General features: G+C 69.9%; 219 protein-coding genes, 2 tRNA genes, 2 pseudogenes and 2 riboswitches (1 of these 225 cut by a window edge). Of the genes and pseudogenes, 132 read left to right on the top strand and 91 right to left on the bottom strand.

Annotation, left to right across the window (positions count from 1 at the left end; all coding sequences use genetic code 11):
• From H565_RS13920 to H565_RS0101195, 3 genes are all read right to left on the bottom strand, one after another.
• A protein-coding gene (locus H565_RS13920; RefSeq protein ID WP_034407888.1) for a DUF3084 domain-containing protein crosses the window boundary here: on the bottom strand, positions 1-643 show its beginning. Its footprint begins 1,211 nt before the window's first position; 643 of the gene's 1,854 nt are visible here — the first part of the coding sequence; its start codon is at positions 641-643; its stop codon lies off the left edge, out of view.
• A gap of 20 nt (positions 644-663) precedes the next feature.
• Positions 664-1,443 (bottom strand): LPS export ABC transporter ATP-binding protein, encoded by a 780-nt coding sequence (gene lptB / locus H565_RS0101200; RefSeq protein ID WP_245576141.1) that lies wholly within the window; start codon positions 1,441-1,443, stop codon positions 664-666.
• A gap of 67 nt (positions 1,444-1,510) precedes the next feature.
• Positions 1,511-2,044, bottom strand: a complete 534-nt coding sequence (locus H565_RS0101195) for a GNAT family N-acetyltransferase (protein ID WP_084542847.1) — start codon at positions 2,042-2,044, stop codon at positions 1,511-1,513.
• Between H565_RS0101195 and H565_RS0101190 the strand changes: the two genes are divergently transcribed.
• Genes H565_RS0101190 through hisD form a run of 3 tightly spaced genes read left to right on the top strand, consistent with a single transcriptional unit; the run spans position 2,045 to position 5,272 of the window.
• Entirely contained in the window at positions 2,045-3,214 is a 1,170-nt protein-coding gene (locus H565_RS0101190; protein ID WP_027459427.1) for a phosphopentomutase, read from the top strand.
• A gap of 11 nt (positions 3,215-3,225) precedes the next feature.
• On the top strand, positions 3,226-3,849 hold the full coding sequence (locus H565_RS0101185) for a hypothetical protein (protein ID WP_027459426.1): 624 nt from the start codon (positions 3,226-3,228) through the stop codon (positions 3,847-3,849).
• A 46-nt stretch (positions 3,850-3,895) separates the two neighbouring features.
• Positions 3,896-5,272: a histidinol dehydrogenase gene (gene hisD, locus H565_RS13915; RefSeq protein WP_034407885.1), complete on the top strand. Its 1,377-nt coding sequence runs from the start codon at positions 3,896-3,898 to the stop codon at positions 5,270-5,272.
• A 55-nt stretch (positions 5,273-5,327) separates the two neighbouring features.
• Here hisD and H565_RS0101175 read toward each other — a convergent pair whose 3' ends face one another.
• The gene (locus tag H565_RS0101175) at positions 5,328-6,497 is read right to left on the bottom strand and encodes an MFS transporter (protein WP_027459425.1); all 1,170 of its coding nucleotides are present in this window, start codon (positions 6,495-6,497) and stop codon (positions 5,328-5,330) included.
• A 156-nt stretch (positions 6,498-6,653) separates the two neighbouring features.
• Here H565_RS0101175 and H565_RS0101170 point away from each other — a divergent pair, with 156 nt between their 5' ends.
• A complete protein-coding gene (locus H565_RS0101170; RefSeq protein WP_027459424.1) occupies positions 6,654-7,163 on the top strand; it encodes a hypothetical protein in 510 nt (169 codons plus the stop codon).
• 19 nt (positions 7,164-7,182) lie between these two features.
• Here the strand turns inward: H565_RS0101170 and H565_RS0101165 are convergent, their stop codons facing one another.
• The 4 genes and pseudogenes from H565_RS0101165 to purM all read right to left on the bottom strand — a co-directional run bounded on the left by H565_RS0101165 (position 7,183) and on the right by purM (position 11,399).
• The gene (locus tag H565_RS0101165; protein ID WP_027459423.1) at positions 7,183-7,710 is read right to left on the bottom strand and encodes an isoprenylcysteine carboxyl methyltransferase family protein; all 528 of its coding nucleotides are present in this window, start codon (positions 7,708-7,710) and stop codon (positions 7,183-7,185) included.
• Positions 7,711-8,596: 886 nt separating this feature from the next.
• Positions 8,597-9,499, bottom strand: a pseudogene (meaB, locus tag H565_RS13910) (methylmalonyl Co-A mutase-associated GTPase MeaB); the annotation flags it as partial.
• 116 nt (positions 9,500-9,615) lie between these two features.
• The gene (locus H565_RS0101155) at positions 9,616-10,326 is read right to left on the bottom strand and encodes a histidine phosphatase family protein (RefSeq protein WP_027459422.1); all 711 of its coding nucleotides are present in this window, start codon (positions 10,324-10,326) and stop codon (positions 9,616-9,618) included.
• Complete coding sequence (gene purM / locus H565_RS13905) at positions 10,323-11,399, bottom strand: phosphoribosylformylglycinamidine cyclo-ligase (RefSeq protein WP_034407882.1); 1,077 nt, start codon at positions 11,397-11,399, stop codon at positions 10,323-10,325. The genes H565_RS0101155 and purM overlap by 4 nt, the downstream gene beginning before the upstream one ends.
• A gap of 149 nt (positions 11,400-11,548) precedes the next feature.
• Between purM and H565_RS16665 the strand changes: the two genes are divergently transcribed.
• The 5 genes from H565_RS16665 to H565_RS0101125 all read left to right on the top strand — a co-directional run bounded on the left by H565_RS16665 (position 11,549) and on the right by H565_RS0101125 (position 17,025).
• Positions 11,549-13,048: a DUF4129 domain-containing protein gene (locus H565_RS16665; RefSeq protein ID WP_027459421.1), complete on the top strand. Its 1,500-nt coding sequence runs from the start codon at positions 11,549-11,551 to the stop codon at positions 13,046-13,048.
• Positions 13,049-13,058: 10 nt separating this feature from the next.
• On the top strand, positions 13,059-14,573 hold the full coding sequence (locus H565_RS0101140) for a DUF4129 domain-containing protein (protein ID WP_027459420.1): 1,515 nt from the start codon (positions 13,059-13,061) through the stop codon (positions 14,571-14,573).
• A complete protein-coding gene (locus tag H565_RS0101135; protein ID WP_027459419.1) occupies positions 14,570-15,568 on the top strand; it encodes an AAA family ATPase in 999 nt (332 codons plus the stop codon). Before H565_RS0101140 ends, H565_RS0101135 begins: the two co-directional genes overlap by 4 nt.
• A 44-nt stretch (positions 15,569-15,612) precedes the next feature.
• Complete coding sequence (locus H565_RS0101130; protein WP_245576140.1) at positions 15,613-16,695, top strand: DUF58 domain-containing protein; 1,083 nt, start codon at positions 15,613-15,615, stop codon at positions 16,693-16,695.
• Positions 16,696-16,767: 72 nt separating this feature from the next.
• Positions 16,768-17,025 carry a hypothetical protein gene (locus H565_RS0101125; RefSeq protein WP_027459417.1) on the top strand — a complete coding sequence of 86 codons (258 nt, stop codon included), beginning with the start codon at positions 16,768-16,770 and terminating at the stop codon, positions 17,023-17,025.
• 80 nt (positions 17,026-17,105) lie between these two features.
• Here the strand turns inward: H565_RS0101125 and mnmE are convergent, their stop codons facing one another.
• Positions 17,106-18,428: a tRNA uridine-5-carboxymethylaminomethyl(34) synthesis GTPase MnmE gene (mnmE, locus tag H565_RS0101120; protein WP_027459416.1), complete on the bottom strand. Its 1,323-nt coding sequence runs from the start codon at positions 18,426-18,428 to the stop codon at positions 17,106-17,108.
• Between the two features lie 133 nt (positions 18,429-18,561).
• On the opposite strand from mnmE, the gene H565_RS0101115 reads away from it, so the two are divergent.
• Positions 18,562-19,329: an ABC transporter substrate-binding protein gene (locus H565_RS0101115; RefSeq protein WP_027459415.1), complete on the top strand. Its 768-nt coding sequence runs from the start codon at positions 18,562-18,564 to the stop codon at positions 19,327-19,329.
• Between the two features lie 295 nt (positions 19,330-19,624).
• Here H565_RS0101115 and H565_RS0101110 read toward each other — a convergent pair whose 3' ends face one another.
• Positions 19,625-20,242: a DUF4258 domain-containing protein gene (locus tag H565_RS0101110; protein WP_051363344.1), complete on the bottom strand. Its 618-nt coding sequence runs from the start codon at positions 20,240-20,242 to the stop codon at positions 19,625-19,627.
• A 262-nt stretch (positions 20,243-20,504) separates the two neighbouring features.
• On the opposite strand from H565_RS0101110, the gene H565_RS0101105 reads away from it, so the two are divergent.
• Positions 20,505-21,368, top strand: coding sequence for a GNAT family N-acetyltransferase (locus H565_RS0101105; protein ID WP_027459413.1), 864 nt, complete (start codon positions 20,505-20,507; stop codon positions 21,366-21,368).
• 130 nt (positions 21,369-21,498) lie between these two features.
• Positions 21,499-21,807 (top strand): hypothetical protein, encoded by a 309-nt coding sequence (locus tag H565_RS0101100; protein ID WP_027459412.1) that lies wholly within the window; start codon positions 21,499-21,501, stop codon positions 21,805-21,807.
• Between the two features lie 60 nt (positions 21,808-21,867).
• Here the strand turns inward: H565_RS0101100 and H565_RS13900 are convergent, their stop codons facing one another.
• The gene (locus tag H565_RS13900; protein ID WP_034407879.1) at positions 21,868-22,482 is read right to left on the bottom strand and encodes a DUF305 domain-containing protein; all 615 of its coding nucleotides are present in this window, start codon (positions 22,480-22,482) and stop codon (positions 21,868-21,870) included.
• A 39-nt stretch (positions 22,483-22,521) separates the two neighbouring features.
• Here H565_RS13900 and H565_RS0101090 point away from each other — a divergent pair, with 39 nt between their 5' ends.
• The 4 genes from H565_RS0101090 (at position 22,522) to H565_RS0101075 (ending at position 27,287) form a co-directional block, all read left to right on the top strand.
• A complete protein-coding gene (locus H565_RS0101090) occupies positions 22,522-23,340 on the top strand; it encodes a YdcF family protein (protein WP_084542845.1) in 819 nt (272 codons plus the stop codon).
• Between the two features lie 57 nt (positions 23,341-23,397).
• Positions 23,398-24,801, top strand: coding sequence for a methylenetetrahydrofolate--tRNA-(uracil(54)-C(5))-methyltransferase (FADH(2)-oxidizing) TrmFO (trmFO, locus tag H565_RS0101085; protein ID WP_027459410.1), 1,404 nt, complete (start codon positions 23,398-23,400; stop codon positions 24,799-24,801).
• Positions 24,802-24,894: 93 nt separating this feature from the next.
• Positions 24,895-26,178 (top strand): UDP-N-acetylmuramoyl-L-alanine--D-glutamate ligase, encoded by a 1,284-nt coding sequence (gene murD / locus H565_RS0101080; RefSeq protein WP_051363354.1) that lies wholly within the window; start codon positions 24,895-24,897, stop codon positions 26,176-26,178.
• Positions 26,175-27,287, top strand: a complete 1,113-nt coding sequence (locus tag H565_RS0101075) for an FtsW/RodA/SpoVE family cell cycle protein (RefSeq protein WP_027459408.1) — start codon at positions 26,175-26,177, stop codon at positions 27,285-27,287. Before murD ends, H565_RS0101075 begins: the two co-directional genes overlap by 4 nt.
• 84 nt (positions 27,288-27,371) lie before the next feature.
• Here H565_RS0101075 and H565_RS0101070 read toward each other — a convergent pair whose 3' ends face one another.
• The 3 genes from H565_RS0101070 to ychF all read right to left on the bottom strand — a co-directional run bounded on the left by H565_RS0101070 (position 27,372) and on the right by ychF (position 29,677).
• Positions 27,372-27,953 carry an antibiotic biosynthesis monooxygenase gene (locus tag H565_RS0101070; protein ID WP_027459407.1) on the bottom strand — a complete coding sequence of 194 codons (582 nt, stop codon included), beginning with the start codon at positions 27,951-27,953 and terminating at the stop codon, positions 27,372-27,374.
• Between the two features lie 45 nt (positions 27,954-27,998).
• A complete protein-coding gene (locus H565_RS0101065; RefSeq protein WP_027459406.1) occupies positions 27,999-28,502 on the bottom strand; it encodes a hypothetical protein in 504 nt (167 codons plus the stop codon).
• Positions 28,503-28,579: 77 nt separating this feature from the next.
• Positions 28,580-29,677 (bottom strand): redox-regulated ATPase YchF, encoded by a 1,098-nt coding sequence (gene ychF, locus H565_RS0101060; RefSeq protein ID WP_027459405.1) that lies wholly within the window; start codon positions 29,675-29,677, stop codon positions 28,580-28,582.
• A gap of 132 nt (positions 29,678-29,809) precedes the next feature.
• Here ychF and H565_RS13895 point away from each other — a divergent pair, with 132 nt between their 5' ends.
• Entirely contained in the window at positions 29,810-30,502 is a 693-nt protein-coding gene (locus H565_RS13895) for a phosphatase PAP2 family protein (RefSeq protein WP_034407876.1), read from the top strand.
• 65 nt (positions 30,503-30,567) lie between these two features.
• Here H565_RS13895 and H565_RS0101050 read toward each other — a convergent pair whose 3' ends face one another.
• Positions 30,568-31,128 carry a DUF2231 domain-containing protein gene (locus H565_RS0101050; RefSeq protein WP_034407873.1) on the bottom strand — a complete coding sequence of 187 codons (561 nt, stop codon included), beginning with the start codon at positions 31,126-31,128 and terminating at the stop codon, positions 30,568-30,570.
• 120 nt (positions 31,129-31,248) lie between these two features.
• Here H565_RS0101050 and H565_RS13890 point away from each other — a divergent pair, with 120 nt between their 5' ends.
• From H565_RS13890 to H565_RS0101030, 4 genes are all read left to right on the top strand, one after another.
• Entirely contained in the window at positions 31,249-31,845 is a 597-nt protein-coding gene (locus H565_RS13890) for a YczE/YyaS/YitT family protein (protein ID WP_084542844.1), read from the top strand.
• A 45-nt stretch (positions 31,846-31,890) separates the two neighbouring features.
• Complete coding sequence (locus H565_RS0101040; RefSeq protein WP_027459403.1) at positions 31,891-32,889, top strand: MBL fold metallo-hydrolase; 999 nt, start codon at positions 31,891-31,893, stop codon at positions 32,887-32,889.
• Between the two features lie 85 nt (positions 32,890-32,974).
• On the top strand, positions 32,975-33,388 hold the full coding sequence (locus H565_RS0101035) for a globin domain-containing protein (RefSeq protein ID WP_027459402.1): 414 nt from the start codon (positions 32,975-32,977) through the stop codon (positions 33,386-33,388).
• Between the two features lie 64 nt (positions 33,389-33,452).
• Entirely contained in the window at positions 33,453-34,547 is a 1,095-nt protein-coding gene (locus H565_RS0101030; RefSeq protein WP_027459401.1) for a bifunctional 3-deoxy-7-phosphoheptulonate synthase/chorismate mutase, read from the top strand.
• Here H565_RS0101030 and H565_RS13885 read toward each other — a convergent pair.
• From H565_RS13885 to H565_RS0101015, 3 genes are read right to left on the bottom strand one after another with little or no spacing between them, the layout of a single operon-like run.
• Positions 34,544-35,176, bottom strand: coding sequence for a 2'-5' RNA ligase family protein (locus H565_RS13885; protein ID WP_245576139.1), 633 nt, complete (start codon positions 35,174-35,176; stop codon positions 34,544-34,546). The two genes, H565_RS0101030 and H565_RS13885, sit on opposite strands and share 4 nt — an antisense overlap.
• Positions 35,152-35,811, bottom strand: a complete 660-nt coding sequence (locus tag H565_RS0101020; protein WP_027459400.1) for a helix-turn-helix transcriptional regulator — start codon at positions 35,809-35,811, stop codon at positions 35,152-35,154. Before H565_RS0101020 ends, H565_RS13885 begins: the two co-directional genes overlap by 25 nt.
• Position 35,812: 1 nt before the next feature.
• On the bottom strand, positions 35,813-36,865 hold the full coding sequence (locus tag H565_RS0101015) for an Mrp/NBP35 family ATP-binding protein (RefSeq protein WP_027459399.1): 1,053 nt from the start codon (positions 36,863-36,865) through the stop codon (positions 35,813-35,815).
• Between the two features lie 219 nt (positions 36,866-37,084).
• Here H565_RS0101015 and rpmH point away from each other — a divergent pair, with 219 nt between their 5' ends.
• The 4 genes from rpmH to H565_RS0101000 all read left to right on the top strand — a co-directional run bounded on the left by rpmH (position 37,085) and on the right by H565_RS0101000 (position 39,616).
• Positions 37,085-37,228 (top strand): 50S ribosomal protein L34, encoded by a 144-nt coding sequence (gene rpmH / locus H565_RS0101010; protein WP_027459398.1) that lies wholly within the window; start codon positions 37,085-37,087, stop codon positions 37,226-37,228.
• Positions 37,229-37,317: 89 nt separating this feature from the next.
• A complete protein-coding gene (gene rnpA, locus H565_RS0101005) occupies positions 37,318-37,755 on the top strand; it encodes a ribonuclease P protein component (RefSeq protein ID WP_027459397.1) in 438 nt (145 codons plus the stop codon).
• Entirely contained in the window at positions 37,752-38,039 is a 288-nt protein-coding gene (gene yidD, locus H565_RS15905; protein WP_081851683.1) for a membrane protein insertion efficiency factor YidD, read from the top strand. The genes rnpA and yidD overlap by 4 nt, the downstream gene beginning before the upstream one ends.
• Entirely contained in the window at positions 38,039-39,616 is a 1,578-nt protein-coding gene (locus H565_RS0101000; protein ID WP_027459396.1) for a YidC/Oxa1 family insertase periplasmic-domain containing protein, read from the top strand. Before yidD ends, H565_RS0101000 begins: the two co-directional genes overlap by 1 nt.
• A 65-nt stretch (positions 39,617-39,681) precedes the next feature.
• On the opposite strand, the gene H565_RS0100995 is transcribed toward H565_RS0101000, so the two are convergent.
• The 4 genes from H565_RS0100995 to pdhA all read right to left on the bottom strand — a co-directional run bounded on the left by H565_RS0100995 (position 39,682) and on the right by pdhA (position 44,060).
• Positions 39,682-40,572, bottom strand: a complete 891-nt coding sequence (locus H565_RS0100995; protein WP_034407868.1) for a serine/threonine-protein kinase — start codon at positions 40,570-40,572, stop codon at positions 39,682-39,684.
• Between the two features lie 35 nt (positions 40,573-40,607).
• The gene (locus H565_RS0100990; RefSeq protein WP_034407866.1) at positions 40,608-41,768 is read right to left on the bottom strand and encodes a C39 family peptidase; all 1,161 of its coding nucleotides are present in this window, start codon (positions 41,766-41,768) and stop codon (positions 40,608-40,610) included.
• A gap of 95 nt (positions 41,769-41,863) precedes the next feature.
• Entirely contained in the window at positions 41,864-42,877 is a 1,014-nt protein-coding gene (locus H565_RS0100985; RefSeq protein ID WP_027459393.1) for an alpha-ketoacid dehydrogenase subunit beta, read from the bottom strand.
• An 82-nt stretch (positions 42,878-42,959) separates the two neighbouring features.
• Positions 42,960-44,060: a pyruvate dehydrogenase (acetyl-transferring) E1 component subunit alpha gene (gene pdhA, locus H565_RS0100980; protein ID WP_027459392.1), complete on the bottom strand. Its 1,101-nt coding sequence runs from the start codon at positions 44,058-44,060 to the stop codon at positions 42,960-42,962.
• Positions 44,061-44,342: 282 nt separating this feature from the next.
• On the opposite strand from pdhA, the gene H565_RS0100975 reads away from it, so the two are divergent.
• Entirely contained in the window at positions 44,343-44,843 is a 501-nt protein-coding gene (locus H565_RS0100975; RefSeq protein ID WP_027459391.1) for a hypothetical protein, read from the top strand.
• A 72-nt stretch (positions 44,844-44,915) separates the two neighbouring features.
• Here the strand turns inward: H565_RS0100975 and H565_RS0100970 are convergent, their stop codons facing one another.
• A complete protein-coding gene (locus H565_RS0100970) occupies positions 44,916-45,842 on the bottom strand; it encodes a DUF4384 domain-containing protein (RefSeq protein WP_027459390.1) in 927 nt (308 codons plus the stop codon).
• Between the two features lie 131 nt (positions 45,843-45,973).
• On the opposite strand from H565_RS0100970, the gene H565_RS0100965 reads away from it, so the two are divergent.
• Together H565_RS0100965 and H565_RS13880 are read left to right on the top strand one after the other, a co-directional pair.
• Positions 45,974-46,528: a putative pterin-binding protein gene (locus H565_RS0100965; protein ID WP_245576138.1), complete on the top strand. Its 555-nt coding sequence runs from the start codon at positions 45,974-45,976 to the stop codon at positions 46,526-46,528.
• A complete protein-coding gene (locus tag H565_RS13880; protein WP_152550601.1) occupies positions 46,525-47,781 on the top strand; it encodes a sensor histidine kinase in 1,257 nt (418 codons plus the stop codon). The genes H565_RS0100965 and H565_RS13880 overlap by 4 nt, the downstream gene beginning before the upstream one ends.
• Positions 47,782-47,787: 6 nt before the next feature.
• Here H565_RS13880 and H565_RS0100955 read toward each other — a convergent pair whose 3' ends face one another.
• A complete protein-coding gene (locus tag H565_RS0100955) occupies positions 47,788-48,786 on the bottom strand; it encodes a CAP domain-containing protein (RefSeq protein WP_027459388.1) in 999 nt (332 codons plus the stop codon).
• Between the two features lie 85 nt (positions 48,787-48,871).
• Positions 48,872-49,462: an RNA polymerase sigma factor gene (locus tag H565_RS0100950; protein ID WP_027459387.1), complete on the bottom strand. Its 591-nt coding sequence runs from the start codon at positions 49,460-49,462 to the stop codon at positions 48,872-48,874.
• 61 nt (positions 49,463-49,523) lie between these two features.
• Here H565_RS0100950 and H565_RS0100945 point away from each other — a divergent pair, with 61 nt between their 5' ends.
• Positions 49,524-49,880: an FUN14 domain-containing protein gene (locus H565_RS0100945; protein ID WP_027459386.1), complete on the top strand. Its 357-nt coding sequence runs from the start codon at positions 49,524-49,526 to the stop codon at positions 49,878-49,880.
• 14 nt (positions 49,881-49,894) lie between these two features.
• On the opposite strand, the gene tsaB is transcribed toward H565_RS0100945, so the two are convergent.
• Positions 49,895-50,461 carry a tRNA (adenosine(37)-N6)-threonylcarbamoyltransferase complex dimerization subunit type 1 TsaB gene (gene tsaB / locus H565_RS0100940; RefSeq protein WP_027459385.1) on the bottom strand — a complete coding sequence of 189 codons (567 nt, stop codon included), beginning with the start codon at positions 50,459-50,461 and terminating at the stop codon, positions 49,895-49,897.
• A gap of 102 nt (positions 50,462-50,563) precedes the next feature.
• On the opposite strand from tsaB, the gene H565_RS0100935 reads away from it, so the two are divergent.
• The gene (locus tag H565_RS0100935) at positions 50,564-51,706 is read left to right on the top strand and encodes a citrate/2-methylcitrate synthase (protein ID WP_027459384.1); all 1,143 of its coding nucleotides are present in this window, start codon (positions 50,564-50,566) and stop codon (positions 51,704-51,706) included.
• 85 nt (positions 51,707-51,791) lie between these two features.
• Here the strand turns inward: H565_RS0100935 and H565_RS0100930 are convergent, their stop codons facing one another.
• The 5 genes from H565_RS0100930 to H565_RS0100910 form a co-directional block, all read right to left on the bottom strand.
• A complete protein-coding gene (locus tag H565_RS0100930; RefSeq protein ID WP_027459383.1) occupies positions 51,792-52,217 on the bottom strand; it encodes a hypothetical protein in 426 nt (141 codons plus the stop codon).
• Between the two features lie 220 nt (positions 52,218-52,437).
• The gene (locus tag H565_RS0100925; protein ID WP_027459382.1) at positions 52,438-52,890 is read right to left on the bottom strand and encodes a hypothetical protein; all 453 of its coding nucleotides are present in this window, start codon (positions 52,888-52,890) and stop codon (positions 52,438-52,440) included.
• 117 nt (positions 52,891-53,007) lie between these two features.
• Complete coding sequence (locus H565_RS0100920) at positions 53,008-53,988, bottom strand: MBL fold metallo-hydrolase (RefSeq protein ID WP_027459381.1); 981 nt, start codon at positions 53,986-53,988, stop codon at positions 53,008-53,010.
• 31 nt (positions 53,989-54,019) lie between these two features.
• Positions 54,020-54,484, bottom strand: a complete 465-nt coding sequence (locus tag H565_RS0100915) for a metallophosphoesterase family protein (RefSeq protein ID WP_027459380.1) — start codon at positions 54,482-54,484, stop codon at positions 54,020-54,022.
• Between the two features lie 85 nt (positions 54,485-54,569).
• Positions 54,570-55,103 carry a hypothetical protein gene (locus H565_RS0100910; protein WP_027459379.1) on the bottom strand — a complete coding sequence of 178 codons (534 nt, stop codon included), beginning with the start codon at positions 55,101-55,103 and terminating at the stop codon, positions 54,570-54,572.
• 86 nt (positions 55,104-55,189) lie between these two features.
• Here H565_RS0100910 and H565_RS0100905 point away from each other — a divergent pair, with 86 nt between their 5' ends.
• Entirely contained in the window at positions 55,190-56,809 is a 1,620-nt protein-coding gene (locus H565_RS0100905) for an outer membrane protein assembly factor BamB family protein (RefSeq protein ID WP_027459378.1), read from the top strand.
• A gap of 90 nt (positions 56,810-56,899) precedes the next feature.
• Here H565_RS0100905 and H565_RS0100900 read toward each other — a convergent pair.
• Positions 56,900-56,975 (bottom strand) — tRNA-Ala (locus H565_RS0100900).
• Positions 56,976-57,099: 124 nt separating this feature from the next.
• Here H565_RS0100900 and H565_RS16750 point away from each other — a divergent pair.
• Positions 57,100-59,766 carry an IMP dehydrogenase gene (locus H565_RS16750; protein WP_245576136.1) on the top strand — a complete coding sequence of 889 codons (2,667 nt, stop codon included), beginning with the start codon at positions 57,100-57,102 and terminating at the stop codon, positions 59,764-59,766.
• Between the two features lie 66 nt (positions 59,767-59,832).
• On the opposite strand, the gene H565_RS0100890 is transcribed toward H565_RS16750, so the two are convergent.
• The gene (locus H565_RS0100890) at positions 59,833-60,135 is read right to left on the bottom strand and encodes a hypothetical protein (RefSeq protein WP_027459377.1); all 303 of its coding nucleotides are present in this window, start codon (positions 60,133-60,135) and stop codon (positions 59,833-59,835) included.
• Positions 60,136-60,237: 102 nt separating this feature from the next.
• Here H565_RS0100890 and H565_RS0100885 point away from each other — a divergent pair, with 102 nt between their 5' ends.
• Positions 60,238-61,506: an MFS transporter gene (locus H565_RS0100885; protein WP_027459376.1), complete on the top strand. Its 1,269-nt coding sequence runs from the start codon at positions 60,238-60,240 to the stop codon at positions 61,504-61,506.
• A gap of 65 nt (positions 61,507-61,571) precedes the next feature.
• On the top strand, positions 61,572-62,081 hold the full coding sequence (locus tag H565_RS0100880) for a pyridoxamine 5'-phosphate oxidase family protein (RefSeq protein WP_027459375.1): 510 nt from the start codon (positions 61,572-61,574) through the stop codon (positions 62,079-62,081).
• 8 nt (positions 62,082-62,089) lie between these two features.
• On the opposite strand, the gene H565_RS0100875 is transcribed toward H565_RS0100880, so the two are convergent.
• From H565_RS0100875 to H565_RS0100865, 3 genes are all read right to left on the bottom strand, one after another.
• Positions 62,090-64,960 (bottom strand): GAF domain-containing sensor histidine kinase, encoded by a 2,871-nt coding sequence (locus tag H565_RS0100875; RefSeq protein WP_034407862.1) that lies wholly within the window; start codon positions 64,958-64,960, stop codon positions 62,090-62,092.
• Positions 64,961-64,982: 22 nt separating this feature from the next.
• Positions 64,983-65,666: a response regulator gene (locus H565_RS0100870; protein ID WP_027459373.1), complete on the bottom strand. Its 684-nt coding sequence runs from the start codon at positions 65,664-65,666 to the stop codon at positions 64,983-64,985.
• A gap of 87 nt (positions 65,667-65,753) precedes the next feature.
• Positions 65,754-67,580, bottom strand: coding sequence for an ABC transporter substrate-binding protein (locus tag H565_RS0100865; RefSeq protein WP_034407859.1), 1,827 nt, complete (start codon positions 67,578-67,580; stop codon positions 65,754-65,756).
• A 225-nt stretch (positions 67,581-67,805) separates the two neighbouring features.
• On the opposite strand from H565_RS0100865, the gene hslO reads away from it, so the two are divergent.
• Genes hslO through H565_RS0100845 form a run of 4 tightly spaced genes read left to right on the top strand, consistent with a single transcriptional unit; the run spans position 67,806 to position 71,802 of the window.
• Positions 67,806-68,729: an Hsp33 family molecular chaperone HslO gene (hslO, locus tag H565_RS0100860; protein ID WP_027459371.1), complete on the top strand. Its 924-nt coding sequence runs from the start codon at positions 67,806-67,808 to the stop codon at positions 68,727-68,729.
• A gap of 22 nt (positions 68,730-68,751) precedes the next feature.
• Positions 68,752-70,005, top strand: a complete 1,254-nt coding sequence (locus H565_RS0100855; protein WP_027459370.1) for a S1C family serine protease — start codon at positions 68,752-68,754, stop codon at positions 70,003-70,005.
• 11 nt (positions 70,006-70,016) lie between these two features.
• Positions 70,017-71,156: a tRNA nucleotidyltransferase/poly(A) polymerase family protein gene (locus tag H565_RS0100850; protein ID WP_027459369.1), complete on the top strand. Its 1,140-nt coding sequence runs from the start codon at positions 70,017-70,019 to the stop codon at positions 71,154-71,156.
• Between the two features lie 37 nt (positions 71,157-71,193).
• Positions 71,194-71,802 (top strand): site-2 protease family protein, encoded by a 609-nt coding sequence (locus H565_RS0100845; protein ID WP_027459368.1) that lies wholly within the window; start codon positions 71,194-71,196, stop codon positions 71,800-71,802.
• 59 nt (positions 71,803-71,861) lie between these two features.
• Here the strand turns inward: H565_RS0100845 and trhA are convergent, their stop codons facing one another.
• From trhA to hpt, 4 genes are all read right to left on the bottom strand, one after another.
• A complete protein-coding gene (gene trhA, locus H565_RS0100840) occupies positions 71,862-72,524 on the bottom strand; it encodes a PAQR family membrane homeostasis protein TrhA (RefSeq protein ID WP_027459367.1) in 663 nt (220 codons plus the stop codon).
• A 129-nt stretch (positions 72,525-72,653) separates the two neighbouring features.
• Positions 72,654-73,016: a hypothetical protein gene (locus H565_RS0100835; protein ID WP_027459366.1), complete on the bottom strand. Its 363-nt coding sequence runs from the start codon at positions 73,014-73,016 to the stop codon at positions 72,654-72,656.
• Positions 73,017-73,066: 50 nt separating this feature from the next.
• The gene (locus H565_RS0100830; protein ID WP_034407855.1) at positions 73,067-73,492 is read right to left on the bottom strand and encodes a hypothetical protein; all 426 of its coding nucleotides are present in this window, start codon (positions 73,490-73,492) and stop codon (positions 73,067-73,069) included.
• Entirely contained in the window at positions 73,493-74,020 is a 528-nt protein-coding gene (gene hpt, locus H565_RS0100825; RefSeq protein WP_027459364.1) for a hypoxanthine phosphoribosyltransferase, read from the bottom strand.
• Positions 74,021-74,099: 79 nt separating this feature from the next.
• Here hpt and trpC point away from each other — a divergent pair, with 79 nt between their 5' ends.
• Positions 74,100-74,894, top strand: a complete 795-nt coding sequence (gene trpC, locus H565_RS0100820) for an indole-3-glycerol phosphate synthase TrpC (protein ID WP_027459363.1) — start codon at positions 74,100-74,102, stop codon at positions 74,892-74,894.
• Between the two features lie 2 nt (positions 74,895-74,896).
• On the top strand, positions 74,897-75,340 hold the full coding sequence (locus H565_RS0100815) for a hypothetical protein (protein ID WP_027459362.1): 444 nt from the start codon (positions 74,897-74,899) through the stop codon (positions 75,338-75,340).
• A gap of 10 nt (positions 75,341-75,350) precedes the next feature.
• Here the strand turns inward: H565_RS0100815 and H565_RS0100810 are convergent, their stop codons facing one another.
• Positions 75,351-76,010, bottom strand: a complete 660-nt coding sequence (locus H565_RS0100810) for a potassium channel family protein (RefSeq protein ID WP_027459361.1) — start codon at positions 76,008-76,010, stop codon at positions 75,351-75,353.
• A 50-nt stretch (positions 76,011-76,060) separates the two neighbouring features.
• Positions 76,061-77,464, bottom strand: coding sequence for a TrkH family potassium uptake protein (locus tag H565_RS0100805; RefSeq protein WP_027459360.1), 1,404 nt, complete (start codon positions 77,462-77,464; stop codon positions 76,061-76,063).
• Positions 77,465-77,513: 49 nt separating this feature from the next.
• Between H565_RS0100805 and H565_RS0100800 the strand changes: the two genes are divergently transcribed.
• The 3 genes from H565_RS0100800 to H565_RS0100790 all read left to right on the top strand — a co-directional run bounded on the left by H565_RS0100800 (position 77,514) and on the right by H565_RS0100790 (position 81,345).
• The gene (locus H565_RS0100800) at positions 77,514-78,587 is read left to right on the top strand and encodes a methyltransferase domain-containing protein (RefSeq protein WP_027459359.1); all 1,074 of its coding nucleotides are present in this window, start codon (positions 77,514-77,516) and stop codon (positions 78,585-78,587) included.
• Between the two features lie 75 nt (positions 78,588-78,662).
• Entirely contained in the window at positions 78,663-79,100 is a 438-nt protein-coding gene (locus H565_RS15895) for a ComEA family DNA-binding protein (protein ID WP_027459358.1), read from the top strand.
• Positions 79,101-79,107: 7 nt separating this feature from the next.
• Positions 79,108-81,345, top strand: a complete 2,238-nt coding sequence (locus H565_RS0100790) for a DNA internalization-related competence protein ComEC/Rec2 (RefSeq protein ID WP_027459357.1) — start codon at positions 79,108-79,110, stop codon at positions 81,343-81,345.
• A 39-nt stretch (positions 81,346-81,384) separates the two neighbouring features.
• Here the strand turns inward: H565_RS0100790 and H565_RS0100785 are convergent, their stop codons facing one another.
• Positions 81,385-82,374 (bottom strand): Gfo/Idh/MocA family protein, encoded by a 990-nt coding sequence (locus tag H565_RS0100785; RefSeq protein ID WP_027459356.1) that lies wholly within the window; start codon positions 82,372-82,374, stop codon positions 81,385-81,387.
• 79 nt (positions 82,375-82,453) lie between these two features.
• Positions 82,454-84,208: a 30S ribosomal protein S1 gene (locus H565_RS0100780; protein WP_027459355.1), complete on the bottom strand. Its 1,755-nt coding sequence runs from the start codon at positions 84,206-84,208 to the stop codon at positions 82,454-82,456.
• Between the two features lie 249 nt (positions 84,209-84,457).
• Here H565_RS0100780 and H565_RS0100775 point away from each other — a divergent pair.
• The 5 genes from H565_RS0100775 (at position 84,458) to H565_RS15890 (ending at position 88,076) form a co-directional block, all read left to right on the top strand.
• Positions 84,458-84,531, top strand: a tRNA-Gln gene (locus H565_RS0100775).
• Between the two features lie 132 nt (positions 84,532-84,663).
• Entirely contained in the window at positions 84,664-85,644 is a 981-nt protein-coding gene (gene trxB, locus H565_RS0100770; protein ID WP_027459354.1) for a thioredoxin-disulfide reductase, read from the top strand.
• A gap of 61 nt (positions 85,645-85,705) precedes the next feature.
• A complete protein-coding gene (locus H565_RS0100765) occupies positions 85,706-86,191 on the top strand; it encodes an HDIG domain-containing metalloprotein (protein ID WP_027459353.1) in 486 nt (161 codons plus the stop codon).
• A 188-nt stretch (positions 86,192-86,379) separates the two neighbouring features.
• Positions 86,380-87,084, top strand: a complete 705-nt coding sequence (locus H565_RS0100760) for a hypothetical protein (RefSeq protein ID WP_034407852.1) — start codon at positions 86,380-86,382, stop codon at positions 87,082-87,084.
• A 170-nt stretch (positions 87,085-87,254) separates the two neighbouring features.
• Complete coding sequence (locus H565_RS15890; protein WP_169726639.1) at positions 87,255-88,076, top strand: CAP domain-containing protein; 822 nt, start codon at positions 87,255-87,257, stop codon at positions 88,074-88,076.
• A gap of 77 nt (positions 88,077-88,153) precedes the next feature.
• Here the strand turns inward: H565_RS15890 and H565_RS0100745 are convergent, their stop codons facing one another.
• From H565_RS0100745 to H565_RS13855, 6 genes are all read right to left on the bottom strand, one after another.
• The gene (locus tag H565_RS0100745) at positions 88,154-89,716 is read right to left on the bottom strand and encodes an acyl-CoA carboxylase subunit beta (protein WP_027459351.1); all 1,563 of its coding nucleotides are present in this window, start codon (positions 89,714-89,716) and stop codon (positions 88,154-88,156) included.
• A 93-nt stretch (positions 89,717-89,809) separates the two neighbouring features.
• Positions 89,810-90,298 (bottom strand): YflT domain-containing protein, encoded by a 489-nt coding sequence (locus H565_RS0100740; RefSeq protein WP_027459350.1) that lies wholly within the window; start codon positions 90,296-90,298, stop codon positions 89,810-89,812.
• Positions 90,299-90,367: 69 nt separating this feature from the next.
• A complete protein-coding gene (locus H565_RS0100735; RefSeq protein WP_027459349.1) occupies positions 90,368-91,324 on the bottom strand; it encodes a hypothetical protein in 957 nt (318 codons plus the stop codon).
• A gap of 105 nt (positions 91,325-91,429) precedes the next feature.
• Positions 91,430-92,752 (bottom strand): Glu/Leu/Phe/Val family dehydrogenase, encoded by a 1,323-nt coding sequence (locus H565_RS0100730; protein WP_027459348.1) that lies wholly within the window; start codon positions 92,750-92,752, stop codon positions 91,430-91,432.
• 92 nt (positions 92,753-92,844) lie between these two features.
• Entirely contained in the window at positions 92,845-94,089 is a 1,245-nt protein-coding gene (locus H565_RS0100725) for a Glu/Leu/Phe/Val family dehydrogenase (protein WP_027459347.1), read from the bottom strand.
• 291 nt (positions 94,090-94,380) lie between these two features.
• On the bottom strand, positions 94,381-95,355 hold the full coding sequence (locus tag H565_RS13855; protein ID WP_034407849.1) for a polyprenyl synthetase family protein: 975 nt from the start codon (positions 95,353-95,355) through the stop codon (positions 94,381-94,383).
• A gap of 178 nt (positions 95,356-95,533) precedes the next feature.
• Here H565_RS13855 and H565_RS0100715 point away from each other — a divergent pair, with 178 nt between their 5' ends.
• Positions 95,534-96,133 (top strand): hypothetical protein, encoded by a 600-nt coding sequence (locus H565_RS0100715; protein WP_027459346.1) that lies wholly within the window; start codon positions 95,534-95,536, stop codon positions 96,131-96,133.
• Positions 96,134-96,184: 51 nt separating this feature from the next.
• Here the strand turns inward: H565_RS0100715 and H565_RS0100710 are convergent, their stop codons facing one another.
• A complete protein-coding gene (locus H565_RS0100710; protein WP_027459345.1) occupies positions 96,185-96,904 on the bottom strand; it encodes an aminotransferase class IV in 720 nt (239 codons plus the stop codon).
• Positions 96,901-98,889 carry a chorismate-binding protein gene (locus H565_RS0100705; RefSeq protein ID WP_245576135.1) on the bottom strand — a complete coding sequence of 663 codons (1,989 nt, stop codon included), beginning with the start codon at positions 98,887-98,889 and terminating at the stop codon, positions 96,901-96,903. The genes H565_RS0100710 and H565_RS0100705 overlap by 4 nt, the downstream gene beginning before the upstream one ends.
• Before the next feature lie 106 nt (positions 98,890-98,995).
• Here H565_RS0100705 and H565_RS0100700 point away from each other — a divergent pair, with 106 nt between their 5' ends.
• The 3 genes from H565_RS0100700 (at position 98,996) to H565_RS16510 (ending at position 100,859) form a co-directional block, all read left to right on the top strand.
• Positions 98,996-99,463 (top strand): RrF2 family transcriptional regulator, encoded by a 468-nt coding sequence (locus tag H565_RS0100700; protein WP_027459343.1) that lies wholly within the window; start codon positions 98,996-98,998, stop codon positions 99,461-99,463.
• A gap of 39 nt (positions 99,464-99,502) precedes the next feature.
• The gene (locus tag H565_RS0100695) at positions 99,503-100,591 is read left to right on the top strand and encodes a quinone-dependent dihydroorotate dehydrogenase (protein ID WP_027459342.1); all 1,089 of its coding nucleotides are present in this window, start codon (positions 99,503-99,505) and stop codon (positions 100,589-100,591) included.
• Between the two features lie 91 nt (positions 100,592-100,682).
• Positions 100,683-100,859 carry a hypothetical protein gene (locus H565_RS16510; RefSeq protein ID WP_162832514.1) on the top strand — a complete coding sequence of 59 codons (177 nt, stop codon included), beginning with the start codon at positions 100,683-100,685 and terminating at the stop codon, positions 100,857-100,859.
• Positions 100,860-100,912: 53 nt separating this feature from the next.
• Here the strand turns inward: H565_RS16510 and H565_RS0100685 are convergent, their stop codons facing one another.
• From H565_RS0100685 to pyrR, 3 genes are all read right to left on the bottom strand, one after another.
• Positions 100,913-102,163 carry a dihydroorotase gene (locus tag H565_RS0100685; RefSeq protein ID WP_027459341.1) on the bottom strand — a complete coding sequence of 417 codons (1,251 nt, stop codon included), beginning with the start codon at positions 102,161-102,163 and terminating at the stop codon, positions 100,913-100,915.
• A 72-nt stretch (positions 102,164-102,235) separates the two neighbouring features.
• Positions 102,236-103,180 carry an aspartate carbamoyltransferase catalytic subunit gene (locus H565_RS0100680; protein WP_027459340.1) on the bottom strand — a complete coding sequence of 315 codons (945 nt, stop codon included), beginning with the start codon at positions 103,178-103,180 and terminating at the stop codon, positions 102,236-102,238.
• The gene (gene pyrR, locus H565_RS0100675) at positions 103,177-103,728 is read right to left on the bottom strand and encodes a bifunctional pyr operon transcriptional regulator/uracil phosphoribosyltransferase PyrR (RefSeq protein WP_027459339.1); all 552 of its coding nucleotides are present in this window, start codon (positions 103,726-103,728) and stop codon (positions 103,177-103,179) included. Before pyrR ends, H565_RS0100680 begins: the two co-directional genes overlap by 4 nt.
• A 349-nt stretch (positions 103,729-104,077) precedes the next feature.
• Between pyrR and H565_RS0100670 the strand changes: the two genes are divergently transcribed.
• Complete coding sequence (locus H565_RS0100670; protein ID WP_027459338.1) at positions 104,078-104,563, top strand: Hsp20/alpha crystallin family protein; 486 nt, start codon at positions 104,078-104,080, stop codon at positions 104,561-104,563.
• Between the two features lie 58 nt (positions 104,564-104,621).
• Here H565_RS0100670 and trhO read toward each other — a convergent pair whose 3' ends face one another.
• Positions 104,622-105,524, bottom strand: a complete 903-nt coding sequence (gene trhO, locus H565_RS0100665; protein ID WP_027459337.1) for an oxygen-dependent tRNA uridine(34) hydroxylase TrhO — start codon at positions 105,522-105,524, stop codon at positions 104,622-104,624.
• Between the two features lie 62 nt (positions 105,525-105,586).
• Between trhO and H565_RS0100660 the strand changes: the two genes are divergently transcribed.
• Together H565_RS0100660 and H565_RS0100655 are read left to right on the top strand one after the other, a co-directional pair.
• Entirely contained in the window at positions 105,587-107,665 is a 2,079-nt protein-coding gene (locus H565_RS0100660; RefSeq protein ID WP_027459336.1) for an ABC-F family ATP-binding cassette domain-containing protein, read from the top strand.
• A 205-nt stretch (positions 107,666-107,870) separates the two neighbouring features.
• The gene (locus H565_RS0100655; protein WP_027459335.1) at positions 107,871-108,329 is read left to right on the top strand and encodes a hypothetical protein; all 459 of its coding nucleotides are present in this window, start codon (positions 107,871-107,873) and stop codon (positions 108,327-108,329) included.
• Positions 108,330-108,429: 100 nt separating this feature from the next.
• On the opposite strand, the gene H565_RS0100650 is transcribed toward H565_RS0100655, so the two are convergent.
• Complete coding sequence (locus H565_RS0100650) at positions 108,430-118,245, bottom strand: translocation/assembly module TamB domain-containing protein (RefSeq protein ID WP_157468832.1); 9,816 nt, start codon at positions 118,243-118,245, stop codon at positions 108,430-108,432.
• A 141-nt stretch (positions 118,246-118,386) separates the two neighbouring features.
• On the opposite strand from H565_RS0100650, the gene H565_RS0100645 reads away from it, so the two are divergent.
• The 4 genes from H565_RS0100645 to H565_RS0100630 all read left to right on the top strand — a co-directional run bounded on the left by H565_RS0100645 (position 118,387) and on the right by H565_RS0100630 (position 121,960).
• Positions 118,387-118,650, top strand: coding sequence for an acylphosphatase (locus tag H565_RS0100645; protein ID WP_027459333.1), 264 nt, complete (start codon positions 118,387-118,389; stop codon positions 118,648-118,650).
• Positions 118,651-118,723: 73 nt separating this feature from the next.
• Positions 118,724-119,281, top strand: a complete 558-nt coding sequence (locus H565_RS0100640; RefSeq protein ID WP_027459332.1) for a hypothetical protein — start codon at positions 118,724-118,726, stop codon at positions 119,279-119,281.
• Between the two features lie 132 nt (positions 119,282-119,413).
• A riboswitch (ZMP/ZTP riboswitch) is annotated at positions 119,414-119,501 on the top strand.
• Between the two features lie 44 nt (positions 119,502-119,545).
• Positions 119,546-121,072 (top strand): bifunctional phosphoribosylaminoimidazolecarboxamide formyltransferase/IMP cyclohydrolase, encoded by a 1,527-nt coding sequence (gene purH / locus H565_RS0100635; protein WP_027459331.1) that lies wholly within the window; start codon positions 119,546-119,548, stop codon positions 121,070-121,072.
• A 12-nt stretch (positions 121,073-121,084) separates the two neighbouring features.
• Entirely contained in the window at positions 121,085-121,960 is an 876-nt protein-coding gene (locus H565_RS0100630; RefSeq protein ID WP_027459330.1) for a bifunctional 5,10-methylenetetrahydrofolate dehydrogenase/5,10-methenyltetrahydrofolate cyclohydrolase, read from the top strand.
• A gap of 12 nt (positions 121,961-121,972) precedes the next feature.
• Here the strand turns inward: H565_RS0100630 and H565_RS0100625 are convergent, their stop codons facing one another.
• The 4 genes from H565_RS0100625 to H565_RS0100610 all read right to left on the bottom strand — a co-directional run bounded on the left by H565_RS0100625 (position 121,973) and on the right by H565_RS0100610 (position 127,114).
• On the bottom strand, positions 121,973-123,298 hold the full coding sequence (locus tag H565_RS0100625) for a glycosyltransferase family 2 protein (protein ID WP_027459329.1): 1,326 nt from the start codon (positions 123,296-123,298) through the stop codon (positions 121,973-121,975).
• 100 nt (positions 123,299-123,398) lie between these two features.
• The gene (locus H565_RS13850; protein ID WP_034407953.1) at positions 123,399-124,670 is read right to left on the bottom strand and encodes a glycosyltransferase; all 1,272 of its coding nucleotides are present in this window, start codon (positions 124,668-124,670) and stop codon (positions 123,399-123,401) included.
• Positions 124,671-124,778: 108 nt separating this feature from the next.
• Complete coding sequence (locus H565_RS0100615; protein ID WP_051363342.1) at positions 124,779-125,780, bottom strand: homoserine O-acetyltransferase family protein; 1,002 nt, start codon at positions 125,778-125,780, stop codon at positions 124,779-124,781.
• A gap of 5 nt (positions 125,781-125,785) precedes the next feature.
• A complete protein-coding gene (locus H565_RS0100610; RefSeq protein ID WP_027459327.1) occupies positions 125,786-127,114 on the bottom strand; it encodes an O-acetylhomoserine aminocarboxypropyltransferase/cysteine synthase family protein in 1,329 nt (442 codons plus the stop codon).
• A 136-nt stretch (positions 127,115-127,250) separates the two neighbouring features.
• A riboswitch (SAM riboswitch) is annotated at positions 127,251-127,357 on the bottom strand.
• Positions 127,358-127,541: 184 nt separating this feature from the next.
• Between H565_RS0100610 and H565_RS0100605 the strand changes: the two genes are divergently transcribed.
• Both H565_RS0100605 and H565_RS15585 read left to right on the top strand, forming a co-directional pair.
• Positions 127,542-129,602, top strand: coding sequence for a zinc metalloprotease (locus tag H565_RS0100605; protein WP_027459326.1), 2,061 nt, complete (start codon positions 127,542-127,544; stop codon positions 129,600-129,602).
• A 115-nt stretch (positions 129,603-129,717) separates the two neighbouring features.
• Positions 129,718-130,296, top strand: coding sequence for a hypothetical protein (locus tag H565_RS15585; protein ID WP_051363341.1), 579 nt, complete (start codon positions 129,718-129,720; stop codon positions 130,294-130,296).
• A gap of 7 nt (positions 130,297-130,303) precedes the next feature.
• Here the strand turns inward: H565_RS15585 and H565_RS0100595 are convergent, their stop codons facing one another.
• From H565_RS0100595 to H565_RS0100585, 3 genes are all read right to left on the bottom strand, one after another.
• The gene (locus H565_RS0100595; protein WP_027459325.1) at positions 130,304-130,690 is read right to left on the bottom strand and encodes a Fur family transcriptional regulator; all 387 of its coding nucleotides are present in this window, start codon (positions 130,688-130,690) and stop codon (positions 130,304-130,306) included.
• 90 nt (positions 130,691-130,780) lie between these two features.
• Complete coding sequence (locus H565_RS0100590) at positions 130,781-131,437, bottom strand: hypothetical protein (RefSeq protein WP_027459324.1); 657 nt, start codon at positions 131,435-131,437, stop codon at positions 130,781-130,783.
• Positions 131,437-132,531: a phage holin family protein gene (locus H565_RS0100585; protein ID WP_034407843.1), complete on the bottom strand. Its 1,095-nt coding sequence runs from the start codon at positions 132,529-132,531 to the stop codon at positions 131,437-131,439. Before H565_RS0100585 ends, H565_RS0100590 begins: the two co-directional genes overlap by 1 nt.
• 61 nt (positions 132,532-132,592) lie before the next feature.
• Here H565_RS0100585 and H565_RS0100580 point away from each other — a divergent pair, with 61 nt between their 5' ends.
• From H565_RS0100580 to crtI, 3 genes are all read left to right on the top strand, one after another.
• Positions 132,593-133,318: a class I SAM-dependent methyltransferase gene (locus H565_RS0100580; protein ID WP_235204164.1), complete on the top strand. Its 726-nt coding sequence runs from the start codon at positions 132,593-132,595 to the stop codon at positions 133,316-133,318.
• A 59-nt stretch (positions 133,319-133,377) separates the two neighbouring features.
• A complete protein-coding gene (locus H565_RS13840) occupies positions 133,378-134,277 on the top strand; it encodes a phytoene/squalene synthase family protein (RefSeq protein ID WP_034407839.1) in 900 nt (299 codons plus the stop codon).
• An 82-nt stretch (positions 134,278-134,359) separates the two neighbouring features.
• The gene (crtI, locus tag H565_RS13835) at positions 134,360-136,090 is read left to right on the top strand and encodes a phytoene desaturase family protein (RefSeq protein WP_051363338.1); all 1,731 of its coding nucleotides are present in this window, start codon (positions 134,360-134,362) and stop codon (positions 136,088-136,090) included.
• On the opposite strand, the gene H565_RS0100565 is transcribed toward crtI, so the two are convergent.
• Positions 136,087-136,929: an alpha/beta hydrolase gene (locus H565_RS0100565; protein ID WP_027459321.1), complete on the bottom strand. Its 843-nt coding sequence runs from the start codon at positions 136,927-136,929 to the stop codon at positions 136,087-136,089. The genes crtI and H565_RS0100565 overlap by 4 nt on opposite strands.
• A 60-nt stretch (positions 136,930-136,989) precedes the next feature.
• Here H565_RS0100565 and H565_RS0100560 point away from each other — a divergent pair, with 60 nt between their 5' ends.
• The gene (locus tag H565_RS0100560) at positions 136,990-137,427 is read left to right on the top strand and encodes an OsmC family protein (RefSeq protein WP_027459320.1); all 438 of its coding nucleotides are present in this window, start codon (positions 136,990-136,992) and stop codon (positions 137,425-137,427) included.
• Positions 137,428-137,478: 51 nt separating this feature from the next.
• Here H565_RS0100560 and H565_RS0100555 read toward each other — a convergent pair whose 3' ends face one another.
• A complete protein-coding gene (locus H565_RS0100555) occupies positions 137,479-137,685 on the bottom strand; it encodes a hypothetical protein (protein ID WP_027459319.1) in 207 nt (68 codons plus the stop codon).
• Positions 137,682-138,026 carry a winged helix-turn-helix transcriptional regulator gene (locus H565_RS0100550; RefSeq protein ID WP_027459318.1) on the bottom strand — a complete coding sequence of 115 codons (345 nt, stop codon included), beginning with the start codon at positions 138,024-138,026 and terminating at the stop codon, positions 137,682-137,684. Before H565_RS0100550 ends, H565_RS0100555 begins: the two co-directional genes overlap by 4 nt.
• An 89-nt stretch (positions 138,027-138,115) precedes the next feature.
• Between H565_RS0100550 and H565_RS0100545 the strand changes: the two genes are divergently transcribed.
• Positions 138,116-138,736: a nitroreductase family protein gene (locus H565_RS0100545; protein WP_027459317.1), complete on the top strand. Its 621-nt coding sequence runs from the start codon at positions 138,116-138,118 to the stop codon at positions 138,734-138,736.
• Positions 138,737-138,785: 49 nt separating this feature from the next.
• On the opposite strand, the gene mntB is transcribed toward H565_RS0100545, so the two are convergent.
• The 3 genes from mntB to mntC all read right to left on the bottom strand — a co-directional run bounded on the left by mntB (position 138,786) and on the right by mntC (position 141,444).
• Positions 138,786-139,595, bottom strand: coding sequence for a manganese ABC transporter permease MntB (gene mntB, locus H565_RS0100540; protein ID WP_027459316.1), 810 nt, complete (start codon positions 139,593-139,595; stop codon positions 138,786-138,788).
• Between the two features lie 98 nt (positions 139,596-139,693).
• The gene (gene mntA / locus H565_RS0100535) at positions 139,694-140,416 is read right to left on the bottom strand and encodes a manganese ABC transporter ATP-binding protein MntA (RefSeq protein ID WP_027459315.1); all 723 of its coding nucleotides are present in this window, start codon (positions 140,414-140,416) and stop codon (positions 139,694-139,696) included.
• Between the two features lie 110 nt (positions 140,417-140,526).
• Positions 140,527-141,444 (bottom strand): manganese ABC transporter substrate-binding protein MntC, encoded by a 918-nt coding sequence (gene mntC / locus H565_RS0100530; protein ID WP_034402959.1) that lies wholly within the window; start codon positions 141,442-141,444, stop codon positions 140,527-140,529.
• An 89-nt stretch (positions 141,445-141,533) separates the two neighbouring features.
• On the opposite strand from mntC, the gene treS reads away from it, so the two are divergent.
• Entirely contained in the window at positions 141,534-143,204 is a 1,671-nt protein-coding gene (treS, locus tag H565_RS0100525; protein WP_027459313.1) for a maltose alpha-D-glucosyltransferase, read from the top strand.
• A gap of 107 nt (positions 143,205-143,311) precedes the next feature.
• Here the strand turns inward: treS and H565_RS0100520 are convergent, their stop codons facing one another.
• The 6 genes from H565_RS0100520 to H565_RS0100495 form a co-directional block, all read right to left on the bottom strand.
• Positions 143,312-143,998, bottom strand: coding sequence for a Bax inhibitor-1/YccA family protein (locus H565_RS0100520; protein ID WP_027459312.1), 687 nt, complete (start codon positions 143,996-143,998; stop codon positions 143,312-143,314).
• A 116-nt stretch (positions 143,999-144,114) separates the two neighbouring features.
• Positions 144,115-146,958: a malto-oligosyltrehalose synthase gene (gene treY / locus H565_RS0100515; protein WP_027459311.1), complete on the bottom strand. Its 2,844-nt coding sequence runs from the start codon at positions 146,956-146,958 to the stop codon at positions 144,115-144,117.
• Positions 146,955-148,754 carry a malto-oligosyltrehalose trehalohydrolase gene (gene treZ / locus H565_RS0100510; protein ID WP_027459310.1) on the bottom strand — a complete coding sequence of 600 codons (1,800 nt, stop codon included), beginning with the start codon at positions 148,752-148,754 and terminating at the stop codon, positions 146,955-146,957. Before treZ ends, treY begins: the two co-directional genes overlap by 4 nt.
• A 156-nt stretch (positions 148,755-148,910) precedes the next feature.
• The gene (glgX, locus tag H565_RS0100505) at positions 148,911-151,040 is read right to left on the bottom strand and encodes a glycogen debranching protein GlgX (protein WP_034402963.1); all 2,130 of its coding nucleotides are present in this window, start codon (positions 151,038-151,040) and stop codon (positions 148,911-148,913) included.
• Between the two features lie 225 nt (positions 151,041-151,265).
• Complete coding sequence (locus H565_RS0100500) at positions 151,266-151,961, bottom strand: hypothetical protein (RefSeq protein ID WP_027459308.1); 696 nt, start codon at positions 151,959-151,961, stop codon at positions 151,266-151,268.
• A gap of 102 nt (positions 151,962-152,063) precedes the next feature.
• Positions 152,064-153,038, bottom strand: coding sequence for an ABC transporter substrate-binding protein (locus H565_RS0100495; RefSeq protein ID WP_027459307.1), 975 nt, complete (start codon positions 153,036-153,038; stop codon positions 152,064-152,066).
• Between the two features lie 78 nt (positions 153,039-153,116).
• On the opposite strand from H565_RS0100495, the gene H565_RS0100490 reads away from it, so the two are divergent.
• The 3 genes from H565_RS0100490 to H565_RS0100480 all read left to right on the top strand — a co-directional run bounded on the left by H565_RS0100490 (position 153,117) and on the right by H565_RS0100480 (position 158,275).
• A complete protein-coding gene (locus tag H565_RS0100490) occupies positions 153,117-153,494 on the top strand; it encodes an MliC family protein (RefSeq protein WP_027459306.1) in 378 nt (125 codons plus the stop codon).
• A gap of 68 nt (positions 153,495-153,562) precedes the next feature.
• Complete coding sequence (locus H565_RS0100485; protein WP_027459305.1) at positions 153,563-156,703, top strand: DEAD/DEAH box helicase; 3,141 nt, start codon at positions 153,563-153,565, stop codon at positions 156,701-156,703.
• Positions 156,704-156,745: 42 nt separating this feature from the next.
• Entirely contained in the window at positions 156,746-158,275 is a 1,530-nt protein-coding gene (locus H565_RS0100480) for a S10 family peptidase (protein WP_027459304.1), read from the top strand.
• Between the two features lie 58 nt (positions 158,276-158,333).
• On the opposite strand, the gene H565_RS0100475 is transcribed toward H565_RS0100480, so the two are convergent.
• Positions 158,334-160,298: a DNA topoisomerase subunit B gene (locus H565_RS0100475; protein ID WP_027459303.1), complete on the bottom strand. Its 1,965-nt coding sequence runs from the start codon at positions 160,296-160,298 to the stop codon at positions 158,334-158,336.
• Between the two features lie 237 nt (positions 160,299-160,535).
• On the opposite strand from H565_RS0100475, the gene H565_RS13830 reads away from it, so the two are divergent.
• From H565_RS13830 to kynU, 4 genes are read left to right on the top strand one after another with little or no spacing between them, the layout of a single operon-like run.
• A complete protein-coding gene (locus H565_RS13830; RefSeq protein ID WP_034407836.1) occupies positions 160,536-162,560 on the top strand; it encodes a vWA domain-containing protein in 2,025 nt (674 codons plus the stop codon).
• A 10-nt stretch (positions 162,561-162,570) separates the two neighbouring features.
• Positions 162,571-163,053 (top strand): hypothetical protein, encoded by a 483-nt coding sequence (locus H565_RS0100465; RefSeq protein ID WP_027459302.1) that lies wholly within the window; start codon positions 162,571-162,573, stop codon positions 163,051-163,053.
• A 58-nt stretch (positions 163,054-163,111) separates the two neighbouring features.
• A complete protein-coding gene (locus H565_RS0100460; protein WP_027459301.1) occupies positions 163,112-163,753 on the top strand; it encodes a cyclase family protein in 642 nt (213 codons plus the stop codon).
• A complete protein-coding gene (gene kynU / locus H565_RS0100455) occupies positions 163,750-164,943 on the top strand; it encodes a kynureninase (protein WP_245576134.1) in 1,194 nt (397 codons plus the stop codon). The genes H565_RS0100460 and kynU overlap by 4 nt, the downstream gene beginning before the upstream one ends.
• A 33-nt stretch (positions 164,944-164,976) precedes the next feature.
• Here the strand turns inward: kynU and H565_RS0100450 are convergent, their stop codons facing one another.
• Together H565_RS0100450 and H565_RS0100445 are read right to left on the bottom strand one after the other, a co-directional pair.
• Positions 164,977-165,441: an acyl-CoA thioesterase gene (locus H565_RS0100450; RefSeq protein ID WP_034407833.1), complete on the bottom strand. Its 465-nt coding sequence runs from the start codon at positions 165,439-165,441 to the stop codon at positions 164,977-164,979.
• Positions 165,438-165,785 carry a 4a-hydroxytetrahydrobiopterin dehydratase gene (locus tag H565_RS0100445; RefSeq protein ID WP_051363337.1) on the bottom strand — a complete coding sequence of 116 codons (348 nt, stop codon included), beginning with the start codon at positions 165,783-165,785 and terminating at the stop codon, positions 165,438-165,440. Before H565_RS0100445 ends, H565_RS0100450 begins: the two co-directional genes overlap by 4 nt.
• Before the next feature lie 313 nt (positions 165,786-166,098).
• Here H565_RS0100445 and H565_RS0100435 point away from each other — a divergent pair, with 313 nt between their 5' ends.
• Together H565_RS0100435 and H565_RS13825 are read left to right on the top strand one after the other, a co-directional pair.
• Positions 166,099-166,881, top strand: coding sequence for a hypothetical protein (locus tag H565_RS0100435; RefSeq protein ID WP_027459297.1), 783 nt, complete (start codon positions 166,099-166,101; stop codon positions 166,879-166,881).
• A gap of 123 nt (positions 166,882-167,004) precedes the next feature.
• Positions 167,005-167,187: a hypothetical protein gene (locus tag H565_RS13825; protein ID WP_034407830.1), complete on the top strand. Its 183-nt coding sequence runs from the start codon at positions 167,005-167,007 to the stop codon at positions 167,185-167,187.
• Positions 167,188-167,200: 13 nt separating this feature from the next.
• Here the strand turns inward: H565_RS13825 and H565_RS13820 are convergent, their stop codons facing one another.
• Genes H565_RS13820 through H565_RS15580 form a run of 5 tightly spaced genes read right to left on the bottom strand, consistent with a single transcriptional unit; the run spans position 167,201 to position 170,864 of the window.
• Complete coding sequence (locus H565_RS13820) at positions 167,201-167,677, bottom strand: hypothetical protein (RefSeq protein ID WP_034407827.1); 477 nt, start codon at positions 167,675-167,677, stop codon at positions 167,201-167,203.
• 52 nt (positions 167,678-167,729) lie between these two features.
• The gene (locus H565_RS0100420) at positions 167,730-169,145 is read right to left on the bottom strand and encodes a recombinase family protein (RefSeq protein WP_027459295.1); all 1,416 of its coding nucleotides are present in this window, start codon (positions 169,143-169,145) and stop codon (positions 167,730-167,732) included.
• A complete protein-coding gene (locus H565_RS0100415; protein WP_157468831.1) occupies positions 169,142-169,714 on the bottom strand; it encodes a hypothetical protein in 573 nt (190 codons plus the stop codon). The genes H565_RS0100420 and H565_RS0100415 overlap by 4 nt, the downstream gene beginning before the upstream one ends.
• 17 nt (positions 169,715-169,731) lie before the next feature.
• Positions 169,732-170,214: a LexA family protein gene (locus H565_RS16745; RefSeq protein ID WP_245576133.1), complete on the bottom strand. Its 483-nt coding sequence runs from the start codon at positions 170,212-170,214 to the stop codon at positions 169,732-169,734.
• The gene (locus H565_RS15580; protein ID WP_027459292.1) at positions 170,214-170,864 is read right to left on the bottom strand and encodes a helix-turn-helix domain-containing protein; all 651 of its coding nucleotides are present in this window, start codon (positions 170,862-170,864) and stop codon (positions 170,214-170,216) included. The genes H565_RS16745 and H565_RS15580 overlap by 1 nt, the downstream gene beginning before the upstream one ends.
• 132 nt (positions 170,865-170,996) lie before the next feature.
• Between H565_RS15580 and H565_RS17000 the strand changes: the two genes are divergently transcribed.
• From H565_RS17000 to H565_RS0100230, 36 genes and pseudogenes are all read left to right on the top strand, one after another.
• Entirely contained in the window at positions 170,997-171,233 is a 237-nt protein-coding gene (locus H565_RS17000) for a helix-turn-helix domain-containing protein (protein ID WP_084542840.1), read from the top strand.
• Entirely contained in the window at positions 171,230-171,427 is a 198-nt protein-coding gene (locus H565_RS16195) for a hypothetical protein (RefSeq protein ID WP_157468828.1), read from the top strand. Before H565_RS17000 ends, H565_RS16195 begins: the two co-directional genes overlap by 4 nt.
• A 287-nt stretch (positions 171,428-171,714) precedes the next feature.
• Positions 171,715-172,128 (top strand): hypothetical protein, encoded by a 414-nt coding sequence (locus H565_RS0100400; RefSeq protein WP_027459291.1) that lies wholly within the window; start codon positions 171,715-171,717, stop codon positions 172,126-172,128.
• Entirely contained in the window at positions 172,125-172,463 is a 339-nt protein-coding gene (locus H565_RS0100395) for a hypothetical protein (protein WP_027459290.1), read from the top strand. Before H565_RS0100400 ends, H565_RS0100395 begins: the two co-directional genes overlap by 4 nt.
• Positions 172,463-172,735 (top strand): type IV toxin-antitoxin system AbiEi family antitoxin domain-containing protein, encoded by a 273-nt coding sequence (locus H565_RS0100390; RefSeq protein WP_027459289.1) that lies wholly within the window; start codon positions 172,463-172,465, stop codon positions 172,733-172,735. Before H565_RS0100395 ends, H565_RS0100390 begins: the two co-directional genes overlap by 1 nt.
• Positions 172,735-172,968 (top strand): hypothetical protein, encoded by a 234-nt coding sequence (locus tag H565_RS0100385; protein WP_027459288.1) that lies wholly within the window; start codon positions 172,735-172,737, stop codon positions 172,966-172,968. Before H565_RS0100390 ends, H565_RS0100385 begins: the two co-directional genes overlap by 1 nt.
• A pseudogene (locus H565_RS16740) lies at positions 172,965-173,534 on the top strand (Rad52/Rad22 family DNA repair protein); the annotation flags it as partial. The gene H565_RS0100385 and the pseudogene H565_RS16740, both read left to right, overlap by 4 nt.
• 335 nt (positions 173,535-173,869) lie before the next feature.
• Positions 173,870-174,385: an HNH endonuclease gene (locus tag H565_RS15575; protein WP_051363336.1), complete on the top strand. Its 516-nt coding sequence runs from the start codon at positions 173,870-173,872 to the stop codon at positions 174,383-174,385.
• Positions 174,372-175,166, top strand: a complete 795-nt coding sequence (locus H565_RS0100370) for a hypothetical protein (protein WP_027459287.1) — start codon at positions 174,372-174,374, stop codon at positions 175,164-175,166. The genes H565_RS15575 and H565_RS0100370 overlap by 14 nt, the downstream gene beginning before the upstream one ends.
• Positions 175,163-176,215 carry a hypothetical protein gene (locus H565_RS15570; RefSeq protein WP_027459286.1) on the top strand — a complete coding sequence of 351 codons (1,053 nt, stop codon included), beginning with the start codon at positions 175,163-175,165 and terminating at the stop codon, positions 176,213-176,215. Before H565_RS0100370 ends, H565_RS15570 begins: the two co-directional genes overlap by 4 nt.
• Positions 176,212-177,171 carry an ATP-binding protein gene (locus tag H565_RS0100360; protein WP_027459285.1) on the top strand — a complete coding sequence of 320 codons (960 nt, stop codon included), beginning with the start codon at positions 176,212-176,214 and terminating at the stop codon, positions 177,169-177,171. The genes H565_RS15570 and H565_RS0100360 overlap by 4 nt, the downstream gene beginning before the upstream one ends.
• 43 nt (positions 177,172-177,214) lie before the next feature.
• Complete coding sequence (locus tag H565_RS15565) at positions 177,215-177,985, top strand: hypothetical protein (RefSeq protein ID WP_027459284.1); 771 nt, start codon at positions 177,215-177,217, stop codon at positions 177,983-177,985.
• Positions 177,982-179,100 (top strand): hypothetical protein, encoded by a 1,119-nt coding sequence (locus tag H565_RS0100350; protein ID WP_027459283.1) that lies wholly within the window; start codon positions 177,982-177,984, stop codon positions 179,098-179,100. Before H565_RS15565 ends, H565_RS0100350 begins: the two co-directional genes overlap by 4 nt.
• Positions 179,101-179,159: 59 nt before the next feature.
• Positions 179,160-179,492, top strand: a complete 333-nt coding sequence (locus H565_RS13790; protein ID WP_157468827.1) for a hypothetical protein — start codon at positions 179,160-179,162, stop codon at positions 179,490-179,492.
• A gap of 158 nt (positions 179,493-179,650) precedes the next feature.
• Complete coding sequence (locus H565_RS16735) at positions 179,651-179,932, top strand: VRR-NUC domain-containing protein (protein WP_245576132.1); 282 nt, start codon at positions 179,651-179,653, stop codon at positions 179,930-179,932.
• Positions 179,929-180,336: a hypothetical protein gene (locus tag H565_RS0100335; protein ID WP_027459280.1), complete on the top strand. Its 408-nt coding sequence runs from the start codon at positions 179,929-179,931 to the stop codon at positions 180,334-180,336. The genes H565_RS16735 and H565_RS0100335 overlap by 4 nt, the downstream gene beginning before the upstream one ends.
• A complete protein-coding gene (locus H565_RS0100330) occupies positions 180,333-181,790 on the top strand; it encodes a hypothetical protein (protein WP_027459279.1) in 1,458 nt (485 codons plus the stop codon). Before H565_RS0100335 ends, H565_RS0100330 begins: the two co-directional genes overlap by 4 nt.
• A 575-nt stretch (positions 181,791-182,365) precedes the next feature.
• Positions 182,366-183,175, top strand: coding sequence for a ParB N-terminal domain-containing protein (locus H565_RS15560; protein ID WP_051363335.1), 810 nt, complete (start codon positions 182,366-182,368; stop codon positions 183,173-183,175).
• Positions 183,172-183,912, top strand: a complete 741-nt coding sequence (locus H565_RS0100320; protein WP_245576131.1) for a hypothetical protein — start codon at positions 183,172-183,174, stop codon at positions 183,910-183,912. The genes H565_RS15560 and H565_RS0100320 overlap by 4 nt, the downstream gene beginning before the upstream one ends.
• Positions 183,909-184,688, top strand: a complete 780-nt coding sequence (locus H565_RS0100315) for an adenine nucleotide alpha hydrolase family protein (RefSeq protein WP_027459277.1) — start codon at positions 183,909-183,911, stop codon at positions 184,686-184,688. The genes H565_RS0100320 and H565_RS0100315 overlap by 4 nt, the downstream gene beginning before the upstream one ends.
• Positions 184,685-186,010, top strand: coding sequence for a DUF3440 domain-containing protein (locus tag H565_RS0100310; protein ID WP_027459276.1), 1,326 nt, complete (start codon positions 184,685-184,687; stop codon positions 186,008-186,010). The genes H565_RS0100315 and H565_RS0100310 overlap by 4 nt, the downstream gene beginning before the upstream one ends.
• The gene (locus H565_RS0100305) at positions 186,007-186,522 is read left to right on the top strand and encodes a ParB N-terminal domain-containing protein (protein ID WP_027459275.1); all 516 of its coding nucleotides are present in this window, start codon (positions 186,007-186,009) and stop codon (positions 186,520-186,522) included. Before H565_RS0100310 ends, H565_RS0100305 begins: the two co-directional genes overlap by 4 nt.
• Positions 186,523-186,877: 355 nt before the next feature.
• Positions 186,878-187,975, top strand: a complete 1,098-nt coding sequence (locus tag H565_RS16660; RefSeq protein ID WP_211232114.1) for an IS1 transposase — start codon at positions 186,878-186,880, stop codon at positions 187,973-187,975.
• Between the two features lie 276 nt (positions 187,976-188,251).
• Positions 188,252-188,818, top strand: coding sequence for a hypothetical protein (locus tag H565_RS0100290; RefSeq protein ID WP_027459273.1), 567 nt, complete (start codon positions 188,252-188,254; stop codon positions 188,816-188,818).
• The gene (gene terL / locus H565_RS13775; protein ID WP_157468826.1) at positions 188,799-190,457 is read left to right on the top strand and encodes a phage terminase large subunit; all 1,659 of its coding nucleotides are present in this window, start codon (positions 188,799-188,801) and stop codon (positions 190,455-190,457) included. Before H565_RS0100290 ends, terL begins: the two co-directional genes overlap by 20 nt.
• Positions 190,458-190,473: 16 nt before the next feature.
• Positions 190,474-191,787 (top strand): phage portal protein family protein, encoded by a 1,314-nt coding sequence (locus H565_RS0100280; protein WP_027459272.1) that lies wholly within the window; start codon positions 190,474-190,476, stop codon positions 191,785-191,787.
• 14 nt (positions 191,788-191,801) lie between these two features.
• Positions 191,802-193,388, top strand: a complete 1,587-nt coding sequence (locus H565_RS15555; RefSeq protein WP_051363333.1) for a S49 family peptidase — start codon at positions 191,802-191,804, stop codon at positions 193,386-193,388.
• 52 nt (positions 193,389-193,440) lie between these two features.
• A complete protein-coding gene (locus H565_RS0100270; protein ID WP_027459271.1) occupies positions 193,441-193,854 on the top strand; it encodes a hypothetical protein in 414 nt (137 codons plus the stop codon).
• Between the two features lie 136 nt (positions 193,855-193,990).
• Entirely contained in the window at positions 193,991-195,103 is a 1,113-nt protein-coding gene (locus H565_RS0100265; protein WP_027459270.1) for a hypothetical protein, read from the top strand.
• Between the two features lie 17 nt (positions 195,104-195,120).
• Positions 195,121-195,861 (top strand): hypothetical protein, encoded by a 741-nt coding sequence (locus H565_RS0100260; RefSeq protein ID WP_027459269.1) that lies wholly within the window; start codon positions 195,121-195,123, stop codon positions 195,859-195,861.
• A gap of 1 nt (position 195,862) precedes the next feature.
• Positions 195,863-196,300, top strand: a complete 438-nt coding sequence (locus H565_RS0100255) for a hypothetical protein (RefSeq protein WP_027459268.1) — start codon at positions 195,863-195,865, stop codon at positions 196,298-196,300.
• Complete coding sequence (locus tag H565_RS0100250) at positions 196,297-196,641, top strand: hypothetical protein (protein ID WP_027459267.1); 345 nt, start codon at positions 196,297-196,299, stop codon at positions 196,639-196,641. The genes H565_RS0100255 and H565_RS0100250 overlap by 4 nt, the downstream gene beginning before the upstream one ends.
• 1 nt (position 196,642) lies before the next feature.
• Positions 196,643-197,056, top strand: a complete 414-nt coding sequence (locus tag H565_RS0100245) for a hypothetical protein (protein ID WP_027459266.1) — start codon at positions 196,643-196,645, stop codon at positions 197,054-197,056.
• 8 nt (positions 197,057-197,064) lie between these two features.
• Entirely contained in the window at positions 197,065-197,730 is a 666-nt protein-coding gene (locus H565_RS0100240) for a hypothetical protein (RefSeq protein ID WP_027459265.1), read from the top strand.
• A 59-nt stretch (positions 197,731-197,789) separates the two neighbouring features.
• Complete coding sequence (locus H565_RS0100235) at positions 197,790-198,197, top strand: hypothetical protein (protein WP_027459264.1); 408 nt, start codon at positions 197,790-197,792, stop codon at positions 198,195-198,197.
• 331 nt (positions 198,198-198,528) lie between these two features.
• Entirely contained in the window at positions 198,529-199,008 is a 480-nt protein-coding gene (locus tag H565_RS0100230) for an HK97 gp10 family phage protein (RefSeq protein WP_027459263.1), read from the top strand.
• Here H565_RS0100230 and H565_RS16185 read toward each other — a convergent pair.
• A complete protein-coding gene (locus tag H565_RS16185; RefSeq protein ID WP_157468825.1) occupies positions 198,995-199,753 on the bottom strand; it encodes a stalk domain-containing protein in 759 nt (252 codons plus the stop codon). The genes H565_RS0100230 and H565_RS16185 overlap by 14 nt on opposite strands.
• Positions 199,754-199,794: 41 nt before the next feature.
• Between H565_RS16185 and H565_RS13765 the strand changes: the two genes are divergently transcribed.
• The 13 genes from H565_RS13765 to H565_RS16180 all read left to right on the top strand — a co-directional run bounded on the left by H565_RS13765 (position 199,795) and on the right by H565_RS16180 (position 215,469).
• Entirely contained in the window at positions 199,795-206,340 is a 6,546-nt protein-coding gene (locus H565_RS13765; protein WP_034407807.1) for a hypothetical protein, read from the top strand.
• The gene (locus H565_RS0100220) at positions 206,334-206,798 is read left to right on the top strand and encodes a hypothetical protein (RefSeq protein ID WP_157468824.1); all 465 of its coding nucleotides are present in this window, start codon (positions 206,334-206,336) and stop codon (positions 206,796-206,798) included. Before H565_RS13765 ends, H565_RS0100220 begins: the two co-directional genes overlap by 7 nt.
• Positions 206,795-207,136, top strand: a complete 342-nt coding sequence (locus H565_RS0100215) for a hypothetical protein (protein ID WP_027459261.1) — start codon at positions 206,795-206,797, stop codon at positions 207,134-207,136. Before H565_RS0100220 ends, H565_RS0100215 begins: the two co-directional genes overlap by 4 nt.
• On the top strand, positions 207,136-209,493 hold the full coding sequence (locus H565_RS0100210; protein WP_027459260.1) for a hypothetical protein: 2,358 nt from the start codon (positions 207,136-207,138) through the stop codon (positions 209,491-209,493). The genes H565_RS0100215 and H565_RS0100210 overlap by 1 nt, the downstream gene beginning before the upstream one ends.
• A 173-nt stretch (positions 209,494-209,666) precedes the next feature.
• Complete coding sequence (locus tag H565_RS16930) at positions 209,667-209,795, top strand: hypothetical protein (protein ID WP_281170888.1); 129 nt, start codon at positions 209,667-209,669, stop codon at positions 209,793-209,795.
• Positions 209,792-211,846, top strand: a complete 2,055-nt coding sequence (locus H565_RS0100205) for a hypothetical protein (protein ID WP_027459259.1) — start codon at positions 209,792-209,794, stop codon at positions 211,844-211,846. Before H565_RS16930 ends, H565_RS0100205 begins: the two co-directional genes overlap by 4 nt.
• 8 nt (positions 211,847-211,854) lie before the next feature.
• The gene (locus tag H565_RS0100200; RefSeq protein ID WP_027459258.1) at positions 211,855-212,316 is read left to right on the top strand and encodes a hypothetical protein; all 462 of its coding nucleotides are present in this window, start codon (positions 211,855-211,857) and stop codon (positions 212,314-212,316) included.
• On the top strand, positions 212,313-212,993 hold the full coding sequence (locus tag H565_RS0100195; RefSeq protein ID WP_157468823.1) for a hypothetical protein: 681 nt from the start codon (positions 212,313-212,315) through the stop codon (positions 212,991-212,993). The genes H565_RS0100200 and H565_RS0100195 overlap by 4 nt, the downstream gene beginning before the upstream one ends.
• Positions 212,994-213,052: 59 nt before the next feature.
• Positions 213,053-213,502 (top strand): hypothetical protein, encoded by a 450-nt coding sequence (locus tag H565_RS0100190; RefSeq protein WP_027459256.1) that lies wholly within the window; start codon positions 213,053-213,055, stop codon positions 213,500-213,502.
• Positions 213,499-214,413, top strand: a complete 915-nt coding sequence (locus H565_RS0100185; RefSeq protein ID WP_027459255.1) for a hypothetical protein — start codon at positions 213,499-213,501, stop codon at positions 214,411-214,413. The genes H565_RS0100190 and H565_RS0100185 overlap by 4 nt, the downstream gene beginning before the upstream one ends.
• A 74-nt stretch (positions 214,414-214,487) precedes the next feature.
• The gene (locus H565_RS0100180; protein ID WP_027459254.1) at positions 214,488-214,868 is read left to right on the top strand and encodes a hypothetical protein; all 381 of its coding nucleotides are present in this window, start codon (positions 214,488-214,490) and stop codon (positions 214,866-214,868) included.
• Positions 214,868-215,323, top strand: a complete 456-nt coding sequence (locus H565_RS13760; protein ID WP_034407801.1) for a hypothetical protein — start codon at positions 214,868-214,870, stop codon at positions 215,321-215,323. Before H565_RS0100180 ends, H565_RS13760 begins: the two co-directional genes overlap by 1 nt.
• The gene (locus H565_RS16180) at positions 215,320-215,469 is read left to right on the top strand and encodes a hypothetical protein (RefSeq protein WP_157468822.1); all 150 of its coding nucleotides are present in this window, start codon (positions 215,320-215,322) and stop codon (positions 215,467-215,469) included. The genes H565_RS13760 and H565_RS16180 overlap by 4 nt, the downstream gene beginning before the upstream one ends.
• A gap of 4 nt (positions 215,470-215,473) precedes the next feature.
• Here H565_RS16180 and H565_RS15870 read toward each other — a convergent pair whose 3' ends face one another.
• Positions 215,474-216,046 (bottom strand): HNH endonuclease, encoded by a 573-nt coding sequence (locus tag H565_RS15870; protein WP_084542836.1) that lies wholly within the window; start codon positions 216,044-216,046, stop codon positions 215,474-215,476.
• Positions 216,047-216,300: 254 nt separating this feature from the next.
• On the opposite strand from H565_RS15870, the gene H565_RS13745 reads away from it, so the two are divergent.
• The 3 genes from H565_RS13745 to H565_RS0100150 all read left to right on the top strand — a co-directional run bounded on the left by H565_RS13745 (position 216,301) and on the right by H565_RS0100150 (position 219,021).
• The gene (locus H565_RS13745) at positions 216,301-216,957 is read left to right on the top strand and encodes a glycoside hydrolase family 19 protein (RefSeq protein ID WP_051363332.1); all 657 of its coding nucleotides are present in this window, start codon (positions 216,301-216,303) and stop codon (positions 216,955-216,957) included.
• The gene (locus H565_RS0100155; protein ID WP_027459253.1) at positions 216,941-217,273 is read left to right on the top strand and encodes a hypothetical protein; all 333 of its coding nucleotides are present in this window, start codon (positions 216,941-216,943) and stop codon (positions 217,271-217,273) included. Before H565_RS13745 ends, H565_RS0100155 begins: the two co-directional genes overlap by 17 nt.
• Positions 217,274-217,362: 89 nt before the next feature.
• A complete protein-coding gene (locus H565_RS0100150) occupies positions 217,363-219,021 on the top strand; it encodes a site-specific DNA-methyltransferase (protein WP_034407797.1) in 1,659 nt (552 codons plus the stop codon).
• A gap of 132 nt (positions 219,022-219,153) precedes the next feature.
• Here H565_RS0100150 and H565_RS0100145 read toward each other — a convergent pair whose 3' ends face one another.
• The 5 genes from H565_RS0100145 to H565_RS15550 are packed head-to-tail and all read right to left on the bottom strand — an operon-like array spanning position 219,154 to position 221,690.
• The gene (locus H565_RS0100145; protein WP_027459251.1) at positions 219,154-220,050 is read right to left on the bottom strand and encodes a DUF3560 domain-containing protein; all 897 of its coding nucleotides are present in this window, start codon (positions 220,048-220,050) and stop codon (positions 219,154-219,156) included.
• Complete coding sequence (locus tag H565_RS0100140; protein ID WP_027459250.1) at positions 220,047-220,418, bottom strand: hypothetical protein; 372 nt, start codon at positions 220,416-220,418, stop codon at positions 220,047-220,049. The genes H565_RS0100145 and H565_RS0100140 overlap by 4 nt, the downstream gene beginning before the upstream one ends.
• Positions 220,418-220,894 (bottom strand): hypothetical protein, encoded by a 477-nt coding sequence (locus H565_RS0100135; RefSeq protein ID WP_027459249.1) that lies wholly within the window; start codon positions 220,892-220,894, stop codon positions 220,418-220,420. Before H565_RS0100135 ends, H565_RS0100140 begins: the two co-directional genes overlap by 1 nt.
• Entirely contained in the window at positions 220,891-221,226 is a 336-nt protein-coding gene (locus H565_RS0100130) for a hypothetical protein (protein ID WP_027459248.1), read from the bottom strand. Before H565_RS0100130 ends, H565_RS0100135 begins: the two co-directional genes overlap by 4 nt.
• Positions 221,223-221,690: a hypothetical protein gene (locus H565_RS15550; protein ID WP_051363331.1), complete on the bottom strand. Its 468-nt coding sequence runs from the start codon at positions 221,688-221,690 to the stop codon at positions 221,223-221,225. The genes H565_RS0100130 and H565_RS15550 overlap by 4 nt, the downstream gene beginning before the upstream one ends.
• Positions 221,691-221,816: 126 nt before the next feature.
• Between H565_RS15550 and H565_RS0100120 the strand changes: the two genes are divergently transcribed.
• The 4 genes from H565_RS0100120 to H565_RS0100100 all read left to right on the top strand — a co-directional run bounded on the left by H565_RS0100120 (position 221,817) and on the right by H565_RS0100100 (position 223,799).
• On the top strand, positions 221,817-222,038 hold the full coding sequence (locus tag H565_RS0100120; protein WP_157468821.1) for a hypothetical protein: 222 nt from the start codon (positions 221,817-221,819) through the stop codon (positions 222,036-222,038).
• A gap of 132 nt (positions 222,039-222,170) precedes the next feature.
• Positions 222,171-222,884, top strand: coding sequence for a type IIL restriction-modification enzyme MmeI (locus tag H565_RS16175; protein ID WP_157468820.1), 714 nt, complete (start codon positions 222,171-222,173; stop codon positions 222,882-222,884).
• Between the two features lie 49 nt (positions 222,885-222,933).
• Positions 222,934-223,581, top strand: coding sequence for an excalibur calcium-binding domain-containing protein (locus H565_RS16730; RefSeq protein WP_027459245.1), 648 nt, complete (start codon positions 222,934-222,936; stop codon positions 223,579-223,581).
• On the top strand, positions 223,578-223,799 hold the full coding sequence (locus H565_RS0100100; RefSeq protein WP_027459244.1) for a hypothetical protein: 222 nt from the start codon (positions 223,578-223,580) through the stop codon (positions 223,797-223,799). Before H565_RS16730 ends, H565_RS0100100 begins: the two co-directional genes overlap by 4 nt.
• Positions 223,800-224,094: the final 295 nt, after the last annotated feature.

Here is a 224,094-nt window from a genome sequence, read left to right as displayed (position 1 = left end):
GGCGGTCGAGGGCGGCGACGTCGCTGCTGAGCGCCTCCACCTGGGCATTCAGGGCGCGGGCACGTTCGCGGCTGTCGGCGAGCTGGGCCTCGGAGGCCTTTAAAGCGGCGCGGCTCTCCTGCGCACGGGCTTCCAGGGTACGGGCGAGTTGGGTGAGTTCGGCCACCCGCCCTTGCAGGGCGCGGGCCTGCTCCTGGGCGCGGTCACGGTCAGCTTGGGCGGCGTCGCGGGCCTGCTGAGCGGTCCTCAGTGCGGCCTGGACCTGTTCCAGGCTGGCTTGCACCTGCGCCCGCTCCTGCTGGAGGGCCGCCGCCTCGCGCCGCGCCTCGTCGCGCTCGCGCCCGGCAGCTCGCAGGTCGGCCTGCACCCGGATCACTTCCCCCCGCAGCGCATTGATTTGGGGCCGGAGCTGATCGGCCTGCGCGATGGTGTTCACCGCCGAGCGGTTGAGGAGCAGGAAAGCCCCCAAGCTCGCCGCGCTGATGCCCATGCCCGCCAGCACCGCGACCACCAGCGCGGTCGTCTTGGGCCGCAGTCCGAAGAGGCGCAGGTGCTTGCGCCCCACCTTGCGGGCGATGGTGTCTGCCGAGTACGCGACCACGCCCGACAGCAGCACCACAAAGGGCAAAAACAGCCACAGCACGCGCCCTCAGCCTCCCATCCTCACAGCTCGAAGTCGTCGCCGAGGTAGTGGCGGCGGGCGTCCTCGTCGGCTCCAAACTCCTGGGGGGTACCGCTGAACTTGACCTCCCCGTCAAACATCAGGTAGACGCGGTCGGTCAGGGCAATCGTCTCGCGGACATTGTGGTCGGTGATAAAGACCCCGATGCCCCGGCGGTCGCGCAGCTCGCGAATCAGGCGCTGAATCTCGCGGATGCTCTTGGGGTCCACCCCAGTAAACGGCTCGTCGAGGAGGAGGTAATCGGGGTCGGTGGTGAGTGCGCGGGCGAGTTCCAATCGCCGCCGCTCGCCGCCGGAGAGCTGGTAGGCGGGGTTGCCGGCGAGGGCCGTCAGCCCGAACTCGGCCAAGAGCGCGTCGGCACGGGCTTCCTGCTCGGCGCGGGAGAGGCCCTGGTATTCGAGGATGGCGAGCAGGTTGTCCCGCGCGGTGAGCTTGCGAAAGGCGCTGGGTTCCTGCGGGAGGTAGCCCAGCCCCAGCCGCGCCCGCTCGTGCATCGGGAGCCGGGTCACGTCACGGTCCCCCAGCAGGATTCGGCCCCCGCCGGGGCGGATAAAACCCACCAGCATGTAGAAGGTGGTTGTCTTGCCTGCCCCGTTTGGCCCAAAAAGGGCGACAATCTCGCCGGGCCGCACCACAAAGTCAGCCCCGCGCACGACCGCTCGCCGCCCGTAGCTTTTGCGCAGGCCCTCGGCCCGCAGCTCAGGCCGCTGCAAGTCGTTCTGAACGCGGTGCGGGACGGAAAGGGGTGCGGGCGCGGTCACGCCTGCGAGCGTAGCACGGGGGTCGCGGGGGCGGGCGTGAGGGGGGCGACGAAGGAGCAGGTGGCTGTCAGGTCAGGTCAAACCGCATGCGGGGCAGCCTGCGGCCAGGAAAGACTGCCGAGGGAACTTCACCCCCCTTGCTGGCCCCCATCTTGCGGGAGAAACCCTCGGCGTGCGGGTCGCTGTCGAGCAGCACAAAAGGCCAACCCAAGCTCCGGGCCAGCCCCGCCGCGTGCTGCCAGAGCGCTTGGCCGACGCCTGCGCCGATGCTCTCCGGCGAGACAAAGAGGTCGTTGAGGGATGGCCCTTCCGGTGGGTTGGCCAAGCGGTAAAAGCCGACGATACGTCCATCTGGTTTGCCCACGGTGGTGAGGCCCTCCCGAACACAGTTCTCGGATAGGGTGAGGTCTTCGCGGCACGCGTCCATCAACTCGGCGCTGTAGCCCCAATGGGCTTTGGCGGCAAACGCCAAGTGACTGAGCCGCTCGGCTTCTTCTGGCAGAGCCGGACGAAAGGTCAGGGGTATGGCCGCAGTGTAAAAGGGCAGTGTCAAAGTGGACCGAGGACGGCCCTCGCCCGCCCCGCCGTACACTACCCCCATATGCTTCTGACCCTCATCGTTCTGGATTCGGTCGGCGTGGGCGAGTTGCCCGACGCCGCCGCCTTTGGGGACGCGGGTGCCCATACCCTCAACCACACGCTCGCGGCGGCCCCCGTTTATCTGCCCCATCTCGCGCGGCTGGGCTTATCCCGCATCCCCACCGTGCAGACCTCGCCGGAGACGGTCCCGGTGGGGGAGGTGACGGGAGCTTACGGGCGGATGCGCGAGGTCAGCCCCGGCAAGGACACCTCAACCGGACACTGGGAGTTCATGGGGGTGCAGCTTCAGCACGCCTTTCAGGTCTTTCCGGAGGGCTTTCCCCCCGCGGTGATGGAGCGCTTTGACGCGGCGACCGGACGCGGACACCTGTGCAACAAGCCCTACAGCGGCACCGACGTGATTCGGGACTACGGCGAAGAACACCTCCGCACGGGCAAGCCCATCGTGTACACCAGCGCCGACAGCGTGTTTCAGATTGCCGCGCATGAGGACGTGGTGCCCCTGGAAACGCTGTATCAGTGGTGCGCGGCGGCCCGCGAACTCTTGCAGGGCGAGTACGCGGTCGCGCGGGTGATTGCCCGGCCCTTCCGGGGCGAGCACCCCTTCGAGCGGGCGAACGAGCACCGCAAGGATTACTCGCTTGTGCCGCCGCGCACGGTGCTGGACGCGCTGAAAGAGGCCGGGCGCGACGTGGTGGGCATCGGCAAGATTCCCGACATCTACGCGCATCAGGGCTTTACCGAGGAGATTCACACGGGCAGCAATGCGGACGGCATTCAAAAGACCCTGGCGCGGATGCGCCGGGGTGGGCACGGCCTGATTTTCACCAACCTGGTGGACTTTGACGCCAAGTTTGGCCACCGCCGCGACCCCGCCGGGTACAGCGCGGCCCTCGCAGAGTTTGACGCCGCGCTGCCGGAGCTGCTGACCGCCGTGCCGGAAGATGGGGCACTCCTCCTCGTCTCCGACCACGGCAACGACCCCACCTGGCACGGCACCGACCACACCCGCGAGTACGGGCTGCTGCTGGGTTGGCATCCCGGCCTGCGAGGCGCCGTCGACCTGGGCGAACGGGCCACCTTCGCGGACGTCGGGGCCACCGTCGCCCACGCGCTGGGGGTGCCGTGGGAGGGGCCGGGTGAGAGCTTCTGGACGCCTTTGATGGACTGACACCGCAGGAGGTGACCTCCGCTTTTCGCCCCGGCCCAGAGCAGTTCGGCCTCACCTTGCTGCTGGGGGGGCGCTTTGCGGGAACGCAGGAATGGACCCTGCACCCAGAGCGCAGGGCGCTCGTCGCGCGGGTGCAGACCGACTTTGGCGGAGTGCTGCCCGAACTGCGGCGGGTGCAGCACAGCCGCATGCATCCCCGGCTGCTGACCAGCCAGCACTATACCGAGGGCGACGGGCGGGGGGGGCGGGCCAGCTTCGAGACGACCTTTGACCACCGCAGCGGGTTGGTCACCCTGCGGCAGGGCCGCGACGAGGCGAGCAAGCCGTTGACCACCGAGCACCACGACCCCGTCTCGCTGCTGGTGTGGCTGCGCGGGCTGGAGGGCACCGAGCGGGCCACCGTGCAGATGGCGGGCGGACACGTCCTCGTGCAGCGCTTGGCCGACACGGCGGTTGGCGAAACCCCGGCCCGCGCCTACCTGTTGCGGCCCGGTGGGGCCTACGTCTTTGTGGAAACGGCACCCCCCCACCGCCTGCTGCGCCTCGTGCAGCCCACTGACTTTGGCCCCCTCGAAGCCCTCGCTGACCCTCCCCGCAAGCCTTCCCCCGACCGCCGTCGCCGCCGCGCCGGGTAAGCGCCGCTCCCCTCTTTCCCTACTGACCACTCCCCAGGAGGCCCCCATGCAAGTCCTTCAAGGCGACGCCGCCCGCGCGGCCCTGACCCGAACCTTCTCCGAGATGCCCGTGCCACCGAGTGTGCTGGCCCGCATCGAGCAGACCTTTGGCGAACCGCTGACCCCCGAAGAGGTCGTCTCGCGCATCCTGTCGGACGTGCGGGCGCGGGGGGATGAGGCCCTGCGCGACTGGACCGAGCGGCTCGACGGTCACCGCCCGGAGGCGCTGGAAGTCTCTGGGGCCGAGCTGGAAGCCGCTCACATCGACCCCGAACTGCATGAGGCGGTGCGGCTCGCCATTCGGCGCGTGCGGGCCTTTTACGCGGAGCAGCCCGCGCACGGCTTTCTGCAAGAGGGGCCAGACGGGACCCTGGGCCAGCTCGTGCGCCCGCTCTCGCGGGTCGGCGTGTACGTGCCCGGCGGTCTCGCGCCGCTGATTTCCACCTTGATTCACACGGCGGTGCCCGCGCAGGTCGCGGGCGTGCCGGAGATGGTGGTGGCGACGCCGCCGGGGAAAGGTGGCTCGGTGCACCCGGCGATTCTGGTCGCGGCCCGCGAACTCGGTCTCACGCGGGTCTTCCGGGTGGGCGGGGCGCAGGCGATTGGGGCGCTTGCCTACGGCACCGCCAGCGTACCTGCGGTGGACAAGATTGCGGGGCCGGGCAACCTCTTCGTGGTGCTTGCCAAACGGCAGGTCTTCGGGGCGGTGGGCATCGAGAGTCTGCCGGGGCCAACCGAAACGCTCGTCGTCGCCGACGACAGCGCCGACCCCCGCTTTGTGGCCGCCGACCTCCTCGCGCAGGCCGAGCACCTGGGGGCCGAACCTGTCTTGGTGTCCACCAGCCGCGAACTGCTCGTGGAGGTGCAAACCCAGCTCGCGGCCCAGCTCGAAGCCCTGCCTGAACCCAACCGCAGTTGGGCGCGAGACAGCGTGCTGGAGCGGCTGAAGGTGGTGCTCGCCGCCGATTTGGAGGAGGCGCTGGAGCTGTCCAACCTCTACGCGCCTGAGCACCTCTGCTTGCTGACCCGCGACCCCGCGAGCCTCCTCGGCAGGGTGCGCCGCGCCGGGGGCGTCTTCGTGGGCGAGGCGAGCATGGAGGCCCTGGGCGACTACGTGGCCGGACCCAGCCACGTGATGCCGACCGGGGGCACCGCCCGCTTCCTGAGTCCGGTCAATGTGCGCGACTTTCAGACCATCATCTCGGTGGTGGGCCTGAACGAGGAGGCCCTGCGCCGCATCGGCCCCCCCGCCGCCCGCCTCGCCCGCGCCGAGGGGCTAGAAGCCCACGCCCGCGCGATTGAAAGCCGACTGACTCCGGCGGTGCCGGACGCCCACCCAGAAGCGACGCTGGAGGCGATGGGGGAGGGGAGAGCAGAAGGATAGCGGCCAGCGACCAGCCGCCAGCGGGGGCAGGGGGGACCCTTGGCCGGTTTCTCCCTCAGCGTCCAAATGCCGTTCGCCCCGGCTCTGGCAGGCGGTAGGCGAGCCAGGCGCTGGGCAGCAGGAGGGTCAGGCTGGCCAGCGCCGCCGTGGTGGGGGTGGTCACGTCGGCGAGCGCCCCCACCAGGAAAATCAGCAGGCCCGCGAAGCCCCACGAGAACCCCATCATGATGCTGCTCGCGACTGCCACATGCCCCGGTGCGTACTCCTGCGCGGCGACCACGCCAACGGGAACGCTGGCGTTGACGGCGGCCCCCACCAGGAAGGTGAGGGGATAAAACCACGGGTTGGCCGGACTCGACAGAATCAGCCACACGAAAAACGGAAGGCTGGTGAGAATGGCCGCCCGCAGCACCGGGACCCGCCCGTAGCGGTCGCTGGCCCGCCCCCCCACGATGCCGCCGACCGCGCTGGCGACGGCATAGACGGCCAGCGTGACCCCGACTTCCCGCGCCCCGAAGCCCCGGCCCAGCAGGATGAAGGGCAGCATCGCGTTGTAGCCCATGCTGGCGAGCGACCGCAGCACGGCCATCGCCCAGAGACTGACGAGTGGCCCCCGGAAGATGCCTACATACTCGCTGAGGCGGACGCGGCGGCCTTCCGTTCGGCCAGAGGGCGTGACTGCAAAGGTGACCGCCGCGATGACGGCCCCGATGAGGGCGAACCAAGGGAGATTATCCAGCCCCACGCCCGCAAAGACCGGCCCCAGCGCCATCCCTGCCGTGCCCCCGGCGCTAAACAGGCTGGCCCACAGCCCCCGCTTTTGCGGCGGACTGTTCAGGGCGACATAGGCGGCCCCCGCCGGATGGAAAAAGCCGCTGCCAAAGCCCGCAACCGCCACGAGCAGCACCAGCGCCCCGAACCAGGGCACGAATCCCATCACGGTCAAGCCTAGGCCGGTGAGCAGTGGCCCCAGCGCGGCGGCAAAACGGCGGTCGACGCGCTCGCCCAGGATGCCCAGCAGGGGCTGGAGCACGCTGGACGTCAGGCTGTAGACGCTGGAGAGCAGCGTGACAGCAGCGATGGACACCCCGAACTTGCCCTGAATGGCGGGGGTAAGGGGCGTGAGCATCGCCCCATACGCATCGTTGATGAAGTGGCCCGCCGTGACCGCCACGGCGACGGCGGTGGCGTGACGGGTGGCGATTCGGGCGGGAGCGGCCTGCATGGGCGACACGCTACGCCTACGCGGGGCCGTCCCGCACGCCGGGGGTGGGCGCAGCCGGACAGTCCCCGCCAACGCTCAAGGGACGCTCAAGGCCACGGGGGGCAGAGTGCGGCGGCTTGCACGGTCTGTGGGATGCTTCACAGATTACTCTGACCCATGACCCTCGCCCTGCGTTCCGCCGTGGCTGCGGCCCTGCCGTCGGAGGAAGGACTGGTCCGCCAGCTCGCGGCCCTGTCCCCGCGTGCTTGGACCGAGGTGGCCGAAGTGTTTGCCCGCGACCTGCCCGAACTGGAGGCGGCGCTGGCACTGCCCGGTGCCGAGACGCTCGCGCAGGCGTTGGGGCGCTTGCGGGGCCTGAGCGTGCTGGAGCTGGGGCCAGCTGGCCGCCTTCCAGAGCGGGCGGGCGGCCCCGTACTGGGGGACGCCGTGCTGGTTACCCAGCACCTGACCGACGGGCTGGCCGAGTTGGAGGCGCTGCTGCGCGCCGAAGCGGCCAACCTGCGGGTGCGGGCGGTCGCCGTCGCCGTCGAGCGCACGAATGCGCGGGGCCGCACTCGGCTGGAGCTGCAAGGGGTTCGGGTCCTGAGCGCCGTGGCCCTCGCGGACACCCCGGCGGGCCTGAAGTTCGAGCAGCGGTTGCCGCCCCGGTTGCGCCGAGCGTCCTGAAGGCGGTGCGGCGGGGACCTCACCCCTGGGGAGGGGTGTCCTGGTAGGCCCGCAGCGCCCGCTCCTCGGCGGGGAGGCGCACCAGCAGCAAGAGAGCAGCATTGAGCAGGGTGCCCGCCAGCGCCGTGCGCCACGCCCCCACCGCCAGCGGCCCGGCGGCGATTTCCAGCGCCACGACCGCATAGTTGGGATGCCGCACGTACCGGAACGGTCCCCCGGTCACCCGCTCTCCCCCCGGCACAATCAGGATGCGGGTATTCCAATAACGGCCCAGTGTCCGGATAACCCAGGAGCGCAGCGGTTGAGCCAGCACGAACAGCCCCAGCGCCGCCGGGTTGACCCCGCTCCGGGCGCGGCGGCCCTCCCACAGCAAGCCCAGCATCCAAGCGGGGTGCAGCAGGAAAAAGAGGGGATAATGCTCGCGGCCATGCTCGACCGCGCCCCGCTCCCGCGCCCAGCGCTCGTTGGCGCGGGCCAGGCGCAACTCCAGCAGGCGCTGCACCACGAGGAAGCCGAAGAGCCAGGGGGCCAGGGTGCGGGCACGCATGGCGGTCAGCTTACGGGATGCCCACCGTGAACCGGCTGCTTCCCCGGCCCTGCTCGGCGGTGGCGTGGACAATCAGAGCCGAGACGTTCTGGTCTTCCAGCCGGAGCGTTAGGGTGCCCACGCCCAGGGGGGTTCGGTGAACCGACAGCGCCCCAGGGGTGTCCTCGCGGTGGAGCAGCCGCCAGCCCTGGCGCTCCAGCTGCGGGAGAAAGTGGGCGAGCAGGGTCGCTGGGTCGGGGGCCACGTCGGGAGGGGGCAACAGCGCGGCCTTGACGGACCGCAGAGCGCCTCCCTGCCCGGAAACCATTTCCCCACGCCAGCCGTTGGGCAAAGTCAGGGTAGGCAGCGGGGCCTCGAAGGAGTCGGAGAGATGAGGCCGCCCCCGTTCGCCCCGCAGGTGCTCCACGTATTCTGGCTCAGCGTCGGTGAGCGTCAGGTTGACTTGCGTGGCCCCCTCCTGCTGGCGCGATTGGACGACCAGCGTGCGGAGAAGTTCGGGGTGGAGGCCCTCCCACAGAGACGGGTTTGCCTCGACGAACACGGATGGGAACGAGTGCGTCTCCTGCCAGCCCTGCTCCGCGAACTGCCGCACCAGCGCGTCCATCACCTCTGGCTGAGGCGTGGGCACATCCACAAAAACCCGCCACCGGAGGCGAAGGGGGGCCGCCGACTGTGTACCGCCGGGATAAACGAAGGTCCACCCCGGCTCCACCGAGCGCACCCCACCCAGCATCCGCATCCCCGGCAGGTCGGGCAGCGTGACCGGGAGGTCCGGCGGCAGCGCCCCCGGCGTTACGGACACATGTTCCGCGCCGCCTTGTTGTCCCAACGCCCGGCGCAGGAACTCGGCCTCCAACGTGACCTGTTCGCTCATGGGGGGAGCTTGGCCCGACAGCAGCGCGTCCGCCGCCGCGTCCGCATCGAGTTCGCCCCGCGCCACCCGCGCATAGAGGTCGCCGCCGACCTCCCGCGCCCGCTTCAGCACCCGTTCCTGCACCAGCGTCCGCACCTCAAACTCGGCCCGCGCTGCGCGGCGAGCGTGCAGCCCCTCCTCGCCCAGCCAGGCGCGGTGGGCCAAGACCGCCTCCAGCACGGCGTCTGCCCCCTCGCCCTGAGCGGCGACCGTGCGGCGCACCGGGGCCAGCCAGGTCGAGGCATCGTGGGGGGCGAGGCCCTGCGCGGCGAGCAGCTCGCGCACGGTGCGGTCAGCCCCCGGCAGGTCGGCCTTGTTGACGGCAATCACGTCCGCAATCTCCATGATGCCGGCCTTGAACGCCTGTACGCCGTCGCCGCCCGCCGGGGTGAGCACCAGGAGGGTATGGTCGCAAACCGCCGCCACGTCCACCTCCGATTGACCGACCCCCACCGTCTCCAAAATCACCCAGTCAAAGCCCGACCCCTCCAGCAGCGCGAGCACGGGCAGGGTGCGCGGCGAGAGACCGCCCAGCGCCCCACGGCTGGCAAGCGACCGCACGAACACGCCAGGGTCACCGTGGTGCCGCAGCATGCGGATGCGGTCGCCCAAAATCGCGCCGCCAGAGTAGGGGCTGCTGGGGTCCACCGCGAGGACCGCGACCCGCTGTCCCCGCGCCCGCAGCGCGGCAATCAGGGCGTCTGTCAGGGTGCTTTTGCCGCTGCCGGGGCTGCCCGTCACGCCCAAGACGACGGCACGGTTCCCGCGCTCGCGGGCCGCTCGCAGCAGGGGACGGGCGCTGTCTTGGCCGCTTTCGGCCAGCGTGATGGCGCGGGCCAAGGCGCGGGGGTCCCCGGCGCGAAAGCGGGCTACCAGGTCGGAGGGAGAGGACGCAGCAGGAGGGGTCAAGGGGTCACCCCCGTGGGAGGCCAGACGCTGGGGCAAGGAGGCTGGTGCATGTGGCCCCTAGGCTAGCGCTCCCAGCTCGGCCCCTACGGGGCTTGTCCGAGCACGTCGTCGGCCTCGGTCGCTTGGATGAGGTCTTCGAGGTGCGCGTCGTCATTAAAGCCCAGCAGGGTGCCGCCTTCCTCGCCCAGCAGGACGCGGGTAATGGAAGTATTCGTCACGCTCAGGCGTGCCCAGGCGTGGCTCGGCACGCCCCCCAACGCCAGCCCCACCGCCACCCGCACGACGCCGCCGTGGGTAAAGACAAGGACCCGCCCCCCCGCGTGCCGCACCCGCAGCCGCTCGAAGGTTTCGCCGCAGCGGGCGAAGAGGTCGGCCATGCTCTCGCCGCCGGGCCGCCGGGTGCCCCAGGGGTCGGCTTGCAGGTCGCGCAGGTACTGCGGGTGCCGCCGCTCGATGTCGGTCACGACCAGCCCACCGAGTTCGCCCACGTCAATCTCGCGTAGCCCCGGTTCGGCCTGCACCGCAGGCGGCCCCGCCAGGCGCTCGGCGACCACCTCCGCCGTCTGTGAGGCGCGGGCGAGGTCGCTGGTGTAGACCGCGTCAAAATGCTGCCCGGTGAGGCGCTCGGCCAGCGCCGCCGCTTGCAGGATACCGACGTGACTGAGGGGCACGTCGGTCTGGCCCTGATAGCGCCCGTCCGCGTTCCAGGTGCTCTCGCCGTGCCGGACCACCCAAAACTCGGTCGCGGTGCGGCGGTCGGGCAGCCGAAACCCGGTGGGAGCACGGTACCTCATCGGGGTTCGGCTCCGTCCGGCCCCGCCAGCCCGCTCAGCGTGACGCCCGCGCCGGGCACCATCTCGCCTATCACCCAGGGCGACTCACCCGCCTCCCGCAGGGCCGTGAGGGCCGCTTCCCGCTCGGCGGCGGGCACGATAAAGAGGAAGCCCACGCCCATGTTGAGCGCCCGGAACGCCTCCGCGCGCGCCATCCCGGCCCGGCGCACGATGAGTTCGAAGAGGGGCGGCACCCTCCAAGACCCGGTGTCCACCCACATCCCCAGCCCCGGTGGAAACACCCGCGGCGGATTGTCCACCAGCCCGCCCCCGGTGATGTGGGCCATGCCGCGCACGTCCACCCCCGCTCTGGTGAGCGCGTCAAACGCTCCGAGGTAGGCCCGGTGGGGCACGGTGAGCAGGTCTTCGAGCCGCTCGCCGCCCAGGTCTTCCCGCGCTTCCCGCCAGTCCAGCTCGTCCAGGGCCATCCGGGCGAGGCTGTAGCCGTTGGTGTGTAGCCCGCTGCTGGGGAGGGCGATGACCGTATCGCCCGCCCCGATGCGCGACCCGTCAATGAGGCGGGAACGGTCCACGACCCCCACGATGGTGCCCACCAGGTCGAGTTCGCCCTCCACGTAGACGCCGGGCATCTCGGCGGTTTCGCCGCCCAACAGGGCCACGCCGAGGGCCTCGCATGCCCGCGCCGCCCCCGTTACGACCGCCGCGACCTGTTCCGGAATCAGGCGCGAGGTCGCCACGTAATCGAGGAAAAAGAGGGGCTGCGCGCCCTGCACCAGGATGTCATTCACGCAGTGGTGAACGATGTCGGCCCCCAGGCCCTCCACCCGCCCGGTGCGAACGGCCACCCGCGTCTTGGTGCCCACCCCATCGGTGGACGCGACCAAGATGGGGTCAGCCATCTCCCCGAAAGCGGCCCGAAAAAGGCCCCCGAAGCCCCCCAGCCCGCCCAGCACGTGGGGGGTATGGGTGCGGGCGACCGCTTCTTTCATCAGGGCGACCGTGCGGTGCCCCGCGTCGATGTTCACGCCTGCCCGCTCGTAGGCGGAAACCGCGTCCGTATCAGCTTGCGTCATGCTCCTCCCAGGTGTGGCCCCAGGCCGGGGCTGCTCAGCAGGCAGCATACCGGAAGGACCGCCGCCCTCCCCTCCGCCGCAACGTCCGCGGGGTGCCTCGCGTACCCTGAGGCAGACCCATCCTTCCGTCTGCGTCCCCGGAGGCCCCCATGACCCTGACTGCCAAGTCTGCCCGCCCGCCTGCCCCCGCGTCCTCCCGCGCCCGCTCGTGGCTGCTGCTCGCCGCGCCCCTGGTGGGGCTGGCGTGGTGGCCGCTGTGGTGGGGGGTGGGCGCGGCGGGCGTGCTGGCCTTCACGCGGGCGGGGCGTCCGGCGGCGGGGGCGCGGCTGCCGCTGCTCCTCCTGCTGGCGGGGCTGGGGGGCGTGCCCGGCCTGCTCGCGGCGTCCACCCTCCCCGAAAGTGTGGCGGCGGCCCGCGCCGCGCTGCCGCTGCTGCTGGGGGCAGTGCTCCTGTCCAGCGGCCTGTGGGCCCTGGAGTCGGGTCGCCGCCCGCTGGGAGCCGCCCTGCTGGGACTGCTCCTGCTGCTGGGAGCGGGGTTGGGGGGTGGCCTGCCGCTCGCCCTGGGGCTGGGCCTCGGTGCGTTCGGGTGGCTGCTGGCGCTGGCGGGAGCACCGGGACCCGAAGACCGGGCGCTGCGGCCCCTGGGCAGGGGCGGTGCGGCGCGGCGCTGGCTGCTGGTGGCCGGGGCGGGGGCCGGGGTGCTGCTCGCGGCGCTGAGCCTGCCGCTGCCGGGGGTACCGGGGGGCACGGAGGCGGAACGCCGGGGCGGCCTGAGCGCAGTGCGTGCCCTGATTGGCGGGCAGTGGGGGGACGTGTACGCCCTGAATCGCCCTCTCGGTTCGAATGGCGAGCGCCGCTATCCGCAGGGCCTGGGTGAGAACCCCACCCACGGCTACGCCCCGCCCGCGCCGAGCCAGTTTGACAACAACCGGGCCTTTGTGGGCGGGCTGCTGGTGCTGCTGGCGTTCGCGTGGCTGCTGTGGCGCTCGCGGGAGCGCCGCAAGGGAGGGGGCCGCCCCGCGTGGTGGGAGGTCGCGGCGCTGGCGGGGGTGCTGCTCGCGGGGGGCCTGCTGGTGCTGGGCAGCCTCTCCGGGGACCCCCGGTCGCTGGAGCCGTCCGGGGGCTACGCCAAGCTGGGCGTGGAGGGCGAGAAGGGCCTCCTGACTGGGGGCGGGAACAGCAGCGTCCTTCCCACCCAGGGCCAGGGCTGGCTCAACCGCTTCAACGACGTGGCCTTCGTGCTGCTGCTGCTGGCCGCCGTCCTGCTCGCCTGGGCGGGGTGGCGGCTGAACCGCCCGGCCCGCCCGGAGGAGGATGCCCCGGCCCCTCTGCTTGCCCCCACCCTGGAAGACGCCACCGCCCTGCACCGGGTCCGGCGGACCTACCGCTCGGCGCTGGCCGCGCTGACGCGGGCGGGCCTGGGCCGCGCCCCGGACGAGACGCCCGCCGAGCACGCGGCGCGGGTGTCGGCGGCGCGGCCCGACCTGGCCGGGGCGCTGAGCGACCTGCTCGCCGCCTATACGCCCGTCCGTTACGGCCTCTCCTCGTCCGAGGAGGGCGCGGAGCGGGCCGAGGGGGCCGCCCGCACGCTGGCCCGGCTTGCCCGCCCCACGTCTGCACCCGGCGCGGCGGGTTCCGCGCTAGGCTGAGGCTCCTCACATGACGACCCTGCCTGCTCCTCCCGAACGGCGGCCCCTGCGTGCTGACCGCTCCTGGCTGCTGCTCGCCGCACCCTTCGTGGCCGCCTCCTGGCTGCCGTGGTGGGGGGTGCTGGCCTTTTTCGGGGTGCTGCTGCTGATTCGCCGCGACCAGGCCGCCGAGGTCGTGCGGGTGCCGCTGCTGCTGGCGGCGGCGGGAGTCACCGTGCTGCCCCTGCTGGCCGAAGTCCAGTTGGGGGGCGAGAATGCGCTCGCGGCGATTCTGTCGTTTGCCGCCCTCTTCCTGCCGGTGGTGGGGGCGGCAGCGGTCATCCACATCGGCCTCAACCTGCTGGAGGTGGGCCGACCCGCCGGGGTCGCGTGGCTCGCGCTGCTGCTGCTGCCGGGAGTGCTGGGCCTCGCTCCCAGTCCGGTGTTCGGCCTCCCAGCGGGGCTGGGACTGGGGCTGCTGGCCCTGTTGCTGTGCGCCCTGGGGTCTACCGGGCGCGAGGAACGCCCCGCCCGCCGCCTGACGGGGTCGGGCCGCGCCGTGTGGAATGCCGCGCTGGTCGGCGGCGTGCTCGCCGGGGCGCTCGCGCTGGGCACGCTGGCGCTGGGGCCTGCCCGGCAGACGGAAACGGTGCGGGCCGCTCCCGGCGCGGCGGCGTCGCAGCCGGACGCGGCCCCGCAGCGGCAGAGCGAGTTCCCGTCCGGCGAGGGCGAGGGGGCCACGGGCCGCGCCCCCGCCCCCCTCTCTCCGGAGGCGACGGCGGCGGGCGTGCAGCTTCCGGGAGCTGACCTGGTGCTGCTGGGCGGCATGCTGCTGCTGATGTCGGTGGTCTTCCTGCTGTGGCGGCTGCCCAAACGGGTTGTGGATGGGCCGCGCCGCTTTCACTGGTGGGAGGTCGCGGCGGTCGCCGGGATGCTCCTGCTGGGGGCCCTGCTGCTGTTCTACGGCCTGAGCGCGGGCGGTTCGGGCGGGCCGAGCACGGCCCCAGCCCCGGCGGGAGAGGGGGGGGTGGGAGGCGCGGAGGGAGGCACTCTAGAAGAGGCCTCACCGTGGTGGGCGTTGGCCTTCGCGAGCTGGTTTAACCGCCTCGCGTTTCTGGCCTCGCTGCTGCTGACCGCCGTCATCCTCATCTTCGCCTGGAGGCTGCGCCGCCCGGTAGGGGACGACCTCCCGGTCGCGCTCCCCACCGCCGAGGCCGTCTCCGCCCCCCACGCCGAGGCCCTGCACCGAGTGCGGCTGGCCTACCGCTCGGCGCAGGCGGCGCTGGAGCGCTGCGGGCTGGGGCGCGGCCCCGCCGAGACGCCCGCCGAACACGCGGCGCGGGCCAGCCTGAACCTTCCCGACCTCGCCGCCCCGCTGGGCACGCTGGTGGCCGCCTATGCCCCGGTGCGCTACGGGGGCCGGGTGACCGACGAGGACGCCGACCGCGCTGAGGAAGCCGCCCGTGACATCGCCGCCCTCAGCGCCGAGTACCGCCCGCCGACCCTCCCCGACACCCCCGACTCATCCCCCCAGGAGACTCCATGACCCACGCAGAGACGCCCACCCCGCCCGCCGACCTCGCCGCCGTAGAGCGCTTTGCCCGCGCCGTGGGAGACAACGTGGCCCGCGTCCTGGTGGGCAAGGAGGGGGTCACCCGCCTGACCCTCGCCGGAATCCTGACCGGGGGGCACATCCTCCTCGAAGACGCCCCCGGCACCGGCAAGACGATGCTGGCCCGTGCCCTCGCCGCCAGTCTGGGCCTGACCTTCCGGCGGGTGCAGTTCACGCCCGACCTGCTGCCCAGCGACGTGACCGGGGTCAGCGTGTACCGCCCGGCGACCGGGGCATTCGAGTTCGTGCCCGGCCCGATTTTCACCGGGCTGCTGCTCGCCGACGAAATCAACCGCGCCACCCCCAAGACCCAGTCGGCGCTGCTCGAAGCGATGGGGGAAGGGCAGGTCACCGAGTCGGGCGTGACCCACCGCCTGCCGCAGCCCTTTGTCGTCATCGCCACCCAGAACCCGGCCGAGCACGAGGGCACCTACCGCCTCCCCGAAGCGCAACTCGACCGCTTCCTCCTCAAGCTGTCGGTGGGTTACCCCTCGCTCGACGAAGAGGTGCAGATGCTGGGCCGCCTCCAGGGGGCGCACCCCATCGACACGCTGGGGCCGGTCGCCGGGCCGCAAGACCTCCTCGCGGCGCGGGCGGCGGTGAAGGCCGTGCGTGTTTCGGACGAGCTGCGGCGCTATGCGGCGGCCCTGACGGCCCGGACCCGCAACCACCCCCAGGTCGCGCTGGGGGGCGGCCCCCGCGCCAGCCTCGCCCTGCAAGGGGTGGCTCAGGCGCTCGCGGCGCTCGACGGGCGGGCCTTTGTGGTTCCCGATGACATCAAGGCGGCGGCCCCAGCGGTCCTCGCGCACCGCCTCAGCCTGCGCATCGAGGCGCGGCTGGCGGGCACGCCCCCGGAGAGCGTGGTCGGGGACATCCTGCGGGCCGAACCCGTCCCGGCTGACCCGGCCCAGGCAGCGGGGGCGCTCTGAACCTCGCGGCGCTGGGGCTGGTTCTCGCCGCGCTGCTCCTCGGCGTGGCGCTGGCATGGTTCCTGGGGCGCAAGCCGCCTGCGGTGCGCCTCAGCCGCGAGGTGCCGGGGCAGGGCTTCGAGGGCACCCGCGTGCCTTACCGGGTCCGCATCGAGATAGACACCCGGCGGCCCCTGCGGGTCATCGTGGAGGACCCCACCCCCCTCTCGGTGGTCTCCAGCGAGGTGCTTACGGCGGGCGGGCTGACGCTGGGCCACACCGTGACCGAACTCGACGGCTCGCTGCTGCTCAACCGCCGGGGCGAGTACGCCTGGGCAGGCGGCACCCTGCGCTGGGCCGACCCGTTGGGCCTCTTCTGGCGCTCGGTGCCGCTGAACGTGCCCGCCACCATCGAGGTGTACCCCGGCACGCACGGGCTGGTGCTCCCCGACCTGCTGCGGCCTCTTCTCAGCGAGGGCCAACTCTCGCGCACGCTGGGCTTGGAGGACCCCATCAGCCTGCGCGGAGCGCGGCCCTACGTCTCCGGCGACCCGCCGGGGCGGGTGCACTGGCGGCTCTCGGCCCGCAGCGGCGCACTGACGGTCCGCGAGCTGGAGCGCACCGCCGCGAGCAGCCTGACCGTCTTTGTGGACACCTCCGGCACCGACGTCTTCGTGAACAGCGCTGTGCGGCTGGCGAGCAGCCTGATTCAGGAGGCCCTCGCCCTCGACCTCCCCGTCAGCGTGGCGACCCCGGCGGGCGCGACTCCCAGCGGGCGCACCCCGGAGGCGCTGCGGGCCGCCCTGCGGGTGCTCGCCCGGCTGGAGCCGCAAGACCCCCGCGTGGTGGGCACGCCCCTCGTCATCCCGCCCATCCGCGCCGGGGGCAACCTGATGGTCCTCACCCAAAAAGCCCCCCCCACCCTCGTCGAGGAGGCCATGCGGGCGCGGGCCAGCGCCAGCCGGGTGGCCATCGTCGCCATTCCGGAGGGCTTCTACCTCGAACCCGGCGAGAACCCCCGCCGCCAGTGGGTCGGTGCCCCCGATACCGTGCGCGAGCTGGAGCGCCGCGCCGGAATCCTGGCGGAGGTGGGCGTGCTGGTGTTTGTGCTGCGCGGCAACCAGAGCGTGCTGCGGCTGGGGGCCTGAACCCGAACCTATCGTTAATCGTTAAAGGGAGCCTCAGCCCGCGCCCCCGGCGTGCCCTGCTAGCGTGGGGTCATGACGGACCGTGACCACACCAACGACGTGCCCCAGACCGAGGGTGAAATCACCAACGTGGACCTCCAGTTCATGGGCCGCACCGACGAGCACCGCGACGCCCTCCAGGACGCCCGCGCCGAAGCCAAACTCGCCGACGAGTACCAGGAGCGCGGCCTCGACAAGCAGGACGTCGCCTCGGCGGGCAGCATGATTGCCAGCGACCCCGCGAGCACGATTCCCGGCGACGAGACCTCGGAAGATACGTCGGAGGGCTAAAAGGCCCCTCACCCCGCTGCTTTGGAGCGCCCCTTTCCCCCCAGAGAGGGGGGTTTTTGCTGGCGGCTGGAAGCTGGCCGCTACTTCCCCACGCAGAAGTTGCGAAACACCGCGTCCACCACGTCCTCCGACACGTCGCGACCTGTGAGGTCGGCGAGTGCCCGCAGCGCTTCCTCCAACTCGTACCCGGCGAGGTCGTCGGGGAGGGTGCGGGCGGCCTGGACGTGCTCAAGTGCCCGGCGGGCGGCGTCGGCCTGGCGCTCGGTGGTGAGCCACGCCTCGCCCCGCGCCGCGTCGCCGAGGAGGGCGGTCTGGATGGCCTCCCGCAGCTCTGGCAAGCCCACGCCCGTCACGGCACTGACCGCGAGCGCCCCGGCGTCCTCCCAGGCGGCGGGGAGGTCGGCCTTCGTCCGTACGCGGATGACCCGCGCCCCCGGCGGGAGGTCCACGGGCAGCGCCTCGCGGGGCCGGGAGCCGTCCTCCAGCGCGAGCACGAGGTCGGCCCCCTGCGCGAGGCTGAGGGCCTGGCGCACCCCCGCCGCCTCGACCTCGTCCGCCGTCTCGCGGATGCCCGCCGTGTCCACCAGGGTGACGGGGACTCCGGCCAGCGAGAGGTGCGCCTCCAGATAGTCGCGGGTGGTGCCGGGCATGGGGGTCACGATGGAGCGTTCGTAGCCCAGCAGGGCGTTGAGCAGGCTGCTCTTGCCCGCGTTGGGCCGCCCCACCAGGGCGAGCCGCGCCCCCCGCGTGGCGACCTGTCCGGCGCGGGCGGTGGCGACCAGGGCGGCGAGGTCGGCCTCGGCCCCGGCGAGGGGCGCGTCCCGGTCTTCTTCCGGCACGCCCTCTTCGGGATAGTCCAGCAGCGCCTGAATGGCGGCCAGGGTGCGGGTCAGGGCCGCCGCAATGCGCTCTACCCGCTCGCCCAGCGCCCCCGACAGCCCCAGCGCCGCCTGCCGCCGCGCCGTATCGGTGCCCGCATTCACAAGGGCCAGCACCGCCTCAGCCTGCGCGAGGTCGAGCCGCCCGGCGAGGTAGGCCCGCAGGGTGAACTCGCCGGGACGGGCGGGACGCGCCCCCAGCGCGAGCGCCCGCGCCAGCAGCGCCGCGAGCACCGCCGGGCTGCCGTGTGTCTGAAACTCGGCCACGTCCTCGCCCGTGTACGAGTGCGGCTTCCGGAACACCAAGCACAGCCCGTCGTCCAGCCGCTCGCCCCCTTTCCCCACGAACTCGCCGTACAGAAAGCGCCCGCCCCGCGTGCGGCTGGGCCGCCCCCGCCCCCGGAAGAGGCCATCGGCCACCCCCAGCGCACCGGGGCCACTCACCCGCACGATGCCCACCCCCGCGTGACCGGGGGCAGTGGCGATGGCGGCGATGGTGTCCGAGAGGCCAAGGGGGGTGGTCACGGGGAGAGGGTAGCAGGGGAGAAGGGGCGGGTGTGGGGCCGCGCTTATCCTCCGGCGCACGCTGTGACAAGGCGGTGATGACGACCAGTGCACACTCACTCCACACTTCTGTTCACTGTTCCTGGAGGTCTGCATGCGCCCACGCCCTGCACTGATCGCCGCAGCCCTGCTGGCTGCCTTGTTGCCTGTTGCTCAGGCCCGGTCTCTGGCCGCAGTCAAAACCAGCGGCGTCCTGAAATTGGCGACGAGTGCCGATTTCGAGCCGTTCAATTTTTTGCAGGGCGGCAAGCCCACCGGGTTCGAGGTAGAACTCGGCGAAGCGGTCGCTCGCAAGTTGGGCCTCCGGGCCGAATGGGTTATCCGGCCGTTCGACGGCCTGCTGCGCGACCTCGCGGCTCGTCCGGGCGAGATTGATGTGGTCATCGCCTCGCACGCGATTACAAGTACGCGGCTCCAGACGGTGGATTTCAGCATCCCCCACTACTGCACAGGTGGTGTCATTCTGACCCGCCGGGGCGGACCGCTGACCAGCAAAGCGCTCGCGGGCAAAACCCTGGGGGCCGAGGCGGGCAGCACCTACTTTGGCTTCCTGCGCAAACTTCCCTTTGCGAAGAACGTGCAAGTGTACCCTAGTTCCCAGGCAGCCCTTCAGGCGGTGGCCACCGCCAAAGTTGACGCTGTCGTGACCGACCGTTTCGCGGCGCTGGGTGCGCTCAAGACTTACTCCAAGGCCAATCTCGTCATGGGGGCAACCCTTTGGCAAGAGCAAGTCGGCATCGCCCTCGCTAAGGGAAACAGCGACCTGCGCCTGGCGGTCAACGGAGCACTTAAGGCACTGATGCAAGACGGCACGTACGCCCAGCTCAGCGAGAAGTATTTCGGTCAGGATGTGCGCTGCTGACCCCAGGGTCAATGGTGCGGACACTTTTGCATCTTCCTGCAATGGTGTGCCGTACAAGTTGTGTCTGGGAAGTAAAAACCCCCTTCCCCCTTGTGAGGGACTCGTAGGAGCTGCTTGCAGAGGCTGGGGACTCGCAGAGTTGCGCAGCAAAGGGGGGGTGGATGTGGGTGCCGTCCCAGCGCGGGAAATCCACGAGGAGTTATGAAACTGTCCGCACCATCGGTCTTGGTAAGACGGAAAGAGGACGAGCGGTGACGGGACCCCTCCCGGTCGCTCGCCCCCGCTTGGAGTGACCCTAGGCCCCCTTCTTCCACTTCCCCTTGCTGCGGTACCCCGGCTTGTTGCCCGGCGTGGCCGTGCGGGTGCGAATCCGCTCGTCGTCGTAGCGCAGCATCACGGCGAGGCGGGCGCGGGAGAGGATGTGGTGCGGGTGCTTGGGCACAAAGGCCGTCACCACGTCGAGAAAGCCGTCCCGCGCGTGCTCGACGACCACATGCAGCGGCAGCGCCACCCCGCAGGCCTCGAAATAGCCGCCCACCAGCCAGCGGCGCTCCTCTGGGTAGACGGCCCGCACCCGCCCGGCCACGAGCACCTGAATGATGTCGTGCTCCAAAAAGCCCTCGGCGCGGGCGTGCCCGATGGCATGGGGGCAGAGGTGATACTTGCCGTCGTACACGGCCTCGCGCAGCCGGGCATGGGCGCGGGCGAGGCTGTGCTCGGAGGTGTCCACCCCGGCGAGTTCGGCCTCGCGCTGGGGCTTCAGCGGCTTGAAGCGCAGGTTCTCAGGCCGGGCGGGGGGCGGCACCTGGGCGCGGCGGGCGGCCTTTTCCGCACGGGCAAGCTGCGCCCGCAAGGAGAGCAGGTCGGTGCCGCCCGGCTGGGGGCGCGGTTTGGGGTCGGGGGATTTGGTCATGGTGATAACCTCCCGTCGGCCTTCCGGAGTGGGGGGGGTGACCGGGCCACGCCGCCCCCAAAAAGAAAAACTCCCCGTCCACACGTCGTGCGTGTTGGTGGGGGAAGAAGGCGTCGTACCCTGCTTCAGGGCATAGCCGCAGGATAGCACGTGGGGGCTGGGGCGCGGGGTGAGGGGGCGGGCAGACGTGAGCACCGCCCCTTTCTAGGCTGATTTCTAAGCTCAAGGTCTGCGCCCCCCCTGCCCTCCCGGAGGTCTAGCCATGATTCGCCCCCTGCAAGCGACCGATGCCCCCGACGTGCTGGCCCTGCTGAGCTGGATGGACGACGCGCCGGAGCGCGAGGTCTTCGCTCCCGACGCCCGCGACGAGCACGAGCTGCGCAGCGAGTGCGAGGACCGGGTGTGCCTGGTGGCCGAAGGCCTCGACGGGGCGGTGCAGGCCTACTGTGGCCTGGCGCCTTTCCGTGACGGGCTGGTGCTGGAGGGGCCGCTGGGAGAGGGCGACTTGCCTGGGCTGGTGGCGCGGGCGCTTGAGCGGGCCGAGGGGCTGCCCGTCTATGCCTTTGCCGCCCGCGACAATCTCGCGGCGCGGGAGGCGCTGGAGACCTGCGGCTTTACGCCCATGCACACCACCGACTTCTACGCGGCGCGGGTGGCGGACCTCGCTCGCCACGCCCGCGTGCCGGAGGGCTACGCGGTGACCGACCACCTCGCGCCCGCCGCCTACCGCGCCCTGTACCGCGCCGCCGAGGACGCCTGGGCCGAGCGCCTCGACTGGACCGACGCCGAGTTGCAGGCCCATTTCGCCCGCGATGACGTGCGTCTCGTGGCCCTGACCCGCCAGGGGCAGCCCGTGGGCTTTGCCGAGCTGGAGCTGAACGCTGCCGAGGCGCGGGCCGACCTGACCTACCTCGCCGTTCATCCCGCCGAGCGCGGCCAGCGCCTAGGCCGGGTGCTGCTGGCGCTGGCCGCCGCCGAAGCCGCCGCCCATCCCGAACTGCGGACCCTCCGCGCCCGTGCCCACGACCACGCCCGCCCCGCCCGCGCCCTCTACGCCCACGCGGGCCTGACCCACTGCCGCTCGGTGGTGACGTACCTGCGCGACGACACGGAGGGGGAGGCGTAGGGAGCCGCCAGCTACCAGCGGTCAGCCGCCAGCTTTCAGCAAGGAGGCGCATCCTCTTAGAGCTGACGGCTGGCGGCTGACCACCCTGCCCCACAATCCCCCGCTCCCGCCTCCACTAGCCTTTTCCCCTATGGGCAAACGCGACCGCCACGGCCCCCGGCCCGCCTACGTGACGCTGCGGGACCTGCCCGGTACCCGGCTGATGTTCTGGGTGGTGGGCGAGTGCCCCTACTGTGCGGGGCGGCACCTGCACCCGGCGGGCAACCTCCGCACCGCCGACCCCGGCGAGCGCCTGGGCGAGCAGACAGCCCCCTGCGACCCCACTCGCACCTACGAGCTGCAACTGCCCCCCCGCCCGAAGAAGAAGCCCGGCAAGCAGGCCCGCCGCAAGGAACGCCGCGAGGGACGGATGTTGGAGCTGGACTGGGACGACGAATAGGCAGCAGGCCAAGACGAGACGGGCGGGCACCGAGGAGCTTTCCCGCGCCTGATTTGACCCTCAGTGTCCCTCGTGTGCCCCGCCCCCCGCCGCTTCAGGTGGGGGCGGCAGGTCCTCCCCGCGCCGGCGCAGCAGGTCTTCCATCAGGCGAATCTCGCCACCCTGGGTGGCCTGAATCTGCCGGGCGAGGGTGCGGACCTCCGGGCGAATCCCGCTGCCGAGGGCAGGCTCGACCATGCTCAGGGCGCCCTGGTGGTGGCGAATCATCAGCCGCAGAAAGTGGGCCTCAGCGTCGCGCAGGGGCAGGGTGTCCAACGCGTTCAGCTCCTGTGGGGTTGCCATCCCCATCCTGCGGGCGTGCTCGGCGCTCATGCCCTGGCCGCCCCACGGAAGACCCCAAAGGGTCAGCCAGCCGCGCATCTGGCCAATCTGTTCTTGCTGCGAGAGCAGGATGTCAAGAGTCAGCGAGCGCAGGGTGCGGTCCTGGGTGCGCTCGCGCAGCCGGGTCGCCATGTCCACCGCCTGCGCGTGGTGCTGGGTCATCTCGCGCACGAAGCGCACTTCCGGGCTGCCCTCGGCGGGGGTGCCGGAGCGCGAGGTCAAGGCCAGCGCGAGCGCCACGAGCAGGGCAGCGGCCAATGCGATCACGACCAGGAGGGGGGACCTACGGGACATGGGGAGAAGCTAGCAGGTGGGAACTGCTAGCTTCTCCCCATGCCGGGTGACGTCTTTTCTCCGCTGCGGGCCGAGCGTGGGCGGGGGGTGCTGGAGGGGGCGGCCATCGGCGCGGCCCTGGCGGTCCTTGCCGCCTACCTGGGCGAGCTTCGGGGGACGGTCCCGCTGCTGCTGCTGCTCTTGCTGGGGGGCGGGGTGGCGGGCGCTTTTGCCCCGTCACGGCGGGTGTTGCGGGGGGGAGCGGGGGTGCTGGCCGCCGTCTTTGCCGCGTGTCTGCTGACCCCGGTGCTCCGCGCTCCCCTCGCGGCGCTCACGCTCTCGCAGCCCCCCGTCCGCGCCGACGCCATCGTGGTGCTGGGGTCGGGGGTGCAGTGCGGCACGGGCACCCTGGACCCCCACAGCCTCGCGCGCCTGGTGCGGGGGCTGGAGCTGTGGCGGGCGGGGTACGCCCCCCAGCTCACCGTCTCCGAGCAATCGGACCTCCTCGGCCCGGCGAGCTGCCCGCGCCTGAGTGACCTCCAGCGTGCCCAGATTCGCGCCCTCTACCCGCAGGGTGGCCCGGAGGTCCTCACCCTGCGCCGGGTGACCACCACCCGCGACGAGGCCGCCCGCATCCGCGACCTCGCCCGCGAGCGGGGGTGGCGGCGGGTCCTCGTCGTGACCTCGCCGAGCCATTCCCGCCGGGCCACCCGGCTCGTTGCGGCGGGTGGGGTGGAGGCGGTCAGTGTGCCCGCCGGGGAGGTCGAGTTCGACCTGACGCTGCCCTCCCCCCACGACCGTCTCGCGGCGCTGCGGACCCTGCTCTACGAGGCCCTTTCGCGGGTCAAGGCGGCGCTGGGGGGCACGCCAGAGCGCTGAAGCGGGGGCCGTTCTCCCCACTTTCCCCCTTCCCCCCGTCCCCTACACTGCCCCCCGATGACCGCTTCTTCCCCCACCATCACCGTTGTCGGCGCGGGCCTCGCGGGGTCCGAGGCGGCGCTCGCGGCGGCCCGGCTCGGCGTGCGGGTGCGCCTCTTTGAAATGCGCCCGGTCAAGATGACCCCCGCGCACCGCACCGGCAACTTCGCCGAACTCGTCTGCTCCACGTCGCTGGGCGGCGAGGGGGAGATGCAGGCCAAGGGCCTCTTGCAAGCCGAGCTGCGCTCGGTGGGCGGGGCCATCGTGACCGCCGCCGACGCGAGCCGCGTTCCGGCGGGCAATGCCCTCGCCGTCGACCGCGACGAGTTCAGCGCCCGCGTGACCGGGGCCGTGCGCGAGCATCCCCTCATCGAGGTCGTGCCCGGCGAGGTGGGGGCCGTGCCGGAGGGCATCGCCGTCATCGCGACTGGGCCGCTGACCTCGGACGCCCTCGCCGCTGACCTGATGCGTCTGACCGGCAGCGAGAGACTCAGCTTCTATGACGCCGCTGCGCCCGTGATTGCCTATGAGAGCATCAACCTCGACGTGGCTTGGCGGGCCGGACGCTACGGCCAGAGCGCGGATTACCTCAACTGCCCCTTCACGAAAGAAGAGTACCTGCGCTTTTTTGCGGCGCTGGAGCAGGCCCGCGCCCATACCCCCCACGATTGGGAGGGGCTGGAGTTCTTCGAGGGCTGCATGCCCATCGAGGAAATCGCCCGCCGGGGGGTGGACACGCCGCGCTTCGGCCCCATGTCGCCCAAGGGCCTCGACGACCCCCGCACCGGGCGCTGGCCCTATGCGGTCGCCCAACTGCGGCAGGAGGACCGGGAGGGCCGGATGTGGTCGCTGGTGGGCTTCCAGACCGGCCTGAAGTGGGGCGACCAGAAGGCGGTGGTCCAGCTCATTCCGGGTCTGGAGAACGCCGAGATTGTTCGCTACGGGGTGATGCACCGCAACACCTACCTCAACGCCCCGGAGGTGCTGGACTCGACCCTGCAGCTCCGCGCCGACCGGCAGAAGTTCGTCGCGGGCGTGCTCGCGGGCACCGAGGGCTACCTCGAATCCGCCGCGACCGGGTGGCTGGCGGGCACGAACGCGGCGCGGCTCGCCCTGGGCCTCGCGCCCCTCACGCCGCCCGCCGAGTCCATGCTGGGCGGCCTGACCCGCTACCTCGCTTCGGCGAACCCCCAGGGCTTTCAGCCCATGAACGTGAACTGGGCGCTCGTGCCGGAACTGCCCGCGCCGCCGCCGGGGCCGAATGGCAAGGTTCGCAAACTCGGCAAGCGCGAGAAGCGCCCGCCCATGTTCCGCCGGGGCCTCGCGGCGTTCATGGCCTGGGCGGGGGAGGAGGCGGGCCTCCCGGTCACCCCGCCCGCCGTGCCCCAGCCGGAGGAAGACGCCCTGCCCGCCCTGCGCTGAGCGGGCGCATTCACCCCTGCTCCCCCCTTGCTGTCCTATGTTGAGCGCGTGACGGAGCGCGGGGAACAAACGGGTGTGGGCGAACGAATCCTGATGTATGGGCTGGGCCGCAGCGGGCGCGGCGTGGCCCGCTTTCTGGCCCGCGAGGGCAGGCGGGCCGAGTGGCACGACGCCCGGCCCAGCGGGGAAGACGAGGTCCTGATGCGGGAACTGGGCTTTCCGCGGGGGGACTTGGCGGGCACCTACGACACGGTGGTCGCCGCGCCGGGGGTGCCCATCGACCACCCGGACCTCCTCGCGCTGCGGGGGCGGGGGGCGGAAGTCATTGGGGAGGTTGTGCTGGCGGCCCGTGCTCGCCCCGCGCTGCCGCTGGTGGGGGTCACGGGGACGGCGGGCAAGGGCGGCACGACGGTGCTGGTGGCCGAACTGCTGCGCGGTCAGGGCCTCAAGGCCCGCGAGGGCGGCAACATCGACCCACCCCTCCTCGACGTGGTGGACGACGCTGAAGTTGCGGTGGCCGAACTGTCAAGCTTCCAACTGGAGCGGGTGCCCGGCCTGCGCCTGCCCGTCGCGGTGATCACCAACCTGGGGGTAGACCACCTCGACCGCCACCGCACGGTGGAGGCCTACCACGCCGCCAAGCGCAACATCACGGCGGGCCAGACGGGGGAGGACGTGCTCGTCCTCCCGGCGGGGCTGGACGTGCCCACGCGGGCGCAGGTGCGGTCCTTTACGCCGGGGCAGCTGCGCCTCGCAGGGGGGCAGGAGGTGCTGCCCGCCGCCGAGCTGCCGGAGGGCGTGCACCCCGCCAACGCCGCCGCCGCCCTCCTCGCCGCCGAGGCGCTGCTGTTGCGGCTGGGCCGCCCGGTCGACGTATCCGCGCTGGCGGGGTCGCTGCGGTCTGCCCGGCCCGTCGCCGGACGCTTCGAGACGGTCGCCCGCATCGGGGAGGTGCGCTTTGTGGACGACTCTATCGCCACCCGCACGCTCGCGGTGCAGGCCGCGCTGGAGCGCTCGGTGCCGCCCATCGCCTGGCTGGTGGGCGGGCGCGACAAGGGCGCCGACCTCGCGCCGCTGCGGGAGGCCGCGCGGGGAAGAGTCACCCGCGTCATCGCTTTTGGCGAGGACGGCGAGGCGCTGGCCCGCGGGCTGGGCCTCCCCTTTGAACCCGTCCGCGGCGAGACGGGCGACGAGCAGATGCGGGCAGCGGCGGCGGCGGGCCTCGCGGCGCTGGGGGGGCCGGGTGGGGCGGGCACGGTGCTGCTCGCCCCCGTGGGCACCAGCTTTGACCGCTTCCGCGACTACCGCGAGCGCGGCCAGAGCTTTGCGCGGGCCGCCCGCGAACTGGCGAGCGCCGCTGCGGAGGCCCGCGCATGAGCCTGCAACTCGTGATGGCGCAGGTCCTGCTGCTCACGCTGGGCCTGATTGGGGTGGCGACAGCCGCGCCGGGCGACATCCTGGACCACGGCAGCAAGGCGCTCATTGCGCTCGCGGCGACCTTTTTGGTGGCGCGGCTGCCCCCCCGCTTTTTCCTGAAGCTCGCGCCCTACTTCTGGTGGTTCACCCTGCTGCTGCTGCTGCTCACCCTCTTTCTGGGAAAGGGGGCCGAGGGCAGCGAGGGCGTCAAGCGCTGGCTGGAGATTGGCCCCATCCGCTTTCAGCCCTCCGAACTCGCCAAGCTGGGGCTGGTGCTGCAACTCGCGTCCTTCTTCTCGCGGCGGGGCGTGCAAAACAAGCTGATTAGCGCGACGGGCATGATTGTCCTCACGACCCTGCTGATTATTTTGGAACCCGACCTGGGCACCTCGGTGCTGACCTTTGGCCTGGGCATCATCCTGATGTACGCCGCCGGGGTGCGCATCACCAACATCAGCGGCTTTTTGCTCGCGCTGGGGCTGCTCAGCCTGCCCTTTGCCAACAAGTACCTGGAGACGCACCCCTACATCCTGGAGCGCTTTTTCGGCCACGTAAACCGCGAAGAAGTCGTCGAGGTCGGCCTCGACCAGATTGGCAAGGCCCACCGCGACCTCAACTTTGGCGGCCTGTGGGGCCAGGGACCCGACGGCCCGCGCTACCCGTACTTCGCCGACAACACCGACCTGATTGTTGCCTCGGTGGGCTTCTCGACCGGGCTACTGGGCGTGACGATGCTCTTTTTCGCCTACTGGCTCATCGTGGTGACCGCCCTGCAAGTCTCGCAGCTCGCCGCCCGCGTGCGCCCCATGACCCCGGAGATTCACGGCGCGACCATCCTGGCAACGGGGGCCATGTTCATGGTGGTCGGGCAGGCCTTTGTCAATCTGGCGGTCGCGGCGGGCCTCTTCCCGGTCACCGGGGTGCCGCTGCCCCTGGTGAGCTACGGCTTTTCCTCCATGCTCACCATGAGCCTCGCCCTGGGCGTCATTCACAGCGCCATGCGCGAGGTGCGCCGCCAACTGCCCGCCGGGGAAGACTCGCCCGACGTGGTGGCGGTGTCCGCCGACTGACCGGGGGAACGCAGCGAGGCCCCGGCACCACGCTGGGGCCTCATTCTCTGCTCTCTGCTCTCTGTTCGCAGGCGTTCTGGCTCTTTACCGCTGGGGATACAGCCACCCGCGCAGCAGCCGCGAGAGCAGGGGCAGCACCGGCCAGTTCAGAAAGAGGGTCGCCAGAAAGGCCGACGGCAAAATCGCCGCCCACCACGGCCAGCCCTGGGTTAGCGGGCGCGAGAGCCAGGTAAACAGCAGGATGAGGGGATACACCCCCACGAAGCCCACCAGCACGTTCTTCCACAGGGGCGGGGCAGGCGTGGGGCGGGCCGGTCGGTCAAACCAGGCCTCCAGCCCTTCAGACTCGCGGTACTCGACCTCGCCCGCCGTGAACTCCGGCAGCCGGGCCAGGGCCGCGCGGTACGCCGCAGACTCCCGCCACGCCGCGAGCGCCCCCGGCGTGGCAAAGCGCACCAGTGTCACGTATTCCGGCAGGCCGCCGCTTTCGCCCCGCAGCACGTGCAGGCCCAAAAAGCCGGGCTGCTGCCCCAGCCGCCCATGCAGTTCCCGCGCCCAAGCCTCGTATTCCGCGACCCGCGCGGGCCGCACGAGTTCGGTGATGACCAGGGTGACGCCCCGGCTCTGGGGCGCGCCGGGCGCGGGAGGGGAAGGGGGAGTCGTCATGGCGGGGGCACTGTAGCAGGTAGCGGGAAGGGGGGGCGCGGGGGGTCAGGGCGTTCCCAGGCAGGCCCGCCCCGGCGCGGCATCGGCCACTTGCCGTGCCCGCACGTTCTGCTGGGGTCCCGGCGCGATGCGGGCCACCACACAGGGCCGCGCCCCCAGCCGGGCGACGACGAGGTACGAGGTGGTTTTGACGGCGTCTTCAGGGTCCGAGAGGTTGTAGCGCACAATCAGGGCCACGGGCACCCCGTCCCGGAGTCGCCACTCGGCCCGCGGCCCCAAGCTGGAAAAGGACGAGCCGACGACCGTCCACAGGTTCAGGGAGGTCCGTGTGCCGCCGCGCGAGACGGTCACGTTTTGCCGCAGGTCCCCTTCCTCTATCAAGAGCTGATACCCGCCGACCCCCTCGCACAAATCCTGCACCCAGCCGCTTCCCGACGGGTCGGTCACCAGGTTCCGGCAGGTGCCCGGTTCGAGCGAGGTGTAGAGGCTGGTGTTGGCCGCGAGTCCCGCGCTGGCGAGGGCCAGCAGGGCCGTCCAAAGGGTGCGCATCGGGGACCTCCTGAGCGCAGTGTACGCGGCGGGGGCCACCCCCAGAAGGGCGCTGCGCCCGGCCAGCAGAGGCGGCGTCACATGTTGTGCAGCACGTTCATGATGTCGCCGTCTTGCATGACGTAGTCCTTGCCCTCGGTGCGGACCCAGCCCTTGGCTTTGGCGTTCGCCCAGCCGCCCGCCTCGACCATCTTTTGCCACTCGATGACTTCTGCGCGAATAAAGCCGCGCTCCAGGTCAGAGTGAATCTCGCCCGCTGCTTCGGGGGCCTTTTCGCCGCGGCGGATGGTCCAGGCCCGCACTTCCTTTTCGCCGGACGTGATGAAGGTCATCAGCCCCAGCGTCTCGTAGCCGACCTTGACAAGCTGGTCGAGGCCGCTTTCCTGAACGCCGAGGTCCTTGAGAAACTCGCGGGCTTCTTCTTCGGGCATCTCGGCGAGTTCGCCCTCGATTTGGGCGCTGATTTTGACCACGGGGGCACCCTCCGGCGCAGCGTACTCGCGCACCCGCCGCACGTAGTCGTTGTCATCTCCCAGGTCGTTTTCGCCCACATTCGCCACGTAAATCACGGGCTTGGTGGTAATCAGGCCGAAATCCTTGGGAATCTTGGTCTCGTAGCTTCCGGCGCGGGCGGGCTTTCCTTCTCCGAGCACCTTGAGAATCTGCTCGGCCAGCTCGGCCCCTTCGCGGGCTTCCTTGTCGCCGCCCTTGGCCTTTTTCTGGAGGTTGGCCAGCCGGTTTTCCAGGCCCGCGAGGTCAGCGAGAATCAGCTCGGTATTGATCGTCTCGATGTCGTCGATGGGGTCGACCCGGCCCGCCACATGGACCACGTTGGGGTCTTCAAAGCAGCGCACGACGTGGGCGATGGCGTCCACTTCGCGGATATTTGCCAGGAACTGGTTGCCCAGCCCCTCGCCCTGGCTGGCCCCCCTCACCAGCCCGGCGATGTCCACGAACTCGACAAAGGTGGGGACGACGGGGGGCACCCGGTCGCCTTTGGTAAAGACTCTGGCAAGGGCAGTGAGGCGCTCGTCGGGCACCACAACCCGCCCCACGTTGGGTTCGATGGTGGCAAAGGGGTAGTTGGCCGCGAGCGCGCCCGCCCGCGTGATGGCGTTAAACAGGGTGCTTTTGCCGACGTTCGGCAGCCCGACGATTCCGATGGCGAGTCCCACAGTGGCCTCCTTAGCTTCCGCGCAGGCGCGGCAACCCCGACAGTGTAGGGGAAGGGTGGGGCCGGGATAAACACTTGCCCAATCGCCGCCCGAATGCGCTGCCCGCGGCGGGGGGGTAGCGTGAGCGGGTTCATGGTTCCAGCTCCTTCCTCTTCCGGTCCCCTAGAGCACCTCCTTGCCTTCTTGCGGGCGCATTGGCGCAGGCTGCTGCTGCTGTTTTTCGGGCTGTTGGTCCCCCTGCTGGTTTTTGTCTCCATCGCGGAGGACGTCTTCAACAAGGAGCCGTTCGCTTTTGAAAAGCCGCTGATGCTCGCGCTACATGCGGGCGCGTCCCCCACCCTCGACCGGGTGGCGGTCGCTTTTTCGCTGCTGGGCAGTGCGCGGGGGATGGTGCCCGTGACGCTGGGGCTGGTCTTCCTCTTTTACCGCCTGCGCCACCGCCTGGGCTATTTCCTGATGCTCAGTCTGGGCGGGGTCGCGCTTGTCAACGTGCTTCTCAAAAACGTCTTCGACCGGCCCCGGCCCGCGCTGTGGACTCCGCTTTTGCCCGAACCGGACTTTTCTTTTCCCAGCGGACACGCGATGTTCGCCTCAGCGCTGGCAACCGCGCTCGCCGTGCTGCTGTGGCCAACGCGCTGGCGGGGAGCGGCCCTCCTCCTGGGCGGGCTGTACGTGCTGGGGATGATGTGGTCACGCGTGTATATCGGCGTGCACTACCCGACAGACGTGCTGGGCGGCGCTCTCTTTGCGCTGGCATGGGTGGTCGCGCTGACGCGGGCACTGCAGATTCATCCGGCTTTTCCGGTGAAGTCCAGGGAGGAGTAGGCCGCAAAAAGGGGAGGAGCACTCGGTCGCGGTGCTCCCCCACCCTGACTTCCCCTCCCCTTGGGTTAGCCCTGCGGGTGCGCCAGCGTCTTGCCCACGCCGAGGCCGTGGCGGTAGACGAGTTGCCCGCCCAAGAAGCCGCCCAGCCCCGCGATGCCGAGGGCGACCCCCGACAGCACCTTGCCCAGCCGCCGCTGGTGCCGCCGCCGCGCCAGCAGCGAGGCCACGTTGAGGGTAAAAGCGACCTCGTTGGCCAGCCCGTGAAGCAGTCCGGTCCGCCGCGCCTCGCCGCGGGTGTTTGCCCAATCGGTCCAGCCCGCCGCGATGGCCGGAAGCGCGCCAACCGTGCCCAGCAGGAGCGCCCGGTCGGCGGCGACCTCGTTGTCGGGCGAGGTGCCCGGCAAAAAGTCCAGGAGTCCGGCGACGAGCCAGCCCCCCAGCGGCAGGTGAATCAGGATGGGATGCAGGGGATGGCCCAGCGGCTCCCCATGCAGGGCCGCCACCACGCCTTCGGGCAGGGCGTCCAGCCACTCCCGCAGCTTGGGTTGCAAGGTGCCTGCCAGGGTTTCCAGCCAGTCATGCTCGCTGAGGGCGTCCTCAAAGCGGTCGTTGAGGGATGAGTCCATCGGTCCACCTCCTGCTCCCGATTGTGTCGCCTGCGCCGCGGCGGGCGCGGAAAGGTTAAGCGAGGCTTTGGGCCTGATTCGTCTTGGGCCGTCCTGCAGACGGGTGCTACCTTCGCCCCCATGCCCCGCCCCGCGCCCCTCGCCGCCGCCACGCGCCTGCCCACGCCGGGGCGGTACGGCTTGCTGGTCTTCGGCCTGGCCCTCTACGGCTTCGCCCTGCGGCTGATGCTGGAAGCGCGGGTAGGGGTGGCCCCCTGGGAGGCCTTTCATCTCGGTGTCACCCAGCACCTTCCGCTGACGCTGGGCACGGCGAGCATCCTGACGGGGGTGCTGATTGTGGGGTTCACGGCGCTCTTCTTGCGCGAGCGCATGGGTCCGGGAACAGTGCTGAACGTGCTGCTCATCGGCCTCTTTCTTGACCTGCTCGCCCCGTTGGTCCCCCGGCCCCCTGGTATCCTCGCTCGCTGGCTTCAGTTCGTTTTCGGGGTCGGCCTGCTGGGGCTGGCGACGGGCACCTACGTGGCAGCGGGGCTGGGGGCCGGGCCGCGTGACGGGCTGGTCCTCGGCCTCAGCCGCCGCACCGGGTGGGACGTGGCGCGGGTGCGCGGCGGGATAGAACTGCTGGTGCTGGCGCTGGGCCTCTACGGGCTGGGTCAAGCGCCCCGGTTTCCCGCGCCCGGCGGGTCTGTAGGAGGGACTGCACACGGGCGCGACTGACTCGTTTAACGTCAAAAGGTCATATCCCACCCCGGAGGTTGTCCCATGAGCGATGCGAGTCCCAAGCCTGACGTTTCCGCCCGCCCCGTCAACCGCCGCGACGCCCTGCGCCTGCTGGGGACGGCGGGGTTGATGGCTGCCGCCACCCCGCTCGCCCGCGCCCAGCCCGCGCCTGTCCCGCCCGCGCCAGCCCCCGCCGCGTCCCTCAACGGTAACGGCTTTTACCGCCAGCGCATCGGAGAGATGACGGCCACCGTGGTCAGCGACGGCACCGCGCCCCTGGCCGCCGTGCTGCCGACCTGGGGGGCCAACCCCGACCGTCAAGACGAGTTTGCCGCCACCCTGGCCGAGTACCGGGTGCCCGCCACGAACACGGTCAATCACTTCAACCCGGTCGTGCTGGAGGTCGGGGGGCGGCGGGTCCTGATAGACACCGGGCGCGGGGGCGCGGCGGGGCAACTCCTCGCCAACCTGGGGCGGGCGGGCATCGACCCCGCCAGCATCGACACCGTGTTTATCACCCACGGGCACGGGGACCACATCGGCGGCTTGACCACCAATGGGCAACCTACTTTTCCCGGTGCTCGGCACATGATGGGGGCCGCCGAGTTCCAGTTCTGGACCACCCAGCAGAGTCCCAACGCGGCGGTGCAGGCCAACCTGATTGGCCTGCGCGACCGCTTTACCCTCATTCAGCCCGGCGCGGAGATTGTCTCCGGCGTCACGGCGGTCGCCACGCCGGGCCACACCCTGGGGCACCTCAGCGTGCGCGCCGGAAGCGGCAGCGCGGGCCTGCTGGTCTTTGGGGACGCGGCGGGGCACTTCCTGCTCTCGCTGCGGCACCGCGGGGCCTACATTAGCTTCGACACCGACGGGGCGCTTGCCGCCCGCACCCGCCAGCGTCTCTTCAATGAGGCCGTCGAAGAAGGGCTGTGGGTCACGGGCTACCATTTCCCCTTCCACGCCATCGGCCACCTGCGGCGGCAAGGGCTGCGGCTGCTGGGGGGCTATGAGTTTGAGCCAGCGCTGTGGCAGTGGGAATGAGCGCGGCCAGCCGAGCAGTTCGGACAGCTCCGGCGCGTGCAGGAGCGTCTTGACGCTGGGTGCTGGGAGCTGGAAGCTGGGCGCTATGACCGCACCCCTCTCCCTCACCGAGGGCGGCTCCCTCTATGACCGCATCGGGCCGGAAGCGCTCGGCCTGCTGGTGCGGCGCTTTTACGCCCGCGTCGCCCGTGACCCGGACCTCGCGCCCCTCTTTCCCGCAGACCTGACCCACACGGCGGAAAAGCAGTTCGCCTTTCTGTCGGGCTTTCTGGGCGGGCCACCCCTCTACCTTCAGCGCTACGGGCATCCCCGGCTGCGGGCGCGGCACCTGCCCTTTGAAATCACCCCGGCGCGGGGCCGGGCGTGGCTGGCCTGCATGGCGGCGGCCCTGCGCGAGACGCCCGAAATCGGGGAGGCCGAGGCGCGGGAACTGCACGCGGCCCTCGCGCGGGTGGCGGCGCACATGGTCAACACGCCGGACCCCCAGCCTCCCGGCTAGGAAGCCCCCGATTTGACTAGCAGGGCTACGGACGGGGGAGCGGCGGGCCTCCTACACTGGCCGCATGACCTCTCCCCAGCGCAGTATCGATGACCTCCGCGCGGAGGTGGACGCCATCAACCGCGACCTCCTGACCCTGCTGTCGCGCCGGGGCGAGGTGGTCGCGCAAATCGGGCGGGCCAAATCCGCCGAGGGCCGCCCCCAGCACTACGACCCCGCCCGCGAAGAACAGCAACTGCGTGAGCTGGAGCGCCTCAATCCCGGCCCCTTCTCGCACGCGGCGGTCAAGGCGATTTTCAAGGAGATTTTTAGGGCCAGCCTCGACCTCGAAGAGAGCAACGACAAAAAGCAGCTTCTCGTCTCGCGCAAGGTGCAGCCTGCGGATACGGTGCTCGACATTGACGGCGTGCGCATTGGCGGCGACGCGCCCCCCGTCATCATCGCGGGGCCATGCTCTATCGAGTCGGCAGAGCAGATGGAGGAGACGGCGGCGTTTCTGGCGGGCCGGGGCGTCCGCATTCTGCGGGGCGGCGCGTACAAACCGCGCACCAGTCCCTACGGCTTTCAGGGGATGGGGGTCGATGGCCTGCTGATCGGGGGGCAGGTTGCCCGTGAGCGGGGGATGCTCTTTGTGACCGAAGTGATGGACACCCGCGACGTGGAGGTCGTCGCCGAGCACGCCGACATCCTGCAAATCGGGGCGCGGAACATGCACAACTTTTCCCTCCTGCGCGAGGTGGGCCGCGCCCGCCGCCCGGTGCTGCTCAAGCGCGGCTTTGCGGCCACGGTCGAGGAATGGCTCTACGCCGCCGAGTACGTCCTTTCCGAGGGCAACCCCGAAGTGATTCTCTGCGAGCGCGGCATTCGCACCTTCGAGAAGTGGACCCGCAACACCCTCGACCTTTCGGCGGTGGCCCTCGCCAAGCAGGAGACGCACCTCCCGGTCATCGTGGACGTGACGCACGCCGCCGGACGGCGCGACCTGCTCATTCCGCTGGCCAAAGCCGCCCTCGCCGTCGGTGCGGACGGTCTGCACGTCGAGGTGCACCCCAGCCCCGCCACGGCCCTTTCGGACAACGAGCAGCAACTCGACTTTGCGGGCTACGAGCGCTTTGCGTCGGCGCTGGCCCCGCTGCTGGGGACACCCGCACTCGTTTAGTCCCCCCCTGCTCCCCGGACCCCGCCGCGCCCCGCTTCCTCCCCGGCGAGCGGGGCGAGCGGCTCGGTCCCCTCGCCCAGCGGAAAGGTGTGGACCTCCTGCACCTCGCCGCGCTCCTCGCGGGTGAGGCTGAGGACCTCTACCCCAAAGGACGTGACCGGGGGCGTGAGGCGCTGCACCTCCGCCCAAATCAGGTCTTCTACCCGCGGCAGGATACCCAGGCCCAGGGTGAGGTGGGGCACGTACCCCTCGCCGTCGTGGGGGGCGCGGGTGGACGGCCCTACGCCGAGGGCGCGGGCGTGCAGCTCTGAGAGCTGGGGTGTCCGCACGCACTCCAAAAAGACCATGTTGGGCAACCGTTTCCACCCGCGCACTGGGACCTCAAAAGGCGGAATCCCCCGCAGTGCTTCCCGAAAGGCCGCGACCAGCTCTCCCGGCGTGAGGGCCGTCTGAAAGGGTGCCCGCAGGTTGAGGTGGGGTGCCCCGAAGCCGCGCACGCCGAGGCGCTCCTGGGTGCGCCGCAACCAGGTATCCAGGGCTTCCGGCGGCCAGGCGACGAGGCTGTAAAGGGGCTGGCCCGTCGCCCGGTCAGGAGCCGCCACCGTCAGGGTCCGATGCGGTAGCGGCACTGGCCCTGCCCGCAGGCGATGCGCGTCTCGCGGGTGACGGTCACGCCCAGCACGTCCGTAAAGAGCTTCAGCTCGCTGCGGCACAACTCTGGAAACTGCCGCGCCACCGTCAGGTTGGGACAGTTGCGCTCGGTAATCCGCCACTCGCCTGCTCGCTCGCCGGGTTCGGCGACCGCATCAAAGCCCCGCTCGCTGAGCCAGGCGGCAAAGCGGGTGACCCGCTCTGCGGGCGGGAGGTCGCTCGGCAGCGCGGCCCGCACCTGCGCCGCGAGTTCGGTGCTGCGGGCTTCCAGGACCTGCATGACCGCCCCCTCCCCGTAGAGGGTCTGGAGATGGCGCAAGACATCGACGCACAGCGCCGAGTAGGTTTTTGGAAAGGTCGCCTCGCCGCGGTCGGTGAGGAGAAAGACGTGCTGAGGCCGCCCCCTTCCGCCGGGCCGCTCGGTGCGGGCCTCAATCAGGCCCTGTTCCTGGAGGTCTTGCAGGTGCCTCCGCGTGCCCGGCACGCTGACGCCGAGGTTGGCCGCGAGGTCTTGTACGGTCTGCGGGCCAGCGCGTTTGAGCCGCTCCAGCAGGCGGTACTTGGTGCGCTCTGGGGAGGGCGCGGGCTGGGTCTGGGGGGCGAGGGCCGTCACCTCAGACCACCGGAAGTTGGTCGGGAAGCTGCGCGAGCGCCTGCACGCTCACCCGTCCGGCCAGAGCGCGGGCCGCCCCGGTCAGGGCCTGCGCCGCCGCCGAGTCGGGATGCGCGAGCACGGTGGGAATGCCCGTGTCCGCGTCCCGGCGGGCGTCGAGGTCGAGGGGCACTTCGCCGAGCAGCGGCAGCCCGCCCAGCTTCTGCGCTCCGCCACGCCCAAAGAGGTCGTAGGTGAGGCCCGTGTCGGGGGCCACGAAATAGCTCATGTTCTCGATGACCCCCAGCACGGGCACGCTGGCCTTGCGGAACATGTCGACCGCCCGCGCCGCGTCTATCAGGGCCACGTCCTGCGGGGTGGTCACGATGACGGCCCCGGTTATCTGCACCGTCTGGGTGAGGGAAAGCTGCACGTCGCCCGTGCCCGGCGGCAGGTCGACAATCAGATAGTCGAGGTCGCCCCAGGCCGCGTCCTTGAGAAACTGCCCGATGGCCGAGTGCAGCATTGGCCCACGCCACACCAGCGCCTGCCCCGCGGGGGCGAGGTTCGCCATGCTAAGAAAGCGCAGGCCGTGCGCCTCGATGGGCTGCATCTTGCGTTCGGCGTTGGCCGTCACCCGCGCCGCGCCCTGGCCCAGCATGTGTGCCACGCTGGGGCCGTACACGTCGGCGTCCAGCAGCCCGACCCGCGCCCCGTCGCGCGCGAGCGCCGCCGCGAGGTTGACCGCCACGCTGCTCTTGCCCACGCCGCCCTTGCCGCTGCCCACCAGCAGCACGTGCTTGACGCCCGGCAGCGCGGGCTGGCCGCTGCTGCGGACCATCGCGCCAAAAGTCACGGTGACCTCCCGAATGCCGGGCACTCCCAGCACCGCCGCCCGCACGTCGCGCTCAATCTGGTCCTTGAGGGGGCAGGCGGGCGTCGTCAGGTTGACCTTGACCTGCGCCGCCCCTCCCTCCCCGACCTCTACCCGCTCAATCATGCCCAGCGACACGAGGTCGCGGTGCAGTTCGGGGTCTTGCACGGTCCCCAGGGCCTTCAGAACGGCGTCACGCATATCCCGCCATTAGTAGCGCGGCGGGGGAGGGGGCGGCAAGCTGGGGGGTCACAGTGGGAGAGGGGTCACCCTGGCGGCCCTTCCCGCGCCTTCCCGCCCCGTGCTACACTTTCACAGTTGCCCCTCAGGGGGCGAGTTTGCCACGCACGCGCGCCGGGACCCGGACATGGGGGGTTGCCCCCAGCCCCGCCCGCCGCGCGCCGAGTAAGGAGTCAGACCATGAAACGTACCTATCAGCCGAATGTCCGCAAGCGGGCCAAGACTCACGGCTTCCGCGCCCGCATGAAGACCAAAGCGGGCCGCAACATCCTGGCCCGCCGCCGCGCCAAGGGCCGTCACCGCCTCACCGTCAGCGACGAGTAACGCGGCCCCGCCCGGAGCAGGCCATCGTCCAGACTGATTTTCCCAGCGCCACTCCGCAGCGGCCTCGCCGCCCGGTGGCGCTGGCTTCATTGACGGGGGACCGCGAGTTCCGGCGGGTGCGCCAGCAGGGGGTGGTGGTGCGTGACCGCCTCTTTACCCTGCGGGTCACCGATTACCGTCCGCGCTACGGTGAAGCCTGGCAACCCCGTGCCACGGTGGGGATTGTGGTGTCCAAAAAGACCTTAAGCCGCGCCGTTGACCGCAACCGTGCTCGCCGCCGGGTGCGCGAGGCGCTGCGGACCCTGCCCGGCGGCCTGCCCCCTTGCCGGGCCATCCTGCTGCCAAATCCGGCCGTGCTGAGCGTGCCTTTTGCCGAGCTGCAAGCGGCGCTGGCGCGGGCCTTTGCGAGTGCGCCGGGCAAGGGGGCCAAGCGGGGCGGGCGGCGCGGGAACTCGGCCCCGGCCCCCCGCGTACCCGGCCCCGTGACCCCTCCCGCTTCGCCGCCCGCCGGGGAGGACCAGCCATGAGCGCGGCGTCCCGCCTGCTGCTGGGCCTGGTGCGCTGGTATCAGCGCGACCTCTCGCCGCGCAAGCCTGCGCCGACCTGCCGCTTCACGCCGACTTGCTCGCAGTACGCGGCGGAGGCGCTGGAGCGGCACGGTGCCCTAAAGGGCGGTTGGCTGGCCGCGTGGCGCGTCGTGCGCTGCAACCCGCTGGTACCTGGCGGCTGCGACCCGGTGCCGAAGGAGTGGCCGCGCCGCCGCCCGTCCCCTTCCGACCCCTCCCGTCCTTCCCGTAGAAAGTCACCTTGATGAACACCCGAACCCTGCTTCCCCTCACGGCTCTGGGAGCGCTGCTGCTTACGGGCTGCGGCACCACCGGTCCCCTTCCCGTCTTTGGCAAGCCCATCGAACCTCAGTGGATTACGGCGGACTTTGACGGTCAGTCCGGCGATGAGTACATCGCCACCAGCAACCTTCAGGACGTGGTGTTCAACGCGCGGGGCGAGGTCATCGGCTGGTACGTCAAGAACTACGCGGGAACGCCCTTCATTCGGCAGCGGCCCGACGGAACCTACGACTTCACCGCCCTGCGCGAGGAGCGCGGCATCGTCAACATGGTGGGGAGCCGCCGGGCGCTGGCGCTGGAGGGAGACGGCCTCGACCCTGCTGCCCCCGCCGAGGCCAGCGCACCCCAGCTCACCCAGAACCTCGCGCAAAATCGCCAAGACGCCGTCTTCCGCTACGTCCAAAACGGCGTGACGGTCACCAAGACGGTCACCCTACACCCGCGCAACTACCTCGTCGACGTCCGCACCCGCCTGGAAAATGGCCCGCAGACCTACGCCATGCTCTTTCCTGGCCTGGGCAAAGCGGATAACCCCCGCGTGCAGGCGGTGCCCGTGGGTGGGCAGCCCGCCGCCGTGCAGGGCAGCGGCACCCTGACGGTCGAGAACATCCAGTACGCTGCCCTCCAGGAAAACCCCAGCCAGATTGCCCACGCGCTGATTGTGCGGCCCCAGGGCGGCACGCGGGCCGACGCCGCCCTCACCGGGGGCGCAGAGGGCCTCATCCGGGTGAACCTCACGGGAGACAGCACCCTGGAGGTCTACGGCGGGCGCAACGAGCTGATTCACCTCTACCAAAGCGGGTACAGCAACCTGCCGGGCCTGTTCCAGCCCAACTGGTTCGGGCAAATCAGCCTCCTCATCGTGAAGCTGATGGAGGCGCTCTACCGCTTGGTGGGCAACTGGGGCCTGGTACTCGTGCTGCTCACGGTGCTGCTGCGGCTCATCATGTGGCCGCTGATGCAGGCGCAGGGCCGCACCACCGCGCGGATGCAGGTCATGCAGCCCAAAATCAAGGAACTCCAGGAGAAGTACAAAGACCGGCGCGACCCCGACTCGCAGCGGGCCATGCAAGCAGAGATGGCCCAGCTCTACCGCGACTACAACTTCAACCCGGCGGGCTGCTTTTCTACCCTGCTGCCCTTTCCGGTGCTGATCGCGCTGTGGTCGACCATCCGCAACTTTGAGTTCGATTCGGGGTTCTTGTGGCTGCCGGACCTCGCCATTCCAGACCCTTGGTACATTCTCGCCTTGATTTATCTCGTCGTGAACATCGGCCAGCTCTATGTCATGACCCGCAAGAGTCCGGAGATGTTCCGCCAGCAGGCCTTTATCTACATTATTTTCCTGTATTTCGCCCTGACCTTCCCGGCGGGTGTGACTATCTACATCATCCTCTCCACCCTGATTGGGATCGTCCAGCAGGTCATCATCAACAAACAGGTCGAGCGCGAAACCGCCTCCCTCGGCCAGACGGTGCAAAAGGCCCCGCCCCGCGCCGCTGGCAAGACCGTCAAGACCATCGAAGCCCCCAAGAAGTAAGCGCCGTGAGGAAGGCCGCCCTGCCAGGAAGGTGGGGCGGTTTCTTGGTCGGGGGAAGAGCGAACCTACGAAAGCTCCACGCGCCCCCAGTCCCGCAGCACCCGCAAGACCTCCCAGGTGCGCACACTGCGCCCCGCGGCCTCCGTCCCTGGCCCAGCGTCCTCCCCGTTCCAGGGCGGTGCCCACGAGCCGTCCTCCTGCTGGCTTGTGGGCAGCTGGGCCAGGGCCGTGGCCAGGGCGTCTTCCACGGCGGGGGCGAGGGGAGAAGCGGGGGTGGGGGCCACCCGCAGGGGGTCAAGGCCGCCCCCGGCGAGGGCCTCCGGGGTGGCCGCCACCCGCCCCGGCAGCACGTCGCGCAGGTATTCCAGCACGGAGAGGCGGTGGGCTTCAGGGACTTCGGGGGTCTGGGCAAAGAGGGCGGCGCTCGCGTGCCCCCTGGCGTCCTCCGGGTCCAGCCCGGCGAGGACAGCGTCCCGCGTCTCCAGCGTGAGCTGGGCGAGAAGCCCGGCGGGCAAGAGGTCGGGCCAGCGCCACAGCCGCGCCACGAGTTCGGCGCGGGGGCTGACCCGGAAGTCCTCCCTGCGGGCTGCGGACGCTTCCGCTCTGGCCTCCGGGAGCAGGAGGGGCCACACTGGCCCGCCCGGCGAGCTGTGCAGGTGCTCGCGCAGCCACCGCGCCGCACCGCCGAGCAGCTCGTCGGAGGCGGGCACGCTGAGGTCGTGCAGGACTTCCAGCGCCGCGACCGTCGCCGACACGCTGCTTGCCAGAGCGCCCGCTGCCCCTCTGAAGCCGCCGTCGGGCGTGCGGTCGGCCCGCAGCGCGGCCAGCACCTCCGCCGCGCTGCCTTCCCCCAGGGCGTGGCGCAAGCGGGCGGCCTCCAGCGGCCTGCCCCGCGTGAGCAAGAAGGCACGGGCGCGGGCAAAAGCTTCCGGCGTGAGGCGAGCTGCGGGAGCCATGGAGCAGGGTAACACTCTGCCTTCCCCCGCCCTCTTCAGCTCTGGCCCAGGGCCACCCGCGCCGCCTCAAAACCGGGCCGCAGCCGCAGCGCCTCGCGGTAGGCGGCCCGCGCCTCTGCGGTGCTGCCCAGCGCCGCGAGTGCCCGCCCGCGCCAGTAGTGCGCTTCCTCGTGTGCGGGCACGTCGCGCAAGATGGCCCCAGTCAGGCGCAGCACGTCCGCAAAACGCCCGGTGCGCAGGTACGCTTCCAGCGGCCCGAAAGAATACCAGGTGGCCCGCCAGGGAAGGCCCCCAGTGTGCCGGGTGGGCCGGGTGGGGTCGAGGGCCGGGTCGGGCGGGGCCGCGAACGCCTCGTCAAAGGCCCGCGCCGCTCCCCGCGCGTCTCCGAGAGCGAGCTTGGCGTGCCCGACCCCAAACCAGGCTGCCGCGTCCCCCCGCCGCTCGGCCTCGGCGAGGGCGACCCGCAGCGCTTCCCGCTTGGCCCACACCGGGTCGGCCCGTTCGGCCAGGAGCGCCCGCACCTCCGCCGCTCGCTGTGGCGGCGTCACCACCAGGAAGGTGCGTCCGAACGAGCGCCACAGCTCGTCAAAGCGGCCATAGGGCATGGTCAGCGGCCCCAGGTAGGAATCCAGGGCGCGGAAGGTCTGCGCCGCGTCGTCGTACCCGGTCAGCAGGCGGTAGTGGCCCATCCCGCCGCTGTCGGGGGTCACGAACCACGTCTCCACGATGACCGGAATCCCGGCGGCCAGCAGCCGCTTCAGCAGGGGGCGGTCTCCGCCCCGTGCAAGGTGCACATCCATCCCCTGCGAGCGGGCGTAGGCGGCCAGCTCATCCGGCGACACGTTCACGTCCCCCGCCGTGGGCTTGAGCTTCGGCGCAATGTCGTACTGGGTCAGCGTGCTCCCCCAGCGGCTGAGGGCCATGCCCACCGTGACCGGGCCGCAGTTGTTCAGCCGCTGGTACTCGTGCCGGATGCCGGAGACCTGGGCGGTGGGGGGGAGGGGCGGCGGTTCGGCTGGGGGGGAAGGTGCGGGGGCGGGCGTTGGCTCCGGCTCCGGCCTGGGGGCCGGGGCTGTTGCCCGTACCCGCGTGGGCGGCAGAACCTCCGCCCCTCCAGAAGAGCGCCAGCGGTCCACGGCCAAGACCGCCGTCCCCACAAGGAGGGCGGCGGTGAGCAGCAGGGGCGCAGAACGCATCCCCTTCACGGTGCTGGGGCTTCATGATGGGGCGCTGAGATTCAGGGCGTTGGCCCCAGCCGCTCCCGCATCCCGCGCTCCCCGCGCCCCCCTCTCTAGTACGCCATGACCTTCCGGATTGCCCTCGCCACCCGCACCGGGTTGGGGCGGTAGGCGTCCTCGATGGAGGTGAAGGGCGGGTAGGGCGCGTCAAAGCCGGTGACCCGCACGATGGGTGCCCGCAGGAACTCGATGGCCTCCTCCGCGATGGTCGCGCTGATTTCGCTGTGAAAGCCCCCGGTGCGCGGCGCTTCGGTGACCACGATGACCCGGCCCGTCTTCTCGACCGAAGCGAGGATGGTTGCGAGGTCGAGGGGCACCAGCGTCCGCAGGTCGATGACCTCCACCCCGATGCCGTGGGCGCGGGCGGCTTCGGCGGCCTTTTGCGAAATCTCCACCATGCCGCCGTACGTGACCACCGTCACGTCATCCCCCTCCGTGACTCGGCGGGCCTGCCCCAGCGGAACCGTGTAGTGGCCCTCCGGCACCTCCTCCTTGACCGAGCGGTAGAGCTTGATGGCCTCCAGAAAGAAGACCGGGTCGGGGTCCTCGATGGCCGCGAGCAGCAGCCCCTTGGCGTCGCGGGGGGTGCTGGGAATGACCACCTTCACGCCGGGGGTGTGGGCGAGGACCGCTTCGGGCGAGTCGGCGTGCTGTTCGGGGGTATGGACGCCGCCGCCGTAGGGGGCGCGGACCACCATCGGCAGGTGATAGCGGCTGCGGGTGCGGTGGCGGTAGCGGCCCAGGTGCGAAAGAATCTGGTCCAGCGCCGGGTACAGGAAGCCCGCAAACTGAATCTCCGCGACGGGCTTTAGCCCCGCCAGCCCCATCCCGATGCCCATGCCCACGATGCCCGCCTCGGCGAGCGGGGTGTCAAAGACGCGCCCCGCTCCAAAGCGGGCTTGCAGGCCGTCGGTGGCGCGAAACACGCCGCCCATCACGCCGACATCCTCCCCGAAGATGTACACATCGGGGTCGCGTTCCAGGGCGAGGGCGAGGGCGTCATTGATGGCAGCGACCATCGTCATGGTGCGCAGCGCAGTGGCGGGGGGGGTTGCGGGGGCGGTCATGCGGAAACCTCTTGGGAGCTGGTGGCGTGTGGCTTGTCGCTGGTGGAAGCTGACGGCTGAGGGCTGAACGCTGAGAGCTGTCTCACTGTCCCTCCTCCGCCAGCAGCTCGGCCCGCTGCCGCCGCAGCGCGGGCGTCGGCTCGGCAAAGACGTGGTCGACGATTTCGGCGGGGGTGGGTTCGGGGTAGGCGTCGGCCTCGGCAAGGGCCGCCTCGAACTCGGCCTCGACCTCGCGGATGAGGGCGGCGTCCTCGGCCTCGGTCAGGTGCCCTTGCGCGAGCAGGAACGCTTGCAGGCGGCGCACCGGGTCCTTTTCGTCCCAGCCCGCCGTATCGTCAGCCGAGCGGTAGCGGCTGGGGTCGTCCGCGACCGTGTGGGGCTTGACCCGGTAGGTCACCGTCTCAATCAGGGTGGGGCCTTCGCCCCGGCGGGCACGCTCGACGGCCTCGCGGGTGACCACGTAGGTCGCCAGCACGTCGTTGCCGTCGACCCGCACGCCGGGAATGCCGTAGCCGTCGGCGCGCCGGGAGAGGTCCTGCGCCCGCGTCTGCGCCCGCGTGGGCACGCTGATGGCCCAGCCGTTGTTCTGGAGGATGAAGACGCACGGAGCGTTCAGGGCACCCGCGAAGTTCAGCGCCTCGTGAAAGTCCCCCTCCGAGCTGCCGCCGTCCCCGATAAAGGCCATCGCCACGTTGGGCGTGCCGCGCCGGGCCTCGGCCAGCGCCGCCCCCACCGCGTGCGGGTATTGGGTCGCGATGGGGATGTAAAAGGGCAGAATCTTGAGGTTTTCCGGCATCGCCCACCCGTGCGGGCTGGTGCGCCAGTAGGCAATCGTCTGCGGGATGGGCAGGCCATAGGTCAGCGCCGCGCCCGTGTCGCGGTAGGTCGGAAAAAGCCAGTCGTCGTGGGTCAGCGCGGCGGCGGTGCCCACCTGGCTGGCTTCCATGCCGCCGTAGGGCGGAAAGACGCCCATGCGCCCGGTGCGGTAGAGCACCCAGGCCCGCTCGTCGAAGTGCCGGGCGCGGCGCATCAGGCGGTAAAGACGACGCTGCGTCTCCGGGTCGGGCAGCCGGGCGGGGTCGGTGACCTCCCCGCCGGGGGTGAGCAGTTGCAGCGGCTCACCGGCGGCAGGCTGGGGTGCGGCGGGCGGAGCCGCCTTGCGGGAGGAACGGGTTCGGGTCATCGAATACCTCAGGGGGAGGAAAGAGGAGAAGCAGGAGACTGGACAAAGGGCGCGGCCCCCGCCTCACCGCTCCCTGCGGGAGGGTGGGGAGGGAGCCGGGAGCCGCCCTCAGGGGGCGCGGCGCTGGTTGAGCAGCCGGGCAGGGGCAGGGAGGCAGCGGGAAGGGCGGGGCAGGGGGGTCGGCATGGGGAAGGGGCGGCGCACGGGGCCGCAGGGCAACAGAAAAGCTGTGGCCCCAGCCTAGCAGATGCGCCCAGGTGGGCGGCGGGCGTACACTGGGCCATGAACAGAGCGCTGCTGGTGCTGACGACCCTGGCCCTCCTGGCCCCTCCGGCAGGGGCCGACCACCAGCAGGCGAACCTGCGCCCGCTCGTGGCCGCTGACCTGTGTCCGCCCTTCTCTGCCGTGTACGTGGACGACGAGGAAATCGAGGACCTCGCCGCGCTGCTCGACGAGCAGCTCCTGCGCTACGCGACCCTCTACGGGGTGCCCTACGGCGACCCCAAAACCTGCACGGTGCAGCAGATTTTCTCGGCAGACGCCTTTGAGACGGAAGACGGTGACTATCTCTACTCCATCGAGCTGAGACTGCAACTGCGCCCCGACGTGCGCGTCACCCTGGGCACCCGCCAGTTCATGGTGCGGGCGCTGGAGCTGTGGTCGACTTCCGGCTATGGCCGCGCCGCAGACGCGCCAGGGCTGGTGCGCTCGCTCACCAACAGCGTCCGCGACTATTACGAAGACCTGGCCCTGGAGTGGAAAGCCACCCACCCGGCCCGTTAGACCCACGAAACAGGCACGCAAAACCGCCGGGCTTCCCGAATGGGGGGGGACCCGGCGGCAACGTAACGCGATTTAGCGGCGCTCGACCTTGACCTCGTAGTCGGCCTTTTTGCCCTTTTGCTTGACTTCCAGGGTGACGCGAGCGCTGCCCTTGCGGAACTCGCCGCGGACGTGGTTGCCCGTCTGACGGCTGCTCACCTGGGTGAAGCCTTCGGCGCGCAGGCGAGCGGCATACTCGTCGTAGACGGCTTGGAGGCTGCGGCCCTGGACGGTCGCCTTCCAGTCGCGCACGTCTGCCAGGGGCTGCACCGTAATCGAGAGGGCCTGAGCGGTTTGCGGCGGCTGGATGGGCGTGCCGCGGCTCGGCGGGGTCGCCGTGACGGGGGCCGGGGGGGGCGTTTGCAGGGGCGCGGCCTGGGCCGGGCGCGGTGCGACCGTGTAAAAGGCCGTTGCGCTGACCCAGCTTTCCTGCGGCAGGGGGGTCACCACGATGCTCAGCGCCTGCGCAAGCTGCTGCTGGCCCTGCACGTTCACGGTGGCAAAGCTCGCTTGCTGGCTCTTGAAGGTGGCAATCTGCTCCAGGTTGAGGGGCGTCAGGCTGGCGAGCGCGAGCACCTTGTTCAGGCCGTAGGGGGCGGCGATGTCAAAGGTGAAGGGGTCGCCCGCCGCCGGAAAGGTGCGGGTGGTGTTCGCCTTGACGAAGTTTGCGCCGCTTTGAAAGCGGTTGGGCAGCACCAGGTCGACCTGCCCCTGCGGGTCCACGTTGAAGAGGTACACGTAAGCGTCCCGGTTAACACTGACCGAGAGGCGGATGCGCTCGCCGGGATGGTAGGCCGGGGCCTGGGTGCCGCTGCCCCGGTCGGTCCACACCCGGACGGCCAAGTTCGTCTGGACCGGGTTGACGATGATGCTCTGGGCGCTGAGCACCGGAGCGGCCCCAGCGCTGCCCAGTGCGAGGGCACCGAGCAGGGGCGTCACGACGGGAAGGAAAGAACGCATGGGGGCAGTGTGTCGCAGCTCCATGATGCCGGACTGACGCGCAGGCAGCGGTGCGAGGGGGGTTGTCTCACCCCCGGCTCATGCACCCCGCCCCCTTGAGGCCCCGCTGGGAGAACTCTAGATTGGGGGCCGTGTTCCCGACAAAGCGCGTTCTGTTGGCGGCCCTGGCGCTGGGTCCGGTTATCTTCGGCGGCCTGGGGCCGGGAGGGTGGGCGCAGGGGACGAGCACGCCCTTTCCCTACCTGCGGACCGCCGCCCGGCCCATCCCCGCCCCGCAGCCGGGTGAGCGCCCCCTGCTGCGGCTGGAGGGCCGGACCCAGACCTTGACCCTGACCCGCAGCCAACTGCTGGCGCTGCCCACCGTGCGCTACGCCACCCGGCACGCGCAGCTCGGACGCACCTTCACCTATGAGGGGGTGCCGCTGCGCGACCTTGCCCGGCTGGGGGGCTTTGCCGGACAGGACATGCAGCTGCACGCGAGCAACGGCTACATGACCATCATCGCGGCGCGGGATTACGAAGCCGCGCCCATCATGCTCGCGCATACTGCTGACGGCAAACCGATTCCCGTCCTGGAAAAAGGCCCCCTCGCGGTGGTCCTCCCGCCCGACGAGAGGCGGTTCCCGCGCAGCCAGTACGGCTCAGCGTGGGTGTGGTTTGTCGAGCGCATCTCGCCCGCCCCGTGAGTGACCCTGCGAACGAGGCTGCCGCCTCAGGGGCCTCCCCCGCGCACCGCGTGCCGCTGGGGGTACGGGCGCGGGAAGTGTTGCTCGCGCTGTTGCCCGCGCTGGTGACGGTCATCTTGCTGCTGCTGGCTCTGCAACCCGCCTATCAGTCGCTGCTGGCGCGGGGCGACGGCTGGTCCATCTATAGCTACCACGGCCTGGCCAAGGACGTGCTGCACTACCGCGCCGCTCGCCTTGACCCAGCTGTATCCCGCGAGGAGCGCGAGCAAATCCGCGACCAGGTACGGTCGAGCCTGCTGAGTCCAGGGCAGTTCGAGCACCTGCGGGCCGTCGAGGCGCTGGGTGAGGCCCGGCTGAGCCGGATTCGCGTCCTGGTTGAGGCGGGCACCCCGCAGGCCCTCGCAGAAGCGGGGCGGCTGGCCACGCAGCTCAGTGCTCAGGCGGAGGAACTGTCGAACCGCTTGGGCCGAGACTATGAGGCCGAGTTTCGGCGGCTGCGCCAGGTGCTGCTGTGGACCGCGTTGGCGACCGGGCTGCTCAGCATGGCCCTGATTTTGCGGGCGCTGCGGCTGTGGCGAGCGGAGCGCGAGCGCCGTGCCCGGCGCGAAGCCCGGCAGCGCGAGGCCCTCAGCCTCGCCAGCCACGAGTTGCGCCGCCCCCTCCAGAACCTGCTGCTCGCGAGCGACCTGCTACGCCGCGCCGCTACCCCGCCCCAGCAGCAGCGGCTGCTGGCCCTGATTGAGGAGAGCGCCCGGCAGCTCGCCAGCCGCGCCGACCTCACCCGCCTCGATGACCTGTATCTCGACGTCACCCTGCGGGTGGCCCCGACCGACCTGCGGATTCTCGTGCAGCGCCTCGCGGGCGGACGGGTCACGGCGCGGGTGCCAGAGCATCCGGTGGTGTGGTCGGTCGACCCCGACCGGGTCGCGCAGCTTTTGGAAAACCTGGTGGAAAATGCCCTGAAGTACACCTGCGGACCGGTTGAGGTCGCCCTCGCGCTGGTGGGCGGCCAGCCAGAGTTCGCGGTGCGTGACCACGGCCCCGGCATTCCCCCAGAGCAGCGCTCCCGGATGTTCCTGCCCTACGAGCGCGGGCCGCTGGGGGTGACCCCAGGCCTGGGGCTGGGCCTCTCGCTGGTGCGCCGCTACGCCCGCGTGCATGGCGGCGACGTGACCCTAGAGGACGCGCCGGGCGGCGGCACCCTGGCGAGGGTCTGGCTGGGTGAACCCCCGCTGATTGACGAGCGGCGCTGAGGCCGCCTACGGACCTCCCGCCTCCAGCGGCGTGGCGAACACCTGGGTCCAGAAGTGGCCGTAGCGGGTGCCGGGGCGCTCCACGTGGGCGACGCCGAGATGCGTGAAGTCGCCCATGATGTTGCGGCAGTGGCCGGGGCTGCGCAGCCACGCGTCCACCACCGCCTGCGGGGTGGCCTGCCCCCCGGCGATGTTCTCGGCGCTGGCCGCTGCCCGCAAGCCCGCCGCCTGAATCCGCGTGGCGGGGGTGCTGCCGTCGAGGGCGCTGCGGTGGTCAAAGTAGCCGTGCAGGGCCATGCCCGCCGACTGCGCCAGGGCCGCGACCTCCAGCTCCGGGAGGCGCTTGAGGGGCGGCAGGCTCTGGCCCCCCTCCCGCAGGGTCGCGCAGTTCCACCCCCGCGCCCGCGCCTGGTTGGTCAGGCGCAGCACCTCCGTCTCGAAGGGGACGCTGCGGACCAACGGGGCCATGCGAAAGGTGACCTCCCGCGTCAGCACGCCGCCCGCGCCGGGCAGCCGCACCCCCGCCCGGTGCTCCCCGGCGCTCACGGGGAGCGGACCTTTCCCGGCGGCCTGCCCGTCCAACGAGAACTGCGGGGTCGCGGGACGGTAGGCCACGCTTCCCGCCGCCGAGAGCCGGACCTCACCCAGCCCCAGCAGCACGACGAGGGCGGCGCGTTCGGGGCCGCTGCTCTCGACCCTCACGTCACCCGTAGCGACCGAGCGCACCCGCCCCCGCGTGTCCAGCAGTTCTGCCCGCACCGTGTAGGTCCCCGGCTGGTAGTAGGTGTGCGCCGTGTCGCGGCCCTCACCCTTCTGCCCGTCCCCGAAGTGCCACTGCACCCGGTGTTCGGCGGGGGCCTCCGCCCGAAAGCGGACGGTCAGCGGTGCTCGCCGGGCCTCGCTCATCGAGAAGTTCACCCGGAACGCCACGGGCTGCGCCGCGCACGCCCCCAACATCGCCACGCCCGCCAGCAGGCCGCCCCGCCTCCATCGCCCTGTCCTCACCCCTTCACGCTAGCGGCCTCACCCACCCAAGCCAAGCCGCCCATTCTTGGCGGAGGGCTGACCGCTGACGGCTCAGGGCTGTCCCTCAATGCACGTCCGCCGCGTCGGCAAGCAGGCCCGCGAGTTGTTCCTTGGCCCGGAAGACCCGGCTCTTGGCTGTGCCCAGGGCCACCCCCTGGATGCGGGCGATTTCGTCGTAGGGGAGGTCCTCGACAAAGCGCAACACGACGGCCTCGCGGTATTCGGGGGCCAGCTCCATCAGCGCCCGCTGGACGCGGCCCTGCGCGTCGGCGCTCTCGGCGGCCTGCACGGGCGAGCGGGCCTGGCTGGTGACCTCAAAGCCCACGTCCTCCCGCGCTTCTTCGAGGCTGAAGCGGTGCAGCTGCTTGCGGCGGTGCGATTCAATCTGGGTGTTGCGGGCCACTTGATACAGCCAGGGCAGCACCCGCTCGCCGGGCCGGAAGGTGCGGATGGAGCGCCAGGCCCGGTAAAAGACCTCCTGGGTGAGGTCGAGCGCGTCCTCGGCGTTCCCCTCCAGCCGGTAGAGGTAGGCGTACATGCGGCCCTCGTAGGCCGACACGAAGTCGTACCACGCCGCCTCGTCCCCCCGACTGAGGCGATCGAGCAACTCCGGCGAGAGGACATCAGGCTCAGGCGTCACGTCGCTGCCCACCATACCCCGCCCGCCTGTCTCCGCGCCTCCGCCTTTTGGCGCGGGCTATGATGCCCGCCAAGCCTTGTCTGCCCCTCCCGCCTTCCCCAGCCCCGACGCTTCTCTCACCGAAGTGCTGCGTGCTGCGCTGCCTGACCTCAGCGTGGGGGCCTTGTTGGGCTTTGCCACCGGGCTGGCGCTGCGCAAGGTGGGCCGCCTGGCGCTCGTTGCGCTGGGGCTGCTGTTCGTGGCCGTGCAACTGCTTGCTTCTCTGGACCTCCTCAGCGTGAACTGGCCGCGCGTGCAGGCGCTGGCCGACCCCCTCTTGCAGCAGGGGGGCCAGGCCGCGCTCACCGGGCTGGGGCGGGTGCTCACGGCCAACCTGCCCTTTGCCGGGGCGTATGCGGCGGGGTTGCTGCTGGGGCTGCGGGGACGGGGATGAGGGGGGCTTTGCCCTCAGAGATACGCCAGCGCCCACTCCTCCTGGCCGTGGTCCAGCCCCGCCCGCAGCAGGGCGAGGCCGTCGGGGGCCGGGTCGCGGTGGTGGGGACGCCCGGCGGCGAGCGCCTCAAACTCGGCGAGGCTGCCCTTGTGCGGGGGGTGAATGACCCGGCGGACGACCCCGCCACGCACCTCATAGACCGCGCCGTAGACGTTCTCCCGTCGGGCGTCCAGCGACACGGCGACCTCGCCCTCTAGGCCGCCTGCCAGCCCTTCCAGGGTGGGCACGCCAAGCACCCGCGCCCCCCACACCCGGCCCAGGCCGAGGGCGTAGCTCGCGCCCACGCGCACGCCCGTGTAGGACCCCGGTCCGGTGCCGATGACGACGGTGCTTGCCCAGAACGGGAGGCCCGCCGCCGCAAACAGCTCTGCCGTGGCTCCTGCCAGCCGCTCGGCGTGCGCCCGACCGACCTCCTCGCGCCAGGTTCGCTCGCCGCCGGGCCAGGCCAGCGCCAGGGCCAGAAAGGGGGTGGCGGTATCGAGGGCCAGGGTCACGGGGTGGGGGGCAGGGGGCACCGACATGGCGGGCATTGTAGGGGGCCGGGGCACTGGCCTTGTCACCCGGACGGGAACCGCGCGGGGCGGGGGCCAGAAGCGGGGGGGGGGTGCTATGGTGAGCGCACCATGACGAACACCGCCAACGTTGCCAAGGGGCTGGAAGGTGTGCTCTTCACCGAAAGCAAGCTCACCTTCATCAACGGGGCCGAGGGCATCCTGACTCACCTCGGCATTCCGATTCAGGAGTGGGCCGAGCACAGCACCTTCGAGGAACTCTCGCTGGCGCTGCTGAACGGCAAGCTGCCCACTGCCGCCGAACTTGCTGCCTTTGACGCCGAACTCAAGGCCAACCGCGCCCTGCCGGAAGCCCTCATCCAGGTTATCCGCGACATGCCCCGCGGCATCCACCCCATGCAGGCGTTGCGGACCGCTGTCTCTTACCTGGGTCTGCTGGACCCCCAGGCTGAGGAAACCACCGAAGAAGCCCGCCGGGCCATCTCGGTGCGGATGATTGCTCAGTTCTCGACCATCATTGCGGCGTTGGGCCGCGCCCAGGAAGGTCAGGACATCGTGGCCCCCCGCTTGGACCTGACCCACGCCGGCAACTTCTTGTACATGCTCACGGGCAAGGAGCCGACCGAGGAGCAGGCCCGGCTCTTTGACATCGCCCTGGTGCTGCACGCTGACCACGGCATGAATGCCTCGACCTTCACGGCGATCGCCACGGCAAGCACCCTCAGCGACATGTACTCCTGCATCACCTCAGCGGTCGGCGCCCTCAAGGGGCCGCTGCACGGCGGCGCGAACGAGGCCGTGATGGACATGCTCGACGAGGTCGGCACCCCTGACAAGGCCGAGGCTTATATCACCGCGAAGCTGGACCGCAAGGAAAAAATCATGGGCGTGGGCCACCGCGTCTACAAGTACTTCGACCCCCGCTCGCGCGTGCTGCGCGACTACGCCGAAGTTGTCGCCAACAAGGAAGGCAAGAGCAACTACTACCAGATTCTTGAAACCATCGAGCGCGTGGTCGTGGACCGTATCGGCTCCAAGGGCATCTACCCCAACGTGGACTTCTACTCCGGGACCGTTTACTCCGACCTGGGCATTCGCAAGGAGTACTTCACGCCGATTTTTGCGCTGGCCCGCATCAGCGGCTGGTGCGCCTCGGTCATCGAGTACACCCGTGAGAACCGCCTGCTGCGCCCCGACGCGCTCTACACCGGCGAGCGCGACCAGCACTACGTGCCCCTGCAAGAGCGTCAGTAAACGTCATTAACCCAACATTCGGGTGGGGGCCGGGCCGGCGGGGTTCCGCCCCCCGCCCCCTGGTGCTGTGGCTGCGGCGGTCGCCTCAAGCCTCGAGCGGCTCGACCACCCAGGGGCCGTAGTGGTTCACAAAGTGGGCGTGGCTGTCGCGGAAGGCCTGGGCGACTGCCGCGACGCTGACCCCGGCATGGGCAAGGTCCACACTCAGCACGATGTCGCCGTTGCCCAGGGCGCGGGCGTACTGCCCGATGTGGCTGCCCTCGTCGGTCAACCCCTGCATCAGGCGCAAGAAGCGTCGCCATAGGCCGTGGCCCTCGGCATCGATGGCGCGGTACCCCTCGTCTCCCATGATGATTTGCACGGCCTGGTCTTTGAGGCCGAGGGCCAGCAGCCGCGAGGTGCACTGCCGCACGTCTTCCAGAGACGTAAAGATGCCGTACACCCGGTTTTGGCTGAGCAGGGTGAAGTGCGCGGGCTGGGGCTGGCGAGATGAGAAAGAACGGTTGGGCATCACTTCCTCCGGCTGCACGGGCAGACCGCCCGGCTCAGAGGGTGGGCGTCCGAACACGGTGCCAACACGAGAAAGTTGCGGGACAAGTGTATCTCAGGTGGAGGGAACCAGACTGTGTGGGGCGGCCCAGGTGAGGGCCAGCGCTGGGAAGAGCGGGCGCTGGCCGCAATGAGCAAGACCGGGGCCGCGACATCCCCAGTCTCTGGCCAGGGGGCTGACCTTACGCTCGCAGGCCGCCACTCCCGTGCAGGGTGCGCTCGACCGCTCCGGTCACTTCGGCCTCGAAGCGGCGCAGGTGCTCGCGCAGCCGCGCCAGCTCATCGGGGCCGAGGTCGCGCAGCCACAGCACGGCGCGGCCCAACACGGCGAAGGTGAGGGGCGCATCCCCCGCCGGGTCCTCCTCGTCGACCGGGTCGAGGATGAGTGCCCCGTAGTCGAGGCCCTGGTTCATCAGGTTCATGCCCATCAGGATGTCTGCGAGCGAGTCTTCTTCGACGTACAGGTCGAGGTCGAGGTGCAGGCGCACCATCACGCCGCCCTGAGGGTCCGCCTCCGCAAAGAGGGCCACCCGGCTCTCGCCGTGCTGCACCAGAGCACCGTCCTCGATGGCCTCGACCGTCAGCCCGCTGTCCGAGAGTGCCCGCATGATGCGCTGAAGTTCCGGGGCCGTCATGGGCGCGAGTATAGAGCCGGGGGCCGGGGGCCAACCGTGGCGGCGTGAGGCCCCCAGCGGGGCTTGGGGCGGCGGCTCCGCTTCAGCCTCAGCGCGGGCGTCTGCCGCTGAGCACCGCTAGGCGTGGTACACCCAGGCTCCGCCCTGCCAGGTCCGGGCCAGCGCTCCCAGCAGCCGCAGGTGCTCGGCGTGCGCGAGCGTCTCGGCGAGAGCGAAGCGCCGCCCGGCAACGTTCAGGTCACGCGGAAACATCACGAGGCTGAGTTCGTAAGCGGTGCGGGCCTTCCGCGTGGCTTCGGCTTGCACGAAGTCGAGCCGCTCGTGATGGTGCGAGCGCAGTTCGCGGGCGCGGGCCTGCACGCCCTCCATGACGGGGCCATGATGCCCCACGACCGCCCGGCACGGGTTGAGGGCTTCGAGCTTGCCGAGGGTTTGGAGGTAGTCGCCCAGGGGGTCGGGGCGGGTGTAGGCGTACAGGCCGACGTTGGGGCTGATGCGCGGCAGGATGGCGTCTCCGGCAATGAGCAGCCTCTCGGCTTCGTTCCAGAGGCCCAGGTGGCCGTCAGCGTGGCCGGGGAGCCACAGCACCTCCCACTCACCCCCCGCGAGCGGCACCGATTGGCCCTCGCGCAGTGGACGCACCCGGCTCGCGGGGTGCACCCGGTCGCGGGTACGGCGGCTGTCGCGCTCCAGGCTCTCCAGCAGTTCGGGCGGCAGGCCGTGGTCGGCCAGGTGTTTGACGTGTCCCGGCAGCCACTCCTCCCAGCGGTGCCAGTAGCGCTCGCCGCGGCCAATCTCGACGTCGAGCATCTGCACAGTGGCCCCGCTGCGCTCCTCGAGCAGGCCCGCCAGCCCGTAGTGGTCGGGGTGGTGGTGGGTGATGATGACCCGCTCCACATCGGGCCAGTGCAGGCCGAGGGCCGCCAGCCCGTCCTCGATGGCCCCCCGCGCTTCCGGGGTGTCGAGGGCTGTGTCGATGAGGGTGACCGGGCCGCCCGTGTCGACCAGCACGGTGACCGTCTTCATCGGGTAGGGGATGGGCACCTGGAGGGCGTGGAGGGTGCCGTGAATGCGCACGGGGGCGGAGAGGGCGGTCATAGGGGGCAGGCTAGCACCCGCGCCGGGTGGTTCAGGGGGGCAGCACCAGGGGTTCTGCTCGTGCGCCGCCCCCTTCCAGGTGCAGCCACGCGCAGGCCATGGGCAACCGAAAGCGCCGCGGTCCCACTGACCCCGGATTGAGGTACAGCACCCCCTCCCGCTCTTCGGCACGGGGCTGGTGGGTGTGTCCGGACACCACCACCTGGACCCCTGCCGCGCCGGGCGAGAGGTCGAGGGCCGCGAGGTCATGGAGCAGGTATACCCAGACGCCGCCGAGTTCCAGCAGCGCCGTCTTCGGGAGGTCCGCAAGGGGCGGTGAGCGGTCCACATTGCCACGCACGGCATGGACCGGGCCGGGGCAAGCCTCGTGCAGCGCCTCCAACACCTCTGGCCGCCCTACGTCTCCCGCATGCAGCACGGCATCTGCCTGCGCCGCGAGCCTGAGCACCTCCGGCCTCAGCAGGCCGTGGGTATCGGACAGGGCGAGCACGCGCATGGGGACAGTCTAGGGCGGCACCGGGGCGGGGAACAACAAGCACGCCCCCCGCCAGGAGGGGGGCGTACCGGAGTGACGCGCCGGATTACAGGCGGCTTTGGATGGCGCGGAGGCTGGCGCTGTCGGCCCAGCTCAGGCCCTGGTCGACGTAGGTGCGGGCGGCGGCGCGGTCGCCACGTTGCAGGGCGATGTAGGCGAGCTTGGCGGCGCTCAGGCTGGCGAGCTGGCGCTCAGTCTCGTTGAGGTTGCCGAGACGGAGCCAGGCGTTGTAGGCGTTAATCCACCACTGGGTCTTGGTGTAGAGCTGCGCGAGGTAGGCCTGGTAGTCGCGGTTGGAGGGTTCTTGCTGCGCGGCGTAGAAGGCGTGGTCCACGGCGGCCTTCCACAGGGTGCGGTCGTAGAAGGGGAGGGGGTAAGCCACGTCCGCCTGCACCGCGTATTCCTGAGCGCGGGCGAAGTTCTCTTCGGCGCTGAGGGCAGCAGGACCGACGGGGGCCGTGGTGGTCTCCACCGTGGTCGTTTCCGTCGTCTCGGTTTGCTGCGTTTCGGTGGTGGTGGTGTCCTGAGCGGCGGCCAGCCCCGCCAGGGCGAACGCGGTCAGCATGAGAATCTTTTTCATAGCGAGAGCATCTTAAGACGCTACCTTGGCGAGCGTCCATCCGACAAACCACCCTGTAAAGGGAGTGTAAAGGAGCTTACCTTCACATGAGAAAAGCGCTCTCTCTCTCACTTGCCCTGCTGGGCGCGTCCGCCTTGGCGCAGGCCCCGTCTATCGCCGCCCCCACGGTCACCTGGTTCAAAGACCTCAAGGTGTTGTCCAGCCTCTCGGTGGGCGACGACGGGGACCTCTACTTCATCGGGTCCGACAACCGCCTGCACCGCACCGACGCGCGGGGGGTCGAACGCTGGAACCTCCCGGTCGGGGACATCGGGCGGGCCAGCCCGGTCGTGACGCCTCAGGGCACGGTGATTGCCGCCTCCTACGATGACCATATCTACGCGGCCGACCCTTCGGGCAAGCAACTGTGGCGCACCCGGCTCGACGGGGACATCTTTGCCACCCCCGCCCTGCGGGCCGACGGCAGCCTGATTGCGGCGACGGCGAGCGGCACGGTGTACGCGCTGGGACCGGGCGGCCAAGTGCTGTGGACCTTCAAGGTGGGGGCACCCGTCTTTAGCAGCCCGGCGGTCGCGCTCGACGGCACCATCTATTTCGGTGCGCACAACAACCGCCTGTACGCGCTGACCCCCGGCGGTCGGCTCAAGTGGACCTTTGGAGCCGGGTCGCTCGTCTTTAGCAGCCCGGCCATCGACCGTCAGGGCAACGTGTATTTCGGCTCCAGCGACCGCAAGCTTTATTCTCTGGATCCCGCCGGGAAGTTGCGCTGGACCCGGCAGACAGCCCTTTTCATCAATGCCAGCCCCATCGTCACGAGCGGGGACCTGGTCGTCGTGGGGAGCTATGACGGCAAGGTCTACGCCGTCAACACGGCGGGGGAGGACGCGTGGGTCTATGCAGCGGGCGCTCCGGTCGCGGCGGCAGCAGCAGAACTCGCCGACGGCAGCATCGTGGTGCCGGACCTGGCGGGGACCGTTCATGCCATCGGGCCGAACGGACAGGCCCGCTGGACCCTCAAGACGGGCAAGAAAATCGACACGTCCGTCGCCGTGAGTGACCGGGGAGTGCTGTATTTCTCCACCGAGGGCGGCGGCCTGAGCGCCGTGGAGCGGCAGGCTCCCCTCGCCGACGGTCCGTGGACGAGTTTCCGCAACGTGCCTGCCGGGTGGGGCCGGGTGCTCACCCCGCAGGAGGCTGCCGCCCGCACCGCTGCCAAGCGGGCGGCGCTGGCCGCGCTTCCGGCGACCCGCCCGAATACGGCGGCCCCCACTCAGCCTGCGCCCGCCGCCCCGGCTCCGGCCCCCACTCGCCCGGTGACGCCCCCGCTCGCCCCCACCCGCACGCCGCAGGCCGCCGCCGAGGCTGCCGGGCGCGGGGCCAGAGTCGTGGGGGGGCAGGTGGCCCTGCCCCTGAGCGACCTCACGGCGGCGCTGGGAGCGCGGGTGCAGGTGCTCACCCCGCGCACGGTGACGCTCGTCTTCTCCGGGGCCGGGGCCACCCCGCGCACCCTCCCCGTGCAGTTCGCGGGCCGCACCGCCTATGTCCCCCTCGCGGCCCTGAAGACCCTGCCGGGCGTGACCCTGCGGCTCGCGGGCGCGGGCCTGGAGCTGCGCCAGGGCGAGCGCCTCCTCACCCTGCCCCTCCAGGTGGCAGCCCTCGCGCCCCTGCGTCAGGAGCCGGAATACCCAGCGGTGGTGCGGCGCTGATACAGACCCACACCTCCACCCCCACTCGCACGGGTGGGGGTGGAGGTGAACAAGAAAAAAGCCCGCACGGGGCGGGCCTCCTTCTCTTTTTGGTGGAGTCGAGGGGGATCGAACCCCTGACCTCGTCATTGCGAACGACGCGCTCTCCCAGCTGAGCTACGACCCCACGTTTGTTGCCGGCCCTGTTCCAGGGCGAGGCAGAATCTAGCACGCTCCCTGAAGGCGTGCAAGGGGCGGGGCGGTCGGAGGGGCCGGACGTGTCCTCACCCGGCGCGGGTACACTGCGGTGCATGAGTGCCCCCTCGACCCCCGCTCAGACGCCAGCAAATCAGCCGTCCCCGGCGTCCCAGGAAGACCGCTATGCCTACAAGTTCGGGCGGGAAGGCATCACCTTCGACGACGTGTTGCTGCTGCCCCGGCATTCTACAGTGTTGCCGCACGAGGTCAGCGTCGAAACGCAGCTGACCCGGCGGGTGCGGCTGAACATCCCCTTCGTGTCGGCGGCGATGGATACGGTCACCGAAACCGCGATGGCCGTGGCGATGGCGCGCGAAGGCGGCCTGGGCATCATCCACAAGAACATGGGCATCGATGCCCAGGCCGAGACGATCCGCAAGGTCAAGCGCAGCGAGAGCGGCATGATTGTGGACCCCATCACCCTGCCGCCCTCGGCGAGCGTCGCCGACGCGGACCGCCTGATGGCCGAATACAAAATCAGTGGGGTGCCGATTACAGACCCTTCTGGCAAGCTGCTGGGCATCATCACCAACCGCGACCTGCGTTTTGTCGAGGACCTCCGCCTTCCGGTTGCGGACGTGATGACCCGCGAGGGCCTCATCACCGTGCCGGTGGGCACTACGTTGGAACAGGCGCAGGACATCTTCAAGCGCCACCGCATCGAGAAGCTGCTGGTGACCGACAGCGAGGGCTTCTTGCGCGGCCTCATCACCATCAAGGACCTCGCCAAGCGGGTCAAGTACCCCCGCGCCGCCAAGGACGACCTCGGACGGCTGCGGGTGGGCGCGGCCATCGGGGTGGGGGCTGACCTGCTGGACCGCGCTGGGGCGCTCGTCGCAGCGGGGGCCGACGTGCTGGTGCTGGACAGCGCTCACGGCCACAGCCAGGGCATCCTGAACGCCCTGACGCGGGTGAAAGAAACCTTCGACGTGGACGTGATTGCCGGGAACGTGGCGACCCGCACCGGGGCGCAGGACCTCATTGCGGCGGGCGCGGACGCGGTGAAGGTCGGCATCGGGCCGGGGTGCTTCGCGGCTGGCACCCGCGTGCTGATGGCGGGCGGCTATTACAAGAATATCGAAGACGTTAGGGTCGGGGACCGCGTCCTGAACATGCACGGGCGGCCCGTCACCGTCGTCAACGCGTGGTGCACCGGCATCCGCGAGGTGATAGCGGTGCGGCACGTTCACGCCCCCCGTGAGACGCTGGTGACCCCCGACCATCGCTACTGGGTGGGCGACCTGAGCACCGTGAGCGCCGCTTCCCTCCGTTCGGCGGGATACGCCCGTTCTTTGGGCCGCCCCACCCGCCTGGGCGAGAGCAAGTTGCGTTGGAAAGCCGTGGGGGAAGCGGAGGGAGACGTGTTCCTGATGCCCCGCCAGCTTCACTTCGAGCTGCCAGAGTCATTCGAAATCGACCTGAGTGATTTCGCGGTTCGGCAAGCCCCACTCCAGCAGCGTTACCAGACGAAGATTCGGGAGAGCTACGACCTCGGCTACCTGTTTGGCACTTTCCTGGGGGATGGACACGCCTTTATCAACCACAATGGCAGCGAAACGCGTGTGGGGTCCGAAATCGGGCGGGTGTCGTGGTACTTCTCGCACGAAGAGCGGGACATCGCGGACAAGCTGCGGGCCGCCGCCGAGCGGGTCACCGGTGTCCGTCCCAGCTTGAAGGTAGACGGCAACCTCATCACGGTGCATCTGTATTCTTTGCCGTGGGCGCGGCTCCTGGCTCAGTTCGGCAAGCGGGAACACAAGGCGTTGCCCCACACCTACTTGGTCAACAATGCGGAGTACCTGCGGGGCCTCAAAGACGGCCTGCTGGAGAGTGACGGCTACGTCGCCGCCGATGGTCGGCAGTGCTTCGTCAACTCCTCCCGCGAGTTGCTCGAACTGTTCGGGCTGCTGTGCCATCTCCTCGACGGCAGCCTCCCCAACATGCATGTGGAGCCTGGCGACCTCGGCGGGCTTCAGGGCGTCAAAGGTGAACTGCTCGACTCCTACCGCGCTCGACTCAGCGTCTCTCATGCGGCCCGGCAGCTTCCCGACTACGGGGTGGTGAAGCCCCTGTCCCGCCGCGAACTCAAGCTGAGTCTACCCGTCTATGACATCGAGGTGGATTGCCCCACCCACAGCTTTATTGCGGACAATGCGGTTGTTCACAACAGCATCTGCACCACCCGCGTCGTCACGGGCGTCGGCGTTCCGCAGGTGACAGCCATCTTCGAGGCGTCGGCAGCGGCGCTGGAGGCGGGAGTCCCGGTCATCGCGGACGGCGGCATCAAGCAGACGGGCGACGTACCCAAGGCGATTGCGGCGGGGGCCAGCGCCGTCATGATGGGGTCGATGCTCGCCGGAACGGACGAGGCCCCCGGCGAGATCGTGCTGCGCGATGGCCGCCGCTACAAGAGCTACCGGGGCATGGGGTCCTTGGGGGCGATGGACCAGGGCAGCTCAGACCGCTATTTCCAGTCGGGCAGCCGCAAGTTCGTCCCCGAAGGCATCGAGGGCATCATCGCCTACCGGGGCACCGTGGGCGAGGTGCTCTACCAGTTTGTCGGGGGCCTGCGCAGCTCCATGGGCTACTGCGGCGCACCTGACCTGGAAACCCTGCGCCGCGAGGCCCAGTTCATCCGCATCACGGGGGCGAGCCTGGTTGAAAGTCACCCCCACGGGGTCACCATCACCAAGGAAGCGCCGAACTACGGGGGGCGATAACGTTTCGCTTAGAAAGCCGCTGGCCGGCGGAGGCCAGCTCTTCCTCACCCTTCTCAGCGGGTCGGGTCAAACGACAATGCGGCGAAAAGCCCCATCCTCGCCCACAGCGGGGAGTTGGCCGTACATCAGTTCCTGCTCGACGACGCGGGCGATGTCCTCGCCGAGTTGCCCGGCGTCGCGCTCTTCAGTCTCTAGCGGCTGGGCCACCACGTCGAAGCCACGCAGGGTACTCACGTCCTGGTGCCGCACCTCCACACGTAGTTCGTTCTCGTGCACCTGGGGAGTGACCTGGATGCCTTCGGGATGCTCGTAGGTAAAGGCGGTGCGGAAAGCGGCGAGGGCTTCTTCGAGGTTCACGGGAGAGGTCATGCGGGCAGTCTGCCGCGCTGCCCCGCGCCGCGACTGCTGTTCGTCACACACCCCGAAAGGCGGGTAAATGGCAGGTAAAGACCCGCCCTATACTCGGCGCACATGACTGCAACCCAGCCGCCCGTGCGCCCGCCCGCCCCGACTCCGGTCAGTCCGTGGGCGCTGTCGGCCTTTTGGTTTGGCACCGCCTTTCATTGGCTGCTGCTGCTGCTCATCTTGATGCCCGCCGACGTGCTGCGCTTTGTGGGCGAGGCGCAAAAGGGCACCTATCTGGGCCTGCTGGTGGCGGTAGGGGCAGTCATCGGGCTGGTGCTGCCGCCCATCGTAGGGGCGCGGAGTGACCGTTCGGGGCGGCGGCTGCCCTATATCCGGCTGGGGCTGGCGGTCAACCTGGCGGGGCTGGCAGTGATGGCGTTTGCGGCCACGGTTCTTTCGGGGGTCGGGGGCTTTTGGGTGTATGTGGCGGGCTTCTTGCTCGTGCAGTTTGGCAACAACTATGCCACCGCCCCCTACAGCGCCCTGATTCCGCAACTTGTCGCGGTGCGCGAACGCGGGCGCTACAGCGGCGTGATGGCGATGCTCCAGGCTTTTGGGCAACTGCTGGGGGCGGTTGCCGCCTTCGGGCTGGGGGCGCTGGGGTTGCCCGCCTGGGTGTCTTACCTGCTGATTGCCCTACTGCTGCTTGGTCCGGCGCTCGTCACCCTGCGGGGGTTGCCCGCCGAGCTGGACCGGGTGGAGGGAGGGGGCGATGCTCCCCGGCTGAACTGGGCACAGGTCTTTGCCTACGCGCCCTTCTTCTGGGTGTTCGTGACGCGGGTGCTGTTCGCGCTGGGGCAGTACAGCGTGCAGCCCTTTTTGCAGTACTACAACGCCGACGTGCTGCGGCAGGCGGATGCGGGCACAAGCACTTCAGTCATGCTGGCCTGCATCATCGTGGGGAGCATCGCCTCGGCCCTCGTGGGCGGGCGGCTGAGCGACCGGGTGGGCCGCAAGCCGGTGATTTACGTGGCGGGCGGACTGATGGCCGGGGCGGCGCTCCTGCTGCTCATCGCGCCGGGCTTTGCGGCGGCGCTCGTGCTGGCGCTCGTCTTTGGGCTGGGCTTTGGGGCCTTTACCAGCGTGGACTGGGCGCTGGGCAGCGACGCGATGCCCAGCGCGGGCAGCTACGCCCGCGACATGGGCATCTGGCACGTGGCCTTTGTCGCCCCGCAGCTCTCCAGCGCCCCGCAGGGTGCCCTCCTCGACTGGGGCAACGCGCAGGGCGATAACCTGGGGTACACCCTCGTCTTCGGCCTCGCGGCGCTGTTTTTTGTGGCGGGCGTGGTATTGGTGCGCAACGTGCCCGACCGGGTCCATGAGAAGCTCGCCTGAACCCAACCTTGAGACGGTGCGGATGCCCCCATAGGGCGGCGCGGAGGGTGTGGCAAGGTGCCCCCATGAGCCAGAACCACGAGCACCCCACCCGCGAGGAAACCATCAAGGCGATGGCCGCCGTCATGAAGAACGTCAAGTTCGCCATGCTGACGGTGCAGGCAGAAGATGGCCACCTCCAGGCCCATCCCATGACCACCCAGCAGACCGAGTTTGACGGCGACGTGTGGTTCATCGGCGGCAAGGACACCGCGCAGGTCCAGAGCATGCGGGTCCGGCCCCACGTCAACGTCAGCTACGCGGACCACAGCGGCGGGAACTACGTCAGCATCAGCGGCGCGGCGCAGCTCGTCGAGGACCGCGCCAAGCTCGAAGAGCTGTGGAGCGACTTTTACAAGGCTTACTTTCCTGGGGGCATGGACGACCCCAACGTTCAGCTCATCAAGATTGAAGCGCAGGGTGGCGAGTACTGGGGCAGCGACGGCAAGCTCAAGAACTTCTTGCAGATGGCCCGCGCCGCCGTGACCGGCAAGCCCGCGACCGACCTGGGCACCAACGAGACCGTCGAGTTCTAGAGCAACTCCTATCCCGGTAGGGTAAACACCACGGCGGTGCCCCGCCCCGGTCCGCTCTCCAGCGTCAGCTCGCCCCCCGCGAGGGCCACCCGCTCGCGCAGCCCGATAAGGCCGAGGTGCCCGGCTTGGGCGCGGGCGTGGGCCTGCTGGGGGGTAAAGCCCTGGCCATCGTCCCGGACGGTCACGCACACCCCATCGGGGGCGTAGGCCACCCGGATGGCGGCGCTGCGGGCACCTGCGTGCTTGTCCACGTTGGTGAGGGCTTCTTGAACCAACCGGAACACGGTGAGTTCGAGGGCGGGAGCCAGGCGGCGCTCCTGGCCGCTGACTTCCAGCCGGGTCTCGGTGGTGGCTTGCCCCGCCAGCCATTCCAGCGCGGGCAAGAGGCCGAGGTCGTCCAGGACGCTGGGGCGGAGGTTGCGGGCAAAGCGGCGCACGCTTTCGATGGCCGCGTTCAGGTCCTCCAAGATGTCCTGCGCCCGCTCGCGCCCCGGCCCCTCCAACTCGCGGGCGAGGCGGGCGACCCGGCGCGAGGTCGCGACGAGCACCTGCGCAGTGTCGTCGTGCAGCTCGCGGCTGATGCGGCGGCGTTCTTCTTCCTGAGCCTGGGTAAAGAGGGACAGATAGGTCCGCAGCTCGGTTTGGCGGCTCGTCGCGGCCTCCAGCGCCCGGCCCCGGCGCTGAATCTCGGCGGCCAGGGTTTGGAGTTCGGAAAGGTCGCGGGCGACCGCCAGCATGCCCCCCGCTGGCCCGCTCACGGCACTCAGGCGCACCTCCAGGCGGTACGGCCCCACCTCAAGCTCGGCGCGGCCCCCGGCGGCCCCGCCCAGCGCGGCTTCCCAAGCGGCTTGCAGGGCGGGCCGCGACCCCGGCGCGGGGAGGGTCAGCAGGCTCGCGCCCACGAGCGGCCCCAGCAACCGCACGGCGGCGGGGTTGGCGTAGGTGATGACCCCCGTCCCGTCCGCGCTGAGAATCAGGTCATGCGCTCCCTCTGCGAGTTGACGGTAGCGGGCTTCCTCCCGTGCGAGCGCCGAGAGCAGCCGCTCGCGGGTCAGCGTCAGGGCCATCTGGTCGGCAACGCTGCGCGCGAGGGCCAGCACCCGGTCACTCGGCGGCTGGGTGCTGGGGTCATCGGCATAGAGAAAGCCCAGCAGCTCCTCGCCCTCGCCGCCCCCCCGCAGCGGCACAATCAGGGCGCTGCCCGCGACGGGAAGGGCGTGCCGCCGGGTCAGCGGGCGCGGTCCCCGGCCCAGTTGTCCCGCGAGCGAGGCGAGGTCGGCCTCGCCCGGCGGGTGCAGGTTGTAGGTCGCGCAGCGCTCTACCCCGCCGCCTTCTCCCATCAGCGCGAGGAGTCCCCGGCCCGCCCCCAGCGCCAGGGTCGCCAGCCGCACGGCCTCCGCCAGGGCGCGGTCACTCTGGTCCTCGCCCAGCAAGCGGCCCACATTGAGCAAGACGGCGGCTTCGCGTTCGCGCCGCAGCTCTTCTTCGTACAGCCGGGCGTTCTCGATGGCGAGGGAAGCCTGCCCCGCAAAGACCTCCGCGAGGGCGAGGTCGTCGGTACCGAGGGGCAAGGGGGCCGTCCAGTAGAGGGTGAGCACCCCGAACACGCCGGAGCGGGTGCCCAGCGGCAGGCTGACCACCCCCCGGTAGGGGTATTCGCCCCGTGCGAGCAAGGCCCGTGCGTAGCGGCTGCTGCCCCCGTAGCCCTCGGCGGGGAGGTCGCGGGCGGCCACCATCTCGCGGCGCTGCGCCGCTCGCCCAGTGACCCCGCCCCCCACCTTGGCCCGTGCCCGCAGCACGTACTCGTCGGGCAGCCCCAGCGCCGCCCGGATGGAGAGGGTGCGTCCGTCGGGGTGCAGCTCGTAGACGCCCGCCGCGTCCGCTCCAAAGAGGAGGGTGGCCCGCTCCAGCACCCTGGAGAGGGTGTCGGGCAGGTGCAGGCTGCCGGCGAGCGCTGCCCCCGCTTCCCGCAGCGCTTCAGCGGCCTCGCGTTTGCGCGTCTCGGTGCCGTAGAGCCGGGCATTGTCGATGGCGAGGCTGGCTTGCTCGGCGAGCGCGAGCACCAGCCAGGTATCGTCTTCCGAGACACGGACCCCCGCCGAGCGGCTGTCCACGTACAGCAGCCCCAGCGGACGCCCCCGCGCCCTGAGCGGAGCGATAAGGGCCACTTCGGGGTCGAGTTCGGCCAGGCCCGCCGCCAGGGGGGAGGCGGCGTCCCGGCTGCGGTCGTACACGATGACCTCGCCGCGCTCGACCAAACGCCCAAAGGAGACGGGGCCTACGCCCACCCCGCCCGTGAAGGCCGAGTCGAAGCCGTACGAAAAGACCTCGCCCGTCCGCGCCCGACCCTCCTGCACCTCGCTGAACAGGGCCACGAACGCCCGCCCGAAGCCCAGCGAGAGCGCGGCACTCTCGGCGGTGGCCGTCAGCACCTCCGCGAGGTCGAGGCTGCCCCCCAGCCGCCGCACCAGCTGCTCGACTGTCTCCGCCACCCGGCCCCGCCCCCGCCGCGTCTCGCGGGCTTGCACCCCCTCCAGCGCGAGCGTCAGGAGCGGCGTGAGTCCGGCGAGCGCCGCTACGCCCGTGCCCTCCGCCCCCACGAACTCCAGCACGCCGCCCCCAAAGGGCAGGGCGAGCAGCATCCCCTCCTCCTGCCGCTCACCCGTCGCGAGTGCTCGCGCCGCCAGCGTGCCGTCACACAGGCCCAAGCCCCGGCCTTCGGCCCCCACGACCACGAGGCCCCCACCCGTCACCGCCCACACCTGCACCCCGTGCGCCCGCACCGTCTGGCAGGCAAACCGGGCCAGCGCCTCGCCAAACGCCACTACCGTGGGCGCGGCGGCGAGGTCGGGGGGCAGGGGCGGCAGAGGCAGGGTCATGGGCGCGGGCGCTTAGCCACCCTCACAGCGTCTTCGGGTCAATCCAGCCGCGCTTGATGCCGTAGAGGACCGCCTCGGTGCGGCTGCCTACGTCGAGCTTGGAAAAGATGTTGGCGAGGTGCACCTGCACCGTGCGCGGGCTGATGTCGAGGTCGCGGGCGATTTCCTTGTTGGTGCGGCCCGTAGCGGCCACCCGCAACACCTCCAGCTCGCGGGGGCTGAGGGCCTCTTCGGGGGGGGTGGGCGTCTGCTGGGTGCTGAAGCGCTCCAGCACCTTGCGAGCAACCGACGGATGCAGGGCGCTTTCCCCCGCCGCGACCGCCCGCACGGCCCCCACCAGGTCGTCTTCAGAAGCGTTCTTCAGCAGGTAGCCCGCCGCGCCCGCCTCCAGCAGCGCAAAGACGTAGGCGTCGTCATCGTAGCTCGTCAGCACGAGAACGCCGACGCCGGGCAGAAAGGCCTTAATCGCGCGCGTGGCCTCGATGCCGTTCATGCCGGGCATCGACACGTCCATCAGGATGACGTGGGGCCGCAGGGTGCGGGCCTTTTCCACCGCGTCCTCGCCGCTGTCGGCCTCGCCCACAACGCGCAGGTCGCTTTCGCCCTCCAGCAGCTCGCGGGTGCCCTTGCGCACAACCGGATGGTCGTCGACCAAAAGGAGGGTGATGGGCCGCGGGGAAGCGGCGTGAGGGTCAGCGTCGTGCATGGGGTCAGGATACGCGCCGGGAGTGGCCGCGGGCCAAGGAAAGCCGCCCCCACGGGGGAGGGCGGCTCTCTCAGAGGGACGTTCGCTTCAGTTCTTGCTGAGGTTTTTCCAGTAGGTCCCAGCACGCGAGAACGACAGCATCGGGTTGTAGTTCTCCTCGCTGATGCCCTGGATGTTGTCGCGGTAGGCCAGGATACCGGGGCTGCTGGGCATCAGGATGAAGTAGGCCTGGTCGCGGGCACGCTCGGCAATCTGGGTGTACAGCTCGTCGCGGCGTTCGGCGTCGGTGGTGGTCCGGGCTTCATTCACCCAAGCGTCAAGCTGCTCGTCCTTGAAGTTGGCGCGGGGGTGGTAGTAGCCCTGGCTGGAGTAGAAAGTGTGCACGAAGTTGTCAGGGTCGGCGTAGTCGGGTGCCCAGCCGGTAATGATCAGGATTTCCTGGCCCTTGTCCCCGGCTTCCAGAATCTCGCTCCACTGCTTGGCTTCGAGGTTGATCCTGAACTTGGGGTTCAGAGACTCGATGTTCTTTTTCAGCAGTTCCATCGCGGTCTGGGCCGCCACACTGCCCGCCCGGTAGGTGGCGTTCACGACAAAGCCCTTGTCCCACACTTCGCCGCCCCAAGCCTGCTGGAAGGCTTCACGGGCCGCATCGAGGTCAAACTTCGCGGGTTCCACATCGGGGTTGTAGCCGGGGAAAGTTTCGGGCAGCAGGAAGTTGCGGGGTTCACCCACGCCGTTTTGCACTTCCTTGATGTAGGTGTCGACGTCAAAGGCCGCGACAAAGCCCCGGCGCACATTCACGTCACTGAAGAAGTTCGCGGGGATGCCCTGGCCGTCGAGCTTGCCGCTGCCCAGACGCCCCTCGCCCTTGATGTCCTGGTTCATGAAGATGCCAAAGGCGCTGGTATCGGGCAGGTTGTCGAGGACCGCCACGCCGGGCTTGCCCCGGAGCTGCTCTTCGATGATGGCGCGCCCACCCGTTTCGACCATGTCGGCGTCACCGCGCAAGAAGGCCTGGAGGCGGGCCGCCTGCTCCGGCACAATCTGAATCAGGATGTTCTTGATGCTGGGCTTGTCGCCCCAGTAGTTCTCGAAGGCCTCGGCGCGGAAGGCCGTCGCGTCCTTGCTGACGAACTTGTAAGCCCCGGTGCCGCTGGGCTGACGCGACAGCGGGCTGTTGGTGAGGTTCTTACCCACCGCGTCTTTCCAGGTGGCCTCGGTGCCGTCCCACTCACCGATTTTCTTGGCGTGCTCAGAGTCCACGATGGCCTGGCCGGTGTAGGCCAGCTTGGAGAGGAACGCGGGGTCGGGCTTCGGGAGGGTAAACACCAGCGTCTCGCCATCGCAGCGCACGGCGTTGCTGATTTTTTCCCAGGTGATCGAGGGGTCGTCGTTGGCGTTGGAGCCAGTGCCCAGCAGGCTTTCTGCCAAGAACCAGTTGCCGCTGTCGCTGGTGTTGGTGACCAGGTTGCGCCGGAAGGTGTATTCGGCGTCCGCGCACTTGAACTCGTTGCCAGAGTGGAACTGCACGCCCTCGCGCAGGGTAAAGCGGTACTCGGTGCCCCCGTTGGCGATGTTCCATTCGGTCGCCAGGAGCGGCTCAAGTTCGGTCAGGCTGTTGCCCTGGTAGGTGACGAGGGTCTCGTAAAGGTTCTCGACGACCTGGCCGCTCCCCGTGTCGTAGGTGGTGCCGGGGTCCAGCGTAGGGATGTCGGCGCTCTCCTGCACGACGAGCACGTCGCGGTTGCCGCCGGAGGTGGTGCTGCCCGTTCCACTGCTGCCCTCGGTCGCGGTCGTGCCGCTTGCGGCGGTGTTGGCTTCGTTCTTGTTGTCGCAGGCGGCCAGGGTCAGGGCCAGGGTTGTCAGGGCAATCAGGCCCAGGGGACGACGGAATCGGGAATCAACTTGGGTCATAAAAACTCCTCTGGAGAGCGGAGGTGAGGGGGCAAAAACCGAACAAAAGCAGCGCTCTCGCCCCGGCGGGGGGATCAAACTGCCGGGAAGAATAGCAGCCTAGCGCGGCTCAATGAGGAGTTCGACCGCTCTGATTAAGCGTGATGAAGCGGTGATGGCAGGCTCCCGCCCCCGATTGGGATTCCCCGCACAGCGGGCTTGAGTGTCCTCATGTAAGGTTTCATGATGACTTCAGGGACGCCCTCGGAAACATACAGGGATTCCTTCGTGTTGCGCGGCTTGGCGGCGGGGGGAACCCTACGGCTGGTCGGCATTGACGCGACGGGACTGGTCGAAGAAGCGCGGGTGCGCCACCGCCTGAGCAAGACGGCGACCGCCGCGCTGGGCCGCACGCTGGCGGCATCGGCGCTGCTGGCCGTTGTGCTGGGCAAGAAGCCCGATAGCCGGGTGACCGTGCGGGTGCAGGGCGGGGGGCCGGTGGGCTGGATTGTGGCCGAGGGCAGCGCGGACGGGCGGGTGCGCGGGTACGTGCGCGAGCCGGGGGCCGACCTGCCCGTGCGGGCGTCGGACGGCAAGCTGGACGTGAGCGGCATTGTCGGCGTCAACGGCGAGGTGGCGGTTACCCGGCTGCTGGACAACGGCGAGCCATACACGGGCAGCGCCGAACTTGTGAGCGGTGAGATTGCCGAGGACGTCAGCGCGTACCTGGGCATCTCCGAGCAGATTCCCAACGCCGTGCTGCTCGGCGTGTACGAGGAAGGCGGGCGCGTCGACCGAGCGGGCGGGCTGCTGGTGCAGGCGATGCCCGGCGTGACCGAAGAGACGCTGGCCCGGCTGGAGGCCAACATTCGCGCGATGGGCCAGCTCACCGACCACCTGCGCCGGGGCAGCCTGCTCGAAGCGATGGAGGCGGCGGCAGGGGGCCTGGACCTCGTGCTCGCCGACGCCGCGCAGCCCGCCCGGTTCGAGTGCCGCTGCTCGCGGGAAAAGGCCCTCGATAGCTTGAAGTTCTTTGCGCCGAGCGAGCGCCAGGAGATGCGCGACGAGGGCGGACAAGAGGTCGTGTGCCACTGGTGCGGCGAGCACTACCTCCTCACCCCTGGTGAAATCGCCAGCCTCGACGCGGAAACGGCGCGGGCGCAGGCCTGAACCGACCTGGAATAATCCCCCCATGAAACGCCGTCTCCCCATTGCCACCTTGTTGGTTCTCGTGGGTTTGGGCCTGGGGGCCACGCTGCTGCGCGACCAGGTGCCGCTGTCGGGTGCTCAGCCGCCCGCGCCCGCCGCGACGGGGACGGCCCCGGCCAGCGAGGCGGGTGCCCTGCTTCAGAACGAACGCAACACCATCGACATCGTGCGCCGCTACGAGCCGGGGCTGGTCTTTATCAGCACCGAGCTGGAGGTCGTGCAGGACCTCGGCTGGCTCTTTGGCGGCAGCCAGACCCAGGTGCAGCAGGGGGTGGGCAGCGGCTTTTTCGTGAACGAGGCGGGCGACATCCTCACGAACTACCACGTCATTGCGGGCGAGGGGGGCCAGGGCACCGCCGACCGCATCACCATCCGGGTGATGGGCCAAGAACAGCCCGTGCCCGCCGAGGTGGTGGGCACCGCGCCTCAGTACGACCTCGCTCTGCTGCGTGCCCCCACCCTGCCCCGCAACCTGATTCGGCCCATCCCGCTGGGCGACAGTGACACCCTCGCGGTGGGGCAAAAGGCCGTGGCGATGGGCGCTCCCTTCGGGCTGGAGTTCAGCGTCACCGAGGGCATCGTGAGCAGCACCGAGCGTCAGATTCCCATCGGCTTTTCGGGGACGGGCACGGGCGAAGGCATCACCCAAAAGGCCATTCAGACCGACGCGGCGATCAACCCCGGCAACTCCGGGGGACCGCTGCTGGATTCCAGGGGCCGGGTCATCGGCATCAACACCCAGATTGCGACCGGCGGCAGCCAGCAAAGCGCCGGGGTGGGCTTTGCCATCCCGGTCAACGCCGCCAAGAACCTGCTGCCCCGGCTGCAACAGGCGCGGGGCGGCGAGGTCCGCGCGCCCCGGCTGGGCATCACGGCGGGCCTGATTGTGCAGGCGCGGGGGCGGCAGGCGGCGGTGGGCCTGAGCGCGCTCACCGCCGAAGGGCGGCGGCAGCTTGGCCTGCCAGAACGCGGGCTGGTGGTCGGGCAGGTCGAGCCGAACTCCGCTGCGGCCCGCGCCGGGCTGCGGGGCGGGGAAGCCCGCGAGTTTCCCGGCGGCGTGATTGCGCTGGGGGGCGACGTGATTGTGGGGGCCGAGGGCAGGCCAGTCGACGCCCTGGAGGACCTGCAAGCCGCCCTGCTGGAAAAGCGCGAGGGAGACACCGTCACCCTGCGCGTCTGGCGGGAGGGCCGCGAGCGCGAGGTGCGGGCTACCCTCGACGCCTCCGCCTTTGAGTGAGGGGTTCCCCGGTGACCGCTGGCCCCGCCGCCCCCGGCCTGGAAGTCTGGGAGCGCCTCCGCCCCGGCGACCGCGCTTGGCTGCGCTCGCTGGCGCGGGGGGCGGGGGCGGGAGCACGGGTCGCGCTTGTGGGCGGGGCGGTGCGCGACGCGTTGCTCGGCGGCACGCCTCTCGACCTCGACGTGGCGGTGGAAGGGGTGGACGCGGGGGCGCTGGCGGCGGCCAGTGGCCTCCCAGCGCTGGTGCATCCCGCCTTTGGCAACGCGACCGTCACCCTGCCCGATGGCCGGCACGCCGACCTCGTGCGGGCGCGGCGCGAGACCTACCCGGTGCCCGGCGCAAATCCGCGGCCCCTTCCCGGCACGCTGGAGGATGACCTTGCCCGGCGCGACTTCGGGCTGAACGCGCTGGGGCTGGAAGTGCCCCCAGAGGGAGCGCCCCGCCTGCTCGACGTGACCGGCGGCTTGGCCGACCTGCGGGCGCGGGTGCTGCGGCCCCTGCACCCCCACTCGCTGCACGAGGACGCCAGCCGCCTGGTGCGTGGGGCGCGGCTCGCCGGGCGGCTGGGGCTGGAGGCTCATTCGGAGCTGCGGCGGCAGGTGCCGGACGCCCTGGCGATGGCCGCGCAGACCCCCCGCCTCTGGGCCGAGCTGCGGCTGCTGCTGCATGAACCCCGGCCAGGGCGGGCCGCCCGCGTGCTGGCGGAGTGGGGGGCGGGCAAGCTGCTCCCCGCCGGGGCCGCCGAGCGGCTGGCCGCCCTGGATGCCCGGCGGGAGGCGGGGGTGCCCCTTCCCCCCGCCGCGTATGGGGCGGTCCTGCTCTCGGCAGCCCCCGACCCGGCGGCGTGGGCGGGCCGGCTGGGGCTGGGCGAGAAGCCCGGAGCGCTGCTGGCCCGCGCCCTGGGGGACGCGCCCGCCGCCCCCGGCAGTCCGGAAGCGGCCTTGCGCGAGCTGCTGCGCCCAGGGGCCTACGCGGGCCTGAGCGGGCGGGACGTGCTGGCGCGGGGGGTGCCGCCCGGTCCGGCGGTGGGGGCGGCCCTCGCGCACCTCGCGGCGCTGCGCCGAGCGGGGGCAGTGCGCTCGCGGCCCGACGAGGAGGCGGCGCTGGAGGCGTATCTCCGGGAGCGGGCCGCCACTCCGTCACCGGGCTGACCGCGCCGAGGCGGAAGCGGCCCGTAGAATCCCCCCTATGCTGCTCAGTCTCCTGACCCAGAACCCGCTCGCCTTTGTCATCGTCGCGGCGGCGCTGGCGCTCTCCTTGACCGTGCACGAGTTCGCCCACGCCTGGACCGCCGACCGATTGGGCGACCCCACGCCGAGGCGCTTCGGGCGGGTGACCCTCAATCCCGGCAAGCACCTCGACCCCTTCGGCACGCTGCTGCTGCTTATCGCGGGCTTCGGGTTCGCCAAGCCGGTGCCGATTAACCCGAACAACCTGGGGCGCTGGGGGACCCTGTGGGCCACCGCCGCCGGACCCCTCAGCAACATCCTGATTGCCCTGCTGTGCGCCGTGCTGCTGGCGGTGCTGCCACCCACCAATCTGGTCGCGGTGATTTTGCTCACCGTGCTGAGCGTCAACATCGTCCTGGCGGTCTTTAACCTGATTCCGATTCCGCTGCTGGACGGCAGCCGCATCCTGGGAGCGCTCGTGCCCTCGCTGGGCCGCAGCCTCGCGCAGTTCGAGGCCCAGCCCTTTTCGTTCCTCATCGTGATGCTGTTTATTTTCCTGGCCCGCGACCCCATCGGGCAAATCATCGGGACCGTGCAGCGCTGGGTGCTGGGCTTCGTCGGGTTTTGAGGTTCGCCCCACAGCAGAGGCCCTGGCTGTTCTGGCTGGGGCCTTTGTTCCTGCCGGACTTAGCGCAGGTGAAACATCATCGCCACGTGCGCCCCGCTGCCGCCGAGCACGAAGAGGTGCCAGACCTCGTGGAAGCCCCAGTGTTGGGGAAACACCTCTCCACCGGGGCGGGGGTGCCAGCGCTTGGTGGCGTAGATAACCGCCCCGACCGAATACAGGACGCCCCCCGCCGCCAGCCAAAACAGGGCCGCGCCGGAGAGGGTGCGGGCGAGCTGCGGCAAAAAGAGCAGCGCCAGCCAGCCCATCCCCAGATACAGCAGGGTGCTGACCCAGCGCGGCAGCCGCAGGGTGAGCAGCTTGAGGAGCACTCCCGCCCCCGCGATGCCCCACACCAGCCCCAGCACCGCGCCCCGCCACGCGCCCTCCAGCCCGAAATAGGCGACCGGGGTATAGCTTCCGGCAATCAGGAGGAAGATGCCCGCGTGGTCGAGCTTGCGCAGCCACAGCAGGCCGCGCTCGCCGGGACGAAAGGAGTGGTAGCTTGCCGAAGCTGCGTACAGCGCCACCATGCTCAGCCCGAACACTGCGAAGGGCCACAGCGCCAGCCCCCGCGCCGAGGCCCACCCCAGCAGCGGCCCCAGCAAGAGGAGCGCGGCCACGGCCCCGGCCCAGTGGGTCAGGGCGTTCACGGGTTCGCGGGGGGCGGTCAAGAGTCGCTTCACGGCCCTTAGGGTACGGCGCGGGGCCGGGGGGATGTGGGGCTTGGAACGGGATTTAGCGGGGACGCACTCCCGGCATTGTTGCCACCTTGCCCCTCGCTCCGCTCGGTTGATTCTCTGGAATCAACCCAATCAGACCGGCTTGCGCAAGCTCGCAAACACCAATCCGAAAATCCAGCACAGCACGACGAGGCCGATGAGGGACGCGTCGAGGTTGAAGTCGGGCCGCAGGGCGTCACCCGTCACCTTAAACACCCCGTAGGGGGCCAGCCAGCCCAGCGCATAGAGGGAAGCCCGGCGCAAGAAGGGCCGAGTCTGCGCCGCGACCGGAAAGAGGCGGGCGGGCAGCAGCATGGCGGGCAGCAGCAGCAGTTGCGCGAGCCAGAACCACAGCGGCAACTCTCCGAAGCCGTGTTCGACCCCGGCAAACAGCACGTTAAGGGCCGCAATCAAGAGGCCCGTCACCATCATGGAGCGCAGCAGGAGGGGATTCACCCGCGCATGTTGGCACAGGGGCGGCGGGGTGGGGTGCCGCTCCCCATCCCTCAGCGCCCGCTCAGGGTAACCAGGGTCTGCGGCCCCGGCAGCTTGTCGGCGACGTACTGAATCTGCTCGGCCCCGCGGCTCAGCAGCGCCGCGAACTCGTCGGCATCGCGGTAAAGGCCCTCCGGCCCGCCCAGGGGGACGTATCCGCCCGCCTCCAGCGGAGGAAGGAGGGCGCGGGGCTGCCAGCCGGAAAGGACATACTGCTCGACCCGCGCCTGCCCAGAGCGCACTTCCTCCCGGTAGGAGCGGCTCTCCGGGCAGGTCGGCGTGGCCCCCGCGGGCACGGGGGCGACCCCCCAGACCTGGCCCGGTGCCTCTATGCAATACAGCGGCCCGCGCCAGCGGCTCTCGCGGAGTTGCCAAACGCCCAGGCCCGCGCTCAGCAGCGCGAGCGCCGCCCAAGCCAGGAGGGAAGCCCGCCGCACCTACGCCTGACTGGTGATGAAGGGGAGGTTGCGGTCAAACTGCGCCCGGTCAAGGCCATAGCCGTAGACAAAGGCGTCGGGAATGGTAAAGCCCAGGTACTCGACGGGGACTTCCACTCGGCGGCGGCTGGGCTTGCTCAGCAGGGCCGCGACCTTGAGGCTGGCGGGGCCGCGCCCCTGGAGGTAGTGCAGCAAGTAGTTCATGGTGATGCCCGTATCGACGATGTCTTCCACCAAAATCACGTGCCGCCCGCTGATGGGAAACTGCAGGTCCTTGACGAGCTTGACCTCGCCGCTGGTCTGCTTGGCGTCTCCGTAAGAGCTGGCCTGGAGAAAGTCGATGGTGCAGGGCATTCCAATCGCCCGCACGAGGTCGGCGTGAAACATAAAAGCACCGTTCAGCACGCAAATCAGGTGAGGCTCCCGGCCTGCGTAATCCTGCCGAATCTTGTGGCCGAGTTCCTGAATGCGGGCTTGGAGTTGCTCCTGCGTAATCTGCACGGGGCCGTTGCCGGGGGCGAGGCTCATATGAGACTCAGGCTAACACGGCCTTTACCCGAAAGAAGCCCCGCCGCCCCGCCCCCCAGCACCCTATACTCCCGCCCATATGACCGCTGCGCCGCTGACCGAGGCTGTCTCCATTCCCGGCGTCCTGGGGCGCATCGTGCGCGAGCGGGTGGCCGACTATGCGGACGCTGACCCCGCGCTGGGGCGGGCACGGGCGCGGGCGCGGGCCTTTCAAGCTGCCCTCACCGGGCCGGGCCTCGCCCTGATTGCGGAAGTCAAGCGGGCCAGCCCCAGCCAGGGAGCCATTGCGCCCCTGGACCCGGCGGCGGCGGCCCGCGCTTACGTGGCGGGCGGAGCGTGCGCCATCAGCGTGCTCACCGAAGCCCGGCACTTCGGCGGCAGCCCGCAGGCCCTGCGCGAGGTCGTAGGGGCCGTGGCCGCACCCGCCTTGCGCAAGGATTTCGTGGTGCACCCCGCCATGCTGCGTGAGGCCGCTGAGTGGGGGGCTGCGGCAGCCCTGCTGATGGTCAGCGTGCTGGGCGAGGCCACGGGCGAGTACCTAGAAGCCGCCCATCACGCCGGGCTCGATGCCCTGGTCGAGGTGCACGACGAGGCCGAGCTGGAGGTTGCCTTGGCTTGCGGCGCCGAGATCATCGGCGTCAACAACCGCGACCTGCGGACGCTGGAGATTGACCTGACGGTCAGCCCCCGGCTGATGCGGCGGGCGCGGGCGGCGGGCTTTACGGGTCTCCTCGTCGCCGAGAGCGGTTACCGCAGCGCCGCCGACCTCGCGGGGGTGCACAGCCTGGCCGACGCAGTTCTCGTGGGCAGCAGCCTCGCGGGGAGTGGTGACCTGGAGGGGGCGACGCGGGCGCTGCTTGCGGGGAGCGCCTGAGCGTGCTCGCGGCCCTTTACCTGCTGCTGGCCCTCGCCTTTGCCGGGGCGCTCGCCGTCCTCCTGCTGCGTCCCGGCGCGGCGCGAGCGGGCGTGGTGTGGGGGTTGGCGGCGGGGCTGCCGCTGCTCGCGGCTTTGGCGGGGGCCTTTGCCGGACAGACGCGGGCCGCCCGGACCCTCCAGGGGTACGTGCCCGCACCCGTCCCCGTCGTCCTCGTGAATGGGGGGGGCCGCACCCGCCTGACCCTCGCCCCGGCGGACGCCGCCTGCGTGGAGCGGGCGCTGCGCCTCGGCGTGCCAAGCGAACTGAGGACGAGCGGTCCGCCCCTCCTCCTCACCCCAGAAACCAGGATTGAGGGCACCCTGCCCCCCCGCGAGGTTGTGGAGGCCCTCACCCTGCGCGGCCTGGAGTGTCCCCATGTGCGGGCGGTGGCGGGGGAGGGGTGAGGGGCGGTGCTCAGTCTCCCAGATACCGCCGCAGCTCGTCGATGGAATGCCCGGTGCCGATGATGACGAGCTTGTCGTGGGGCCGCAACTCATCCTCGGCGCGGGGGGTCACCTCGATGCGTCCGCCTCGGCTCACCGCGATGACCTGCACGCCGAAGCGTCCGGTCAGGTTGAGGTCGCGTAGCCGCCCGCGTAGCCGCTCATTGGCCTCGATTTCCACGATGGCGTAATCGCCCCCCAGGTCCAGCGTGTCCACGATGTTGGGGGTGGCGATTTGCCGGGCCAGTCGCACGCCCATGTCGTGCTCAGGCCGAATCACCAGGTCGGCCCCGATGCGCTCTAACACCCGCCGGGCCATCTCGTCGACCGCCTTGGTGACCACGTAGGGGGCACCCAGGCTCTTGGCGTTCATCGTCGCCAGAATGTTCGCTTGCACGTCGGTCCCGATGGCGACGACCACCACGTCGAAGTCACCCACCCCGATGGCCCGCAGCGCCCGTTCGTCGGAAGCGTCCACGACGGCGGCGTGTGTCACCAGGTTCATCACCCGTTCCACGTTGTCTTCGCTGCGGTCGATGGCGACCACCTCATGTCCCATCTCGTAGAGGGTGGTCGCCACGGCGGTCCCGAAGCGGCCCAGCCCGATGACCAGGCATTGTTTGGTTTTCATGGGTGCAGCCTCATGCTGGGAGACAGGGTAGCCGCTGGGTGACCCCTGGGTCATCCCACCAGGATGTCCCGTTCGGGCGGGTACTTGACCGCTCGGCCCTGCTGGTTGCGCAGGCTAAAGGCCACCGCGAAGGTCACCGGCCCGATGCGGCCCAGGTACATCAGCACGGTCAGGATGAGGAGGCCGGGGTCGTTGATGAGGTGGGTGGTGTTCATGGAAAGGCCGACGGTGGCCGCCGCGCTCACGGTCTCGAACATCAGGTGGGTAAAGCCCAGGTTGGGGTTGGTGGCCAGCAGCGCGAAAAATCCGGTCGCGACCATCAGCGTGTAGAGGGTGGTCACCGTGCCCGCCCGCACTAGGTTCTCCGGCAGGATGCGCCGCCCGAACACGATGAGGTCGCCCCGGCCTCGCACCATGTTCCACGCGCTGCCGACCAAGATGGCGAAGGTGCTCGTCTTGATGCCGCCCCCGGTCGAGCCGCTGTTGGCCCCGATGAACATCAGCCCGATGAGGAGAAAGAGGCTGGCACTCGTCATGGCCGAGATGTCCACCGTCGCGAAGCCGCCCGACCGCGGGGTCACGCTCTGAAACAGGGCGGCAAGCAGCTTGCCCCCCGTATCCAGCTCGCCGAGGGTCCGGGGATTGCCCCACTCCAGCGCGAGCAGCAGCACGGCCCCCAGCCCCAGCAACAGCCCGGTCGTCAGCAGCGTAATCTTGGAATAGGTCAGCAGTCGGGTGCGCCGGGGCCGCCGCAGGTGCCCCAGCACGTTGAGCTGCACCAAAAACCCCAGCCCCCCCAGCACGATGAGGCCGCTGACCGTCAGACTGACAAGCGGGTCGGCGGCGTACTGCCCCATCCCGCCCGGCACGACCACGAAGCCCGCGTTGTTGTAAGCGCTCACCGAGTGAAAGACCGCTTGGTACAGCCCCTCGCTCAGCCCGAACTGCGGCACAAAGCGCAGGGCCAGGAGGAGCGCCCCCACCGCTTCTGCCACAAAGGTGTACAGAAAGATGGTGCGGATGAGGGGCAGCACTCCGCCCACGTCGAGCGCATTGATTTGCTGCACGAGGTGCTGCCGCTCGGAAAAGTTCACCCGCCGCCCGGTCAGAAAGGCAAAGAGCGTCCCAAAGGTCAGGATGCCCAGCCCGCCTATCTGCGCGAGCAGCAGGATGAGGAGCTGGCCGGGGCGGGTAAACGCCTCGCCCGTGTCGGCCACAACCAGCCCGGTGATGCAAATCGCGCTGGTGGCGGTAAAGAGGCGGTCGATGAAGTTCAGTTCTGCCCCCGGTGCGGTGACTCCCGGCAGGTGCAGCAGCGCCGTGCCCAGCGCGATGCCGACGAGGTACACCAGGGCGATAAGTTGCGGCGGCGTAAAGCGGGCAACCAAGGCCCGGCGGGGACGCCCGGAGGCACGCGGCCACGTGGTCGAGGGAGGATGGGGGGGGCGGGTCATGCGCGGACGTGCGATTCTACACCCGCCCGGCCCCGTATACTGCCCCGCTATGCCTCGCCCGTCCCGCCCGAAAACCTCTCCCTTCACCCGCCCGCAAAAGCCCAGGGGGGACCACCGCGCTCGTCAGCCCGCGCACGAGTACGTGCTGGAGGCGCTGCCCGGCTTGGAGGAGGTCGCTGCCGAGGAGCTGCGCGGGGTGCCCCTCGCCCGCGACCTCCGGGGCCTGCGCTTTTGGTACCCCGGCGAGCCGGGCCGCCTGACGCGGTTGCGCGGGGCGGTGGCGGCCTACCGGGTGCGGGCCTGGGACGTGCCCCGGCCCCGCGGCCTGCTGGGGCATCAGCAACTGGGCGAGCTGACGGCCTTTTTGGGGGAGGTGCGGCGCTGGGGCGGGCACCGCTCTTTCCGGCTGGCGGCGGCGGGCCGCGACTCGGCGGTGATGACCCGGCTGGCCGAGGAGCTGTCGCGGGGGCTGAATCTTCCCTTTGACCCGGAGGAAGGCGAACTCCTGATTCGCCTGCGCCCCCAGGAGAATGGCCCCGGCTGGGAGGTGCTCGCCCGCATCACCCCCCGGCCCCTCTCGGCGCGGGCGTGGCGGGTGTGCAACCGCGGGGGCGGTCTGAACGCGACCGTCGCCTACGCCCTGCACCGCCTCGCTGGGGTGCGCGAGGAAGACCGCATCTTTAACCCCATGGCGGGCAGCGGCACCCTGCTCGTCGAGCGGGCGCTGCTGGGGCCGTCGGCGGCGCTGGTGGGCGTGGATATCGACCCGGAAGCCGTCGCTTGCGCCCGCGCCAACCTGGAAGCCGCCGGGCGCAACGTGGAGGTCGCCGCCGTGGACGCCCTGGCGACGGGCTTGCCCCCCCGCTCCTTTGACCTCATCGTCTGCGACCTGCCCTGGGGCGACGCGATCGGCTCGCACCGGGCCAACACCGCGCTCTACCCCGCCTTCCTGAGCGAGATGCACCGCCTGCTCTCGCGGCATGGCCGCCTCGCGGTGGTCACCCACGAGCTGCGGCTCTTTGAGGGCCTGCTGCGCGACCAGACCCGCTGGCATGTCCGCGAACTGTTTCAGGTCTACAGCGGCGGGCACCACCCCAAGGGCTACCTGCTGAGCAAGCGCTAACCCCCCCCAGGGCTTCCCCCCGGCGACGCCGCAGGTGCGGCCCGGCGGGGGTGCCCGCCGTCCTAAACTTTTGCCGTGCTTTCCCAAGAGCGGCACTGGACGGTCCTCCTTGCGGGCGGCTTGCTGACCGTGGGGGCGCTGACGCTGGGACCCGCGCTGCGCCCGGCGGCCCCGGCTCCCACGGTGACGCGGGCCGCTCTGCCGCCGCCCACTGCGCCGCAGGAGGCCGCCCCAGTCCCCACGGTGACGCGGGCCGCTCTGCCGCCGCCCACCGCGCCGCAGGAGGCCGCCCCAGAGTACCCGGCCACCGCCAGCGTGACCCCGCTGATTTCCGGCAAGGTCAACCTGAATACCGCCACGACTGAGCAGCTCGAAGCCCTGCCGCGGATTGGCCCCGCCCTCGCCGCCCGCATCGTGGAGGGGCGGCCCTACCGCTCGCTCGCGGACCTCGACCGGGTGAAGGGCATCGGTCCCGCAACCCTCCAGGCTCTTGCTCCCCTCGTCACCTTCTGAGGTGGCCATGCTGGGGCGGCCCGCGAGCGTTCCCTTGGCCCCCGCCCCCGCCCTCGCCAGCGGTCACCAGGCCGCCGCCGGACGTCTCGCCTGGCCCGTCCCCCTCGCGCTCGGCGTGGTGGGCGGCATTCTGCTGGGGCTGGGGCTGCTCTGGGGCGGGTTGGCAGCGCTGGCCGGGGCGGGCCTCGCCGCGCTCGACCGCCGTCCCCTCCTCGGCCTGCTCGCGGCCCTGGGGCTGGGGCTAGGCTATGGCGCGCAGCAGCTCAACGCGGCGCAGCCCGACCCCCTGGCCCCCTGGGTAGGTGCCCTCGTCACCCTGCGCGGCGAGTGGGACGGCCAGTTTCTGCGGTTGGCTGACCCCCCGGCGCGGGTGGCCCTCTCGCCCAAACCCGCGGTGCCCCCCGGTTCCCTCACGGTGGGTGGGCGCTTGGTCCGCCCCGACGAGCGGCGCATTCCGGGCGGGTTTCATCAGGCCGCGTGGCTGCGCGGACAGGGCGGGCTGCTGCTGCCCACGCCGACCACGGTGCTCGTCGGGGCGCAGGTCCGCGCCGCTACGCCAGAGCGGGGCTGGCGCGGATGGTTCCGGCGGGGGCTGACCACCGGGCTGAGCCAGCCGCAGGCCGCCCTGATGCAGGCCATCCAACTCGGCGACCGGAACGACATCGGGCGCGAGGCTTTCGCGGACGGTGCCCCGGTCCGCGACGCGTTTGCGCGGGCGGGCCTCTCACACCTGATGGCCCTCAGCGGGCAAAACGTGGCCCTGCTGACGGGGGCCGCGGTGTGGCTGCTCGTCCGGCTGCGGGTGCGGGTGGCGTGGCGCTACGCCCTGGCCGCCGCGCTGCTGGTGCCCTACCTGGGGCTGGTGGGCGTCTCGCCCAGCATCCTGCGGGCTGCCCTGATGGGGATGGCCGTGCTCGTCGCCTTTGCCCTGGGCCGGGGCAAGCCAGACCCTTACGGCACGGTCGCGCTCGCGGCGGTCGCCTGTTTGCTTCCCTTTCCGCTGTGGCTGCTGGATGTGGGCTTTCAGCTCTCCTTCCTCGCGGTGCTGGGACTCACCCTCTCTGGCAAGCTCGCCGCCCGACTGCCGCAGCGTTGGCCGCTGGCGCTGCGGCTTGCCCTCGTTGCCACCGTGCTCGCCGAACTCGCCACCCTGCCTGTGATTGCGAGCACCTTCGGGCAAGTGCCGCTGGTCGGCCTGCCCGCCAACCTCGTCGCGGGAGTGCTTATGGCCGCGCTCGTGCCGCTGGGCTTTCTGGCGGGGCTGCTCGGCCCCCTCGGCGGGGTGCTCAGCCCGCTGACGGGCCTGCTCGCTTCGGCCCTGCTCCTCGTCGCAGAAGGGTTCGGCAAGGCCCCGGTGCTGACCTGGGGAAGTGTGAGCGCGGCGGGCTTCGTGGCGTACGGGGTGGCAGCCCTCGCCGGGGTGGGGTGGCTGTGGGGGCGAGTGCGGGCACCCTTGGCGCTGGGGACCGTGCTGGCCTGCGCCCTGCTGACGGCCCTGCCGAGCTGGATTCGCCCCGCCCGCGACCTCGTCTTTTTGGACGTGGGCCAGGGCGACAGCACCCTGATTCGGGGGCCGGGGCTGGCCGTGCTCGTGGACGGCGGCGGCTCGGTCGGCTCCGACTACGACGTCGGCACCCGCACGGTTGTCCCGGCGCTGCGGGCGCTGGGGGTGCGGCGGCTGAACGTGGTGGTCGCAACCCACGCGGACACCGACCATATCGAGGGGCTGTCCGGCGTGCTGCGCTCCCTTCCCGTCGGCGAGCTGTGGATTGGGCACCGCAAAGCCGCTGACCCCGTGCTGGCCGAACTGCTGGCCGTCGCCCGCGAGGAGGGCGTTCCCGTGCGCGAGGTCCGTCGGGGCGACCGGGTGGAGGCCGGGGACGTGCGCCTGACCGTGCTGTGGCCGGGAGGCCGCTTCTGGAGCACCGAGGACAACGACAACAGTGTCGCCCTGACGGTCGAGGCGGGCAACTTCCGCGCCGCGTTGCTGGGCGACCTCGCCGCCGAGACCGAAGCGCGGGTAGGGGTGGGCGACCTCGACCTCCTCAAGGCCGCCCACCACGGCAGCCGTCACAGCACGGGCGCGGCGCTGCTGCGCCAGAGCACCCCCGCCGATGTGGTCGTCAGCGTGGGCCGCAACTCCTACGGGCATCCTCACCCGGAGGTGCTGGCGCGGGTGGAGGCCGCCGGCGCACGGATGTGGCGCACCGACCAGCTCGGCACGGTGCGTTGGCCGCTGCCTTGAGAGCCATCAGCGGTCAGCCTCTAGGAGGGGACGCCCGCTTCAGGCCCCGACCTCCACGGTCCGTCCCTCCCGTGCCGCCGCGAAGAGGGCGTCAAGCACCCGCGCTTGCCGCAGCGCGTCTTCCGGCGGAAAGAGGGCCGCTTCTTCGCCCCGCACGACCCGCCCGAAGTGGGCCACCATCGCCGCGTAGCCGTCGTGGGGGGCGAAGGTCTCGGTGTGCTCGCCCGCCCCAGTGCGGACCCGCAGGATGAGGGGCGCGGCGTTGCGGCTTTCAAAGGCCCCGTCCAGCTCCAAGCTGCCCCGCGTGCCCACCACCGTGAGGCGCTGGGTGGGGGCTGGACCCCAGTCGAAGGCGCAGTCAAGGCTCGCGAGCGCCCCGCCAAAGTCCAGCGTTCCGCTCAGGCCCAGGTCCACGCCCCCCGGCGTCGGGCGGGCCTGGGCCGTCACCGCCCGCGGCTCTCCGAGCAGCAGCCGCGCGAGGCTCACCGGGTAGCAGCCCACGTCATAGAGCGCCCCGCCGCCCCTGTCGGCCTCCCAGCGAAAATCGTTCGAGCGGCTGAGCGGAAAGCCGAAAGCCCCCCGCACGGCCCGCACCTCCCCCAACTCGCCCCCAGTGACGAGGTCCCGCAGCCGGGCCACGTGGGGTTGAAAGCGGTATGCGAACGCTTCGAGCAGCACCCGGCCTGTCTCGCTGGCGGCATCCGCGAGGGCCTGCGCTTCGCCCGCATGCAGCACGAGTGGCTTTTCGGTCAGGGCATGTTTGCCCGCCCTGAGTGCGGCGGCGGTCCAGGGGTGGTGGGCGTCGTTGGGCAGCGCGTTGTACACCGCCTGCACGTCCGAGGCGATGACCTCGTCGTAGCTGCCCACCCTCCCGATGCCCCATTCCCGCGCAAAAGCCTGCACCCTTGCCGAGTGCGGCTCGCGGGCACCGAGCATCCTCACCTCGCCCCCGGCGGCGCGAATCGCGGGGATGAGGGCGCGGGCGATGCGGGCAGCACCGAGGAGGCCCCATGTGAGGGAAGCAGTCATGGGGTCAGCCTACCCCGCATCAAAGGGGAGAGGCCCGCTGGGATCACTCCCGCAGGCCTCTCGCCGTTGCGCTAGGGGCTTACTCGCCCTGCTTTTCGGTGCCTTCCGTGGTGCTGGTCGAGGTCGACTCGTCCTTCTTGTCACCGCCAAGGCCAAACTGCGCGAAGAGGTCGGCGTACACGTCGCCCAGCTTCGTGCTGATTTTGCCGCCCTGCTGGGCATCCTTGGCGTTGTAGTTGTAGTCGGCTCCGCCGCCGCGCCCGCTGCGGCTGCTGCGTCCACCCTGGCCACCGCTGTAGCGGTCGCTGCGGCTGCCGCCGCCCTGGCTGACGTAGTCGCGGACCGGGCCACCGCCACCCATCGCCCGGCGGCGCGAGAGGCTCGCCCGCTGCTCGACGGGGTCAATGTTCAGAATGACGGCTTCGATTTCGTCACCCTTCTTGAAGAGGTCGGCGGGGTTGTTCACGCGCTGCGTGTCGAGTTCGCTGATGTGAATCAGCCCCTCGATGCCCTCTTCAATCTCCATGAAGACGCCGAAGTCGGTCATGCCGGTAATCTTGCCTTTGACGGGGGTACCGGGCGGGTAGCGGTCGGGGAGCGCACTCCAGGGGTCGTCGGTGGTCTGGCGAATCCCCAGCGAGATGCGGCGCTCCTTGGGGTCAATGCGCAGGATGACGGCTTCGACCTCGTCGCCTTCCTTGAGGACCTCGTTGGGATGACGCACGCGCTTGGTCCAGCTCATCTCGCTGACGTGCACCAGCCCTTCTAGACCCGGCTCCAGCTCTACGAACGCGCCGAAGTTGGTCAGGTTGGTGACCTTGCCCTTTACCCGCTGGCCGATGGAGTAGCGGTCGACCGCGCCCTCCCAGGGGTCCTGGGTCAGGGCCTTCATGGAGAGGTTGATGCGCTCGCGGGCTTCGTCGACGTCAATGACCTGGACTTGCACCTTGTCGCCGACCTTCACAACGTCGCGGGGGTGGTTAAAGCGGCCATAGGTCAGCTCGCTGCGGTGCACCAGCCCATCGATGCCGCCGAGGTTCACGAACACGCCAAAGTCGGTAATCTCGACGACCTCGCCCTCAAACTGCGCGCCAGGCACCAGCTTGCCCACGGTCTGCTCGCGGGCCTGGGCCTTTTGCGCTTCCATGATGGCGCGGTGACTGATGATGACGCGGTTGCGCTTGCGGTTCAGCTCAATGAGCTTGACCATCAGGGGCTTGCCGACGTAGGGGTCGAGGTCGTTGACCCGGCGGGTGTCGACCTGCGAGGCGGGCAGGAAGGCCCGGATGCCCTCAACCTGCGCGACCAGGCCGCCACGCACCTTTTCCAGCACCTCGACCTCAAAGGCCTCGTCGTTCTCCTGCATCTTTTCGAGGACCCGCCAGCCCTTGTCCTGGTCGGCCCGCTTCTTGGAGAGAACAATCTGGTTGTTGGCAAGGTCCACCCGCACGACGTAGGCTTCAATCTTGTCGCCGGGCTTGTACATCCCCTGGGCCTGCTCCAGCGTGAGCGGCTCGTCGCCAATCTGGTTGAGGGGAATGGTGCCCTCCACCTTGGCGCCGACATCCACCGCCAGCCCCTCTTGGCCAATAAAGACGATGGTGCCGTCCACGATGTCGCCGCGAGACACCATCTGGTGCTCGGTCGACTCGCTGGCCAGCACGTCCTCCATGGTCATGGCGGGGTACTCGCGCTCTTCGGCGCTGGCCTGCACGCTTTCTGGCGCGGGGGTTGCTGGCACGGTGTTCGCCTGCTCAGCGCTGCTCTGCTCGGTGCCCGGCGTGGGCTGAATGGTCCCGCCCTCAGCGGCGGGGGTCTGGGTCTGGTCTTCCATGAACTCCTGCTCCTCCTGCGAGGCCGCTCCCCTGGAAGCGGACCCGCATATACCTGTACCTGCGCTGGAGCGCGGCAACACCTCAGTGTAACATCACCCCCTAGGGGGGGCAAGCGCAGGTGCGGCCCCGACTGGAGCGCACTTCCGCTCCCTGCGCTGCCGCCCGCGCAGTTGACGGCCCATGGCCAGGCGGCTATACTCCCTCACGCTTGGCCCGACGGGGCCTGGTCAGCGCCAGAGCAGCTCTGTTGGGGCATCGTCTAATGGCAGGACGACGGTTTCTGGCACCGTTAATCAAGGTTCGAGTCCTTGTGCCCCAGCCACTTTTCCCCGCCGCGTGCGGGGTTTTTTGTTAACGCTCAGGCCACAGCACTTGACCATGGTGGGTATGCTTTGAAAAATAAAGTGTGCTTGCCTGACCATGCTGAAATGTGCGCGGTGGTACGCTCGGAAGCATGACGAGCACTTCCGTGCCCACGCAGGACTTTGACGTAGTGATTATCGGTGGCGGTCCCGCCGGATTGACGGCAGCCATCTACACGGGGCGGGGCGGCCTGAGCACGCTGGTGCTGGAAAAGGGGCTGCCGGGCGGCCAAATCGCCCAAACCGAGGAGGTCGAGAACTACCCCGGCTTTCCGGAGCCGATTTCCGGTATGGAGCTGGCTCAGCGCATGGTCCAGCAGGCCGAGAAGTTCGGGGCACGCATCGAGATGGAAGAAGTCGAGGCCGTCGAGCACAGCGAGCACGCCTGCGACTATCCCTTCACGGTGCGTGGCTACGGCGGCACCTACCGCGCCAGGAGCGTGATTCTGGCGACCGGGGCCAACCCCCGCCGCCTGAACATCCCCGGTGAAGAGCATTTCTGGGGCAAAGGCGTCTCGACCTGCGCCACCTGCGACGGCTTTTTTTACCGGGGCAAAAAGGTGGTCGTCGTGGGGGGCGGTGACGCCGCCGTCGAAGAGGGCCTGTTCCTGACTAAGTTCGCGGAAGAGGTTACCCTGATTCACCGCCGCGACACCCTGCGGGCAAATAAGGTTGCCCAGGCCCGCGCCTTTGCCAACCCCAAGATGCGCTTCATCTGGAACACGGTGGTCGAGGAAATTCTGGGCGAAGAGCACGTGACGGGCGTGCGCCTGAAGAACGTCGAGACGGGCGAGGTCAGCGAGATGGCCACCGACGGGGTCTTCATCTTTATCGGCCACGTGCCCAACACCGACTTTGTCAGGGACACGGTGCGGCTGCGCGACGACGGATACGTCGAGGTGACGGACGAGATTTATACCAGCGTGCCGATGCTTTTTGCGGCGGGGGACGTTTCCGACCACGTGTACCGCCAGCTGGCCACCAGCGTGGGCGCTGGCACCCGCGCCGCCATGAGCGCCGAGCGGGCGCTGGCCGCGCTGGAAGCCAGCGGGGGAGAGGCTGCTGCCGACTGACCCTGCGGGGAGCCGGGCCGGGACCACGTTTGCCGCGCCGCGCCTCTCGCTCCCGGCGCGGCTGCGGCGCAAGGTTCGGGGTTACGTCGGCAAGGTCCGGCGACTGGCCCGCAGCCTCAGCCCCCGCCTGGCCTTTCCGCAAGACGCTTGGGCGACCGCCCACCTCACGCCCGCCGAGGCCCGCGTCTTCCTGGGGATGGACCCCCGCGACCGCGAGCACGCCTGCCGGGTCACCCGCCACCTCCTGCGCGACCATCCCGCCGTGCCCCCGGAGGTGGTGGCCGCTGCCCTGCTGCACGACTGCGGCAAAAGCATCCGCCCCTACCGGGTGGTCGAACGGGTGCTGGTGGGCCTTTGCCCCAACCGGGTGGCGCGGCTGCTGCCCTTGGGGGCCTTGTCGGTGCGGGCCTATCACCCGGAGCTGGGGGCCGAGTTGCTGGCGCGGGCGGGAGCGCGGCCCCGCGTAGCCCGGCTGGTGGCCCGGCACCACCACGCGGGCACTGACCCCGAAGCGGCCCTGCTGCACCACTACGACGACCTGGAGTGACGGCCCGGAGTGACACAGGGTGACGAGGTGTTCTGCCCACGAAGAAGCAACACCTAACGGTTAGGACAGGCGCCCTCCTCAGGCGCACACACGGGTTGCAGTCCTGTGGGGGTTACCACCGCGCCGCTCTCCCTCCTGGGAAGCAGCCCATTTTCTTCGTTGAGGCGAGGTTGGTTAGGCTGCCGAGCATGGCTCCCTTACTGCCTCCCTCTCTGGCCGACCTCTTCGCCTATTTCGGGCCGCTGGCAGCGGGTTGGGAGGAGGTCGCGGGGGGTGTGGCGCTCTTTGCGCCGGGGACGAATGTGCTGGCCCTGAACGCGGCCCTGCTGCCGGACGCTGCCCCAGAGCGGCTGCGGGAGGCTGCCGCGTGGCAGCGGGCGCGGGGGCGGCCCCCCTTGCTGGCGCTAGAGGGCTGGGCGGGGGCGGGGACAGTCGCTGCCTTGCGGGTCGGTTTCTACCGAGCGGAGGAAGCTCCCGCCCCCGCACAGCCGTCTCCCTTCGCCGTAGAGCAGGTTTCGCGCCTGCACCTGCCCCATTGGGCGGCGGTGCTGGCTGGGGCCTACCGCACGCCGGAATGGGCGGGAGCGCTGGCCCGACACCTCGCGGGCCGTCTGGAGGGGCGGCGCGACTACGTCCTGCTGCTCGCTTACGCGAAGGGGGAAGCGGCGGGTGCTCTCCTGTGGCAGGCCGCCGACACGGGTGGACGGGCGCACCTGTGGGGCACCCTCAACCCTGCGGCAACGCGACCTCTGCTTGATGGGGCAGCGGCGCTGGCTCCCTCCTTCCCCCTGCGGGTCAGCGTGCCCTCTGCCATTTCCCTCTCCCTCCCCCTGACTGAGGCCGCTGAGGTTTCCTTCATTCTCATGAAAAATAGGGGAAACCCACCTTCTTGAGGGCTTTTTCCGCGAAAACCCCACAAGATAGATGAGAAGTTTTAGGATTCCTTAAGTAAATGGCGGGGTGAACGGGGGATGCTTGCCGTCTCCAACGCAGTTGGGGTGGTGTGAGAGATGAGAGGTCCAGATTCATGCCCACCCCACCCGCGGCTGATGAGATGGACAGCATGTCTCCCCACAAGGTTGTTCTGTTGGCCACGGCCCTCCTCTCTCTCGCGGCGTGCGGCGCGGGACCCTCTGCGCCTGCGGCTCAGGAGCCTGCCGCGCCCGTGGCCGCCCCGGTCGCCGGGACCCTGGAGGCCCAAGCGAACGCGGGCACCCTGGTCGTGGGGCAAACCCGGCAACTGAACGTGACCGTGGGAGGGCGTCCGCCGCAGCCCGGCGAAGTCGTGTGGACGACGAGCAACGCGGCGGTCGCCACCGTGACCCAGACGGGGCTGGTGACCGCGACCGGGGCCGGAAATGCCGTCATCCGGGCGGCCCTGGCAAGCTACCGCAGCGCCTATGTGGATTTCACCCTGACGGTGACGGCGGTAAGCACCCCGGCCCCCGCGCCCTCCCCGGCCCCCACCGCACCAAGCGGGTATGCCGCGCGTGTGCTGGAGCTGACGAACGCCGCCCGCGCCCAGGGCCGTACCTGCGGGGCGACCTCCTTTGCCCCGGCCCCCGCGCTGGCTTATAACGCCCAGCTGGAGCAGGCCGCGCAGGGCCACGCGACGGACATGGCGACCCGCAACTACTTCAGCCACACCAGCCTCGACGGGCGCACGATGGCGCAGCGCATCTCGGCCACGGGGTACGCGTGGCGCACCATCGGCGAGAACATCGCCGCCGGGCAGCCCACCCCAGAGCAGGTCGTGGCGGGTTGGCTCGCCAGCGAAGGCCACTGCCGCAACATCATGAACCCCAGCTTCCGCGAACTCGGCGTGGGGTATGCCCAGGGTGGGAGCTACCGTCACTACTGGGTGCAGAACTTCGGCGCTCGCTGAGGTGTAAGAGGGTGTAAGAGAAGGGGGAGGGCGCGGCAGGTCGGGTTTTCCTGCCGCGCCCTCCTCTTGGTTTTTCCTCAGAGCGGGATGTTGCCGTGCTTCTTGTAGGGCCGCGTTTCTTCCTTGCCACGCAGCATCTCGAAGGTCTGGATGAGACGGCGGCGGGTGTCCTCGATCGGAATCACGTCGTCGATGTAGCCCTTGGCGGCGGCCACGTAGGGGTTGTCAAAAGCTTCTTTGTACTCGGCGATTTTGGCGGCGCGGGTGGCTTCTGGGTTCTCCGAGCGGCTGATTTCGCGGCGGTAGACGATGTTGGCCGCCCCCTCCGCGCCCATCACGGCGACGGCGGCGGTGGGCCAGGCATACACCACGTCCGCGCCCATGTCGCGGCTGTTCATGGCGAGGTAGGCCCCGCCGTAGCTCTTGCGGGTGATCAGGGTGATTTTGGGGACGGTCGCCTCGGCGTAGGCATAGAGCATCTTCGCCCCGTGGCGGATGATGCCCGCGTGTTCCTGCGCGACCCCCGGCAAGAAGCCCGTCACGTCCACCAGCGTCAGGATGGGGATGTTGTAGCAGTCGCAGGTGCGGATAAAGCGGGCGGCCTTGTCGGAGGCGTCGATGTTCAGGGTGCCCGCCATCACCCTGGGGTTGTTCGCCACGATGCCCACGCTGCGGCCCCCCAGCCGGGCAAAGCCGCAGACCATGTTCTTCGCCCAGTCGGGCTGGAGTTCGAGGAAACTGCCTTCGTCGACCAGCTCCCGAATCACGTCGTGCATGGCATAGGGCTTGCGCTGGTCGGGGGTCACAATCTCCAGCAGCCGGGGGGTGGGGCGGTCTATGGGGTCGGTGCAGGGCTGCGCGGGCGGCTCCTCGCGGGCGTTTTGCGGCAGGTAGGTCAGCAGGTGGCGAATGCCCGCGAGCACGGCCTCGTCGCCGTCGTAGGCGAGGTGGGCCACGCCCGACTTGCGGGTGTGGACGTCGGCCCCGCCCAGCCCGTCAAAGGTGACCTCCTCGCGCGTCACTGACTTGATGACCTCCGGCCCGGTGATGAACATGTACGAGCTGCCCCGGCTCATCACGATGAAGTCGGTCAGCGCGGGCGAGTACACCGCGCCCCCCGCGCACGGCCCCAAAATCGCGCTGATTTGCGGCACGCTGCCCGAATAGACCGCGTTGCGGTAAAAGATTTCGCCGTAGCCCGACAGCGAGTCGACGCCCTCCTGAATCCGCGCCCCGGCGCTGTCATTGAGGCCGATGACCGGGCAGCCCGTCTTGGCCGCGAGGTCCATCACCTTGGTGACTTTGGCGGCGTTCATCTTGCCGAGGCTGCCGCCCAGCACCGTGAAATCTTGGCTGAACACAAAGACTTGCCGCCCGTGGATGGTGCCCCGCCCCGTCACCACGCCCTCGCCGGGGGCCTCAACGCCCTCCATCAGGCGGTTGCGGCCATGCTCGACCAAGGTGGACAGCTCCAGGAATGAGCCGGGGTCAAGCAGGGCCTCCAGGCGTTCGCGGGCGGTCAACTTGCCGCCTTCGCGCTGCTTGGCCTGCCGCTCTGGGCCGCCGCCCGCCTCTACCTTGGCGCGGCGCCGCTCCATCTCGGCGATGAGTTCTTGAAGCTCGGTGTTGAGCTGGGTCATGGGGCCATGCTACCCGCCCCTCCCGCGTTCCTGCGCCGGGAACAGCGGGTCAGTTCCCCCGCCAGGACTGCGGGGCCGCGGAGGGAGGAAGGCCTACCGTGCGGGCAGCGAAGTGAGCAGGGTCCGCGCCTGCTCCGCAACTTCGGGGTCGGCCAGCACGACGTAGCAGTCGGCTTTCATGCCCCCTACCGAGGTGAAGTCGCGCCGCCCCCCGCTGAGCGCGTACCCAATCAGGCCCCAAATCAACCCGGTGATGCCACCGAGCACCACCCCATAAGAGAGCGCAAAGAGCAGGTTGCCCGCTGTCAGCCCCAGCAGTCCGAACAGCAAGCCCACAAAGAGGCCAATCATCAGCCCCTGCGCGAAGCCCAAGGCCGCCGCCCGGCCCCAGTTCAGGCGCCCGGTAACCTGCTCGACCATCTTCAGGCCCTCGCCCACGATGGCGATGCGTTCCACCGGAAACTGCTGGTCACTGAGGTAATCCACGGCCCGCTGCGCTTCCCCATAGGTGGGGTAGGTCGCCACGTTCACGCGGGTGCGCTGGTCGGGAATCAGGTCAAGCCGGGGGTCTTGCTGGGTCATGGGTCACGTCCTTGCTGACAGCCTAACCAGGGGCTTTCCCGCGCAGCTGAGGGCCAGGTTGAGAGGTCCTCACGCTGCGGGGTGCGTCGACCCCAGCTCGGTGATTTCGGGCCGAAATCCCAGCTCGCGGATATAGCGCAGGTATTCGCCCTCGCTCAGGGCCTCCCGCCGCCCACTGAGGGCCACAAAAAAGGCTTCCAGCACGTTGGTCGCGAAGTTGCGCTTGCCGATGCGCGGGGTGGTCGTGATTAAGCGGGCCACCCCCCGTTCCTGCATCCAGGCGCGGTCGGCCTCCGTGATGGTCTGGGTGAGGATGGTTTTGCCCCTGAGGTCCCGCGGGGCGTAGCGCTTGGCGTAGTGGGTGTCGCCGGCGATGACCTCCGCCCAGGCGTAGTAGCGGGTGCCTTGGCCGGGCACGCTCGTCTCCTGCTTCTGGCCCGTGGGATAAAACCAGTCCTGCGGCAGCCGGGTGAGCGCCGGGAGGGCCAGCCGCGCCACCCGTCGCAAGGCGCCGATGGACCGCAGCGGCACGTTGAGATTCAGCCCGAACACCAGGTCGCCGAACATCACGTCTGCCCCGGCCTCTGCGAGCGCTTCGGCCATCCCAAAGCGGTCGACCGCGCTCACCATGAGCACCCGCCGCCCCCGCCACCCCACGACCGGGTCAAGCTGCGCGATGGCTTCTCGCTCCAGCGTGTTTTTGAGGCCGCTGCCGTCCAGCACTGGGGTCAGCCGGGCGTGCGACACCAGCTTGCGAATGTTGCTGAAGGTGTAACGCCGCCCGCCCGCAATCACGTACAGGTCTGCTCCGCCCAGCCCGAAGGCGTCGACCCGCCCGTCGAGCGCCGCAAACAGGTGCGCGGCCTTTTTCGCGTCTCCGTCCGTGCCGAGGCGCTCCAGCACAAAGGGCTGCCCCAGCACGGTGAGTTCCTCGCGGGCATTGCGCGACGAGTTGCCCAGCGACACGCTCACGACATGCTTAAAGCCGGGGGACGCGGGCTGCCAGTCGCGGAGGGGGTCGGTCATGGGGGGATTGTAGCCGCCAGGCACCAGCTTCCAGGGACCAGCGAGAAAGCCCCAGCGCGGAGCTGAGGCTTCTCGGACCGGCTGGCGGCTGGAAGCTGGTGGCCCCTACGGGTACAGCCCCCGCAGCGCCCGCGCTTCAAGCACCCGCGTGCAGGCCACGATGTACACGGCGGTGCGCAGGGTCACCCCGTGGCGCTCCTTGACGTCCCAGAGGCTCAGGAAAGCGTCGGCCATGATGCGGTCGAGGCGGCTGTTGATTTCTTCTTCGGTCCAGAAGAAGCTGGAAAAGTCCTGCACCCACTCGAAGTAACTCACGGTCACGCCACCCGCGTTGGCGAGCACGTCGGGGACCACGGTGACCCCGCGCTCGGCGAGGAGGTCGTCGGCGGCGGGGATGGTGGGGCCGTTGGCCCCCTCCACGATGAGTTTGGCCTTGATGCGCCCGGCATTTTCGAGGGTAATCTGCTTTTCCAGGGCGGCGGGAATGAGCACGTCGCAGTCGACTCCCCAGAACTCGTCGCGGGTGAGTTCCTCGGTGTCGGGAAGGCCCGTGATGTTGCCCGTCTGCCGCAGGTGAGCTAGCGCCGCCGCCGGGTCGATGCCTGCCGCGCTGTAAATCGTGCCCGTGACGTCCTGAATGGCGACAATCTTGGCCCCATGCGCGTGAAAGATGCGCGAGGCGGCCTCGCCCACGTTGCCGAAGCCCTGCACGGCGACCCTCGCGCCCTCCAGCGGCATGCCGAGCTTTTTCATCGCTTCCGCGCCCGTCACGAAAACGCCCCGCCCGGTCGCGTCGGCGCGGCCCAGCGACCCGCCCAGGCTGACGGGTTTCCCGGTCACGACGCCCGTCGCCGTGCGGCCCACGTTCATGGAGTAGGTGTCCATCATCCAGGCCATCTCGCGCGGCCCGGTGTTCACGTCGGGGGCGGGGATGTCCTTGTCTGGCCCGATGATGAGGCCGATTTCGGTGGTGTAGCGGCGGGTGAGGCGTTCCAGCTCGCCGGTCGAGTACTGGCGCGGGTCGATGCGGATGCCGCCCTTGCCCCCGCCGTAGGGCAGGTTCACGGCAGCGTTTTTAATGGTCATCCAGGCGGAAAGCGCCATGACTTCGCTGAGGGTCACGTCCTGGTGAAAGCGGATGCCGCCCTTGGCCGGACCCCGCGAGGTGTTGTGCTGCACCCGGTAGCCCTCAAAGTGCGCGACCGTGCCGTCGTCGAGGTGAATAGGAATGTCGACGACGAGGATGCGCTTGGGCCGCTTCAGGGTCTCAATCCAGTAGGCGAGCTTGCCGAGGTAGGGCGTGACCCGCTCGACCTGTTCGAGGAAGATTTCGTAGGGACCAATGTTGTTGGGGTCGAGGTAGCTGGGAATGGCGTGCTGGCCGAGGCGCGTGCTGGCGGGGGCCTGCGGGTCCTGGGTGGTGGTCATGGGAAAAAGCCTCCGGGGAGTAGGGAGCGGCGGGGGAGCCGTCAGCCCTCAGCGTTCGCCTGCTGGCGGCTGGCCGCTGAGAGCTGGGCGCTTTACGGGTAGACGCCGCGCATCACCGCCGCCTCGTGCAGACGGCCCAGGGCGAGGGCGTAGGCAGCCGTGCGCATGTCGAGGTCACGGGTCCGCATGAAAGCGGTCACGTCTCGCAGGGCCGCGTTCACCCGCAGGTCGATGGCGCGTTCGACCTCGGCGGAAGTCCAGAAGAAGTTGTTGGCGTCCTGCACCCATTCGAGGTAGTTCACGATGACCCCGCCGATGCTGGCGACGAGGTCGGGGAGCACGCACACGCCCTGCGCCCGCAAGAAGCGCTCAGCTTCGGGCAACACGGCCCGGTTGGTCGCCTCCACAACGTAGCGGGCGCGGACCGCGTGGGCATTGCCCGCGTTCACCGAGCCGTAGTCGTAGGCCAGCATCAGGATGTCGGCGTCGAGTTCGACGACCTCATCGGGGGTGATGTCCGTCGCAAAGCCCTGCACGCTGCCATGCTCCTCGCGCCAGGCCGAGAGCGCCGCGAGGTCGAGGCCGCCGCTGGCAAAGGCGGCTCCCTGCTGGTCCGATACAGCGATGACCAAAGCGCCGCGCTCTTCCAGGACCTGCGCGGCCTTGCGGCCCACGTCCCCGAAGCCATAGACGGCGACCCGCGCCCCGCGCAGGCTCTCCCCCCGCTGCTCCAGCACCTGTGTGGCCACCAGCCCTGCTGAGCGGCCCCGCGCGTCCTTGCTGCCGTAGGAGCCGCCCAGCGGCAGGGGTTTACCCACCACCATGCCGCCCTGGGTGGACCCGGTGTTCTCGCCGTAGGCGTCGAGCATCCAGGCCATCGTTTGGGCGTCGGTGCCCACGTCGGGGGCGAGGATATCCTCGGTCGGCCCGATGAGTTCGACGAGTTCGGAGGTATAGCGGCGGGTCAGGCCTTCTAACTCATGCGGGCTGAGGGCTTGCGGGTCGACGTCCACCCCGCCCTTGGCCCCGCCGAGGGGCAGGTCGGCGACCGCCGCCTTGAGGGTCATGATGGCCGCGAGCACCTCGCACTCGTGGGCATTCAGCCCCGGCTTAAAGCGCACGCCGCCCATGCTTGGCCCCCGCGCCGTGGAATGTACCGTGCGGTACCCCCGGAACACCTGAATGCGCCCGTCGTCCATCCGTACGGGCAGGTTCACGGCGACCGTGCGCCGGGGATACTTGAAGTACGCGAGGGACTGGTCCGTCACCTCGCAATGGGGCAAAGCCTCCTGGAGTTGCTCCATGAGGCCCTGCCAGTTGAGTCCTGATGCCCTCATCACGCTCCTTTGGGGATAGTCCCGGTGTCAGGTCCGAGCATACACGCGCCGCGCCGTGCCGCCCCGGCTGCTGCGCCGTCCTTTCCCCCGTCTGTGGGGTGCTCCCGTTCTAGCGGGGCAGCTTGGAAGCGTCAACCGCAAAAACTGCCCACCCGGACGCCAAAAACCGGAAGCGGTTCCAGGAAAGCGGCTGCGCCAACAAAAGCCCCCCGCCGCCTGTCAACTGGCAGGAGCAGGGGAGAAGGCTTGGACTCGGTGCAGCGAGCGTCCGGAAAAACAAGACGGGGGAGTTCAGGCTCGGCGGCGGCTTTCTCGCCAGGCAAGGTCGGTCAGCGCCTCGCGGGCTGCCGAGGGGGGCAAGGCCTCCAGCGCGGCGGCGGCGAGGCGGGCGCGGCGGCCAATCTCGGCGCGGGTGCGTTCTGCCGCGCCCGTCTGCTCCGCGAGGGCACGCACCCGCGCCGCGTCACCGGGGCGGGAGGCGCGGCGCTCCAGCACGTCGCGGACCTCAGCCGCGTGCGGCCCCGCGAGCAGCTCCAGCACCGGCAGCGTGGCCTTGCCCTCGCGCAGGTCGCCGCCGACGGGCTTGCCCAGGGTGGCCTCGTCAGCGGTGAGGTCGAGGAGGTCGTCGCGCATCTGAAAAGCCAGGCCGTATTCCCAGCCAAAGGTGGCGAGCGCCTCGCGGTGAGCGGGGGGGGCGTCCAGCAGCAGCGCGGGGGCCGAGGCCGCGAGCGCGAGGAGGGCCGCCGTTTTGCCACCGATGACCTCCAGGTACGCTTCCAGGCTGTACTCGCCGTAGGCCGCAACCTGAAACTGCAAGACTTCGCCCTCGCAGATGCGCGAGGCGGCCTCGCCAAAGGCGCGGGTGAGGTCCGGCCCGCCGGGCAGCCCCGCGAGCAGCGTGAGCAAGCGCGAGAGCATGAAGTCACCGCTCATCACGCTGACGACATTGCCAAACCGCCGAAAGGCGGCGGTCTGGCCCCGGCGCGTCTCGGCATCATCAATCAGGTCGTCGTGCAGCAGCGAGGCCGAGTGCAGCAGCTCGACGCACACGGCGAGGTCGGTGACGTGCGCCCATTCGGCACGCTCAGGCAAGGCGCCGAGGGCTTGCGCCGCGAGCAGAGTGACGGCGGGACGGGTCCGCTTGCCCCCAGCAGCGACGAGGTCGTCGCCAATCAGCTCGATAAAGGCGACCCGCGAGCGCAGCACCTCGCGCAGCCGCGCCTCGAAAGCGGCACCGGGGAGGGTCAGGGCGGCCACGCCAGTCATGCGGGCAGTATAGAAAAGGACCCCTGGGCGGAACGTACCGCAGAGCGCAGGACCGCCGGGAGGGGACAAGGGGTCCAGAGAGAAAGCTCGGATGCCGGACTTCGCCCCCCCAGGCGGCTAGAGCGCAGTGCCCTCTGTCCCTCGCCGCGGGGCGCGGGTGCATGGTAAAACCGGAGGAATGGAAAGCGTCGTTGCCCTCTTTCGTGACCCCCAGCAGGCCCAGGGTGCCCTCGCGGCCTTGCAAGCCCGCGGCTTCGAGCGTGACCGCCTGGGCTTTGCCCTCAGCGACGTGGTGGCCGAAAATGACCTTGCCCAGGCCACGGGCGTCAGCCCGGAGGCGGGCGCGCCGGGCGGCTCGGCCAGTGTCATTCGCGGCACCCTCCGGGGCGTGCTCGCGGGCCTGGCCCTCACGGTCCCCATTTGGCTGCTGCTGCTCTGGATTCCCGAAACGCGGATTTATCAGGAAGGTGGCCTGCTGACCGTCCTGTTCGGAGTCATCGGTGGGGCTGGGCTGGGGGGTATTTTCGGGGCTTTGACCGGCAGCGACCACGGCGACTACGTTAAGCTCCTGCGGCGCATGGGCGTGCCGCCTGCCGAGGCCGAGCGCTTTCAAAAAGCCCTGGGTGACGGCCACGTCCTCGTCATTGCCCGCGACCCCGATGGTCGCCGGATAGACGAGGCCCTCAGCCTGATGCGCCGCCACGGTGCCCTGCGCCTCGAAGACGCGGTCGGCAGGGGTCGCCTCCAGAGCGAGCGCGTGGGCCAAGACGGGCGCTGAGGGTCGAGAGACGCGCGGGAGCGGCGGGGGAGACCTCGCCGCTCCTGTTCTTCAGGGCCGCGCCGCCTCTCCCGGCCACACCAGCGCCCGGTCGGTCACGGCGGGCCACTCGGCAGGCAGGTCGACGCTCCACCCTTCTCCTTCGATGCGCCGCACCGGGACCACCCCCACCCCGCTCCCGCACACCCAAGCGCGGGAGACGCGGGGCAGCTCGGCCACCCCGACGGGCCGGGTCTCGGCGGCTCGGCCCGCCAGGAACGCCGCCCGCGTGACCCCCGGCAGCCCGCCCGACGGCACGACCAGCCGCCCGTCCAGCTCCAGCAGCGGCGCGGTGCGGCTGCCGTCGACCAGGTGCCCGGCCCCGTCCGTGAGCCAGCCCTCGAACGCCCCCGCCGCCGCCGCTGCCCGCCCCGCGAGGAGGTAGGGCAGGGAACTCCCGGTCTTGTGCGCGGCGAGCTGGGGGTGCACCTGTATTCCCGTGAGCTGCACGGCGACGCCCCCCGCTGGCCGCGGCCCCGGTGCGAGCGGTCGCCAGGAATGGAAGGTGCCCTCCGCCGTAACCGTGACGCGGAGTAGGCCCCAGCCCGTCCTGTCCAGGGGGGGCAGCGCCTCGTCCGGGTCGGGGAGGCCCAACCACGCGCAGGTCCCGCGCAATCGGGCGAGGTGCGCCTCCCACAGCAGCGGCGCTCCATCCCACGTCCGCAGGGTGGTAAAGGCCGACTCGCCCAGCAGCCAGGCGGGAGCCTGCACCCCCGGCGGCAGCGGCCTCACCCCCGCTCCTCCCCACCCCGCCAGTCCCGGCTCAGGCGCAGCCAGTTGCCCAGCAGCACCCGTCCCGCCGGGCTGAGCACGCTTTCCGGGTGAAACTGCACCCCCCACGCGGGGCGGCCCGGCACGTGGAGGGCCATGACCTCGCCGTCCTCGCTGCGGGCGGTGACCAGGTCTTCCGGCAGCCCGCGCACCACGAGCGAGTGGTAGCGCCCGAAAGGAGCGCCGTCCGCGACCCCCGCGAAGAGGCCCGTTCCCGCGTGCCGCACCGCTGCCGGGCGACCGTGAACCGGGGCGGCCCGTTCCACCCGGCCCCCCAGCACCTCACCCAACGCCTGATGGCCCAGGCACACGCCCAGCAGGGGCACGCCCCCCGCGAGGCAGCGGCGGGTCAGCTCCAGGGTGGGGCCGCTCGTGGCGGGGGTGCCCGGCCCCGGCCCCACCAGGACGGCGTCGGGACGGGAGGCGAGCAGTGCCCCGGCGCTCTCGTCCTGGCTTCGCAGGTCCACCTCGGCCCCCAGCGCGAGCAGGTCGTGAACGAGGTTGAGGGTAAAGGAATCACGGTTGTCGAGCACCAGCACCCGCAGGCCCGTGCGCGTCCCGGCGGGCGGGGGTGCCCAGGCCCGTCCTGCCACGGGGGGCGCGGGCGGCTGCGGCGCTCTTCCCGGCTGCCCCGCGAGCACCGCGAGGAGGGCCTGCGCCTTGTGCACCGTCTCCTGGGCCTCCCGCCGGGGGTCGGCATCGATGACGGTGCCGCCGCCCGCCCGAACGGTGACCGTCCAGGTGGGAGCTTCCAGCGGCCAGCCGCCAGCGGCCAGCTCGTCCGGCTGGGAGCCGGTGGCTGGCCGCTGGCGGCTAAATCCCGCCGTCCGAATCAGGATATTCACGTCCACCCGTGCCCCGCTAACGATGCCCACCCCGCCCGTGTACCACCCCCGCGGGCCGGGTTCGAGGTCGCGAATGGCGGTCATGACGCGCTGCTTGGGGGCACCCGTAATCGTGCCGCCGGGAAAGGTGGCCGCGAGCAGCTCCGCGACCGTCAGGCCCCCCCGCGCCCGCGCCCGCACCTCCGAGACGAGGTGCATGACGTGGCTGTAGCGCTCGACCAGCCCGAAGTCAGGCACCGTCACCGTGCCGGGGGCGGCCACCCGGCCCAGGTCGTGCCGCACGAGGTCGACCAGCATGGTGTGTTCGGCCCGCTCCTTGGGGTCGTCCCGCAGCTCCCGCTCCAGCGCCGCGTCCTCCTCCGGGGTCTCGCCCCGCCGCCGGGTGCCCGCGATGGGCCGGGCCGAAATCTCCTCGCCCACCCACAGCACCAGCCGCTCCGGAGAGCAGGACACGACCGCCTCGTCTCCGAGGTCGAGGAAGGCCATGAAGGGGCTGGGGTTGACCTCCCGCAGCCGCAGGTAGGCCGCAAGGGGGTCGCCCTCCGCCCGCGCCCGTACCCCCCGCGAGAGGTTGACCTGATAGACCTCGCCCGCCCGAATCAGTTCCTGCACCGCCCGGACGCCCGCCGGATAGTCCACGTCGTCCGCCCCGAAGGTGCCTGCCCGCAGGGTCGGCGGGGAGGCACCTTCGCCCGTGAGCACCGCCCCCCAGTCCACGTGCTCGGCCTCGCCCACGACCTCCAGCGTGCCCGCCGCCCGGTCCCACACCAGCCCGCTGGGGTAGAGGCCCCACCAGCCCGCCCGTCCATCCGGCGGGTGGGTGTCCAGCCCAAAGGCCGAGGCCGCCTCGTACTTCAGGCCCCCCAGCCAGGCGGGAAAGAGGGCGTTTCCGGCGGGGCGTTCGGGCACCCCTTCTTGCACCCGCACCGGCCAGGCGCTCAGGAAGGAGTACCGCCCGTACTCCACCACTGGCCCCAGCGATTCCAGCAGCGCGACTCCCGGTGCCCCCGCCGCCCGCAGCCGCAGCAAGACGTCGGCGGGCGAAAGGGCGGCGAGGGGGGCGGGCAGGGGAGAGGGGGGGGGCGGGTGCAGAGCCGTCACGGGCCGGATTGTAGGGGGTGCGGGCCGCCGGGGTCAGTCGCCCGGCGCTTTTTCAATGTCGTTAAATCCCTACGCGGCGTCCGGGTTTGCGGGGTACACTGGTCCCATGTGGGTCTCGACCAAAGCCCAGTACGGCCTGCGTGCCCTCATCGAGATTGGGCGGCGGGGGGGCAGCGGCGCGGCGGTGCCGCTCAAGGACGTGGCCGAGCGCCAGGGCCTCAGCCATCATTACCTCGAACAGATTGCCAGCAACCTGCGCCGCGCCGGATTTATCAAGAGCGTGCGCGGTGCCCACGGCGGCTACCGCCTCGCCCGCCCCGCCGCGGACATCAGCGCCTATGAGGTCGTCACCGCGCTGGAGGGCAGCATCGCCCCCGTCTCCTGCGTCGAAGAAGACCACGTCTGCGACAAGGGCCAGGTCTGCGGCACGATTGACCTGTGGCAGCGGGTCGACGCGGCCCTGCGGGGCGTGCTGGGGAGCACCTCCCTGGCCGACCTCATCGCCGACAGCGAGCGGCAGGAACACGCCCGGCTGGTGCAGCTCGAACCCGCCTACGCCGAGGCCCGCCCCTAGCCTGTCCACCCCCCACCCCGCCCCGTATTCTGGGGGGCGATGTACCGCCGCCTGCTTCGCCCGGCCCTCTTTCGCCTCGACGCCGAGGACGCCCATCACCTCACCCTGCGCGGGCTGGGGGCCGCCTCGCGGGTGCCGGGGTGGGCCGCGCCCCTGCGGGCGCTCACGGCTCCCCCGGACCCCCGGCTGACGCAGACGCTGTGGGGCCACGCCTACCCCTCCCCGCTGGGGCTGGCGGCGGGCCTGGACAAGAACGGGGAAGCGGTCCCGGCCTTCTGGGCGCTCGGCTTTGGCTTCGTGGAGGTCGGCACGGTGACGCCGCTCGCGCAGCCCGGCAACGAGCGGCCCCGCCTGTTCCGCCTGCCGCCCGACGGGGCGCTCGTCAACCGCATGGGCTTCAACAACGCGGGGGCGGACGCCCTGCACGCCCGCCTCGCCGCCCTGCGCCGTCGCCCGGTCCCGGTGTGGGTCAACATCGGGAAGAACAAGGCGACCCCCAACGAGGAGGCGACCGACGATTACCTCCGCCTCGTGCGGGCGCTGGGCGACGTGGCCGACGCTTTCGTCGTCAATGTGAGCAGTCCCAACACGCCGGGCCTGCGGGCGCTGCAAGCGGCGGAGGACCTCGCAGCCCTGGTGCGGGCGGTGGTGGCGGAGGTAGAAGCGGGGCGGGTCCGCACCCTCCGCCGTCCCCCCGTCCTCGTGAAGCTGGCCCCTGACCTGCACCCCGCCGACTTCGGGGCGAGCGTGGGCGCGGTGCTGGAGGCCGGAGCGCACGGCCTCATCCTCAGCAACACGACCCTCTCGCGAGAGGGCCTGACCCATGGGCACCGGGGAGAAGCGGGGGGCCTCAGCGGGCGGCCCCTGCGGGGGCGGAGCACGGCCCTGGTGCGCGAGGCGTATCGCCTGACCGGGGGCCGGGTGCCCCTCGTGGGGGTGGGGGGCGTCTTTACCGCCGAGGACGCCTATGCCAAGATTCGCGCCGGGGCCAGCCTGGTCGAGGTCTATACCGCCCTGGTCTACGAGGGGCCGGGCCTCCCCGCCCGCCTCCACCGGGGCCTCTCGCGCCTGCTGGAGCGCGACGGCTTCGCGTCGGTGACCGAAGCGGTGGGCGCGGACGCCCGTTGAGCCTGCCTTAGCCAAAGGGTCACAGTGTAAGAAGGCCGCCGCTCGGCTCCGGAAGGGCCGTGGCAGCATGCCCTCCGGAGGATAAAAAGCCATGACTGACCCCGGAGACCTCGCCAACACCGACGCCAACGTGCAAGACGACCTGCCCGAAGCCCGCCGCGGCATGAACCCCGGCGTGGGCGAGGAGCGGCAAGAAGAGCGCCTTCAGCAAAACGACCTCGACCAGGGCCGCAAGGGGAGCGAAAACCCCGACCCCCTCGACCTGTAAGCGGCAGAGAGAAACGCCGGGCCTCTCCGTGCCCGGCGTTCTCCCTTGCGCCTTTACCCCCTGAAGGCCACCCGGCCCCCCACCACCGTCAGGGTGGGCCAGCCGCGCAACGTTTCGCCCGCCCACGGCGAGAACTTCGCCTTGCTGAGGAAGGTGCGGGGGTCGACCTCCCGTTCTGCCTCCAGGTCGAGGACCACCAGGTCGGCGGGGGCACCCGGCTCCAGCGTGGGCACCGGCCACCCCAGCACGCGGGCGGGGGCCGCCGTCATCAGGTCGAGCAGCCGCGTCAAGCCCAGCCTCTCGCCGAAGTGCGTCCACATCAGCGGGAAGGCGAGTTCGATGTACGCGATGCCGAAGGGGGCTTCGAGCAGGTCGCGTTCCTTTTCCGCCCGCGTGTGGGGGGCGTGGTCGGTGGCGAGGCAGTCGACCGTGCCGTCCAGCAGGCCCGCGAGGAGCGCGTCGGCGTCCGCCTGGGTCCGCAGGGGCGGGGCGACCTTGTACAGGGCGTCAAAGGACCGCAGCGCCTCGTCGGTGAGCAGGAGGTGGTGGGGGCAGACCTCGCAGGTGACGGGCAGGCCCCGTGCTTTGGCCGCCCGCACCAGCTCCAGCGCCCGCGCCGTCGAGAGGTGCTGGATGTGCAGCCTCGCGCCCGTCTGCGCGACGATTTCCAGGTCGCGGGCGACCCGCGCCGCCTCCGCTGCCGCCGGGTTGCCGGGCAGCCCCAGCGCCTCGGAGACTGGCCCCTCGTTCATCACGCCGTCCGCCCGCAGAGAAGCGTCCTCGGCGTGCACGCTGACGACCCTCCCCAGCGAGTGGGCGTACTCCAGCCCCAGCCGCAGCACGCGGGCGTTCTCGTTCGTGCGGCCATCGTCGGTGAACATGACGGCCCCGGCTTCCTTCAGGGAGGCGAGTTCGGCGAGGTGCTCGCCCTCCTGCCCCCGCGTGAGGGCCGCCGCGGGCCGCAGCCGCGCCAGGCCCAGGCCCTCCGCCTTCTCGATGAGCGCCCGCACGGTCGCCGGGTCGTCCACCACCGGGGACGTGTTGGGCATGGAGACGACCGTGCCGTACCCCCCCGCCGCCGCCGCCGCGAGGCCCGACGCGAGGTCTTCTTTTTGTGTCTGCCCCGGCTCGCGCAGGTGCGCGTGGGGTTCGATAAAGGCGGGCGCGACCGTGCCGCCCCGCCCGTCGAGGACTTCTCCCTCAGGCGGGAGATTCCAACCCTTGATGACGCCGTTCTCGGTGGTGACGGATTCGAGCCGGTCAGCGCCGGGGCGTTTGATGTGGGTGATGGTGAGTGATGTCATGTCAGTTCCTTGAATGCAGTAGCGGCGTGGTCGCTCATTCCTCCTCCCCCTTGAGTGGGGAGGGAGAAAGGCTCACTCCCGCCCCACCAGCAGGTGATAGAGCACGCTCATTCGCACGGCCTGGCCGTTCTCGACCTGGCGCAGAATCCGGCTCTGTTCGCCGTCGGCCACGTCCGAGCTGAGTTCCAGGTCGCGGTTCATGGGGCCGGGGTGCAGCACGATGGCCCCCGCCTCGGCCTCGCGCAAGAGCGCCCCGCTCACCTGGTAGTGGTCGGCGTACTCCTGAAGGCTGGCGAGGTAGCCGCCCGCCATGCGCTCCTGCTGGAGCCGCAGGGCCATCACCGCGTGGGCACCCCGCACGGCCTCGCGGGGGTCGGTCGTGAGGGTCACGCCGGGCAGGGCGGCGAGGTCGGCGGGCAGCAGGGTCGCCGGGCCGCACAGCCGCACGCGGGCACCCAGCTTGGGCAACAGCTCGGCGTTCGAGCGGGCCACCCGCGAATGCCGGATGTCCCCGATGATGGCGACCGTCAGGCCCTCCAGGCTGCCGAACTCCTGGCGGATGGTGTAGGCGTCGAGCAGCGCCTGGGTGGGGTGCGCCCGGCGACCGTCGCCCGCGTTGATGACGGGCTTGCCGGAGTAACGGGCGACCAGGTGCGCCGCCCCGCTCGCCGGGTGCCGCACGACATAGGCGTCCACCTTATAGGCGGTCAGCACTTCCACCGTGTCGCGCAGCGATTCGCCCTTGCTCAGGCTGCTTGCGCCCGCCGCAAAGCTCACCACGTCGGCACTCATGCGCCGGGCGGCGAGTTCAAAACTCACGCGGGTGCGGGTGCTGTTCTCAAAAAAGGCGGTGCAGACGGTCAGCCCTTGCAGCGCCGGAACCTTGCGGACCGGGCGGTCGAGGACCTGATTCATGGTGTCGGCGTTGTCCAGCAGGGCAGTCAGGCGCTCAGGCGTCCAATCCGCAAAGTCGAGCAGGTGCCGGGGGCGCGCGCCCAGGGTCGTGGGGGCGGTCACGGGCGCTCCTCCGGCAGGTCGTGGAGTTCGACCACGTCCACGCCGTCCGTTTCGGCGAGCTTCACCTTGACCAGCTCCGTGCGGGCGGTGGGGAGGTTCTTGCCCACGTAGTCGGCGCGGATGGGGAGTTCGCGGTGCCCCCGGTCGACCAGCACGGCGAGCTGAATGGCCTCAGGCCGTCCGAGGTCAATCAGGGCGTCGAGCGCCGAGCGCACGGTGCGCCCGGTGTACAGCACGTCGTCGACGAGGACCACCCGCCGCCGGGCGAGGTCAAAGGGCACCCGCGTCTCGCGCAGGATGGGCTGGTGCGCGACTTCGGAGAGGTCGTCGCGGTAAAGGGTGATGTCGAGTTGCCCGGTGGGGATGGTGACCCCTTCCAACTCCTCCAGCTTGCGGGCCAGCCGCGTCGCCAGCGGGATGCCGCGCGTGTGAATGCCGATGAGGGCGAGGTGCTCGGCCCCCTTGTTGCGTTCCACGATTTCGTGCGCGATGCGGGTCAGCGCCCGGCGCACCTCATCCGCGCTGAGAATGGTTGCCTTAGGCGTCACGGGCGGCTCCGGCCAGGAACAAACCCACTGGGGCACAAAAAAACGCCGTCCAGCACGTGCGGTCGGCTCATCGGGGTGGGGTGCATAGGAACTCCTTCTCCTGCCTCACGGGGCGGGTGCGGCCTCACGGGACCGCCGAAGAGGGGTGGGAACAGCGGTGCGGGTCAGCCCTGACCCGTGCCTGCGGGAGTGTACACCGCCGCGCCCATTCGCGGGAAGGCAACCTTCGCTACACAACTTAAGGCGCATTAAACTTGACACGAAGGCACTCAGGTTTTACACTTGGGGCAGTTAAGCGCGGAGACAGGAGAACGGCCAGCCGCGCTTTCCCACCAGAGGAGGTTTCAAGATGATGCGTTTTGACCCCTTCCGCGAAATCGAAGAACTGACCCAGCGCATGGACCGGGTGTTCGGCAGCGCGATGAACGGCCAGGTGGCTCGCCTCGCCCCGCCCATCGACGTGCACGAGGACGACCAGGGCCTCGAACTGACCCTCGACCTGCCCGGTGTGCAGCCCGACGACATCCAGATTGAAGCCGAGAACAACACCCTGACGGTGCAGGGCCAGCGCAAGTACGACCGCAAGGAAGGCCGCACCGCCCACCGGGTCGAGCGGGCCTACGGCACCTTCATCCGCACCTTCAGCGTGCCCGCCAAGTACGATCTCACCAAGGTCGAGGCCACCTTCGACCACGGCACCCTGACCGTGCGCGTGCCCCGCTCGGAGGCCGCCCAGAAGCGCTCCATTCAGATTCGCACGGGCGGGCAGCAACTGAGCGCCCCCAAGACGGTCGACGCCGAGCAAGGCAGCCAAACCGAGCAAGCCCAGGGCTAACCCCCCCCATCCTGAGGCAGATGCCCCGGCCCCGCGCCGGGGTTTTTTTGCCTTCGGGTTAAGCCTGCCCCGCCGCTCTGTACTGCCGATGACGCTCGCGAAAGGCGGCCTTTTGCGCCGGGGTCGTCGTCCCGAAGCAGTGGTGGCAGCTCACACCCGGCTCAAAGTGGGGGTGCGCAGTGTCCTCCGAGGTCAGGGGCCAGCCGCAGGAGTGGCACATTTGCGCGGTGCCGGGGGCCAGGCCGTGCCCGACCGTTACCCGGCGGTCGAAGACGAAGCACTCGCCTTCCGAGCGGCTCTGCCCAGCGGGGACCTCCTCCAAGTACCGCAGGATGCCGCCCCGCAGGTGAAAGACGTCCTCAAACCCCAGCGCCCGCAGCAGGCTGGTGGACTTCTCGCAGCGGATGCCCCCGGTGCAGAACATGGCGATGCGGCGGCCCGCGAGTTCCTCGCGGTGCGCTTCTACCCACGCCGGAAACTCGCGGAAAGAATCCAGCTCCGGATTCACCGCCCCCCGAAAGGTCCCGGCCTGCACCTCGTAGCGGTTGCGGGTATCGAGGACGAGCACGCCGGGGTCGTCCAGCAGCGCATTCCACCCCGCGGGCGTCAGGGACTCTCCGACCTGCGTGAGCGGCTGCACGGGCACGCCCATCGTCACGATTTCGCGCTTGAGCCGCACCTTGAGCCGCCGAAAGGGCCGCTCCTCGCTCGCGGACTCCTTGTATTCCAACCGGTCAAAGCCCGCCTCTCGCAAGAAGGCGTGCAGCCGGTCGATGCTCTCCCGCGACCCGGCCACAGTCCCGTTGATGCCCTCCGGCGCGACGATGAGGGTGCCGCACAGCCCCAGCCGGGTCACGAGCTGCCACAGGTCGCCCCGCAGCCCGGCGGGGTCCTCCAGCGAGCGGAACTGGTAGAGGGCGGCGACGACCCAGGTTGCCGGGGAGGGGGCGGGGAAGGGCACCGGGGGATGATAGCGGGCGGCCCGACCGTTCTGGGACTCTTCCCTCTGCTAGCCTCCCTCCCGTGCCGCCCCTCCTGACCGCCCATTCGCTCTCCGTCACCTTTGGGGAGCGGGCGGTCTTGCGCGGGGTATCGCTCGCGGTGGCTCCCGGCGACCGCCTCGCCCTGCTGGGGCGCAACGGGGCGGGCAAGACCACCCTGCTGCGGGTGCTGACCGGGGAGATCGTGCCGGAAGAGGGGACCCTGTGGCGGCGCGGGGGGATGCGGCTGGCGGTGCTCGCCCAGCACCACGTGTTCCCGCCCGGCCTGACCGTGCGCGACCTCGTGGACGCGGCGCACCCCTACCGCGCCCTGGAAGCCGAGCTGCTCGCGCTGGAGGCCGACCTCGGCGACCCGGCGCGGCTGGCCGAATGGACCGCGCTGCACGCCCGCTTGGAGGACGCCGACGCCTTCCGCTGGCCCGCCCGCGCCGCACGGGTGCTGGGGATGCTCGACCTCTCCCGCTTCCTGCACCGGGAGGCGGCCACCCTGTCGGGCGGAGAGCGCACCCGGCTGGCGCTGGCCCTCGCTCTCGTGCAGGAACCGGACCTGCTGCTCCTCGACGAGCCGACCAATCACCTCGATATCCGGATGCGCGAATGGCTCGAAGGCTGGCTGCGCGACTTCCGGGGCGGGGTGCTCCTCACCAGCCACGACCGCGACTTTCTGGACGCTGTGGCGACCCGCAGCCTGTGGCTGGAGGGCGGCGAGGCCCGCGAGTATCCCGGCGGCTACTCCCGCGCCCGCGACCTGCGCGAGCTGGAGCGGCGCACCCAGGCCAGGGCCGCCCGCCTGGGCCAGCGGGAAGCCGCCCGCCTGAGCGGCAGCGCCGAGCGCCTCGACGAGTGGGGCCGCCCGGCCCGCGCCCTCAGGACACGGGCGGGGCGCGTGGTCATCCCCGAAGCGCCCCTCCCAGAGCGGCAACTGCGGATGCGCCTGCTCGCGGGCACGGCGCGGGCACCCCTGGTCGCCTGGGGAGAGCACCTCTCCAAGAGCTACGGCGAGCGCGAGGTCTTGCGCGGCGCAGCCTTTCGGCTGCGACAGGGCGACCGGGTGGCCCTGATGGGCGCGAATGGCACGGGCAAGACCACCTTGATGCGCCTGCTCGCGGGCGACCTCGCCCCCGACCCCGGCCCCCCCGACCCCGTGCTGCGGGTCGGCACGGGCGTCACGGTCGCTTTCCTCGACCAGACCTGGCACGGCCTGACCCCCGGCGAGGGGCTGCGGGCACAGTTTGAGCGCCGCTTCGGGGGGCGGGCACCGGCGCTGCTGGGCCGCGCCGGATTCACCGCCGACGACTGGCCCAAGCCCCCGGAGGTGCTGTCGGGCGGCGAGCGGGCGCGGGCGGGCCTCGCCCTCGTGAGTGCGCTGCGCTCGGACCTGCTGCTGCTGGACGAACCCACCAACCACCTCGACGTGGAGGCATTGCAGGCGCTGGAGGGGGCCGTCCACGCCTATGGCGGTGCGGTCGTCATCGTGACCCACGACCGCCGCTTTGCCCGCGAGGTCGCCAACCGCCTGTGGGTGATCGAGGACGGCCAACTTCGCGAACCGCTGGGCTGGGGCAGCCGCGAGTACGCCGACCCCGCCCGCACCCTCGCGGGCGACCCGCCGCCTCCACCGCCACCCCCCACCCCCCGGCAGCGGCTCGTGCACGTCGAGAACCAGCTTGCGGAGGTACGCCGCCACCTCGACGCCCCCCCCGGCACCCTGACGGGCCGCGAGGAGGCCCGCTTGCGGGCGCAGGCCCACCGCCTCCAGCACCACCTCTACGACCTCTACGCCGAAGCCTACGCTGCGCCGCAGTACGACGCGGAGGTCCGCGAGGGGCCGCTGCGGGTGCGTGCGCAGCGCCTTGGTGAGCGGGGCGGGATGGTCTGGGCCGCCCACGACGAGACGTGCCCCCACCTCGCCTGGGACGGCGAGACGCTGCGCTTCTCGGCCCCGCCCCCCGCGTGGTATGGGGCGGCGCTGCTGGGCGGAGCGCTGCGGATTCTCTTCGAGCGCTGGAACGTGGGCCGGGTGCGGCTGGGCGTGGGCGGGCCGCTGCTGCGGCGGCGGGAGTATTTCGAGCGGGTGGGCATGGTTCGTGGGAAGCGGTGAGCGGTCAGTAGGCAGTGGGAAGTAGGAAGTGGGGGGTGGGGGCTTGAGGGTGTGGGACCCACGTGGTTGCCGGGGGGATGAGGTGCGCCGAGCCGTTCTGTTCTGGCTCCCCACCAGTCCCTGCGCATTGACCTGGCCGTACGCCGCCTTTCTTACTCCCCACTCCCGGCGTGTGAGCGCCCCCTGCCCCGCTATACTCCCCGGCATGAGTGAAGACCTCATCAAGGGCCGCCTCGGCGGGGCGAACGGCTTTCACGTTCGCTGCGCCATCGATGGCGACCGCATCTCTGGCCGCGCAGGCGGCAACCTCTACGGCAAGGACATCAACCTCGAAATCACCGAGCGCGGCGTGCAGGGCACCGTTGGCACCGAAAGCGTTCGCATTGAGCTGGAAGAAGGCGAGCTGCGTGGCCACGTCGGGGGGCAAAAGCTGGTGCTGCGCGGCGTAGACCGCGTGACCGGCTTTCTCGGTGAACCCATCGTGGGCTGGAACATCGTCGCCCAGCAGCAGGGCGAGAAGCTCAGCGGGCAGCTCGGCAGCACGGTGCTGGGCCGCGCCTTTGAACTCGACCTCGGCTCGGCTCCCGGCTGGGTGGGTACCCTTGTCGCGGTGGTAGCGCTGTATGCGCTGGAGCCGCGGGTGAGCGGGACGGTCAGCCGCTAAGCCTCCAGCACCCAGCTTCCAGCAACAACGCCCCGGCTTCAGCCTGGGGCGTTTGCTTTGCTGCTGGCCGCTGGAAGCTGGCGACTGGAAGCTTGTCCACCTACCGCCCAAAGCGGTACGTCACCCCAAACCGGAAGGTCGTGCTGTCCTCGTCGTTGGAGACGCCCACGCTCACGCTGCTGCGGGGGCCGAAGTTGTAGGCCGCGCTGATAGAGGGGCGCACCGCCTGCAACCCCAGGCCCAGCGGGGTGCTGACCTGGAAAGAAAGGCGACCGTCGGGGGTGGTGTAGGTCGCGTCCAGCAGGCCCTCGCCCGTCAGGTCGACCTGGTATTGCAGGTAGAGGTTCCGGGTGAGGTACGACCCCAGGGTAATCGTGGCCCCGAACTCACCGCTTTCCGCCGCGAGGTTGGGCGTCAGGCGGAACACGTCCAGCCCCAGGGCGCGGGCCACGTTCCGCTCCAGCTCGCCCAGCACAAAGATGTTCAGGGCGGTCTGGAGGGCGCTTGTCCCCAGCGCGGCGAGGTTGTCCGGGAGGGCGTCGAGGTCCGGCACTCCGGTCGCGACGAGCGCGTAGAGTTGCGCTTCGGTGTAGGGGGCGCGGGTCAGGGGGTCCGTGCAGTTCCCGTTCGCGCCCGGCGCGCAGCTCAGGGTGGTCTGGAGGTTGAGGACCTCGCGGCCATTCGCCTGCGCCTCGAAGCGCCCGCGCACGTCCAGCACCACGGGCACCCGTTGCCGGGTGGTGACGGCGGCAACCGTTCCGGCGGCACTCAGGGTGAACGACGGATACAGGCCGTCCCCGGCGAAGGTCACCCGGCCTTCTCGCAGGGCGAACTCGTTCTCGCGCAGGAAGAGGCTGCCGCGCTCGGCCACGATGTCGCCCGTCAGCCGGGGCCGCGCCCCCGTGCCCGACAGCACCAGCCCGCCGCCAAACTCGGCCCGCGCAAGCGCCTCGTCCACCCGGATGCCGCCGGGAGCACGAATGGGGATGTCCTCGAACACCAGCCGCGTCAGGAAGGGCCGCACCGGGGCGGGCACGGCGGCATCCCCCTCTGCTGACCCGGCGGGCGGGAAGGTCGTGTATTCGGGCGGCAGCGGCGAGGGGAAAGCGTCGGTGGGGCGTCCGTCCGTGCCTGCGGTGCTTTGGCCGGGCGGGGGCAGGGTCGCCACCGCGTCCACCCGTCCCAGCACCAGCCGCGCAAAGGACGCCGCGCCGCTCACCCGCACCGCCGCGCCGTCGTCGAGGAGCCGCAAGTCGGCGTCGAGGCTGCTGTCGCGGGCCGAAATCGCCGCGATGGGCAGGGCATAGCCCTGGGCGGTGAGGCTGAGGTCAAGGCGGGGAGTCAGCGTTCCCGTCAGCCGCAGGGTCCCGGCGGGTCCGGTGGCCGCCGCGGGGGTGCGGCTGCTCGCCTCCACGGTCCAGCGCTCTCCGGCGGCTTGAGCGACGGTCACGACGCTGCCCGGCAGCGGCCCCAAGCCCTGGGGCACGAGCAGGCCCCGGAAGGTGAGGGTGGTGTCCGACAGCCGCCCCAGTGTGAGCTGCCCGCGTCCCTCCAGGATGCCGTCACTGCCCAGCACCCCGCCCGTCAGGACGCGCCCGCTCAGGCGAAAGGCCCCGGAGTCGGGCAGGTCGCCCTCCAGGGTCGGCACCTGCACGCTCAGGCCCGCTACGCTTCCGGAGAGGTTTTGAGCACGCAGCAGGGCGCGGGGGCGGTCATAGGTGCCCGCCGCCGACAGGGTGACCGTCCCCTTGAGGCTGGGGTCAAGGCCCGCCAGCCCCGGCAGCAGCCGCAGCACCGGGGTAAAGGTGGTGCCGTCAAAGCTGGCTCGCAGGTCCACCCGCTCGCGGCTGTAGCCCCCGCGCACGTCCCAGGTTCCGGCCCCGGCAAGCTGGACATTCACGCTCCGCAGCTCGCGGTCCGCGTAGTCCAGGGTGCCCGTTCCGGTCAGCGTCTCGGTGACGGCCTGCGGCCCGCTGCCCGTCACCGCGGTCACTCGGATGCGCTCGGCCACGACGGTGGCGCGCCCCGCCAGGGGGTCGGCGAGCGGAACCTCAAAGCGGGCCACGCCCGTCACGACGCCCTCGCCCACCGGGGTTCCGGTCGCCGCCGCGACGACGGCCCCCAGCGGCAGCGCTTGCAGGGTGGCCTGGCCCTCCAGCGTTCCGCCCGTCAGCGAGGCCAGGAAGCTGCTCTCGCCCAGGAAGCCGCGCAGTCGCCAGTCGCCGCCCGCCAGGGTGCCCTCTACGCGGGCGGGGAGGCGCTGCGGGCCAAGCCGCAGGGCCGGGCTGCTCAGCACCGCCGTGCCGCCGCCGTCGCGCAGGGTCGCCTCGCCGCTGACCTGCCCCGCGAGGCCGGGGGCCAGGGCGAGTTCGGCGAGGTCGACCCCGTCGAGCCGCGCCCGCAGGCGGTAGCCCTCCCCGGTAGGGCGCAGGGTGCCCAGCCGCTCCAGCGCGGGCAGGGCGTCGGCCAGCCCCCCCGACCCGGTCACGCGGGCCTCGCCCACCGTGTTCACGGCGCGCAGGTCCGCCGCGAAGGTCTGCCCCCGCAGGGCGACCTCGCCGTCCAGCCGCGCCTCGCCGGGGCGGCCCTCCAGCCCCGGCAGGTCGAGGGGATAGCGGGCGGCGGCCAGGGTTCCGCCCAGGCCTTCTCCCGTCGCGGTCACATCCGCTGTCAGGGTGCCGCCCTCTCGCCGCAGGCTTCCGGTCAGGCGGCCCGTCCAGCCCGCGTCCTCCTGCGCCGCCGCTAGGCTCAGCGTTCCGGCGGGCAGAGCGGCGGTCACGCCGAGGCGGGGGCGTCCGCTCGCCAGGGTCAGCTCGCCGTCGAGGTCGCCCGCCAGGGTCACCCCCAGGTAGGGCAGCTCGGCGGGAGTGGTCACGTCCGTCACCCGCAGGGCCACCCGGCCCGCGCCGTCTCTGGGCGTGACCCTCCCGGTCGCGGTAAGGCGGCCCGTCACCCCCGCGAGGCCCAGCCGCCCCAGGTCCAGGCCCGGCAGGTTCACGCCCAGCCGCGTGCCGTCCCAGGTCAGCGCTCCGCTGCGGCCCCCACCGTCCGACACGTCGAGGGCTGCCGCTTCCCGGCTGGCTTCGCCCGCCGCCTGCCACTCGCCCCGGCGCAGGCTGAGGGTGAGCTGGGGGTCGGCCAGTGGGCCGCGGGGGGTCACGCTCAGGCCCAGTTCGGGGCGGGTGAGGGCCGCGCTGCCCAGCCAGCGCCACTCGCCCGCCGGGTCCGGGCGCACCTCCAGCACCCCGCTCGCCTGGGCCGCCGGGCCGTCCACCAGCCGCAGGTGCACCCCGCTGGGGGTCGCCACGAGCCGCGCCCCCGCCCCCAGCACCCCGGCCTCGCCCGCCGCCTGCGGGCGCGCCCAGGGGCCGCTCAGCCGCAGGAGGGCGGGTTGGGTGAGCACCCCGCTGGGGCCGCCCGTCACCCGCACGCTGCCGCGCCATCCGGCCTGGCGGCTCGCCCCCACGTCCAGGGCCGCCCGCACCCCCGCCGCCTCCAGGGTGCCCGCCAGCGCGAGGGCCTCGGCCCCGTAGCTCGCCTGCAGGGTGCCCCCCAGCCCGCCCTCCGCCGTCAGGGTGAGGTCCGCCGCCGGGGAAGCCCCCTCCAGGCGGGCGCTGCCGCTCGCCCGCAGGGTGCCGCCCGCCACTCCCAGCCGCAGGCCGGAGAGGGTGAGGCGCTGGCCCTCCAGGGTGGCCACCGTTTCCCCACCCTGGCTCAGGGTGCCACGCACTTCCGCCGGGGTGCCCACAAAGGCCCCCCGCGTGTCCGTGAGTCTTAGACCGAGGGCCTGCGCCGCCCGTGTCTCCAGGGTCCCAGTCAGGCGCGGGGCCGTGAGGGGACCGGCGAGGGTGACCTCTGCCGCCGCCTCGCCTGTTGCCCCCTCCAGCAGGGCGAGGGGCCGCAGCCGCAGCGTGCCCCCCAACTCCGGGACGAAGCCCTCACCGCTTATAAGGGAGAGCTGTCCTTCTCCCAGCGCCCCCGCCGCGAGCGCGTACCCGCCGCGCCCGTCGCCGCGCAGGGTCAGGGGGGCGGGCAGGCCGCTCACCCGCGCCGTCGCGGTGCCCGCAAGCTGGGGCCAGGTGCCCGCCAGGTCGAGGGTGAGGCTCTCTTGCCCCTGCTGCGCCGTTCCGTACACCCGCCCCCGCACGGTGCCCGCCGTCAGGTCGAGGTCGCGCAGGTCGGCGTACAGCAGGCCGCTGCGTTCCTCGCCCTTCAGGGTCAAGCGGGCGTGGGCGCGGGCGTCCCGCAGCGGGCCAGCGAGGGTGGCGAGCGCCTCAAAGTCGGCGGCGCGGGCGGCCATCTCGCCGGAGACCCGCACGTCGGAGAGTGTGCCCGTCAGGAGAAGGTCGCTCTCCACCTGCCCCGCGCCAAAGGCACGGGCGTCCACGTCGCGCACCGTCACGCGCACGCCCTCCGGCAGCGCCCCCCGCGCCCGCAGCAGCCCCCCGCGCAGGCTGCCGTCCAGTTCGGCGTCCAGCCGCTGCGGGGCACCGGGCACCCGTGAGAGGGTGGCCCGCCCGTAGAGGCTAAACGGCCCAGCTTCTCCCTGTTCGCCGCGCAGGGCGAGGTTGCGAACCTGTACTCGCTCTGGGCCGCTCGCCAGCGAGCCGCTCGCCTCCAGCGTTCCGGCAAAGGTCAGCGCGTCCACGTCCCACGCGGGCGGCAGCAGCCGGGCGAGCCGCACCGGGTCCGCCCGCACCCCCAGGCGGTAGCGTCCGCCCTCCAGGGTGCCCCCGCCCGCGAGCCGCTCGCCCGCGAGCCGCAGCGAGCCGTTGCCCGCGCGGTAGCTCGCGCCCAGGTCGCCGGTGAGGTCGCCCCCCGCGTCCTCCAGCCGCCCAGTGAAGGTGGCCCCGGCCCCCGCCCAGCTCGCGCCCTCCAGGGTGGCTCGCCCGGTTACCCGCAGTTGCTCTGCCCGCCCCCACAGCGCTCCGACGTCGAACGCCGCGAGGTCGAGGGTGCCGCCGGGCCGCCGCGGGAGGTCGGCGGGCAGGGTCCCCGTCACCCGTGCCGGGCCGATGCTCGCGCTCAGGGCGAGCGGCCCCGCCCCGGTCAGCCGGGCGTCCAGCGCCCCGCCGGGCAGGGTGCCCGTCGCCCGCAGGTCGCCGTCCCAGCCCGTGCGGGCATGCCAAGCCGTCTCGCCGTCCAGCTGCACGCGGGTCTCCCCGGCGAGGTAGGGGGCCTGCACCCGCAGCCGCGCCGCCAACAGGCCGCCGAGCGCTCCCGTGCCCAGCCGCCCGCGCAGGCCCCCGGCGAGGGCCTCGCCCGCCAGCTCTGCTCGCCAGTCTGCGCCAAACAGCCGCCCGGTGACGCGGGTGCCCGCCGCCTGGAGGCCCTGCGCGCCGCTCGCAAGCACGCCCGCGACCCGCACGTCGGGCTTGCCGAGCGCTCCCCCCACCTCGGCGGCGTACTCGCCCGGCAGGGGGCCTTGCAGGGTGACCCCCGCGTTCAGGCGCAGCTCCGGCAAGACGGAACCGCTCGCCTGGAAGGTGCCGAGGCCCTCCGGGAGGGTGCCCGTCGCCCCCTCCACCCGCAGCGCTCCCGCCGCCAGGGTGGCCGGGGCGCGGAAAGAGACCCCCGCGGCCTCGCCCTCCGCCTCCAGCCGCAGGCGGCGCAGGGTGCCCCCCACCCCGGCCCGCACACGTCCGGCGGTGCCCGTCAGCGGCGCCAGGTCGGGGAGGTCCACCCCGCCCGTGACCGCCCAGTCGTTCGGAAGGCGGCGCAGGTCCAGGGCGACGCTGCCACCCGCGACCGTGCCCCGCAGGGTCGCGCTTGCCCCCGGCCCGGTCAGGGCCTGCCCCACCGCCGTGAGGTCCACCGCCTGTCCCTCGTAACGCCCCGCCGCTCGCAGGGTGAGGGTGCGGGCGGCGTCCCCCCGCAGGGTGCCGCGCAGCTCCCCGAAGGTCAGCTCGGCCTCGGCGCGGGGATAAAGCGGCCCGCGCACCCGCAGCGCCCGCCCGCCGAGGTCGCTTTGCAAGTCGCCCGCGAGCTGCCCCCGCGTGAGGATGACGGCCCCGGTCGCGCTCTGGCCAGCGGCGGTGAGGCGGACGTCCGCCCGGCCCGTCGCCCGGCTCAAGTCCAGGCCCGGTACGGTCAGGTTGGCAGTGATTTGCCCGGTCGCTTCCACGAGCGGGCGCAGCGCGAGAGCGTCCAGCACCGCGCCGTGGACCCGCAGGTCACGTCCGTCGTAGGCGAAGGGCAAGCGGGTGCCGGGGTGGGTCAGCTCGCCGCTCGCCCGCACGCTGCCCCGCCAGGTCACCGCCCCGCGCAGGGCCAGCGGCTCGCCGAGGTAGCGGGTGCCGGAGGAGCGCAGGGCGGCGCTCTCTGGCCGCACGTCGGCGACGAGCAGTCCGGCGACGAGGCCCCGCCGCACCTCGGCGGGGAGGGGGGAGAGGAGGGGGGAGAGGGCGGTGTGGAGCTGGCCGCCGAGTGCGGGCAGCAGGTTGACCCGCCCGCCGATGGGGCCGGAAGGCAGAGCGGCGAGGGTCTTTCCCCCGCCCCGGAGGGCGACGCTGCCGGGCCGTCCGCCGAGGGCGTAGCGCAGGGCGAGTTCGCCCCCCCAGCGGCCTGCGGCGTAGTTCAGCCCGCCGACGGTGACCCGCGGTCCGGTGAGGGTGGCTTCCAGCGGAAAGGTCTGGGCGGGGAGCACCAGCCGGGTGGCGTCTGCGCCAAAGCTCTGCTCGCGCAGCCGCACGCTGCCGCGCAGGGCGTCCGCGTTTCCGGTGGCCGTCGCGGTCAGCAGCGGCCCCACAACGTCGACCCGCAAGTCTTCGAGGCGGGACGGCAGGGTGAGGCGGCCCCGTGCCCGCAGGCGGTGTCCGGCGAGTTCGCCGGCGGCGTCCACCCGCCCCCCCCGCGCGACGAGGCGCAGCGGCCCCGCGCTCAGGGTTCCGGAGAGCTGCCCCCCCCGCGCTGTCAGGTCGCCCGCGAGGGGCAGCCCCGCCAGCGTGAGCTGCCGCGCCCGCACGTCAAAGTCAGAAAGGCCGCGCAGGGTGACCCGCGCTGCGCCGCCCGCCCCATCGAACACGTCGAGGGTGCCGCGCGGCTCGGTGCCTGCGCCGCGCACCCGCCCGTCTACGTACAGGCCTTCCAGCGGCCCCCGCACCCGCAGGTCATAGCTCGCCGCCGCCGGGCCGTCTGGACCCACGCTCGCCGTGCCGCTGGCCCGCAGGCCGCCCGGCCCCCCCGCCGTCACCGCCAGCGCCCGCCACGGCCCGGCGAGCGAGAGCGCGTAGCCCCCCTCCAGGGTGCCCCGCGCCCGCACCTCGCCCGCAAAGCCTGGCCCCCAGGTGGCCCGGCCCTGCACCCGTCCGGAGCGCCCGAAAGCGGTCAGAGGTTGGCTGCCCTCGGCGGTCACCCGGCCCGTTCGGGCGTCGTAGCCCAGGCGCAGGTCACCCCAGGTGCCCTCCGCGGCAAGGCGCGGTGTCAGCGTTGCCGTGAGGTTGACGGCCTGGCCCGGCAGGGTCACGCCCGCCCCGGTCAGGGGTACCGTGCGCCCGCTCAGCCGCGCCCGCAGGTCGCCGTAGGGTCCGGTGATGGTCGCCGCGAGAAGCTGGCCCCGCCAGCGCAGCGGCCCGGCGGCGGCCACGTCCGGATAGACCCGGCCCCGCAGCTGGGCGGCGGCGTCCGCGAAGGTCCCGCGCAGGTCGCCCGTCACCTCGCCGCCGCGCCGGGTGAGGAGGCCCGCGACCGCTGCCCCCCCCGCCCGCGCTTCCACCCGCGCCGTGCCGCCCGTCCCGGCAAGGGCGAGGTCCAGGGTTCCGGCGAGGTCGGGCAGACCGACGAGGGGCCGCAGCGCCGCGAGATTGACCCGCCCGCTGGCGTCCCAGCGCTCCCCGGCAAGCACGCCCCGCGCCGTCCCGCGCTCTCCGCCGGGGGCCGCCGTCGTGAGGGCGAAGCGCACCCCGTCCCCCTCCAGCGCAAACTCGCCCGCGATGTCGGCCCCCTCGACCTGGGCGACCGTGCGGAAGTCCGGGGCCAGCACCGTCCGCGCCGAGACGCGCACGTCCCCCGCCGTGCCGCGCAGGTCGGCGAAGTCGCCGCGTCCGGTCGCCGTGAGGTCGTAGCCGCCCCCCCGCGCCCGCAGGGTGCCCGTGACCTGCCGCGCCGCCGTCACGGTGGCCGTCCCGCTGACCCGCGCCCCGCCCGCAACCGCCAGCTCCCGCGCCGTGAGGGTGAAGGCGTCCCCGTTCCACACCAGCCGCTGGCCGTTGGGCGCAAAGGTCCCGCGCTGCCGGGGCAGGTCCAGCGCCACCGGCCCGCGCAGGGTCCCAGTCACGCCGGGCACGTCCGCCGCGAGGGTGCCGCCCAGCAGCCCCTCTCGCAGGTTGAGGGTGCCCCCCCCGCTGAGAGTGACGCCCCCCCCGCGCAGGTCCTGCACGGTCCAGTGGCCCCGGAAGTCTGGTCCCAGGTTCAGCCGCGCCGCGCCGAGGTCGGCCCGCAGCCCCGCCGCGCTGAGCCGAGCGGTGCCCACGAGCCGAAAGGGACCCGCGACGCCCTCCGTTACCCGTGCCCGCAGGTCGCGTGGGGTGCCCGTAAGGGCCACCCGCGCCGAGGCCGCCGCGTAGGTCGGGTTCAGGGTGGCCGTCAGCGCCTGGGTGCGCAGCGAGTAGCGCCCACTCAGCGGCCCGCCCAGGCCCTCGCCCCGCAGGGTGACGAGGGATTGGGCGTCCACCTCCGCCCGCACCGCCAGCGGCTTTCCGGCAAGGTCGCCTGCCCAGGTCGCTCGCCCCGCTCGCCCAAAAAACCATTCGCCCGCGAGCGTCTGCTCGCCCCCCAACTGCGTCGCCGCCTGAAGGCGCAGGGTGTTGGCCAAGGGCGGCTCGCCCCGGCGGGGAGGGCTGGCAAAGGCGTAGCTCGCCCGCAGGGACTGGAAGGGGATTCCGGCAAAGCGGCCCCCGGCGCTCCTGGCTTCCGCTTGGACCTCGGCGGTCTCCCAGCCCCCCGCCGTCGCCCGCAAGTGCAGGGTCCCTGCCCCCCCGTCCGACATGCCCAGGGCGCGCGCCAGGGCCGCGACGCGGGGGGTTGCCTCTGCCGCCGCGTCCCAGCGCTTCTCGTGGGTGTCGGCGGTGGCCCGCGCCGTCACCGGGCCGTCCCAGCCCTCCCCGGCGAGCTGCAGCGTGAGCTGGTGGTGCCGTTGGGTGAAGGTGCCCTCAATCCCCCGCACGGTCACGAAGGGGGCTTCGGGAACCTGAAGGCTGCCCCCCAGCACCCGCAGGTCCCCGCGCAGTGGCTCGCCGCCTCCCACGGCGTACTGACCGCGAATGCGCCCGCCCGTCACCCCCGGCCAGTAATGGTTGATGATGCGGGCGTCAGCGTCGAGGTCCAGCACGAAGCGGTTCCCCAGCTGTCCTTCCCGCACCGTCACCGCCGCGTTGAGGTCGCCCTGCCGGGTCTGCCCCCGCACGGCGAGGCGGCCATTCGGCAGCGGCGAAACCTGGAAACGTCCGCTGGGCACGTTGAGGCCCGTTCCGTCCACATTGACTCGCGTGTCCTGCACGTCCACCCCGCCCAGCACCACTCGCCAGCCGCTTTCGCCACTGCCCTCCTCGGCAGCCGACCCGCCCCGCAGCAGGTCGCCCAGGCGCAGATTCACGGCACCGCCCCGAACGGCCACGTCCAGCCGTAGGGTGCGGGTGCGGGGGTCCACTCCGGTGACGCGCACGCTGGCCTCGTCCGCCGTGCCGTCCAGACCGGGAAGCTTGAGCCGCGCCCCGCGCAGCCCCGGTGCCCACAGCCGCCCGCCCACGCCCTCGGCGGTCAGCACGTCGCCGCCCCACTGCCGCAGCGCCCATTGTCCCAGCAGGGACGGCCCGAACCACCCCGCCAGCCCCAGCAGCGCCGCGAGGAGCAGCAGCCCCCACCCTCCCCGCCGGGAGCGGGAGCGGGGGGGGTGGGGCGCGGGGGGCGGCGGCGTCACGCCGGGCCTGCGGGGGGGGCGAGTCGGGCGGGCATCTGCCCCGCATTCTAAAGGCCTTGGGGTGAGCGTCTTCCGCGCTTTTTCACGCCAGCGTCAGCTTCGGCACCCTTCCCCCGCCGGGGCGCGGGCTAGCATCGCCCCATGCGTCTGACCGCTCTTGTCTCCGGCACCGTGCAGGGGGTGGGCTACCGCCGCTACGTGCAGCGCCACGCCCGCGACCTCGGTCTATCGGGCAGCGCCGAAAACCTCCTCGATGGCCGGGTTGAGGTCGTCGCTGAGGGGCCGCCCGAAGCCCTCGCCCGCTTGCTGCACTGGCTGCGGCGTGGCCCGCCCCACGCCCGCGTGACGGCGGTGGAAACCCAGTACAGCGAGGCGACGGGCCTGCGCGAGTTTCACGTGTATTGACCCCCGCCCGCCCCCGTTAATCCTCAAGGGAGACTCAGGCCCGCGGGGCGCCTCGACCCCTTAAGCTGCCCCCATGAGCCTCAAAGACCGGTTTACCCCCGATGAGTGGTTTCAGGTCATGACCGCCCCTGGCCGGGTGGGAGCCGCCGTGGTCGCCGCCAGCCCCAGTGGGGTGACGGGCCTGGTCGCCGAGGCGCAGGCCATCGGGGCCGCCATCCGCGAGAGCCTGAGCGCCGCCGACCGCACGCCCCTGCTCGAAGCGATGGCCGCCGACCTGCTGGGCACACCCCCCAGCCCCCAGGAGGTGTCCCCGCAAGACCGTCCCCGCACCCCCGAAGAGGTTCGCGCCCGCAGCCTGGAGGAGGTGCGCCGCGCCGCCTGGCTGGTAGGGGCCAAGGCTGGCCCTGGCGACCTCGCCGCCTTTCGCCGCTTGCTGCTGAACGTGGCCGAACGTGCGGCGGCGGCGGCCAAGGAGGGCGGGTTCCTGGGCTTTGGCGGCGAACAGGTCAATGAAAGGGAGCGGCAGGTGCTCGCGGAGTTGCGGACCATCCTGGGAGAGGAGGGGGCACCTGCCCCGCCACACGAGACACCGCCGGGCGGCAATCCTGACGGGTCGGGCAACAGCAACTGAGGGCCGGAGCGCCCCTGGCGTGCTCGTCAGTCACCCACAGCCGCACGCCTGAGGTCAAGGGGGCTTCCCAAAGTTCTGGGCGGGCAAGCCTGCTCCTCAGAGCGCGTGCCCGCCCCTTTGCTATCCTCCCCCCAAACGGGCGGCGACTGGCGCTGAACGTGGGGCCACACCACGGGGGAGCCGCCCGGACTCTGACAGATCGCGCGCCTGGGTCGGACGTTCCTTGCCCTCTGCGGCGGGGGCGTCCGCTTGCCGGAGGGCGAGATGCCAAAGCGGGCCTTGATTTCAGTGAGTGACAAGACGGGCGTGGTGGAGTTCGGACGCGAGCTGGCCGCACGGGGCTGGGAGCTGCTCAGCACGGGGGGGACCCTCTCGGCGCTGCGGGGGGGCGGGGTTCCGGCCACGGCGGTGAGCGACGTGACGGGCTTTCCGGAGATCCTGGAGGGGCGGGTCAAGACCCTGCACCCCGCCATTCACGGCGGCCTCCTCGCCCGCCGGGAACCGGGGCACCTCGCCGAACTCGCCGCATACGGTCTCCAGCCCATCGACCTGGTATGCGTGAACCTCTACCCCTTCCGCGAGACGGTGGCGCGGGGGGCAAGTTTTCAAGAAGCGGTGGAAAATATCGACATCGGCGGCCCGGCGATGCTGCGGGCGGCGGCCAAGAACCATGCCGGGGTGCTTGTGCTCGTCGACCCTGCCGACTATCCCCTCGCCCTCGCAGACGAGGTGAGTGGGGCCGAGCGCCGCCGCCTCGCCGCCAAAGCCTTTCGCCACACCGCCGACTACGACGCCGCGATTGCGGACTATCTGGCGGGGGGGGAGACGCCGAGCGGGTTCCCGGAGCGCCTCACCCTACGGCTCTCCCGCGTGGCCGAGGTGCGCTACGGCGAAAACCCTCACCAGCCGGGCGCGGTGTACCGCCGCGAGGGAGAACGTGGCCCGGTGCTGGACGCCCGGCTCCTCTCCGGCAAGCCCATGAGCTTCAACAACTACGCGGACGCGGACGCGGCTTGGGCGCTCGCCGCCGAGCTGGGCGGGCAGGAGGAGGGCGCGGTCTGCGTGGCCGTCAAGCACGGCAATCCCTGCGGGGTGGCGGTGGCTGGGACGGTGGCCGAAGCCTGGGAACGCGCCCGCGACGCCGACGCCCTGAGCGTCTTCGGCGGGGTGGTGGCGGTCAGCCGCCCGCTCGACCTCGCCGGGGCGCAGGCGCTGCGGGGCACTTTCCTCGAAGTGCTCGTCGCCCCCGACGTGACCCCAGAAGCGGCAGCTCTGCTCGCCGCGAAAAAGCCTGACCTGCGGGTGCTGGTTGCCGCTGAGGACGCGGCCCCCTCGCCGCTGGAGCTGCGGCCACTCGCGGGGGGCTTTGCCGCCCAGGAGCGCGACCGCCGCACCTGGGACGACCTTTGCCCGGAGGTGGTCACCGCCCGCGAGCCGTCGGAGGAAGAATGGCGGGACCTGCGCTTTGCCTGGGCTGTCGTCAAGCACGCCCGCTCCAACGCGGTCGCCCTGGCGCGGGGCGGGATGACGGTGGGCCTGGGGGCGGGGGCCGTCAGCCGCATCTGGGCCGCCGAACGCGCCGTCACCAACGCGGGCGAGCGGGCACGCGGGGCGGTCCTCGCGTCCGAGGCCTTTTTCCCCTTTGACGACGTGGTGCGCCTCGCGGCGGGCGCGGGCGTCACAGCCATCCTCCAGCCTGGCGGGGCCAAGCGCGACCCCGAAGTGATCGCGGCGGCCAATGACCTTGGCCTGAGCATGGTCTTTACCGGCTCGCGGCATTTCCGGCACTAGGGGAGGGGGGAGATGACGACCTCTTCCCAGCCTCTCCTCGGCAAGCCCCTGGCGGTGCGGGTCACCCGCGGGGTGCGGGCGGCGCTCGCCGAATGGGCCAAGACCCCAGAGCAGGTCCGCCCCCACCTCGTCTCGGTGCTCGCCTCCCACGACGAGGCCTCGGCGGTGTATGTCCACAGCAAGGCGCGGCAGGCCGAGCGGCTCGGCGTGCGCCTGAGCGTGCGCGACCTCGGCGCGGGGGCGACCCAGGCCGAGTTGGAAACTGCGCTGCGTGACCTCTCCGCTGACCCGGAGGTGCACGGCATCGTCCTCGAACTGCCGCTTGCGCCGGGGCTGGACGCCGACGCCGCCCTCCTTCACATCGCCCCCCGCAAGGATGTAGAGGGCCTGACCCCCGCCAACCTCGCCCTGGTCGCGGCGGGTCGCGAGGCGGAAGCGCTGCTGCCCCCCACCCCGCGCAGCGTGCGCTTCTTGCTGCGCGAGGTCCTCAGCGACGACCTGCGCGGGCGGCGGGTCGCGGTGGTCGGGCCAGGGCGCACGGTGGGGCGGCCCCTCACCTTCATGCTGAATAATCGCGGGGTCACGGTCACCCTCTGCAACGAGCACACGAGTGACCTCGCCGGGGTGCTGCGCGGGCAAGACGCCGTGGTTGTCGCCGTCGGGCACGCCGACCTGCTGCGCCCGGAGCACGTGCAGCCGCACCACGTCGTTGTGGACGCGGGCATCAACGTGCAGGAAGACGGCAGCGTGGTGGGCGACGCCCAGCCTGACCTCCCCGTGCGGGCGCAAACCCCGGTGCCGGGGGGCGTCGGGCCGCTGACGAGTGCGCTGATGTTCCAGAACCTCGTGCGGGCGGTGAAGTTGCAGCGCGGGGAGGCGGTGGAGTAAAGCTCAAGAATTTCAATCCCCCGACGACGCGGCGGTCACCTCCAGGGGCGCGGGGGGAGGGGCCGCGTCGGGTTCAGCGTGGCGGGCGGTCTTGTCCCAGGTGCGGCGGCCCGTGAAGTGGTTTTTAAAGGCGAGCGGCAGGCTGAGAAACAGCGCGAAGCCGTACACCGGAAAGCTCAGCGCCGTAAACAGGAGCCTGCCCGCGCTGAGGCGGTTTTCGAGCTGGTAGCGCACCAGCCAGTTCAGTTGCAGGGCTGCGTTCAGCAGGCTCACGGTGAGGCCCACCGCCGGGGCCAGGAGCAGGCCGTGGGTGCCTGTCGCCCAGCGCAGCGGCTGGGTGAGCAGGGTGAGCACAATCAGGACGTTAAACCACGGGCTAAGCAGAAAGTAGCTGAAATCCAGCCGGGCGAGCAGCGGCACGGGCGTGCGCCACAAGCGGCCCAGGTAGGGCAGGCATTGCAGGGTGCCCTGGGTCCAGCGTGCTCGCTGGCGGGTAAAGCGGCGCAGATTGGGCAGGCCCTGCTGGTTGACCGCCGACTCCAAAAAGGCGAGGCGGTATCCCGGCGCGGCCAGCCGAATCTCCAGCCCGCTGCCGAAGTCTTCGAGCAGCACGTCCGGCCAGGGGGACACCCCGCGGGCAAACTGCTCGGCCAGATAAGACGCCCGCATCAGTTGGCCGTTGCCGCACAGGGCGGCGGTGTGCCAGTGCGAACGCAGCACCTGAAGGTGACGGGTGATAAAAAACTCCACGTCCTGCTGCTGCTCCAGCATGCGCCCCACCAGGGTCCGCCATTGCCAGCCGCCGACCGACTGCCGAATGCGGACGCGGGCCTGCGCCCCCATGACTGCCGGGTCGCCGAGGACCTGCCGCGCTTCGGCCAGCAGCTCCGGCCCGATGCGCCCGTCGGCGTCAATCACCACCAGCACCTCGCGGCGCAGGTCGCAGCCCTCCGCCCGCAAGCGCCGCAGCACCTCCTCGGAGGCCCAGTTCAGCGCCTGGCCCTTGCCCTGCCGGGCCATGGGGAGGCGGCGGCGCAGCAGCCACACCTGGGGGTCTGCCGCCGCGAGCGCGGCCACGAGCGCGGCGGTCGCGTCCTCGCTCGCGTCGTCAATCACGACGACCCGGCCCTGCGGCGAAACCCGGCGCAGGTTGCGCACCGTCGCCTCGATTACCCTCGCCTCGTTGAGGGCCGGAATCAGAAAGGTAAAACGCAGGTCCGGGTCAGGCGTCGCCGTTCGCCGCGGCTTCGGCACCAGCGCCGCCAGCGTCATCTGAACGGTATAAAAGCACAGCAGCAGCAGCCCCAGGGCGTCCAGCACCGTGAACAGGTTCGTCAAGGGTCACCTCAAGCGGGGGACCGCGCCGGGGGAGGCGGGTCCCGCATTCCCCCCACACTATGCACCTTCTGCGGGGCTGCAACCAGCCGGAATCTGCGGCCTACGCCTCCGCGTGCCGCGCCGTCTTGACCCAGCCGTGCTCGCCGCGCAAGAAGTTCCGGAACGCGAGGGGCACGCTCAGCATCATGATGAGGGTGTAGACCGGAAGTCCGGCGGCGGCAAAAGCGGCCCGGCGCAGCCCCAGCCGATTCTCGCGGCTGTACAGAAAGACCCACGCGAGCGGCAGCAGCAAGCCCGGCACGCTGAGCGCGGCGGTCAAGGCCCAGTTCACTTCCCCCGTCAGCAGGCGGCTCAGGGCGCGGGCAGGGTAGTACACCAGCAGTCCCAGCGTCAGCAGATTGAGCCACGGCTGCGCCAAGAAGTAGGTCAGGTCCAGCCGCGCCCCCAGCGCCATGGGGGTGCGCCAAATGCGCGGCAGGTGCGGAGCGCATTGCAGGTTGCCGTGGGTCCAGCGCGTGCGCTGCCGCACGAAGCGCCGCACGTCGGTGAGGCCCTGCTGGGTCACTCCCGACTCCAGGAACACGAGGCGGTGCCGGGGGTGAGCCAGGCGCACCTCCAGCCCGCTCGCGAAGTCTTCCAGCAGCACCGGGGGCCAGGGGGCCTGCCCCCCCGCGAGCCGCTCAGCGAGGTACGACAGCCGCATGAACTGCCCGTTGCCGCCCAGACCCACCGTCCACACCCGCTGGCGCAGCAGTTGGATGTGCCGCACGATGTAGAACTCCAGGTCCTGTTGCAGCAGCAGGAGCCGCCCCAGCAGCCCGCGCCAGCCCCGCGACTCCACGCCACTCTGACGCACCCGGATGCGGGCCTGCGCCGCCATCACGTCGGGGTCCGCAAAGACGCGGGCCGCCTCGTCCAGCAGCCGGTCGTCCATGCGCCCGTCGGCATCAAACACCACCAGGACCTGCTCTGCCAAGGGAGCCTGCGCCAGCCCCCCCTGCCGCAGCAGCTGGGCTACTCCCCAGTTCAGGGCCTCGCCCTTGCCCGTGCGGGCGTGCGGGGGGCGGCGGCGCAGCAGCAGGATGCCGGGGTCAGCCCGCGCGAGGTCCTCCACCACTTCCGCCGTCTCGTCGTCGCTGCCGTCGTCAATCACGACCAGCCGCGCCCCCGGAGCCGCCGAGCGCAGGTTGCGCAGGGTCGGCCCGATGACGGCGGCCTCGTTGAGCGCCGGGATGACAAAGGTAAAGTGCAGGGGGGCGCGGCGGAGTGGCCATCGCCGGGGCTGCGCCACCAACGCACACAGCGAGTAAGCCAGGTACAGCGACAGCAGCACCAGGCCGATTCCCTCGATGACTAGAAAGGCCGTGCTCATAGCCCCCCGACGCTACCGGGTGCGCTGTCCGGTTGCCAGTGAGCGTGCTGCCCGTGAGAAAAGGCTAGAGCAATGCTGAAGCGGGTGGGGGGGAAAAGGGGGGAGGAGCTAGCGCCGCAAGAAGGCCGCCACCCACTCCGGCAAGAGGCCGGGGTCCATCAAGAAAGCGTCGTGGCCGTGCGGACTGTTCAGCTCGCGGTACTCGCCCCGCGGCAGCGTCTCGGCATAAGCCCGCACCTCGCCGGGCGGATACAGGAGATCGCTGGCGATGCCCACCACCAGCACGGGCACCCGGATGGCCCGCAACTCCGCATCGGTCGGCTGAAAGTGGTCCATCGCCTCCGTGAGGGCGAGATACGAGCGTTCGCTGAAGCGGGCGGCGAGCTTCTCACCCTGATGCTCCAGATAGGTCGTGATGTCGGGGGTTCCGGGGCGGCGGGTGCCCCAGCCGGGTTGGGTGCGGGCGAGGCTCTCTGGGCTGCGGTAGCTCAGGGTGGCCACCATCCGGGCGACCTTAAGCCCTTCGCCGCCGGGGGCCGCCCGGATGGCCGCCCGCGCCGCCGCATTCAGGCCGATGGCCCAGGGGGAGTGCCGGGCCGGAGCCGCGACGATGACGGCCCGCTCGACGAGGTCGGGGCACTCCAGCAGCCAGGCGTAGGCGAGCATCCCGCCCATGCTCGCGCCCACCAAAGAGACCCGCCGCACGCCGAGGTGCTCCAGCAGGGCGCGCCCCACCCGCGCCATGTCCCGCAGGGAGAGGAGTGGGGCCGCGCCCCCCACGGACGGCAGCTCGTCCGGTCCCGCCGTGCCCGCGCAGCCCCCCAGCACGTTCGCGCACACCACGTAGTCCCGCGTGGGGTCGAGCGGTCGCCCCGGTCCCAGAAAGTCCGGCCACCACTCGTGCACGGCGCTCGTGCCCGTCAGCGCATGCAGCACAAAGACGGCGTGCTCGGCGGGCGTGCCGTAGGTGTGGTAGGTCACCCGCAAGTCTTGGACCACCCCGCCGCTGTCCAGCAGCAAGGGGGTTTCCCGAAAGAGGAGGGCCGTCTGCGGTCCCGAACACTCGCCGGGGGTGGGGGGCGGCCCCCGGCGCTCGGCAGCCTGGGTCATCGCCGTCACGCGTTCACCGGCGCGGCGGCGAGGGCCTGGGCAAAATCCTCTTGCAGGTCCCCGATGTGTTCGATGCCCACCGAGACTCGCACCAGCCCCGGCGTGACGCCCGCCGCCCGCTGGGTCGCCTCGTCGAGCTGCGAGTGGGTCGTGCTCGCGGGGTGGATGACGAGGGTGCGGGTGTCGCCCACGTTCGCCACGTGCTGCGCCAGCCGCACCGCCCGGATAAAGGCCTCGCCCGCCGCCCGGCCCCCCCGCAGCTCGAAGGTCAGCACCGCCCCCGCCCCCCGCGGCAGGTAGGTCTGCGCCCGGTCGTAGTGCGGGTGGTGGGAGAGGCCAGGGTAGGTCACCCGCGCCACGTCCGGGTGGGCACTCAGCCATGAGGCCAGCGCGAGGGCATTCTGGGCGTGCCGCTCGGCCCGCAGCGAGAGGGTTTCTAGCCCTTGCAGGAACTGCCACGCTTGCTGGGGCGCGAGGGTCGCCCCGATGTCGCGCAGCCCCTCGGTGCGGGCGCGGGTGATGAAGGCGACATTGGGCAGGCCCAGGGCGTTCCCCGCCCCGAAGGTCTCCCAGAAGCTCAGCCCGTGGTAACTGGGGCTGGGTTCGGTCAGGAGGGGATAGCGTCCATTGCCCCAGTCAAAGCTCCCCCCATCCACGATGACGCCGCCGATGCCATTGCCGTGCCCACCTATCCATTTGCTCGCCGAGTGCAGCACCACGTCCGCCCCGTGCCGCAGCGGCTGGCAGTAGTACCCGCCCGCCCCGAAGGTGTTGTCCACGAAAACGGCCACGCCCCGTGCGTGGGCGGCGGCGGCGACGCCCTCAAAATCGGGCACGTTCAGCGCCGGATTGCCGATGGTCTCCAGATACACCGCCCGCGTGCGGTCGTCGATGAGGGCGGCGAACTCTTCCGGGCGCTCGTCCCGGCTGGTAAAGCGCACCTCGATGCCCAGCCGCCGCAGGGTCACCCGAAACTGGTTGACCGTGCCGCCGTACAGGTTGGGTGTGGCGACGATGTTGTCTCCCGCCTGCGCCACGTTCGTGATGGCCAGGAACTGCGCGGCGTGTCCGCTGGCAACCGCCAGCGCTCCCACCCCACCTTCAAGGGCCGCGACCCGCTCTTCGAGCACGGCGGTGGTCGGGTTCTGGATGCGGCTGTAGATGTTCCCAAACGCCCGCAGCCCGAAGAGGTCGGCGGCGTGTTCCGGCGACTCGAAGACGTAGGAGTTGGTCGCATAGATGGGCACGGCTTGCGCCCCAGTCGCGGGGTCGGGGCGCTGCCCGGCGTGGACTTGCAGGGTGTCAAAGTGCAGGGGCTTGGGGGTAGACGCCATGATGGCCTCCTCACAGGGGACAGAAGCGGGGTGCTGTGGGGAGCCGCGCCCAACGGCGCAAGCCCCCTCTCGAACGGGCGAGAAGGGGCGGCGCTAAGGAGTCCGCGTGACCTTCCCGATCGGTCCCGCCTGCCGCAGGTCATCGTTGACCTCGCGGGCGGGCTGGCCTTGGCACCGTGACGTGATGGGGTCCGGTTGCCGCGCCGTCAACGAGCCAGGTCTCTCAGGCGCTCTGGATAGGGTCGCTCCACGCGGGAGCTGCCTCGGACGCTACCAGGCTGTCCGCGCCGGGGTCAACCCCCCTGTCCAGACGGCCTCGCCCCAGCGCGGGCAGATGAGCACACTCCCTTTCCAAAACCCGTTACACTTCTCATTGCTCAGCGTCGCTTTTTCTCATGGTCCAGTGCGGACCCCCCACAGGAGGCTTATGAATCTCCGCGCCACCGCCCTGCTTCTGCTCAGCGCCTCTCTGCTCGCCGCCTGTACGACTCGGCCCCAACCACCCGGCGTGGAGACCGACTTTGGCCGCCTGAGCACTCTCAAGCCCGGTGAGCAGGACAGCATCCGCACCCGCCTGAAGGTGAACGTGGTCTTCGTGGGGTACCGCGAGGCGCTGCCCGGCCAGGTCCAGACCGCTCAGAACGTCAATGTCCGCGATTTCCGCGACATCCTGCCGAAGTCGTACGAGACGATTGCCCGCATTCCCAGCGCCTATGGCAACACCGAGTACACGGGCAACGTCTTTGACTACGACTACAATTTCGTCTTTGCCGACCGGAAGTTCGAAGATGACTTCTTTGGCTTCCTCAGCCAAAACGCCGTCGAAAAGCCCCTGACCGTCTTTCAGAAGTACTTCAACTGCCAGTTTGTGACCGAGGTGGACGAGGAGACGGGCGAGCCGTACCAGGTGCCGGTAGACGACTGTGAGGCTCCCTCGCCGCTCATTAACCGTCCCGTCACGGCGAACTACGAGATTGACGCTCTGGCGACCGAAAACTGGCTGGCCGACAATATCTCGCGGGTGGGCGTCAAGCCCGGCGAGTACACGGTGTACCTCGTCAACTGGTATGGCCGCCCCGACTTCAAGTTCCACGCCTACACGCGGGCGGACGCCGCCGATACCGACACGGGCACCAAGTTCGGGGCGCGCGCCAGCCGCCGCCTGATTGCCTGGGGCGGCAGCGTGCGGGAGGGGGCGGCCCCGCAACGGGTGTGGTTCTACGACCTGTCGGCCAACCCTGACCCCTGGACGGACGCTTGGGACATGACGAACCCCGATTCCACCGGGGACGGGGTGCCCGACTACCGCATGCCGCCCATCTGGGAATACGGCACCCGCAAGGCGAGCGTCGCCTACGGGCGCAAGGTCAGCGTGGACCTCGCCCGCGTGGTGCGCTACACCGCCCTCAACCTGCTGTTTACCCCCAGCCCCATCTACCGGGTGGCCCTGACGCCGCCGCGGATGCCCCAGGAGATTGAACTCGATGTGCGGGTCGAGCAGGGCGAGGGGGCGCGTGACCCCGCTACGCTGCTCAAGCGGGACCTCCTGCAAAGCCGCGTGTCGGTGCTTCAGCCCTTTGCCAAGTTCAGCACCAACGTCCGTCAGACGCCCCTCGATGGCGACATTGCCGATGTCTACAACTGCTTTTTCCCGATTGAGGCAGAAGACATCTGCTCGCCCGACTACGCCGACCTGTTTGGCGAAGAGCTGTTCCAGTTCGGGGTGCGCGAGCTGCGCGAGAGCTACCGCACGGCGGGCGACAAGTACCTCCTGCCCATTTACGCCTTTAACGACGCGAGCGACAGCCAGGGCGGGCTGCTGGGCATCGCCTACGACGACGGCCAGACCGGAACTCAGAGCTTCGTGTATTCCTTCCTGACCCCTACCCTGATTCGGGCGGGCTACGGCTTTACCGACACCACCGTGCACGAGGTTGGGCACCACCTCAGCCTCTCGCACCCGCACGACGGCTACGACAGCGAAGAGGACCTGTCGTACGGCTCCAGTGGCCCCTTCCGCTTTGTGGATTCGGGCGACCAGAGCGCGACCATCATGTCCTACAACGACCTGTCGCGGACCTTCGGGCAGTTCAACCTCGACGCCCAGTACCGCTACCTGACGGCGGCCTACCTCAACAACACCAACGCGATTCTGGAACTCACCCGCCGCGCTGGGAAGGTGGCGGGCGTGCAGGGGGCGGCCCGCAGCGCCGACAGCCTCTTTGCTCAGGCCCAGCGCGAATACGCGGCCCTGAACTACCTCCGGGCCGCCGAGTTGGGGCACCAGGGGTACCGTGCCGTCCTCGACGCGGCGGCGGCGGCGGGCGTGCAGGTTCAGGCCTACAAGTGGTACGAGAACCTGACGGGCCTTTCGGTCCAGAGTGTGAAGGCCAAGCCCCGCATCAGCAAGGACCATCTGCCCAAGAAGGGCGCGTGGATTCTCCCGGAGGAAACCCCGGAGCAGCGCGCCCGCCGGCTGGCGGAGTAAAGGGAGCAAAGCAGGCGTGGGCTGGGGCCGGGTGCGCTCTGGCCCCAGCCCCGCGTTCCTTGGGCAGGGCGGCGGGGGTCAGCCTCCCGTCACCCACCGGGGCTAAGCTCGTCCCATGAAGCGGCCCTTGTCTCTGGCGTTGACGGTGATGGTCCTCGGCAGCAGCGTGGGGGCGACCTCGCCAGCGGCAGGCCGCGTCCTTGTCCCCCGCAACGAGGTCACCATGAACCCGACGCCGGGGCGGGTGCAGGCCGCCCTGCCCACCTTGCATCTCCTGCGGACCGTGCGCGTTCTGACCGACCTTGTCGCTCGCGGCACCCTCACCCTGGACGCCCCGGCCCGCGCCGCCCTGCGCACCGAACTCCAGCGCCTCGCGGCAGCCCCCACGCTGGGGGGCACGGCGGCGGAGCAAAGCCGCGAGCGGCTGCTCGCGGCGCTGACAGGCGGCCAGCGGACCCAGCTCGCCCAGGCCGAGGCGGCCCTCGCTCGGCGGGCCGAGCTGCTCGCGGCCCGCGCCCGTTTTGCGGCGGCGGATGGCCCGGTCAACCGCACGGCGGCCCTCTACGGCTTTCAGGTGCCCGGTGGCCCGGCCACGGTGCAGGCGCTGCTGGAGCGGCCCACGCTCAACCCCTACCGCACGCCGGGACCCAATGCTGCTGTGCTGGAGCGGCTGAGCGCGGCGCTGGCCCCCTGAGACGGATTCATGCCGTCCGCGCACACTCCGGGCACTGCCCGTAGAGGGTGACCTCGTGCGCCTCCACGATGAACCCACCGGGGTAGACCGTGCCACTGGGCAGGGCCACCGGGCAGGTGTGCAGGGTGAAGACCCGGCCACAGCGGGTGCAGGAGAAGTGGTGGTGATGTCCGCGCCCGGCCCGCTCGTACCGAGTTTCGCCGTCGAGGGTGACAGGGTGAATGCGCCCCTGCTCGGTGAGCAGCTTGAGGGTACGGTAGACGGTGGCGACCCCCAGCCCCGGCAGACTGGTCTGCGCCCGTGCCAGCACGTCCCCGACCGCGAGGGGACCTTCTGCTTCGTCCAGCACGCGGGCGATGACATCGCGCTGGCGGGTACTGCGGGAGGCCGTCATGGGGCGTAGGCTAGCAAACCCCCTCGGTCACCATGCCAAAGCAGCCCACCTTCGCGGGCGGGCTGCTGGGCCAGAGGGGCAGGGGGCGCTTTAGCGCAGATTCGGATTGACCTTTTCTTCGGGGGCGATGGGCGTGCCCTGGGCTTTGGCTTCCACCGTGCTTTTGGGGGTGGGGAGCACCCCGGCATGAGCGGTCGCGGTACTCGCGGCCTGGTCGAGGCTCTGCTCGCCGTAGAGGGGCTTGGCGGGCGGCGCGTCGGGGCGCTTGAGGAAGCTCGCTACCCCCCCGGCAGGAGCGCTGGCGGGGGCCGGGGGCCGCGCCGGGGCCTTGGTCACCGTGCCCGTCCCCTTGGGGGCTTGCCCGGCTTTTTGCATCAGTTCGCCCGCCAACTCTTCGAGCTTGGGCGTGAGCACCCGCTCGTTGAGGGCCTTGAAGGCCAGGGTCGCCACGGTGGCGACGAGGGCACCCCCCACGCCCTTGCCGCCCTGCTGGCGCTGCTGCGCCTTCATCAGGGCCTTTTGGTGCTTGGCGGGGCTGGTGGCGTCCACGTAAATCTTTTGGCTGCGCCGGAACTGCCGGCCCAGCGCAATCCCCACAAGCGCCCCCACCGCCGAGGCCCCGCCCAGCATCTTGAGGGGGTCTTTTTGCAGCTGCACCTGGAGGCTGGCCTGCTCGGTCAGCGCGTCTACACTGGCCCTCAGGCGGGCGCGGGCTTCGTCACGTTCGCTGCGGGAGTAGGGGTCCATCACTTCTTCTCCTCAGGCATCTCTTCGCGGAAGGTGGGGGTGGTGCTCACCGGAATCCCCGGCGCGTCCTTGAGGACCACGGGGTGATGAATGTTGGGGTCGTGTTTGGGGGCGTGCCCGCCGTGGCCGCCCGCTCCGGCGCTGTGGGTCTCGCTGCCGTCGAGCTTCTTGTTCAGGCCGCTGCCGTATACCTGGGGTTCGCCCGTCTCGGTGGCCTCATACACCGGGAGGCGCACCTGTCCGGCGTCGGTGCCGCGCAGCTCGGTGCCCTGCGAGACGGCTTCCTGCCGGGTGAGGGTGGTTTTGAGGCCCGACCCTTGGTCGGCGGTGTTGACGCCCGCACCCCCCGCCGTAAAGCCGGAGGTGCTCAGGCCGGGGCGCACCGTGCCGCGCTCCACATCTGCGCCCATGGCCACCGAAGCGGCGCTTGCACGAGTCCCGGTGTGGGCCGGACCCAGGCTGTCAATGTTGGCGGCGGTGTCGGGCGAGGTGCGGGTGTGGGGGGCCGAGTTCCCGGTGGGCGCGGCGACCACGGAGCCGGCCAGCCCCGCGCCCCGGCTGGGGCTGACGCTGCCGTCGGCCACCCGACCTCCAGCCACGGGGGCCGCCATCACCTCACCCGCAGGCCGGGTCCCGGACGGGGCGGTTGCCGTCCCCGCCGAATAACTCACGTCGCTGAGTTTGCGGCGCTGCTCGGCCTGATACTCGGCTTCGAGCCGCTCGTCTTCGGTGAGGGGGCGGTCAGGGTCAGGACGCCCCAGGTCGTCCCGCGGCACCTCAGCGCTGAGCTTGCGCAGGCCCATCATCACCAGCGCGCCCATCACAACAAAGCTCAGCAGTGCGATGATGAGGGCCGCCGCCCAGGCCCCCAGGCCGAGGCGAATCAGGCCGTAGAAGACCGCCAGGATGAGAAACACCAGCCCCAGAATGAGCGGCCCCGTCGCCCCCAGCAGCAGCACGACGCCCAGTCCCTTGGCCTTGGCGACCTGTCCGACCTGATGGGCGAGGCCCCGCACTTCGGTTTTGGCGAGGGCCACCGCCGCGTCGAAGACCTCGACCAGGGCACTCCCCATACTCTTGCGTTGCTCTTGCATACATCCTCCAAACACTCAACCTGCCGGAAAGCAGGCCAATGTGACCAGCATAATGAACCCCATGACCGCGCCGCGCCACACCAAAGAAACCCTGAACCTGACGGCAGGCACGGCCCCGCGGCGGCTGACGCTGGCCCAGCGCAGCAACCTGCTGCGTCTCACCGCCTGGGGGTATGCCGGGTGGCGGGCGCGGGCGCTGACGTGGCTGACGGGTCAGCCCTTTTCCCTGGAGCGGGAAGCCGCCCTCTTTCAGACCCTGTGCCGCCCCCAGCCCGGCGAGCGCTGGCTCGACGCGGGCACCAGCGCGGGCTTTTACGCTGGGGTGCTGGCGCGGGCCGGGTGCGCGGTGTTGGCCGCCGACCTCAGCCCTGCCATGCTCGCGGTGGCCCGGCGGCGGGTGCGCGAACCGGGCATAGACTGGCTGCTAACCAACCTGGAAGCGAGCGGCTTGCCGAGCGCCAGCTTCAGCGGCGTGACGGTGGGGGCCACCCTGAACGAAACCCAGGACCCTGGCCGCCTCCTCGCCGAGCTGGAGCGGCTGCTGCGGCCCGGCGGTCCCCTGTGGCTGATGTATATCGCCCGGACGGGGGGTCCTCTCCAGCGACTGCTTTCGCGGCCTGCCCTCGGCGGCCTGACATTTCCCGACCCGGCTTGGGTGGCTCGGCACCTGCCCCGCTGCGTCCGCACCCACAGCTTGCAGGTGGGGGCGGTGGTCTTCGAGCGCTACGAGCGGGGGCCGCAGGGGGGCAGCCGCACCCCTTCCCAACTTCCGCACAGGAATCTGTAAGAAACCGTCACGTTCGCCCCCCCCCGCGCCCCCTACACTCGCCTGGAGAGGAGCCGATTGTGACCCAACTCTCCCCAGACCCGACGCCGCCCCCGGCGGCAGTCGCCTACTGCCGGGACGTGACGCGGCATCACAGCAAGACCTTTTACCTGGGGTCGCGCTTCTTTCCCGCCCCGGAGCGGGCTGCCGTGTGGGCGGTCTACGCTGCCTGTCGCCGCGGAGACGATGTCGTGGACGAGCGCCGGGGCGAGGCCGCCGAGCGGGGGCTGGCCGAATGGTGGGCGCGGACACAAGCGGCGTTTGCGGGCGAGCCGGGAGACGACCCCGGTGACGTGGCTTTGGCCTGGGCTGCTGCCCGCTGGCCCATCCCCCTTGCGGCATTTGATGAGCTGCACCAGGGCCTCATGATGGACCTGCGAGGCACCGAGTACCGCACTCTGGACGACCTGCTGCTGTACTGCCGCCGGGTGGCGGGCGTGGTGGGCTTTATGATTGCGCCCATCAGCGGTTACCGGGGCGGCGAGCGCACCCTGCACGCGGCCCTGCGGCTGGGGCAGGCCATGCAGCTCACCAACATCCTGCGTGACGTCGGCGAGGACCTCGACCGGGGCCGCGTCTACCTGCCGCAGGCCCTGATGCGCGAGTTCGGCGTGTCTCGCGCCACGCTGGAGGCCGGGGAGGTCACCCCGGAGTACCGCGCCCTGATGCGCTTCCTCTCTGGCCTGGCCCGCGAGTTGTACGCCGAAGGCCGCGCCGGGATTCCCTGCCTCAGCGGCTCGGCCCGCCTCGCGGTGCAAGTGGCCGCCCATTCCTACGAGGGCATTCTCGATGACCTCGCCCGCGCCGGTTACGACAACTTCCGCCGCCGAGCTTATGTCAGCGGTCCCCGCAAGTTGCTGCTGCTGCCCCGTGCGTGGTGGGAACTGCGCGGCAGCGCGGCGCTGCGCTTCGAGCCTTGAGGTGCCCTGCTTTTTTCTACAGCCGTTGTTTCACTTTTCTCGCGGCCTCTGACCCCCGCGCCAGGACCGAACAAGGACCCCTATGCCTGAATCCCCCACCCCCCCACACCCCGTCAACCTCCGCAAAACGGCCCTCATCATCGGCGCAGGCTTTGGTGGCCTGAGCCTGGGCATCCGGCTGCAAAGCTTGGGCTTTGAAACGACCATCCTCGAACGGCTGGACGGTCCGGGGGGCCGCGCCTACCAGAAGCGCACGCCGGACGGTTACGTCTTCGACCTGGGGCCGACCGTCATCACGGTACCGCACTTTATCGAGGAACTGTTGGCGCTGGGGCGGGATGGCGGGCAACTTGGCCGGCCCGATTATCCGGCAGAGGTTTTGCGGGGTGGGCGCGTCCGTGAGGGCGAAAGCGGCGGCCCGCACACCCGCGAGTACGTGCGGCTGGTGCCGATTTTGCCCTTCTACCGCATCCTCTTTGACGACGGCACCCACTTCGACTACGACGGCGACCCCGACTCTACCCGCCGCCAGATTGCGGCCCTCGCCCCGGAAGACCTGGAGGGCTACGAACGCTTTCACGCTGACGCGGAGGCCATTTTCCAGCGTGGCTTTCTGGAACTGGGCTACACCCATTTCGGGGACGTGTCCACCATGCTGCGGGTGGTGCCCGACCTGCTGCGGCTCGACGCGGTGCGGAGCCTCTTTTCCTTTACGTCCAAGTACTTCCAAAACCCCAAGATGCGGCAGGTCTTCTCGTTTGAGACGCTCCTCATCGGCGGCAACCCCCTCTCAGTGCCCGCGATTTACGCGATGATTCACTTTGTCGAGAAGACCTGGGGCATTCACTATGCGATGGGCGGCACGGGGGCGCTGGTGCGGGCCTTCGTGCAGAAGTTCGAGGAACTCGGCGGACGCATCGAGTATGGGCGCGGGGTGGAGGAGATTCTGGTCACGGACGACCGGGGCCGCCCGGTGCGCTCGCCGCTGGGGGGGCGGGTCGCGCGGGGCGTGCGCTTAGAGGGTGGCGAGGAGCGGTACGCCGACGTCGTGGTCAGCAACGGTGACTGGGCGAACACCTACCTCCGGCGGGTTCCTCGCCGCGCTCGCCTCGTGAATAGTGACCTTCGGGTCAAGGCGGCCCGCCAAAGCATGAGCCTGGTCGTGATTTACTTCGGCTTCCGCGACGATGGCCGTCCCCTCGACCTGCGCCACCACAACATCATCCTGGGGCCGCGCTACGAGGAGCTGCTGCGCGAGATTTTTGGCGGTCAGCCGCTCGCGCAGGACTTCAGCCAGTACCTCCACATCCCCACCCTGACCGACCCCAGCCTCGCGCCGCCCGGACACCACGCCGCCTACACCCTGATTCCGGTGCCCCACCTGGGGGCGGGCCTGGACTGGACTGCCGAGGGGCCGAAGCTTGTCGACCGAGTGCTCGCCTTCCTGGAGGAACGGGGCCACATCCCCGACCTGCGCGCGCGCCTGACTCACTGCGAGTTCGTGACGCCGGAGTACTTCGCGGGCACCCTTGACTCGTACCTTGGCAATGCTTTCGGCCCAGAGCCGCGGCTCGTGCAAAGCGCCTATTTTCGCCCGCACAACCGCTCAGAAGATGTCCGCAACTTGTACTTTGTCGGGGCGGGTGTGCAGCCCGGTGCAGGCACCCCCAGCGTGATGATGTCGGCCAAGATGACCGCCCGCCTTATTGCCGAGGATTTCGGGATTCACCCTGACATCCGGGACGGGGGCGGATGGGCGGAGCCGGAGCCGCGAGAGCGGCAAGCGGAGCGCCCTCTGGAAGTCACCCCCTAGCCCCCCCGCGCCGTTCGCTCGGCCAGCCACCCCAGAATCCAGCCTAGCGCCTCGTCGCGGCCTTCGTCGTTGAGCAGCTCGTGGTAGCCGCCCCGCACGAGGTGCAGGGTCTTGTCGGGGGACGCCACCGCTTCCATGAAACGCTGGGTACCCCGCACGTCGGTGAGGCGGTCGGCGTCCCCATGCAGCACCAGCGTGGGCAGCCGCCAGCGCCCGTAGTGCGCCCACAGCTCCCGGCTCAGGCTGAGCATGGACGCGGCGGTCAGCGCGGGCACCTTGCCCTGGTAGATCTGCGGGTCGGCGCGGTAGGCGGTGGCCTCCTCTGGCAGGCGCGAAAGGCCCGCGCTGTCGAGGACCGCTGCCCCCGCGTGCGGCGCGAGGCGGGCCAGCAGCGGCGCGGCAGCCCGGAGCCAGCGCGGTTCGTCCTCACCCACCAGCAGGGCGGGGCTGGAAAGAATCACGCCACTCAGCCCCCGTGGGTCGCGGGAGACGCTCGCCGCCGTGACCAAGCCCCCCAGCGAGTGCCCGAAGGCATAGACCGGGAGGGGCTGGCCCCGCAGCGTCTCCCGCGCGAGGAGGTGGTCTTCGACGAGCAGCCGGGCATCCACCACCGCTCGCCGCCCCGCCGAGGCCCCGTGCCCGCGCAGGTCGTAGGCATAGACCGAGTAGCCTTCCTCCGTCAGGCGCGGAATCAAACGGCCATAGCGCTCGACGTAACGCCCCGCGTACTCGCCCAGCCCGTGGGTGAGCAAGACGGCGGCGCGGGGCGCGGCGGCGGGCCAGTGGTAGCCGGCGACGGGCGCACCCGTCTCCCAGGGTTGCGGCAGGGGTGAGGTCATGCCGCAGTCTAAAGGGTCCCTCAAGGGCACCCTGGCCTGGCCGGGCGCACACTGCCCGGTATGGCAGACATCGCACGCAAGGCCAGCGCCCACTGGCAGGGCGACCTCCGGGGCGGACAGGGCACCGTCAGCACTGAGTCGGGCACGCTGGAGGGCGCCCAGTACTCCTTCAAGACCCGCTTCGAGCAGGGCACGGGCACCAACCCCGAAGAACTCCTCGCCGCTGCGCACGCGGGCTGCTTCACGATGCAGCTCTCGGCGCTGCTCGCGAACCACGGCCACGCCGTCGAGGACTTGCGGACCGACGCCACCTGCGAGATGGTGAAGGACGGCCCCGGCTTTAAAATCAGCCGCATGCGCCTCACCGTGCGCGGCAAAGTCAGTGGCAGCGACCAAGCTGACTTCGAGGAGCACGTCCAGCAGGCCGCCCAGATGTGCCCGCTCAGCCGCATCATGGCCGGAAACGTGGAGATTGTGCACGAGGCGGTGTTGGAGTAGCGGTCAGCGCTGCCGCCGTGGCCCCTGGCTGTGGGGCCACTTTTCGTGAGGTCAATCCAGCTTGAAGCGTACCGGTTCGGTGTCCTCGCGCACCGCCCGCTCATCCGGCTCCAGGCCGTGTCCGCCAAACAGCCCACCCGCCGCGAGCGACTCGCCAAACGGGTCCCCATGACGGCGGTCGCGCTGCACGGGCCGGATGAACCGTGACAGCATGAGGAGGCCTGTGGGCAACGCGACAAACAGCAAGAAAGCGGTCATGGGGAGGGGGCCACGTCTTCTGTCACGAGATGCTGCCGCGCCCAGCCGTCGATGGCGTCGATGACGCTTTGTAACTCGCGCCCAGCGGGAGTTAGGGAATAGACGCTGCGGGCGAGTTTGCCCGGTGAGTCCTCGGTGCGTTTGACGATGAGGTGCAGGTGTTCAAGGTGCTCCAGCCGCTGGGTCAGGGTGGCGCTGTTGCAGCCGCCGACCGCCCGCGAGAGTTCGTTAAAGCCCTTCTCGCCGCCCAACAGCGCCCGGACGATGTGCAGCACCCACTTTTCCTGCAACACGCCGATGGCCCGGTAGACCGGGCAAAAGCCTGGGTGTGCGGTGCTCATGCCCCCACTGTACACGCTCCCGCCCCCCTCATCGCAGCACAATGCACACTGCTTGACTTTTCAAACTAGAGCCATCTATGCTGCCGGGCATGACCGCGACCCTGACTCGCCCCCTGACCGTGACCGAAGCCATCGAGAGCCGCCGCAGCATCCGCCAGTTTGTGCAAGAACCCCTCAACCAAGATGACCTGCGTGAGATGCTGCGGCTCGCCAGCCTCGCCCCCAGCGCCTGGAATGCCCAGACCTGGCGCTTTGCCGTCGTACAAGACCCCCAGCTCAAGGAGCAGCTGCGCGAGGCGGCCTACGGCCAGGCCCAGGTCACGAGTGCGCCCGCCGTCATCGTCGTCTACAGCGACATGGAAGACACCCTGGCCACCGTAGAGGACACCGCTCACCCCGGCATGGGCGAGGCGGGCCGCACCGGGCAGCGCCAGACCTTTGACCGGGTCTTCGGTGCCCAGGATGTCGCCCAGCGCGGCCAATGGGGGCTGTCACAGGCGAACATCGCCTTTGGCTTCCTGATGCTGGCCGCCCGTGGTCTGGGCTACGACACCGTGCCCATGCTGGGCTTCGACCCCCAGCGGGTGCGCGAGATTTTGGGTCTGCCCCAGCACGTCCAGTTCGCGGGAATGCTCCCGGTTGGCAAGCGGGCTGAGGAAGGCTTCCCCCACCACCGCCACCCGGTCGAGCGCCTGACCAAGTTCTACTGAGCCGCGTGCCGCTCCCTGTGGGGGGCGGTCTTTTTTTGGGTGGGCTGACCTATTCCCGCCGCCTCAGCAGCAGGGCCAGCACGAAGACCGTCGTATTCACCAGAACGATAGTGGCCCCCGCTGCCGTGTCGAAGAAGTAGCTGAGGTAGAGGCCCACCACTCCGCCCAGGATGCCCAAGCCAGCGGCGAGCAGCATCATCTTTTTGAGGCTGCGGGCCAGCAGCCGGGCGGCGGCGCTGGAGGTCACCAGCAGGCTCACGCTGAGGGTGGTGCCCACCAGTTGCACCGTCAGCACGACCACCAGCCCGATGATGACGAGCAGCAAGTGATTGAGCCGCCCCACCGGCAGGCCGATGGCGCGGGCCTCGGTGGGGTCAAAGGAGGCCAGCAGCAGCTCCTTGTGAAAGGCCCCCAACACGAGCGCCGCGAGCGCAGTGACGCCCAGCGCGCTCCACAGGTCGGCGGCAGTGACGCCGAGCGGATTCCCGATGAGAAAGGTGCTGAGGTCGGTGGCGAAGGTGGGTGCTTTGGAGAGCAGGACCACCCCCAGCGCGAACATCCCCACAAAGACGATGCCGATGGCGCTGTCTTGCTTGAGGCCAGAGCGCTGCCCCACCGCCCCGATGCCCAGCGCGGTGAGCACGGCGGCCACAATCGCCCCCACGATGAGGTTGCCCCCCGTCAGGAGCGCCCCCACCAGCCCCGGCAGCACGGCGTGGCTCATCGCGTCCCCGATGTAACTCAGGCCCCGCAGCACCACCCACGCCCCCACCAGCGCACAAAGAACGCTGACGAGGACCACCGCCGCGAGCGCCCGCACGAAGAAATCAAATTGCAAAGGGTCGGTCAGCCAGTCCATTCAGGGGGTCTCCGGGGGCAGGGTCGAGGGGTCGAAGGGTCGAGAGAGGCTTCCTCGACCTCTGGACGCCTTGACCTCTCGGCACGGCGAAGCCGCCATCACGCCTCCGCGTGGGTGTGGCCGAGGTGGCTCACGCTAAAGGTCGCCTCGATATTCTGCGGGGTGTACACCTCTTCCGGGGTGCCGTCCGCGATGACTCGGCGGTTGACGAGGACGAGGCGGTCGCACCAGCGCCGGGCCTGGTCGAGGTCATGGGTGACCATCACCACGGCGCGGCCCAGGTCGGCCTGACGCCGCAGCAGGGCCATCAGTCCCTCCTGGGTAGCGGGGTCCACCCCGGTGAGCGGCTCGTCCAGGAGCAGCAGGTGACCCTCCCGCGCCAGCATCCGCGCGAGCAGCACCCGCTGGCGCTGCCCGCCGGACAGCGCCCCGATATGGCGGTGGCGCAGGTCGTAGACGCCCGTTTCCTCCAGCGCCGCCGCGACCTTCTGGCGGTCCTTGCCCCCCGGCCAGCGCAGCCAGCCCAGCCGCCCGGTGCGGCCCATCATCGCCACGTCCCAGACCGTGACCGGAAAAGCCCAGTCCAGAGTCTGCTGCTGCGGCACGTAGGACACGCACTGCCGGGGGGTGTGACCGGGGTCAAAGCGCACGTGGCCGCCGGGGTCCGGCAAAAGGCCCGCGAGCACCTTCAGCAGCGTGCTCTTGCCCGCCCCGTTTGGCCCGATGACGGCGCTGAACTGCCCCGCCCCGAAGCGCACCGTCACCCCCTCCAGCGCTGTATGGGTGCCGTACCGCACCGTCAGGTTGTCCACACCCAGCATCCCCCCAGCATAGCGAGGAGGAGGTGATATTGCGAGGGCGGAATCAAGAAGGAGTCGGGGGGTCGAGAGCGGGAACCCCCAGAGCCTCTTGACCCCCGCCCCCTCGACCGCTAGACGCCCCTCAGCGCCCGGACCATCACGTCGACATTGTGGCGGAAGGCCTTCAGGAACGTTTCGCCCGCGCTGCCCTTTGGCCCCAGGGTATCGGTGTAAAGGGGCGGGGCGACCTTTGCCCCCGTCTCGCGGGCGAGGGTCTGGGCGAGGCGGGTGTTCAGTGCGGCCTCAGTGAAAATCACGCGGGCACCGCTCCCCTTCACTGCTGACACCAGCGCGGCGAGTTCGCGGGCGCTGGGTTCGCGCTCGGTGCCGCCGCCGGGCAGGACCGTACCTACCACCGTGACTCCGTAGCGCCCGGCGAAGTAGCCCAGGCTATCGTGATTGGTCACGATGCGGCGGCGAGCGGCGGGCACCGAGGCGAACTGACTTTTGGCGTAGGCGTCCAGCGTCCGCAGTTGCGCCAGGTACGCCGCCGCATTCTTTTCGTAGGTCGCCTTCCCCGCCGGGTCGAGCCGGGTCAGCGCCCCCTGCACATTCCGCACGTACCCGGCGGCGAGCGTGGGGTCCCACCAGGCGTGGGGGTCGAGGGGACCATGAGCTTCGTGGTCGTGGTCATGGGCGTGGTCCGCCGCATGGCCCAGCTCACGCAGCCCCAGGCCCCGCGTCAGCTCGGTGACGGGCACCTTGGGGGCCGCCGCCTTGAGCTTGGGCAGCCAGGGTTCGAGTCCTGCGCCGTTGGCGAACAGCGCCCGGCTGCTCGCGAGCTGCCGAATCGCCGCCGCGCTCGGCTGAAAGCTGTGGGTGTCGCGGCCCGCCGGAACGATGACCTTCACGTTGACCCGCGGACCACCCACCGCCCGCACGAAGTCACCCACGATGCTCGTCGTGGCGCTGACAGACAGGGACGCGGCCCCCGCCGTCGAAACGGCAGTCAGGCACAGGAAGGACAACAGGCGTGTCGTAGAAGCCATAATGATATATCCTTATCAGTTATCGGGATGGGATGAATGAGACGAGCTGCCCCTGGCAGCGTTTCCACCTGGCCCTTACACTGCCGGGCATGACGCAGGTCCCGTCCCAGTCCGAGTGGTACAAGAGCGCCGTCTTCTACGAACTCTCGGTTCGCACTTTCGCGGATGGCAACGGCGACGGCAAGGGCGATTTCCCCGGCCTGACCGGACGGCTTGACTACCTCAAGGCCCTGGGGGTCGACTGCCTGTGGCTGCTGCCTTGGTATCCCAGCCCCCTGCGCGACGACGGCTACGACGTGGCCGACTATACCGATATCCACCCCGACCTCGGCACTCTGGAAGACTTCAAGATTTTCCTGCGCGAGGCCCATGCGCGGGGGCTGCGGGTGATTGGGGACCTGGTGACCAATCACACTTCCTCTGACCACCCTTGGTTTCAAGCGGCGCGGCGCGGCCCCACCCTGCCCGACGGCAGCCCCAACGAGTACCACGACTACTACGTCTGGAGCGACACCGGCACCGAATACGCGGACGCCCGCATCATTTTCACCGACACCGAGACGAGCAACTGGACGCTAGACGAGGGATGCGGGCGCTACTACTGGCACCGTTTCTTTTCCAGCCAGCCCGACCTCAACTATGACAACCCGTGCGTGGTGGAGGAACTGAAGGCCGCCATGCGCTTTTGGCTGGACCTGGGGTTAGACGGTTTCCGGGTGGACGCGGTGCCCTACCTCATCGAGCGCGAGGGCACGAACTGCGAAAACCTGCCGGAGACCCACGCGATTTTGCGCGAGTTGCGCCGCATGGTGGATGAGGAATACCCTGGCCGCCTGCTCCTCGCGGAGGCCAATCAGTGGCCCGAAGACGTGGTGGAGTACTTCGGCACCGAGGAGGAGCCGGAGTTTCACATGTGCTTCAACTTTCCGGTGATGCCCCGGCTCTTTATGAGCCTCAAGCGGGAAGACACCACCTCCATCCGCGAGATAATGAGCCGCTTGCCCGCCCTGCCCTCTTTCGGGCAGTGGGCAACTTTCCTGCGCAACCACGACGAGCTGACCCTGGAGATGGTCACCGACGACGAGCGGGCCTTTATGTACGCGGCCTATGCCCCCGACCACCGCATGAAAATCAACGTGGGCATTCGCCGCCGCCTCGCCCCCCTGCTCGACAACGACCGCCGCCGCCTGGAGCTGCTGCACACCGTTCTCCTGGCGCTGCCGGGCAGCCCCATCCTGTACTACGGGGACGAAATCGGCATGGGGGACAACCTCAGCCTCCCCGACCGCAATGGCGTCCGCACCCCCATGCAGTGGAGCGCAGGCGTGAGCGGGGGCTTTTCGGTGGCCTTTCCGGAGGCGTGCTTCTTTCCGCCGATCGAGGACCCGGTGTACGGCTACGGGCGCGTCAATGTGGCGGCCCAAGAACAGGACCCCGGCAGCTTCCTGCGCTGGCTCTCGCGGCAACTCGAACTGCGCCGCGCCCACCCCGCCTTCGCGTACGGCGACCTCACCTTCATCGACTCGGACAACCCGGCGATTCTGGCCTTTACCCGCCAGCATGACGGCGAAACCCTCCTGATTGTGTCCAACTTCGCGGGCAGCTCGCAGGCCGCCCACCTCGACCTCTCGGCGCACGTGGGCCGAGTGCCCGTCACCCTGGCGGGCGGCAGCCGCTTTCCCGCCGTGGGGGAGACCCCCTACCCCATCCTGATGGGCCGCCACGAGCACTACTGGCTGAAGTTGACGGGAGTGAGGTAGAGAGCTTTCAGCCCTCAGCCGTCAGCAAAAAGCAAAAGAAAAAGCCTCAGCTTGCGCTGGGGCTTTCTGTTTGCTGACCGCTGAGAGATGACGGCTGAAAGCTCCCCTCAGTCGTCGCTTCCCCCCGCAAACCCAAACAGGCGCAGCAGGAACAGGAACATGTTCACGAAGTCGAGGTAGAGGGCGAGCGCTCCGTTGATGGCGGCCCGCTCGGCCATCTCGCCCGTGACGCCGCTCAGGGCGAGGTTACGCAGCATTTGGGTGTCATAGGCGGTCAGGCCCGCGAAGAGAAGCACGCCGACGATGCTCAGGCCCAGGGTGAGCGCCGTGCTCGCCACAAACAGGTTGACGAGCAGGGCGATAAAGAGGCCAATCACCGCGAACATGAAAAAGCGCCCCATCCCGCTGAGGTCCTTTTTGAGGGTGAACCCGACCACGCTCATGGCCCCGAAGGTGCCCGCGGTGGTCAGGAAGGCCGCCGTCACCGCGCCCGCGTCGTAGGCCAGCAGCAGCGAACTGAAGGTGAGGCCCGTCAGCCCCGCGTAGACGATAAAGAGCAGCCCCGCGACCGTGCTGGGCAGACGTTGCGCCAGTCCGCTCAGGGCGAACACAATCACGAGCTGCGCGATGATGAGGCCCCAGCGCCAGCCGAAGACCTGCGCGGCGAGCACCTCGTTCTGGGCCGTCAGGTAGGCGACGCCCGCCGTTAGTGCGAGGCCCGCCGCCATCCACGAGTACGTCCGCGCCATGAAGGTGCGCACCAGGTTTTCTGTTCGTACGGCAGTCAGTTGCATACGGGAGAGGATACGGGCTGGGCGGGAGGAAGGTTCCGGTCGTCAGCGGCCAGCCAGCAGAAAGCCTCAGCCGAATGCTGGGGCTTGCTCTTGGGCTGACGGCTGAGAGCTGACCGCTACTCCTTCACCAACAGCCCCACCGGGAACGTCTCCAGCACCTTCGCCACGGGCACCTTCCCCCCGCGCACGCGCAGGCGCTCGCCCGTCAGCACGTTGCGGTAGGTGCCGGGGCGCGGCAGGGTGAGCTGGCGGTTGCCCCAGACCTCGCCCAGCGCCCAGGGAGTCTTCTCGCGGGTGAGGGTGTAGGTCAGGCGGGGGGCGACGGTGACGGCCACCTCATCCCCGTGCTCGCGGGCAAAGGCGAGGAGGTACTTGCCGGCCCCGATAGGGCGGTAGCCCCCCGCCGCGAACAGCTCCGGGTGGGCGCGGCGCGTGTGCAGGGCCGCCCAGGTCACCAGCAGCTTGACCCCGCCGTCCTCATAGCGGGCGAGCAGCTCGGCGGCGAGCCGGGTGGGGTCCTCGGCGTGGCGCTTTTCGATGCGTGTGAGGGTGCGGGTGCGCCCGCCGTAGTCCACCGGACGGCGGTTGTCGGGGTCCACCAGGCTCTGGTTCCAGCCCTCGGCCCCCTGATAGGTATCGGGCACGCCGGGGGCTGTCAGGCGCACCAGCGCTGCCGAGAGGCCATTTTGCGCCCCGTACGGACTGATGCGGCGGTGCAGCTCGGCCAGCTCCCGCGAGAAGCGCTCCTCGGCGAGCAGGCCGCGCACCATCGCGGTGAGGGCTTCCTCGTACTCGGTGTCTGCCGCCGCCCAGCTCGTTCGCAGCTTGGCCTCGCGGGCCGCCTTGAGCATGTACGCGGCGAGGCGGTCCGCGAAGTCCTCCAGCCGACCATCCAGCGGGTAGGCCCCCAGCGCGTTTTGCAAGAAGGTGTAGGTGTCGAGCGCCGAAGGAGCGCGGCCCGTCGCCGTCTCGACCTCGAAGCCGCGCAGTAGCCCGGACCAGCCGCTGAGGTAAGCCGCCCAGGTCTGCGGCAGCTCCGAGAGGACCGCGATGCGGGCGCGGGTGTCCTCGCCGCGTTTGGTGTCGTGGGTGGACCCCGCGAGCAAGGCGTGGGGCCACCGCCCCGCGCGGGCCTGCGCGTCCCGGTGAAAGGCTTCCGGCGGGGTGCCGTAGAGGGCCGGGTCGCCGCCCACCTCGTTCAGCGAGAGCAGCCGGGCATAGCGGTAAAAGGCGGTGTCCTCGGCCCCCTTCGCGGTCACCGGCCCAGTGAGCTGCTGGAACTTCAGCGCGAAGCCCGCGTAGCGCTCGCGCCCTTGCTCGTCCGGGGCGTCCAGCCTCAGCACCGCTTCCAGAAAATCGAAGAGGCTGGGGTCGAGGTCGCGGCCCGCCGCCGCTCGGTGCGCCTTCGCGTCGCGGATGGCGCGGGCAATCTTGGCGTCGTCGCCGGGTTCGCGGGTGCCGTCTTCGCGGACATAGGTGCGGTAGACGGGAAAGGCGGCAATCGTCTCGCGGATAACCTCGCGCAGCCCGCTGAGGGTGAAATCGCGGAATCTGAGGTCCGCCTCGGCCAGCCGCTCCAGGTGCTCGGCGAGCACGTTCACCTCGCCGGGCAGCGAGACGCGCTGGATGAGGTGTTTGCCCCGGTAGAGGTGCTCGCCGTACGTGTCCCGGTCCCCGGTAAAGCGGCGGTAAATCGCCGTGACCTCGTCTTCGCTGGCCCCGTCCACAAAGACGCCGTTCAGTTGGGCGAGAAAGTCGTATCCGGTCGTGCCGTGAATCGCCCAGGTTTCGGGCAGCCCCTCGCCGGGTTCCAGAATCTTTTCGGCGACCACGTACACGGGGGGAGGCTCGCCCGGTTCCCACTCGCGCCCCAGCGCCCGCGCCGCCCCCCGCGCCAGGGCCACAAAGTACCCGGCGGGGTCGTACAGGCCGTCGGTGTGGTCGAGGCGCACCCCCTGAAGAACCCCGTCGCCAATCAGCTCGAAGAGCTTGGCGTGCGCCCACTCAAAGACGCGGGGGTCTTCCATCCGCAGCGCGGCGAGGTCATTGATGTCAAAAAAGCGGCGGTAGTTGATTTGCTCGGCGGCCACCCGCCAGGAGGCGAGGCGGTAGTTCTGGTCTTGAATCAGGGCGTCGAGCCGGGCGGGGTCGGCGTTCGTCTCCGCCACCATCCGGCCCAGCGCGGCCCGCACCGCACGCGACGCCTCCGCCAACGCCCCCAGCCGCCGGGTGATGACCGAAGACTCCTGCGCCCGCGCGAGGCGGTCTTCGTCGGTGAGGTCGGCACTCGTGGAGGGGGGAAGGTTCGCCGCCGCCCGCGCCACCGAAGCGAGTTCAGCGTGCTCGGCCTCCGGGAGGCGGCCCCGCACCTCCGCCGCGAGCCGGGTCAGCGGCCCCGCCAGCGTGCGCGGCGAGACCGGAAAGCGGCGCTCCCAGTAGGTCAGAAAAAAGACGCCCCCCTCGTGGCCCAGCGCGAGTTCGCCCCGTTCCAGCACCCGCCCGTACTGGTCCCCCAGCACGGGCAGCAGCACTTTGTTTTCCAGCGCCCGCTTGAGGGGATGCCAGGAAATGTCAAAGAAATGGGCGTAGCGGCTCGCCTGTCCGTGGGTGAGCACGTCCTCCCAGTAGGGGTTGTGCCCACCCGCGATGCCCATATGGTTGGGCACGAAGTCCGCGATGAGGCCCAGCCCCAGCTCCTGCGCCCGCGCCGCGAGCCGCCGCAGCCCCGCCTCGCCGCCCAGGGCCGGGTTCACCGAGGTGTGGTCGGTCACGTCGTAGCCGTGCGTGGACCCCGGCGTACTCGTCCAGACCGGAGAAAGGTACACGTGGGTCACCCCCAGCCGGGCGAGATAGGGCAGCACCCGGCGGGCGGCGGCGAAGTCAAACCCCGCGTGAAGCTGGAGGCGATAGGTGGAGGAGGGCACGGGGCTGGTGGCGTGGGGCATGTGGGGGTCGGTCATCCCTCCGACCCTAGCAGGAGGGCCTCGCCGCGCTCCAGGCGGGGGTCAGGGCGGCCCTCCGAGTGGAGGAGGGTCCGGGGCGGAAGCGGGAAGGGGAGGGCCAAGCTGGCAGCGCCCACCGCCTCCCAGCCCACGTTCCACAGCAGCACCCGTTCGCCCGCGTCCGTGACCCGCCGCACCCACAGCACGTCCCCGGCGTGTCCAGCGGTCAGGGTGCGGCGCTCGCGGCCCCGCAGCACCGGGTCTTCGCGGCGCAGGCGCAGCAGGGTACGGTACAGCTCTAACGTCCGGGCGTGTTCGCCCGCCCCGCGTTCATTCCAGTCGAGCTTCGCCCGCCGGAAGGTTTCTTCGGCCTGCGGGTCGAGCACGTCCTCTCCGGAAAAGCCCTCGAAGTGCCCGAACTCGCGCTTGCGGCCCTCGGACACCAGCCGCCCCAGCTCGCCGTGGTGGTCGCTGAAAAAGGGGAAGGGGCTGGACGCCGCCCACTCCTGCCCCTGAAAGAGCAGCGGGGTCATGGGCAGGGTCAGCAGCAGGGTGGACGCCCCCCGGTACATCGCGGGCGTCACGCGCTGGAGGTGGTGAATCCGGTCACCCACCGCCCGGTTGCCCACCTGGTCGTGGTTTTGGATGAAGTACACGAAGGAGGGGGCCTCCAGCGCGTCGGCGGGCTTCCCGCGCGGCCCGTCCCACTCCGCCCAGTGCTGGCCCTCATACACCCAGCCGCGGCTCAGCACCTGCGTGAGCGCCGCTGCCCCGCCCTGGTAATGCTGGTAGTAGCCGTCGCGGTCCCCGGTCAGGGTCACCCGCATGACGTGGTGAAAGTCGTCCACCCACAGGCCGTCGAGGTGCATTTCGGTAATGAGTTCCGGCAGGTTGCGGTAGTCCTCGGCGAGCAGCACCTTGGTGCCGCCCAGCTCGTGAATCCGGTCGGCCAGCTCGCGCAGGATGTGCACCGGAGAGTCGTCTTGCATCTCCTGGGTGGCGTCCAGCCGCAGCCCGTCCAGGCGGTACTCGTGCAGCCACGTCCGGGCGTTGTCCGTTATCAGGCGGCGCATGTGAGGTTCGGCGTAATCCAGCCCCGCCCCCCAGGGGGTGTGAAAGCGCTCGGTGAAGTACCCCGGACTGTAGACACCGAGGAAGTTGCCGTCCGGCCCGAAGTGGTTGTACACCACGTCGAGAAAGACGGCCAGCCCCAGCCCGTGCGCCGCGTCCACAAAGGCCTTGAGGTCCTCCGGGCGGCCATAGGGCGCGTAGGGGGCATACAAGGCCACCCCGTCGTAGCCCCATCCCCGCGAGCCGGGAAAGGCCGCCAGCGGCATGACCTGAAGCGCCGTCACGCCGAGCGCGGCCAGCTCTGGCAGCCCCTCCATCGCCGCCCGGTAGGTGCCTTCCGGGGTGAAGGTGCCGATGTGCAGCTCGTAGAACACGCACCCTTCGAGCGGCAGGCCGCGCCAGCTGGGGTGCTGCCACTCATAGGCGTGGGGGTCGACCACCTCCGCCTCCCCGTGCACCCCGTCCGGCAGAAAGCGGGCATAGGGGTCGGGATAAGCCTGCCCGCCGAGCACGAACCTGTAACGGGTGCCCGCGCCCACGGGCAGGGTGACCTCAAACAGGCCGTCCCCCAGGGCGGTGAGGGGGTAGTCCTGGGTGCCTATGCGGACGGCCACTTCCTGGGCGGTGGTCGTCCAGACGCGAAAGCGGGTTTCCTGCCCACTCGGCAGGAGTTCGGCCCCCAAGCGGGGAGCCGGGACCGGGGACCGCGCCCCCGCCGGGGCACTGGGAAGGGGTGGACGCATGGAACTCCTTTCGGGCCGCCCCCGCACCGGGGAATGCGGCGAACGCGTCAGGCTAGGAGCCGGGGCTGGGCAGGCGATGAGCGTGGGGTAAAGCTCCGGCGTCGCTCCCGGCACAGTGGCTGCGGTGGGGAGGATATGCCCCCGCCCCCTGCGGGCCTACTCCCGCACGCAGCGGTAGAGCTTCACGCTCCGCGCCCGCAGGGTCGTTTCCTCCCCGGCGGCAAGGCGCTCGCGTGCCCCGTCGTCGGTGGTGTCGAGCAGCAGTTCCCACTGCGGGCAGCCGTCCAGGGCGGGCAGGCGGAAGGGCAGGTCGATGTGCGAGGCCGAGAGCAGCAGCAAAAGGTCGTCGTCCTTCAGGGGGCGGCCTTCGGCGTCCACGTCATCGAGGCCGTCGCCGTCGAGGAACATGCCGAGCGACTGGGTCTGAGGGTTGTTCCAGTCTTCGTCACTCATTTCATGACCGTCGTAGCGCAGCCACACGATGTCACGCACGTCCTCGCCGCGGATGGTCCGCCCCGAAAAGAACTTGCGGCGGTGCAGAGCGGGGTGGGCCTTGCGCAGCCGGATGAGGCGGCGGGTAAAGGCCAGCAGGTCAGCGTCGATGTTCTGCCAGTCGTACCAACTGAGTTCGTTGTCCTGGCAGTAGGCGTTGTTGTTGCCCCGCTGGGTGCGCCCGATTTCGTCGCCGCCGAGCAGCATCGGGGTGCCCTGGCTCAGCAGCAGGGTCGCCAGGAAGTTGCGCTGCTGCTGCGCGCGCAGGCGGTTGACCTCCGGGTCATCGGTTTCGCCCTCGATGCCGCAGTTCCAGGTCAGGTTGTGGTTATGCCCGTCGGCGTTGCCCTCGCCGTTGGCCTCATTGTGCTTCTGCTCGTAGGTCACCGAGTCGCGCAGGGTAAAGCCGTCGTGGGCGGTCACGAAGTTGATGGAGGCGTACGGCTTGCGTCCGTCGCGCTGGTAGAGGTCGCTGCTGCCGGTCAGGCGGTAGCCGATTTCGGAGGCCAGGCCGCCCTCGCCCTTCCAAAAGGCCCGCATATCGTCGCGGTAGATGCCGTTCCACTCGGCCCAGTTCACCGGGAAGTTGCCGACCTGATAGCCGCCCTCGCCGACGTCCCACGGCTCGGCAATGAGCTTAACCTGCGAAATCACCGGGTCCTGATGGATGATGGTGAAAAAGCCCGAAAGCTGGTCTACCTCGTGCAGCCCGCGGGCCAGCGTGGAGGCGAGGTCAAAGCGGAAGCCGTCCACGTGCATCTCGGTGACCCAGTAGCGCAGCGAATCCATGATGAGTTGCAGGGTCTGGGGGTGGCGCACGTTCAGGGAGTTGCCCGTGCCCGTGTAGTCGAAGTAAAAGCGCGGGTTGTCCGCCACCAGGCGGTAATAGGTCGGGTTGTCGATGCCCTTGAAGCTCATCGTCGGCCCCAGGTGGTTGCCTTCCGCGGTGTGGTTGTACACCACGTCGAGGATGACCTCGATGCCCGCGTCGTGCAGCGCCCGGACCATGTTCTTGAACTCCGGCACGGCCCCCGCCGGGTCCCCGCGCCGCGCCGCCGCCGAGTAGCGGACCTCCGGCGCGAAAAAGTTCAGGGTGGAATAGCCCCAGTAGTTGCTCAGGCCCTTGCCCAACAGAAAGCCGTCGTCCACATGCTGATGGACCGGCAAGAACTCGACCGCCGTGATGCCGAGGTCGCGCAGGTAGCGCAGCACGGGTTCGGTCGCCACGCCCGCGTAGGTGCCCCGCAGGGCTTCGGGCACGTCGGGGTGCGTCATGGTGAGGCCGCGCACGTGCGTCTCGTAAATCACCGACTGGTGAAAGGGAATGTTCGGCTTGACGTCGCCCACCCAGTTGAAGAGGGGGTCGATGACGATGCCCAGCGGAGCGCCCCGCTGCTCCCGCGTCTCCATCTGGAGGTCGTCCCCGTCCCGGTAGGCCAGCAGGCCCCGGTCGTGCCGCTCGACCCCGTCGAGGGCCTTGGCATAGGGGTCGAGCAAGACCACGTTGGGATTAAAGCGCAGGCCCTTTTCGGGGGCATATTCGCCGTGCACGCGGTAGCCGTAGCGCTGGCCTGGCCCCACGCCCGGCAGGTAGCCGTGCCACACGAAGGCGGTCTGCTCCCGCAGGGGCACGCGCGTCTCGGTGCCCGCCTCGTCAAAGAGGCACAGCTCTACGCCCGTCGCGTTTTCAGAGTAAAGAGCGAAGTTGGTGCCCTTGCCGTCCCAGGTGGCCCCCAGAGGATAGGGGCTGCCGGGCCGCAGCAAAGCGGACTTGGTCGGGGGAAGGTCAGTCATCGTCATAGGGTCGGGTCTCAAAGCTTCTGGCCGCTTTTCCCTGCGCCAGCGGAGGCGCGGAAAGAGGGGCGGCGGCCCTGCGGCGAAGCGCTTCTTCCCCGCGTGCGGGGCGAGAGAGCAGGGTCGCCGCCGGGTCACCGCCCCCGGCTGCCCGCAACGTTAGCAGAAGTCTGCCGTTCCTTCTGGACCGCGGTCTACATCCTGCGGGGGGAAAAGGGTGCCTGCCTAAAACCCCAACTGCGCCCGTGGCCGCTCCAGTTGCGCGAGCCGCTCCGGCGTCCACAGTTCATACCGGTACATCGGGTACTGCCGCTTGAAGCGCCCCACCCGGTCCCAGACCTCACGCGACTCGAAGGGCACGACCAGAATCAGCCGAATGACCGAGTCCTCGGCGTCGTAGATATAGAAGTCAAAGTAAAAGGACTGCTCGCCGCCCCGGTCGGTAAAAAGGGGAAAGGGAAACGCCCGGTAGCGCCACGCCTTGTTCTTCCCCGTCAGGATGCGGGCGGCGACCCGTTTGAGGGCACTGTCGGGGAAGGTCAGCCGCTCGCCGTCGCGGTCGCGAAAGACGGTGTCCGGGTCCGGCGCGTCGAGCTGCACCCGCTTGAGGTCAGGCAGGGGCTTTGTGCCGCCGCCCGCGCCGCCTGCCCGCATGACCTTCGGGGGAGCCTTACGCCCCGAACCCGGTTGGAAGGGCCGCTCGCTGCCCCCCCGGCCTTCGCTGCGTTCGCCTGGCTTGCGGCGGGCGGGATTGGTGCTGGAAAGGGCGCTGCGGCCCTGGGGGCGGGCGGTTTGTGTCTCCTGCGTCCGTCCCCCCGGCTCGCGGGCAGGACGGGAGGCGTCGCGGGTGATGCCGCCGCGTCCCTGCGCGGTATTGCGTTTGGGCGTTCGGCCCCTGGAGCCTTTTTTGGGTCCGGTCATGGGGGTAGTGTAGCGGCCAGCTCCCAGCCCCCAGCGACCCGCCGGACGAAAGCCTTAGCCGTGACGCCGGGGCTGTTGCGAGTGGCTGAAAGCTGGCCGCTCTTACTTCGCCAGGCCGCGAATCACGCTGAGGTCCACGAAGCGGCTCAGGTCCGGCACGTCCCGCGCAAAGCCCGCCTCCTTGTTGAGCTGCGCGTACTCGGCCAGGGTCTTGAGGTTGATGTCCCAGGTGACCTTGGTGCGGGAAAGGGCCTTGAACAGCTCCGCCGTATTGGGCCGCTTGCCGGTAAAGGCCTGAATCTGGTCCGCGATGGCCTTTTGCGCTCCGGCGTTGCTCTTTTTGATGAAGGTGATGGCCGCGAGGTGCCCACGCAGCAGGTCCTTGACGATTTCAGGATTCTGCGCGGCGAAGCGGGTGTTCACGACGAGGACGGTAGTGGTGTAGTTGCCGCCCTCCCAGATGGCCTTTTCATTGGCGATGAGCCTGGCTCCCTGCGACTCCATGATGGCCCCCCAGGGTTCTTGCACGAGGGCGGCATCCACCTGCTTGGTGGCAAAGGCGGCGGGCATGTTCGCCGGGTCGATGGGCACGATGGTGACGTTGCCGCCCTCGTCGGTGGCCTTCAGGCCGTTCTCGTGCAGCAGGTGGCGCAGGCTGATGTCCTGGGTCGAGCCGCGCGTCGGCACGGCGACCTTCTTGCCCGCCAGCCCCTTCACTCCCCGAATGCCGCTGTCCCCCCGCCCCACGAGCACCGCGCCCGCGTTCGCCGCCCCCGCGACCACCTGAATGGGCACCCCGCGCATAAAGGCGTTCATCGCCGGGCCAGGGCCGACGTAGGCGGCGTCGATGGCCCCCGCCGCGAACGCCTCGTTGATTTGCGAGCCATTCGCAAACTCCTTGACGACCAGCTTGACGCCTCCCAGTTCCTTCTGGAAGAAGCCCCGCTGAATGCCGACCAGCCCGGCGGCGTGCGTGACATTGGGGAAGACCCCCAGACGAAGTTCTTTGGCCTGCTGCGCCTGCGCCGTGCTCGCGGCCAGGGTGAGCGCCAGGAAAGGGAAGAGGGTCCGCTTCATCCAACAAAGCGTAGCAGAGAAGTTGACCATATTTGTAATCTGTATGGGCAGGTGCCTCCCAGCCCGTATCCTGCGGCCATGAAATTTGCAGCAGCGGCCATGACGCTTCTCGCCCTCACCCCGGTCGCTGCCGCGGGGGGCGGCCCTCCCGCATCCGGCACGTCGCGCACCTTGCACTACACCTGCGGCGGCGGGCAGAGAATCAGCGCCACTTACGCCACCTTCCGCCGGGGTGGTCCCACCTTCGTCGTGCTGACCTGGCGCGGGCGGCAGTATGGCCTGGCCGAGGCCCTCAGTGCCAGCGGTGCCCGCTACGCCAGCCTGGCCGGGCCGGAGGGGGCACGCGGCGGCCTGGAGTGGTGGGAGCATCAGGGCGAGGCCACCCTGAGCACCTTTGTGGGCACGGACACGGGGCAGACGCGGGCGCTGCTGACGGGGTGCCGGGCGGGGCGGTAGGGCGAGCCTCCCTCCCGACCGTTCCTTCCCTTCCCCTCCGGGGACGCGGCCCCGCGTACAATCTCCCGGTGACGGTCGCCGCCCCCAACCTCTCCAGACTGATGCCGACCGCGCCGGTCGGAAACGTGCTGCTGCTGCCGCAGGTGGCCCGCGCCGCCCTCTTTGCCGCCCACCCCGGTCCTGCCGTGCTGCTCACCACCCCCGACCGCCTGGCGAGCTACGCCACGGCGGGGACGCTGGGGGCACCCGTGTCGGTCAATCCGGGGCTGGGTGAGTGGGCGAACAAACACGAACACGTCGTGCTGGACGTGAATACGGCCCTTGACCTCTTTCCGGCGCATCCCGAAGACCACGCCCTCGCCCTGCGGGTAGGGGAGAGTTACCCCCGCGAGGAGCTGCTCGCCCGGCTGGAGCGCCTGGGCTACGAGCGCCTTGCGGACCCGGACGACGAGGAGGCGGGCTACCTGCTGCGCGGCGATACGCTGGAGCTGCGGCTGCTGCCGGGGGCGGGCGTCCCGGCGGGCAGCGAGGCTCTCACCCTCCGCGCCGAGTTCTTCGGGGACGAACTGGACACCCTGCGCCGCCTGGGAGCGGGCGAGCTGACGGGCGAGAAACTCCGCGAGTTCACCCTGGAACCCACCGCCGACTACCTCACCGACGTGAAATGGGAGGCTACCCGCCTGGAGCTGCTGCCGGGCCGCGTCTTTCTCGATGCGCCGGAGTTCTACGCTTCGGCGCTGGGGCCGCTCACGGACACCCTGTGGCCCCGGCTGCGCGGGCGCGAGGTCACGTCCTTTGGCCGCGCCCCGCTGGAGCTGACCGACTACGACCTCGGCCTTCAGGCGCTGCCCTTCTACCGCGCCCGCCTCTCTGACCTGGAGCGCGACGTGGCCGAGTGGCGCGGGGCGGGGTACCGGGTGCTGGTCCTCGTCCGGCACGACCGCACCGCCGCGTACCTCGCGGAGCGCCTGCTGGGGACCCGCGAGATTCCCTGGCTGAGCGTGCCCCGCGTCGAGGAGGGCGGCCTGGGGTTCTTGCGGGCGCAGGGCGAGGGGGGCTTTGCCATCCCCGAACACCGCACGGTGGTCCTCACCGAGGACCTGATTTACGGCTTTCAGGGCGGCTCGGCGCTGCGGGGCAAGAAGTTGGCGGGCAAGCCCGTCACGGACGCGCTGGGGCTGCACGTCGGGGATTACCTCATTCACCCGGAGCACGGCATCGGGCAGTTTCGGGGCCTGGAGACACGCACGGTCCTCGGTGTCACCCGCGATTACCTCAACCTCGAATACCGGGGGGGTGCCCGCCTCGCCGTCCCTATCGAGCAACTGCCCGTGCTGCGGCGGCACCCCGGCACCACCGACGACCCCCCAGTGCTCTCCAGCTTCGACAAAAAGGACTGGGCCAAGGCCAAGGAAAAGGCCCGCAAGAACGCCGAGGAGGTCGCGGCCAAGCTGCTCGTGCAGTACGCGGCCCGGCAAGTCACGCCCGGCCACTCCTTCCCACCCCTGCCCGAATGGGACGCGCAGGTCGAGCAAAACTTTCAGTACGAGCTGACCGCCGACCAGAAAACGGCCCTGCGGGAGACGATGGCCGACCTGGAGCGCCCCATTCCCGCCGACCGCCTGATTTCCGGCGACGTGGGCTTCGGCAAAACGGAGGTCGCGCTGCGGGCCGCGCACCGGGTCGTCGGGCACGGCAAGCAGGTCGCCATGCTGGTGCCCACCACCCTGCTTGCCGAGCAGCACACCTCCACTTTCGTGGAGCGCTTCAAAAACCTGCCCGTGCGGGTGGAGGGTCTGTCGCGCTTTACCGGGGACAAGCAGGCGAAGGCGATTTTGGGCGACCTCGCCCAGGGCAAGGTGGACATCCTCATCGGCACCCACCGCCTGCTCTCCGGCGACATCGTCTTCAAGGACCTCGGCCTCATCATCGTCGACGAGGAGCACCGCTTTGGGGTGGGCCAGAAGGAGAAGCTGCGTGCCCTGCGCGGCCTGCCCGACGCGCCCAAAGACGGCAAAATCGAACTGCCGGAGGGCATGAAGGCCGTGGACACGCTGGCCCTCTCCGCCACGCCCATCCCGCGCACCCTCTACATGAGCATGGTGGGCCTGCGCGACATGAGCAGCATCCAGACGCCCCCCAAGGGCCGCAAGCCCATCCAGACGGTGCTTGCTCCCTTCGACCCCAGCACGGTGCGCGACGCGGTTCTTAGCGAAATCGAGCGCGGGGGCAAGGTCTTTTATATCCATGACCGCATCGCGTCCATCGGGGCCAGGAGCCTGTACCTGCGGAATCTCGTGCCCGAAGCCCGCATCGGCGTCGCCCACGGGCGCATGAACGAAGAGGAGCTGGAAGAAATCATGCTGGGCTTTGCGGAGGGGGCCTTCGACGTGCTGATTTCCACGACCATCGTGGAGACGGGCCTGGACATCCCGGAGGCGAACACCATCCTGATTGAGCGGGCAGACCGCCTCGGCCTCGCGCAGCTCTACCAGCTCCGGGGCCGGGTCGGACGGCGGCAGCAGACCGCCTATGCCTACCTCTTCTACCCGCCGCGCCTCACCGAGAACGCCCAGCGGCGGCTGTGGGCGATTGCCGACCTGCAAGACCTGGGCAGCGGACACCTCCTCGCCGAAAAGGACATGGAGATTCGCGGGGTGGGCAACATCCTGGGCGAGGAGCAGCACGGGCATGTGCAGGCCGTCTCCATCGACGTGTACACCGAGATGCTCGCGCAGGCGGTCGCCAAGCTCAAGGGCGAGAAGCTGGAGCCGCCCGCCGCCGTCTCCATCGACCTGCCGGTCAACGCCCGCCTCACGCCCGACTATTTCGGCGGCAACGAGGAAGAGCGCATCGCCACCTACGGGCGGCTCTCCGAGGCGCGGACCCTCCAGGCGGTCAGCCGGGTCGAGCGCGACCTGCGCAAGAAGTACGGTCCGCCCACCCCGGAGGTCCAGAACTTCATCGACCTTGCCAAGCTGCGCCTGACCGCCGTCGCCAAGCGCGCCCTGAGCATCGGGGAGACGATGACGCACCTGCAAATCACCTTTGCCTACAAGAGCCTCGACTACGACGCGCCCGGCCTCAAGCGTTTCCCCCACCGGACGGAGGTGACGACCTTCCCGCCCTCGGTGAAGGTGGAAAAGCGGGGGCTGAGGCCGGACGACTACGCGCGGACCTTGATTGACCTACTGGGGTATTTCGGGTAGTCGAGAGCAGCGGCGGCCCCACGCGCTAGAACTACCCCACCCATGAGCGACGAACACGAGAGGCAGGCGACCGAGCCGGGCACCGAAGTGCGGGTCAAGGTCCGCACCGGAGACAAGGACCGCCCCGACGGTGACACCCCCCAGGATGAGGTCAGCGTCACCCGCCACCGCGTCACGGTGGGGGGCCGCGAGCTGGCCTACACCGTCACGGCGGGGACGATGGTGCTGGCCGAGGAAAAGCACGCGAAGGACGGCAAGTCCGAGGGCCTGAAGCCCCGCGCCCGCGTCTTTTTCGTGGCCTATGCGCTGGACGGCGAGCACGACCCGCGCACCCGGCCCGTCACCTTCAGCTTCAACGGTGGCCCCGGCAGCTCCTCGGTGTGGCTGCACCTCGGCTTGCTGGGGCCGCGCCGGGTGGTCATGGGCGACGCGGGGGCGCTGACCGGGCCGCCCTACGACCTCACCGACAACGAGTTCACCCTGCTCACGCACTCGGACCTGGTGTTCATCGACCCGGTCAGCACGGGCTACTCGCGGGTCACGGAGGGCGAGAAGCCCGGCGACTTCCACGGCTTTGGCAAGGACATCGAGTCGGTGGGCGACTTCATCCGGCTGTGGACCAGCCGCGCCGGGCGCTGGCTCAGCCCCAAGTTCCTGGTCGGCGAGAGCTACGGCACCACGCGGGCGGCGGGCCTCAGCGGGTACCTCCAGGAGCGGCACGGGATGTTCCTGAACGGCCTCATGCTGGTCAGCGCCATCCTCGACTTTGCCACGGTGGACTTCACGCCGGGGCACGACCTCCCGTACATCGTCCACCTGCCCACCGCCGCCGCGACGGCCTGGTATCACGGCAAGCTGGGCGGTGACCGCGCCCTGGCCGACGTGCTCCGAGAAGCCGAGGCTTTCGCGGACGGCGACTACGCCCGCGCCCTGCACGCCGGAGCGCGGCTCTCCGAGGGAGAACAGCGGGCGGTGGCCGAGCGCTACGGGGCACTCACCGGGCTGGACCCAGCCTTCGTCCTCCGCAATACCCTGCGCGTCCCCCTGGCCCGCTTCTGCAAGGAGTTGCTGCGGGGTGAGGGGCGCACGGTGGGCCGCCTCGACAGCCGCTTTACCGGCCTCGACCGCGACTCCGGCGGTGAGGCCAGCGAGTACGACCCCAGCCTCAGCGCCATCCTGGGGCCATACACGGCGGCGATGAACCACTACGTCCGCGCCGAGCTGGGCTTCGAGTCCGACCTCCCCTACGAGATTCTGACGGCGCGGGTGCGCCCCTGGAGCTACGGGGAGTTCGAGAACAAGCACGTGCGCGTCTCGGACACGCTCCGCAAGGCCATGCACCAAAACGAGCACCTCAAGGTCTTGGTCGCGTCGGGCTACTTCGACTTCGCCACGCCGTACCACGCGACCCGGCACACGCTCGACCATCTCGGCCTCGACCCCAGCCTGCGCGGGAATATCCGCGAGGTCTTTTACGAGGCCGGGCACATGATGTACGTCAACCGCCCCAGCCTGGAGCGGCAGCACGCGGACCTGGTGGCGTTCGTGGAGTGGGCGGCGGGGCGGGGGTAGCCAGGAAAAAGCCCGCGCCCCGTGGGGTGGGGGCGGGCTTCTTCGGTCCCTTTTCCGCTTACACGCTGATTTCGGCGAAGCGGGCGTTGTCCTGAATGAACTTCTTGCGCGGAGCGACTTCCGACCCCATCAGGTCCTCGAAGACCTCGTTGGTCAGCATCAGGTCTTCCACCTTGACCTGCTTCAGCGCCCGCGTTTCGGGGTTCATGGTGGTGTCCCAGAGCTGGTCGGCGTTCATCTCGCCCAGCCCTTTGAAGCGCTGAATCTCGTACTTCTTGCCTTCCTTGTTGGCGCGGGCAACGTGTTCTTTGAGTTCTTCTTCGGTGTAGAGGTAGGTGCCCTTTTTCTCGCGGCCCACCGTGATGCGGTAGAGGGGCGGCTGCGCGATGTAGAGGTAGCCCTGCTCGACAATCGGGCGCATGTAGCGGTAGAAAAAGGTCAGCAGCAGGGTAGCGATGTGGCCGCCGTCCATGTCCGCGTCGGTCATGATGATGATTTTGTGGTAGCGCAGGTTGGAGAGGTCAAAGTGCATCCGGTCCCCGGTGCCCTCGACGCCCGCGCCAATCGCGCCGATGAGCGCCCGAATCTCGGCGTTCTTGAGAATCTTGTTCAGCTCGGCCTTCTCGACGTTCAGGATTTTGCCGCGCAGGGGCAAGATGGCTTGAAAGCGCCGCTCGCGGCCCCCCTTGGCCGAGCCCCCCGCCGAGATGCCCTCCACGATGAACAGCTCGGACTCGGCGGGGTCCTGCGAGGAGCAGTCGGCCAGCTTGCCGGGCAGGTCGTCGTTTTCCAGGGGGTTGCTTCTCCGGACGATGTCGCGGGCCTTGCGGGCAGCCTCGCGGGCACGGGCGGCCTCGGCGGCCTTTTCCACGATGGTCTTGCCAATCTTGGGGTTTTCCTCCAGGAACTCCGCAAACTTCTCGCCCACGATGGCGTTCACGGCGGTCTGGGCCTCCGAGTTCAGCAGCTTGACCTTCGCCTGCGACTCGAACTGCGGCTCGCCCAGCTTGACGCTGACGACGCAGTAGATGCCTTCGAGCAGGTCGTCACCGCTGGGAACCGGGTTGCCGGCCTTGATGAGGCTCTTGTCTTTGGCGTACTTGTTCAGGATGCGCGTGTAGGCGGTCTTGAAGCCGGTGAGGGGCGTGCCGCCGTCGCGGGTGCGAATCATGTTCGCGTAGGTCAGGATGTTGTCACTGGAGTAGGTGTTCGCGTGGATAAACGCGACCTCGACCTCCACATCCAGGTGGGTGCCGCGCATCACGATGGGTTGGTCATACAGCAACTTGGTGTCGTCGGTGACCAGCGCACGGGCAAAGTTGGCGATGCCGCCCTTTTCGAAAAAGACTTCCTCGCGCACCTCCCCGGCGTGCAGCTCGGTGCGTTCGTCGCGCACGACGATTTTGAGGCCCGTCAGGTAAGCGAGTTCGCGCAGGCGGCCCCGAATGCGGTCGTAGTTAAACTTGTTCTCGAATTCGGTAAAGACCGTGGGGTCGGGGTGAAAGGTGACCTTGGTGGACCAGCGCACGTCCGGGGGCGTCTGGCCCAGCACCTCCAGCGGCGTGACGACCGCGCCCTTCTCGAAGCGAATGTGGTACAGCTGACCGCCCTTGTTGACGGTCACGTCGAGATACGTCGAGAGCGCGTTCACGACGCTGCTGCCCACCCCGTGCAGGCCGCCCGACACCTTATACGCGCCGCCGCCGAACTTCCCGCCCGCGTGCAGCTCGGTAAAAATCACCTCGATGGCGGGGCGGTTTTCGGACTTCATGATGTCGACAGGAATGCCGCGCCCGTTGTCGGTGACGGTGGCCGAGCCATCAGCGTGCATGATGACGTGCACCTCATCGGCAAACCCGCCGAGGCCCTCGTCGATGGCGTTGTCGATGATTTCGGTGAGCAGTTGGTGGTAACCGTCAATGCCGGTGCCGCCCTGTACGTACATGCCGGGGCGCTTGCGCACGGCCTCCAGCCCCTTGAGAATCGAGATGGAGCTGGCGTCATAGGTGGGAGTCTGCGTCATGGTCCTCCTGGCATTGCCCCCGCGGGGACAAGTGCTGAGCTTGAGGGGTCGATTCGGAAAAAACGGGCGCTGGGTGCGCCCCCGAAGGTCTCCGCAGTATACTCCCCGACTTGAAACGGGTCAAATGGATTACGCATAGGGCGTAACCGGGGGTGGGGAGTTGGGCCGGGAGGGGCAGGGGGGGCAGGAGCGGCCCGGTTGGACGCCCCCCGCTTTCAGCGGGCACAATGGGGCCGCATGCGTCTGTCTCCCGCCGCCCTGCTCGCCCTGCTCGTGGGGCTGCCTGCTCCTGGCCTCGCGCAGGGCGGGGTGGAGGCCCCTCCCCGCGTGACCTTGCAGCGCCTGCCCGCCGCGCTGCCGCCGCAGCAGTGCCGTCTGCCGGGTGCTCCCCCCACCCGCACCCGCGTGGTCTTCGTCCTGGACACCAGCGGCTCTATGCGCGGCATCGGGGACGGGCAGGCGGACATCTTCGGGCGGGTCAAAGCGGCGGTGAACGACTATGTCCGCAGCGAGCAGCCTGACCGGATAGAACTCCTGACCTTTGACCAGGGGTTGCGCTCGCGCCGGGGCTATGACCTTCCCGCCGAGCGCTCCCGCTGGAACACCGACCTCGCGGCGCTGCGGGCCGATGGGCGCAACACCTACCTCTACCGCAGCTTGGGCGAGGGCCTCGCGCCGCTGCGGGCCGGAGACTTCCTCACCACCGTTCTCGTCCTCACCGACGGCACCGACAACGACCCCGCACCCGACTGGACCCCGGCGCGGGCGCTCGCGGCCTTCGGGGGGCGGGGGCCGCTCGATACGCTGCACTACGTGGCGCTGGGCACGCCCCTGCCCCCCGGCGCGCAGGAGGCGCTGCGGGCGAGCGGCTACGCCCAGGGGGTCAGCCTGCCCGTGGGCGAGGTGCCCGTGCTTGCGCGGGTCGCTCCGGGGACGGGCCTGCGCACGGTGACCGACCCCGCCCGCCTCCCCCTGCCCTGGCCGGACGGCACCCCCCTCACCCTGGAGGCACCCGCTGGGGTCAGCCTCGCTCGCCCGGCGGTGGAGGGGGGAGAGGCCGCCCTGCGCGTGGGGCGAGGGGTGACTCCCGGCACCCCGGCCCTGCTGTGTGCCCCAGCCCCAGAAGTGGGCGGTCTGCCCCGGCGGGTGCTGCTGTGGCTGGGAGGGGGGGGCGAGACGACGGCGGCGGGGACGGCCTCCCGCTTGCCCATGCCCATGGCCCCGGCGGGAGGGCTGCTGTGGCTGAACCCCGGCGCAGACCGCCACCTGCGGCCCGGCGAGCAGGTCACCCTGCGCTACCGCTTGCCCGCGGGGGCGGCGCGGGAGGCCCTAGGCCTGCGCTTGCCGAGCGGCCTGGCGGGGGAGGTTCTGAGTTCTGCCGGCAGCCGCGAGGTGGCCGTGCGGCTCACCCTGGCGGCGGGGGCGGGGCAGGCCGGGGTGCCCCAGCTCCTCGTGGGCGGGCAGGCCTTTGCTCTCGCGCCCGTGACGGCGGCGGGCGCAGCTCAGGCTCCGGCGAGGGCCGGGTGGGCCGTTTGGGCGGGGCTGGGCCTCGCGCTCGCGGTTCTGGTGGGGGGCGGCCTGTGGGGGGTGGGCCGCCGCCCGCGCCGCGCCGCGCCCCCGCCGCCGCCCGCTCATCCGGCCCCCGCCGCCGTTACGGGGCTGGAGTACACCCCCGACCTCGCCCTGTGGCTGTTGGGGGAGGGGAGTCGGCGGCCCCTCGCCGCGCCGCTGGACGCCCCCTTTGACCTGGGGCAGCTTGCGCGGGTGCCGCACCTCAGCGGGCTGCGGCTGGCGCAGGACGCGGGGGGGCTGCGGGTGCTGCGGGTGCCCGCTGACCTGGAGGTCAGTGCCGGTGCCCGGCGGCTGCGGGAGGGCGAAGCCGTGCCCCCCGGCACCCGACTGGGGCTGGCGGTGGCCGGAGGCGTGCGCTTGCCGCATCCGCCGCTGGGAAGCGTGGCGGGGCTGGGGCTGCCCCTCGCGCTGCACGCCGACGGGGTGACCCTGCGCCTGAGCGGTCCCTACGGCGAGCACGCCCTCACGCTCGCGCCGGGGCTGACCGACCTGGGCGGGCGGCTGGGTGCCCCCGCATTGGCGGGCCTGCGCGTGACCGTCAGCGGCCCGCGAGTGCTGCTCGCGGGGTTGCCCGCGGGCCTCACCCTGCGCCGCGCTGCGGACGGGGCTGCCCTGCGCCCCGGCACCTACCTCCCCCCCGCCGCATGGTTGGAATGGGCGGCGAGCGGCTCCCGGCCCACTTCGGGGTAGGCTGCGGAGCATGGAGTTGCTGCGGCTCATTCACGGGTACCAGTTCGGCAGCGGGCTGGCTTTTCTCTTCCCGACGCCCTACGCGCTTGCCACCCTGGTGCTGTTTTTGTGGAGCCTCGGCCCGGCGCTCAAGGGCGAGGTTCGGGGCGGCTTTCTCGCCTGGCTGCGCCTGACCTGGGTGCTGACTTTGATTCCGGTCGTGACCGGGGTTGTCCTCGCCCTGGGGGGGGCCAAGGTCCCCAGCGCCACCCCAGTGCAGGGGCAGGTCACCAAATACGGCTACCCCGCCGACCCCAGCCGCGACTGGGAACACTGGATGTACTCGGCCTTTTGCCTGCTGAGCCTCTACGTCCTGGAAGTGCTTGTCCGGGGCAAGCTTGTCCCCCACCGCCAGGGCCTGCGCCTGCTGCCCGTCGTGACCCTCTTTCTGTACGGCTGCGCCTACATGGTGGGGCGGGTGGCGGTGTTTCCGGGAAGTACGCCGGGCACGTGAGCGGCGGGGGGGGCCAGCCCCGCCCCCATGGTCGCTGGCCGCTGGTAGCTTGGGTGGCATGTATGACATCTCCAGACCCCTGACCCCCGGCCACCCCACCTGGCCGGGGGACGCGCCGTATCGCCTGGAGGCGGGGGCGCGGATAGCGCGGGGAGACAGCGTGAATACGGGCGAGCTGCGCACGAGCACCCACACCGGCACCCACGTGGACGCCCCCTGGCACTACGCCGACGACGCGCCGAAGCTCGACGAGGTGGGCTTGACAGCCTACCTGGGCCGCTGCCGGGTGCTCACGGTGCGGGCGCAGCGGGCGGGGCTGGTGGGGCCGGAGGCGCTGGCGGGCCTCCCGGACGGGCTGCCGCCCCGGCTGCTGCTGCACACCGGGCAACCCGCCCACTGGGCCGAGTTCCCGCAGGACTTCGCGGCCCTTGCGCCGGAGTTCGTGCGCGGGGCCGCTCAGCGCGGGGTGCGGCTGCTGGGCACCGATAGCCCCAGCGTGGACCCCCTGACGAGCAAGACGCTGGACGCCCACCACGCTTGCCTAGAGGCCGGAATCCTGATTCTGGAGGGCCTCAACCTGGCGGAGGTGCCGGACGGCGAGTACGACCTGGTGTGTCTGCCGCTGCCCCTCGTGGGGGCAGACGGTGCCCCCGCCCGCGCGGTGCTGCTGCCCGCCGGGTCTCTCCCGGAGGGGGGATGATGGGCGTCTTGCGCCGGGACCTCTTTGCCCTGCCCCCCGGCATCTACCTCGACGGCAACAGCCTGGGCGTGATGCCCCACGCGGCGCGGGAGGCGGTACTGCGGCGCCTCAGCGAGTGGCAGCGGGACGCGGTGGGCGGCTGGGACGCCTGGTTCGGCCTCGCCGAGTCGCTCTCGCCGGGCATCGGGCGGCTGGTGGGGGCGCACCCCCACGAGGTCATCGCCACCGGGAGCATCACCGCCAACCTCCATTCGCTCCTGGCCACCCTCTACCGGCCCGCGGGCCAGCGGCGGCACCTCGTCGCGACCGCGCTGGATTTCCCGTCCGACGTGTACGCCCTCCAGAGCTGGGCAGCGCGGCACGGGGCGGAGGTTCGGCTGATTCCCTCCCGCGACGGCCATACCCTCCACGAGGACGACATCGCGGCGGCGCTGGGAGACGACGTGGCGCTGGCCCTTCTGCCCACCGTGCTCTACCGCTCTGGGCAACTGCTCGACGTGCCGGGGGTAACCCGGCTGGCCCATGAGCGCGGCATCCTCGTGGGCTGGGACGCGGCGCACAGCATCGGCAGCGTGCCCCACGCCCTGCACGACGCCGGGGCCGACTTCGCGGTGTGGTGCCACTACAAGTACGTCAATGCGGGGCCAGGGGCACCGGGCGGCCTCTTCCTGCACGAGCGGCACCACGGCCTTGGCCCCGGTCTGCGCGGGTGGTGGGGCCACGACAAGGCGACCCAGTTCGAGATGGCGCACGAGTTTCGCCCTGCCGCGGGAGCGGGGGCTTATCAGCTCGGCACGCCGCCCATCCTCGCGCTGGCGGCGCTGGAGGGTGCCCTGAGCGTTTTCGGGGCCGTCGACCTGGCCGAGATTCGCGCCCGCAGCCTGGAGCTGACCTCCCAGCTGATGGCGCTGGTGGACGAGCACCTCCCTGAGCTGCGGGTGGTCACCCCCCGCGACCCGGCGCAGCGGGGCGGGCACGTCGCCCTCGCGCACCCAGAGGCCCGCGCCCTCAGTCTCGCCCTGCGTGCTCGCGGCATCGTCCCCGACTTCCGGCAGCCCGACATCCTGCGCCTCGCTCCCGTCGCCCTGTACAACACGGCAGCCGAGATAGAGGAGACGGTGCGTGCCTTGCGCGAGCTGCTGGACACCGGGGCACACCGGGCGCTGGAGGGGGCAGGCCTGGTGACGTAGAGCCTGGTGACATGGGGCGGGGCGGCCCCAGGGCTAGAACCCAAAGGCCGCCAGCACCTCTCGCGGCGCTCGCTTGGGCCGCCCGCTCGCCGGGTCTACCCAGACCCACTCGGTGTGGCAGTCGGCGAGGCGCTCGGCTGAGGTGCCGTCCGCAGCGAGGCGGTCGAGGGTGTAGGCGCGGACGCTGCGAACCCCGCCGTGTTGGGTCAGCGCGGTCCGGACGCGCACCCGGTCGCCCAGCAGGGCGGGTTTGTGGTAGGTGATGACATGTTGCCGGGCGACGGGCACTGCCCCCAGCGCGGCGAGCGCGTCCGTGCCCATGCCTTCACGCAGCGCGTGGGCGCGGGCGACCCGCTCGCACCAGGAGAGATAAACGACGTTGTTGACGTGGTGCAGGTCATCGAGGTCGCCTGCCTCCACCGTCAGGGTCTCCTCGTACTTGCGCTGGGGGGGCAGGTCCTCCCAGCGGACCTCCGCGCCGAGCAGGGTGAGGTTCAAGCCTGCGCCTCCCCGCCGCCCCGCAGCTCCTCCCAAAGCTGATTCACAGCCCGCGCCCCCGCGATATCGGCCAGGGTCACGCCCCCCGCGTCGTAGGTGAAGTAGCGCACCCGCACCCGGCGGTAGCGCACGAGCAGCTCTGGGTGGTGCCCGGCTTCTTCGGCAAGGAGCGCAACCCGCCGGGCGAACTCCACCCCCTCCAGGTAGTTCCCAAACTCAAAATCACGCGAAAGCTGGCCGTCGTTGCCCCACCAACCTTCCGGCTTGAGGTCCTGCACGTCGCCGTCGGTCAGCTTGCGGCTGGGGTCGTGCCCCATGCGCGGGTCGTAGGGGTGGTAGCTCATGCCGCCCATGCTAGGGCGTGGGCGCGGGGCGGTTCGGGCAGGTGGGACGCGGTGCAGTGCCCCCAAGAGGTGTGACTTTTCTCATGTCTTAAGGTAGACTTTACTTCTCATCAGTTCAGCATCAGGAAGGAGGGGGGATGCGGAAGTTGTGGCAACGTTGGTGGGGGCGTCGCGTCGCCGCCCAGTCGCCCGATTTACGGCAGGTTCGGCCTGCCATCACGGAGCTGGACCTGTTGCGCGCCCTGGGGTGCGACGAGTGAGGCCCTGATGTGGGCTTGAGCCTGGGCTGGATGTGGACTAGGGTGAGGCCGAGATGAAAAACTTTGCCCTCCTTGCCGTGGCCTCTGCGGGCCTTTTCCTCGCCTCGTGTGACCAAAATCCGCCGCCCAGCGCCCTGCTGGCCCTGTCGGGGACCGTGGTGGAGGGCGAACTGACGGGCACCGAGATGGCCTTCCAGCTCAGGACCCAGGCCTGGAGCGGCGGCGCGGGTCGGGTGGCGGGCTACCTCGTCACCGGAGACGAGCTGCCGCAGCAGCCTGCGGCGGTGGGCACTCTGGCGGCAGATGGCCGTTTTGTCCTGACCCTGCCGACTCCAGCCGCCACGCAACTCGCGCCGCTGGATACGGACCTGTTTGGCAGCCTGCCGGAGGGCTACGACTTTGCCGCCGATTGCCTCCCGCAGCTCGCGGTGAGCGACCGCTCGGCCCGCAGCGCCGGGCTGCTGGTGGCGGTAGAGGCGGGCAAGGAAGGTCCGGTCTCTCCCCTCACCTTCTCCTCTGAGGGGACGCCGGGCCAAGGGCGACTGAACGTCAGCTTCGGTGGCTTGGTGTACGTCGACCGCAGCGTCACCCTGCAGGGCAGCCGCACCTGCACCTCGCCGCAGGGGGAGCGGCTCACCGTCCAGGCTGACCTGCGCCTGGGCAAGGGCTGGAACAAGGTGCAGTTCACCGTTACTGCCGATGAGCGGGCAAACACCGCCAGCGTCAGCGCCGTATCTGGGGCTTTTTCCTCGGACAACTGGGTCTATTTGAAGGGGGAGTTGTCGGGCCAGAGCCTGGGCCGCCAGCTTCCCCGGCCCGCCTTCCTGGGCCGCTAATCCTCCCCCTCGCCTCCGAGGTCGCCCCTCCGCGGGGCGGCTTCCGCTTTTGCTGACCTCCCGCCCGCCCAAACGCGACCTCCATTCCGCTGGGAACAGAATGCACTGCGCTATGCTCGGCGGGTGCCGGGAGCTGCCGCCCAACATGTCTTGAAGGGAACCGGGTCAGGGGTGCTGCCGCCCATGCTGGAGCAGTACGTCGCCCTGCGCGACGCGCACCCCGACTTTTTGCTGCTGTTTCAAGTCAGCGAGACTGGGTTAGGAAATAAGGGGTGCACCGTGGGGGTGCGCCCTTCGCCCCGCTAGCCGAACGCCGCAGTCAGTAGATGCTCACGTCGAAGTTGACGAAGCCCATGCCCGGGCTGACCACGCAGGCCACCGTGTAAGTCCGGTTCGTGCCCTGATGTTTGTTCAGGGCTGCCCCGCCGTCTTGAATGTTCTGGCACTTGAGATTGGAGACCCAGGCATTGGTGGGCCGCTTCCCAGTCGTGAGGGCGATTAGGTCGGCGAGTTGCCGTGTTCCGTGGAAGTCCGGCCCGAAGACCCAGTCCTGTCCACCAATGCGGAGGCCTGCGGAAACTGCTCTGGTTCCATCGCGTACCACGAACGCCTGATTTGCCGGGTATCCAGGGAACTCCGGTTTCAGGCTGTACGTGAAGTGCTTCAGGTTGGTGGAGAGAGGAACGGTGGTGATGTGCGAGCACCCGTAGGTCTTGCAGTAACCAGTCCCCGGAAAAGACTTCGTGGTTCCGATGAGTGGCGCTGCCGCTGTAGCACCCAACTCCGCTGTGACCACACAAAAAAGCCCACCCGATGGGGGAGGGTGAGGGTAGTTGTTCTACCCGCACCTACACCCGCAGCACCACCTCCAGCACTCCACCCGGCGCGATGCTCAAGCGGGTGCCCGACCGCAGCAGCACCTCCCGTGTGGAAACACCTTCCTGCACTAGCCGCCCAATCGCTTCGAGGGCGGCTGCCGTGTTGGGCAGAGGAATCACCGTTGGCGGCACAACCTCCGCCCGCAGCTCTTCCAGCCGCCGCCGCGCTGTATCCCGTAGCCCGGCGTACTCGTCGCCGGTCAGCAGCTCGCGCTGGTAGTCGGTGAGATAGCGCTTGAGCTGCCCCTCCAGCCGGTCGATCTCCTTCAGCGCTCGGCTGTGGTCGGGGGGTGTAGATGCGGCCTGCCCAGCGTACCGCTCCGGGTGCTCGGCGATCTCGCGGACGATCCGGTCGGCGTGCTCGTGCAAGTCATTCATGCGGTAGTACGTGCGCTGGGTGCAGACAGGCACGTCCCCATAGTGCCGGTGCTTGAATGCCCGCGAGCAGCGGTAGTGGCGGTAGCTCGTGCGGCTAGAGTGCGAGTTGGTCCCACTCATTGCCCCCCCGCACTCGGCGCACCGCAGGAGGCCGTTGAGCCAGAAGGTTTCGGTGTGCTTGATGGGCTTGCGCCGCAAGCTGTCATGGGCAAGCTGCCAGGTGTCCCCGTCCACGATAGGGGGGACCGGGAACGTGAACTCCCGCTTCGCGTGTCGGAGAGTCATCCGAGCCTCGCCCTTGTAGGCCGTGTTGCGGGCCATGTACCAGGGCCGCTGTGGGTGCCAGACCGAGTTCATGGCGGTGGGCACCCCACGGGCGTTCAGGTCGTCGGCAATCTGCCCGGTCGTGTCTCCCCGGACCAGCCGCTCGAAGATTTCCCGCACGACCGCCGCCTCCACCTCGTCTACCTCGATGCGCCGGACTGGGCGGCCCCCCTCCAGCTCGTAGACCTGCCGATACCCGTAGCAGCGCCAGCCGTGGGGAATGATCTCACCCTTCTCGGCGGCGGCCAGCTTACCTCCCAACATGCGGCGCTTGATGCTGCGCAGTTCCTGGTGAGCGATCACCATCCGCATGTCGAAAGTCAGGACGCTGGCATCGTCGTCTGGGTCGTACAGGCCGTCCGTGGCGTTGTGGACGTCTAGGCCCAGGCCGAGCAACTCGTTAAGAATCTTGTGCCCGGCGAGCGGCGTGCGGCCCAGGCGGTCGGCCTCGCTGGTGATGATGGCCGAGTAGCGCTGCCGGTCAGCCTTGAGCTGCTCCAGTCCGTCACGGGTCTCGCTGCGGCCGGTGATGACGTCCGTGTACAGGGCGCCGTCGGGGATACTCAGGCCAGTGCGGGCGGCGTAGGCGCGGGTCTCGGCCTCCTGGCGGGCGAGGCCGTAGCGGTCGTCGCGGGCCTGGAGGTGGCTGGAGACGCGGATGTAGAGGGCGGCGGGGCGGGTCATGGGGGGCCTTCCAGCAAAGGTCCTCGGGGCATCGGCTGCTCGACCAGCTTCAAAGTAACGAGGAAGTCATCGGTGCTGGTCCCCTCGATCGCTTCATACAGCCGGTCGCGATGGGACCGCCACTTGTCCGCAAGAGGAGGGATGAAGACAGTAAGCTCAACGCCTGCCTCTCGGCGCATCACCTCGACCCTGTGGTCTAAATGACCTTCGCGCTGGAGGGCCTTTATCACAAGGATGGTGGCTTCAGGCAAAGGAAGCGGCTCTTTCGTCTCAATGTAGCCACGGCGAATCCCTTCGTTGTAAACGCGAACCAGTACGCCGTGATCGAGCATTTGGGGCTGGAATCGGTACGGGCGCTCGACGACGTCCTTGTAAAGTGCTACGTCTTCGTCATGGCAACTCAGGTCTTTGGCGACAGCCTCAACGTATTCCAGCGGTGCCTCGTCGTCGGCCCATGTGAGGTAACAGGACGCGCCATACTGCCCGTGTCGACTGAACTCCGCAGGCACTTGGAAGTGGCTTGCAAGCCGCTGCAGGAAGCGGACATTGCGACAGTCTGGGACAATCACGGTGTAGTACCCCATCGCTACGCATTCCCTCCCCACCCCCGATAACGCGTCATTTCCCAGTGCTGCCCGTCTCGGCTCACTGCGTAGACGCGCCCGCAGTTGCGGATGCTGGGGTCGAGCTGCACCGGCGGGTACGCTGCATTGTCGCTGTACATGGCGGGGCGGCCCTGGAACAGGCGCAGCCGCTTAACAACCATCGTCCCATCCGGCAGTCGGAACGCGAACGTGTGGCCTTGGTCCGTAATGAGGTCCTTGCCATCCACCAGCACGAAGCATCCATGTGTGATGCCACTGCCGTCCGCAAGCGTCATGCTGTCGCCGTCCACTTGGAGCACGAACATTCCGAAGCGGCGGAAGCTGGGTGGGATGGGCATTCGCCTACGCACGGAGAACGGAGATGGATCGAGCGGTGTTCCGGCACTGATTAACCCCAGGACTGGGGCTTTGCTTGGGGCATAACGCTTGGGTAAAAAGTACGACTGCAAGAGGGAAACCTCCATCAGTTGAGCAGTTGAGGGTTGTAGTCGCTGGTCACGCCAGCCACCAGCCCGACCACCTGCGCTTCCTGGGCGGGAATGTCCTCGTACTGGCGGTTCTCGGCGCGGAAGACAGGGCCGAGGCGGGTCGTGGTGTAGAGCCGGACGTGTGGGCCATCAGCGTCCGTAATGACGTAAACGCGGCCTTCCTCTGGCGAAGTATGAGCACGGTCGACATGCAGGTAATCGCCGGGACGGATGCTGGCTGGGGTGGTGCCATACATCTCGTCGGTATCCATCCGTAACAGCAGCGGCTGTTGGATGCCCGCTACTACGGCCTCGTGGTCAATAGCCGCCCCAGGATGTTCAGGATTGAGCGCGGCCGAAAGGGGATAAACGTCTGCGCTTCCTTCACCGACCGTGGACGCCTCCGCGATGCCGAGGTCTACACCGGTGGCCCGTTGCATCTCGGCCACCGTCCAGTGCAGGGCGCGGGCCAGGCCGAGCAGCTTCCCGACAGTGAGGCTGTGAAGGGTCTTCGCCCCGCGCTCAATATCCGAGTAATACGACTGCGACATGTCAGCCTTTTCCGCGACGATCTCTTGGGAAAGCTGCAGCTTCGTCCGGCGCAACTCGATAGCGACGGCCCACTCAGGTTTTTTCTTGCGGGGCACTCGGGCAGATGGTGGCATCAGCAACTCCGTTACCATGATGGTGGTACTACGCGCATGGTAGACGGTCGGTTCCCGATGCCCAAACGAAATAGTGGTCACAGGGTTTGACTCCTGCCATTATTATGGTAGACTATGGTTATGCCTGATCTGACGTTTGGCCAACTGGTCGCTCGAGAGAGGGCGGCCCGTAGTTGGTCTCAGGATGAACTGGCTGCAAAGAGTGGGTTGAGCACAAGAGCTGTTTCTGCCATCGAACAGGGCCGCGTGAAGGACCCGCGCATTAGCACAGTACGGGCACTGGCACGAGCGCTAGGCGAGTCTTTTTTTGCCGAGGCTTATCGATATACCGATATTCGGGAGTCCGTATGACCCGCAAGAACTCCATTACAGAAGTCCGCATCCGCCGCGAGCCGTGTCCGGTCGTCGCCCACCACTTCGGCGCCTTCGTGCTGGAACGGGCTGCTGCCGCTGGCCTCGACATTCGGGGGCTGGTTCCCCACCCCATCACTCCGCCCGCGCTCCAGGCGCGTCACGAGCAGGCTAAGGGAATCCGCCCAGCCTGAATGCAAAGGCGCAAGGCCCTGGCAGGCCCTGCGCGACTTGAAACCCCCACCCGCAACCTGTTGATCCCACGTCGGCAAAACACCGGATCGGCAGGCCCTCAACGAGAGGAGCTTCTGCATGCATCGTACACCCGCCAACACCCCCAGTGTGGAAAAGCCCACACAAGTGGTGCAACTTCGCGCTCCCGGCGTGCCGACCGGGAGCGAGCGCGGTGGGCAGGTCTGACCCAAAGAAACAGGGCGCGTCTGACTCACGCGCCCGACCCGGTTTTGCCGACGAGGTACTTGTGAACATAGCACGCCCAAGCACGCTCTCTGCGCTCAAGCGCCCGCTGTCCACCTTGGTAGACGGCCAGCCGCTCCCCCTCTCCTCCCGCACCGGCAAGCGCCGCCTCTTCCGTCACAGCGTCTGGACCCAGCCCGCAGGGGAGGGCTGGACCCGGCTCGTGTTCGTGCCCGGCTGGATCGGCCGCCTCCCGAGTGGCCGCCCCTGCCTCGTGATCGAGGAAGTCTGTCCCACCGGCGAGGTTGAGCTGAGACTCCAGCAGGTTCAGCAGGAGCACGGTGTCCACCTGTGGCTGCGCCCAATTTCGCTGCCGCTGAGCCGCCCGCGCGGCAACCACTGGTGGCCCGAGGTCTACATCACCCCCTGGGTCTACGCCCGACCCAAGCTGCGGTTGCTGTTGGCGGTGGCGGCGTGAGTGGGGGTGTCGTCTACCGGCGGGCCGAGGTCCTGCGCCTGGAGCGCGACCCCCACGCCGACATGCACGCCCCGGAGCAGCCCTACCGCCTGACGTTGTGGGACCCGGCAACCAACGTCCATGACCCGGAGGAGCCGCACGCATGCCGGAACCTCAGCCTCGCCGAGGTGGAGGCGCTGCGCGACCTGTGTAGCAGGCTACTGGCTGCTGAGGAAACCCCCCATGCGGCTCCGGTCCAGATCAACCCCGGTCGCCTGTGCGAGTGCGCCGATGGTGGGCGCATTGCACCGGTACTGAACTGCCGCAGTTGCGGTGGCAGCGGGGTGGTGCGCTGATGCCCCGCCACGAAGAGCAGTTCCAGACCATGCGGGTTCTGGGGGCGGGCCTCCGCGCTCCGGTCCGCACCGCCCTGGAGGTGGCCGGTCGTCTGGGTATCGATGACAAGGCCGCCCGTGCCCGCCTGAGGACGCTCATCGCCCGAGGCGATGTCGAGCGGCTGCCCAACGGCACCTACCGCCTCACCGCCCAGGGCGCGGAACGCCTGCGGGTGCAGGACCGGCGACTCAAAAAGCGGCGGGGCCATGCCCCGCTGGGGAGGGCCGTCTGATGCGGGCCTCTCTGCGCTCGTGGTTCGGGTATGGCCCTCTCGGATTGTTGCTGGCCGCGCCGCTGATGCTGCTTGCCGCAGTGCTGGGGTTGGACGCCTTGAAGCACAGCGGCGCGGCTGTTGCGGAACCCGCCCGCCTCATCCTGGCCTTCCCGGAAATCTTGGCGGCCAGCGGCCTGCTTTACCTCACCCGGCGCATTCAGGACGCCGTGCCCCAGGAGGTGACCTCGTGAAGCTGTCTGACGTTCAGAAGCGGCTGGAGATGCCGTTCCCGGCCCACCTCGTGGGCTGGAAGCCCCAGGCCCTGACCAAGGACCGCTCCCGCGCCCTGCTGGTGGCCTACGTGGATGCCCGCGCCGTGCAGAGTCGCCTCGACGCCATCTGCCCGGACGCCTGGGAGTTCCGCTGCCGCGAGGTCTCCGGCACCCCCACGCCCACCGTCCACGGCAGCCTGACGGTCCTGGGCGTCACCCGCGAGGACTTCGGCGAGGCGGGCGAGGGCGAGGCGGGCACGCTGAAAGCCGCCGCCTCCGACGCGCTCAAGCGCTGCGCGGTGCACTTCGGCATCGGGCGTTACCTCTACGACCTGCCCAGGTTCTGGAGCGACTGGGACGAGAAGAAGCGCGAGCCGATCACCCTGCCTGAGCTGCCCGACTGGGCGCGGCCTGAACATGAGCGCACCCCCGGCGGGGCGCACATCGTCCAGGCGCTGGAGGAGCTGCGCAGCCACCTGCCGAATGACGTGGACGCCCAACGCGAGGTCTGGCGGTTGCTGAAGACAGCCCTCGCCGCGAGCCAGTCGGGACCTCGCCTGAGTCCGCCAGCCTCCACTCCCGTAGCCGAGGCGCAGCCCACGGGTGCTCCGATCAGCAAGGCGATTAAGAGCCAGATCGCCGCGCACCTGACCGGGCCACGCTGGCTGCTGGAGCGTGAGGAGCGACTGGCCTTCACGTCCTGGCTGGCCGACCGCCGGGACGCGCCACTGGCGACCAGCGCGGACCTGACCGAGGCTGAGGGCCGCAAGGCCCTGGCCGCTATCGAGCGATGCCTCAAGCCGAAGGCTTTGCTGGAGCAGTGGCGGGCCAACCCTGCCGGGCTGCCCGGCGAGGCCGAGGCGCTGGGGGCGGTGAGCTGATGGCCGAGATTGCCCTTGTCGGCAAGCGGGGGGCCGGGAAGGTGGCCCTCTGCGATGACGCCGACTTCGCCCGCCTCTCCCAATACCGCTGGCATCTCGACCGCGACGGGTACCCCCGGACCTTCCTTCCCGCCGAGCTGGGGCAGCGCCGCCGCAAGACAGGCATGCACCAACTTCTCACCGACGCGCGCGGCGGATACTTCTCCGACCACATCAACGGAAACCCCCTCGACAACCGCCGCAGCAACCTGCGCCCCTGTACCCGCACCGAGAACAACCGCAACCGGGCCGCGTTCCGTAGGAGCAAGACGGGCCTCAAGGGGGTCAGCCCCTGGCGCGGCGGCTTCCGAGCAGTGATCCATGACGGGCGGACCCAAATCTTCCTGGGCTGCTTCCCCACCAAGGAACTTGCGGCGGCGGCCTACAACGGCGCGGCCCGCGTGCTCCACGGCAAGTTCGCCCGCTTCAACCCAATCCCCCTGACCGCGTCCGAGGTGGCCCATGCCGCCGACTGATACGGCCCCTCTGGCCGACGTCCTCGCGGAGCTGTTCGCGGCGGCAGCAGCGGGCCAGGTGGCCCGGCGGACGGTCTCGCGGGGCTTGCACCTGCGGGCGGTCGTGCGGGAGAGCGGACGGCGCGAGCTGCTGCTGTGGCGCACCGCCTCGCGCCTCCCCAGCGCGACAGAGTGCACGGTGGTCGCCCGTGACGCGGGTTTCGTTGAGCCGATGTTCAAGGTCTGGCCAGTCGAGGGTGTGGACGGGTTCCACCTCCGCGACCGGGCCGACTGGCAGCACCCCTGCACGCACGACTGGGGTGAGGTGACGTTCATCTCCGGGCGACAGGAAGGCGGGACCTCCCGAACCTGCCGCCGCTGTGGGACCACGGCCTGCACGATCCACAAGCGCCGGGGCAAGGGCACCACGTACCTCTACAACGGGCATGAGGTCAGCGAGGTGGCGTACCTCGCGGCCACGGCGAGCGGGCCGGTGCCCAGCACGCTGGACCGCGAAGCGCGGGCGGCGCTGATGGCCGAGGTCGCGCAGGTGCCCGTCGCCACGACCGACCGTCTGGCGCTGCGCGGCGAGGTCTGCGGGCTGTGCCGCCACGGGGAGGCCGCCGAGTTCGGCATGATCGCCTGCACGCTGGGCTGGGAGGCCCACGAGAGCTACTGGTCGGAGAGCCTGAAAAAGCACGTCCCCGGCGGTCACCCCGGCGTCCCCGTGCCCCTGCTGACGCCCCACTGCCGCTGCATGGCGGTCGGTGGGCGCTGGCTGCCCAGGGTGGTGGTCGCATGAGCCGGAACACCGCCATGTCCCTCGTCGCTCAGTTCCTGGGGCGGCAGAACACCATCCCGATTCCTGTTCCCTTCGTGCAGATCACGGGGGACTACACCAGCGCGGCTTTCCTCGCCCAGTGCCTGTATTGGGGCGACCGGACCACCGACCCGGACGGCTGGTTCCACAAGAGCCATGAGGAATGGGCCGAGGAACTGCTGCTCTCGGCAGATCAGGTGCGCCGCTGCGTGAAGTCGTGCGGCGAGATGATCGAGGTCAAGCGCAAGGGAGTGCCTGCCCGGAACTACTACCGCGCCAACCGGGAGGCCGTGGCCGAAGCCCTGGAAAACCTGGCGTTTGAAAATCAAAATCCGACGACTAGATGTGGGGAAACCCAACATCTAGAAGTGGAGAAACCCCACGGCAGTACGTTGGGAAACCCCACGACAAGTCGTACGGCGAAGCCCACATCTATATCAAAGCCCACTACAAAGCCTACGCAGAGCCTACAGACAGAAGAAGAGGAGGGCGAAGCCGCAGCCCTGCCGCCCCCCAGTCCTGCCGCCGCCGCTGCGTCTCAGGGTGATCAGGGGAAGCCGGAACCTCAGACCCCTGGCGGCGCTGATCGCGCCGAGGCCCCTGGCGGGGCCAGCGCGGCGAACGCCACTTCGGTTACTGACCAGGACGACACCACGGCGGACGCCGCAACGCACGCCACCACCACCACGGAAAAAGTTCCGGGCGCGGGCGGCGCGGCGGCGCGGCCGGGCGAGGTGGCGCTGCGGGCGGCGATGGGTGACCGGTTCTACGACGAGCTGCTGGCCGAGGATCCCGACCGCGTGGCCTGGGGTGACCTGACGGTCGAGCGCGTCGCGGAGCTGCGCCGCGCGGCCAGGGCGGAGGCCAAGCTCCGCCAGCTCCAGAAGTGGCGCACCCCCTTCATCGCCCTGCTGGACCGCGAGATCACGCCCGACACCACCCCCACGATCACCCACGTCGATGACGACGACGTGGACATGGACGCGCTGATTCGCAGCGCTCCCCTCAACGGGTACCGGAGGAAGCCATGACCGCACAGCCCCACGAGCAGACCGCCCTCGCCATCGCCCAGCGCCAGCTCGTCCAGGCTCGCGAGAACGACCGGGCGCTGCACCCGAAGCCCCAGCCCGCCTCGACTCTGGGCGACCTGCTGGGCCGCGCCGAGCGCCCCGCGCCCCGCCTCCCGACCGCCGCGCATGTTCGGGCCATCGGCCGGGTCCGGAGCATGCCGCGCTTCATGCAGGCCTTCCACAATGCGTACTGCACGGGCGGGGTCGTCGTCGCGCAGGGCAAGCGCGGTGAGTTCCAGGAGTACCGCTGCCCCCGCTGCGAGCAGGCTGGGCGTGAGGCGCGGCTCCGGGCGCAGATGGAGGCCAGCGGCGTCGAGGGCCGCTACCTCGACGTGGAGTGGTCGGACCTGGAGTTGCTCGCCCCCCTGGACCGGGTGGCGACGCGGTGTCGGGACATCACGGCGCTGATTGATGCCGGGGCCAGCCTGCTGCTGTACGGCGAGGGTACCGGCAGCGGCAAGACCCAGGCGGCCATGCTGTGCGCGAAGGCGGCCATTCGTGCCGGGCGGACAGCGTGCGTGGTGAACCTCGCGCGGCTGGCGCTGGAGGTGCGCGAGAGCTACCGGGAGCGCAGCGGCGAGGCCCTGACCGAAAAGGCGGCGCTGCGGCGGCTGACCGACTGCGACCTGCTGGTGATCGACGACCTGGGGGCAGGGGAGAGCGACACCGCTGCGGTGGAGCGCCGCCTGCTGTTCCTTGCGCTCGACGAGCGGCAGATGCGGCGGCGGCCGACCATCGTCACCACCAACCTGCTGCTGGCCCCGCCCGCCGAGGAAGGGCGGCGCGACCCCAACCGCCCGGCCTCGTTGGTCGAGGTGATGGGCGCCCGTGTGCTGGCCCGGCTGCAACCGTTGCGGACGCTGCACGTCAATCACGGGGTCAACTTCCGCGCCCGCAAGAGCGAGGTGAGCTGGTGAGCCGCACCCTCTCGCCCGACGTACAAAAGGAAAGGACTCAAGCGTGACCGCCGCCGAGATTGAGGTCCAGCAGCTTCTCACCCCAGAAGAGCGCGCCCGCCGTGCCGAGCTTGAAGAACAGGTTGCCGTCGGCGTCCGTGCGGGCGCGATGGCGGGCCGAGCGCTGCGCTCCCTCCAGGGCGAGCGCCTCTACCGCAGCACCCACCCCACCTTCGAGGCCTACGGGCTGGAGGTCTTCGGCCTCTCGCGTGCCCGCCTCTACCAGCTCATCGATTTCGCGGAGGTGGCGGAGGAAGCCGCGGCACGCGGCATCGAGATTAGCAACGAGCGGGTAGCCCGCGCCCTGGGGGTGGTGCCGCCGGACGACTACGCCCTGGTCATCGATGTGGCTCGCGCCGTGACCGGCAAGGCCACCCCCAGCAGCGCCGACGTGCAGGGGGTGGCGGACGCCGTGCGGAACATGGCCGACGGAATGCAGGTCGAACACCCCGACACCCAGGAGCCGGTGCCCCTGAGCCAGATTCCGCCTGAGCGCCGCGTCGAGGCCGTCGCCAAAGCCGTGCAGCGTAGTGCCCAAGACCGCAAGGACTTCCAGGGCATCGACAACGTGAAACCGATGGATTACGTGGCCGGATTCCAGGGCATGGGCCTGCGCGGCGGGCTGATGTTCGGACCGGAGGGCTACTGGTTAGAGGTCCTGGACCCGGCGACAGGGGAGATGCGCTCCGGCCCGGTTACGAAGTCCATCTGGGAGGCCCCACGCGCATGGCGGCAGCAGCACGAAGCCGAATCCCTGAGGAGTGAAGACGAATGACGCAGACCCTGACCCTGTCCGCCCGGATCGCCTCCCTCGAACAGCAGGCCGCGCCCCTGCCCAGCCTGCGGGCCGACCACGCGGCGACGGCCGCGCACTTGGAGCGCCTCGCGGCCCAGATCGCCGAGGCCGAGGCCGCCGAGCGCACCCTGGCCCTGATGGAAGCCCACGTGCGGGCCATTCTGGACAGTGGCAGCAGCGTGGTCGTCGAGCTGACCGGCGGCAGCTCCGAGTCCCTGGCCCCGTCCGTGCTGCTTCCCACTGAAGTGGATACTGCGGGGGCAGCAGCGGAACCTCCGGCACCCTGGCCGCCCCCCCAGGACCCCGAGGAGAGCAGCGACGAGGAGGAGGCTCCCTTCCTCTCCAACCGCGACCGCCTCGCGCAGTGGGTGGAGACCCTGCCCGCGGGCCGCGAGGTCACGGTCGCGCAGGCCGCGGCGGAGACGGGCATCTCCAGCGGTTCGGTCAAGACCTACCTGCCCCGCATCGCCAAGGTGGGTGCCGTACTGGAGCGCGTGCCGGGGACGGGCGTTCCGGGCGTGCCCGGCCGCTACCGCCGCCCGGCGGCTCAAGAGACACGCCCCGCGCCACCAAGCGAACAGTCAGTGGGCGAACAGCCGGACACCGGGCCTTTCCCCCCGCACCTGACGCTCCGCGCCCGCATCCTGGAGTACCTCACGTCACACGCCGGGCAGGAGTTCACGGCCGACCACGTGGCGGAGAAGCTGGACCTGAGCCGGGTCAGCTCGCTCGCCCACCTTCAGGCGCTGCACCGCGCGGGCATCGTGTCAGGTTCCCCAGAGGAGGACGACGGCACCCAATGGTTCTGCCTGCCGCGCCCCGACCCCTACGCCCCGCCCGCCTCGGCCCCCAGCCAACCGACGCTCCCGCCCATCCCTGAGCGGCTGAGCACCGACGAGTGCAGCCTCTATGACCTGCTGCGCCGCGAGCCGGAGGGCCTCACCGCCCGAGCCGCGCAGCACCGCCTGGGATGGTCGAGCGGGCGCGTGAGCAATGTCCTGGGTCGCCTGATGCGGAACGGACACGTCGGCGGCCACGAGGACCGCTACCGGGTCATCTCCCCCGAATACCAGGCTGAGGTGGGCGACGCGTGACGACCTGCCGCCTCTGTGGTCACCCCACCGCCCATCATCCCCCCTGCCCCTTGGACCCCGTGAGCCGCGGCCGAGCGCTGGCCGCCATCAGCAGCACGGGAGCCGTCGTCCCGCTGGAGGACCTTATGCCGCAAGCCCACGAGGACGCTGCCCAGATCGCCTACGCCTCCCGCGTCTTCATCCCATTCTGTCCAGACACGGGGCGGGTGCTGCGCGGGATGTACCGGGGCATGGGCATCCGTGAGGCGGAGGAAATGGAGCTTCACCACCTCCTGCGGACTTATCACCACGTCCGCGTCGGCACGGTCACCCTGCACCCCTGGTGGCGGGGCTGGCGGCCCACGCCCCACGCGGTGCTGACCCCGTCCAACCACCTTGAGGTGCTGCTCTGACGCCCTATGACGACGCCTGGCTGCGCGACTACCGCCGCCGTCACCCCCACCTGTTCCCGGAAGAACAGGCCCCCGCCCCGGTCTGCGCGCCGGGCGCGGGGCTTCCGCGTTCTGCCAGCAACGGGTACGTCAGCGAGGCGGCGTTTCAGGCGGCAGCGGTGGAAACGCTCATCCTGCGCGGCTGGGACGTTCACGAGAGCTACCTCGGCAGCGACGGCGGCGGCCGGGCGTGGCTGACTCCCGGCTTTCCCGACCTGCTCGTCTACCGCCAGGACGGGGAGCGCCGCCTCTGGTTTGCCGAACTCAAGCAGCCCGGTAACAAGCCCACCGACACCCAACTCGCCTACCACGCCCGCCTCCGCGCCGCCGGATTCCGGGTGGTTGTGGCCTGGACCCTCGAAGAACTCCTCACTGCCGAAGCCGAAGAAAGGACTGCATGACCCACACCGCTGAGCGCCCCCAGGAGACCTGTCCCGTTTCATCTGGCCTGCCCCACCTCTACCGTCTCCTCGCCGTGTTCAGCGGCATCCCGAAGCCTCCCGTGCTCGCTGTGAAAGACGCGGGCTTGTGGACCCAGGACGAGCACGCTCCCCTCACCGATCATCACCGCGCCCTGCTGCGCCGCCTCGCGGAGGACGGCCGCGTCCAGTGGGTGACCTGGGGGCCGGACGGTCCCGGGTACGTGCTGACCGGCTACGGCGAGGTCGCCCTGGAGTCCTACCGCCAGCGCTATGGCCCGGCCTATGCCCCCCGGCGCGGCCCCTCGTTGGGGGAGATCGCCGCCCGCAACCGCCAGCGTGACCGCCTGGTCGCCCTGCTGGAGCAGAGGAAGGAGCAGCGATGAGCTGGAAAGCCCGCCTCGACGAAGAGCAGCGGCTGGCCGAGCGCCGCGCCGTCCGCAAGCCAGGAAAGGCCCTGCCGCCCAGCCTGCTGAGCCTGAAGCCCGGCGAGCCGGTGTACTACCGGCCTACCCGCCCCCACCCCCGAGCGGGCAGCCGGGCGGTCGTCGTGCGCGGTCCCCGGAGCGGCGTGCGGGCGCCCAGCGTCCGCCTGCGCTTCCCCGACGGCGCGGAGCAGACGGTTCCCGCTCGCCATGTCGGCCGTACCCCGGCTCCGGCAGAAACCCCGCCCTACCTGGCCGACGCGCGGTCCCGGCCCGTGTGGACGCGAATCGTCAAGATGCTGGCGAGCGCCGCCCAGCAGGAGGGGCAACCCGGTGCCGAGCCCCTGCGCTGGGATGCCGAAGAGCGGGTGCGGCAACTCGCGGGTACGGTCGCGCCCCGGGACAGCGATGCCGCCCGGAAGGCGGACATTGCCCGTGTCCTCCTCGAAGCGGCAGGTGCAGAGGCGGCGGCAGCGGCGGCGCGTCAGGCCGGGCGGGGTGGGCGCGGGCCGGTGACGGCGGCCCACCTCCCGGTTCCTACGCAGGAGGCCGAGGTGGGACGCCTGAACCAGGAGCAGCGAGCGATGATCAACAACATCGCCAAGTGCATCCACCGCCGCTACTTCCTGTCTGACAAGGAAGTGCGCGACCTCTCCGAGAGGGAGCGCGAGCAGGCGAAGATCCACGGGATACTGCGCCAGATTATCGAAATAGGGGAGAGCGAACTGGGGCCGATGGCCGTCAAGTCGAGGGGTAGCGGGAAGGGCCACCGACTGTACGGGGAACTGGCCGACGCGCTGACCCGCTCGTATGTCCTAGCTCTGGAGGCCTGCCAGATGCTGATCGCGGGGCGCGACGACCATGCGCTGACCCTGGCCCTCCAGGTGCAGGAGCAGCGTCTCCAGTACGTCACCGTTAACCGCGAGCTGGAGCGGGCGCGGGCCAAGCACTTCACGGGTCGGTACTTCCATGGCGACGTGCTCAGCGTCCGCGTGGTGGACGAGGACGGCGGCATGACCCAGTACTACGCGCGGCTCACCATCGTCTACGGTGAAGACGGTCACAGCCTCGTGGTGGCGAACGCGGCCGAACTCGAAGCGCTGACCGGCACGCGGGTGGGGCCGGGGGGCTGGGCCGACCTGTGCCGCTGGATCGAGGACCTGAGCGACCGTGCTGGGGGCAGGAAGCAGGGGCGAAGGCAGGATGACGACGAGCATCTGATCTACCGTGACCACGACGATCACCTCGAACTGCGCGAGAGCGTGAGCCGCTTCCCTGGCCTCCTGCGGGCGCTGGAATGCGTGCGCCGGGCGCTGCTGGTCGAACACGCCCTCAAGGACATTCCGGCGGGAGAGATTCCCCCGAACCATCCGCTGCCGGGACATCACCCCCCCCACCCCGCCGGGAGGGCTTGACAGAGTTTCCCCAGAAATAGCCTAATTTCGTTCAAGCTGCACCACGTCTCCCCGAATGCCACAGCGCCCCTGCCTCCCCGGTGGGGGCGCTTCGCGTTGTCTTACCCCGGTGCAGCCCAATCCGCCCCTGGAGGTACCGCCATGAAGCGCTGAGCCTCTCCCGCGTCCCGACCGCCGGTCCCCCGGCCCTAACCGACATGCGGCCCTCGCCGCCCATACCCCACCGAACCGCGCAGGGCTACGCCCCTGGGCGGCGCGTTTGCATCCGACAACCGGGTGCGGCCCCCTGCGGCCACCCTCGCAGGTCCAACGTCAGAGCGGCGTGACAGCCCGGAGAGAACGGGCACCTTCCGCGCCCTGCCGAGCAGGCAGGCCGCCGCGCCGCCCCTGTTCTCCAGGGCATAGCGGACCGGCCCACCCGGTGACAACTCCGGGAGGGCGCACCACCGGGCTGCAGGAATCCCCTGCCCCATGACCACCTCAAGACGCCGCTGCCCCTCTGGGCAAATCCTTGTGCGTCGCCCCGATGGGAGCCTACCGTGTCCACCACGGTAGACAGTCGGGCTGGAGTTTGTATGGCCCCACGCAAGACCCCCGCCGCCTCCGCCGATGCCGCCCTCCGGATCGAGTACCTGCCCCTTGACCAGCTTTCCCGCTGGCCGGGCAACCCGAAGGAGCACGCGGGCGGCGCCATTGCCGCCAGCATTGCCCGCTTCGGCTTCCGCGACCCCCTCGCCATCGACGAGGCCTCGGGCCGCCTGATCGCCGGGCACGGCCGCCTGTCCGTGCTGGAGCGTGCCCACGCCGCCGGTCAGCCCGCCCCACAGTTCGTGCAGGTCCGCGAGGACGGCATGTGGCTGGTCCCCGTTACGCGCGGCGGCTCCTTCGGCAGCGAGGAAGAGGCCGCCGCCTACCTCGTGGCCCACAACCGCACCAGCGAGTTGGGTGGCTGGAACGACGAGCTGCTCGCTGGGCTGCTGGGCGGCCTCGACGATGACCTCCGCGCCGTGGCGGGATTCGACCTCGACGCCTTCGTCCGTGAGATGGACGCCCAGGCGGATAGTGCTCCCACGCTCCCCGAAGCTCCTAGCGAGTTTCTGAACGACCTGATCGGCGTGGCGGCAGCGGCGCCGCAGGCGCAGGCCACCCCCACCCCGGCGGCGGGAGGGGACGCGGCCCCCGCCGGGACTCCGGCCCAGGCCGCCCCTGTAGGTCCAGACAGCCGCGACTACGTGCAGGTCGTGTACGTGGTGCCCGCGTCAGACCGCGACCTCGCCCAGCGAGCCGTGAAGCGTGCCCGCGAGCAATTCGGCGTGGCGACCGCGCCTGAGGCTTTCATGGCGATCATCCGGAACTATCTCCGGGCGCAGGAGGTGGCCGCGTGAACGCCAAGCCGATGAAGCACCGCCCTGACGACGAGAACGAAATCCACGACGTGGCCGCCTTCATGGACCCTGCGCGGAACGTCGTTACGCCCGTCATGCAGCTCAGCGACGAGCTGGCTGGTCAAATGGTGTGGGCCTTTGCCCGCATCGTACGGGCTGCCCATGGCAGCCGCGCCGCCCGTACCCCCGATGAGGACGGCATCATCCGCGCCCAGGAGTTCGAGGAAGGCGACGTGTACATGCTGGAAAAGCCCTTCGACGGGTACTTTGCCAGCCGCTACCTGATGGACTTCTACAACGTGCAAGAGCGCGGCATTTGCTCGCGGATGCACCTACACACGGGTTTGCGCTTCGTGCGGATGATGACCGGCCCGGACACGGTGATCCGGGTGGGTAGCCTCTCGCCCTTCATCGTAACGAACGTGCCTGGCGTGACGCCCTTCGTGCCGTTCCAGTTCGAGGACGACATGCCTGACCTGCCCCAGGGCGTGCAGTGCACCCGCTACAACCTGCTGGTGCCGCCCTGCTCCTTCGTGGACATGCAGATCCCGCGCGGCGTCTCGCACCAGTTCAATGCCATCGGTCCAAATGCGGTGATCGACTCCGTGCACCCGGAGGAGTCCATCGAGACCTTCCGCGAGCGCATGAGCGGGTTCAAGATGATGGCCCAGACCATCTTTCTGACCGACGACCGCCCTGACGCGAGCAGTTGCGACATGCAGGGGCGCGAGTCGTGACCCTCGGCCGCAGGCAGAACACTACCCAGGAAGCCTGGGAGGCCGCCTGGAACCGCCCCGACCTGTTTCCCGACGCCGAGCTCGACCGCCTCCTCGACGAGGCCGTGCGCGAAGTCCGCGAGGTCACGTCGGGCAAGCGGGCGGCCATAGCGTGGAGCGGCGGCAAGGACAGCCTCGCTCTGCAGGTGGTTGCGCAGCGGGCCGGGGTGCTCGACGGCGTGCTGGCCCTGACCCAACTCGAGTACCCGGCGTTCCTGGCCTGGCTCGCACAGCACCAGCCCGGCTGGGTCCGCACGGTGAACACCGGGCAGGGCCTCCTGTGGCTGCGCGATCACCCGTCCATGCTGTTCCCGCAGGACGCGGCCACCAATGCGAAGTGGTACCGCCAGGTGCAGCACGCCGCCCAGGACCTCTACTTCCGGGGCAAAGCCCTCGACGTGCTGATCCTGGGCCGCCGCAAGGCCGAGGGGAACTTCTGCGGCAAGGACGGCCTGTACGCCAACCGGGGCGGCACCCTGCGCCACAGCCCGCTGCGCGACTGGCCCCACGAGGCGGTTTTGCAGTTGGTCAGGCGCGAGGGCCTGTCTCTACCACCCTTCTACGCCATGCGCGACGGGTGGGTGACCGGCACCGGCCCCTGGCCGCAGCGCCCCTACGCGAAGGACGTGGACGACGGCTTCGCGCAGACCTGGGAGATCGACCCAGAGATCGTGCGTGAGGCCGCCACGGTGCTCCCGTCGGCGCGGCAGTTCATGGCCGCGCGGGGTCTGACGTGACCGGCCCGGAGTACGCGCCCCCGCACCCTGCGCTGGGCCGCCCCTACCAGCACAACCCCAAGCAGAGCCGCCTCAAGCCGCAGGTGGTGGAGCAGGACGTGCTAACTCTCGCCCGCGAGCGCCTACGCGTCCTCTTCGAGCGCTTCGACCACGTGAGCGTGTCGTTCTCCGGCGGCAAGGACAGCACCATCGTGCTGAACCTCGCCCTGGAGGTAGCCCGCGAGCTGGGCCGCACGCCGCTCGACGTCGTCTTCTGGGACGAGGAGTGCATCTACTCCGAGAACGTGGACTACGTGCGCCGCGTGGCCGCCGACCCGGACGTAGCCCTGCGCTGGATGTGCGTGCCGGTCAAGCACCGCAACGCCTGCTCCAGCGAGTCGCCCCTGTGGTATCCCTGGGCACCTGAGGACCGCCACCTCTGGATTCGGGACCTGCCGTACGAGGCGATCACCGAGATTCCAGGCTACGACTACCGTGACCCAGCCAACCGCCTGTCCGTCCCGGAGGTGAGTGGCCTGCTGTTCCCGCCCACCCTGGGCAACGTGGTGCAACTCCTGGGCATCCGCGCCGACGAGAGCCTGATCCGCCGGGCCGCCGTGAGCCGCCGCGCGGTGGACAACTACATCGTCAAGGACACTGGGGGTTACGGCGGGGCGAACAACCTCCAGCACGCGGGTAACGTCTGGAAGGCCTACCCAATCTATGACTGGCGCACCGAAGACGTGTGGCTTGCGCCCAAGCTGTTCGGTTGGGATTACTGTCGGGTCTATGACCTGATGGACAAGCTGGGATTCGGCCCCCGTCAGCAGCGCCTCGCGCCGCCCTTCGGCGAGGAACCCATGCAGCGCCTCGACCAGTACCACCAGTGTGAACCCGAACTGTGGGACCGCATGGTCTACCGGGTGCCCGGCGCGGCCACCGCCAAGCGCTACAGCCGCACGGAGCTGTACGCTTTCGGAGGGGTGCCCACCAAGCCGCCGGGCATCACCTACGAGGCCTGGCTGCGCGACCTGGTGCAGGCGAACTTTCCGCCGAAGGAAGCGGCCCAGGTCAGCAAAGCGATTCGCGCCCACCTCCGGATGCATTACCGGAAGACGGCGGACCTGCTGGCGCCCACCGCCGATCACCCGCTGACCGGGTACTCGTGGGCCTTCTTCATCAAGATCGCCATGCGTGGAAACTTCAAGGACCGCCGCCAGCCCAATATCGGCAGGCGACCGCCCGAACAGGTGCAGCGCATGTACGAGAAGTACCGCGCTGACCTCGCCCCCTATCTCGCGGAGTTGGCCGAGATGAAGGCCCTCGAAGGAGCTGCCCCATGAAGTACGGACGAGACGCCCAGCCCCTCTCGGTAATCGAATGGGTGCATCGCGACGACCTCCACGCGAACGGGTATAACCCCAACCACGCCGCCAAACCAGAGATGGAGCTGCTGAAAACCAGCCTTATGGAGGACGGCTGGACGCAGCCCATCGTGGCCCGCCCAGACGGGCAGATCGTGGACGGCTTCCACCGCTGGACGTGCAGCGCCGACCCGCGCATCTACGCGATGACGGACGGCTATGTGCCGGTGGCCCGGCTGCTGCCGCCCGCGACCGGCGATCAGATGCTCAGCACCATCCGGCACAACCGGGCACGGGGCGAGCACGGGGTCCTGAAGATGGCTGACATCGTGCGCCGCCTGATCGACGAGGAGGGCATGACGCCCGAACAGGTGATGCAGCGCTGCGGCATGGAGCGCGAGGAGGTCACGCGCCTCTACGACCGGGGCGGGATGACCGAGCGCGGGACCATCGGCCACGCGGAGTTCAGTCAGGGGTGGACGCCTAAATAGCTACTCCATAGGCTCAGCGGGGTCATCTGCGGAGACGATGGTTAACACGATCCCCGCCAGGGTTTGAATCGCGAATAAGGCCTGCCAGATTCCCGCTGCCGCAAAGGTCAGCATCACGGAGGTCAGCACCACTTGATCAACAGGGGCGTCCGTAGATGCTCCGGGGACCCGTGCAAGGAGCCTCGCCCCCGCCCCAACCGCAAGAGCAGCCAGCATCAGGAGAGAAGTCAACAACATGCGCCCTCCGGCTCCTCGCACACGCTTTTGGAAACTCGCTTCGTTAGGTTGGTCGGTAGTTGGCTGGAACCATGCCCGACACCACTGAAATGGGAGCGTCCGGGGCCTATCCCCGGACGTGTCAAAAGAACTCCCACTCGAAAGTTTCGTCTGTCAGAACCCCGCCTGTCCAGCCCAGCATCACGCACAACACGGCACCATCAAGCTCCGCAGACGATACGGCCCTCACCGCCGACGACTCCTCAAGTGCACCGTGTGCAGTGCGGAATTCAGTGAACTCAAAGGCACGCCCTACTGGAATGCCCGCTGCTCCCAGGACACCGTCGACGCCGTCGTCGAGCATGTCACCCACGGCAACAGCTTCGTCACCACGGGCCATCTGGTCGGCTGTCACCGAACCACGGTCGCGCGCATCGTCCGCGTTGCCGGAAGCCACGCGCGACACCTCCACGACCTGAATGCTCGTGACCTTCAGGTCACGAGCATTCAAGCGGACGAACGCTACGGCTTCGTTGGTCACAAGAAAGAGGCGGTATGGGACGCGACCGTCATCGATCCGAGCAGCAAGTTCCTGATCCAGGGCGAGATCGGCGAGCGCACTGCGGCCCTGACCCAGTCACTCCTCAAGCACGCCAGAGCACGCCTGACAGATCCACATGGACTCGTGCTGTTCACCGACGGGTTTCTGTCGTACCAGACGTTGTTCCCTGAAGTGTTCGGCAGGCCGTATCGGCCTGCCAGACAGGGATCGCGTGGTCGATTCCCGAAGACCGTCTACCGGATTCCGCGTTCCGCAGCCCATGTCCGGATCATCAAGGAGTATTCCGGGAAGCGCGTCGTGAACGTGCGCACAGAGATCGCGGCTGGCACTCAGGTTCGCGTGCACGAGGAGTTGCAGCGGTTGGGGTACCACAAGCCCAACACCTCGGCTGTGGAGCGTCAGAATGCCACGGCACGGCGGATGAACCCGCACCTGGCGAGGAAAAGCCTCGCGTTCGCGAGGCTGAGGATTCACCGGGAGAGCCTGGCTCATCTGGTGCAGGGGATCTACAACTGGTGCCGAGTTCAACGGGCTCTGCGGAGCAAGCTCGACGTCCCAAAGGGACGTCAGCTGTACCTCCAACGCACACCGGCCATGACCATCGGCCTGACCAATCACGTCTGGAAGGTGCGGGACTGGCTCTCACAGCCGCAGGGCGTCTCTTGTCGGGCATAGTTCCAGCCAACTACCGGTTGGTCAAGGGTTCGGTAGAAACTGAAGCACACCGAGGCTAAGCCGAACGACGCCACCGTTGCCCACTTAAGAATCTCCACGGCTCCATCGGGCACACCCACCCTCGATTCAATCCCCATAAGTTGCAGCAACGTGTACGAGACGAGTGACCAGGTAAGCGCTAGCACCAAGACCCACGCAATCACTTGAGCCCAGAAGCGTGCGCGGCGGTCGACTTGCAACTCCATGCTGACACCCTACCGAAGGAGGTGAACCCCCATGACCAAGCATGCCCCCACCAAGCCTAAGACGACCCCGAAAAGCAGCGGCAGCGGCGGGGCGCGAAGCGCCGGAGGTCGCCCCAGCAAGCACAACTGGAGCGCCATCCGCCGCGAGTTCATTCGTGGGGACGACACGGTGACACTCAAGACCTTGAGTGACAAACCCGGAGCGCCGAGCTACGACGCAATCAAGGCCCGCTCGGCGCGGGAGGACTGGGCCGACCTCCGTGCCGAGTTCCGGCACCGTGTGGACACCAAGGTCCGCGCCCTCGACCTTGAAACCGTGGAGGAGGTGCGCGTCCGGCAGGCCAAGCTTGGCAAGGCGATGCAGACCCTCTCAGTCCGGGGCATGGCCCATCTCAAGGCCGAGGAGATGAGTCCCTTTGAGGTGGCGCGGCTGGCTACGGCTGGAGCGCAACTGGAGCGGCAGGCGCGGGGTATGGAGGAGTTCACCGTGCGGTTGGAGGACCTGCGCAGCCCGGCGGACCTGAAGAATCTCACGAGCGACCAACTGCTGGAGCTGCTGGAGCGGAGGCGGCAAGCGCGTGGCACGGCGAAAGCGTGACGACTGGCCGGATTGGCTCAACGATGACGTGATCTTCGCGGAGCTGGCCGAGCGGGAACTCGCCGAGCGCGGCGACCTGCCTGCGCCGAAAGAGCGGCGCCCCTTGACCCTGCGCGAGTTCGTCCACGAGTTCTGGGACGTGCTCGAACCCGGCACACCTCTCGCTTGGGGGTGGGCGCTCGACGCCATGTGCCTGCACCTCGAAGCAGCGGCGCGGCGCGAGATCAAGCGCCTGATTATCAACGTCCCGCCGGGCACCATGAAGTCTTCGCTCTGTAACGTCTTCTTCCCCGCGTGGGTGTGGGCCGAGCTGGACCCGGGTGAGCGCTTCCTCGCCGTGGCATTTAATGAGAGTCTGAGCCTACGCGACAGCATGGCTATGCGTCGCCTCGTGGAGTCGCCGGAGTATCAGGAGCGCTACGGCGAGCGCGTGCAGCTTACGCGTGACCAGAACAGCAAGAGCCAGTTCGATACCACGGCGCGGGGGAGGCGACTGGTCAAACCCATCACGTCCGCGACCGGTGCCCGCGGCAATATCCTCCTGATCGACGACCCGAACAACGCGGCTGAGATAGACAGCCGTGCTCACCGCCGCACGATCAACAATGCCTATGACCAGAGCCTCTCCCGGCGCGGTGCGGACCCGAAGCGGTACGTGCAGATCGTGATCATGCAGCGCCTGCACGAGGAAGACCTCACCGGCCACCTAGAGCGCAAAGGCGGCTGGGAAATCCTGCGGCTGCCAGAGAAGTACGAGCCTGAGCATCACACCCGGACTTCAATCTGGGAAGACCCCCGCACTGAGCCTGGCGAGTTGCTGTTTCCGGAGTTCCGCGACGAGCAAGATTACCAACAAGCGGCGCTTGACCTCGGCAGCTTCGGGGTGGCTGGGCAGCTCCAGCAGCGGCCTGTGCCGGTGGGCGGCGGCATCGTGAAGAGCTGGTGGTGGCGCTACCATGCGCCCGCGCACCTGATTCCGAGCCTCCCGCCTCTGCGCCTGAAGGTGGTGGCGGAAGACGGCAGCGTGACCGAAGTGGACGCTGTGGTCGTGCCCACGCCGGAGACCTTCGACTTTACCCTTACAAGCTGGGACTTCGCCTTCAAGGACAAGAAGGATTCCGACTTCGTAGTGGGCCAGGCCTGGGGCAGCAAGGGGGCCGAGAGTTTCCTCCTCGATCAGGTGCGGGGTCGTTGGGACTATGTGAAGTCCAAAGCCGCGCTGCTCGCGTTCGCCGAGGTGCACGCGAGCATTCCCGAACACCTGATCGAAGACAAGGCCAACGGTCCGGCCATCATCAGCGACCTGCGCAGCACGGTGCCTGGGCTGATTGCCTATGAACCTGAGGGCAGCAAGCAGTCCCGCGTGTCAGCCGAGAGCAGCACCATCCAGGCCGGGAACGTCTACCTGCCGCACCCCAGCCTCGCGGCGTGGGTGTCCAGCGAGTACCTGCCGGAGTGGGCGCAGTTCCCAAACGGCGCGAACGACGACCAGATCGACCCCACGACTCAGGCCCTGCAGCGGCTCAAGCAGAAGCGGCGGGCCTGGCTGAAGGCCCAGGAGAAGAACAACGCTCAACCCACGGCCTTGACCGGTCTGGCTGGCATCGGCGGCCAAAAGCCCAGCATGTTCCGGCGCTGAAAGGAGGTGCTTACCCTTGACCCAACCAAACAAGCCGTCCGTAGACCTGGGTATCGTCGGTGTTGGCGGCGCCCAGAACTCGTGGCTTCGCGAGTTCCTGCCCGAAGAAGGTCTGTACGCCGCGCAGCTCTATCAGGACATCCGAGACAGCGACCCCATCGTGGGCGGCGTGTTCCTGGCCCTGGAGTCCATGTTCCGGCGGGTGAAGTGGCGCGAGGCCCCCGCCGACGACAGTCCAGAGGCCGCCGCTTGGGCCTTGTTCCTGGCTGAGTGCCGGGCGGACATGAGCCACACCTGGCCGGGCTTCATGGCTGAGGTGCTCTCCATGCTGGTGCACGGTTGGTCATACTTTGAGGTGGTCTACAAGATTCGCCGGGGGCCGGACCAGCAAGACGCTCGCTACCGGAGCCAGTACGCGGACGGCCGAGTCGGCTGGCGCAAGTTTGCTCACCGGCCACAGCGCACGCTGAGCCGGTGGGAGCACGACGGCGACGGCGGCATTCAGGGCCTGTGGCAGAGCGCTTCTGGCAGGCCAGTGTTCATCCCCATTCAGCGTGCTCTGCACTTCCGGACGACCGAGGCCGGGGGGCACCCGGAGGGCCGCTCGCTGCTGGTTAACGCCCGGCGCGCCTACCGCTTCCAATCCCGGCTGGAAGAGTTCGAGGCGGTGGGCGTGGAGCGGGACCTGGCGGGCATCCCGCACGTCGAGGTCCCGGTCGAGCTGCTCAGCCCGACGGCCACTCCAGAGCAGCAAGCCACCCTGCGCGTGATTGAGGAGGTGGCAGCAGGCGTGCGCCGAGATGAACGGGCTTACATTCTGATGCCCAGCAGTCAGTACGTGGTGACCGAGTTTGACGAAAAGACCGGGAAGGAGACGTACAAGGCTCTGCCCACCGGCTACAAGTTCTCTTTGCTGACCTCCGGCGGCACGCGGGCCCACGACACAGACAAGATCATCCGGCGCTACAGCCATCGCATCGCGGCCAGCCTGCTCGCCACCTTCCTGCTTTTGGGCGGGTCGGAAGGTCGGGGGGCGCAGGCCCTCAGCTCCGACCTCACGGAGCTATTCGAGCTGGCCGGGACCGGCATCCTCGACGGCATCGCCGAGGTAATCAACCGCTTCGCCGTCGGGAACCTGATGCGGGTCAACGGGGTGCCGCCTGAACTCTGGCCCCGGCTGGAGCACGGTGGGCTGAGCAGCGCGGCCCTTCAGGAGCTGATTACCCAGGTGGGCAGCCTGATGAACGCGGGTGCCATCACCCATGACCCCAACCTGGAACGCACTCTGCGCGAGAAGTTGGGCCTACCCGAGCAGGAAGAGGCCACATAGGAGGAGGAAACCCCTTGAACACCCTGCAGTTCCTGACCCGCGCCCTCTCCGGAGAGGCGTGGTCCATCACTCCGCAGGCACTGGAGCACCTCCAGAACCTGGTGACCAGCGGCCAGGCCCTGAAGGTCGAGACTGACCACAGGCCACCCCAGGCCGCCGTGCAGCGTGTGCCGCTGGTACGGGGCAACGGGAAGACGGTCGCGCTGGTGACCTTCCACGGCGTCGTGATCTCCCGCGCCCCCGAATGGGCCGAGTCCTGCGGGTACGTCAGCCCGCAGCGCCTCGCGGCTCAGGTCCGTCAACTCGCGGACGACAGCAGCGTGGCGGCCATCGTCCTATCCATTGATTCGCCGGGGGGCACCGTCGCGGGGACCATCGAGGCGGCCGACGCCGTGGCCTACGCTCGCACCCGCAAGCGCGTGACGGCCTGCGTCAACGACGTGGCGTGCTCGGCGGCCTACTGGGTCGCCTCCCAGGCCAGCGAGATCGTCGTGACCCCTACCGCCATGACCGGCAGCATCGGGGTGATCATCACCCACGCCGACTACAGCAAGATGCTCGGCGCGGTCGGCATCGCGGTGACCTACATCCGCAGCGCCCTGAAAAAGGCGCTGGGGCAGCCCTACGAGCCGCTGTCAGAGGATGCTCGCGCCGAGTTCCAGGCCACCGTGGACAGCATCCACACCCAGTTCGTACAGGCGGTGGCCAAGGGGCGGCGCAAGGCCCGCAGGACTGTGGCCGACACCTGGGCCACCGGCGAGGTGTGGGTGGGCGCGGACGCGGTCACTCAGGGCCTCGCGGACCGCGTGGCCACCCTCAGCACCGTGATCGGCGAGCAGGCCGGCGTCATCGCCGCTTCTGAACCTCCACCCCTCGCTCCAGACCCCGACGAGGGCGAGGACGACGACCCGGAGGCCCGCGCCTCCCCTGACCCCACTGCCACCGGCAGCCCACCGGACGCCGAGCAGACCAGCGCCACGGAAGACCCGCCCCCGCCTCCGGAGGCGGGTTCTTCCACCGACCCCACGCCCGCGCCCGAAGCGCAGGAGGACCCCATGAACATCGCCGCCATCTCCGCGAAGCTCGCCAGCGGCGAGCTTCTCACCGCCGAGGAACGCCGCTTCCTCGACGATTACCTCAACGCCCAGCAGGGAGACGCCCCTTCCACCGCTGGGGTGGACCCGTCCAGCCTCAGTCCCGAAGTCAGAGCCTTGATTGACCAGGCCAACGCTCGCGCTGCTGCCGCTGAGCGCACTGCCAATGCCGAGCGAGACAACCGGCTGAACCGCGAGTTCCGCGAGCGTGCCCTTGCGCTGGGACAGCCCGCCGCGTTCGGAGCCACCCTCCGCGCCGCCCACGAGAAGCTCAGCGCTGAGGAGTACAAGGCGCTCGAGCAGTCCCTGAACGCGACCGGTGCGCAGCTCGACCTCACGGGCGAGACGGGGAGCAGCCAGGACAACCGCAGCAGCGGCAACGTCCAGGCCGAGTACGAGAGGCGTGTGCAGGCCCACATCAAGGAGCACCCCCAGGCCAGCCGCGCCGAGGCGGGCCGCGCCGTGCTCGCCGCTGACCCCCAGTTCCTGGCCCGCTACCGGGGCTGAGTCCCACCGCTCGCCCCCGACCCTCTGCCTCTCGTAAAGGAGACCCACCAGCATGGCAACCATCAAGCCCATCGACGGCGGCAAGCACGCCGGACCGTCCGCCCGTGACCTCACCCCCTACCAGTGGCGTGCTGCCAAGTTCGTCGGCAGCGTCAGCGGCGGCGACAGCGCCCGCGCCGAGAACGATCAACAGATCGATGTGGCCGGGGTCGGGGACCGCGTAGAGGGCGTCATTCAGTATCCCGGCGACGCTGCCGGGCGGCCCACGACCATCCTCACCCTGGGCCGCCAGAAGGTGAAGGCTGGGGAAGCCCTCAAGGCCGGGGACAAGATCAAGGCCGGGCCGCTCGGCGTGGCCTTGAAGGCCGCCCCTGGCGACGAGTACTTCGGCAGCGTGATCGAGGGCGGTCCCGCCGGGGCCATCGTGCCCTTCGAGTTTGACCGGGGCCGTCAACCCGCCGTCTAACCGGGCGCTAACGGGGCCACCGTAGGCTCCCAGAACCCCACAACTCAACCGACCGGGTGAAGTCGGCGCGGGAACGCCCTGAGCACACGCTCAGGGCTTTTTGTTGCCGCCGCCCCTCTCTGTCCCAGGAGGACCTATGCTCAAAGTCACCAACAGCCTGCTGACGGGCGCCCTGATGGCCCCCGACACCGGCTACACCCAGACCTCCGGCCCCCTGCCGCCCCAGTATTCCGGGGGGCAGGTCGACCGCTACCTGACCGACCTGGCCGTCAACGACATCGAGGCCGACCAGGACTTCATCGCCCCCAACGTCTTCCCCCGCGTGGACGTGGAGCGCGACCGGGGCGGCTTCCAGGTGTGGAACCGCGGCGACCTGCTGCGCCCCGAATTCCGGGACCACGCCTACGGGGACCGCCCTGTGCAGGCTCACACCCGCATGAACGAGGGAGACTACAAGGTCTTCCACCGCAGCCTGGAACGCGTGATCGCTCCCAGTGACCGCGCCAGCGCCCGCAACCCCATGCAGCCGGAGGAGGATGCGGCGCTGTACCTCGCAGGGCAGGCCCGGCTGGATCTTGACCTGCGCTTTACCGATGTGGCGCTGCGGGCGGAGGCGGGCTGGGCCTTCCAGTACCAGGGCGTGGCCGCCAACCCCAACCAGGCCGCAGACACCCCGGAGTTCCTCCAGTTCGACCAGCCGGGCGTCAGCCCTGGCCGCTTTGTCCGAAGCCGCGCACAGCGCATGAAGCGCATGACTGGCCGGGCACCTAACGTCGCTTTGCTGGGGGCAGACGTGTATGCCAGCCTGGTGTTCAACGAGGACATCGTAGACCGCGTGAAGTACGTGCAACGCGGCATCGCGGACCAGGACCTGATCGCGGCCTACCTGGGCGTGGAGCGGGTATACGTCGCGGACGGGGCGTACAACAAGGCGCTCGAAGGGCTGCCCGATGACTTTGAGTACCGGGTGGACCCCAAGTCCATGCTGCTGACCTACGCGGCGCCCAGACCCAGCCGCACCACGCCCAGCGGCGGGTACATGTTCGTGTGGCGCAACCTCTACCAGGCCTTCGAGGGCGGTGAGGAAGAGGCCATTGCCGACACCCTGGTCCTGCTGCGCCGGGGCCGGGACAGCCGCAGCGGCGTGCGTTGGCTCCAGGCGCACACGGCGGCCAGCTTCAACATCGTGGCCCCCGACCTCGGCATGTACTTCAGCGACGTGGTCGCTGCCAGCGCTGCCGACTACTGAGCCGGTCAGGAGACACCGTGACGAACAAGAGCGTTTATGTCGCGCTCCGCGCCTTCCGCTTCGGTGTTAAGGATCTCCAACCCGGAGACCCGGTGCCGGTGGAAGCCGGGCGCGACTATCAGCAGATGCTCCGCGTAGGCCAAATCGGCCCAGCGGGCGTCACCGCACCTGTCGGTCAGCAGGAGCCGGGGGAGCCGCCCCCCCTCACCCCCTCCTACGCCCAGGGCGAACCCGTGGTGTTCGTGGCCGACGACGGGGCGCACACTTTCGTCACGTTCGTCGAGGCGATGGAGGCCCCGGAGGAAGCCCGCGAGGGCCTCGGCCTGGACAACGGCGACCTCGTGGCCGCCGTGACCTTCCCGGAGGACCCGGACACGGCCGTCCTCGTGCCGCTGGACTCGCTGCTGCCTGAGCAACCCACCGCACGGCTGATCGAGGACCTTCAGGCCCAGGGACAGGAGCGTGCCGCCGGGCAGGGGGCAGACGCCCAAGTACAGGCCCTTCAGGGCAAGGTGTCGTTCCTGGAACTGCTGGTGCAGGCCATCCGCACCGGGGGCACGCCCCTGAAGGCCGACACCCCGGCGCTGAGGGACCTCCAGCACAACGGCATCCTCACCGAAGAGGGGCTGCGGCTGCTCGCCGAAGGCGAGGGGGGGCAGGCCAACCTCGAAGCGCTGGACCGAGTGGGGGCGAAGAAGGCTGCGCAGCTCCGCGAGTATCTGGGGCTGACGGCTGCCAAGTCCCCCCCGGAGGGCTGACGTGACGCTCACGGCCGAGCAGGAGGCGGCGGTCCGGGTATACGCCACCGCTGCCGCTTGGGCGTATCACAAGGACACGCTGCCGGAGGAGGGGCAGGTGGACCTGGCCGCCAGCTTCCTCGTGCACGGGGACCTGCGCCTCGTGGCGGCGGACGTGCTGGACGCGGCGGCCCTGCACGCCTCGAAGCAGGCAGCGGAGGGCGGCGGCGGCGTGAAGCGGGTGAAGATCGAAGGGGAGGTCGAGGTGGAGAGGTTCGCCAAGCCCCACACCTCCAGCGTGGACGCCTCGGCGTGGTCCGACCGGGCCGTGCAGCTTCGCCAGCAGGTCAGCCGGGCCGGGCGGAGTGGGCCGGTGCCCTCGCCCCTGGCAGGCATCCGGACGGGCGGCAACACGGAGCCCGTGTTCCGGGTCACCCAGCCGCTGCGGGAGGCCCCGTGACCCTGCTGGACGAGGTGCTGGGGGCCGTCCAGGAACTCCAGAGTGACCCGGAGCTGAACGCGCTGCGGTACCGCCATACCCTCACCTGGAGCGACGGCACCCACTGCCGCTTCAGCGTGCGCGACCCCGCCAAGACCAACCAGGGCACACGGCTCGCGCAGCGCCTCGCGGGAAGCCCTGAGGTGCTCGACATCCGCCTGCTCTCCACCCACCCCGATGACCCGCCGCCCGGCGAGGGTGCGTCCATCCCCTGGGACGGCGGCACTCTCACGCTGGTGTCCTGGGGGCAGGTCAGCGACTTCACCGGGCAGGCCGTGGGCGTCTGCCGCCTGGTGCGCTGACATGCGCGCCATCGTCACCGACCTACACGAGCGCCTCACCGCCGCCGGGCTGCACGTCCTGCTGCCGGAGGAGCGCGAGCGGCCCCTCGCCGGGCGCAAACCGGGGCAGGCGGGGGGGCTGGAGGCGTATCTCCGGCAGCATCCCCAGGGGTACGTGCAACTGGAAGAGGCGCAGGGGATTACCGATGACGGGGTGACTGCCGTGTACTGGGTCCCGGTGGCCGCCATCGCCCCGACCGCCGCCGACGACGACGCCCTCGCGGCACAGGTGCGCCGGGTGCTGTGCGGCTCCCCCCGTGACCCCGGCCCCTACCTCCCCCGGCTGCCCGACTCGCCCCGCGCCATCGCGGACGGGGTCTATCTCTGCCGCCCCAGCTACGAATGCCTCGCCGTTGACGGCACGCTCGCCGTCTAGGAGTCACCATGCTCAACGTCACCAACTCCAACACCGCCACCCTGAGCGCCAACCTGACCCGTGAGGGTCGGCAGGTGCTGTTCAGCCCCCTGGAGGATTTCGGCCCCGTGGACGCGGGGAGCTTCCTCGACCTCGGCCTCTTCCCGCCTGACGCCCGCATCGCGCCCACCTCCAACGTGGAGCGGTCCGACATTCAGGCCCAGAATCGCGAGGGAGGGCCGCCCATCGTGCTCGCGTCCGACGTGACCAGCATCAGCGTCACCTATGACCTCCCGGTGCTGACCCCCGACGACACGGTGCGCGACCTGCATAACGGCACCCCCTCGGCCACCATCAGCAGTGGCCCCCTCGCCGGAACCACGGTCAGCCCCTTCAGCCCCGGCGCGAGCGTGCTGGGCCGCCTGATCGTGGTCAGCAAGCGCGAGGGCAGTGACCGGGTGCGGGTGGCCTGGCACCCCAGGGCGTTCCTCCAGTCCAACGGCACGGGCGACAACCAGAACCGCGAGACCCTCCAGTTCACGGCGACCGTTCAGGCATTCGACTACACGCCCGGTACGGACCTCGCCGCGTACGACGCGCAAATCACCCAATACGGGGCAGTGTTCACCGTGCCCCGCGCCAAACTCGCGGACCTGCTGGACATCCTCGCGGAAGAGGCTGTCCCCGCGCCCTAACCCTTCTTTCCGGGCCGCCCCGTGCGGCCCCTAACATCAGATTCCCTTTTTGGAGGACCATGCACCCCATCCGCCAACTCGTCCAGCTGTCCGGCGGCACCGTCACCCTGCGGGCCTGGGGCGCACACGTCGCCGACGCCCACCTGCTCGACCTGCTCACCCTCACCGTCACCCTGGGCCAGATGCGCGAGGGATGGCACGAGTGGCGGCGCGGGGACGTGGAGCCGGGCGTGTGGGCCGCGTTTTGGCGGCTCGTGCACGCCTCGCTGGACGGCTGCCCCCTGCCGGAGCGCCTGACCTGGGGCGACCGCCTCGCGCTGCTGGCCGCGATGTGGGACCTCAATGACCTGGAGGACGCCGACCCAAAACTGACGGCCCTGACCCGGCGGGCGCAGCGGATGCTGACGCGGCTGAGTCAGGGCCGGGCGACAGCTTCGATGAGTGGCTCATCCGCACCTTCGGCCTGAGCGGGTACGAGACCGCGCGGCGGCTCCCACCCGCCCTGCTGCTCGCGGCGGCGTCCATCGAGGCGCAGCGGGCCGCCGCCGCCCGGCTCACCCGGCTGGAGGATGCGGCTATCGCGGACGGCCTAGAGCAGGGCCGGGAGTACCGGGACCCGGAGCATCCCCCGCGCCCCGGCGGGCCGTATTACGACCTCACGCGCTACCACCGCCACCGGGAAGCGCTGCTGCGGCGGGCCGCCCCGTGGCTCTACAGCGAGGCGGCGATTCGCGCCCGCCGTGAACGGGAGGAAGAGGCGATGTGGGAACGCGCCATGCAGGTGATGGGAGCGCAGGCATGATAGACCTCGACGCCGGGGCGCTGATGGCCGCCCTCGCGCGGCTGGAGCGGGCGTGTGATGACCTGGGGAACGTGGCGCAGCAGGCCAGCGCCGAAGCCCTGGGGCACGCGGTTATCGGTGCCCGCCGCAACGTGTACGACACCACGCCGGGAGCGTACGAGCGCACGGGTGACTACCTGCGGGGCTTCCAGGCGCGCGGCCAGGGCACGAAAAACACTGCCCGCGTCAGCGTCTGGAATGACGTTCCGTACGCCCCCTATATCGAATACGGCACTGGCCCCTACGAGATGACCCCGGCGCAAATCGTCGCGCAGGCCGCCGCGAACCCGCTGGCCCCGCTGCACTTCGGGCGCAGCGGGCAGCGGTACATGGTGGCTGGGCCTGCGGTCTACCCAGCGGCGGTGTTCGCGCTCTACCGGATGCGCGAGCTGTTCGCAGGGAAGGTGCGGGGGGTTCAGATGGCTACTGAATACTGACCAACGTGTAGAGCTTGCCGTTGGCAAACTTATGCATGCAAACGAAGCTAGAGCGAATCAGTGCCCCATAGGAATTTTGGGCATCAACGCTGCCAACCATGGTCCATGTCTGGTCACGGTATATCTGAAGAAAGCCATCGGAAAACTGGGCGGTAGCGGGCGCTTTTAAGCTGCTTTTGACGCTTATATAGCAGAAGTTTATGAGCGTCTCCACGCTGGTCGGGAGTGCGGTTGGCCAATCAAAAACTGTAGCACTTCTAAAGAGGTTGTCGCCACCCTTAGACTCATTGGGGCGGTATTGGACAATGACATCGCCGACCCGTGCGGGGCCTTTCAGAACCTTCTGCCATGCGCTTGAAGGCGGCGCGGGAGTGGGTGTGGCTCTCGGCGGCGGATTGGTGGCCTGAGGTGCCGGAGCCTTTGGGGGCGGGGCGGTCACCGCTAATCCAAAGGCCCTCTGCAAATCGGCAAGCGGCGCGACAACTGTGTCCTGAATGTTGGCGAGGGGGGCTGATAGTAGCATCGGCTTCCCGTTGAGCTGCGCTTCCCGTGACCCTGTGTACATCACCAGTTCGCCTTTAGGCCACTTGAGAGTGAGAGTGCCGTACTGGTTCTTGTACGTCGCGCCATTTTCACGGGAGAACTGTTCTGGACTGACGTACTGAAGGCCATTTAAAACGTACACCTGCGCCGCACTGCCCCATCCGAGGGCGAGGGCGGCGCACATCGCTATGCCCTTTCTCATGCCCCCACGCTACCCCCTCCCAACTTTCAGGAGCCTGACATATGACCAGCCCCAACCTGCCGCCCCTGAAGGGGGAGGCCACCCTCGACGTCTCCAAGTTCCGCCAGGGCATCGCGCAGGTGCAGAGCGACCTGCGGGCCGTGCGCGACCTCGCGGGGCAGGTGGGAACCATCCGCCTCACCGCCGACCTCTCTGCCGGGCGCGACGTGCAACGAGCAGCGCGGGCCATCCGGGATGCCGTGGAGGAGGCCGTGCCCACCGACATGCAGCGGCGTATCGCGGGACTGTTCGGGGGGTTTGACGTGGGCGTGAACAGCGCGGCGCAGTCGGCTGCCGCGTTCGAGGCCCGCGCCGCCAGTCTCCGCGCCCGCATCGACGAGCTGGACCGCGCCGTCCGCATCACTCGCGCCAACTTTCAGGCGGGGTTTGGGGAGGCCAGCCCGGAGGAGATTAATCAGCTCACCGAGCGCATGCGGGCGCTGACCCGCGAGCTGAACCAGGTGGGCGACGTGGCCCGGCGCGAGTTCGGCGAATACAGCCGCGAGGCTCAGAAAGTCGCCAACGCCAACCGCCTCGCGGAGACCACCGCCGCCGCCGCACGGGGCGAGATCACCCGGCTGGGTCTGGCTTCGCAGGTCAAGCTGGGCGTGGGGAGTGCGCTGCAACAGTACGGCCCACAGGCGATGGGGGCGGCCAACGGCCTCTTCCAGTTTGCCCAGGCCAGCGACACCGCCCGCATCGCCCAAGGGCTGTTCCAGAAGTCGGTGCAGAAGACCGGCGGCACGTCTGAGGAAGCGGCGCGGGTCGTCGCCAAACTGTCGGACACCCTCGGCGTCAGCGGGGACGCGGCCCGTGACGGCATCCGCGGCCTGCTGCGCCAGGGCTACACCCTCCAGCAGGCCTACACCGCCCTGGAGGGGGCAGGGGCCTCGGCCCTCGCTGCTGGGCGCAGTGCCGCCGAGGGGATGCAGGGCTACGTGGACGCCGTGACCAGCGGCACCAGCGCAGCCCTGAATCAGATTGGCATCTCGGAGAACCTCTTCCCCTTCTACGCCCAGTACGCCAAGAGCATCGGCAAGACCACCGACGAGCTGACCCGTCAGGACAAGGTGCAGGCCGAGCTGCTGCTGATCCAAAAGGCGACCAGCGACGAGGTGGCCGACCTCATCGCCCTCCAGTCGGGCCTCGGCGGGGCCGTCAACAGCACCAACCGCGAGCTGAGCGAGGCCCAAAAGCAGCTCGGCGAGTCGTTGGTCCCCTTCGCGGTCAACGGTGCCCGCGCCCTGACCCGCGTGCTGGACGTATTCAACGCCCTGCCCGATGGGGTGCAGCAAACCACCACCCTGCTGCTGGCCTCGGCGGTCGCGGTGGGCGTGCTGTATGCCCCGGTCTCCTCGCTCGCCGTGGGGCTGCGGGGGGCCTGGGAGTCTCTGATGAAGTTCGGCGCGGCCTCAAAGGCCATTGACGCGGCGACGGCAGCCGTGGGCCGTCTGAACGTCGCCAGCCGCATCAGCGAGGCCGGGGGGTTCCTGCCGTGGGTGAAGTCCGCCCCAGCGGCCCTGCGGGCGTTCACCGCGTCCACCCTCGCCGCGAGCGGGGCGCAGAACGTCCTCTCGGTCGCGTTCCTGAAGACGGCGGGGTCCACGACCATCCTCTCCGGCGCTCTGGGCACGCTCACTCTGGCGTCGGCGGCGGCGCTGGCCGGAGTCGGGGCGCTGGTGGTCGGCCTGGGGGCGCTGTGGGCCAATCAGGTCAAGGGGACCACCGCCATCTATGAGCAGGTGGACGAGGCCAACCAGAAAGCGTTTGAGCAGACGATGGAGCGGGTCCGCCAGCTCATGAAGGGCGGGACCGAGTTGGGCCGTGCCCAGGCCCGCGTGCTCCTGATTCAGCAGCAGCTCGCCGACGCCGAGCAGGGCACCCTGGTGGGCACCAACTTCTGGACCGGGGAGCGCATCTACAAGCGCGATGAGGAGGCCATCAAGCGCCTGCGCGAGCAGCTCGTGGAGGCCCGCCAGAACGTCATCCAGCTCTACGCCGAGGCCCAGCGCCGGGGCCAGCTCAACGTCGCGCTGACCGATGAGCAGACCGAGGCGGTCAAGAAACTCCGCGCGACGCTGGAGGGCAAGGCCTTCGAGCTGCGCCTGGAGGGCATGACCGACCTCCAAGCCGACCTCGCGCGGCTGCGGCGGGAGTACGAGGACCTGCGCCGCGAGTTCAAGAAGCCCTTTGTGGTGAACGGCAAGCTGATGGACCCCTCCCAAACCCCCGCCCTGCGCGACGGCCTGGCGCAGCTCGACGCCCAGCAGCAGGCCCAGGCCGCCGCCATCCGCAAGCGCTACGCGGATGAGGCCGTCAAATCCGCCCGCGAATCGGCCCTCGCCGTGCAGCAGGCGGAAATCGAGGCCATGCAGGGCGGGGCCGCCAAACGCCAGGCGCAGCGCAACGCTGAAATCGCGGCCATCCGCCGCGAGACTGCCGAAACGGTGAAGGCCCTCTCCGATTTCCCCGCCCAGGCCGCTCAGGTCGAGCAGGACGGACGCCGCCTCATCGCGGCCCGCCGCCGCGCCTGGGCACAGGAGGACATGCAGCTTGCCCGCGAGAATGCCGAGCGGGTGCGCCAGGCCCAGGTCAGTGCCCGCGACGCCGAGATTGCAGCGATGGCCGACGGTTTCGCCAAACAGGAGGCCCTGCGCCGCGCCGCGCTCGACGACCTGCGCCGAGACGTGGCCGAGCGGGTGCGCCTGGAGTCCGACCCGGCCACCCGCGCCGCCCTTCAGCGGGAGGGTGACCGTCAGATTGCTGCGCTGGCGCGGCAGCAGCAGCGCGAGCGTGCCGAGGCCATCCGCGAGGGCGAGCGTACCGTGCTGGAGGCGCAGCGCTCAGCCCGCGACGCGAGCATCGCCGCGATGAAGGACGGCTACCTGAAGGAGGTGGCCGTGCGACAGGCGGCTCTGGACGACCTGCGCGAGACTCTCACACGTCAGATTGACGAGTTTCAGGGGACCGAGGAGCAGCGCCAGGCGCTCATTCGCGAGGGGAGCCGCCGCCTGCTGAGCGAGTACAGCCGCTATCAGACCGAGTTGCGCCGCATCGAGCAGGACAACCAGCGCACCGTGGGGGAGGCCCAGCGCTCCGCCCGCGCCGCCGAAATCGCGGCCATCCGCGACGAACGCGCCCGCACGCTGGCCTCTCGCCGGGAAGAGCTGGCCGAGTTCCGCCGCCAGCTCGCCGAGCGCCTCGAATCGTTCACCGGCAGCGAGGCCCAGCGCCAGGAGATTCTGGACGCCGGACGCCGGGAGGAGCGGGCCAAGCGCCAACAGTGGGCCAACGAAGATGAGGCCCTGGCCCGCGAGACGGCCCGGCGCATCGCCCAAGCCTGGGGGGAGGTGAATCAGAAACAGTTCGCCGCGCAGCAGGCAGCCCGTGACGCGGCCCTCGCCAGATACAACCTGGGGGTGTCACGCCGCCTCGCGGGGGCCGGGGACGACCCGGTGGCCCGTGCCCGCATCGAGGGGGAAGCGGCCACCCGCCGGGCGCAGATGGCGCAGCGAGCCGCCGAGCAGCAACTCGCCCAGGAACGGGCCAATCTGGCCCGCAGCCGCGACCTGGCCCTCTCCGCCGAGAACCTCACCGCCGAGGAGCGCCGTGCCATCTGGGCGCAGTACTACGCCGACCTGGCCCGGCTGGGGGCGGACTACCAGGCTGGGGAGGCCCAGCGCCGTCAGCAACAGGAAGAAGCGGAGCGGCAGGCCGCCGAGAACCTGCGTCAGGCCCGTATCGAGGCCGCCGAGCGCCCGGTCCAGCGGTCGGAGGGCCGTATCCGCGAGTTGGAGCAGGCCCGCGAACTCGCCCGCAGCGACGCGGAGGTGCTGCAACTGGACCGCCTCATCGCCGCCGAGCGGGAGCGGCAAATCACCCTGCTCCAGGGCCAGCTCAGCGGCCTGAACGGGGTGGTACTCACCGCGCAGGAGCGGGAGGCCGTAGAAGCGCGTATCCGTGACCTCCAGCACGGGCAGGCCGTCAGCCTGCGCGAGCAGGAGGAGGCGGGGCGGCGGCTAGCCGAGTCCGCCCTGTCGCGGCTGGAGGCTGAAGCGGGGTACGCCGAGCGGATGGCCCGCAGCGAGGCCGAGCGGCTCGCCGCCCAGCGCCAGCAGCTCGGCGTGCTCCAGGCCCGGCTGCGCGACCTCGACGACCGCATTGCCGGGGAGGGCCGGGAGGCCGAACGCAACGCCCTCATCGAGCAGCGGTTCGGGCTGCTGGTCCAGATTGCTGACCTCCAGACCCGGATAGACGCGGCCCCTCTCGACGCCGAACGACGCCGCCTGGACCTTTACCGGGCGCAGGCGCAGGCGGAGCTGACCCTGCGGGGGCTGGGGGAGGACCGCCAGGCTCAGGCCGACCTCACCGTGCAGATTGCCGCCCGCGAGTTGAGCCTCGCCAACGCGAAAGTCGCTGCCGCCCGCACCGAGCTGGAACTGCAAGCGGCCCTCGCTGAGCAGGCGGGGGCGCGGGCAGGGTTGGCCCAGGCCCTCCAGGCCCGCGAGCAGGCGGGGCAGGAGGCTGCCGCGCAGGTCATCGACAAGCAGGTTGAGGCGCTCCAGAAAGTCGCCGAGGCCGAGCGTCGCCGTCAGGAAGCACTGGCACGGCAGCTCCAACTCGAAAACGCCCTGCTGGACGCTGCCGAGGCCCGCGAGCGCGCTCTGGCCCAGATTCGGGGGATGGCCGACGATGCCGTCGCCTCCGCCGAGCTGGAACTGCGGTTGACCCGCGACCGCCTCGCGCTGCTGGAGCGGCAACTCGCCGTGGAGGGGCTGGGGGCTGAGGAGCGGGCGCAACTGGCCCGCGAGCGCGTGCAACTCCTCGGACAGGAGGCCGAGGGCGAGCGCAAGGTGCTGGAAGCGCAGCGTGCCCGGCGCGACCTGCTCGAAAACCTCGCTGCGGCGCAGGCTGCGCTGGAAAGCGAAGCGCGGGGCGGTCGGGAGCTGGACGCGCAGGTGCGGGCGACAAACGGCCTCGCGGAGGCCCGCCGCAACCTCGCCGCAGCGGAGCGGGCCTATCAGGAGGCCCGGCGGGACTACGACCTCTCGCCGAGCACGGGTAACGCCGAGCGCCTCAAATCTGCCACCGAGGGCCTGACCGGGGCTATCCGGGGCCAGCGGGAGGCCACCGTCGCCCTGCTGGAGGCGCAGCAGGCGAGCGTCCTGGCGCTGGAGGACCTGGAGGCCGCCGAGCGCAACCTCGCCTCGGCGCAGGCCGGGGGGCGACTCGCGGCAGAGGCCCAGGCCACCCGCGAGCTGACCCGGACCCGCCGGGAGCTGGCCCGCGCCGAGCGGGAGTATGCGCTGGCGCGGCAGATGCACGCGGCCCTCCCGACCACCGATAACGCCGAGCGGCTAAAAACGGCCACCGACACCCTCACCGGGGCCATCACGGCTCAACGGGAGGCGGTGCGCGGCCTGGCGGGCGCTTACCGCCAGCAGGTCAGCGAGATGGACGGGGTACGCGAGGCCGCCGACAACCTCTATGCGAGTGCCTACGGCCAGGGAGACCGCCTCGAACTGGCCCGCGAGCGGCAACGGCAGGCGTCGGTGGGCCGCCTCTTCATGGACGACGCGGCATTCCTAAAATCGGGCAGTATTTACCAACAGCAGGTTGACCGGGAAATCAGCCGCCTGGACGCCATCGCCCAACGGCGCGAGGCCGCTCAGCGGAATCTTGCCGACGCGCTGCGCGGCGGGGAAGAAAGGGCCATCGCCCAGGCCGCCAACGAACTCGCCAAGCAAGAGAAGCGTTATCAGGAGCAGGCCGAGATGCTCCGTAAGAACGGTATCAGGGTGCGGGATACGGGCCAGGAGGTGACTCGCGACCTTGCCGACCAGGTAGACGCCCTGGGCATCCAGTACGACGCCGAGGCGGCGAATCTGGAGACCCGCGCCCGCCTCACCGAACAGGAGGCCGAAAATGCCCTCACCCTGAGCGGGGCCGCGCAGCAGTTTGACGAGAGCACCCGCGAGCTGGTCCGGGCACTCACGGCGGGCGTTCCCCTCCCCGCCCCGGTGGACGTGTCTGCCGACCGTGAGCGGCAGGACCGGGCGGCGGCGCGGCTGGAGTCCGCCGTGCGCGACCTCACCGGGGCCGTGCGGGACGTGAAGGCGGCGGGCGACGCGGAGGCTCAGCGGCAGCGGCAAATCGAGCTGCTGGGGGAGGTCGCCAAGGGGCTGCGGGAAGCGAAACCCAGCCAAATCAGCGCGGAGAGCCTCGACCGCCTGGTTGAGCGGCTGGTCAACCTCCCCCCCCAGCCGCTCCAGCCGGGCAACCTCCGTGCACTGGGGCGCGAGATAGGGCAGGCGGCAGGCGCAGTGCTGGCGGGGCGGTTCACCCCTCCAAAACCCGCCCCCACCCCCGCCGCCAGCGCCCCCCGCACGGTGCCCGCTGGCTACAGCTACACCCTGCGGGTAGACGCCATCAACATCACCGCCCCCAGCGACCGGGCCGCCGACATCGAGCGGGCCGCCCGTCGCGCCCTGAATCAGGCCGTGAATGAAGCGCGGCGCGACCGGAAATGGAGTGGACCGAAATGCTGACCCCTGACCCTGCCATCCTGTACCCCCTGGTCTGCCGCATCACGGCCCCTGGCGGGCTGGTGGACCTCGCCGAGCGCCTGCCCCGGCGGGGCGGGGTGACGCTCCAGACCGTCTCCGCCGAGGACGTGCGGGGGTTTGCCCAGCGCAGCAGCGCGGCGTTCCCGCTCTGCCCGGAAGAGGGGGAAGGGGCGGATGAGGCTGCCCCCTCGCCGGGGGGCGTGAACCTCAAAATCCAGACCGAGAACGGGGCCGAGTTTAGCCTCATCCGCCCGCTGACCAAGCTGCGGGTGGGCGACACCGTGCAGGTGGCCGAGAACTACACCGACCGCCATGAACTCCGCATCTGGGCGACTGCCGTGGTGCAGTCGCCTCCCACGTGGACCTTTCTGGCCCACGCCCTGGGGCGCGAGTTCTACAACATCACCCTGGACCTGCTCATCGTAGGAGGGAACCCGTGAAACGCATCATCCTGAGAACTGCCGATGACACGGCGGACCTGAATCCCTACGCCGGAGAGCTGGACGAGAACGGCACGCTGCTGCAAAGCGGCCTGCTGAAGAACACCGGGGACGTGACCCTCACCAGCGTGCGCCTGCGCGTCTCGAACAACTCGGCGCTCCCCGCGACGCTGAGCGCGACCGTGAACGGGGTGCAGTTGGCCGAGGACGCCGAGCGGGAGGTGCTCACGGAGCCGCTCCCGCCGGGGGAGAGCGTGCCCGTGCTGCTGACTTGGACGGCGGGCGGCGCACTCATTGCCGGGGAGGATAGCGGCGTCATCCTCGGCTCGGTGAGCTGATGCCCATCATCCTGATGGCCCGCAGTGGGAGGCGGGAGCCATTCGAGTTCGTCAGTACGGTCCAGCTCGACCCCCAGCGAGCGGCCTTCCGCTTCCGGTCCTACGTGCGGCCCCGCGAGGTGGTGCCCGTGGCCTTCGGGTCGCTCGTGCGGCTGCGGACGGCACGGGTGCCTGTGCGGTTCGCGAGCTACGCGGCCCTGCGCCCCGCCGGGGGTGGGGCGCTGCCCCCCGGCAGCCCGGTGCGGGTCATCGCGGGTCAGCCCCCCCAGCGCTGGGCGGTCTCTTGCCCCCTGGGGCGGGCCGTCAGCGCGAGCTACCAGCACGACGGCGAGACCGAGACGGTCACCCTCACCCTGAAGGGCCGCGCCCAGCCGGGGGAGAGCCTGACCGTGTTCGCCTCTCTGGGGGACGCCCCGGCGGTCGCCCGGCGGCTCACGGTGGACCCCCGGCAGTACGAGGTCACCCGCACCCGCGAGGGGGGGGTCACCACCACCCTGCGGGCCTACAACGCGGCGGCAGAGCGGGCGCGGAGCTATCCCCTCCCCGAACTGGTGGAGTGGGTGCGCTCGCCGCGGCTGGACTACCCCGACGATTACGTCGTGCAGCCCGGCCTGCTGCCCGCTAGCCCCCCGCCCCTGCCGCCGCTGCGGACGGTGGGCGTCTCCGACTTGGTGCGGCGGGGCTTTGCGGCGGCGGGCGTGGCGTTCTCCCTGATTGGCCCCGACCCCTTCGAGGGCGAGACCTGGCAGGAGAAACGGCGCGAAACCAGCACGGGCGGTCGCACCCCAGCGGACCTCTTCGGGGACACCTACGGGGCGCTGGGCTACCGCCTCATTGCGCGGGGGGACGCGCTGTATGGCGTGCCACCGGGGGGCAGCCTGACCGGCGAGGGGGACGCCTTCACACGCTGCGAAATCGAGAGCCTCACCGAGCGGGGCGAGGGGGCACAGGTGCCGGGGCGCATCCGCCTCAGCGCGGCAGAGCGGGCGGTGCTGGGGCCTATCCTCCCCCGCGACCCCGGCGCGGACCCGGAGACACCCGAAGAGGGCGAGCCAACCGAAGAGGACCGCCAGCGTTCCTGGAAGGAGGTCACGCCCACCGAGAACGGGTTTACGGTCTCCGCCGGGTACGTGTTGGGCGGGCTGCTGCGCCAGGAACAGCAGGTGGAAATCGGTCGGGTCGAGGTGAAAGAGACGGTGGACGGGAGGGCGGCCACCCGCGTCTTCGAGCGCGTCCTCATCAGCGACACCAAAACCACCTACGCCTACCACCCCGCCTGCACGGAGGCGGTGGTGCGCCAGCAGACCACCAAGCGCGGCTTCGGGTACACCCTGAACACTCGCACGCGGATGGTGAATGTCTCCGGCACGCTATTCAGCGCCTCTCTGCCGGGTGGCGACCTGGTGGAGAACCAGACCGAAATCATTACCCAGACCTGGTACGAAGATGGCGACCTCGCCGGGTACCTCAAAAGCCGGAGGACAGCGGGGAAGCGGCTGGTCAGCGTCGAGCAGGCCGGGTCCGAGGACGAACCGCAGAAGCGGGGGCCGCTCCAGCCCCGTGAATACGTCGGGCAGGTGCTCGGCGAGGTCTACCGCAGGATTGGCCCGGTCTGGCACCGCTACTACGCCACGACGGGCGGGGCGTCGGTGCCACTGTACGACCTCGATTCGGGGGAGGCCGTGCGCCTCACCGTGCGAACCGGGGCCATGCAGACGGGCAGCGAGGTCATGCGGAATGAGCCGCCACGGGTGAACTGGCCCAAGCCCCAGCCGGAAGAGCCAGGGCCGGGCCAGGAACCGGGCAGCGACCCCGATGGCCGCCGCCGCAACGAAATCAACCTGCCGCAGCGGGCCGCCTGGCGCGTGGAGGGCGGGGGAACAGGCACAGTCGAGCAAACCTTCGGGATGCTGGAGAGCGCGGCCCGACTACCGCAGTTCGCCGCGCTGCTGGCCCAGGCCAACGGCCCCCGCGTGGTGCAGGAAGCGCGGCTGAGCGTGCCGCGCGGCCTGCTGCCGGGGTCACGGGTCAGCAGCCCGGTGAGTGGGGTGGTGGAGTCGCTGAGCATCAACACCGAGGGCGGCGCAGGCACAGCCACCATCACGGCGGCGCAGGTCACGGCCCCGGCCCTGACCCCCATCCCCTGGCCCGCCGAGAACGACCGCGAGCGGGGCTTCGTGGCAGGCGTGAACGCGGCGCAGGTGCTGGTGAACGTGCCGGAGATTGGCCCGGATGGGGCCGTGACCTATAGGCCACGGGTCGCCACGCTGCTGCGCGGCTTCGGGGTGCCGGAGGTGGGTGCTGTGGTGGAGATTGCCACCGACAGCGCGGGCCAGAGCGTCATCGCAGGGGGGTGAGGATGGACGAGGAAACGAGGCAAACCGTGCTGGCCCTGGTGGGAGAGGGGTGCTGCTGCTGTTGCGAGGATGAGGGTGAGGAATCGCCGACCCGCCCGCAGCCCGTACCACCGCTGGCTCCCCACCGCCGTCCCCCGCTCCCGGCGGGGAATCCTCAGACGGGGCAACCCGACATGCCCCCGCTGAAGGCCCGCCCGGTGCTGGATGAGGCCTTCATCCCCCCGCCCCCCGCCTATGACTCTCCGCAGCGACCTGGCCTGTGGGCCATCACCCGGCAACGGTTCGGAGGTGAGCCGATGTGACCGGCCCCGACTCCCAGACGAGCGAGTTGCATATCCCATATACGGGCGCGGGCGGCGTCTTCGGAGGCGAGCGCGGCACGAGCGGGGTGCCCCAGTTCGTGGTGCTGGATGACGGCAAACTCACCGAGCTGGCAGGCGCACCAGCGGTAGACCACGACGCCCGCACGCTGAGCTTCTTTAAAGACGACATCGACTATGCCCCTGAACTCTCTCCTCCGGCGGTGCGCTTTGAGCGGACGCCGGAGCGTTTTAGGTACCGGGACCCCGCCTATACCTGGCGCGACGCGGTGACGGGCGAGGAGGTCACGTACACCCACTGGGTGATGGGCAGCGGCACGGCGGTAAACGTTCAGGAACGGGCGGGGGGCGTGAACCGTTGGCGCTTTTATGACACGCTCCAGCGCTATGACGGAGGCCGGGAGGAACGAGCCTATCCCGCGCTGACGCAGACGCAGACGGTGCGGGCATGGGATTTTCAATGGGAGTTCTTTTTGCCACGCACCAGCCGGGACGCCTACCGCACCCCGGACGCGGACACCACCCGCGTAGCCGACGCCTACCGCGAGGTCGTCATCAACAAGTGGGGCAGCGACCCCAAGGACGTGCACCAACTGGTCCAGACCTATGTGCAGGGGCACGTTCGGGGGGTGTGGCGGTGGGGCGACGTGGCGGTCGGGTGGCTCGACGGCCCCCTGACGTACTTCCACGAGGTGACGGCGGTGCGGGGCCATCACTACTCTGAGCAAACTGGCGAGGTCATCGCCACCCTGGTGGACTGTTGGCTGACCATCGCCTCCCTCACCCAGCAGACCTGGGGCGTCCGGCCTCCAGGGGCCACCCCGCTGATGGATTGGGTAGCGGTCTATGGCGAGGGGGCACAGACCTATTCCAGGGAGTACCGACCCGTCGCCTATGTGACCCGGCGAGGCCTTCCCTTAGCAGAGGCTGCCACCGTACTGCGCGACATCGAGCGCACCGCGTGGGGACAACGACCGATGCCAACAGGCCCCTCGTTCCGCGCCTGGGGAGGTGCCGTCCGGGTAGACGGCCCGCGCCAGGCTGCCCTAGGGAGGTTGGACGGTGGGGAGGGGGAGCCTGCGGCCACTCTCACCGCTTTCGGGCATACGTTCCGGGGCGGCACCTGGGCAGCGCTGCGGGACACGCCGTTGGTGCGCGAGGACGGCACGATGGACTGGGAGCGTGTCATCGTGCTGCACGCCTCTAAAACCACCGTGACGGCGGTACGGCCCGATGGCAGCCGGGCCGCCATCCCCCGCGAGCAGTTCGAGCGAGAGATTTTGCGGGTCTCGCCAGGGGCGTTCGTCGGATTCAACTCGGTGGGCACCCTCTTCAATACCTGGCCGCCCCAGTGGGCCTGGTGCGACTGCCAGGGGGAGACGCGGGCCATCGCCGCACACGACCCCTGGCGGGACAGCTACAAGAGGGGCGAAGCCCCGGACGCGCCGAAGCGCCCCACACACTGGAACTGGACCGGGCGGCCCGGCAGGCGGCCACAGAAACCGCCTCCGGTCCCCGCCGCCCCGCTGGGCCTCACGCTGGCGGACGTGACCGGAGCGGTGGAGCACGACGAACCGCTCCGGCGGGGGGAAGCGCCGCTGCTGCTGCCGCTGACGGCCACCGTGGCAGGAGAGGACGTGCGGGCGAAAGTCGCCAAGAGGGTGCTGTACCCGCCTGCCGAGTGGCCTGAGGAGCTGAACGACCGCACCAGCACACGCGGCCCGCTCACGCTGACGTTCAAGCTGCCGGACCCGCCCCGCCCGGCCAGCGGGGACGACCCCGGCGAGACGTGGGAGGCAGCGCTGGTGCTGCGGCTGCGGACCAGGGCGGACACCATCACGGTGAACGGAGAGAGCGTCACCCTGAGCAAACTCGGTCATAACGCAGACGAGCGGCGCGGTTGGCATCCCTACGTGGTGCCGGTGCCGGTGGCCGCCGCCTACACCCTGGAGTACGAGGGACAGTGCAGCCGCGCCCTGCTGTGCGTGCGGGTCATGCCAGTGCCAGGCGAGAGCGGTCCCATCCTCATTTAAGGAGTCCCATGCACATCCCCAATCCCATCCTGCTCGCCGGGGCCACCCCGGCGAGCGGCCTCATCCTGGAGGTCACCGCCGGGCGCGGTGGCCTCGCCGGGTATATCCTGCTCGGCCAGCACGGCCCCCCCGCTGCCGTGGAGGTCAGCGGGGATGGCGGCACAACCTGGGAGGCACCCTCCTACCCTCACGCCCTCGCCCCTGGCCTGCTGCGGCTGACCCGCACAGACGAGAGCGCCAGCGTGACTACCCTCCGGGCGCTGGCCCCCGTGGACGAGGCCCCGCCGCCTGAGCCGGGGCCTGGGGTCCCCGGCCTGGACCCCTACACCGTCATCACCGACGCGCAGGGCTACCAGACCATCACCAACGCCGACGCGACCACCGACGCGGACGGCTATCAGACCATCTCTGACGGGGCCGCCACGGCGGACGCCCAGGGATACGAGTCGGTGGAGAGAGAGGGCCTATGAGCGCAGGACCGTATCCGACCAAGGCCATGCACCAGGACATGCTGGCTGGAAACTACACGCACGTCGCGCGACTGCTCGATCAGGGGCTGTCCCCGACGCCCAGCAGCGAGGTGAGGCAGGTGAAGGTTTCCCTCCGGGGGGTGGCCCTCCGAGTGGCCGGGCTCATGGTCTTCACCGGCCCTCAGGCTTCGCCCCCCGCCTTGGAGATGGGCATCAGTTCTCCGGATTTCGCGGCGGGGACGCTGGGCAGCATGATCGCGACCCTGGTCGTCCGGCCCAACCCTTGGGATGAGGGTTGGACGGAGGTGGTCGTGCCGCAGACGAGATGGGAGAGGGGGGTTCAAACGCACGTTGATCTGAACCTCTACGTCCCACGGGGGGTGAGCGTGGGCCTGCTCGCGGATCGCCCCAACTGGCCCGCTGGCTTGGAAGCCGTGGCGCTGAACGGCAGTTACGACCAGTTGCCGGGCTACCCCGCGCTCGATGTGCTGGAGGAGCCTCTGGAAGGCCTCGCCGTCGTCCGGGTGCCAACCGCGCCCACAGCGGTGATGCGCCGCCTCACGGAGGTGGTCTGGCCGCTGGGTGGGCCTCCCTACCTGCACCTGGTGGAGCCTGCGCCTGCGGGTGAAGAGGGAGCGCACTACCACCTCCCCCTGACCCCCGGCCTGCCCCAGTAGCCCCCTCTCCCCGCCCCAGCCCCCGCACCCGGCTGGGGCTGACCTTTCTGGAGGTGATCATGCTCAACCTACGAGTCGGCCTGCTCAATCTCTGGCGCTACAACCGTGCCATCCTCGGCGTCGCGGACCCCGCCGATGGCGAGTTCGCGGTCCCGGTGAGCCTCGCCGCGCCCCTGCCCGTCACGGTGGTGAGTGGCGGCTCCGCCCCCGACACCGCGCCCCTCGTTTCCCTCTCGCGCTCGACCGTCACCATGACCGCGCAGGTGCAGGCGCTCCCGGCCATCCCAGCGGGGGCGCGGGCGGCCCGTGTCGCCGTGGAGGGGGGAGCGGTCCGCATCGCCACCTGCCAGCCTCAACCCACCCCCACGGACGGGGAGCGCTGGGGGGATGGCACGGTCTGGGAAGTCAGCGGCCCGGACCTGCTGAACCTGCGCGTGGTGGCCGCGAGTGGCGCACCGACCTTGCACGTGACGTATCTGGGCGACGCACCCAGTGGGGGGGGGCTATGAGTATTAAAAACATCACCATCGGTCTGCAAAACGCCGTCGTGACGGACGGCACCACCATTACGGGCGACGGGACGGAGGGCAATCCGCTGACCGCGCACTTGACGGGGGGTGGCTCCGGCGCGGGGCTGCCGTCCGGCGGGAGTGTGGGGCAGGTGCTGACGAAAACCGGGCCGGGAGATGGGGAAGCGGGCTGGGTCAATCCTGTGGGGGGTGCGCCGCCGCCCGCCGGTGGCGTTGGCCCCGTGTACCTGCAGGGCGGCAACGCGCAGGTTGTGGAATACAACTCGGCCCCGCGAGATGGCGAGTTGGGTCCCAACCGTTACTACGCGGGGTTCCGGCTGCACTACAGGGCGCAGCAGGCGCTGGCGTTCAACCGGCTCCGGATGACGTGGCACTCTCTGGACTACACGGGCAATGTCCCCATCGAAGTCCACGTGACGGGGCCAGACTATGCCACCTCTGCCGCGACCGTGCAGGCGACGGGGGTGGCCGCTATCGGCAACGCTGTGGCGGAGCATGCGTGCACGCTGGACGGGGTGGTCAACGTGCAGGCAGGTCAATACCTCGTCATTGTTGTCCGGAATGATGGCGCGCTGACACCGCGTTTCGCCACCTCTGCCGCGCCCACTCTGCCCGCCCCGCTCGCGGGGGGCCTCCTGACGTATATCGGCGCAATGTCGTTTGACACCAACATTGTCGGGAGCGGCATTCCCCTGCTCGCGTTCCTGGGCGCGGTCGCGAAGGGGGTCCTCGGCCCCCTCGACCCCATTGACGTGCCCCGCGTCTCCGACCTCGCTCACCTCCCCAACGGCGGCCAGGCCCTCTACATCGGGGTCACCCCACCCCGCCCGGTCTACCGCGCCCCAGATGGCACCCTCTACTACGGCCCGGCGTATAGCACGACTCCCTAACCCCCGCGCCCCCAGGGCGGGGGCGCCTCCTTTTCTCTTCCTTCCCCTCCCTTCCGAGGTACCCTTTGCCCACGTTGTCCACCCTGCGCCACCTCTGCGGCGGCGCGCACTGGCTTTTTCGGCTCTTCACCGCACTGATAACCCTGGGCTTCGGGCTGGTGTGCCTCTTTCAGCCCGACCTGTTCGGCCAGGGGCGCTCGTTTCAGGGGATGGCCTGGCTGCCCCAGCTCGCCTGGGGGGCGGGGGCGGTCATCACCGGGCTGCTGCTGCTCGCCCTGCCCGCCGGGCTGCCCCGGCGGCTGGCTTACCTCGCTGCCGTTTTTTTTCATCTGTCGGTGACCGTCAGCTTCACGCTGGGAGCGGGCACCATCCTCACGGGCACCACCACCTACGGCATCCTCGCGCTCTGCATCGCGTATGCGACGGCGACGGAAACCGGCCACCGGGGGGGTTGATGGACCCCGCCATCATCACCGCCATCATCGCCTCGACGGGCACCATCGTGGTCGGCTACATGGGGTTTTTGCACAACCGCCTCAGCGCTGCGAAATCGGCGGAGCAGGCCATGATTGAGCGGCTCGAAAAGCGGCTCGACAAGCAGGATGCCGAAATCAAAGAACTGGAAGCCAAGCTCGCCCGCACCGAGCAGCGTGCCGAGACGCTGGAACGCGAGAACGACCAGCTCAAGGAACGCGTCCGCAAACTCGAAGGCGAGCGGGCGGCGGTCGAGCTGCTGAACGCGACCCTGACCGCCGAGAACGAGCGCCTGAAAACGGACCTCCAGACGGCCACCCGGCACAGCAGCGAGCTGCTCGCGCAGGTGAGCGACCTGGAGTTCGAGAACCAGGCGCAGGCCCAGAAAATCGCCGAGTTGCAGGGGCGGCTGACCCCCGCAGGAGACTGCCCATGACCCCGACCCTGAACACCGAGCACATCCGCGCCGTGGCCCCCAGCAACCCCGACCCCGAAGCGGTGGCGCGGGCGCTGGCCCCGGTGGTGGCGCAGTACGAGATTGACCGCACCCCGGAGCGGCTGGGCATGTTCCTGGCGCAGTGAGGGGCTACTCAACGTGCTTCCAGCGTTCACCGTTGATGACGTTGTTGGCGTAGCTGTAGCTGATGCCAAATCGTTCGGCAACCTCGCGTTGATGCACCCCGGATTTACCCAGTCTGCGGATCTCTCTGACATCATCTTCCGTTAGCCGCGCCTGCCCGTTGCGACTACCTTTGGGTGGATTTTGCCTTCCCTTCGCCAGCATGTCCTGCATGTTGTCGCTCAAGGTGCCCATGAACAGGTGGTCTGGGTTGAAGCAGCGCGGGTTATCGCACCTATGACAGACGATCTGCTGTGAAGTCAGATCAAACCCCAGGTAAACGTGTGCTGATAGACGGGGCACCCGATATTGCTTGTACGCGACGGTGACAACGCCGTAGCTCTTTCTGCCTAGCCCCGCAGTCCACTCCCAGCAACCTGTAGTGCTGTCGATCTGTCGATGCTTGAGAAGCTTCTCCTGTAGGCGCTCCTTACTCATGGACCGGCGGTTTGTGTTACCGCACTCTACGGAGCAAAAACGTCTCCTTGCCTGAGTGGAGAGAAATACCTTGCCGCAATAAGCACAGGCTATGCTTTCCATGTCAGTACCTCCTATGTACTGGCCGCGCCGGGGGGTGTTGGACGCACCGTTACCCCGGCACTCACGTCTCCTATAATACCCCTCCCCGCGCTCCTGGCGCGGTTTTTTGTTGCGAGGCACGCATGAACTTAGTCCTGAACGTTGATCATATTCGGGCCGTCGCTCCAAGCAACCCCAGCCCTCAGCTTGTGGTCGACGCCTTACTCCCCGTCCTAGCGAAATACGAGATTGACCGTACGCCCGAGAGGATGGCAATGTTTTTGGCCTCCTGGGCGCACGAATCCAACTTCATCTGTCAGAGCGAGAACCTGAACTACTCGGCCCAGCGCCTCACCGAGGTCTGGCCGAACCGCTTCCCGACGCTGGCCTCGGCCCAGCCCTACGCGGGCAACCCGCAGGCGCTGGCGAACAAGGTCTACAACGGGCGCATGGGCAACCGCCCCGGCAGCAACGACGGCTGGACCTACCGGGGGCGGGGCTGGCCGCAGCTCACCGGGCGGGACGCCTACCGCACCTACGGAGGCCTGATTGGCAGGGACCTGGAGGGGAACCCTGGGCTGATGCTCCAGGCAGACGTGAGCGCGGCGGTCTGCGGGGCCTACTGGGCCACGCGCGGCCTCAATCGCCATGCCGACGCGGGGGACATGATTGCCGTCACGAAGGGTATCAACGGGGGGCAGAACGGCCTGGAAGACCGGCTGCGGCGTTACCGAGCTGTTATCGGGATGCTGCGCGAGCAGGCGGCGGCGCTCGCAGGCCAGGAGCCTGTGGTCTACCCGACTGTCCGGCGGCTGATTGTCAACGGCGTGGAGATGGACCCAGCCACGGCGGTCATCGAAGGGGACAGCATTCGCCTGCCCAGCGGAACGCACCGCATTGTGCGGCTAACGACCCATGTCGCGACCCGCTGAAGCGCCGCTCGCCCGGCTGCGGCGGGTGATGGTGCCGGGCACGACGGGGGGCGTGTACACCCTTCTGCCGGGGGCGCTGGGCTTCTTCGTGGTGCTGGCGCTGTACGTCCACTCCTACGCCACGGGCCGCCCCATGCCGGGGGTGACCGGCGAGCTGCTGACCGCCTCGGTGGGGATGCTGGGCGTGCACACCCTGCGCGGCATCAGCGCGGACCGGGCGAACGCGGCCAATGGGGTCACGCCCGTTCCGGCGGACCCCACTGACCCGGCCCTCGCGGCAGAGGGGCTGCCGGACCTGCGTCCGCGAGAACGGTGACGGGCGGCGTTGAAAGAAACCTGAGAGACCGCGAGGTTTACCGTGCCCCTCATCATGCCTCACAACTCGCTTTCCCCACTGTTCCGGCCATGACCCGCAACGTCTTATACCAAGGGGATAACCTGAAGGTGTTGCGGGAACTTGCGACGGAATCCGTCGACCTGATTTATCTCGACCCGCCCTTCAACAGCCAGGCCAACTACAACATCCTGTTCAGAGACCACCAGGGGGAAGGCAACCATGCTCAGGCCTTTGCCTTCCAGGACACCTGGGTTTGGGGCGAAGAGAGCGAGCAGGCCATGCACGACCTCACCGTCTCGCATGGAGCGTTGGCCGAGTTTCTCCAGCAGATGGTCTCTCGCTTTCGGGGAAGCAGCCTGAGCGCCTATCTGGTGATGATGGCGGTGCGGCTCGTCGAGCTGCACCGGGTGCTCAAGCCGACAGGCAGCCTCTACCTGCACTGTGACCCGACGGCCAGCCACTACCTCAAGGTGGTTCTGGATTTGATTTTCGGTATCGAAAACTTCCGCAATGAGATTGTCTGGAAGCGCAGCGATGCCAAAGGCAATAGCGGTCAGGGGGCACGCCATTATGGCCGCAACACCGATTCCATTTTGTTCTATGGACGCAGTGAGCAAGTGACCTTTCATCAGCAATATGTGCCGCTCTCTGCTGAATACATCGAGCAGTTCTACCGCTACCAAGACCCTGATGGCCGTCGGTACAAGCTGGACAACATGCTCGGCCCTGGGGGGGCATCGAAGGGAAATCCGTACTACGAGGTGATGGGGGTCGCGCGCCACTGGCGCTATAGCCGCGAGCGAATGCAGCAACTTATCGCCGAAGAGCGCGTGATTCAAACCCGTCCAGGAACTGTGCCCATGTACAAGCGTTATCTGGATGAGAGCCGCGGCGTCCCAGTAGGCAATCTATGGACCGACATTTCGTTTCTGCGGGGCCACAGCAGAGAGAAGCTCGGCTACCCGACTCAAAAGCCGGTCGCGCTGCTAGAGCGCATCATCGCCACCAGCAGCAACCCCGGTGACGTGGTGCTCGACCCATTCTGCGGCTGCGGCACCACGGTCAGCGCCGCTCAGAAGCTGGGGCGGGCCTGGGTTGGCATCGACATCACCCATCTGAGCGTGCAGCTCATCAAGGCCCGCCTGCGCCGCGACTTCGGCCTCCTTCCTCAGCGGGATTACGACGAGGTGTTCCTGCCGGTCGATGCAGAAACGGCCCGCAATCTCGCCGAGAACCACCCCTTCCAGTTTCAGTTCTGGATTGTCACCGAGGTGGGGGGAACGCCGTTCGGGGCGGTGGGGGACAGTAAGAAGGGGAAGAAGGGAGCGGACAAAGGCGTCGACGGCTATCTCTATTTCCGGACGCCGACCGGGGGAAAGGTCGAAAAGGTCATCCTGAGCGTGAAAGCCGGGCGCAATCTAAACCCCGGCATGGTGCGCGACCTGCACGGCACGGTCGAGCGCGAGAAGGCGGCGATGGGAGTGTTGCTGCTGGCGCATGAGCCGTCTCGCGGCATGGTGCAAGGAGCCAGTGAGGCGGGGTCTTACGTCTGGGAGGGCACCACCTACCCTAAGATTCAACTGCTCACCGCCGCACAGGTCCTGGATGGCAAGAGGATTCGGATGCCCGCCGGGTCCGCCAACGTCAGCTTCGAACGCCGCGAGGTCAAGAGCCTGACCGGAAAGCGGGCCAAGGATAAGGGCGCTGACCCCCTGTTCCGTAATTGAGGGGCTGAGGGCCAACGGGTGTGCCGCCATGCTCCCTGTGAGCCCCCACCCCGACCCCCACGCCTAGGCCAACGCCGAGCAGGGCAGCAGGAGGCCCCGGGTCTGCGGACTCGGGGCCTCTCTCGTTGCGTGTCAACCGCTGGTGGGCATTTCCTCCGGGGACACCGGCCAAAGCTCGTACGGCGGCACCGCCCACTCCCAGCCCTTCGTCGGCCCCGTGAGCTGCCGCACCTTGACGTTCTTCGGCCCTACCCGCACCACCTCGCAGCGGCCGTAGCGCCTGGTGTCCACCACATCGCCTTTCTTGTAGGCGGTGGCCGGCGCGAATGGCTCCGGGTTCAGGCTGGCCAGCCGCGCCCGCTCAAACTCCAGCCGCAGCTCCAAGTGCTCGGTCCAGCGCCGCCAGTGTGCCGCACTCCGGTCCCACGAGGCCTGCGTCTCTGGAGTGGGTGGACGCGCCTCCAGATCTGCGAGCGACCGCTGCACCACGCGCCGCTCGGCTTCCAGCTTCTCAATCCGCCGCCGGACCACGCCGGGGTCGCTCTTCTGCCTGGCCCGGCGCTCCGCGCCCGCCGCTCTGCCGCGCCAGTACTCCGCCTTGCGGCCCTCTTCGACGGCCTTCCGCATGTTCTGGTCACTGCGCTCGATAGCCCGGCGGTGACGCCCCTCAGAGTGATGCCCGATTTTCACGGGCTCGCCGCCAGGGGGCAGCCCCTGCATGGCGGCCCGCGCCCGTGCATCCGACCGACTCTCAGCAGCGGCGGCGCGGCCCGCGGAGCGGGTGATCCTGGCGTCCGGGTCGTCGGGGTCGGCCTCATGCCCGATCTCTCCCACGAACTCCAGGAGGAAGTCCTCGCGCCCCGGCGTCCACTTCGCCACCCAGGCCTCCGAGCCGCGCCACCACTTGAACCCAGCCGCGCGGGTGCGGGCGTAGGCGTCGGCATCCAGGCGGGCACCGGGATTCCAGCGCAGTGTGTCGTCGTCCAAGTGGTAGGTCGCCTTGCCCAGCGTCTCGCGGTCGCCGGTCATGACCGATCCTCTGTCCAGGCCCGCATGACCAGGCCCTCGGCCTCGTCGATCTCCACGTTCACGCGGTGGCCCATGACGCGACCGAGCTGGACAGCCTCACGAACGGCAGGCACAGCGGCAATCAGGGCATGGAGTTCGAGGACCTCGCCTCCGGCCTCGACGATGAGCGCAAACGGCTCCCGCCAGTTCTCCGGGATGGTCAGCTCCACGTCGGCGAGGATGCGGCGGCCCGTTTCGGAGGCGGGCAGGTCGGCCAACCGCATGACGACCAGTCCAGCCGCCTCCAGCTTCTCCAGGGTGCGCTCGGCACCCCGGCCCAGGGCGGCGAGGGCTTCCGCCCGCGCGGCCTCTAGATCGGGGCGCAGCATCAGACCACCGCCTCGACGGTCAGGGTGTCCTGATACCCGAAGGTGCCGACGCCCTCACGAGTGATGAATACCTCCCAGTGGACGTGGCCCACCTGCACCGCCGTCTCGGCTTCGATGCCCAGCAGCGGCGCAGCTCTCACAGCAGCAGAGGCCGGGCTAGGCGCGTGCAGGCGAACCGAGGCTTCGCCCCGGCTGACGCGGTACTCGCGGCGCAGCTCCTGGGCGAGGTCGTGCAGCTCGTTGCGACCCAGGTGGACGGCCATGTACGCGCAGCAGCCGGCCAGCAGCGAGCGGTGGGCTTCGAGTATCTCACCGCCATCCTTGAGGAGGGCCTGCATTTCGCGGACCTCTCCCAAGCGGCGCTGGAGGGTGTCGGGGAGGGGAGAGGTTTCGTCCCCCTCCCGGCGCAGGATGGCGGCGAGGGCCGCCGCCGCCGCGTGCCGCTGGAAGCGGCCCAGTCGGAAGGAGGGGATCACAGTGCCGCCTCCCGCGTGACTTCCAGCAGTCGGAGCTGGTAGCGCAGGGTGTTCAGCATCGCCTGAGCGACGTCGAGGTCGCGCCGGGCGTCCCGCAGGCCGTCTTGCGCCGCCTTGAGGGCGCTGTACTCCTCGGAAAGGGAGAGGCGGAGGTTGGCCTTGCGCTCGGCCTCGTTGCGGCCTTCGACACCGTCCGTCACCGCTTGGGCCTCAGCGAACTCCAACTCGAAGCGCACGTCGGCTTCCATCTGGGCGCTGCGGGTGTACTCGCGGATGGCCCTGACGAGTTCGGCGGTGGCAGCCTCCAGGACCTCAGGGGTGAGGCGGGTCACGCGGCCACGCTCCCGGTGGTCCGCCCGAGTTGCCCGTAGGCGTAACTGCGGAGAGTCGCGGCCTCCTGTGCGGTCAGGGTGGCGAGGCTGGCGACCGGACGCTCCAGGGCCTCGGTCGCCAGCAGGTAGTGCTCGTGGCTGCGGTAGCCCAGGCGGCCCAGTTCGCGGTGCAGCTCGCAGGCCCGCGCCTTGCCGATGGTGGGAGTGAAGCGCTCGTCGGCCAGCAGCGTGACGCGGCCGTCACGCTTGGCCCAGTTCAGGAGCCGCACAGCCTCTTTGGTGGGGATTTCTATACCGTCCGCCGTGGCGACGATGGGGAGGGTGCGCCCCTGCTCGTCGCGGCCACCGCTGAGAGTGACGGTGCGGGTGGCCACGAACACGCGGGCGCTGGGGCCGTCGCCGTAGTCGGCATAGAGGTCGAGCTTCCAGGTGCGGGTGATGCTGAGGGGACTGGTATCCTGCATAGCAATCTCCTAGAGGGGGATTCCAAGAAGGGGGAGTTTCCTAGGCCCCTTCCCTTCTTGGTGCTGTTATTTTAGTCTACAGGCTAATATTAGTCAAGAGGCTAAAATGCTGTTACGATGCTGGGTATGGACTGGGAAGAGTTGGAGGACTACCTGCGCGAACAGATCAAGGCGCAGCCCCGCGGGTTTCAGACTGCGCTCGCCGAGCGTCTGCAAGTCACGCCAGCGAGCGTTGCGGGGTACACCTCTCGGGGCAAAAGCATCCCGGTGAAGCACGTCAGTGTCATCCTTGACGCCTTAGGGCTCGAACTCGCTGTTCGGCCTAGAGAGCCAGTAAAGGAAAAGTAAGGACTCTAGCTATAGGATTAACTTGCCCAACCAGTTGCTACGTGTGAGCAAAGTTGTCTGCGCGGGGACAGCAAAAAAAGTTATCCACAGGCTTGAGGCCTGTGGAGTTGCCCCTGTTCCCAGAGACTTGCTATGCCCACACTCGATATCGATGCCTTTATTCAGCGCTGGGCCGCAAGCGGCGGTGCCGAGCGAGCCAACTATGGACAGTTCCTGAGTGAACTATGCCGTGTTCTAGACGTGCCGGAGCCAGAACCCACGCGACCGAACGATGCTGACAACGCCTACGTTTTTGAACGAAATGTGTATGAGATTCACGATGACGACAGAATCAGCCCGCGTCGGATAGACCTGTACCGTCGGGGCTGTTTCGTATTGGAAGCCAAGCAGGGCGTGGTCACCGTGCTGCGTGACCTACACGACGAGCTGGACGCACTGGTGCAGGCGGCTTACGGTTGGGAGGGCACCCTGACAGACCAAGAAGTGCTCACGCGCCTTGGAAACCTCAATGCCCTGCGTGCAGAAGAGGAGCGGCGTGGCAACATTCGCTATCTGCGAGAGGATTATCAAGATTCCAAAGGACGTGCTGTGCGTGATTTGGGGTTGGTGGTCCCGCAAGTCACTTCTGGGATCGGCCTCCCGCCCATCTTCCCCAAGAAGCTGCCTGAGCAGGTACAGGTCGTACGTGACCAACTGCGTAGCGCTGGCCGTCCGCTGACTTCTCAGCAACTGGCAAGTCAGTTCCGAGGGGTGGGACCGGAGAAAATGGGGGAGATCGTCGAAACCTTGGTGCTGCTTGGTCAAGTCCGTCAGATTGATGCGGACGTTACTCTGTACGCGGCGTAATAGTACATCTGCGTTCACGGCCTTGGCTTGAACCCCGTACCCTGTCCCTATGCGCCCCTTATCCCTGACGATCTTCCTGCTGGCGGCCTCTGCCACCGCCCAGGTGCCCGTTACCGTGACCGGCGTCCCAACCGTCACCGATGGTGACACCCTCCAGATTCGGGGCGTGAAGGTCCGCTTGCACGGTGTGGACGCCCCAGAGTCTTCTCAAAACTGCATTCGTGGTGGGCAGGTCTACGGTTGTGGCCGCGAGGCCGCCTTCGCGCTGGCTAATCTCGTCCAGAATAAGAACGTCACCTGCACCCGGAAGGACACTGACCGCTACGGGCGCATGGTCGGCGTGTGCAAGGTGGGCACCACTGAAATCAACCGCTGGCTTGTCGAGCAGGGGTGGGCGCTGCCCTACCTGGAGTACGGCGGTGGGGTCTACCGGGACGCGGAGGCCAGGGCGAAGGCGGCCAAGCGGGGCCTCTACGCGGGCACGTTCCAGAACCCCTGGGACTACCGGAAGAACCCCCAGAACCCGGCGACGGCGGGCACACCCCGGACGGCCGCGCCTGCTCCAGCGCCGGCAAGCAGCGTGCACTATAAAAACTGCGCCGCAGCGCGTGCGGCAGGGGCCGCACCCGTGCGGGTCGGGCAGCCGGGCTACGGCACGCACCTCGACCGTGACCGGGACGGAGTGGGATGCGAGTGAGTGACGGCGAGCATCACTCGCAGGCCAATGCGGAACAGGTGCGGGTGCTGCGAGAAGAGCTGGCAAACTCGGCTATGGCTCATCCGCCTACCCTTCGTTCGCCCTTCGGCCCCCGGTTCTGGATTACCCTGCTCCTTGTTCTGCTGATCGTGGCCGTGCTGGTTTTCGTGGCTTGGCCCGCGGTGCAGAACGTCACCCGAACAATCGAAGGATTTTAGGTCGCCCTACGGCAGCTCCGTGTAACGTGCTTGACGCCGCCTTCATGGGCGGCCTCATCGCTATTCTGTCCCCGTGCCCCGGACGAAAGAAGTACCGCAGAGCGTGTTGAAGGGGACAGGGAGTGGCCCGCTGCCGCCGATGCTGGAGCAGTATGTGCAGCTGCGGGACGAGGTTGCGGACAGGTTTCCTAACTCGGTCTTGCTGTTTCAAGTCAGCGAGACTGGGTTAGGAAATAAGGGGTGCACCGTGGGGGTGCGCCCTTCGCCCCGCTAGCCGAACGCCGCAGTCAGTAGA

Source organism: Deinococcus murrayi DSM 11303 (assembly GCF_000482805.1).
Lineage (GTDB): Bacteria > Deinococcota > Deinococci > Deinococcales > Deinococcaceae > Deinococcus > Deinococcus murrayi.
This window is presented reverse-complemented; position numbering and strand designations above follow the sequence as displayed.

Coding starts and splice junctions, on each gene's coding strand:
- H565_RS0100370 (WP_027459287.1), top strand. CDS start 174,372: ATGCCGCCGACTGATACGGCCCCTCTGGCCGACGTCCTCGCGGAGCTG.
- treZ (WP_027459310.1), bottom strand. CDS start 148,754: ATGCGTCCACCCCTTCCCAGTGCCCCGGCGGGGGCGCGGTCCCCGGTC.
- H565_RS16175 (WP_157468820.1), top strand. CDS start 222,171: ATGCCCACACTCGATATCGATGCCTTTATTCAGCGCTGGGCCGCAAGC.
- H565_RS0101175 (WP_027459425.1), bottom strand. CDS start 6,497: ATGCAGGCCGCTCCCGCCCGAATCGCCACCCGTCACGCCACCGCCGTC.
- H565_RS15570 (WP_027459286.1), top strand. CDS start 175,163: ATGAGCCGGAACACCGCCATGTCCCTCGTCGCTCAGTTCCTGGGGCGG.
- H565_RS0101070 (WP_027459407.1), bottom strand. CDS start 27,953: ATGACGACTCCCCCTTCCCCTCCCGCGCCCGGCGCGCCCCAGAGCCGG.
- H565_RS16745 (WP_245576133.1), bottom strand. CDS start 170,214: ATGGAGGTTTCCCTCTTGCAGTCGTACTTTTTACCCAAGCGTTATGCC.
- purH (WP_027459331.1), top strand. CDS start 119,546: ATGCCAAAGCGGGCCTTGATTTCAGTGAGTGACAAGACGGGCGTGGTG.
- H565_RS0100265 (WP_027459270.1), top strand. CDS start 193,991: ATGCTCAAAGTCACCAACAGCCTGCTGACGGGCGCCCTGATGGCCCCC.
- H565_RS0100480 (WP_027459304.1), top strand. CDS start 156,746: ATGAGCGACGAACACGAGAGGCAGGCGACCGAGCCGGGCACCGAAGTG.
- H565_RS0100490 (WP_027459306.1), top strand. CDS start 153,117: ATGAAATTTGCAGCAGCGGCCATGACGCTTCTCGCCCTCACCCCGGTC.
- tsaB (WP_027459385.1), bottom strand. CDS start 50,461: ATGTCGGTGCCCCCTGCCCCCCACCCCGTGACCCTGGCCCTCGATACC.
- H565_RS13900 (WP_034407879.1), bottom strand. CDS start 22,482: ATGTCCCGTAGGTCCCCCCTCCTGGTCGTGATCGCATTGGCCGCTGCC.
- H565_RS0100740 (WP_027459350.1), bottom strand. CDS start 90,298: ATGACCCAGCAAGACCCCCGGCTTGACCTGATTCCCGACCAGCGCACC.
- kynU (WP_245576134.1), top strand. CDS start 163,750: ATGATGGGCGTCTTGCGCCGGGACCTCTTTGCCCTGCCCCCCGGCATC.
- H565_RS0100235 (WP_027459264.1), top strand. CDS start 197,790: ATGCACCCCATCCGCCAACTCGTCCAGCTGTCCGGCGGCACCGTCACC.
- H565_RS0100805 (WP_027459360.1), bottom strand. CDS start 77,464: ATGACCCGCCCCCCCCATCCTCCCTCGACCACGTGGCCGCGTGCCTCC.
- H565_RS0100845 (WP_027459368.1), top strand. CDS start 71,194: ATGCTGCTCAGTCTCCTGACCCAGAACCCGCTCGCCTTTGTCATCGTC.
- H565_RS0100930 (WP_027459383.1), bottom strand. CDS start 52,217: ATGCCCAACCGTTCTTTCTCATCTCGCCAGCCCCAGCCCGCGCACTTC.
- H565_RS15890 (WP_169726639.1), top strand. CDS start 87,255: ATGTCTCCCCACAAGGTTGTTCTGTTGGCCACGGCCCTCCTCTCTCTC.
- trxB (WP_027459354.1), top strand. CDS start 84,664: ATGACGAGCACTTCCGTGCCCACGCAGGACTTTGACGTAGTGATTATC.
- H565_RS0101115 (WP_027459415.1), top strand. CDS start 18,562: ATGCGCCCACGCCCTGCACTGATCGCCGCAGCCCTGCTGGCTGCCTTG.
- H565_RS0101155 (WP_027459422.1), bottom strand. CDS start 10,326: ATGAGGTACCGTGCTCCCACCGGGTTTCGGCTGCCCGACCGCCGCACC.
- H565_RS0100210 (WP_027459260.1), top strand. CDS start 207,136: ATGCCCATCATCCTGATGGCCCGCAGTGGGAGGCGGGAGCCATTCGAG.
- H565_RS0100330 (WP_027459279.1), top strand. CDS start 180,333: ATGAGCTGGAAAGCCCGCCTCGACGAAGAGCAGCGGCTGGCCGAGCGC.
- H565_RS0101030 (WP_027459401.1), top strand. CDS start 33,453: ATGACCTCTCCCCAGCGCAGTATCGATGACCTCCGCGCGGAGGTGGAC.
- H565_RS0100695 (WP_027459342.1), top strand. CDS start 99,503: ATGTACCGCCGCCTGCTTCGCCCGGCCCTCTTTCGCCTCGACGCCGAG.
- H565_RS0100495 (WP_027459307.1), bottom strand. CDS start 153,038: ATGAAGCGGACCCTCTTCCCTTTCCTGGCGCTCACCCTGGCCGCGAGC.
- H565_RS0100870 (WP_027459373.1), bottom strand. CDS start 65,666: ATGCACGACGCTGACCCTCACGCCGCTTCCCCGCGGCCCATCACCCTC.
- H565_RS0100230 (WP_027459263.1), top strand. CDS start 198,529: ATGATAGACCTCGACGCCGGGGCGCTGATGGCCGCCCTCGCGCGGCTG.
- hpt (WP_027459364.1), bottom strand. CDS start 74,020: ATGAGCCTCGCCCCCGGCAACGGCCCCGTGCAGATTACGCAGGAGCAA.
- H565_RS0100700 (WP_027459343.1), top strand. CDS start 98,996: ATGTGGGTCTCGACCAAAGCCCAGTACGGCCTGCGTGCCCTCATCGAG.
- H565_RS0100875 (WP_034407862.1), bottom strand. CDS start 64,960: ATGACCCTGCCTCTGCCGCCCCTGCCCCCCGACCTCGCCGCCGCGCCC.
- H565_RS0100520 (WP_027459312.1), bottom strand. CDS start 143,998: ATGCAACTGACTGCCGTACGAACAGAAAACCTGGTGCGCACCTTCATG.
- H565_RS0100910 (WP_027459379.1), bottom strand. CDS start 55,103: ATGAAAAAGATTCTCATGCTGACCGCGTTCGCCCTGGCGGGGCTGGCC.
- H565_RS13850 (WP_034407953.1), bottom strand. CDS start 124,670: ATGAGCACGGCCTTTCTAGTCATCGAGGGAATCGGCCTGGTGCTGCTG.
- H565_RS0100270 (WP_027459271.1), top strand. CDS start 193,441: ATGGCAACCATCAAGCCCATCGACGGCGGCAAGCACGCCGGACCGTCC.
- H565_RS0100925 (WP_027459382.1), bottom strand. CDS start 52,890: ATGACGGCCCCGGAACTTCAGCGCATCATGCGGGCACTCTCGGACAGC.
- H565_RS13895 (WP_034407876.1), top strand. CDS start 29,810: ATGGTTCCAGCTCCTTCCTCTTCCGGTCCCCTAGAGCACCTCCTTGCC.
- H565_RS16510 (WP_162832514.1), top strand. CDS start 100,683: ATGACTGACCCCGGAGACCTCGCCAACACCGACGCCAACGTGCAAGAC.
- H565_RS0101195 (WP_084542847.1), bottom strand. CDS start 2,044: ATGGGGGTAGTGTACGGCGGGGCGGGCGAGGGCCGTCCTCGGTCCACT.
- H565_RS0100220 (WP_157468824.1), top strand. CDS start 206,334: ATGCTGACCCCTGACCCTGCCATCCTGTACCCCCTGGTCTGCCGCATC.
- H565_RS0100730 (WP_027459348.1), bottom strand. CDS start 92,752: ATGACCACCACCCAGGACCCGCAGGCCCCCGCCAGCACGCGCCTCGGC.
- H565_RS0100995 (WP_034407868.1), bottom strand. CDS start 40,572: ATGGCTCCCGCAGCTCGCCTCACGCCGGAAGCTTTTGCCCGCGCCCGT.
- H565_RS0100810 (WP_027459361.1), bottom strand. CDS start 76,010: ATGAAAACCAAACAATGCCTGGTCATCGGGCTGGGCCGCTTCGGGACC.
- H565_RS0100915 (WP_027459380.1), bottom strand. CDS start 54,484: ATGCGCGTGCTCGCCCTGTCCGATACCCACGGCCTGCTGAGGCCGGAG.
- H565_RS0100655 (WP_027459335.1), top strand. CDS start 107,871: ATGAGTGAAGACCTCATCAAGGGCCGCCTCGGCGGGGCGAACGGCTTT.
- H565_RS0100185 (WP_027459255.1), top strand. CDS start 213,499: ATGAGTATTAAAAACATCACCATCGGTCTGCAAAACGCCGTCGTGACG.
- H565_RS0101040 (WP_027459403.1), top strand. CDS start 31,891: ATGAGCGATGCGAGTCCCAAGCCTGACGTTTCCGCCCGCCCCGTCAAC.
- H565_RS0100350 (WP_027459283.1), top strand. CDS start 177,982: ATGACGCAGACCCTGACCCTGTCCGCCCGGATCGCCTCCCTCGAACAG.
- H565_RS0100150 (WP_034407797.1), top strand. CDS start 217,363: ATGACCCGCAACGTCTTATACCAAGGGGATAACCTGAAGGTGTTGCGG.
- H565_RS0100885 (WP_027459376.1), top strand. CDS start 60,238: ATGACTGCAACCCAGCCGCCCGTGCGCCCGCCCGCCCCGACTCCGGTC.
- H565_RS0100645 (WP_027459333.1), top strand. CDS start 118,387: ATGCGTCTGACCGCTCTTGTCTCCGGCACCGTGCAGGGGGTGGGCTAC.
- crtI (WP_051363338.1), top strand. CDS start 134,360: ATGCCTGAATCCCCCACCCCCCCACACCCCGTCAACCTCCGCAAAACG.
- treY (WP_027459311.1), bottom strand. CDS start 146,958: ATGACCGACCCCCACATGCCCCACGCCACCAGCCCCGTGCCCTCCTCC.
- H565_RS0100120 (WP_157468821.1), top strand. CDS start 221,817: ATGGACTGGGAAGAGTTGGAGGACTACCTGCGCGAACAGATCAAGGCG.
- H565_RS0100290 (WP_027459273.1), top strand. CDS start 188,252: ATGACCAAGCATGCCCCCACCAAGCCTAAGACGACCCCGAAAAGCAGC.
- H565_RS0100610 (WP_027459327.1), bottom strand. CDS start 127,114: ATGGCGTCTACCCCCAAGCCCCTGCACTTTGACACCCTGCAAGTCCAC.
- H565_RS0100385 (WP_027459288.1), top strand. CDS start 172,735: ATGCGGGCCTCTCTGCGCTCGTGGTTCGGGTATGGCCCTCTCGGATTG.
- H565_RS0101035 (WP_027459402.1), top strand. CDS start 32,975: ATGACCGCACCCCTCTCCCTCACCGAGGGCGGCTCCCTCTATGACCGC.
- H565_RS0100985 (WP_027459393.1), bottom strand. CDS start 42,877: ATGACCGCCCCCGCAACCCCCCCCGCCACTGCGCTGCGCACCATGACG.
- H565_RS0100195 (WP_157468823.1), top strand. CDS start 212,313: ATGAGCGCAGGACCGTATCCGACCAAGGCCATGCACCAGGACATGCTG.
- H565_RS0100640 (WP_027459332.1), top strand. CDS start 118,724: ATGAGCCTCAAAGACCGGTTTACCCCCGATGAGTGGTTTCAGGTCATG.
- H565_RS0100545 (WP_027459317.1), top strand. CDS start 138,116: ATGACCGCGACCCTGACTCGCCCCCTGACCGTGACCGAAGCCATCGAG.
- H565_RS0100855 (WP_027459370.1), top strand. CDS start 68,752: ATGAAACGCCGTCTCCCCATTGCCACCTTGTTGGTTCTCGTGGGTTTG.
- H565_RS16750 (WP_245576136.1), top strand. CDS start 57,100: ATGAGTGCCCCCTCGACCCCCGCTCAGACGCCAGCAAATCAGCCGTCC.
- H565_RS0101050 (WP_034407873.1), bottom strand. CDS start 31,128: ATGGACTCATCCCTCAACGACCGCTTTGAGGACGCCCTCAGCGAGCAT.
- H565_RS0100670 (WP_027459338.1), top strand. CDS start 104,078: ATGATGCGTTTTGACCCCTTCCGCGAAATCGAAGAACTGACCCAGCGC.
- H565_RS0101065 (WP_027459406.1), bottom strand. CDS start 28,502: ATGCGCACCCTTTGGACGGCCCTGCTGGCCCTCGCCAGCGCGGGACTC.
- H565_RS0100745 (WP_027459351.1), bottom strand. CDS start 89,716: ATGACCCAGCTCAACACCGAGCTTCAAGAACTCATCGCCGAGATGGAG.
- H565_RS13760 (WP_034407801.1), top strand. CDS start 214,868: ATGGACCCCGCCATCATCACCGCCATCATCGCCTCGACGGGCACCATC.
- H565_RS0100360 (WP_027459285.1), top strand. CDS start 176,212: ATGACCGCACAGCCCCACGAGCAGACCGCCCTCGCCATCGCCCAGCGC.
- H565_RS0100500 (WP_027459308.1), bottom strand. CDS start 151,961: ATGACCGGACCCAAAAAAGGCTCCAGGGGCCGAACGCCCAAACGCAAT.
- H565_RS0100865 (WP_034407859.1), bottom strand. CDS start 67,580: ATGACCCAAGTTGATTCCCGATTCCGTCGTCCCCTGGGCCTGATTGCC.
- H565_RS13765 (WP_034407807.1), top strand. CDS start 199,795: ATGACCAGCCCCAACCTGCCGCCCCTGAAGGGGGAGGCCACCCTCGAC.
- mntB (WP_027459316.1), bottom strand. CDS start 139,595: ATGGACTGGCTGACCGACCCTTTGCAATTTGATTTCTTCGTGCGGGCG.
- H565_RS0100305 (WP_027459275.1), top strand. CDS start 186,007: ATGAAGTACGGACGAGACGCCCAGCCCCTCTCGGTAATCGAATGGGTG.
- H565_RS0100580 (WP_235204164.1), top strand. CDS start 132,593: ATGACCGCGCCGCGCCACACCAAAGAAACCCTGAACCTGACGGCAGGC.
- purM (WP_034407882.1), bottom strand. CDS start 11,399: ATGACGCAAGCTGATACGGACGCGGTTTCCGCCTACGAGCGGGCAGGC.
- H565_RS15585 (WP_051363341.1), top strand. CDS start 129,718: ATGAAGCGGCCCTTGTCTCTGGCGTTGACGGTGATGGTCCTCGGCAGC.
- H565_RS0100145 (WP_027459251.1), bottom strand. CDS start 220,050: ATGACCGGCGACCGCGAGACGCTGGGCAAGGCGACCTACCACTTGGAC.
- H565_RS0100935 (WP_027459384.1), top strand. CDS start 50,564: ATGACGAACACCGCCAACGTTGCCAAGGGGCTGGAAGGTGTGCTCTTC.
- H565_RS0100190 (WP_027459256.1), top strand. CDS start 213,053: ATGCTCAACCTACGAGTCGGCCTGCTCAATCTCTGGCGCTACAACCGT.
- H565_RS0100465 (WP_027459302.1), top strand. CDS start 162,571: ATGGAGTTGCTGCGGCTCATTCACGGGTACCAGTTCGGCAGCGGGCTG.
- H565_RS0100735 (WP_027459349.1), bottom strand. CDS start 91,324: ATGACCGACCCCCTCCGCGACTGGCAGCCCGCGTCCCCCGGCTTTAAG.
- mntC (WP_034402959.1), bottom strand. CDS start 141,444: ATGGCTTCTACGACACGCCTGTTGTCCTTCCTGTGCCTGACTGCCGTT.
- H565_RS0100785 (WP_027459356.1), bottom strand. CDS start 82,374: ATGACTGCTTCCCTCACATGGGGCCTCCTCGGTGCTGCCCGCATCGCC.
- H565_RS0100550 (WP_027459318.1), bottom strand. CDS start 138,026: ATGAGCACCGCACACCCAGGCTTTTGCCCGGTCTACCGGGCCATCGGC.
- H565_RS0100790 (WP_027459357.1), top strand. CDS start 79,108: ATGCTGGGGCGGCCCGCGAGCGTTCCCTTGGCCCCCGCCCCCGCCCTC.
- H565_RS0101140 (WP_027459420.1), top strand. CDS start 13,059: ATGACGACCCTGCCTGCTCCTCCCGAACGGCGGCCCCTGCGTGCTGAC.
- H565_RS0101170 (WP_027459424.1), top strand. CDS start 6,654: ATGACCCTCGCCCTGCGTTCCGCCGTGGCTGCGGCCCTGCCGTCGGAG.
- H565_RS16730 (WP_027459245.1), top strand. CDS start 222,934: ATGCGCCCCTTATCCCTGACGATCTTCCTGCTGGCGGCCTCTGCCACC.
- H565_RS0100615 (WP_051363342.1), bottom strand. CDS start 125,780: ATGACCCAGGCTGCCGAGCGCCGGGGGCCGCCCCCCACCCCCGGCGAG.
- trmFO (WP_027459410.1), top strand. CDS start 23,398: ATGACCGCTTCTTCCCCCACCATCACCGTTGTCGGCGCGGGCCTCGCG.
- H565_RS0100445 (WP_051363337.1), bottom strand. CDS start 165,785: ATGAGCTACCACCCCTACGACCCGCGCATGGGGCACGACCCCAGCCGC.
- H565_RS13745 (WP_051363332.1), top strand. CDS start 216,301: ATGTTTTTGGCCTCCTGGGCGCACGAATCCAACTTCATCTGTCAGAGC.
- H565_RS0101125 (WP_027459417.1), top strand. CDS start 16,768: ATGACGGACCGTGACCACACCAACGACGTGCCCCAGACCGAGGGTGAA.
- H565_RS0100880 (WP_027459375.1), top strand. CDS start 61,572: ATGAGCCAGAACCACGAGCACCCCACCCGCGAGGAAACCATCAAGGCG.
- H565_RS0100595 (WP_027459325.1), bottom strand. CDS start 130,690: ATGACGGCCTCCCGCAGTACCCGCCAGCGCGATGTCATCGCCCGCGTG.
- pdhA (WP_027459392.1), bottom strand. CDS start 44,060: ATGACCCGAACCCGTTCCTCCCGCAAGGCGGCTCCGCCCGCCGCACCC.
- H565_RS0100990 (WP_034407866.1), bottom strand. CDS start 41,768: ATGCGTTCTGCGCCCCTGCTGCTCACCGCCGCCCTCCTTGTGGGGACG.
- murD (WP_051363354.1), top strand. CDS start 24,895: ATGTATGGGCTGGGCCGCAGCGGGCGCGGCGTGGCCCGCTTTCTGGCC.
- hslO (WP_027459371.1), top strand. CDS start 67,806: ATGACTTCAGGGACGCCCTCGGAAACATACAGGGATTCCTTCGTGTTG.
- H565_RS16930 (WP_281170888.1), top strand. CDS start 209,667: ATGCCCCCGCTGAAGGCCCGCCCGGTGCTGGATGAGGCCTTCATCCCC.
- H565_RS15560 (WP_051363335.1), top strand. CDS start 182,366: ATGGCCCCACGCAAGACCCCCGCCGCCTCCGCCGATGCCGCCCTCCGG.
- H565_RS0100155 (WP_027459253.1), top strand. CDS start 216,941: ATGTCGCGACCCGCTGAAGCGCCGCTCGCCCGGCTGCGGCGGGTGATG.
- H565_RS0101105 (WP_027459413.1), top strand. CDS start 20,505: ATGATTCGCCCCCTGCAAGCGACCGATGCCCCCGACGTGCTGGCCCTG.
- H565_RS0100950 (WP_027459387.1), bottom strand. CDS start 49,462: ATGGTGGGCAGCGACGTGACGCCTGAGCCTGATGTCCTCTCGCCGGAG.
- H565_RS0100245 (WP_027459266.1), top strand. CDS start 196,643: ATGCGCGCCATCGTCACCGACCTACACGAGCGCCTCACCGCCGCCGGG.
- H565_RS0101100 (WP_027459412.1), top strand. CDS start 21,499: ATGGGCAAACGCGACCGCCACGGCCCCCGGCCCGCCTACGTGACGCTG.
- treS (WP_027459313.1), top strand. CDS start 141,534: ATGACGCAGGTCCCGTCCCAGTCCGAGTGGTACAAGAGCGCCGTCTTC.
- H565_RS16185 (WP_157468825.1), bottom strand. CDS start 199,753: ATGAGAAAGGGCATAGCGATGTGCGCCGCCCTCGCCCTCGGATGGGGC.
- hisD (WP_034407885.1), top strand. CDS start 3,896: ATGCAAGTCCTTCAAGGCGACGCCGCCCGCGCGGCCCTGACCCGAACC.
- H565_RS0100475 (WP_027459303.1), bottom strand. CDS start 160,298: ATGACGCAGACTCCCACCTATGACGCCAGCTCCATCTCGATTCTCAAG.
- H565_RS0100585 (WP_034407843.1), bottom strand. CDS start 132,531: ATGCAAGAGCAACGCAAGAGTATGGGGAGTGCCCTGGTCGAGGTCTTC.
- H565_RS16195 (WP_157468828.1), top strand. CDS start 171,230: ATGACCCGCAAGAACTCCATTACAGAAGTCCGCATCCGCCGCGAGCCG.
- H565_RS0100905 (WP_027459378.1), top strand. CDS start 55,190: ATGAGAAAAGCGCTCTCTCTCTCACTTGCCCTGCTGGGCGCGTCCGCC.
- mntA (WP_027459315.1), bottom strand. CDS start 140,416: ATGCTGGGTGTGGACAACCTGACGGTGCGGTACGGCACCCATACAGCG.
- H565_RS0100240 (WP_027459265.1), top strand. CDS start 197,065: ATGCTCAACGTCACCAACTCCAACACCGCCACCCTGAGCGCCAACCTG.
- H565_RS16180 (WP_157468822.1), top strand. CDS start 215,320: ATGACCCCGACCCTGAACACCGAGCACATCCGCGCCGTGGCCCCCAGC.
- H565_RS0101165 (WP_027459423.1), bottom strand. CDS start 7,710: ATGCGTGCCCGCACCCTGGCCCCCTGGCTCTTCGGCTTCCTCGTGGTG.
- H565_RS0100630 (WP_027459330.1), top strand. CDS start 121,085: ATGACGACCTCTTCCCAGCCTCTCCTCGGCAAGCCCCTGGCGGTGCGG.
- H565_RS0101075 (WP_027459408.1), top strand. CDS start 26,175: ATGAGCCTGCAACTCGTGATGGCGCAGGTCCTGCTGCTCACGCTGGGC.
- rpmH (WP_027459398.1), top strand. CDS start 37,085: ATGAAACGTACCTATCAGCCGAATGTCCGCAAGCGGGCCAAGACTCAC.
- H565_RS0100435 (WP_027459297.1), top strand. CDS start 166,099: ATGAAAAACTTTGCCCTCCTTGCCGTGGCCTCTGCGGGCCTTTTCCTC.
- H565_RS0101110 (WP_051363344.1), bottom strand. CDS start 20,242: ATGACCAAATCCCCCGACCCCAAACCGCGCCCCCAGCCGGGCGGCACC.
- H565_RS0100725 (WP_027459347.1), bottom strand. CDS start 94,089: ATGAGGGCATCAGGACTCAACTGGCAGGGCCTCATGGAGCAACTCCAG.
- H565_RS0100920 (WP_027459381.1), bottom strand. CDS start 53,988: ATGACCGCCCTCTCCGCCCCCGTGCGCATTCACGGCACCCTCCACGCC.
- H565_RS0100565 (WP_027459321.1), bottom strand. CDS start 136,929: ATGACCTCACCCCTGCCGCAACCCTGGGAGACGGGTGCGCCCGTCGCC.
- H565_RS16665 (WP_027459421.1), top strand. CDS start 11,549: ATGACCCTGACTGCCAAGTCTGCCCGCCCGCCTGCCCCCGCGTCCTCC.
- glgX (WP_034402963.1), bottom strand. CDS start 151,040: ATGACTGACCTTCCCCCGACCAAGTCCGCTTTGCTGCGGCCCGGCAGC.
- H565_RS0100890 (WP_027459377.1), bottom strand. CDS start 60,135: ATGACCTCTCCCGTGAACCTCGAAGAAGCCCTCGCCGCTTTCCGCACC.
- yidD (WP_081851683.1), top strand. CDS start 37,752: ATGAGCGCGGCGTCCCGCCTGCTGCTGGGCCTGGTGCGCTGGTATCAG.
- H565_RS0100140 (WP_027459250.1), bottom strand. CDS start 220,418: ATGCTGCGCCCCGATCTAGAGGCCGCGCGGGCGGAAGCCCTCGCCGCC.
- H565_RS0101190 (WP_027459427.1), top strand. CDS start 2,045: ATGCTTCTGACCCTCATCGTTCTGGATTCGGTCGGCGTGGGCGAGTTG.
- H565_RS0100970 (WP_027459390.1), bottom strand. CDS start 45,842: ATGCGTTCTTTCCTTCCCGTCGTGACGCCCCTGCTCGGTGCCCTCGCA.
- H565_RS0100560 (WP_027459320.1), top strand. CDS start 136,990: ATGGCAGACATCGCACGCAAGGCCAGCGCCCACTGGCAGGGCGACCTC.
- H565_RS15550 (WP_051363331.1), bottom strand. CDS start 221,690: ATGCAGGATACCAGTCCCCTCAGCATCACCCGCACCTGGAAGCTCGAC.
- H565_RS0101015 (WP_027459399.1), bottom strand. CDS start 36,865: ATGCGTGACGCCGTTCTGAAGGCCCTGGGGACCGTGCAAGACCCCGAA.
- H565_RS13855 (WP_034407849.1), bottom strand. CDS start 95,355: ATGACTGGCGTGGCCGCCCTGACCCTCCCCGGTGCCGCTTTCGAGGCG.
- H565_RS0100800 (WP_027459359.1), top strand. CDS start 77,514: ATGCCTCGCCCGTCCCGCCCGAAAACCTCTCCCTTCACCCGCCCGCAA.
- H565_RS0100605 (WP_027459326.1), top strand. CDS start 127,542: ATGAATCTCCGCGCCACCGCCCTGCTTCTGCTCAGCGCCTCTCTGCTC.
- H565_RS0100715 (WP_027459346.1), top strand. CDS start 95,534: ATGGAAAGCGTCGTTGCCCTCTTTCGTGACCCCCAGCAGGCCCAGGGT.
- H565_RS0100390 (WP_027459289.1), top strand. CDS start 172,463: ATGCCCCGCCACGAAGAGCAGTTCCAGACCATGCGGGTTCTGGGGGCG.
- H565_RS17000 (WP_084542840.1), top strand. CDS start 170,997: ATGGTTATGCCTGATCTGACGTTTGGCCAACTGGTCGCTCGAGAGAGG.
- H565_RS0100420 (WP_027459295.1), bottom strand. CDS start 169,145: ATGACCCGCCCCGCCGCCCTCTACATCCGCGTCTCCAGCCACCTCCAG.
- trpC (WP_027459363.1), top strand. CDS start 74,100: ATGACCGCTGCGCCGCTGACCGAGGCTGTCTCCATTCCCGGCGTCCTG.
- H565_RS0101000 (WP_027459396.1), top strand. CDS start 38,039: ATGAACACCCGAACCCTGCTTCCCCTCACGGCTCTGGGAGCGCTGCTG.
- H565_RS0100685 (WP_027459341.1), bottom strand. CDS start 102,163: ATGACATCACTCACCATCACCCACATCAAACGCCCCGGCGCTGACCGG.
- H565_RS13890 (WP_084542844.1), top strand. CDS start 31,249: ATGCCCCGCCCCGCGCCCCTCGCCGCCGCCACGCGCCTGCCCACGCCG.
- H565_RS0100760 (WP_034407852.1), top strand. CDS start 86,380: ATGGCTCCCTTACTGCCTCCCTCTCTGGCCGACCTCTTCGCCTATTTC.
- H565_RS0100460 (WP_027459301.1), top strand. CDS start 163,112: ATGTATGACATCTCCAGACCCCTGACCCCCGGCCACCCCACCTGGCCG.
- H565_RS15870 (WP_084542836.1), bottom strand. CDS start 216,046: ATGGAAAGCATAGCCTGTGCTTATTGCGGCAAGGTATTTCTCTCCACT.
- H565_RS0101090 (WP_084542845.1), top strand. CDS start 22,522: ATGCCGGGTGACGTCTTTTCTCCGCTGCGGGCCGAGCGTGGGCGGGGG.
- H565_RS0100555 (WP_027459319.1), bottom strand. CDS start 137,685: ATGACCGCTTTCTTGCTGTTTGTCGCGTTGCCCACAGGCCTCCTCATG.
- H565_RS15575 (WP_051363336.1), top strand. CDS start 173,870: ATGGCCGAGATTGCCCTTGTCGGCAAGCGGGGGGCCGGGAAGGTGGCC.
- H565_RS0100200 (WP_027459258.1), top strand. CDS start 211,855: ATGCACATCCCCAATCCCATCCTGCTCGCCGGGGCCACCCCGGCGAGC.
- H565_RS0100780 (WP_027459355.1), bottom strand. CDS start 84,208: ATGGAAGACCAGACCCAGACCCCCGCCGCTGAGGGCGGGACCATTCAG.
- H565_RS13830 (WP_034407836.1), top strand. CDS start 160,536: ATGCGTCTGTCTCCCGCCGCCCTGCTCGCCCTGCTCGTGGGGCTGCCT.
- H565_RS0100335 (WP_027459280.1), top strand. CDS start 179,929: ATGACCCACACCGCTGAGCGCCCCCAGGAGACCTGTCCCGTTTCATCT.
- H565_RS0100975 (WP_027459391.1), top strand. CDS start 44,343: ATGAACAGAGCGCTGCTGGTGCTGACGACCCTGGCCCTCCTGGCCCCT.
- H565_RS0100590 (WP_027459324.1), bottom strand. CDS start 131,437: ATGGACCCCTACTCCCGCAGCGAACGTGACGAAGCCCGCGCCCGCCTG.
- H565_RS0101135 (WP_027459419.1), top strand. CDS start 14,570: ATGACCCACGCAGAGACGCCCACCCCGCCCGCCGACCTCGCCGCCGTA.